We start from the raw sequence: 218,955 nt of genomic DNA on the forward strand, positions 1-218,955 counted from the left end.
GGGCGGCCTCTTCGCGCGCGGCGTCCAGGCAGGGGAGTTCAAAACCCTCTTTATCGACTTATCGACGGCAAGCTCGTCGCCGGCGCGGATATCGAAATAGTAGCGGCTCATACGCTGCAAATGCGCCTGACAAATCGGGGTTCCTTAAAAATCGAATCTGGACATAACAAAAGTTAAGCGCGGTGTTTTTGTCCGTCGAAATAAATAGTACCTTGGCAGCATAGACCGGCGCGAACGGCCGACATTTCTGGTCACGCAACAAAGAAATCGGTCTCACAAGCTAGACGCCTTCTCTACGTGAAAAGGGTCTCAGCGGGGACAGCTGAGACCCTTCACGGGCTGAGGTGTCGCTCAACGGGGGACGGTGCGACGCGCCTCAACCCACTTTCCTCATTTGCGTTCCTAACGTCCAAGCTGGCGCTCGACCCGGACCTTCTTCACCGCATCGTTGCCGTTAACATCCTGCGGACCGGTTTACTTTTTCATCCTTTTCGTGTCTTGGTCCGGCGTACTTACGTCGGCTGGGTTGCGGGATGTGCCAACAGTTGCGGGTGGGCCTCCTCCGCCAGCGGCACCTCCGCTGCCGGCACCCGCTCCGGCACCTCCGCTGCCGTCACCAGCGCCTCCGCTACCTGCGCCGCCGGCACCCGCGCCAGCTCCAGCACCTGCGCCGCCCCCCGCACCGCCTGCTCCTCCGGCACCTTGGGCGACGGCCAAAGTTGACCCGAGCGCAAAGAACATTGCCAACGCGATCGCTGCTACTTTCATGGCCGTTCTCCTTCTACTTGTGAAGCACCGGCAATTCTTCAGGCGCTGCTTTCGTTCCTATTTTTGCTGCGGCCAAATGCGTCGACGGCGCTATCGGCGCTATAGGAACCAATCTTCGCCTGGAGCCTAAGCCAGAGCAGCAATCGCGCGCGCAGCGGGAGGCAGACATGACATCGAATCCAAAGAAGCCACTAAGGCCTGAGGATTTTCCCGTGGATGTCGAAGGTCAGACGATAAAGAAGCAGGACGGTACTCCCATCGCAGATGCGGAGAGTCCCGCCGTCGCTGCTGAAATCGTAGAGCGCCTTAATGAAGACGAAGCCAGGCGCGAAGAAGACAAGTGGTCAGCCTGAAGCGTGCGCGCCTCAACCCTGGCCACCCTGCGCCGTTTCCGGCAACGCTTCCCCTGGCAGATAAAGCCTGATCGGGCGGATCTCATACACCGCGGAGGGATTGACGCGACGCAGGTCGCGGGCAATGCCGATTGCGGCGCCATCGTCGGCGCAATCCACCACGTAGAGGCCGAGTAACTGCTCCTTGGTCTCGGCGAACGGTCCGTCGATCACCATCCCGTCGCCCGGTCCGCGCAGGGTGCGCGCCTCCGCCGTGCCACCGAGCCGCGCCGCCGGCCCGAGCAGCTTGTTGGCGTTGAGCCGATCATGCACCTTAAGCAGGCCGGTCATCACTGCCGCGTCCTCTTCCGGTGTCCAGGACATCACCTCGGCTTCGACGTGGTAGGCGAGAATGGCGTAGAGCATCGTGTTCTCCTTTACGGACTGGCTACCCCTTAAAGGACGATTTGGCCCTGATCATCCCGACAAATGGTCTGCGACGAAACATTCCGGAAATACGATATATCGGATTGCCGTTGAACGCAGTCCGGCAGGTTCCCGACTGATGAGCAAAACGCGAGCCAACGCGCACCATCCAAGGAGACGGTCATGCGACGCCAGCCAGCCACGATCATCTGCGATGCCGCTAGATTGCGCGCACCGTCAGCGTCGTCGCTATCAGGCGATTGGCATGATGTTCACCGGCCACCACCGCTACTACGGCAGTTCTGCCGTCAATGGCGGCGAGCGCATCATCGAAGACCGCCGCGGCCCGCGCCCTCGCTTGGTTGATCGCTGCGGCTTCTGATCAGCTATTAAAAAGGCGCGGCGGGATCGCTCCCGTCGCGCCCGATTGTTGTGCTCGCTGGTCCAGGGCTGAGAGCGCCCCGATGCCAGGCCATAAACTTAAAGCCTAGCGGGCGATCCCAGCGAGGTGACAGCGCTTGGTATAAGACACTGGATCACCTCCTTTCGTTGTTGATGGAAACTTCAATATAGGTGGCGAATCAGCCCCTGTTAAGGGTCCGCCGGCCCGTTGCGCCATCCCACAGGATGTTCGGGCAGGGGCGGCGGAGTGGGTTGAGGCCGCCTGCATGGCGTGTTAGTTCAACGCCTGAGCGCGGGTGTAGCTCAATGGTAGAGCAGCAGCCTTCCAAGCTGAATACGAGGGTTCGATTCCCTTCACCCGCTCCATGATTTTGACCCGAGCGGACCGAAGGCGCGTCCCTTTTTATTGCTCGAAATCTCCTCCCCAAATTCAACAAATGTGCCAATCTGCTTCTCAGGGGAGGCCTCGGCCGGTCGGCATCTATTTGCCGGAGATCTATCGTCTGCGCGGCGTGTGCCTGCTCGCTCTCGACCGTCGCAACAAAGTCGAAGCAAAATCAGCATTCGCAACCGCCGCCGATATTGCCAAGCGCCAGGGGGCAGTCATCTTCGAGCGTCGCGCTGAGGCTTCGTTGTCCGAGTTTGCGATATATTGAGCCATGCCTGAGATGTCCGATCATGGCCGAAGGCGCAGCGTATATTGAAACGTACAACGCGAAAAATCGCCGGTCGATCTAAACCATTGATGCTGCGCTAAAAAAATCTCACGACGATATTGACGGCGCGCTTCACTCCCTCCATTCATTCCCTGCCGCAAACAAGCTGATGCCCAGCGATGGCGTCAGCGGGAAGCGAGCGGTCTTTGGTTGAAGAAACAGACAGGCGGCAGGTCTGATGCGCATCATCTACTTCAGCCTCGGTTGGGTGATGGTTGCGCTCGGCGTGATCGGCCTGGTGATGCCGCTGATGCCGGGGGCGGTTTTCCTGATCGTGGCAGCGTGGTGCTTTGCGCGTTCGTCGCCACGGTTCGAGGTGTGGCTGCTGGATCATCCGACGTTTGGCAAACCGCTGCGGGATTGGCGCGCCGCCGGCGCCATCCCGCGGGCGGCCAAGGCCATGGCTTGCGCGGGAATGACGATCGGGTTTGTCGTGTTCTGGTATAGCGTCGATCCGTCCTTGCCGCTTGCCATAGCCGTCGCGGTCATCTTCCTTGCCTGTGCCGCTTACGTCGTATCGCGACCGGCGATGGCCGATGAGAGCGGCATCTAAGTCCTACGGTAGGGGTGAGCACCAAAACCCGGTGCTCACCTTTCTTGCCTCAAGCTGATCGGCGCCGGAGCTCGGCGACAGATTCAAGCGTCTCCGATTGAGAAGCGCTCCTGTCGAGACGGTCGCGCAGTTTGCCCCTGATCTTTTGCAGAGCGCGAACCTCGATCTGGCGGATCCGCTCGCGGGACACGCAGAAGGTGGCGCCAAGCTCCTCCAGGGTCTTCGGCCGTTCGGCAAGGTAGCGTGCTTCGATGATGCGCTGTTCGCGGGACGTCAGGTCGGCAAGCGCGTCCTTCAATGCGATGCTCGTGCGGTCGCGATCTTCCGCTTCCGACAGCAGACTTTCGGGATCCGGCGCCGGATCGACCAGCGAGTCCTGCCATTCTTCCGAACCGTCCTCCCGGCTCATGGGCAGGTTGAGCGAAATGTCACCGCGCATCCTTCCGTTCATCTCGACGACGTCGCGGGAATCGACTTTCAGTTCCTCGGCAATGTATTTGACCTGTTCAGACGAAAGTTCGCGGTCCTCTCCTGCGGAGATCCGGCTTTTCAGTTTCCGCAGATTGAAGAACAGCTTCTTCTGGGCGGCCGTCGTGCCTATTTTCACCAGCGACCAGGACCTCAGAATGTACTCATGAATGGTCGCCTTGATCCACCACATCGCATAGGTGGCGAGCCGAAAACCCTTTTCGGGTTTGAAGCGCTTCACCGCATGCATCAGGCCTAAGTTCGCTTCCGAAATCAGGTCAGCGACGGGAAGGCCGTAGCCTCGGTAGCGCAGGGCCAGCCTCGCTGCCAGCCGCAGGTGACTTGTCACCAGACGATAGGCCGCGTCGCGATCGCCGTGCTCGTGCCAGCGGCGGGCGTACATGACCTCGTCGGCCGCGCTCAGCAGCGGAAATTTTCTGATAGCGGCGAGATAGCGAGAGAGCCCGCCTTCCGAGTGAAGCGCGGGCAGGTTTGAAGGGACTGTCAGGCTGCTCATATCCAATTCCTCCTCAGAGCAAAGTGGGTGCGAGCTGCCGGGCATGTGTCGGGGCCCGAAAACGGCGCCCCAAGCGCATCAAGCCGGCGGCGTCCACAGAATGTCGAAGCGTGCGGATTGTTCCGTCAGATATGGCTTGAAAGCTGAAGCCGGTCAGCAATGGCGGCCGGATCCGTCGCGGGGATGACCTCGCGCCGGCTTAGGCCGCCTGTGCTGTCGCAGCGGCGGCGCTTTTCTCAGCCGCATTGCCGCGCTCGAGCGCCAGCAGCGCCAGCTCGACCTCGTGAAGGCGGGAGGGCCGGCCATTCTCCGGCATGCCTTCGTTGGTCGCCTGATCGATCAAATATTCGGTCCATGCCCAATCTATCAGGATCGAGCGCTTCGCATCGAGCGAAAGGCCGGCATCGCGCACTACCGCCATCGGCGAACTCCAACCTTCCTCACCGCGCCGATCCTGCCGGGCTTCCGCGCCGGCGACGGCATTGTCATAGCTCTCCTGGAGGGAACCTAATCCGAGACGTTCGAGGGTCTCGTCGGAAAATGCATGCTTCATCCTGCGGCGCACTGATCGCTGATTTAAGTCTGGCTCGGTTGCGTTCTCAACGACATAGGGAACTCGCTGACGCTCGGCATAACGGACCGCTGCCCGGAGCGTCGGGAAGCTCAGCTCGACGGTCGCGAGCGGGTCATCATCGCCGGTCCAACCCATCAGGGGCTCAACATAGGAGGCGCTGCGGCGTTCGAAGGTAAGCCGCCAGCCTTTGCTGCGGGCCTTTCCCGAGGTCATTGCTGACCGCTCGGGCCGAAAGATGTGGGCTAGCGCATCTCCTGGGAACGGGGATGGGGTTAAGCGCCTGTCCGGCGTGTCATTGTCGTTGGCGGTGAATGCCGCTTCTGGTGTGGTCTTGTTCACTCCATCGATCGTGGCCATCTTCATTTTATCCCTCCCATTTCTGGCGAAGGAAAGCCGCCCGCGGCTCATATCAAGCCGCACGCATCGTTCATCTGTGCAGGCGACCAGGTCGTTAGCCCGTCAGGAGCACCCCTTACAGATATCCGGGACGATGTCCTCGGCGCGAAACGGCGGGCTCGCGCCGGTCGCGCGGTTGGACCCTGTGCTCCGGCCAACGGACGGCGTCCGCTCCGGTGCCTCGGTCTGAACCACCGCGTTCGAACCGCGATACGGCTTCGGCTTCTTTTGCTCCGCGCCGGTTGCTTCGCTTGCGCTGAGCAGCATGGCGAATACGACGGCAACTGCGAGTAAACCGCGCATCGTTCTCCTCCCAACATTAGCTGTTGCGAAGGGAGAGCCTGATGCGCAGGTTCCTGGATAACGCCGCTATCCAGCCGGCCAGTCGCGGCAGCAGACGCACTGCTCCCGTGCTCAAACGAAGCACAGACTGGGCGTGATACGTCGTCTCCATAACCACATCCTCCTGAAAGCAACGTGGAATCCCCAGCGCCTTCACCTTGAGGATCCGGCGCGCCAATCCTGCTAGGCCTTGGCGGCGGTCGATTTAGGTCGGCTGCGTGTGGCGTCAAGAGGTGTGCCGCTCGGACGCGCAGCCCTCTTTGAAGACCGGCCCCCGGGCGGTGAAAAATGTGAATGCCCGCGACGGTTGCAATCTTGAAATAGAACGGGTCACCTCTAATTCTTGTAGTGCCGCAAGTGTGGCGCCGGATGCCGTCAGGGTCCGGTCAAGGCCGCCGGACACAATCCCGGCGGTGCTCCTATCCATGTTGCTCAAGAGGAGGATGTGGCTATGAGAACCTACGATCTGTCCCCGTTCTGGCGTTCGACCGTTGGGTTTGATCGCCTGCTCGACCTCGTCAGCGACACGATGAACGACAGCGATAATTATCCGCTGTACGACATCGAGCGCACCGGCGAGGACCAGTACCAGATTTCGCTGGCGCTGGCCGGTTTCAGCCCGGAGGAGATCACCATCACCGCGGAGCAATCGACGCTCACGGTTGAGGGCCGCAAGGCCAACAAGGGTGATCACAACTACCTGTATCAGGGCATCTCGATGCGGCCGTTCCGCCGTGTCTTTAACCTGGCGGACTATGTCCAGGTCGAGGATGCGACGTTCGACAACGGCATGCTCAAGATCGTTCTGGTCCGGGAGTTGCCGGAGGCCATGAAGCCGCGTCGCATCGCGATCGAAACCGCCGGCAACGACAACCAGCAAATCGAACAGAAGCAGGCCGCCTGACGCAATTCCGGTCAAGGCTGTCGAACCGCCTGTGCGCGGCTTGGCCGCGCGCAGGTGAGGCCTGTCCAGTGAACATGATGAACAGAAAGGAGGACATCTATGGCACTACGCGATCTCATTCCGTGGAACGACGGCTCTCGTGATCTGAGTCTGCACCGCAACGAGCCCAATCCGTTCCTCGCGCTTCACCGCGAGATGAATCGGCTCTTCGACGATGCGTTCCGCTCGTTCGACATCGCTCCGTTCAGCTCCCATGCGATGGGCTGGCCGAAGCTCGAGGTCAACGAGACCGAAAAGGAAGTCAAGGTTATCGCTGAACTTCCCGGTCTCGAAGAGAAGGACGTCAACGTCGAACTGAGGAGCGGCATGTTGACGATCAGCGGTGAGAAGAAGAGCGAGACCGAAGACAAGGAACGTCGCTTCAGCGAACGCTACTATGGGCATTTCGAGCGTTCCATCCCGGTCGACGATATCGATCAGGATAAGGTTGGAGCGTCGTTCAAGAACGGCGTCCTCACCGTAACGCTGCCGAAATCACCTGCCGCGCAGCAGAAGGTGAAGCGGATCGCCATCAACGGCAAGTAACCGCGCGGCGGGCGGGAGCCTTGTGCTCTCGCCCGCGCCGAAGGCGTTGCCGACCAATGACGGGTCAATCGAACTCGAATAGAGAGGAGCCAATGTAAGGAGTTGTAACCATGAACACGGTCTGGAAAAAAGACATGATCGCCGATGTCGTCAATCTTGTAATCGGCCTGGGCTTGTTCGTGTCGCCGTGGGCGTTGGGGTTTGCCGCTGAAAGCCCCGCCAACTGGAATGCCTGGTTGAGCGGCATCCTGATCGCCGCGCTTGCCGTAACGGCGTTGGCGATTTTCGCCGAATGGCAGGAGTGGCTAGCCTTGGCCGCCGGTGTTTGGGTGGCGCTGTCGCCGTGGGTGGCGCATCTTTCGGCCAACCAGTCGTCGACGACACTCCAAGTCGTCGCCGGGATCGTGGTGGCCGCCGTTGCGGCGCTGCGACTGTGGTACTTGCATCAGAGCCATCCCCGCGTGACGGCCTGATGCTTGGCGAGGGAGGCTGCTGGCAGCCTCCCTTCGCTTTGTCTGGACCGGGCTAAGTTTGCTTGCACATCGGACGTGAAATCGCCCGCGACGCCAGGTTCTTGTTTTCCAGCCTCGCTCGACCGAAACCAATCGCTCCCAGCAAGAACATCCACAAGGCGCCACCGGCCGTCAGGATGGTTGATCATGACGGCCGGCCCGGCAACCGGCACCGGTTCAGTTGTCCTTGCGCGCAACCGTCGGGGCGGCCTCGAGGCCATGCCCGTTGGCAGCGGCCGAAAGTGCGGCGATGGAGGGGAGTTCGAGCTGCGGCGCAGGGTGCTTACGCAGCATCTTCTGATAGATCTTGACGTAGTCGGAGGCCATCCGCGCGGCGGAGAACCGCTCTTCAAAGCGTGCGCGGATCGCCTTGCGGTCCAGCGCCAGCAATTCCGGGATAGCGCGGACGGCCTCGTCGACGTCGGAGACGATACGGCCGGTGAGCCGATCCTCGATGATTTCCGGCACCGATCCGCAACGGAAAGCCAGGACCGGCGTGCCGCAGGCCATCGCCTCGATCATCACAAGGCCAAAGGGTTCGGGCCAATCGATCGGGAACAGCAGCCCGGCGGCCTGACCGAGGAATTCACCTTTGGCATTGTCATTGATCTCGCCGATAAACTCGATCCCGCCGCCGTCGAGCATCGGCGCGATGACGTCGCGGAAATAGGCTTCGTCGGCCTTGTCGACCTTGGCCGCGATCTTCAGCGGAAGACCCGCCGCGCGGGCAATCGCGATGGCGCGGTCAGGCCGTTTCTCCGGCGAGATGCGGCCGAGGAAGGCGAGATAGCCGCCATGCTGCCCGAGGCGGGGCTTGTGCAGGCCGACCGGCAAACCGTGATAGACCGTGCCGACAAAGTTCACGCCCGGAAGCGGCGCGCGCTGCGCGTTCGATATCGAGACCAGCGGCATGTCGGAAAATCGCCGGTAGAACGGCATATGGTCGGCGAGGTCCTGCCGGCCGTGCAGGGTCGTCAGCGTCCGGTTGCGTTCGGAGCGGAACAGCGGGAAATGCAGATAGTCGACGTGGAAGTGCAGAATATCGAACTCGTCGGCGCGCTCGCGCACCTTGTCGAGCATGATCATGTGGTGGGGAAGGGGGTCGCGGACGTCGGGATCGAGGCGCAGGGCGCGCGGCGTGCAGGGAACGAGCTCGGCGGACGTGATGGAATCCTCGCTCGCGAACAGCGTCACCTGATGTCCCTGCCGGACTAATTCCTCCGTCAGGTAGGCAACGACCCGTTCGGTCCCGCCATAGAGCCGCGGCGGCACGCTCTCGAACAGCGGGGCAATTTGCGCAATCCTCATGTTACTCTCCGTTCGTATGTCTTGGCCGGCCTTACCGCCGGGCGAGGCCCGGTGGCTGACCGCCTTGTTCTTGATCGCGGACTGTCGCGCCGCCGCATGTTGCCAACGGCGCGCGGCTATGAACTTGAAAGGACCAAACTGGTTCCAGGCGTTTCGCTCGGAGCGAAAAACCCAGCGGCCCACTATGCGCCGGCTCGCCAGCAACGAGGCCAGAGCCAGGCGGGCGCTGGGAGAGGATCGGACGAACCGCGTCCAGGCCGAAGACGAGGGTTCGATTCCCTTCGCCCGCTCCATGGTTCAAAATTTATTCAAGATATCGCTGTTATCGTGCCACATATGAATGCTCCACAGGCGCCCGGCGGTGGCGAGCCAACACGCGCTGATTGTGCAGGCAATGCGTTAACGGCAATTTGGTGCATTTCCAAAAGCAAAATACGCGCTTGCTAACCATGCCTTACGGAACGCCTGGACTCGACACAAAATCAATCCGATTGAGACACAATGTCGGCGAGTAGGGTTGAAACGTTGACCGCCAAGCATCACCCGTTCAAATTATTTTGCAGAATATGGGCTCACAGGGGGACTGTAATGGGAGCTACGATCGGCATCACTCGTTGGCGAATGGAGCAATGGTCCTGGGCTTCGGCCCGTGACGCCGTGCGCCGCCTCAATATCGCCCCGCGGCGCATCGCTGTGGCGGCGCTGGTGGTGGCCGCGATGGCCGGTTCGGCGGTGAGCGATCGGGCATCCGCGGCGCCTCCTCCGGGCAACAATGAAATCCGGATCGGCAATACCGCTCCTTACACCGGTCCGGCTTCTGCCTATGGCGTGATCGCCAAGGTCATCTCGGCCTATCTGGACAAGGTCAACGCCGAGGGTGGCATCAATGGCCGCAAGGTCAACATGATCACCTATGACGACGCCTACGAACCCATCAAGACGATGGAGATGACCCGCAAGCTGGTCGAGGAGGACCAGGTTCTCTTTACGTTGGCGACGATCGGCACGAACACGAATGCCGCGATCCAGCCCTATTTGAATTCAAAGAAGGTTCCGCAGCTGTTTGCCTTGTCGGGCGCGGCGGCCTGGGACCAGCCGCGCGAATTTCCCTGGACCATGGGCTTCCTGCCGACCTACACGGCTGAGGCGCAAATCTTTGCCCAGTATATCCTGGAGAACCATCCGCGCAGCCGGATCGCCGTCCTCTATCAGGAGGACGGAATGGGCAAGGAATACTTGAAGGGCCTGAAGGACGGCCTGGGCGGCAAGGTCGCGATCGTGGCCGAGGCTCCCTACAAGGTCACCGACACCAATATCGATGCGCAGATGGCCAAGCTGAAGGCCTCCAACGCCGACGTCTTCATCGAATTCACCACGCCGAAATTCGCCATCATGGCGATCCGGCGAAGCGCCGAACTCGGCTGGCGGCCGGCACATTTCGTCGCCTCGATCGCCAATTCGTACTCGGCCGTGATTCAGCCGGCGGGCGCGCAAAATGCGGAAGGCCTGCTCTCGGCGGCATACAGGCTCGAGGGCGAAGACGCGGCGGCAGCCGGTGACGCCGTGTTCCGCGAGTGGAGCGCCTTCATGCAGCGCTATGTCCCGAGCGTGAGCAAGACCAACGGCCAGGCCGTGCTCGGCTATCTCGTCAGCAAGACGCTGGTCGAGGTGCTGAAGAACTGCGGCGACGATCTCTCGCGCGAAAACATCATGAAGCAGGCCCGCAACATCAAGGGTGTCCAGCTTCCGATGATGGTGCAGGGCATCCTGATCAATACCAGCCCGTCCGATCATGCGCCGATCGAGCAGATGCGGATGATGCGCTTTACCAACGGCAACTGGCAGCATTTCGGCCCGGTGCGCAGCGGTATTGATCCGGGTGCGGTCAGCGATTCCTTCAAGACGATCTTCAAGTACGGCACCGCCACCAAGCGCGATCTGGCCAATCAGCTCAACGCCAACACGGTGAGCCTGATGACGGGTTCGTTCGGCTCGACCTATGCCCAGGTGGGCGCCGATCTCGCCTCCGTGCTCGACAACGGCACCAACTTGCGGATCCTGCCGGTGATGGGCCGCGGATCGGTACAGGCGGTGGCGGACATCCTGCTGCTGCGAGGCGTCGACGCTGGCATCGTGCGCAAGGACACGCTCGCCTATCTCGATCGCAAGGACTTCGCCAAGGACATCCGCAACCAGTTCGTCTATGTGGCCAAGATGTTCAACGAGGAAATGCACGTCCTCGCGCCGAAGACGATCACCAACATGCGGGAACTCGACGGCAAGACCGTGGTGGTCGATTTGCCCGACAGCTCGACCTTCGTGACCGCGATCAACGTGTTCGAACGGCTCGGAATCAGGCCGCATCTGATCTATCAGGAGCCGCGACTGGCGGTGGACATGCTGCGCAAGGGCGAGGTCGATGCGATCGTTGCGATCGAAGGCAAGCCGCTGCAATGGCTGAACCAGGTCAACGACCGCAACCTGCATCTGGTCCCGGTCGAGTACGCCAAGACCCTGCAGGAGGAGTATCTGCCGTCCAAGCTTTCGTCGGCGGATTACCCCGGCCTCGTGCCGGATGGCGGCTACGTCGAGACGGTCGCCGCAGAGGCCGTGCTGGCGTCGTATAACTGGGCGCCGAACAGCGACCGCTACCGCCGCCTCTCGCTGCTGGTGGATACGATGTTCGACAAGGTCGCACAGTTGCAGCGTCCGCCGTTCCACCCGAAGTGGCGGGAAATGGCGCCGCGGGCGACGGTGTCCGGCTGGACCCGCTTCAAGGCGGCGCAGGAATGGCTCGACCGCAACATGCCGCCGGCTGCTTCCGTGTCGGCAGCATCGGGTGCCGTGCCGGCTCCCGCGCCGGTTGCCGCCCCGGCCGCCGCATTCTCGTCGCCCCAGGAGCGCGATCCCCTGTATCGGGAATTCCTTGAGTGGCGCGCCAGCCGCGCCAAGGCCGGCGCCAACCGGTAATCAGGCGCTCCGGCACCAACGGTTCGAGAAATCGTAGCGGGCGGCTTCTGTCATGGAAGCCGCCCGTTTCGTTGCTCGCGATGAGATTCTGAGCCGGATCGTCACCGGTTCACAAAATCCCCTTGACGTCTGTTCTCGCAAGATCGCTCCCGACATAGAGCAGGGGGCAGCGATGCTGATTCGCGACCTCATAGGCGAAGCAGTCGCCGAGATTGAGACCGGCGGCGTGAATGCCTTTTCCCCACCGCGCATAGGCGCGCGCCACTCTTCGCGCCGAAGCCAGTGAAACGGCGATGATATTGACTCCGAGCCCGTCGATCAGGCCTTCCATCTCCTCGCCGACGTTGCGGCGGTCTGCGACGATCAATGCCTCCGCGACGGTTCCCGCCGAGATCAGTATCTCATCTTCCGCTTCCAGCACGGCGATGCAGGCGTCGGCCTCGGCTTCGCCGAGCACGACAGCCATCAATGCGGATGTATCGACTGCGATCATCCGGGCAGGCCGTCGTCACCGTAGAGAAAATCCTGGCTCCTTGCAGCGTTTGGCCCGGCTGCTGCTTTTGCCTTGCCGCTGGCGCGCATGGCCTCGAGCAGGGCTCGGCGCGTCTTTCGGTTCGGCGCTGCCGTCACCGGCACCAGCCGCGCGGCGGCCTGGCCGTGACGTGTCAAAATTACCTCATCACCGGCTTCGGCGCGTCGCACCAATTCGGTCAATTGCCCCTTGGCTTCGGAGACGGGGATACGCATGGCGTGCCTCGATCGGCGATAAACGGGTCTGCTCCAACGCATAGACCATTTAATGGTCCAATTCAATTGTTGCGCGCGCGAGTAGTCGGATTCGGCCGATGGACCGCCAGCGCGCGCCCGCTCAGCTATGGATAGCTACATGCCGACAATGCAGGGCTCAGCGGCATAAAATTAGTGTATCGGCATCACAGCGCCGGGCCCTGTTCCCGCGCCACGCGCCAAAAATTTCGGAGGAAATTCATGTCGGCTCTGCCACTTTCGGGCATCAAAATTCTCGACCTGACGCGGGTGCTCGCGGGCCCGCTGTCGGCGCAGATGCTCGCCGATCTCGGCGCCGAGGTGATCAAGATCGAGCGTCCCGGCGGCGGCGACGACGCCCGCGCCTTCGGCCCGCCTTACCTCAGGGATCCCGAGGGGAAGAACAACAATAACAACTCGTTCTATCTCTGCGCCAACCGCAACAAAAAATCCGTCACCGTCAATATCGCAACTGCGGAAGGGCAGGACATCGTCCGCGAGCTTGCCAAGAGCTGCGACGTGATGATGGAGAATTACAAGGTCGGCGACCTCAAGCGCTACCGGCTTGATTATGAATCGATCAGGGCCATCAACCCCGGTATCATCTATTGCTCGGTGACCGGCTTCGGCCAGACCGGACCCTACGCGCCGCGCGCCGGCTATGATGCGATCCTGCAGGCGATGGGCGGCCTGATGAGCGTCACCGGCCATATCGACGGCGAGCCCGGCGCCGGCCCGATGAAGGTCGGGCCCTCGATCGTCGACTACATGACCGGCATGAACGCCTCGATCGGCATTCTGGCCGCGCTCTATCACCGCAAGGCCAATGGCGGCGAGGGGCAGCATGTCGACGTTTGCCTGTTCGACACCGTCATCGCGGCGCTGTCGCATTACGCGCAGATCTTTCTGGTCAACGGCCAGACTCCGCCGCGGCGCGGCACATGGGGCAATGGCGGCATGCCCGCCGGCGTGTTCCGCTGCACCGACGGCGAGCTGATGCTGGTGGTCGGCAATGACGGCCAGTTCCAGCGCACCTGCGCCGTGCTCGGCGCGCCCGAGCTCGCGACCGATCCGCGCTTCGTCAAGAACAACGACCGCGTCGTCCACGGCAAGGAGATCATGGCGATCTTCGCCGGGCTGTTCCTGAAGAAACCGGTCGCCTATTGGCTGGACGAGCTGGAGAAGGCCGGCGTCCCCTCAGGTCCCATCAACGATTTCTCGCAGGTGTTCAATGATCCCCACGTGCAATCGCGCGGCATGCGGGTCAAGGTCAATCACCCGTTCGAGCCCGACCTGTCGCTGATCCGCAACGCCATCACCTTCTCCGGCACCCCTGTGAAGGAATATCGCGCGCCGCCGCTGCTCGGCGCGGATACCAAGGACGTGCTGGCCACGATCGGCTACGATGCGGCAAAGGTCGAAGCGCTGAAGGAGAAGAAGGTTATCTGATCGCGGCGTCGACAGATTTCTGTACCAGCGGCACCAGCCCGAAGATGGCGATTAGATTTTGACACAGACGCTTCCATCGATATCGAAGCATGCCTGCCTCGGATTGAACTAGCATGCCACCGTCGATCAGTTTGTTCGGAGGGTGGAACGATGAAGCGGGAAGTCATTCACGTCGAACCGATCTCGTCCTGGCTTGCCAAGCGGGGCGCGCCGGTATCGCCGGTTACACGCGGTGGCGGCATGGTGTTCGTGTCAGGCCTACCGCCGTTCGATCCCAATACCGGCGAGCTCTTCACCGGCCCGATCGAGCGTCAGACCGAACTCGTTCTTACGCAATTGAAACTGTGCCTGGAAACTGCGGGCACGTCGCTGCAGAACGTGATGAAGTGCAACGTCTACTGCACTTCGGCCGCGCACTTCACCGCCGTCAACGCGATCTACGCGCGCTATTTCCCGAAAGATCCTCCGGCGCGCATCTTCGTTTGCGTGCCCGAATGGTTCGCGCCGTTCGATATCGAGATCGATTGCGTCGCGGTCGCGTAGGCGCCGCCCCATTCAGCGCAGGCCCTGACGGTCGACCAGAATTCGATGAATCTGGATGAACTCCGGCAGCTCGATCAAAAACTCCGGGTCGCGGGCGAGATGGTGAACCTTGGTCGGCTCGCCTTTGGTGAAGGCGGTCATCGACTCCAGATCGCTCCAGTAGGAGATCGTGGTAAACCAGCTCTCCTGTTCACGGTCTTCCCGGAATAGCTGCACGCCCAGCGCGGTTCTCTCCAGCGGCGGGATTCCTTCGGCTTTGATATAGGCCTCATAGCTATCCGCAATGTCGGGTCGCGTCCGGCCGCGCCAGATGCGGGCGATGGTCGGCTGGGTAGGCATGGGCTTCTCCGTCCTGAACTTGGCCTGAGCCACAACGACGATCTCGCCCAGCTCGTTCCCGATCGAAAAACTCTTGCACGTCATGGAGTACAAGAAGAGGCCGCCCGATCCGGCGGCCTCCTCGAAGCTCGTTCACCCAAATCACCGCTTCTGCTGTGCGTCGGCCACGGCGCCGCGCATCTGCGTCGCCGCCGTCAACTCGCCGATCTTCCTGCCCATCTCCTTGCCGGCTTCGGTGGAGAAGCGGTAGTGGAAGCCGGCATAGATGCGCGCGTTGGAGACCTCGTCGCTATAGTCCTGCAGCCGCGTCCAGTTGCGGGTGACGCCGGCCGCCATCGGGCTCGTCAGTGCGATCTCGCCGACCTCATCGCCCACCACATTCTGCAAGACGGTGGCAACGGCGCTGGAGACGATGCAATGCGCGCACGGATATTCCGGGTGCATTGGCGTCGTTCCCAGAGGCTGCCACGCTGCTTCGCGCGGCGTCGCCGGGTTGGAGGTGATGTCGGCATTGCGAATGGCCGTGATCGGGCGCCAGAGATTGTAGGCATATTTCGCATCGAACACCGCGATGAAGGCGTCGGCAGTGGCGATCGATGTCAACGCATAAAGGCGGGCGCAGTCGACGAGGTCCATCTTTCTGTTGGTAGCGATCTGGCGGACGATCGCGTTGTAGGTCCGGGGTCCCGTGAAGAACCAGAAGCGGGCAATCGTCGTCTGCTCGGCCGAGCGCTTGGTGCTGACACTCCTGCCGATCTCGCGGATTTCGTTTAGATCCCGCGTCCAGGTTTCCGACGTCAGCGCGGGAGGCGGCGGGGCGCGAAATTGCGACGCGCTAACCAGCGCGAAAGGCCTGACCTTTGCGCTCGTGGACTCGATCGGGATAGTGGTCGGAACGTAGACGCCAGCCGTGGTGGCGGGACGGTAGTCTTCCGGTGTATTGCTACCGTCATTCTCGCGCATGGCGAGCACCCCGGCGGCGGCCTGCTTGCCGATTTCGATGCCTTTAGCCTTCGCCTGATTCTCGGCGATCCCCCCGAGCGAGGCTGCAAGCGCCGTATCGAGGTCGGCCTTCTTGTCGGGATGGAGCGCCAGCAGCACGTCATAGGCCGCAGCGGCAGCCGCCGCTTCCCGTGAGGCGTCCTTATCAGTGGTGAGGTTGAGCTTGTAAGGCGCATAGCGCCGGTCGATGGCGTTGACCGCTTCGAACATCGCGATGTGCAGCATCGCCTGCCCGCGGGTATTCGGCGCGTTCAGAAGCTGCTTTTCGATACCGATCGCGTCAGCCTTGGCGTTCCAGTCCATGATGACGTCGCCGCGGGCGGCGGTGGCAAACAGCGTGGCCGCAAGCACGCTGCCGATCCGAATGGCCTGTGAAAATCCTGATGCTGGCTTCATGGGAACTTCTCCTGCCTGTCGCCCGCGCAAGTGGGCTTCCTCGAAAGTCCCACATTCGCAGGCGCGGCAGTCGTGAAGATCGGGTGAAATTGTGATGAAATGGCTCAAGACTGCCCGTGAACCCCGACGCGAACAGCGCATCGCAGACATGGCCGATATCAAGAGCTATCGTTTTGGTCCGTTCCTGGTCGATCGCCGATCGGCCTGTTTGCGCCGCGAGGGCGTCGCGGTTCCGCTGCGGCCAAAATCCTTCGACGTGCTGGTCTATCTCGCGCAGCATCCCGGCCGGCTGGTTGCAAAAGCGGAGTTGATCGACAAGGTCTGGCAAAACGTCAACGTCACATCGAACTCGGTGGTTCAGTGTATTAAGGAGGTCCGGCAGGCGCTGCAGGACGACAGCCAGACGATTATCGAAACCGTCTCCAAGCGCGGCTATCTGTTTGCGCCATCGGTTGTCGCCATCGACAGCGACGGCGAATATCCGTCGGGCGCAGACCCCATGGCAATGGAGGCGGATGCAAACCGCGCGCTGCCGTTGCCCGATCGTCCGTCAATTGCGGTGCTGCCGTTCGACAATATGAGCGGCGACCCAGACCAGCAACATTTCGCCGACGGCATCTCCGAAGACCTGATCACCGGCCTGTCGCGCGTCCGCTGGCTGTTCGTCATCGCCCGCAACTCCACCTTTGTCTACAAGGGCCGCGCCGTCGATGTCAGGCAAGTCGCTGACAAGCTCGGTGTCCGCTATGTGCTCGAAGGCAGCGTGCGCCGGGCCGGCCAGCGGCTGCGCGTCAGCGCGCAGCTGATCGATGCGATAACCGGCGGCCATCATTGGGCCGAGCAATACGACCGCGAGCTCGGCGACATCTTTGCAATCCAGGACGAGATCACCAGCAGCGTTATAGCCTCGATCCAGCCGCGCTTGCTCGCAGCCGAGGGTGTTCGCGCGTTGTCGCGCTCGCCAGGCGATCTTGGCGCATGGGAGCTCGTGGCGCGGGCGCAAACACATGTCTGGCGGCTGAACCGGTCGGACAATGAAGCGGCGATCAAGGCGCTCAATCGCGCCGTCGAGGCGTATCCGGATTACGCGCCGGCCCGGAGCCTGCTCGGCTTCTGCCTGGTGTTCTCGGTGCATAATGGCTGGCGCGATCGCGAGCAGGGCCTGCAGGCCGCCCGTTCGCATATCATTCGGGCCATCGCGCTCGACGATTGCGATCCATGGGCGCAGATCGCCCTCGGCTACTGGTCAATGATGGAGTGGCGTACCGAGGAATCGATCGCCGCGTTTCGGCGCGCCGTCAGCCTCAATCCAAGCTCGGCTACCGCGCATTGCTACCTCAGCCACGGGCTCGCTTTCTCGGGACAGTGTTGTGAAGCGATCGCGCACGGCAAGGAAGCCATCCGGCTGAGCCCGTTGGACCCGGATACAGCCATGTTTCTCGGCGGCATCACCGTGGCGAACTATCTCGCCGGCCGGTATGCGGAGGCCTTCGAGACGTCGGAGCAATTATTGCGGCTGCGGCCGGGCTTTCACGGCGCCCAGCGGCTTCGCTGTGCGAGCCTGGCTCAGATGGGAAGAGTGGAGGAGGCCAGACAATCTCTTGCTGTCGTGCGCCTCGAGCAGCCCCAGCTCTCGATCGATTGGATCAAATCAAGCGTGCCTTATCAGACGCCGGAACTGATGGAGCGGTTCCTGACCGGAATGCGCAAGGCCGGGCTAACCTGAGAAGGGAGTGGCAAATCACTTCTGATTTTCAGAAATCGTGTCAAGCCCGTGAATTAAAAAGAATCTGCTTTCGTTCTCACCCAAATCAGTCGCATAACTCCGCCCGTCTCACGGCAGATGAGGGGCGTTGGCCACGTCACGAACGCGCGGTGAGATGCGATGGACACAAGAACCATGACCGACGTGCGTGGCGATTGTGTACGGTGAAGTCGTGTGGTTCGGGCGCCGCGGTGCTGGCGTTAAGTTGGCGGGAAGTAATCCGCCGACGACGGAGGCAAAAGAGCCGTTCTCCGGGAAGAGCACGAAGTAAGCCGTAAAGCCATTGCGCAGGGAAGGCCGGAGTGTTTGGAGCTGTACCTGTATGCTCGTGTGCGTTTTTTTATGCGCAAGCAGCACACGAGACCGCGGGTGCAGCCAGCACCCGGTCTTCCCTGCGCCCTCTGAATGAGAGGGCGGGAAGTTGAGAGCAAACCTCGGACAGTTCATGTCGCGAGATCGCGACGTCATATTCGGTCGTCATCGTCCGCCTTGTGCGCAATTGCGCACTGGGGCGGACGATCCAGTATTCCAGAGACGTCAATGATTGAGCCGACAAGCCGCGGCGTACTGGATCCCCGCTTTCGCGGGGATGACAGTCGAGGGTTGCGTAGCTATGACCACGTTATTTGCGAGTGCAAGCGATATCCTGACCAGTGCCGCTCACAAATCCTGCCGCGTCAGCCGCCCTTGCGGCATCGCCGATCGAGCGGGGGCCTTCTTCGCAGGCGTCTCGCCAGCCGTCAGCGCCATCACCGAAACCGCCACCACACGGTCGACGATTGCGTCCACATCGTTGAGGTCGCATTGGCCTTCCGACAGTTTCGTCAGCCGCTCCCGTTCCCGGATGGTGTGATGCGCCATCGCAAGCGCAAAATGCAGGCCCCAGTACAGATCGGCATCATCGCGGCCGGGCATCGCGCGGCGCATCGCGGCGATGAATTTGCGCAAATGATCGACCTCGCGGTTCTTGATGCGGCGGATCGGCGGCACCGATTCAATGGACGCGCGGATCATGAAGCGTGCCGCCGTCGAGCCCTCGCGGTCGGGACCGAGGCAACCGCGCAAAGTGGGGCCCACCAGCGCATGCAAGATTGCGTCGATCGGGGCGCGACCGCCGCCTTTTTCTTCCGCCGCCTTCAACTCGTTGAGCCGTTCGCGGTTGGTGGCAAGACTGCGGGTGACGAACAGTTCCGCGATCAGTTCGTCCTTGGAGCCGAAATGATAATTCACCGCGGCGAGATTGACGTTCGCCTCGGCGACGATGTCGCGCAGCGTGACGTCGCCGAAGCCGCGATCGGCATAAAGCTTTTCCGCGGCGGCAAGGATGGCAGACCGGGTCCGATCGCTGGACATACCTGGCTCCCCTTCGGGGGCTTGCAATTCAAACAGTCGTATGAAACTATCGTTTGAAGGGCCGGAATGTCAATTCCATTTTGCGAACGGATTGCATCTCCGTCCGGTTCCGGACTGTCAGGCCAGCGAACCGCAAAATGCTTGCGGGCCGTCGGCGGTGAGCGGACAGTGCGGTCCAATGATCTGAAGAAGCCCAGAGCCGAGGAGCGTCCCATGAATTTCGACATGTCAGAGAAGCAGAAGGATTGGCTGAACCGTGTCCGCGCGTTCATGAACACGCACGTCCGTCCCGCGGTGCCGATCTACAAGCAGCAGGACGCGCAGGGTGAGCGCTGGAAGGTGATCCCGATCCTGGAAGACCTGAAGAAGAAAGCGCGGGCCGAAGGCCTCTGGAACATGTTCATGCCGCCGAGTTCGCACGAGGACGACGAATTCCGCGGCGCGGGATTGACCAATCTGGAATACGCGCCGCTCTCAGAGGAGATGGGCCGCATCAGTTGGGCGTCCGAAGTGTTCAACTGCTCCGCGCCCGACACTGGCAACATGGAAGTATTCATGCGCTATGGCACCAAGGAGCAGAAGCGCCAATGGCTGCGTCCCTTGATGGACGGTGAAATCCGCTCGGCCTTCCTGATGACCGAGCCCGCCGTAGCATCCTCCGATGCCACCAACATCGAAACGCGCATCGAGAGCGACGGCGATCACTATGTCATCAACGGCCGCAAATGGTGGTCGTCCGGCGTCGGCGATCCCCGCTGCAAGGTCGCGATCCTGATGGGCAAGACCGATCCGAACGCCGCGCGTCACCAGCAGCAGTCGCAGATCATCGTTCCGCTCGACACCCCCGGCATCAAGGTGGAAAAAATGCTGCCGGTGTTCGGCTTCGATGATGCGCCGCATGGCCACGCCCAGGTGTTGCTGGAGAACGTCCGCGTCCCCAAGGCCAACATCCTGCTCGGCGAAGGCCGCGGCTTCGAAATCGCGCAGGGCCGTCTCGGTCCGGGCCGCATCCATCACTGCATGCGCACCATCGGCAAGGCCGAGGAGGCGCTGGAAAAGATGGTGCGCCGGCTGTCGTCGCGCACCGCGTTCGGCAAGAAGATCATCGAACATTCGGTCTGGGAGCAGCGCATCGCTGAAGCCCGCATCGATATCGAGATGAACCGCCTGCTGTGCCTCAAGGCGGCCGACATGATGGACAAGGTCGGCAACAAGACCGCGCAGCTCGAAATCGCCATGATCAAGGTGGCGGCGCCGAACATGGCGCTGAAGATCATCGACAACGCGATTCAGGCGTTCGGCGGCGGGGGTGTCTCCGATGACGCTGGCCTTGCGGTGGAATACGCGCATGTGCGCACGCTGCGGCTGGCTGACGGTCCGGACGAGGTGCATAATCGCGCCATTGCCAGACTTGAACTTCGGAAGTATGCAAATTCTCCCACGCATTAAAAATGGGGGAGAGTGCGCGTGGCGCTCTCCACACCGTCATTCCGGGATGGTCCGAAGGACCAGACCCGGAATCTCGAGATTCCGGGTTCGATGCTTCGCATCGCCCCGGAATGACGGACAATAAAGTTGAGGGAGCGTCATCGTGGCGGACGGCGTCAGGAAAGACGAAGAGTTCTCAGGGACAAAGGAAGTCGAGGAGCGCCATCGCATCAACGAGGCGAGCCTCGATGCCTGGATGCGCGAGCATGTCGAGGGCTACCAGGGGCCACTAAAGGTCCTGCAGTTCAAGGGCGGCCAGTCCAATCCGACCTACAAGCTCGAGACACCGGCCTGCTCCTACGTGATGCGCCGCAAGCCGTTCGGCAAATTGCTGCCGTCGGCGCATGCGGTCGACCGCGAGTTCCGCGTCATTGCAGCGCTCGGCAAGCAGGGTTTTCCGGTCGCAAAGGCTTACGCACTGTGCACCGACGACGCCGTGATCGGCGCGGCCTTCTACATCATGTCGATGGAAGAGGGGCGGGTGTTCTGGGATCCGACGCTGCCGAGCCAGACGCCGGATAACAGGCGAAAAATCTTCACCAGCAAGATCGAGACGCTGGCGAAACTCCACATCTTCAATCCGGAAGCGATCGGGCTCGGCGATTTCGGCAAGCCCGGCAATTATTTCGCGCGCCAAATCGATCGCTGGACCAAGCAGTACCGCGCCTCCGAGACGCAGCACATTCCGGAATTCGAGAAAGTGGCCGAATGGCTGCCGCGCACGGTGCCGGAGCAGAAGCGCGTCTCGATCGTGCACGGCGACTACCGCCTCGACAACATGATTTTCCATGCGACGGAACCGCGGGTGCAGGCAGTGCTGGATTGGGAGCTGTCGACGCTCGGCGATCCCATGGCCGACTTCACCTATCTGTTGATGCAGTGGACCATGCCGGGGCTGGAAAAGGCCGATCTCAAGGCGCTGAACATTCCGAGCCTGGAGGAGGCGGCGCAGATCTATTGCGACGTGACCGGCATGGAAGTGCCCGATCTCAACTGGTACTTCGCCTACAACATGTTCCGTCTCGCCGGCATCACGCAGGGTATTGCGGGACGGATCCGCGACGGCACCGCCGCGAATGCCAAGGCGCTGGAATCGGCGGCGCGCACGGTGCCGCTGTCGAAGTCTTCCTGGGAATATGCCCAGAAGGCCGGCGCGACCTAATCCTACTGCGTCATAGCTGCTCAAAAAACCCTCATCCTGAGGAGCCCGCGAGAAGCGGGCGTCTCGAAGGATGTAGGCCACAGATGGGGCCTCATGGTTCGAGACGCGCGTTCCGCGCTCCTCACCATGAGGGAATCCAGTTGGCACTTTCCCCGAATATTCGCGGCAGCCTGCTCATGGCGGTGTCGATGGCAGCGTTCACCATGAACGACTCCATCACCAAGGCGGTGTCGTCCGAGATGAACTTCGGCCAGGTGATCCTGGTGCGCGGGCTGTTCGCGATCGTGCTGGTCGCCGCGTTCGCGTGGCATCAGGGCGCGCTGCGACCGCTGCAGACGCTGATGGTCAGGCCGGTGGCGCTGCGCGTGGTCGGCGAGATCGGCGGCACGATCTCGTTCATGGCGGCGCTGGTGCATCTGCCGCTCGCCAATACCTCGGCGATCTTCCAGGCCTTGCCGCTCGCAATCACGCTCGGCGCCGCCGTGATATTTCGCGAGCCGGTCGGCTGGCGGCGCTGGTCGGCGATCGTGGCCGGCTTCATCGGCGTGCTCATCATCGTCCGGCCAGGGCTGGCGGGCTTCAGCGAGTACTCGCTGTTCGCGCTGCTGTCGGTCGCGTTCTGCGCGCTGCGCGATCTCGCGACCCGGAAGATCCCGGCGAAGATTCCGTCGCTGTTCATCACCCTGCTGACTACGGTAACAGTGACGGGCGCCGGCGGCGCCATCCTCGTTCCGCTCGGCGGCTGGACGCCGCCTTCCGCCAGCGCACTTGGCCTGCAGGCGCTCGCGGCGGTGCTGCTGCTGATCGGCTATCAATGCATCATCTCGGCGCTGCGCTCGGGCGACATCTCGGCGGTGGCGCCGTTCCGCTACTCCGCGCTGCTCTGGGCGATGCTGCTCGGCTATCTCGTGTTCGGCGATGTACCCGACGCGATGATGGTGCTGGGCGCTTCGATCATCGTGCTGTCAGGCCTCTATGCCTTCTATCGCGAGCGCGTCCGCCACCGCGCGCTGGCGGCGGAGTCATCCGGCCTGCCGCCGGACGGGCTGTAGTCATGATGCAGCGAGCATCAAATCGGCTTGCCGGTATACGGCATCGACGCGGTGAGGCCGCCATCGACCGGAATCGCCTGGCCGTTGACGTAGGAAGCCTCGTCGCTGGCGAGGAACAGGCCCATCGCGGCGAGCTCGTGCGGCTGGCCGGCGCGCTTCAGCGGATTGAGCTGGCCGATCTTTTCTTGGGTGCCGCGTTCCTTGGCGCGGTCGAACACCGGCTTGGTCATGCCGGTCTCGATCAGGCCCGGGCAGATCGCATTGATGCGCACGCCGGTGCCGGACAGCGAGTAGGCGGTGGTCTGCACCAGGCTGATGACGCCGGCCTTGCTGGCGCCGTAAGGGTGTCCGCTGGCGCCGGCCTTCAAGCCTGCAACGGAGGCGGTGCAGACGATCGAGCCGGACTGCTGCTTGATCATGTGCGGCATCGAATGCTTGATCGCCAGAAACGGCCCGATCAGATTGACGCGCAGCACCTCCTGCCAGTGCTCGACGGTCTGCTCGGCCAGCGGCACCAGCCCGCCGCTGACGCCGGCATTGGCCCAGATCGCATCGAGCCTGCCATATTTCGCGACCGCCTTGTCGATGAACGCTTTAACGTCCGCTTCCAAACCGGCATCGGCCATCACAGGCTCGATGGTGCCGCCGGCCTCGCTGACGAGCTTGGCGGTCTCCTTCACACCGTCGGTCTTGTCGACGATGATGAGCTTCGCGCCCTCCTTCGAGAACAGCACCGATGCTGCGCGTCCGATACCGCTTCCGGCACCTGTGATGACGACGGATTTGCCTTCGAGGCGGCCCATGAGTCTCTCCCTGATACGATTGCCGCACCGGCGTCTGCCGCCTCGCGGAATTCAAACAAGATTTCAAACGCTGGAGTCACTTGAGACGATGCGTGCTCTGACGTACAGCGACAACGAACAGTATTGAAGGGCTTTGGCGATGTCCAATGCAAGCAAGCCGCAGATGATTACGACGCGATGGTGGTGGATTCGCCACGCGCCGGTACGCGAAGATAATGGCTGCATTTACGGGCAGAAGGATCTCGGCTGCGACTGCAGCGATCGCGTCGTGTTCGAGGCGGTCGGAAAAATCCTGCCGCGCAACGCAGTCTGGTATGCAAGCAATCTAAAGCGTACGCATCAGACCGCGGATGCGATCTGGGCCGCCGGCTTTCCGAAGCCCGCGGAGATGCCGCATGTGAATGCGTTTGCCGAGCAGCATCTCGGTGAATGGCAGGGGCTCAATCGCGCGGTGTTCCTCGCCAGCCGTCCGCTCGGCAGTCACTGGTTTGCGGAAATCGACGAGGTGCCGCCCGGCGGCGAGAGCTTCATGGACCTCTACAATCGCGTCAGTGGTGCGATCGAACGCATCAATGCCGAACAGGCGGGCAGGGACGTGATCGTCGTCGCCCATGGCGGCACGATCAGGGCCGCCATCGGTCATGCACTCGGCGGTCATCCCGATAAGGGGATGGCCTTCGATATCGACAATTGTTCGGTGACGCGGCTCGATCACCTCTCCAGCGCCAGTCACAGTCGCTGGCGGCTGCCGATGGTCAACCAGCAGCCATGGATCGCCGATGCCTCGCACAACGCGATGCATCAGCCGGCCGGGCCCGAGGTGGAGCCGCCGTCGACGAAACTCGGCTGAGGATGAAGTTGTCGAAGATCGCAAAGGCTGCTTAGTTCCAATTCAAGAACCGGCATCGCGCTGGATCAAGATCGGGGAGAGAGACATGAGCTTGTTCGATATGATCGGGAAAGTCGCCGTCGTCACCGGTTCCACGCGCGGCATCGGCCGGGCCATTGCCGAGCGCATGGCCGAGCACGGCGCCAAGGTGGTGATCTCCTCGCGCAAGCAGGATGTCTGCGACCAGGTTACCAAGGAAATCAACGACAAGTTCGGCAAGGGTACGGCAGTCGCGATCGCCGCCAACATTTCGAGCAAGGAGAACCTGCAGAACCTCGTCGACGAGTCCAACCGCGCCTTCGGCAAGATCGACGTGCTGGTCTGCAACGCCGCATCCAATCCCTATTACGGTTCGCTCGCCGGCATCTCCGATGAGCAATTCCGCAAGATCCTCGACAACAACATCATCGCCAATAACTGGCTGATCAACATGGTGGTGCCGCAGATGATCGAGCGCAAGGACGGCTCGATCATCATCGTCTCCTCGATCGGCGGCCTGAAGGGTTCGACCGTGCTCGGCGCCTACGCGATCTCAAAGGCGGCCGACATGCAGCTCGCGCGCAATCTCGCCTGCGAATATGGCAAGTACAATATCCGCGTGAACTGCATTGCGCCCGGACTGATCAAGACCGATTTTGCGAAAGCGCTATGGGACAATCCGGAGACGCTGAAGGCATCCACCGCGCGTTCGCCGCTGCTCCGCATCGGCGTGCCCGACGAGATCGCGGGCGCAGCCGTGCTGATGGGATCGAAGGCTGGCGACTTCATGACCGGGCAGACCATCGTGATCGACGGCGGCGCGACGATTAGTTGATCTCAGATGAGGGCAGGACGTCGAACCACCAATGGTCGTCATCGTCCGCCTTGTGCGCAATGCGCACTGGGGCGGACGATCCAGTAAACGCAGCCGTCTCGATCCCAACAAGCGTCACGGCTTCGCGGGGCATGACAGCGGAGGGGAAGCGGCGGCGTAGGCCTTACTCTACCGCCGCGTACACCAGATTCCGCAGCAGGTTGCGGATGTATTCGCGCTGGCCGGGGCCCTGCATCATGAACACGATGAAGAGTTCCTCCGCCGGATCGATGAAGAAGAACGTGCCGGCCATGCCGCTCCAGAAGAATTGGCCAAGCGAGCCCGGGAACGGCGCGATGCCGCGCTGGTTGCGGACGGCGAAGCCGAGGCCAAAGCCGTGGCCAGGCGGCATCAGCGGCGAAGAGACCTTGACGTGAGGTGCGAGATGATCCGACGCCATCAGCTCTAGCGTCTTGCGGCCAATAATCCTGTTGCCGTCAAGCGTGCCGCCATTGAGCAGCATCTGGCAGAAGCGCGCATAATCCATTGATGTCGAGACCAGCCCGCCGCCGCCGGATTCCATCGCGGGCTTCTCCAGCATGTTGAAGAGCTGCACCTTGTCGCCGTTCCACGGATCGTGCGCGAACGGTTCGGCGAGGCGGCCGGCATTGGCTTCGCTGGTGTGGAACGCGGTTTCGGCCATCTGCAGCGGCGCCAGGATGCGTTCGGTCAGGAACGCGCCGAGCGACTTGCCGGAGACCACTTCGATGATGCGGCCGAGCACGTCGGTCGAGCGGCTGTAGTTCCACTCTGCGCCGGGCTGGCAGATCAGCGGCATGCCGGCGATCATGGTGGCGTGTTCGGCATTGGTGATCTTGCGGCTGCGCAGCCGTGATTGCTGGTAGAGCTGCTGGACGAGGCCGTTGCCGGTGTGGTCGTAGGTCAGGCCGGAGGTGTGCCGGAGCAGGTCCTGAACGGTCACCAGCCGCATCACCGGCACGAGGTCGAGCTTGCCGTTGTTCTCGATGCCGACCTTCTGATCGGCAAATTCCGGAATGAACTTGGCAACGGGATCGCCCAGGATGAAGTGGCCGTCCTCGACCAGCATCATGATGCCGACGGAAACGATCGGCTTGGTCATCGAGAAGATGCGGAAGATGCTGTCATGCGCCATCGGCGCGCTGGTCGCCGGATTCTGGCGGCCGATCGCATCGAACCAGCCGATCTGACCGCGCCGCGCTACCATGACGGTGGCGCCTGGCAAGGTTCCCCTGTCGACCTCGCGCTTGAATGCGTCCGACATCCGCTGCAGGCGGACGGTCGAGAGCCCGATCGTTTCGGGCTTGGCATCGGGGAGAGCAGGGGTCCGTGGGGCGGATGTCTGCCGGGCGGCGGCGGTCTGCGCGTTCATGGTCTCTCCCGTTGCGCTTGTTGTTGTAAGGAGGACAAAGTCTGGCTCAGAAGCCGTGCTTTGGATAGGGAGCCAGCCGCTTCGCCCTTGCAATCGGGGTGTGCCCTATGCTTGAAACGGCGCGAACCGGTGCACGCCGCCGGTTCCCTGCAGGAGTGTAGCTCAATTGGTAGAGCACCGGTCTCCAAAACCGGGGGTCGCAGGTTCGAGCCCTGCCACTCCTGCCAGCAAAATCAAATACTTAAGATAGATTCGATCATTCCGGCAGTCGCTCCGCGCACTATCGGTCGATCCGGCTCGTCATATGCCGTGCCGGGGTCGTTTGAATCATGCCACGCCGACAACTGCTTTCTCGCCCCGCAGAGGCAGCCCGCCGAACTTCGTCAGGACGAAATACCCGATGAATGAAAGGTAGATGCCGACGGTAAACACCTCGAGGACTGCTGATGAGGAAGCGATAGAGCCAGATTGGTTGAGATGTCCGGCGGATGGTTCGATCGGCTCCCCTAACGCGCCTGACCGCGATGAAACTTCCACAAACGTCCGCTGTTACAGCCTTGCACTGCGGGCGAGGAGGCCAGGAAGACCAATGGGACTCTTGTGGCGGGTCCTGAAGGCGGCGGTATCCGGGTTCGTTGCGAACGATGCCTTGAGCCGTGGTGCTTCCATCGCCTTCTACGCCGCCACATCCCTGGCCCCCGTGCTCCTTATCGTTGTTGCGATTGCCGGCCTGGCGTTCGGACAGGACGCCGCTCGTGCCGCTATCAGTGAGGAACTCGGCCGGTTGCTGGGCCCTTCCGGTGGCGACTTCATCAAATCCATCCTGGCCCGATCCAGCGATCCGACGTCCGGCGCGACCGCGACCCTCGTCGGCGTGGTCACCGTGGTGATAACGGCGTCCGGCGTGTTCGGCGAGATGCGCTCGGCACTGAACGCAACGTTCAAGGCCAAGCCGACGGACGAGCCGATCTCTGCGTTGATCCGAAGCCGGGCCGCCAGTCTCGGCCTCGTCGGTGCATTGGGCTTCATGTTGATCGTTTCGTTGGCTGCGAGCGCCGGATTGTCGGCATTGGAACAGTGGTCTGCCGGCAAGGTCGTGCTCAGTGCCCTCAACACGGTGGTGTCGCTGGCTATATTCACGGTGTTGTTCGCAGCGATCTACAGGGTGCTGCCGGATGCGACGCTCTACTGGCGTCATCTTCTGCTGGGCGCTTTTGTCACAGCCCTGCTGTTCACCGTGGGGAAGTCGCTGATCGGATGGTACCTCGGTCAGGCGGCCCCGAATTCGGCCTACGGCGCCGCCGGTGCGCTGATCGTCCTGATGTTTTGGGTCTACTACTCCGCACAGATCTTTCTGTTCGGCGCCGAGCTGACGAAGGCGATCGATGACGCGCGCAATCCCGCGGCGCGCAGCGAGGGCTAGGAACAATTCAATATCGCCTGAGTTCGTTTTCAAAACAACGCGAACTAACAAAGGGCGGTGACGACATGGCACGATCCGTTGAGGAGCTTCGACGGGACTCCGAGCAAAGCCGCGCGCAGTTTGCGGCAACCGTCGACCTGTTGAGGGAGCAGATCGCCGACACAGCAGAAGACATCCGCTACAAGGTCTCGCCGGAAAACATCAAGGCTGAGGTGAGCGGGTTCATCAGCCACAAGACCCACGGCTGGTTCGATGCGCTGAAACAGCAAGCCATGGACAATCCGATGCAGGCCATCGCGGCCGGTACTGCGATTGCCGTGCCCGCGCTGCGTCTGGCCCGCGGCTTTCCGCTGCCGCTGCTGATGATCGGCGCCGGCCTTGCCCTGAGCTCGAAGACGGTCCGCGATCGCGCTGCGGAAGCGGCGGCGCCGGCATTGGAGAAGGTGAGGGATGCCATCGACGAGACGGCAGAACGCGCGCAATCGCTCAGCGAGGGCATGAAGAAAGCGATGTCACATGCTGAGGGCCAGGCCACCGGCATGGCTGATGAAGCCCGGGAAACCGCCGGCGGCGTGGCAGATACGGCGAGCGGAATAGCCGGTGACCTGAAGGACCGTGCGACGCAGGCGGCCGATGCCGTCGCTAACAAGGTCAGGTCCGGCATGGATGCTGCTACCGGGATGGCAAAGGAGAAGATGGAGCGCGTTCGATCCACGGCGACGAGTGCGCCGGCGACTGCAAGCAACGCGATCCGGGATAACGCCGCATTGATCGGTGGCCTCGGCGTTGCAATCGGCGCGATCATCGCCGCCTCCCTTCCCAGTACAAAGGTGGAGGCAGGCGTCGTGGGCAAGGCGAGCGATCGTGTGCGGCGCGCGGCCGGCTCTGCGGCGCAATCCGGATTCGAGGCGGGCAAGGACGCGGTGTTCTCGGCTGCCGAAGCTGCAGCAACAACCATATCCGAGGCCGATCTCGGCGGACACGCCGGCCGTATCGCCGAGGGCGTGACCGACAGGCTCAAAGAGGTCACTGAGGACGTCGTGACGACGGCCTTCGATCCTTCCCGAAACCCAAATAGTTAGAATGAGGCGGCCATGAGCGATTTGGACCTTAACACCCGTAATGAGAATATTACCCAGAACCAGACCGGCACCTCCCAGAACCTGAAGGACCAGGCGGCGGATGCGGGCGCCGAGATCAAACAGCGCGGCGGCGATGCGCTCAAGGCATCGACGGAGGCGGCGCGCGACAACCTCAAGGAAGCGGCTGATGCCGCCAAGGAAGCCGTCGCTGGAGCTGCGGATCGCTTCCAGGATCAGGCGCGCGAACAACAGGGCACAGGCGCCGACTTTGTCGGGAAACTCGCCGGCGATATCAGGCAGGCGGCACGGGCATTTGAAAACGACATGCCTTTTGCAGCCCGCGGCATCAATTCGGCGGCCGAATATGTCGACGAGGCGGCCGAGAGGATCCGCAACGGAAGCTTCCGTGATCTCGTCGATGGCGCGACGGATTTCGCCAAGCGGCAGCCTGCGGCGTTTCTGGGTCTGTCGGTGCTAGCCGGCTTTGCGGCTGTCCGGTTCCTGAAGGCATCGGGAAGCGCGAGCCCGCCAAGCGAGGGCTCTTCCTCCTCACCGTACACGTCATCAACCTACAATCCGTCTCAATCCTCGGGATCATACAAGAGTGAGGCGTCATGAACACGAAAACCGATCTTCGGGCGATCTCGCATCTCCTCGGTGATGCGCTTTCGCAATTCGCAAAACTTTTCCAGAGCGAGGTCGATCTCGCCAAGGCCGAACTCGGCGAGAAAGTTCAGCAGATCGGCACCGCTATCGGCCTCATTGCAGCGGGTGCAGTCCTGGTTATTCCTGCAATAGTCATGGCGCTGTTTGCGCTGTCCGCGGCTTTGATTGCAGGCGGATGGTCGCAGCCGGTGTCTTATCTCATCTCGGCGATTATTGCCGCGGTCGTCGCGGCCATCCTGTTCGCGGTGGGCATGAACCGGCTCGATGCACGCCATCTGACACCGCGTGAAACGTTGCGCCAGCTCGAAAAGGACAAGGATACAGTGAAGGGAATGGTGCGATGAGTGGCTCACAGGGAAATTTCATCGATGGTTTGACGGCGGCTGCACGGGAGAACCCGCTTGCCGCGGCTTTGATCGGTGGCGGCGCGCTGTGGCTGCTGATCGGCAGCGACAAGCTGAAGAACGCCGCCGGTTCGGTCTCGGCTGCAGCCGCGCCGCTCGCCGATCTCGGCGCACGTGCACAAAGGTCGGCCGCCTCCGCCTGGGAAGGTACTTACGGTTCCGTACGGGATCGTACCTCCCGGATGCAGGACGACGCCTCGCGCGGCCTCAATGAGACGGTCCGCAGCGCCAGGACGACCGCTTCGGATGCGATGTCGGGCGCGGCGGAAACGATGAGCGAGCGGCTCGATGATGGCATGGCCGGCGCGCGGGAAATGTTCGACCGGCTCGGCCGGGCATTGCCGCGGAAGGAGACCTTTGCGAAGGCGCAATCCTCCCTTACCGACCTCCTGGAAAGGCAACCGCTGGTGCTCGGCGCCGTAGGTCTTGCGATCGGGGCCACCGTGGCAGGCGCTCTGGCGAGGTCCAATGTCGAGAACGAGTGGGTCGGGAGCCTGAGTGACGATTTGAAGGAAGACCTGAAAAAACGTGCCGGGGCTGTCTCGCAAAGTGTCCGGGAGGGGGCCGATACGCTCAAGGCCGAGCTGTCGGACGCCGGCGCCGAATATGCGGATCGGATTCAACAGGCTGGTTTGGATGCGCTGGACGCAAGCCGGGAGAAGCTAAGAGAATAGCTTATCCGTTCGAAAAATCCGTTGGTTGATCAGGGGTTTGGCTGAATTCTTTCCTGCCGGGCCGCAACTAGCCGAAGAATGCGGATAGCATCGCGATGTCCGATCGGGCGGGAGCCTCGCCCCGCAGATCGGCATCGATTACCCGCCGGCACGCATCGACCGTGATGGTGTCGCCGAGGTCGTTCGCGGCGTCGAGAACGGTCCAGGCCGTCTCGCCCGAAAACCTCTCCTGATCTTGGCCCAACGCCATGGTCATTCCCTTATTGCCCCTCTTAGTGATCATGAGGATAGCCGACAGCGTTTAAGGACCAGATTGCGCTCTCGGGAGGATTTGATGCGAGCCAGTACCGGCTATTAACCAAGGGCTTTTCGCCGTCCGTGCCGACCTGCCGGAAATGACCCGGCGGGCGGCCCTCGGCACCCGTACCTTGACCTTTTGCCCGGCTGCCAGTAGATACCCGCTACCTGCTGCCGGCCCGTTTGACGGATATCCGGCGCGGCTTTGAATTCCCCCGAACAATCGAGCCCGCTTTTGCGGCTCATCCTTCGAGAGAGGGCTGGGCAGAAGAGGGCTGTTCGGATTCACTTTAAATCTCAATCGTCTCACGAAGGACGCGGTAACCAACGATGGCTTTCAGCCCGTTCAAATTCCTGCAGGAAGTGCGCTCGGAGACCGCCAAGGTCACCTGGCCGACGCGCCGCGAGACGACGATCACCACGATCATGGTGTTCGTGATGGTTGCATTGGCTTCGATCTTTTTCTTCCTGTCGGATTTGGTCATCCGCTACGTCGTCACTTTCCTGCTGGGCGTCCACTGATGAGCACCGGAACCCTTACGATGGACAAGCGCTGGTATATCGTTCACGCCTATTCGAATTTCGAGAAGAAGGTCGCGGAATCGATCCGCGAGCAGGCGAAGCAGCGCGGGCTCGAGGAACTGTTCGACCAGGTGCTGGTGCCGACCGAAAAGGTCACCGAAGTGCGCCGCGGCCGCAAGATCGACGCCGAGCGCAAGTTCTTTCCGGGCTATGTGCTGGTGAAGATGAAGCTTACCGACGAGGCGTTTCATCTCATCAAGAACACGCCCAAGGTAACCGGCTTCCTCGGCGCCGAAAACAAGCCGATGCCGATCTCCGAATCCGAAGCGATGCGGATCCTGCATCAGGTGCAGGAAGGCGTAGAACGTCCGAAGGCGTCGGTATCGTTCGAAATCGGCGAGAACGTCCGCGTGGCCGATGGTCCGTTTGCGTCGTTCTCCGGCGTGGTCGAGGAAATTGACGAGGCGCGTTCGCGCGTGAAGGTCGCGGTGTCGATCTTCGGCCGCGCCACGCCGGTCGAACTGGAATTCGGTCAGGTCGAGAAGGTCTGATCGGAGCGGCGCGAAGCTTGTCTTCGCGTCAACTAAGGCCGTGGGAGGAAGAGGGCGGTCGCCAACCGCGCTTCAACCGAACCACGGACCCTGAAACCGCCGGCCCCGGCCGGCACAACAGGAGTGATACATGGCAAAGAAAGTGACCGGATACCTGAAGCTTCAGGTCCCGGCCGGTGCGGCGAACCCGTCGCCCCCGATCGGTCCCGCGCTTGGTCAGCGCGGTCTCAACATCATGGAATTCTGCAAGGCGTTCAACGCGCAGACGCAGAAGGAAGAAAAGAACACCCCGATTCCGGTGGTCATCACCATCTATGCGGACCGTTCCTTCACCTTCGAGATGAAGACGCCGCCGATGTCCTACTTCCTCAAGCAGGCTGCCAAGATCCAGTCCGGCTCGAAAGCTCCGGGCCGCGACAAGGCCGGCAAGGTGACGAAGGCGCAGGTGCGCGAGATCGCCGAGAAGAAGATGAAGGATCTCAATTGCGATACCATCGAATCGGCCATGAAGATGGTCGAGGGCTCCGCCCGCTCGATGGGTCTGGAAGTTGCGGGGTAACGGGCCATGGCAATCGGAAAGCGTTTGAAGAAGGCCCGCGAGGGCATCGATCGCGAGAAGCTCTATCCGCTCGCGGATGCCATCAAGATGGTCAAGGAGCGCGCCAAGTCGAAGTTCGACGAGACGATCGAGATCGCGATCAATCTCGGCGTCGACCCGCGTCACGCCGACCAGATGGTTCGCGGCGTCGTCAACCTGCCGAACGGCACCGGCCGCACCTTGCGCGTCGGTGTGTTCGCGCGCGGGGCGAAAGCGGAAGAAGCCAAGGCTGCGGGCGCTGACGTCGTCGGCGCCGAAGATCTCGTCGAGAAGGTGCAGGGCGGCAACATCGATTTCGATCGCTGCATCGCCACCCCCGACATGATGCCGCTGGTGGGCCGCCTCGGTAAGGTGCTCGGCCCGCGCGGCATGATGCCGAACCCGAAGATCGGCACGGTGACGATGGACGTCACCTCTGCCGTGAAGGGCGCCAAGGGCGGCTCGGTCGAATTCCGTGTCGAGAAGGCCGGCATCGTGCAGGCCGGCGTCGGCAAGGCGTCGTTCTCCGAGGAGAAGCTGGTGCAGAACGTCAAGGCATTGGCGGATGCGGTCGCAAAGGCCAAGCCGGCCGGAGCCAAGGGTACCTACATCCAGCGGGTGGCGGTGTCCTCCACCATGGGCCCGGGCGTCAAGGTCGAGCCCGGCACGCTGCTCGGCTAGTTCGTGGCGGATTAAGTGAATTGCAAGGGCGGAATCGGGTGACCGATTCCGCCCTTTGAGTTTGACCTCGCAGTTCGTAATCGTCGCGCCGCCGGACTTGGCAAGAAGGAAAAACAAATGCCCGAGAAAGTCCTGATCTATTCGCGTTTCCCAAAAGCGCAGATGGAGCGCTTCGGTGAACGTTTTGAACTCCTGAACGCCGCGGGCAAGCCTCCAAATGAAGTGTTCTCCGCCGAACAACTCGCCGACATTCGCGCGCTGATCACGGCGGGGGGCACGCCGCTGCGCGCCGAAGCGATGGACATGATGCCGAAATTGGGCGCGATCATCTGCTACGGCACCGGTTATGACGGCGTGGATCTCGATGCCGCGGCAAAGCGCAACATCGCCGTCGGCCACAGCCCCGGCGCGAATGCAGCCTCTGTGGCGGACATCGCGGTCACGCTGATGCTGGCGGCGACGCGGCGTCTGCTCGTGGCCGACCACTACGTGCGGGGCGGCAGTTGGGCGGCGGCAAAGCCTTCGCCGATGATGCGCCCGCAGGCGGGCATGCTCGGCCGCAGAATAGGCGTCTACGGCATGGGCGAGATCGGGCGCAAGATCGCGGCGCGCGTCGCGGCCTTCGAGACCGAGGTCGGCTATTTCAGCCGCCGCCGGCACGACGTTCCCTATCAATATTTTTCAACGCTCGATGCGCTGGCCCAATGGTGCAGTGTCCTGATGATTGCGGTGCGGGCGGGGGCGGATACCCATCACGTCGTCAATGCCGACATCCTGCGCAAGCTCGGCAAGGACGGGTACGTCATCAACATTTCGCGCGGCTCGGTCATCGATCAGCCAGCGTTGGTCGCGGCGCTGAGCGACCAGACCATCGCCGGCGCGGGCCTCGACGTCTACGCAAAGGAGCCGCATGCGCCGGACGCCCTGATGGCGCTGCCCAATGTCGTGCTCTCGCCCCATATCGGCGGCCATACGCTGGAATCGCATGTGGCGATGCAGAACTGCGTGCTGGCCAATCTCGACGCGTTCTTCGCCGGCAAACCGCTCGCTTACCCCGTGACGTCAAGCTCCTGATCGTCTCCGCGGTGCGCGAGCCCTTTGAGGTAGGCGCAAAACATATCCGCCATGGCGTCGGCATAGGTCTCGATCTCGGCAGGGGTTCGAGGACTTTCCGAAAACTGCTTTCCCACCGCGCTGAGCGTCGTTGTGATCAGCTCACCGACCAGTGCACGCGTCACCTCCGAGGCTTCGGGCAGCGCTTCCTGCATGAAGAGCCGGACGGTGCGGTCTCCCGACGCCCTCGCTTCGTGCGCCTCCGGCGCATCGCGGTAGAGCGGGGCAGCGTCATCGAGTGCGACACGCACCGGGGCCTCATCGCATTCCGAACGGATGAAGGCGTGGACCAGCGTACGCAGCCGTTCGAGCGGCGGTCTCCGGACGTCTTCAAGGATGCCGCGCAGCAGCTCGGTCGTCTGGAGCCATTCGTCGCTTTGGAGGCGGAAGAGGATCGCCGCCTTGTTCGGGAAGTATTGATACAGCGATCCGACGCTGACGCCGGCCTTCTCGGCCACCCGCGCCGTGGTGAAGCGTTGCGCTCCTTCCTTCGCCAAAACCTGAACAGCAGCATCCAGGATCGCCGCGACGAGCTCGGTCGAGCGGGCCTGTTGGGGCCGTTTTCGCGAGGAAACTGAAGGGCTTCGACGATCGGTCATCAGGAGCGGCGGGAATGCGATTAGAAAACGCGAATGATTAGTCGTATTTTTAATCCGGCGCAAGAACGCGCTCACCCCAGACCGGAGACCTGCATGACTACCCTGACCACCACCCCGCTCGCACCCCTGTTGGATCGCCTGTTCGAAGAGGCCCATGCGGCCTCGGCGGAGACCGAGGCAGCCGTGGCCGACCTCTCGCACGAAGCCCGGGCGCGCATGACGCGAAGCAAGACCGATTACCACGACCTCTATGTGCGTTTGAAGAATGCGCCGCTCGCCATCTCACGACAGACCGGCGCGCTGCTCTATATGCTGGCGCGAAGCGCTCGCGCGCGGACGATCGTTGAGTTCGGGACCTCGTTCGGCATCTCGACCCTGCATCTCGCCGCGGCGCTGCGGGACAATGGCGGCGGCCGCTTGATCACCAGCGAGTTCGAGCCATCCAAGGTGGCGCGGGCCCGCGACAATTTGAGCTCCGGCGATCTCATCGACCTCGTGGAGATCCGGGAAGGGGACGCCCTGCAGACGCTCAGCGCCGATCTTCCCGATGCGATCGACCTGCTGCTGCTCGACGGGGCCAAAGCGCTCTATCCGGAAATCCTGAGCCTGGTCGAGAGCCGCCTTCGGCCGGGTGCCTTAATCGTCGCCGACAATGCCGATGACAGCCCCGATTATCTGGCGCGCGTGCGCGCGCCGGCCAGCGGCTATCTCTCCACGCCATTCGGCGAGGACGTCGAGCTATCCATGCGGATCGGTTCCTGCTGACCGATCCGCATTCAACTGGGGCGCGGCGCGTGACGCAGCTTGTCGGGATTGCGAACGACATAGATCGCGGCGATTTTCTCGCCGTCGATCGCCATGCTCAGGGTGAGGTCGAGTTCGTCATCCAGATAGAGCAGGGCGCCGATCGCGCCGTTGATGACAGCCGGCTCGACGCGGACCTCCTGGCCGGCGGTCGTGCCGGCGATGCCGACGAAGAAGCGCGCGACCTTGTCTTTCCCGACAATCGGATTGCGCGCTGCGAATTTGCGGCCGCCGCCGTCGGTGATCGCAACCGCGTCCTCGCGCAGCAATTCAGCCAGCCGGCTGACATCGCCGCTGGCAACCGCTTCGCTGAAAGCACGCAGGAGGCGCGCGTGATTGTCCGGCGCGGCCGCGGGTAGCGGACGGTTGGCACGCACCGCCCGGCGGGCACGCGAGGCAAGTTGACGGCAGGCGGCCTCGCTATGGTCGAGCATCGCTGCGATTTCGGAAAACGGCGTGTCGAACACGTCGTGAAGCAGGAACGCCGCCCGCTCCATCGGAGAAAGCCGGTCCAACGCCAGCAACAAGGCGAACGATAGGTCGTCAGCCAGTTCGGTGGCGGCGTCGGCCGACAGACTTTCCGCGTCGAACACGGGCTCCGGAAGCCAAGGACCGATATAGATCTCCCGCTGCGCCTTGGCACTCTTCAGGCGGTCGAGACAAAGCCGGGTCACGGCGGTGACGAGAAAGGCCTCTGCGTTGTGCACGTCCTGCGCGCCGGCAAAGCGCAGATAGGCGTCCTGGACGACGTCTTCCGCGTCGCTGCGGCTGCCGAGCATGCGATAGGCGAGCCCAAGCAGGCGCCCGCGATAGGGCGCCAGCGGATCACTGTCATGCGGCCTGCTTGACGACGTCGACATTGTGTCCACTCACGCTGACGCGGCGGCACTCCTTGGCATAGCCGAGGCCCGCCTTCACCATCGGGAACATGCGGCCCAGTTGCAGCGCCAGCGTGAGATCTATCACGCCTTTCTGGCCCCATTGGGCCCGGACGGCATCGCGAAACTCGTCCTCCTCGGAAGCCCGGCGCACCACGGCGTCGGCGAACCGGAAGCCAAGCGTGGTCGCGTCATTCATTGCCCGGGGATCGCGGCGGAGCACCGCCTCGATCTGGTCCTTCGCCATGCCGGCCTCCAGCGCCATGTCGACGATCAGTTGTGTGCAGGGGCCGCAGTCCTCGGCCAATGCGCCGACGATCTTGGCTGCGAAACTCGCGTCGACCGGGACCGACTCGCGGTGGGCAGCCGCCTTCATGAGGGGCGCAAACTTGAAGAAGGCGGAAGGGGAGACGTTCAGTATCATTTCGAGATAGCTGACGTCATAACCAAACCGCTTGGCAAAGGCGCGCAGGCTGCGGCGCGCGATCCAACTACGCATGATGTTCTCCTTGGTTGGGGAAGGCGGAATAGAGAGCGATTGCCGATGGCAGCACGATCGCGAGCAGGTCGAAGGCCGGGTAGCGGCTGTGGCCGCCTGCCATGATGATCAGATGAAGCAGGGCATGGACGGCCAGGAACCCGGCGCCCGCGACGGCGGCCGGCCAGTACTCGGCCGCCATGCCCGCGCGGCCAGCGCCAGGCCCGCAACGACGAACGCGGCGCCGATGTCCTGGACAAAATGTGGATTATAGGGACCGGTATCGGTCACGCCGGGCACGGTTTCGTACCAGAGGCGGCCGGCCGCAAGCATGGCCAGCCCATTTAGGACCGTAGGTATTGCGAGAATTGCCGCCAGCGGACGCCGCATGGGAACCTCCTGCGGCCAAGACGAGCCAGATGAGCCCGTTGTGACGGAACGCGTTAGAATTTTCGGATTTCGGGCGAAAAATATTTGCGGCGGCCGATGAGTAAGTTGGTGTGAATTTTGCTCTTGGCAAGCCGGGTGAGATTCGGTAAACAACCGCTTCCGGGCGTGCTGGCCGTTGCTGGCACGTCTGTGCACGCATTCCGAAAACCAGACACGGTAGGAGATCATTCCTTTCAGGACATCCGCTTGGATTGCTCGAAAGGAAGGAAAACTCATCGCTTCGGTGGGATGCGGCAGGGGTCCTTCGGCTTGCCGGATGACCTCGATCCTGTCCGAGACTGCAGGCGCCCGCGAAGAAATACAAGTTTCTCCAACGGCTTAATTTCACGGCCTGCATAGACGGGTGAAGACCGGATTTCGCCTTAACGCCGCCTCCCGCGGCGCCATGGCTGATTTGGTTCGAACCTCGACACCCCGCGCCATCTGGTTCGGGAGGGCAGGCTTTTAAGATGTCGTCTGCCCGGCGTGTCCTGAAGACTGGTGTCTTGAGGTCAGGTTTTGGGTGAGACGACGGGTGCAACCCGGTGGTCTCGCTCGTAAGCGAAGGCCGCCAACCGGAGAGAGCTTGCTGTGGAAAGAGCGGCAAAAAAGGACGCGGTTGAAGCGCTGAACGGGGTCTTCAAGACCACGGGCGTCGCGATCGTGGCTCACTATTCCGGCCTCACCGTAGCCCAGATGCAGAAGCTGCGCATGCAGATGAAGCAGGCGGGCGCGTCGGTGAAGGTCTCGAAAAACCGTCTCGCCAAAATTGCTCTTGAAGGCACTGACGTCGTTGCCATCGGCTCCCTGTTGAAGGGGCCGACCGTGATCGCCACTTCGAACGATCCGGTAGCGGCGCCGAAGGTTGCCATCGAATTCGCCAAGGCGAACGAGAAGTTCGTCATTCTCGGCGGCTCGATGGGTAAAACCGTCCTGGATGTGAACGGCGTGAAGGCGCTTGCCTCGCTGCCGTCGCTGGACGAACTGCGCGGCAAGCTTGTCGGCCTCATCGTGGCGCCGGCGACCAAGATTGCGCAGCTCTCCACCGCGCCCGCGGCCAAGCTCGCGCGCGTCATTCAGGCTCATGCCTCAAAGGGCGAAGCGGCCTGACCCTTCGCTAATCTCAAACCTGGTTCGAAACCAAACGTTTAAGGAAATAGATCAATGGCTGACTTGCAGAAAATCGTCGACGACCTCTCGAGCCTCACCGTGCTCGAAGCCGCCGAACTCGCGAAGCTCCTCGAAGAGAAGTGGGGCGTTTCGGCCGCTGCGGCTGTGGCCGTGGCCGGTCCCGCCGCTGGTGGCGGTGGCGCTGCCGCTCCGGCTGAAGAAAAGACCGACTTCACCGTCGTGCTGGCCGCCGCCGGCGACAAGAAGATCGAAGTCATCAAGGAAGTCCGCGCCATCACCGGCCTGGGCCTGAAGGAAGCCAAGGACCTCGTCGAAGGCGCTCCGAAGCCGCTGAAGGAAGGCGTGAACAAGGAAGAAGCCGACAAGATCAAGGCCCAGCTCGAAAAGGCCGGCGCCAAGGTTGAGCTGAAGTAAGCGTAGTACACAGAAAAGTGTGGGGATTCGCGGGGTTAGCCCCTCGAATCTCCACGATTCCGCCGCCATATCGTGGCGGCAGCAGGAAAACGCGGCAGGCGGTGGGGACGGCAGGGTTCCCGACGTAAGCCGTTGGGAGACAGTCAGATTTCGGGCTTTTTCAGTCCGTGAAGCCACCAGTTATGACGGGCGGGTGCGGTCATGCGCCCCGCGCGTCGTTTTGCGTTTTGAAGGTCTAAAGTGCGGGTTCAGGACTTAATTCCTGAAATTGGGCTTTGTTCCTTTTGAGCGGTTCGAAATTCAACCCGGGGGCGATGGCAGTCGCGCTTCGGAAGGTTCGCCCACAAGGGCGACGAAAATGAGAGGCCACGATGGCACAGCAGACATTCACCGGTCGCAAACGTGTTCGCAAGTTCTTCGGACACATCAAGGAAGTCGCCGAGATGCCGAACCTCATCGAGGTTCAGAAGGCGTCTTACGACCAGTTCCTGATGGTCGATGAACCCCCCGGCGGCCGGCTGGACGAAGGCCTGCAGGCGGTGTTCCGCTCGGTATTCCCGATCTCGGACTTCTCGGGCACCTCGATGCTCGAATTCGTCCGCTATGAATTCGAGCCGCCGAAATACGACGTCGACGAGTGCCGCCAGCGCGGCATGACCTATGCTGCGCCGCTCAAGGTGACGCTGCGCCTGATCGTGTTCGATATCGACGAGGAAACCGGCGCCAAGTCGGTGAAGGACATCAAGGAGCAGGACGTCTACATGGGCGACATCCCGCTCATGACCATGAACGGCACCTTCGTCGTCAACGGCACCGAGCGCGTCATCGTTTCGCAGATGCACCGTTCGCCCGGCGTGTTCTTCGACCACGACAAGGGCAAGACCCATTCGTCCGGCAAGCTGTTGTTTGCCGCGCGCGTGATTCCGTATCGCGGTTCCTGGCTCGACATCGAGTTCGACGCCAAGGACATCGTGTTCGCGCGCATCGACCGCCGCCGCAAGATCCCCGTGACCTCGCTGATGTATGCGCTCGGTCTGGACGGCGAGCAGATCCTTTCGACCTTCTACAAGAAGATCAACTACAAGCGCGCCAAGGACGGCTGGCGCGTGCCGTTCGACGCCACCCGTTTCCGCGGCTACTCGACCATCAACGACCTGATCGACGCCGATACCGGCAAGGTGGTGCTCGAGGCCGGCAAGAAGCTGACCGTGCGCGCGGCACGCCAGTTGCAGGAAAAGGGCCTCAAGGCGCTGCGGATGTCGGACGAGGAATTGATCGGCAATTACCTCGCCGAGGATCTCGTCAATCCGAAGACCGGTGAAATCTATGCTGAAGCCGGCGAAGAGCTCACCGAGAAGTCGCTGAAGGCGCTCAACGAGCAGGGCTACAAGGAGCTGCCGCTGCTCGACATCGACCACGTCAATGTCGGCGCCTACATCCGCAACACGCTGCATGCCGACAAGAACATGACGCGTGAAGATGCGCTGTTCGACATCTATCGCGTGATGCGCCCGGGCGAGCCGCCGACGCTCGACTCGGCCCAGACCATGTTCCAGTCGCTGTTCTTCGACGCCGAGCGCTACGACCTGTCCGCGGTCGGCCGCGTCAAGATGAACATGCGCCTCGAGCTGGACGCGCCCGATACCCATCGCACGCTGCGCAAGGAAGACATCCTGGCCGTCATCAAGACGCTGGTCGACTTGCGCGACGGCAAGGGCGAGATCGACGACATCGACCATCTCGGCAACCGCCGTGTGCGTTCGGTCGGCGAATTGATGGAGAACCAGTACCGCATCGGCCTGCTCCGCATGGAGCGCGCGATCAAGGAGCGCATGTCGAGCGTCGACATCGACACCGTGATGCCGCAGGACCTGATCAACGCCAAGCCGGCGGCTGCCGCGGTGCGCGAGTTCTTCGGCTCCTCGCAGCTCTCGCAGTTCATGGACCAGACCAACCCGCTGTCGGAGATCACCCACAAGCGACGTCTGTCGGCGTTGGGGCCGGGCGGTCTGACGCGCGAGCGCGCCGGCTTCGAGGTGCGCGACGTGCATCCGACGCATTACGGCCGCATCTGCCCGATCGAGACGCCGGAAGGTCCGAACATCGGCCTGATCAACTCGCTGGCGACGTTCGCACGCGTCAACAAATACGGCTTCGTCGAGACGCCCTATCGCAAGGTGAAGGACGGCCGCGTCACCGACGAGGTCGTGTATCTCTCGGCGATGGAGGAGGGCCGTTATCGCGTGGCGCAGGCCAACGTGCCGCTCGACGCCAAGGGCCGCTTCACCGAAGACCTGATCGTCTGCCGTCACGCCGGCGAAGTGCTGCCGATCACGCCGGACAAGGTCGACTATATGGACGTGTCGCCGAAGCAGCTCGTTTCGGTCGCCGCGGCACTGATCCCGTTCCTCGAGAACGACGACGCCAACCGCGCGCTGATGGGCTCGAACATGCAGCGCCAGGCGGTGCCGCTGGTTCGCGCCGAGGCGCCGTTCGTCGGCACCGGCATGGAAGGCGTCGTGGCCCGTGACTCCGGTGCTGCGATCGCCGCCCGCCGTTCCGGCGTGGTCGACCAGATCGACGCCACCCGCGTCGTGATCCGCGCCACCGAAGATCTCGATCCGACCAAGTCGGGCGTCGATATCTACCGGCTGATGAAGTACCAGCGCTCGAACCAGTCGACCTGCATCAACCAGCGTCCGCTGGTGAAGGTCGGCGATACCGTCAAGAAGGGCGACATCATCGCCGACGGTCCCTCGACCGATCTCGGCGAGCTCGCGCTCGGCCGCAACGTGCTGGTCGCGTTCATGCCGTGGAACGGCTACAACTTCGAAGACTCGATCCTGCTCTCCGAGCGGATCGTGAAGGACGACGTCTTCACCTCGATCCACATCGAGGAGTTCGAGGTGATGGCCCGCGACACCAAGCTGGGGCCTGAGGAAATCACCCGCGACATTCCGAACGTCTCGGAAGAAGCGCTGAAGAACCTCGACGAAGCCGGCATCGTCTATATCGGCGCCGAAGTCCGCGCCGGCGACATCCTGGTCGGCAAGATCACGCCGAAGGGCGAAAGCCCGATGACGCCGGAAGAAAAGCTCTTGCGCGCCATCTTCGGCGAAAAGGCCTCCGACGTCCGCGATACCTCGCTGCGCGTGCCTCCGGGCGTGCAGGGCACGATCGTGGAAGTGCGCGTGTTCAACCGCCACGGCGTCGACAAGGACGAACGTGCGCTGGCGATCGAGCGGGAAGAGATCGAGCGTCTGGCCAAGGACCGCGACGACGAGCAGGCGATCCTCGACCGCAACGTCTATGGCCGCCTCGCCGATCTCCTGGAGAACCGCCAGGGCATCGCAGGTCCCAAGGGCTTCAAGAAGGACACCAAGATCACGCGCGCCGTGCTCGAGGAGTATCCGAAGTCGCAGTGGTGGATGTTTGCATCACCAAACGACAAGCTGATGGCCGAAATCGAGGCCATGCGGAAGCAGTACGACGAATCGAAGAAGGGCCTCGAACAGCGCTTCCTCGACAAGGTCGAAAAGCTGCAGCGCGGTGACGAATTGCCGCCCGGCGTGATGAAGATGGTCAAGGTCTTCGTCGCGGTGAAGCGCAAGATCCAGCCCGGCGACAAGATGGCCGGCCGTCACGGCAACAAGGGCGTGGTGTCCAAGATCGTGCCGATCGAGGACATGCCGTTCCTCGAGGACGGCACGCATGCGGATATCGTGCTCAATCCGCTCGGTGTGCCTTCGCGCATGAACGTCGGCCAGATTCTGGAGACGCATCTCGGCTGGGCCTGCGCGGGTCTCGGCAAGCGCATCGGCCAGACCATCGACGCCTATTATCAGAAGCAGGACCTCAAGCCGCTGCGCGAGACCCTGAAGAAGATCTATGGCGACGACGAGACCATCAAGACGTTGAACGACAACGAGCTCGTGGAGCTTGGCAGGAATCTGAGCCACGGCGTGCCGATCGCGACGCCGGTGTTCGACGGCGCCAAGGAAGCCGACATCGAGGAGATGCTGAAGCTTGCGGGCTTCGACGCCTCCGGCCAGTCGACCGTCTATGACGGCCGCACCGGCGATGCGTTCGATCGCCGAGTCACGGTGGGCTATATCTACATGCTCAAGCTGCACCATCTGGTCGACGACAAGATCCATGCGCGTTCGATCGGTCCGTACTCGCTCGTCACCCAGCAGCCGCTGGGCGGCAAGGCGCAGTTCGGCGGCCAGCGTTTCGGCGAAATGGAGGTGTGGGCGCTGGAAGCTTACGGCGCGGCCTACACGCTGCAGGAAATGCTGACCGTGAAGTCGGACGACGTCGCCGGCCGCACCAAGGTGTACGAGGCGATCGTGCGCGGCGACGACACGTTCGAGGCGGGTATCCCGGAATCGTTCAACGTGCTGGTCAAGGAAATGCGCTCGCTCGGCCTCAACGTCGACCTGCACAATTCCAAGATGGGACCGGCGCCGACGTCCGAGGCGGCCGAGTAACACGAGGATTTCATGCCCGGCGAATCGCCGGGCATTCGCGCTCCGCTCGGACGTTGAGCGGGGCGCGCTCCAAAGAGTTTCGAATTTGCTGCCGGTGACGACCGGCACGCGAGGAGAAGACGATGAACCAAGAAATTATGAATCTCTTCAATCCGACGACTCCGGCGCAGGTCTTCGACCAGATCCGGATCTCGATTGCGTCCCCGGAGAAGATTCTGTCCTGGTCGTACGGCGAGATCAAGAAGCCGGAGACCATCAACTACCGGACCTTCAAGCCGGAGCGCGACGGCCTGTTCTGTGCCCGCATCTTCGGGCCGATCAAGGACTACGAGTGCTTGTGCGGCAAGTACAAGCGGATGAAGTACAAGGGCATCATCTGCGAAAAGTGCTCGGTCGAGGTGACGCTGTCGCGTGTCCGGCGCGAGCGCATGGGCCATATCGAACTGGCGGCCCCCGTTGCCCACATCTGGTTCCTGAAGTCGCTGCCGTCGCGCATCGGCCTTCTGCTAGACATGACGCTGAAGGATCTCGAGCGCATCCTGTACTTCGAGTACTACGTCGTGCTGGAGCCGGGCCTGACCGCGCTCAAGGACCGTCAGCTCTTGTCGGAAGACGAGTATCTGAAGGCGCAGGACGAATACGGTCAGGACAGCTTCACCGCCATGATCGGCGCGGAAGCGATCCGCGAGCTGTTGAAGGGGCTTGAGCTCGAAAAGCTCGAGCAGTCCCTGCGTGCCGAGATGCAGGAGACCGAGTCCGACATCAAGCACAAGAAGCTGGCCAAGCGCCTGAAGATCGTCGAGGCCTTCCGCTATTCCGGCAACAAGCCGGAGTGGATGATCCTGACCGTGGTGCCTGTGATTCCGCCGGACCTGCGTCCGCTGGTGCCGCTCGACGGCGGCCGCTTTGCGACATCCGACCTCAACGACCTCTACCGCCGCGTCATCAACCGCAACAACCGTCTGAAGCGGCTGATGGAGCTGCGCGCGCCCGACATCATCATCCGCAACGAAAAGCGCATGTTGCAGGAGGCCGTCGACGCGCTGTTCGACAACGGCCGCCGCGGTCGCGTCATCACCGGCGCCAACAAGCGTCCGTTGAAGTCGCTGGCCGACATGCTCAAGGGTAAGCAGGGCCGCTTCCGGCAGAACCTGCTCGGCAAGCGCGTCGACTATTCCGGCCGCTCGGTGATCGTGGTCGGTCCCGAACTGCGCCTGCATCAGTGCGGCCTGCCGAAGAAGATGGCGCTCGAACTGTTCAAGCCGTTCATCTATTCGCGGCTCGACGCCAAGGGCCTGTCCACCACCGTGAAGCAGGCGAAGAAGCTCGTCGAGAAGGAGCGTCCCGAGGTCTGGGACATCCTGGACGAGGTGATCCGCGAGCACCCGGTGCTGCTCAACCGCGCGCCGACGCTGCATCGTCTCGGCATTCAGGCGTTCGAGCCGGTGCTGATCGAGGGCAAGGCGATCCAGCTCCATCCGCTGGTTTGCGCCGCGTTCAACGCCGACTTCGACGGCGACCAGATGGCCGTGCACGTTCCGCTGTCGCTCGAAGCGCAGTTGGAAGCGCGCGTCCTGATGATGTCGACCAACAACATCCTGCATCCCGCGAACGGTCAGCCGATCATCGTGCCGTCGCAGGACATCGTGCTCGGTCTCTACTATCTCTCGATCATGCGTGAAGGGCTGCCCGGCGAGGGCAAGATCTTCGGCGACATGGCCGAGCTCGAGCACGCCCTGCATTCGAAGGTCATCCACCTCCACACCAAGATCAAGTACCGGTGGGAGGGCACCGACGAGGACGGCAAGGCGACCAAGCGCTGGATCGAGACCACCGCGGGCCGCGTGATGCTCGGCAACGTGCTGCCGAAGCACGCGAGGATTTCGTACGACATCATCAACAAGCTGATGACCAAGCGCGAAATCTCCGGCGTGATCGACCAGGTCTACCGTCACTGCGGCCAAAAGGAGACCGTGATCTTCTGCGACCGCATCATGGCGCTCGGCTTCTACAATGCGTTCAAGGCCGGCATCTCGTTCGGCAAGGACGACATGGTCGTGCCGCACGGCAAGTGGAAGATCGTCGAGACCACCCGTACGTTGGCGAAGGACTTCGAGCAGCAGTACAATGACGGCCTGATCACCCATGGCGAGAAATACAACAAGGTCGTCGACGCGTGGTCGAAGGCGACCGAGGAAATCGCCAAGGAAATGATGAAGGAGATTTCGGCGACCAAGAAGACGCCGAAGGGCGCCGACGCCGACATCAACTCGATCTACATGATGGCGCATTCCGGCGCGCGTGGTTCGCCGGCCCAGATGCGTCAGCTCGCCGGCATGCGCGGCCTGATGGCCAAGCCGTCGGGCGAGATCATCGAGACGCCGATCATTTCCAACTTCAAGGAAGGCCTGTCGGTGCTCGAATACTTCAACTCGACCCACGGCGCCCGCAAGGGCCTCGCGGACACCGCGTTGAAGACCGCGAACTCGGGGTACCTGACCCGCCGTCTGGTCGACGTGGCGCAGGACTGCATCATCACGTCCGACGACTGCGGTACCAAGCTTGGCATCAAGATGCGCGCAATCGTCGATGCCGGCACCGTCGTGGCTTCGCTCGCCTCACGCATCCTCGGCCGCGTGGCCTGCGATGACGTGCGCGATCCGGCCTCGAACAAGGTGATTATCAAGCGTGGTACGCTGATGGAGGAGTCGCATGTCGACGCCATCCAGCAGGCCGGCATCCAGGAAGTAAAGATCCGCTCGGCACTGACCTGCGAACTCGTCAACGGCATCTGCGGCAAGTGCTACGGCCGCGATCTGGCCCGCGGCACGCCGGTCAACCACGGCGAGGCGGTCGGCGTCATCGCCGCGCAGTCGATCGGTGAACCCGGCACGCAGCTTACGATGCGCACGTTCCACATCGGCGGCGCGGCGCAGATCAACGAGCAGTCGTTCGTCGAATCGAACTTCGAAGGCAAGGTCACCATCAAGAACAAGTCGATCGCCCGAAACAGCGAAGGCCATTTGATCGCGATGGTTCGCAACATGGTCGTTGCGATCGTCGATGCCGACGGAACCGAACGTGCGACCCACCGCATCCAGTACGGCGCGCGCATGCACGTCGACGAAGGCGACATGGTCAAGCGCGGCCAGCGCATCGCGGAATGGGATCCGTACACCCGTCCGGTTCTCACCGAAGTCGAGGGCACCATCGGCTTCGAGGATCTGGTGGAAGGGCAGTCGATCTCGGAAACGCTCGACGAATCAACCGGTATCGCCAAGCGCGTCGTCATCGACTGGCGCGCGTCGCGGGGCGGGGCCGATCTGCGTCCGGCGATCGTCGTCAAGGGCAAGGACGGCAAGGTGCTCAAGCTGGCCCGTGGCGGCGATGCCCGCTACATGCTGTCGGTCGACGCCATTCTCTCGGTGGATACCGGCGCGAAGGTCAAGGCCGGCGACATCCTGGCGCGTATCTCCACGGAGAGCGCCAAGACGCGTGACATCACCGGCGGTCTGCCGCGGGTGGCCGAGCTGTTCGAGGCCCGCAAGCCGAAGGACGCGGCGATCATCGCGGAAATCGCGGGCACCATCCGGTTCGGCCGCGACTACAAGAACAAGCGTCGCATCTCGATCGAGCCGATGGACAAGACCGAGGAGCCGCGCGAGTACCTGATCCCGAAGGGCAAGCACATCCATCTGCAGGACGGCGACATCGTCGAAAAGGGCGATTTCATCGTCGAAGGCAATCCGGCGCCGCACGACATCCTGGCGATCAAGGGCATCGAGGAACTCGCTGCCTATCTGGTCAACGAAATCCAGGAGGTCTACCGGCTGCAGGGCGTGCTCATCAACGACAAGCACATCGAGGTGATTGTCCGTCAAATGCTGCAGAAGGTCGAGATCACCGACCAGGGCGACACCGACATGATCTCGGGCGAGCAGGTCGACAAGATCGAGTTCGATGCGCTCAACCTGAAGGCAAAGGAAGAGGGCAAGAAGCCCGCCACGGGAACGCCGGTCCTGCTCGGCATCACCAAGGCGAGCCTGCAGACCCGCTCGTTCTTCTCGGCGGCCTCGTTCCAGGAGACCACCCGCGTGCTCACCGAAGCCGCGGTCAACGGCAAGGTGGACCCGCTGGAAGGCCTCAAGGAGAACGTCATCGTCGGCCGGCTGATCCCGGCGGGCACCGGCGCCTCGATGGCCAAGATCCGCGAAGTGGCAGTCAAGCGCGACCGGCTGATCCTCGACGAGCGCGAGAAGCAGGCGGCGATCGTGCCGACCGCTCCGGAAGCGGAACCGCTGGCGCTGCCGCCGGCGGAATAGGCTTCATTCCGATCGACAAGAAAGCCGGCTGCCAAGCCGGCTTTTTCTTTTGCGGCAAGGGATAGCAGGCTTCACCCCCACGGGTGACGCCTGCTATCACTCAGGGAATGGCATCCTGCCATAACCGGAATAGTTGCAATTCCTCATGAGCGATTTGGCTCATCTTGAACCCCTGATCGACCGTATCTACGAGGCGGGGCTCATTCCCTCCCTTTGGCCGGCTGTGCTCGGCGAACTCGGTGCGGCGGTCGGCGGCAATGGCGGCTTTCTGTTCGGTGTGCGCGACGGCTATGTCAGCGCGGTCAATTCCGTCGAATATGACCAGCTCATGCCCGTTTTCATGAAAGACGGATGGAGCGAGCGCGACCCGAATCTGCCGCGCGCCCTTGCCCTCAATCGTGCGGGCTTCGTCACCGACTATGACCTCCTTTCCGAGCAGGAGATCGCGACCAACGAGGTCTATTGCAACTTTTACCGCAAGCACGGCATCGGCTACCGGGCCGGTACGATCATTTCGATGCCGAGCGGCGATTCAATCGCGATCGTGATGCCGCGGCATCAGGATAACGGCCCGGTGCCGCAAGAGGTGGTCGATCTGCTGGATGGACTGCGGCCGCATCTGGCCCGGGCCTCCCTCGCGGCAAACCGTCTTGGCTTCGAGCGCGCACGTGCCCAGGTTGATGCGCTGCAGGGGTTGGGACTGCCGGGCGCGGTGCTGCGCGGAGCCGGCCAGGTGTTCGCGGCTAACGGCTTGTTCGATGCACTGATGCCTTCGCTGTTCCAGGATCGCGCGCAACGCGTGACGGTAACGGATGTCGCCGCGGACACGCTGCTGGCCGAAGCGCTCGATATGCTGCCGCTTGCCGGCGGCCGGACGGTGAAATCCATCCCGGTTGCCGCGACAGCGGCGCACGTGCCGATGGTGCTGCATGTCGTCCCAGTGCGCGGTTCCGCACGCGATATGTTCACGCAGGCTAGCGCGCTACTGGTCGTGACACCGGTCGACCGCGCTGCGGTGCCGACCGCGGAAGTCCTGCAAGGCCTGTTCGACTTGACGCCAGCGGAGGCGCGCGTGGCGCGGGGCATCGGCCGGGCCGAAACCCTCGACGCGCTCGCCGATGCGACCGGCGTCAACCGGGAAACGGTGCGCAGCCAGCTCAAGGCGGTGCTGTCGAAGACCGGTCTGTCGCGCCAGCAGGAGCTTGTCAGCCTGCTCGCCGGCAAGGCGCTCCGGGGCGGCTAGATCGCACGCACCGGATTTATACGGGGCGGAAAGGCCACACTTCCCGCCTGCGGAATAAGGCTTCCGCAAGAATACGGTGCGAAGACAAACGGCCGGCACAAGCCGGCCTTTTTGCTGCTTTCTTTCATTGCTGCGTTGCAAGGACCCTGCTTTGTTCATCTTCCCTTCAGGGTGAAAAGCGCTTTTGCTAATGCGGTTTAGACCGGCTGATTTCCTATAGGCAGGGGAGCCGGAGGGCGACGGAACAGACATGTTGAATCTTGCAATCGTAGGCGGCGGCCCGGGCGGGCTGATGAGTGCCTGGTACTTGAAGAAAAAGCTCGGTGATCTATGTCGCGTTACGATCTACGAGGCGTCCGACCGCCTCGGCGGCAAGATTGTCTCTCGCAAATTCGATTCCGCGCCGGCGATGTATGAGGCGGGGGTTGCCGAAATCTACGATTATTCGATGACCGGCCCGGATCCCCTACGGGAACTGATCCAGCATTTCGGCCTGCAGACCATACCGATGGACGCCGAGCAGGTGCACATCGACGGCGAGCTGCTCAGCGACGTGCAGGGCATGCGCCGCAAGTATGGTGAGAAGACCGCGGCTGCGATCGAGGCGTTCCGCAAGCGCTGCACCGAGATGGTATCGCCGATCGAATATTACGAAGGCGTCGGCGCCCACGACAACGAGCACCCTTGGGCCTACATGTCCTGCGAGGAGGTATTGGACAAGGAAGTCGCCGATCCGACCGCCAAGCGCTTCTTCAAGGTAATGGCGCGTTCCGATATCGCGACCGAAAGCCACAATACCAATGGCCTGAATGCGCTGAAGAATTTCGTGATGGATGTCGACGGCTATATCAGCCTGTATTCGATCCAGAACGGCAATGAGCAGTTGATCGAATGTCTGCGCTCGGAAGTCGACGCCGACATCCACCTCAATCACCGCGTGCTTAAAGTCGGAAAGACCCCCGCCGGCCGCTATCAGCTCAACATGATGAACGGGAAGGGGCCGGAGACACGGGATTTCGATCTGGTGCTGATGTGTCTGCCGCATTCCTGGCTCGCCACCATGCGCTGGGACGGCGAAGAGCTGCGCAAGTCGATGGTCAAGCACGTCGCCTATTTCGACCGTCCGGCGCACTATCTGAGAGTTTCGATCCTGTTCGACGAACCGTTCTGGGGCGAGAAGATCCAGGGCGCCTGGTTCATGTCGGAAGCGTTCGGCGGCTGCTGCGTTTACAACGAGGGTGCCCGCCACGACGTCGGCAAGCACGGCGTGCTCAACTGGCTGATCGCGGGCTCGGACGCGCTGGCGTTTGCCAATCTCAGTGACCAGGAACTGATCGATGCCGCGCTGAAATCGCTGCCGGCGTCTTTCGGCAACGCCCGCGATCATTTCATGGAAGGCAAAATCCACCGCTGGTTGTCGTCGGTGAACGCATTGCCCGGAGGCCTCCCGGTGCGCGACGTCATGACCAACCATCGCCCCGAGCCGAAAGAGCATCCGGGGATCGTCGTCGTTGGTGACTATCTGTTCGATTCGACCCTCAACGGTTTGCTCGATTCCTCCGACGCAGCCACCGACATCATTTTGACCGAGATGATGCGGCTGCGCCGCGCCCGCGCCCAACAAGGCGTGCCATCGTCCGACAAGATCGACCGCAGCTATTTCGAGAATTACCGCGGCGTCGGTCCCTACAGCGAAGTCTGGAACCAGTTTACCGATCCGGCCTATCTGACGGAATTGATCAAGATCGTCTGGAACCGGGCGAAGGGTTACAAGCTGCTTGTTGCAGGCTCCGCCAGTGGCGAACTGGTCGGTGCACTGCGTGAGCGCGGCATCGATGCCTGGGGCATCGAGAACAACCGGGCGATCCACGCCAAGACGCCGAAGGCGCTCAAGAAGTTCAACAAGCTCGGCTCCATCCTCGATACGCCGTTCAAGGATAACGAATTCGATTTCGTGTTCGAGACCAGCCTCTGTCACGTTTCCGAAAAGCAGGTCCCGCGGGCGGTGCGCGAACTCAACCGCGTCGTGAAGACCGGAGTGGTGTTCGGTTCAGTGACGTCGGACATGGCACCGGCGCTGATCGACCGTTACGACCTGCTGCGCGGCGTGAAGAAGCTCGGCACCTGGTGGGAATGGTCCGAACTGTTCTTCGGCAATGGATTCGATCTCGCGATGCACCGCCGCGACTGCACCGATGCGGTGTGGGCGGCGACACTGGCGGCCAACAAGGGGCCGGGGCAGTGGTACGCCGACGCCGACAGCCTGCGCTATTCGTTCTTCGACAAGGTTGAAGCAGACGATTGAGCGCCGGGCGGTTGTATTGAGGCGTGACCGCTTCCCGCAAGCAGGGCCGGTCACGCCAAGGGTTTGCCGAATTGATCCCGATCGCATAGAATCGGTGCGGTAGCGCTCACCGCTGCCACGTTCGATTTTGCGGTCATGCCGGCCGTGCAGCATCGGTTGGTTTCATGGCGCCCAAGCCTCCTTCTTCGGATGATCAGAATCCCGCTCCGGCTGATGATCCTGAGCTCGCCAAGAAGCTCGCGCCGGAAGCGGCCACCCCTGTTCCCGGCACCAAGGTGGCCGGTGCTCCCGCCGACGATGACAAGGACGACGAGAACGAGCTGGAGCTCGACGACGAGGATGATGACGAGGATCTCGTCGTCTTCACCGCCAAGGAAGCCGCCGGCGCGATGGCGACCATCCTCGCCTTCGTCAGGCCCTATCTCGGCAACTACAGGAGGCTGTTCGCCTTCGTGACCTTCGGCGTTCTCGTCGAGACGCTGTTCAACGTGATCATGCCCCTAAGCCTGAAATTTTTGATCGACGACGCGCTCGGCGAAGAGGATTTTCAGGCGCTCTACAAGATCCTTGGCGTGCTCGCGGCTGCCGGCATCATCACCTCGATCATTGCCGTCTGGTACGAGCGCTGGGATGCGCGGCTGGCCGCCTGCATCATTGCCGATGTGCGGACGCGGCTGTTCGAGCACGTCCAGAACCTGCCGTCATCATACTTTGCCCGCACCAAGCGCGGCGAGATCCTCTCGCGCTTCTCGATCGACCTTGCGGCCTTCGAAGGATCGGTCAAGACGTTCGCCAACAGCGCGGCCTTGCCGTTCCTGGAGCTGGTCGCCGGCATCATCCTGATGCTGTTCCTCAACTGGCAGCTTGCGGCGGTAGCGCTACTGGTGTTTCCGATCACCCTGATCGGGCCCCGAATCCTGACGCCAAAGGCGGTGCAGGCGAATTACGAGCAGAAGCTGAACGAGGCGGCGCTGCTCGCCACGGTGCAGGAAAACGTGGCGGCGCAGGCGGTGATCAAGGCGTTTAGCCTGCAGCGCCGCACGCTCGGCTGGTTCACCATGCGCAACCAGGATGTGCGCATCAAAACCGCCTCCGCCGTCTTCCTCTCGACCATGGTGGAACGCACTGTCACCATCGCGGTGCTGTTGCTGCATCTCGTGGTGCTGGCGATCGGCGCCTATCTTGCCACCAAGGGCCAGATCACCATCGGCACTTTCGTCACCTTCGAGAGCGCGTTCTGGGAGGTGTCCTACAACATCGCTCATCTGATGCATTTCATTCCGGTGTCGATCCAATCGGCGGCCGCGGTGCGGCACATCCAGGAGCTGCTGGATGAGCCGACCCGCGGCGCCGACCGGCCCGGCGCGCCGGATTTGCCGCCGATCACCAATGATATCGCCTTCGAGCGCGTTACCTTTGCCTACGAAGGCAGCGAGACGCCGGTGCTCGACAATTTCAGCCTCAAGCTCAGCGTCGGGAAGCGCATCGCGATCGTAGGTCCGAGCGGCTCGGGCAAGAGCACGCTGCTCAATTTGATCCTGCGCCTTTACACGCCGGACGAGGGACGGGTGGCGATCGACGGCGTCGATATCCGCCGAGTGACCCGCGAATCGCTGCGCCGGGGCATGGCGATCGTGTTTCAGGAGAACATGCTGTTCAACATGTCGATCCGGGAGAACATCCGGCTCGGCAAGGAAGGCGCCACCGATGAGGAGGTTGAGGAGGCCGCGCGCAAGGCCGAGATTCACCGCTACATCATGAGCCTGCCGCAGAAATACGACACGCCGGTCGGCGAGCGCGGCGACACGCTGTCGGGCGGCCAGCGCCAGCGCATCGCGATCGCGCGCGCGATCATCCGCAATCCCGCGCTGCTATTGCTCGATGAAGCGACCTCGGCGCTCGACCAGACCACGGAAGCTGCGATCAACCGCACGCTTCTGAAGGTGGCGGAGGGACGCACCATGATCTGGTCGACGCACCGCCTGACCTCGGTGGTCGAGATGGACGAGATCATCGTGATCTCAGGCGGCAGGGCGATCGAGCGCGGCTCGCATGCGCAATTGCTCGCGGCCAATGGCGTCTATCGCAAGCTCTGGGACGACCAAGGCCATACGCCGCACAACGCCGCTCAGACCGACGACAATGATGACGATGATGACGATGAGGAGGAGTGAGCAGGGCGGTTTGACCCCGCGCTGATCCGCTTGCGGATCCGCCGCAAGGCGCCTTCGCCGAACCACGCCAGGAAGCGCGCCCAGCGCTGCGCCCGCCAGTACAACCCATTCTCGACCGTAACCTTGCGAAAGCTGATGGCTTTGGCCATCGACCAATCATCGCAGGCCCGCTTGACCGGATCGTCGTAGAAGGAAGCGATCTTGTCCTCGCCCATGCCTTCGGTTGCAAGCCAGGCGGGGATGTGGACGTTGCAGAGCTGGGCGACGTCGGTAAATACCTTGTCGGTGCCGGTTCCGGTCACCGGGCAGGTCGCCGCAAAGGCGTCGCCGACCAGAACGACGCCCGCTTGGCAATAGCCGGTTGAGACATAGAGATCGGCCGTCCGGATCTTGACGTCGCTGGTAACAGCGTATTCGCCGGTGATCCGGCGCAGCCTGGGCAGCGCGGCGTTCATGGTCTCGACCGGCCTGTGCCGCATTTCGCGCAGCCACGGGTCCTCGACCTCGCGGTAGACAAAAAGATTGGCCCGCATCCGCTTGCCGATTGGGAACAGCGTCACATAAGCGACGCGCTCCGTGGTCCGTTCTGAAAAGTAGGTCAGGGCGGGAAATTCGAAGGCCGGCCGGCCCACCGGCGCCATGTCAAATCCAATCGAGATGGAATGGTTGGTGCTGATGACCCGACGCTCGATACCGAGATTGCGGCGCAGTCCGACACTCAGTCCGTTGGCCAGGATCACCAGCCGCGCCGAGATGGTTTCGCCATCGGACAGCGTGAGTTTCTGCCGCTCAGCGCTGGTCGCGACGTCGGTCACCTTGGCGTAGACGAATTCGGCGGGGGCTGGGATCTCGGCGCGGACGGCGGTAATCAGCGCGTCGTACATGATGCCGTATTGGCGGCTCGGCTTCCTGTCGAGCAGGTAGCCGAATCGCGCGATCCAGTTTTCGCCGTCATGAGTGGCCGAGCGAAGCACCGAATCGGCGATTCCGGTCTGGTAGAAGCGGCCGACCTGTTCATCGCCGCTGATTTTTTCGACCCGGAAGTCGAATGGATAGACCCGATGGGGATCGATCAGAACAGTCGGAATTCCCGCACGTCCGAGCATGGCGGCCGCGGTCGAGCCGGCAAGGCCGCCCCCGATGATCGCAATGTCGGTGTATTTCATCTGGAATCTCAGCCGGGGTGCGACACTTTTGCACCTGGAAAGGCAAACAAAGTCTTAGTCGGGAAAAACTGGAACCGAAGATTGGGTGTTTTGACGATATTTGCCCGGGTATAATAGGGCGACTCCGGTAAGTCTCCGGAGGGCAGGTCGCGCTACTTCGGACTTTCGGAATTTGCGGCAAACGCTGAATCCGCAGACGCCATAGGCATTTCCAGCGTTGTCCTTTTGCTTGACTTAGCTATCCACCGCTTATAGAAGACGGCCACTTAACGACAGGCGGTGAGCAACGCCAGCGTCGGAACGGAACACCCTTTCAAATCCTTATGGACTGAGACGGGCACCAACCTCGACGAATGCCGCTCAAACGCTGTCGATCATACTGCTAGGCAATGCCAGGGCGATTTTAGTTCTCTTGAGCACGTCCTCTTGAGAGTGAACTCGGATGCATGACCTCGATAGCAGGCCGGACAGCGAGCGCTGACCGGTCTTACTCGCGGTCCTCTGTGGCGTCGAAGCGCTTTCCGCTCAGCAATGAGCGGTTGGCGCGATTTCGTTTTGCGTGAATGTTTTTTTCGCGCAGGGCGGGCCGGACGGAACGGCTAGTTCCGAGAAGAATTGCGAAGTCATCAAGGCTTCGCGTGAACTAAAGGATGAAGGCTGACATGCCGACGATCAACCAGCTGATCGCAAATCCGCGCGTAGTGCAGAAGTCGCGCAAGAAGGTTCCGGCGCTGCAGCAGTCGCCGCAGAAGCGCGGCGTTTGCACGCGCGTCTACACCACGACCCCGAAGAAGCCGAACTCGGCGCTTCGTAAGGTCGCCAAGGTGCGCCTGACCAACGGCTTCGAGGTGATCGGCTACATCCCGGGTGAAGGCCACAATCTTCAGGAGCACTCGGTGGTCATGATCCGCGGCGGCCGCGTCAAGGACTTGCCCGGCGTGCGCTACCACATCCTCCGCGGCGTCCTCGATACCCAGGGCGTCAAGAACCGTAAGCAGCGCCGTTCGAAGTACGGCGCCAAGCGTCCGAAGTAAGCGGGAACAGACCAGATGTCTCGTCGCCACTCTGCCGAAAAGCGTGAAGTCAACCCGGACCCGAAGTTCGGGAATATTGTTATCACGAAGTTCATGAACTCGATCATGTACGACGGCAAGAAGTCCGCCGCCGAAAAGATCGTCTACGGCGCGCTCGCCATGATCGAAGCCAAGACCAAGCAGGGGCCGCTCACCGTGTTCGAGCAGGCGCTGGAAAATGTCATGCCGACCATCGAAGTGCGCTCGCGCCGCGTCGGTGGCGCCACCTACCAGGTGCCGGTCGAGGTTCGCTCGGTCCGCCGTCAGGCGCTGGGCATTCGCTGGATCATCACGGCAGCGCGCGATCGCAATGAAAAGACGATGACGGAGCGGCTCTCGGCCGAGCTGCTTGACGCGTCGAACAACCGGGGAAACGCCGTCAAGAAGCGTGAAGACGTGCACCGGATGGCGGAAGCCAACCGCGCCTTCTCGCATTATCGCTGGTAACGGCGAAGAACGGATTTAAGGAACAGCCCATGCCCCGCCAACATGCCATCGAGGACTACCGTAACTTCGGTATCATGGCGCATATCGACGCCGGCAAGACCACGACCACCGAGCGCATCCTCTACTACACCGGCAAGAGCCACAAGATCGGCGAAGTGCACGAAGGTGCCGCGACGATGGACTGGATGGAGCAGGAGCAGGAGCGTGGCATCACGATCACCTCGGCTGCGACCACCGCGTTCTGGAATGGCAAGCGTCTGAACATCATCGACACGCCCGGCCACGTCGACTTCACCATCGAAGTCGAGCGTTCCCTGCGCGTGCTCGACGGCGCGGTATGCGTTCTCGACTCCAACCAGGGCGTTGAGCCGCAGACCGAAACCGTCTGGCGCCAGGGCGACAAGTACAAGGTTCCGCGCATCGTCTTCGCCAACAAGATGGACAAGACCGGCGCCGACTTCTTCAAGTGTCTCGCCGACATCGTCGACCGCCTTGGTGCCAAGCCGATCGCGATCCAGCTTCCGATCGGTGCCGAGAACAACTTCAAGGGTCTCGTCGACCTCGTGAAGATGAAGGGCATCATCTGGAACGATGAATCGCTCGGCGCCAAGTTCGACTATGTCGACATCCCGGCCGACCTCGTCGACCAGGCCAAGGAATACCGCGAGAAGATGGTGGAAGCCGCCGTCGAGCTCGACGACGACGCCATGGCCGCCTACCTCGACGGCAAGGAGCCGGACGAGGCGACGCTGAAGCGCCTGCTCCGCAAGGCTGTGCTGACCGGCGCGTTCTATCCCGTGCTGTGCGGCTCGGCGTTCAAGAACAAAGGCGTGCAGCCGCTGCTCGACGCCGTCGTCGACTATCTGCCGTCGCCGCTCGACGTGCCCGCGATCAAGGGCACCGACGACAAAGGCAACGAGGTCGTGCGCAAGGCGGACGACAAGGAGCCGCTGTCGCTGCTCGCGTTCAAGATCATGGACGACCCCTTCGTCGGCACCATTACCTTCTGCCGCATCTATTCCGGCATCCTGCAGTCGGGCACCGGCGTGGTGAACTCGACCCGCGAGAAGAAGGAACGTATCGGCCGCATGCTGTTGATGCATGCGAACAACCGCGAAGACATCAAGGAAGCCTATGCCGGCGACATTGTCGCCCTGGCCGGCCTGAAGGAAGCGCGCACCGGCGATACGCTGTGCGATCCGAGCCATCAGGTGATCCTCGAAAAGATGGAATTCCCGGAGCCGGTGATCGAGATCGCGATCGAGCCGAAGTCGAAGGCCGACCAGGAAAAGCTGGGCGTGGCGCTGGCCAAGCTCGCCGCGGAGGATCCGTCCTTCCGCGTGTCGACCGACCACGAGTCCGGCCAGACCATCCTCAAGGGCATGGGCGAACTGCATCTCGACATCAAGGTCGACATCCTCAAGCGCACCTACAAGGTCGACGCCAATATCGGCGCGCCGCAGGTCGCGTTCCGCGAGCGTGTCACCAAACGGGTCGAGCACAGCTACACCCACAAGAAGCAGACCGGCGGTACCGGCCAGTTTGCGGCCGTGACGCTCATTGTCGAGCCGAACGAGCCCGGTAAAGGCTACGAGTTCGAATCGAAGATCGTGGGCGGCGCGGTGCCGAAGGAGTACATCCCCGGCGTCGAAAAGGGTCTGGAGAGCGTGCTGTCCTCCGGCGTGGTCGCGGGCTTCCCCGTGGTCGACGTCAAGGTGCAGCTCATCGACGGCAAGTTCCACGACGTCGACTCGTCGGCGCTGGCCTTCGAAATCGCCACGCGGGCCTGCTTCCGCGAGGCGCTGCAGATGGGCAAGTCCGTCCTGCTCGAGCCGATCATGAAGGTCGAGGTGGTGACCCCGGAAGACTACACCGGCTCGGTCATCGGCGACCTGAATTCCCGGCGCGGCCAGATCCAGGGCCAGGACATGCGCGGCAATGCCAACGTCATTAACGCGATGGTGCCGCTCATGAACATGTTCGGCTACGTGAATAACCTGCGCTCGATGAGCCAGGGACGCGCGACCTTCACGATGCAATTCGATCACTACGCCGAAGCGCCGGCGAACGTGTCCGCAGAAGTCCAGAAGAAGTTTGCCTGATTGTCGTTGGTTGCAAGCTAACGACTGAACGGAGAGTCAAATGGCCAAAGCAAAGTTTGAACGTACTAAACCGCACTGCAACATCGGAACCATCGGTCACGTCGACCATGGCAAGACCTCGCTGACCGCAGCGATCACCAAGGTGCTGGCTGAAACCGGCGGTGCGACGTTCACGGCGTACGACCAGATCGACAAGGCGCCGGAAGAAAAGGCGCGCGGCATCACGATCTCGACCGCTCACGTCGAGTACGAAACCACCAACCGTCACTACGCCCACGTCGACTGCCCCGGTCACGCCGACTACGTGAAGAACATGATCACCGGCGCGGCGCAGATGGACGGCGCCATTCTGGTCGTGTCGGCTGCCGACGGCCCGATGCCGCAGACCCGCGAGCACATCCTGCTCGCCCGTCAGGTCGGCGTGCCCGCGCTCGTCGTGTTCCTGAACAAGTGCGACATGGTCGACGATCCGGAGCTGCTCGAGCTCGTCGAGCTCGAAGTCCGCGAGCTGCTCTCGAAGTATGAATTCCCGGGCGACAAGATCCCGATCATCAAGGGTTCGGCGCTCGCCGCCCTCGAAGACAAGGACAAGAAGCTTGGCCACGACGCCATCCTCGAGCTGATGCGCAATGTGGACGAGTACATTCCGCAGCCGGAGCGTCCGATCGACCAGCCGTTCCTGATGCCGGTGGAAGACGTGTTCTCGATCTCGGGCCGCGGCACCGTCGTCACCGGCCGTGTTGAGCGCGGCGTGATCAAGGTCGGCGAGGAAATCGAGATCGTCGGTCTGCGCGACACCCAGAAGACCATCGTCACGGGCGTCGAAATGTTCCGCAAGCTGCTCGACCAGGGCCAGGCCGGCGACAACATCGGCGCGCTGCTCCGCGGCACCAAGCGCGAGGAAGTCGAGCGTGGCCAGGTGCTGGCAAAGCCGGGTTCGGTCAAGCCGCACACCAAGTTCAAGGCTGAGGCCTACATTCTGACCAAGGAGGAGGGCGGTCGTCACACCCCGTTCTTCACCAACTACCGGCCCCAGTTCTACTTCCGCACCACCGACGTGACCGGCGTCGTGCACCTTCCCGAAGGCACCGAGATGGTGATGCCGGGTGACAACATCGCGATGGAAGTGCACCTGATCGTGCCGATCGCGATGGAAGAAAAGCTGCGCTTCGCGATCCGCGAAGGCGGCCGCACCGTCGGCGCCGGCGTCGTCGCCGCCATCATTGAGTAAAAGCGAATAGGGAATGGCGAGTAGCGAGTGGACCAGCTCCATTTGCTATTCGCCGCTCACCACTCGCCCTACTACGCGACAAAGAAAGACAAACGGCAATGAACGGCCAAAATATTCGCATCCGTCTCAAGGCGTTCGACCATCGTATCCTCGATACGTCGACCCGCGAGATCGTGAACACGGCGAAACGTACCGGTGCTCAGGTTCGCGGACCTATCCCGCTGCCGACCCGCATCGAGAAGTTCACCGTCAACCGTTCACCGCACGTCGACAAGAAGAGCCGCGAGCAATTCGAGATGCGCACCCACAAGCGCCTTCTCGACATTGTCGATCCGACTCCGCAGACCGTCGATGCTCTCATGAAGCTCGACCTGGCCGCCGGTGTCGACGTCGAGATCAAGCTCTAAGATTTTCAGGATCGTCCGAAGTTAGCGGACAGAAAGAACAGGAAGCACGCCGATGCGCTCCGGAGTGATCGCACAAAAGGTCGGGATGACGCGGGTCTTTACGGAGGCCGGCGAACATATCCCTGTGACCGTGCTGAAGCTGGGCAATTGCCAGGTGCTGGGCCACCGCACGACCGAGAAGAACGGTTACGTCGCGCTGCAGCTCGGCGCCGGTACCCGCAAGACCGTCTATATGCCGAAGGCGGAGCGCGGCCAGTTCGCGGTCGCCAAGGTCGAGCCCAAGCGGAAGGTTACCGAGTTTCGCGTCTCGGAAGACGCGCTGATCCCGGTTGGTGCCGAGATTCAGGCCGACCATTTCGTCGTCGGCCAATTCGTCGACGTTACCGGCACCTCGGTCGGTAAGGGGTTCGCCGGCGGCATGAAGCGCTGGAATTTCGGCGGTCTGCGCGCCACCCACGGCGTGTCGATCTCGCATCGTTCGATCGGTTCGACCGGCGGACGCCAGGATCCCGGCAAGACCTTCAAGAACAAGAAGATGCCCGGTCACATGGGCGTCGACCGCATCACCACGCTCAACCTGCGCGTGGTGCAGACCGACGTCGAGCGCGGCCTGATCCTAGTCGAGGGCGCCGTTCCCGGCTCCAAGGGCGGCTGGATCGCGGTGCGCGACGCCATCAAGAAGCCGTTGCCGAAGGACGCTCCGAAGCCCGGCAAGTTCAAGGTTGCCGGCGGCGAGCAGGCTCAGGCTCCGGCCGAGCAGGAGGGCGCGTGAGATGGAACTGAAAGTCACGACCCTTGAGGGCAAGGAAGCCGGATCGGTCCAGCTCTCGGACGCGATCTTCGGTCTCGAGCCGCGTGCCGACATCATCCAGCGTTGCGTGCAATGGCAGCTCAACAAGCGCCAGGCCGGAACGCACAAGGCGCAGGGCCGCGCCGACGTCTGGCGCACCGGCAAGAAGATGTACAAGCAGAAGGGCACCGGCGGCGCCCGTCACGGCTCGGCCCGCGTCCCGCAGTTCCGCGGCGGTGGCCGTGCGTTCGGCCCCGTCGTTCGCTCGCATGCGACCGACCTGCCGAAGAAGGTGCGCGCGCTGGCGCTCAAGCATGCGCTGTCGGCGAAGGCCAAGGACGGCGGGTTGATCGTGATCGACAGCGCGCAGGTCAAGGAAGCCAAGACCAAGGCACTGGTCGGCCATTTCTCAGGGTTGGGCCTGACCAATGCGCTGATCATCGACGGCGCCGAGCTGAACGCCGGTTTCGCGACCGCGGCCCGCAACATTCCGAATATCGACGTGCTGCCGATCCAGGGCATCAACGTCTACGACATCCTGCGTCGTCAGAAGCTGGTGCTGACGAAGGCGGCAGTCGATGCGCTGGAGGCGCGCTTCAAATGAAGAATATCGATCCGCGCCATTACGACGTGATCGTCGCCCCCGTCATCACCGAAAAGGCGACGGTGGCGTCCGAGCACAACAAGGTCGTGTTCAAGGTCGCCAACAAGGCGACCAAGCCGCAAATCAAGGAAGCCGTCGAGAAGCTGTTCGACGTCAAGGTGAAGAGCGTCAACACGCTGGTCCGCAAGGGCAAGACCAAGGTGTTCCGCGGCAATTTCGGTTCGCAGTCGAACGTGAAGCGGGCGGTCGTGACCCTCGAAGAGGGCCACCGCATCGACGTCACCACCGGACTATAAGGCGACACAGCGATGGCATTGAAAACATATAATCCGACGACGCCGGGCCAGCGCCAGCTGGTGATGGTCGACCGTTCGGCGCTCTACAAGGGCAAGCCGGTGAAGACGCTGACCGAGGGCAAGCTCGGCAATGGCGGTCGCAACAACACCGGCCGCATCACCGTGCGCTTCCGTGGCGGCGGCCACAAGAAGGCCTACCGGATGGTGGACTTCAAGCGTAACAAGGTCGACGTTCCCGCCGTCGTCGAGCGGCTGGAATACGATCCGAACCGCACCGCGTTCATCGCGCTGATCAAGTATCAGGACGGCGAGCAGGCTTATATCCTGGCGCCGCAGCGCCTAGCTGCGGGCGACACCGTCGTTGCCGGCAGCCATGTCGACGTGAAGCCGGGCAATGTCATGCCGCTCGGCAACATGCCGGTCGGCACCATCGTCCATAACATCGAGATGAAGATCGGGAAGGGCGGCCAGATCGCGCGTTCGGCCGGTACCTATGCCCAGATCGTCGGCCGCGACCAGGACTACGTCATTCTGCGCCTGAACTCGGGCGAGCAGCGCCTGGTGCACGGTCGTTGCCGCGGCACAATCGGTGCGGTGTCGAACCCCGACCACATGAACATCTCGATCGGCAAGGCCGGCCGGACCCGTTGGATGGGCTGGCGTCCGCATAACCGCGGCGTCGTCATGAACCCGATCGATCACCCGCATGGCGGTGGCGAAGGCCGCACCTCGGGCGGCCGCCACCCGGTCACACCGTGGGGCAAGCCGACCAAGGGCAAGAAGACCCGGTCGAACAAGTCGACCAACCGATTCATCCTCCTAAGCCGCCACAAGCGGAAGAAGTAAGGAACGCCGGACATGGTTCGTTCAGTCTGGAAAGGCCCGTTCGTCGAGGCGTCGCTGCTGAAGAAGGCAGATGCCGCGCGTGCGTCCGGCCGTCACGACGTCATCAAGATCTGGAGCCGCCGCTCGACCATCCTGCCGCAGTTCGTCGGCCTGACATTCGGCGTCTACAACGGCCAGAAGCACGTGCCGGTCTCGGTCAACGAGGAAATGGTGGGTCACAAGTTCGGCGAGTTCTCGCCGACCCGTACCTTCCATGGCCACTCTGGCGACAAGAAAGCCAAGAAGGCTTGAGGAATAGACGATGAGCAAACCAAAGCGCGAACGTAGCCTCGCAGACAACGAGGCCAAGGCAGTCGCCCGGATGCTGCGCGTCAGCCCGCAGAAGCTCAATCTTGTCGCGCAGTTGATCCGCGGCCGGAAGGCGTCGGCGGCGCTTGCCGACCTGCAGTTCTCGCGCAAGCGGATCGCGGTCGACGTCAAGAAGTGCCTGGAATCGGCTATCGCGAACGCCGAGAACAATCATGACCTCGAAGTCGACGATCTCGTCGTCGCCGAGGCGCATGTCGGCAACGGCATCGTCATGAAGCGCTTTGCGCCGCGCGGCCGTGGCCGTTCGGGTCGTATCTATAAACCGTTCTCGCACCTGACCATCGTGGTTCGTCAGGTCGAGGCCGAGGCTGGCGCTTAAGGGCGCGGGAGAAAACGATGGGTCAAAAGATCAATCCAATCGGGCTGCGTCTCGGCATCAACCGCACCTGGGATTCGCGCTGGTTCGCGGGAAAAAGCGAATACGGCAAGCTGCTGCATGAAGACGTCAAGATCCGCGAGATCCTGCACAAGGAGCTCAAGCAGGCCGCCGTTGCCCGCATCGTGATCGAGCGCCCGCACAAGAAGTGCCGCGTCACGATCCATTCGGCGCGTCCCGGCGTCGTGATCGGCAAGAAGGGCGCCGACATCGACAAGCTGCGCAAGCGGGTTGCCGACATCACGGCTTCCGACGTCGTCATCAACATCGTCGAAATCCGCAAGCCTGAGCTCGACGCCACCCTGGTCGCCGAATCGATCGCGCAGCAGCTCGAGCGCCGCGTCGCGTTCCGCCGCGCCATGAAGCGGGCAGTGCAGTCGGCGATGCGTCTTGGCGCCGAAGGCATCCGTATCAACTGCTCGGGCCGTCTGGGCGGCGCGGAAATCGCGCGCATGGAGTGGTACCGCGAAGGTCGCGTGCCGCTGCACACGCTGCGCGCCGATGTCGACTATGGCGTGGCGACTGCGTTCACGACGTTCGGCACCTGCGGCGTCAAGGTCTGGATCTTCAAGGGCGAAATCCTTGAGCACGATCCGATGGCCCAGGACAAGAAGATGGCCGAGGGCGAGGGTGCGCGTCCCCGCCGCGACGCTGCGGCAGCGTGAGACATTAGAGAAGGTTTGAGGGCTTAAAGCCATGATGCAACCAAAGAAAACGAAGTTCCGGAAGGCGCATAAGGGCCGTATCCACGGCGTTGCGACTTCGGGTGCGACGTTGTCGTTCGGCCAGTTCGGCCTGAAGGCGATGGCGCCTGAGCGCGTCACCGCCCGCCAGATCGAAGCCGCGCGCCGCGCGCTGACCCGTCACATGAAGCGCGCCGGCCGCGTCTGGATCCGCATCTTCCCGGACGTGCCGGTGTCGAAGAAGCCTGCCGAAGTCCGCATGGGCTCCGGCAAGGGCACGCCGGAACTGTGGGTGGCGCGGGTCAAGCCCGGCCGCGTGATTTTCGAGATCGACGGCGTCAACGTGCAGACCGCGAAGGAAGCGCTCACGCTCGCCGCCGCCAAGCTGCCGATCAAGACGCGCTTCGTCGCGCGCATTGCGGAGTAACCGTCATGGCCCCGATGAAAGTGGAAGACATCCGCGCGATGAGCGACGACCAGAGAGAGGAAGCGGTCCTCAATCTGAAGAAGGAGCGCTTCAATCTGCGGTTCCAGCGCGCCACCGGGCAGCTCGAGAACACCTCGCGCCTGCGCGAGGCCCGCCGCGACATCGCCCGCATCAAGACCATCGCCGCGCAGGTTCGCGCGAAGAAGAAGTAAGAGGCCATCAATGCCGAAACGTACCCTCCAGGGCGTGGTCGTGAGCGACAAGCAAACCAAGACGGTGGTGGTGCGCGTCGATCGCCGCTTCACCCACCCGATCTACAAGAAGACGATCCGCCGCTCCAAGAACTACCACGCGCACGACGAGAACAACGAGTTCAAGCCGGGCGACATGGTGTGGATCGAGGAAAGCAAGCCGATCTCGAAGTTGAAGCGCTGGACCGTGGTCCGGGGCGAGCAGAAGAAAACGGCCTGATAACTTCGGCTTAGCCGAGGCAATTCAGGGAAATTTTGAGCGCGCTAAAGCGCAGAAAGAGGACGAGGTGCATCAATGATTCAGATGCAGACCAACCTCGACGTGGCCGACAATTCAGGCGCACGCCGTGTCATGTGCATCAAGGTGCTGGGGGGCTCCAAGCGCCGCTATGCCACCGTGGGCGACGTTATCGTCGTGTCGATCAAGGAAGCGATCCCGCGCGGGAAGGTGAAGAAGGGCGACGTGATGAAGGCCGTCGTGGTGCGGGTCCGCAAGGACATCCGCCGCGCCGATGGCTCGGTCATCCGCTTCGACCGCAACGCCGCCGTCTTGATCAACAACCAGTCGGAGCCGGTCGGCACCCGTATTTTCGGGCCCGTGCCGCGCGAGCTGCGCGCCAAGAACCACATGAAGATCATCTCGCTTGCGCCGGAGGTGCTGTGATGGCTGCCAAGATCCGGAAAGGTGACAAGGTCATGGTGCTGACCGGTCGCGACAAGGGTCGCACCGGCGAGGTATTCGAGGTCCGCCCCGCCGAGAACACGGCGCTGGTGCGCGGCATCAACATGGTGAAGCGTCACCAGAAGCAGACCCAGAACCAGGAAGGCGGCATCATCTCCAAGGAGTCGCCGATCCACCTGTCCAACATCGCCTATGTCGGCAAGGACGGAAAGCCGACCCGCGTGGGCTTCAAGATTCAGGCTGATGGCAAGAAGGTACGCATTGCCAAGAGCTCGGGAGCAGAGATCGATGGCTGATACCGCTTACGTGCCGCGCCTGCGCGCGGAGTATGACCGGACCATTCGTGGCCAGTTGACTGAAAAGTTCGGCTACGACAACGTCATGCAGGTGCCGCGGCTGGACAAGGTCGTGCTCAACATGGGCGTCGGCGATTCCGTCAACGACCGCAAGAAGGCCGAGACCGCGGCAGCCGAGTTGTCGCAAATCGCCGGCCAGAAGGCGATCGTGACCTATTCGCGGATCGCAATCGCGACCTTCAAGCTGCGCGAGAATCAGCCGATCGGCTGCAAGGTCACGCTGCGCAAGGCGCGCATGTACGAGTTCATCGACCGCCTGGTGAACGTGGCGCTGCCGCGGGTGCGCGACTTCCGCGGCCTCAATCCGAAGAGCTTCGATGGCCGCGGCAATTACTCGCTCGGCATCAAGGAGCACATCATTTTTCCCGAAATCGATTTCGACAAGGTTTCGGAAGCCCGCGGCATGGACATCACGGTCTGTACCACGGCGAAGACCGACGACGAGGCGCGCGCCTTGTTGACCGCTTTCAATTTCCCGTTCCGGCAGTGAGACGCAACTAAAGCCTCTCAAACGCGGAAACCCAGGAGCCAAGCATGGCAAAGAAGAGTTCGATCGAGAAGAACAACCGGCGCAAGCGGATGGCGAAGAACGCCGCGCCTGCGCGCGCGAAGTTGAAGGCGATCATCGCCGACAAGACCAAGCCGATGGAAGAGCGGTTTGCGGCGACGCTGAAGCTTGCACAGATGCCGCGCAACTCGTCGACGACCCGCATCCGCAACCGCTGCGAGCTGACCGGTCGTCCGCGCTCGAACTACCGCAAGAACAAGCTTTCCCGCATCGCGCTGCGTGAGCTCGGCTCCAAGGGCCTGGTTCCCGGGCTCGTCAAGTCGAGCTGGTAAGGAGGGTCGTCAAGATGTCAACGCACGATCCGATTTCCGATCTCATCACCCGCATCCGCAACGCGCAGATGCGCTCGAAGTCCAAGGTCTCGAGCCCGGGCTCGAAGATGCGCGCCAGCGTGCTCGAGGTGCTGAAGACGGAAGGCTATATTCGCGGCTATGCCAGCGTCGAACACGCATCGGGCCGCAGCGAGCTCGAGATCGAGCTGAAATATTTCGACGGCGAGCCGGTCATCCGCGAGATCGAGCGGGTCTCCAAGCCGGGCCGCCGGGTTTACGCTTCGGTGAAGAACCTGCCCCGCGTGAACAACGGTCTCGGCATTTCGGTGTTGTCGACGCCGAAGGGAATCATGGCTGACCACGAAGCGCGTGACGCGAATGTGGGCGGCGAAGTTCTCTTCACGGTGTTCTGAAAAAGGATTTTTAGCCATGTCACGTGTTGGCAAACGGCCTGTGGCGATCCCGTCCGGTGTGACGGCGACCGTCGAGGGACAGACCGTCAAGGTGAAGGGGCCGAAGGGCCAGCTTCAGTTCGTCGTGCACGACGACGTCGAGGTGAAGTTCGAGAGCGGCGCGGTGAAGGTCGCGCCGAGGTTCAAGACCAACCGCGCGCAGGCGATGTACGGGACCGCGCGCGCGCAGGTCGCGAACCTCGTCGAGGGCGTCACCAAGGGTTTCGAGAAGAAGCTTGAGATCACCGGCGTCGGCTATCGCGCCGCGATGCAGGGCAAGAACCTGCAGCTCGCGCTCGGCTACAGCCACGACGTGGTCTATGCGATCCCGGAAGGAATCACCATTGCGGTGCCGAAGCCGACCGAGATCACGATTTCGGGCACCGATTCCCAGCGCGTCGGGCAGGTCGCCGCCGAGATCCGCGCTTACCGTCCGCCGGAGCCTTACAAGGGCAAGGGCGTGAAGTACGCCAACGAATTCATCTTCCGCAAGGAAGGCAAGAAGAAGTAACGGAGCCGGTCATGTCACTGAAGGTCACGAATGCCCGGCGCAAGCAGCGTGTGCGCAACGCGCTGCGCCGGTCCGCCAATGGACGCCCGCGTCTGTCGGTGTTCCGTTCGTCGAAGCACATCTACGCCCAGGTTATCGATGATCTGAAGGGCGAGACGCTGGCTTCCGCCTCGTCGCTGGAAAAGACCATGCGCGAGAGCGGCAATACGGGCGCCAACATCGATGCGGCCAAGGCCGTCGGCAAGCTGCTGGCGGAACGCGCCGTGCAGAAGGGCGTCAAGGAAGTGGTGTTCGATCGCGGTCAGTATCTCTACCACGGGCGCGTCAAGGCGCTCGCGGATGCGGCCCGCGAGAGTGGGCTGAGCTTCTAACGAACCGGTTTTGGACATTTACGAGGACAGGGGCTTTCTTCCCCTAAAGATTGGAAAACACCATGGCAGGTGAACGCGAACGCGGCGGACGCGAACGGAGCAGGGATCGCGAGGAGCGCGACAGCGAGTTCGTCGACAAGCTCGTCCACATCAATCGCGTGGCGAAAGTCGTCAAGGGCGGCAAGCGCTTCGGCTTTGCGGCGCTGGTCGTGATCGGCGACCAGAAGGGCCGGGTCGGTTTCGGCCACGGCAAGGCGCGCGAAGTGCCTGAGGCGATCCGCAAGGCGACCGAGTCGGCCAAGCGCAATTTGACGCGCGTGGCGCTTCGCGAAGGCCGCACGCTGCATCACGACATCGCCGGCCGCCACGGCGCCGGCCGCGTCTACCTGCGCGCGGCTCCGGCCGGTACCGGCATCATCGCCGGCGGCCCGATGCGTGCAGTGTTCGAAACGCTCGGCATCCAGGACGTGGTGGCGAAGTCGATCGGCTCGTCGAATCCCTACAACATGGTTCGCGCGACCTTCGACGCGCTGAAGCATCAGGATTCGCCGCGTTCGGTCGCGGCCCGCCGCAACATCAAGGTGTCCACGCTGCAGTCACGCCGCGTCGGCGGCGACGCCGAAGCGGTGGCTGAATAACCGGCGCGTTTCAGGCGCTTTTTGGAGTCAAGACGATGGCCAAGGCCGCAAAGACGATCAAGGTCGAGCAGACCGGCAGCGCAATCCGCCGCCACCACTCGCAGCGTTCGACGCTGATCGGCCTCAAGCTCAACAAGATCGGCCGGGTTGCCGAGCTTCAGGATACGCCTGAGGTTCGCGGCATGATCAGCAAGGTTCAACATCTCGTCCGCGTCGTCGGCGAGAAGTAAGCAAGGAGACAGGGCGATGAAGCTCAGCGATATCGCCGACAACGCCGGCTCGCGCAAGAAGCGCATGCGCGTCGGCCGTGGCATCGGTTCGGGCAAGGGCAAGACCTCGGGCCGTGGCGGCAAGGGCCAGACCGCGCGTTCGGGCGTGCGCATCAAGGGCTTCGAGGGCGGCCAGATGCCGATGCATCGCCGCCTGCCGAAGCGCGGTTTCAACAATATCTTTAAACTCGACTTCGCCGAGATCAATCTCGACCGCCTGCAGCAGGCGATCGACGCCAAGCTGGTCGATGCCAAGGAAACCGTGACCGTGGAATCGCTGGTCAAGGCCGGCGTGATCCGCCGCGCCAAGGACGGCCTGCGGCTGCTCGGCCGCGGCGAACTCAAGGCCAAGCTCGCGATCGAAGTGTATGGCGCCTCGAAATCCGCGGTTGCGGCGGTCGAGAAGGCCGGCGGCACGGTGAAGATCCTAGCCCCGGCCAAGAAGGAAGAAGGCGAGGCCGCGTAACATCTGCGTCATCGCCCGCTCGATCGCGGGCGATCCGCGCGACGGGATAATGGACTTATCGAAGCCGAGCACCAAATAATGTCCGGCGTCTGCCGATTGCCCGGGACGGGGCGTCGGCCTTCGAGGCGGCGGGAGAAAGCCTGAACATGGTCTCAGCAGCAGAACAACTTGCGGCAAACCTCAATTTCAGCGCTCTGGCGAAAGCCGACGAACTGAAGAAGCGCATCTGGTTTACGCTGGGTGCGCTGCTTGTTTATCGGCTCGGCACCTATATCCCGCTGCCCGGCATTGATCCCGCGGTCTGGGAGCAGGTGTTCAAGTCGCAGGCCGGCGGTATTCTCGGCATGTTCAATATGTTCGCCGGCGGCGGCATTCACCGCATGGCGATTTTCGCGCTGAACATCATGCCGTACATCTCGGCATCGATCATCATCCAGCTCCTGACCACGGTCTCCCCGCAGCTCGAAGCGCTGAAGAAGGAAGGCGAAGCCGGTCGCAAGACGCTGAACCAGTACACCCGCTATCTCACGGTGATCCTGGCCGCGTTCCAGTCCTACGGCATCGCCGTCGGCCTGCAGGGCGCCGGCAATGTCGTCAGCGACCCCGGCATCTTCTTCCTGCTGTCGACCACGATCACGCTGACCGGCGGCACCATGTTCCTGATGTGGCTCGGCGAGCAGATCACCTCGCGCGGCATCGGCAACGGTATCTCGCTGATCATTCTGGCCGGAATCGTCGCCGAATTGCCTTCAGCCTTGGCGAATATGCTGGAATTGGGGCGCCAGGGGGCGCTGTCGACCGGCCTGATCCTGATCGTGATCGTAATGGCGGTCGCCGTGATCGCCTTTATCGTGTTCATGGAGCGCGCGCAGCGGCGTCTCTTGATCCAGTATCCGAAGCGCCAGGTCGGCAACAAGATGTTCGAGGGCCAGTCCTCGCATCTGCCGCTCAAGCTCAACACGTCTGGCGTGATCCCGCCGATCTTCGCCTCGTCGCTGCTCCTCTTGCCGGCGACCGTTGCGAACTTCAACGCCGGCAGGGGCCCGGAATGGTTCCAGTGGCTGAACACGCAGCTCAGCCACGGTCGTCCGCTGTTCCTGTTTCTCTATCTGGCGCTGATCGTGTTCTTCGCCTTCTTCTATACCGCGATCGTGTTCAACCCGACCGAGACCGCCGACAATCTGAAGAAGCATGGCGGCTTCATTCCCGGCATCCGCCCGGGCGAGCGCACCGCCGAATATATCGATCACGTGCTGTCGCGCATCACCGTGCTCGGTGCGATCTATCTGGCGATCGTCTGTCTGATTCCCGAGATCCTGATCTCCTATGCTTCGGTGCCGTTCTATTTCGGCGGAACCTCGCTGCTGATCGTCGTCAGCGTGACCATGGACACGGTGGCGCAGGTGCAGGGTTATCTGTTGGCCCATCAGTATGAGGGCCTGATCAGGAAATCCAAGTTGAGGGGCCGTCGCCGCTGATCAGCGGCCACGCGTGGTCTGAAATTCCAATACAGGTGTGCGGGATGTCGCTCACCAAGCCGGGGGGCGAATAGTCATGAGATTGATCCTTTTGGGACCGCCGGGGTCGGGGAAGGGGACCCAGGCGCAGCGGCTGGTGCAGCGCTATGGGATCGTGCAGCTTTCGACCGGCGAGATGCTGCGCGCGGCCGTGGCCGCCGAGACGCCGGTCGGCTTGAAGGCCAAGGACCTCATGGCAAACGGCCAGCTAGTGCCTGACGATATCGTGGTCGGAATCATTTCTGACAGGATCGATCAGCCGGATGCGGTCAAAGGCTTCGTTCTCGATGGATTCCCGCGTACGGTGCCGCAGGCCGAGGCGCTGGATGAGCTGTTGAAGAGAAAGCATCTCAAGCTCGACGCGGTGGTCGAGCTGCGCGTCAATGAGAGCGCGCTGCTGCAGCGCGTCGAAACCCGCGTCGCCGAGATGCGGGCGCGCGGCGAGGAGGTGCGTGTCGACGACACACCGGAAGTGCTGACCAAACGGCTCGCCGCCTATCGGTCGCAGACCGAACCGCTGATTCACTACTATTCCGAGCGGCGCAAGCTCGCCACCGTCGACGGAATGATGACCATCGAGCAGGTCACCCGCGAGGTTAACCGGATCCTGGCCGCCGTCGGCGCGCTGGAACCCCAGGCGGCGCCGGCCAGAAAAGCCAGGGGAGCCGCCCGGAAGGCCGCGAGACCATCGGCCAAAAAGGCAGCCAAGAGCGCCAAAAAGGCGCCTAAGGCCGCCAAACAGGCCTCCAGGGGGGCTAAGGGGGGCAAGACGGCTCGCCGGAAGGCCGCTGCAGCCGCCAGGGGGCGGGGAACCGGAAAGGCCAAAAAGACGGTCAAAAGGATCGTCCGGAAGGCTGCCAAAAAGGTCACGAAAAAGCGAGCTAAGCGTTAGAGGCGGTTGACGAAACCGAGTTGAATCCATTAATAAGCCCGCATCCAAGTCGGATAGTTATTTGACGATGCCGGGCCCCGAAGCAGTCGAGGGGAGGGCGTCGTGTTCGCGTTTGCGGACACCTGCCCGAGTTACAAGAACATAGCCCGGTCCATGGGGGATCGGCGACAGGAGAGAAGTCCGTGGCCCGTATTGCCGGCGTGAATATCCCGACCAACAAGCGCGTCCTGATCGCGCTCCAGTACATCCATGGCATCGGCCAGAAGAATGCGTCCGAGATCATGGAGAAGGTCAAGATCCCGACCGATCGTCGCGTGAGCCAGCTCAGCGACCAGGAAGTCCTGCAGATACGCGAAGTGATCGACCGCGACTATCTCGTGGAGGGCGATCTTCGCCGCGAGACCGGCATCAACATCAAGCGGCTGATGGATCTCGGTTGCTATCGCGGCCTGCGTCATCGCCGCGGCCTGCCGGTGCGCGGCCAGCGCACCCACACCAATGCGCGCACGCGCAAGGGCCCGGCCAAGTCGATCGCCGGCAAGAAGAAGTAATTCAGCGAATAGCGAATGGGGAGTAGCGAATGGTTCGCTATTCGCTACTCGCCATTCGCCTTTTAGGTGTAGCCGCTGGCAGTACGGCGGCGTTTGAGATCACAGGAAGGTTTTAGGTAGAATGGGCAAGGAAGCCACCCGCGTACGCCGCCGCGAACGCAAGAACATCGCCTCCGGCATCGCGCACGTCAATTCGTCGTTCAACAACACGACCATCACCATCACCGATGCGCAGGGCAATACGATTGCCTGGTCGTCGGCCGGCACGATGGGCTTCAAGGGCTCGCGCAAGTCGACCCCCTATGCCGCGCAGGTCGCGGCCGAAGACGTTTCCAAGAAGGCGCAAGAACACGGCATGCGCACGCTGGAAGTGGAAGTTGCCGGCCCCGGTTCGGGCCGTGAATCGGCGCTTCGTGCGCTGCAGGCGGCGGGCTTCACCGTGACGTCGATCCGCGACGTGACGACGATCCCGCACAATGGTTGCCGTCCGCGCAAGCGCCGGCGTGTTTGATATCCGGTCGCTGGCGGTTTTGCCGCCCGCGATTGCGTTTGGAATTTTCCGCGAGACTAATCCGCGATCTCCAACGCCAGTGATCTGAAGGCAGATCGACTGGCCGGTCTATTGACCCGAAGGGGTGACAAAGTGACGATCCAGAAAAATTGGCAAGAACTCATTCGACCGAACAAGCTGCAGGTAACGCCGGGCTCTGACGCGTCCCGGTTTGCAACCGTCGTCGCCGAGCCGCTCGAGCGCGGTTTCGGCCAGACGCTCGGTAATGCGCTGCGCCGCATCCTGTTGTCGTCGCTGCAGGGCGCCGCCGTGCAGTCGGTGCACATTGACGGCGTGCTGCACGAGTTCTCCTCGATCGCGGGCGTTCGCGAGGACGTCACCGATATCGTGCTCAACATCAAGGACATCTCGATCAAGATGCAGGGCGAAGGGCCCAAGCGCATGGTCGTGAAGAAGTCGGGTCCGGGAGTCGTCACCGCCGGCGACATCCAGACCGTCGGCGACATCGTCGTGCTCAACCCCGAGCTGCAGCTCTGCACGCTGGACGAGGGCGCGGAAATCCGCATGGAGTTCACGGTCGCCGCCGGCAAGGGCTACGTCGCCGCCGAGCGTAACCGGCCCGAGGACGCGCCGATCGGTCTGATCCCGGTCGACAGCCTGTTCTCGCCCGTGCGCAAGGTCTCCTACAAGGTCGAGAACACCCGCGAGGGCCAGATCCTCGACTACGACAAGCTGACCATGACGATCGAGACCAATGGCGCGATCACGCCGGAAGACGCGGTGGCCTATGCCGCGCGCATCCTGCAGGATCAGCTCAATGTCTTCGTGAACTTTGAAGAGCCGCGCAAGGAAGTGGCGCAGGAGATCATCCCCGATCTCGCCTTCAACCCGGCCTTCCTCAAAAAGGTGGACGAGCTCGAACTGTCGGTGCGTTCGGCCAACTGCCTGAAGAACGACAACATCGTCTATATCGGCGATCTCGTGCAGAAGTCGGAAGCGGAAATGCTCCGCACCCCGAACTTCGGCCGCAAGTCGCTGAACGAGATCAAGGAAGTGCTGGCCCAGATGGGTCTGCATCTCGGCATGGAAGTGCCGGGCTGGCCGCCGGAGAATATCGACGAGCTCGCCAAGCGCTTCGAGGATCACTACTGAGCGAATTGGGAGTGGCGAATAGCGAATAGAGAAGAACTACTCGCTACTCACCATTCGCTACTCGCTGTCCGGGGCGAACGCAGGCAGCCCACCTGAGCACAAGTCCGACGAACCGTCGCGACGAAGACAGATCAAGGAATACATCAATGCGTCACGGCAAGGTTCATCGTAAGCTCAACCGCACCGCCGAGCATCGCCGCGCGATGTTCGCCAACATGTGCGCCGCCCTGATCAAGCACGAGCAGATCGTCACCACGCTGCCGAAGGCCAAGGAGCTGCGCCCGATCGTGGAGAAGCTCGTCACCCTCGGCAAGAAGGGTGGGCTGGCTATGCGCCGTCAGGCGATCTCCGAGATGCGCGACATCGACCAGGTCAAGAAGCTGTTCGATGTGCTGGCGCCCCGCTACAAGGACCGCCAGGGCGGCTACACCCGCATCATCAAGGCCGGCTTCCGCTACGGCGATAACGCGCCGATGGCCGTGATCGAATTTGTCGATCGCGACGTCGACGCCAAGGGTCAGGATTCCGGCCCGGTGGAAGAGAAGTCCGCCGAGGCGGCGTAACGCTTCCAAATCGCAGTTTTCCAAAGCGGCGCTTCCAGCGCCGCTTTTTTGTTGCCCGGCGCGCCCGGTATCGCGGCCAGAGCGTACCTTCACAGGAACCGTCCCGGGCCGCCAGGCGTTTAACACCTATGAGTAGAGCATTCGTCAAGGAAACACAGGACGTCGAAGGTCTGCCTGACCGGCCCATCTCCGATCTTCCGAATGATGTAACGGCTGAAGGTCTCAGCCGGATCGAGCAAGCGTTGACCGCGGCGGAGGCGGCCCAGGCCGCGGCACAATCCGCAGGCGATCGCGCGGCGCTGACCAGCGCTCGCCGTGATCTCCGTTATTGGAGCGCGCGCCGCGCCACGGCAAAGCTGGCCCCCGAGCCATCAGACAATTCCGTCGTGCGCTTCGGCCACACCGTGACCGTCGTGCGCGAGGATGACCGGCGGCAGACGTTCCGGATCGTCGGCGAAGACGAAAGCGATCCCGCGCACGGGACGATCTCGCACGGATCGCCGCTGGCGCGCGCGCTGTTCGGCAAGGGAATCGGCGATGTCGTCGCCATCGCCGGAGGCGAAGCAGAGATCGTCGATATCCGGTGATGCGTAGGACCGACCCCGGGTAAAGAATGTCAGCCTACGTTATTTCCGAAGTCGATGATGTGCGCGATCCGGCAGGGTTCGAGGTCTATCGCAGCCTCGCTGCAAAAGCGATCGCGCATTATGGCGGGCGCTATTTGATCCGTGGCGGCGCGGCGGATTTGATCGAAGGCGGCCCGCCGCCGAAAACTATCATTGTCGTCGAGTTTCCGACGATGCAGCGCTTGCGCGAATGGTACGCCTCGCCGGAATATGCGGAGGCGCTGAAAATGCGGCAGACGGCGTTCGATCGGCGGCTGATCTTCGTCGAGGGCGCCCCACCGGCCTAATGGAATAAGGGGCGCGTCAGGCGCTATCTTTGCGCATTCAACGCATTGCAGCGCTGAATTCCTGCCGGAACAAGTGAGTGAATAATCTGTTTTTCCCGCAGCCGCGCTGATGCGGTTTGAGGAGGAACTAGATGAAGAAACTGTTCATACTTGCGGCGGCAGCGTCGCTGGTTGCGACGATGGCCAATGCGCAGACCACCGTAGTCACTCCCGGAACGACCACCGGAGCTGCGGGCGCCACGATTCAGATCGAGCCGGAATATCGCACCCGGATCAAGAGCTATGTCACCGAGCACAAGATCCGGCCGATCGAAACGCGAGAAAGGATCGTGGTTGGCGCGAAGGTGCCGGCCGACGTCGAACTCGCGCCGGTGCCATCGGATTGGGGCCCGTCCGTGACGAAATATCGTTATGTCTATTCGAATAACCGCGTGATGCTGGTCGATCCGGCAACGCGTACCGTGGTGCATGAGATCGACTAATTGCTCTCGTCGCTCCATGCAAAAAGGGCCGCCATTTCGGGCGGCCCTTTCATTTGCAGGATTACCAGTGATGCCAGTAACGGCGGTGATAAAACCGCGGACCATAGAATCGCGGACCGCCATAATAGGCGAACGCCGGGCGAACCACGCGACGATAGCGAACGACGGGATAGTAAGGCTCGTCGTAGTAGCCGCCGTAATAGGCCGGGTAATATCCGCCGTAATACGGGTAGGGGTCATAGGCATAGGCGCTCGAAGCCAAGCCGCCGATCACCGCGCCCGCGATCAATCCGCCCGCCACGGCCGGGAAAAATCCCCCTCCGCGCCAGTGGGCCTCTGCCGGCGACGGTGCCGTTACGGCCGTCAAGCCCAAGACTGCCGCCGCGGCTAAAGCCAAAGGTGCTTTCCTCATGGATTACTCCTTTCCGTAAAACCGAGACTTGCTAAACACATTCGGGTGAAGTTCGTTGCTTAAGTGCCCAGTTTTAAAGAGCTTTGACGGTAAATTTAATTTTGATGAATGGGCGTTCACCAGAGGAAGTTGCAGGCGCCCGATCGGGAACCGGTTGTCGCGAACCGGGATGACGAGCACTCAGTCAAAGTCCCGAAAACCCGGCCGCGAGCAGATCGGCGGCTGGCGACGCAACCAGGCGAGATCCGGAACAGGGCGCGCCGTCTCCGGATTGGCGCCAAGCAGCGCCTCGATCTCGCGGGCAACCGAAAGTGTCGCGGTGTCGCCGCCGCGTGGGCCGATGATCTGGATGCCGAACGGCAATCCGGCGCCGTCGCGGCCGGCCGGTATCGCCACCGCCGGATGCCCGGCATTGGTCACCGCATAGGCTAGCGCCAGCCAGTGGAAATAGGTTTTGGTCGCTACGCCGTCGATCATGGCCGGGTAGAGTTCCGACCACGGCCGCGGGCTGATCGTGACCGCCGGGGCAATGACAAAATCGTGCTCGCCGAAGAATTGCTGCCAGCTTCGATAGAGCAACGTCTGCAGCGAGAGCGCGCGCGCGACATCGAGCGCGGAATATCCGAGGCCCTCGGCGATGTTGTCGCGAATGTTGGGGCCGACCTTGTCAGGATATTTCTCGACGAGTTCGCGGTGGCGGCCGAGGAATGCGACGGCGCGCAAGACGCGGAATACTTCATCGGCATCGCTGCAGTCGGGGTGCCTCCATTCGAGGCTGCGGAACGACGATCTGAGTGTCGCGAGCTTCTTCCTGAACGTCTCGGCAATGGCGCGCTCCGTCGGCGCAAATCCGAAATCGGTGGTCGCCGCGATACGCAAGGTGGCGAGATCGGTCCCCGGCGGATTGCGATAGGCGGTGCGCACGGGTGTTCCGCCGGCATGGAGGATCGTCGACAGCGGATCGCGCGCGTCGCGGTCCAGCATGCAGGAAAGCATCAGGCAGGCGTCGGATACGGTTCTTGCCATCGGCCCGAGCTGCGAGATCTGCAGCCAGGCCATGTTGCGGCTGTTGCTGGCGATCAGTCCGGGCGAGGGCCGGAAGCCCACGACACCGCAGAATGCAGCGGGATTCCTGACCGAGCCGCCGGTGTCCGAGCCGGTCGCCAGCGGCACCATGCCGGTGGCGAGCGCCACCGCCGATCCACCGGACGAGCCGGCAGCGGAGCGTTCGGGATCGAACGGGTTGCCGGTGGCGCCATGAAGCGCGTTGCGGGTGTTGCCGCCCGCACCCCATTCGGGGACGTTGGTCTTGCCGACGACGATGGCGCCGGCGCGCTTGAGCATTGCGACGATCGCCTCATCCTCAGCCGCGACATTGTCCGCGAACAGCACGCTGCCAAAACTCGTCGGCAGCCCCTTGGCGTCGATCAGGTCCTTGACGCCGAGAGGAAGCCCGTGCAGCGGTCCGAGGTCGTCGCCGCGCATCACGGCAGCTTCGCTCTCCCGGGCCGCTCCGCGCGCCGTATCGAACGAGCGCGCGATGATCGCGTTCACCGCGGGATCGATCTCCTCGATACGCCGGATGCAACTGTCCATTAGTTCGACCGGCGAAAGCTTGCGTTCGCCGATCAGCGCCCGGGCCGTTACCGCGGGCAGATCGCACGGCTCGGTCATGTCAGGATTACTCTTCCTTGATCCCGCCCTGGCGGGCCAGTTCCTTCATTGCAGCCGTTTCCTCGGCGATGAAGCCGGGCCAATCCGAATAGCGCTTGAAGGCGGCTTCATACCCGACCTTCTGGAAGCGCTCGATCACCGAAGGGCTTGCGATGGCTTCTTCCAGCGCCGAGGCAAGGCGGTCGCGAATGGCTGGCGGAATTCCCTTGGGCGCGACCACGGTGCCCCAGGAGACGAAGTCGATATTGGGATAGCCGAGTTCGGCCAGCGTCGGAACGTCGGGAAGGAGCGATGAGCGTTTAGCGGAGAACACCGCGAGCGGGCGAACCACACCGGATTCAAGCAGTGGCCTGATCGCGATCACGGTGTCCACGTGATACTCGATATGCTTGCCCATCAGGTCGTTCATCGCCGGCGCGCTGCCCTTGTAGGGTAGATGCACCATCTTGATGCCGGCGCTCGATTTGAAGAGCTCGCCGGCAAAATGCGAAGTGGTTGCCACGCCGTAGGAGGCAAGCGATAGCTTGTCGGGATTGGCCTTGGCTGCGGCGACCAGCGCCGCGACGTCCTTGATCGGATTATCGCGATGGGTCACCAGCACCATAGCCAGAGTGCCGGTCTGGGCTATGGGTTCGAAATCCTTCGCGCTGTCGTAGGGCACGTTCTCCTTCACCGCATGCTGCAGGGTGAAGGTCGAGTTCGAGCTGGAGAACAGGGTGTAGCCGTCAGGTGCCGCGTGGGCCACCTCCTTGGCGGCGATGGTTGTACCGCCGCCGGGGCGATTGAGCACGATCACAGGCTTGCCCAGACGTGCTTCGAGCTCGCCGGCCAGGATACGGCCCACGACATCGGAGGCTCCGCCCGCGGGGAATGGCACGATCAACTGCAGCGGCTTTTCGGGATAGCCACCTTGTGCAGTTGCGATCGAAGCACAATCCAGTACACAGGCCGACGCGATCGCGGCCGCCAGAAACTTACGCAACATGTCGAAACAGGCCTCCCGTCTTCCTTGACCCCTGGCAATTCGCGCCGGGGTTTTCGGCGACAGCCATCCCGGATCGATGGAATAGGCTCCCCTGAATCGACCTTGCGATCAACCCTGTTGTTTGGTCGCTACCATCCCTCCAGCACAATCTTGCCGCGCGACTTGCCGCTTTCCAAAAGTGCGTGCGCGCGCTTGAGGTTAGCTGCGTTGATGGTACCAAAAGTCTGGTCGAGCGTGGTGCGCAGCACGCCCTTGTCGAGCAGATCTGCCACGTCGTTGAGCAGATGATGCTGCGCGATCATGTCAGGCGTCTGGAACGACGAGCGCGTGAACATCGATTCCCAGTGGATCGAGACCGCCTTGCCCTTGAAGGCGGAAACGGTGAATTCCGGCGGGTCATCGATCAGGCCGAACTTGCCTTGTGGCGCGATGAATTCGGCGATCGCCTTGTAGTGCTGGTCGGTGAAGGTGAGGCTTGCGACGAGGGCAACCGGCGGCACCTTCAGCTTTTCGATCTGCTCCTTCATCGATTGGGAATGATCGATCACGGCGTGCGCGCCGAGATCGAGACACCATTTTTGCGATTCGGGGCGCGTGGCGGTGGCGACCACTGTGAGCCCGGTGAGACGGCGCGCGAGCTGGATCAGGATCGAACCGACGCCGCCGGCGCCGCCGATAATCAGCAGCGTGCGTGGATCGAGGCTCTTGCCCGGTACGGCGCCGAGCCGGTCGAACAGTAATTCCCAGGCGGTGATCGAGGTCAGCGGCAAGGCGGCGGCCTGCGCGAACGACAGCGACTTCGGCTTCCTGCCGACGATGCGTTCATCGACCAGATGAAACTCCGCATTGGTGCCCTGACGCAGGATCGAGCCGGCGTAAAACACCTCATCGCCCGCCTTGAACAGCGTGACGTCGGGACCGACGGCATCGACGATGCCCGCGGCGTCATAGCCCAGGATTTTGGTCTCGCCCTCGGGTGGGGCAGCGCGCTTGCGGACTTTGTAATCGACCGGATTGGCCGAGATCGCTTTGACCGCGACGCGGATATCGCGGCCCTTCGGTTCCGGCTTGGCGGTCTCGAAGTCGATCAGCGCATTGGCGTCCTCGATGGGGAGCGATTTTTGGTATCCGACGGCCTTCATGTCCGTGCCTCCTGGCTGGTGCAAATCATTCCCGGCCTAACTGTCGCGGTGGCGTCCTCTTGGCAAGTACTGTAAATTCGGGGAACTAGTCCCTGTTTGGATACTATTGGTAAACCTCCAGGAAAACCTCATGAAACGGCGGAATTTCGCCCGTCGGCCGGGCTGCGCGGTGGAAGCCACGCTCGACCTGATCGACGGCAAGTGGAAAGGTGTGATCCTGTTCCATCTGCAGGCCGGCACCCAGCGCTTCGGGGAGTTGCGGCGACGGATGCCCGGGATTACCCAGCGCATGCTGACCAAGCAGCTTCGCGCGCTGGAGGACGACAAGCTCGTGATCCGCAAGGTCTATGCCGAGGTGCCGCCGCGGGTCGAATACACGCTGTCGGAGATCGGCGAGAGCCTGCGGCCCGTGATCGAGACGCTCAGGGCATGGGGCGAGGGCCATCAGGAAAGGCTTTCCTGCGGGCCCGCGCCAGACGCCGTCAAAGCATCCGATCGCGCCGCCTAGCTGCCGTCATGGTGTACCGCTTTATCTTCTCTCGTTGCCGCCGCGCATCTATATGTCAGGCGCTAATTTCCAGGATTTTCGAGATGAGTTTGATCCGCTTCTTCGCTCTGCTGCTGGCTTCAGTGGTCGTTGCAACGCCGGCGCTGGCACAGGACCGCCGCGTGCCGACCTCGGGCGCCGAGCTCAGGCTATCCTATGCGCCGATCGTGCAGCGGGCGCAGCCGGCGGTGGTGAACGTCTACGCCGCGAAGACCGTGCAGAACCGCAACCCGCTTTTGGACGATCCGATCTTCCGCCGCTTCTTCGGCGTGCCCGGTCAGCAGCCCGAACAGATGCAGCGCTCGCTCGGCTCCGGTGTGATGGTCGATGCGACGGGGCTCGTCGTCACCAACAATCACGTCATCGAGGGCGCCGATCAGGTCAAGATCTCGTTGGCCGACAAACGCGAGTTCGAGGCCGAGATCGTGCTCAAGGACAGCCGCACGGATCTCGCCGTGCTGCGCGTGAAAGACGGCCGGGAAAAGTTCGCTACGCTCGACTTTGCCAATTCCGATGAATTGCTGGTTGGCGACGTCGTGCTCGCGATCGGCAATCCCTTCGGCGTTGGTCAGACCGTGACGCACGGCATCGTCTCGGCGCTGGCGCGCACGCAGGTCGGCATCACCGACTACCAGTTCTTCATCCAGACCGATGCCGCGATCAATCCCGGCAATTCCGGCGGCGCCCTGGTCGACATGGCGGGCAAGCTGGTCGGCATCAACACCGCGATCTTCTCGCGCTCCGGCGGCTCGCAGGGCATCGGGTTTGCGATTCCCGCCAACATGGTGCGCGTGGTCGTGGCCTCCGCGAAAAGCGGCGGCAAGGCGGTGAAGCGGCCGTGGCTCGGCGCCAAGCTGCAGGCGGTGACGCCCGAAATCGCCGAGACGCTGGGCCTGAAACTGCCGAACGGGGCCCTGATCGCCAATGTCACGCCGAACAGTCCGGCCGCGCGCGCCGGACTGAAGCCGTCGGATCTGATCGTCGGAATCGAAGGGCAGACGATCGACGATCCCAACGCGTTCGACTACCGATTCGCCACCCGCCAGCTTGGCGGCGCCGCGCAGATCGATGTGCAGCGCGCCGGAAAGATCATCAAGGTTACGGTGCCGCTGGAGACTGCCCCCGACACCAACCGCGATGAAATCGTGCTCACGGGCCGTTCGCCGTTCCAGGGCGCCAAGGTGGCCAATATTTCGCCCGCGATTGCCGACGAATTGCATCTGGATGCCCAAGCCGAAGGCGTCGTGGTGATCGACCTCGCCGACGACGGCACCGCGGCAAGCGTCGGCTTCCAGAAGGGCGACATCATCCTTGCGGTCAACAACCAGAAGATCAGCAAGACCAGCGACCTCGACAAGGCATCGAAAGCCGGCTCCAGGTTGTGGCGCATCGTCGTGGTGCGCGGCGGCCAGCAGATCAACGTGACGCTGGGCGGATGAGCCCGAAGAAACCACGCGAAGCTGCCAACCTCTTTGCTGCGGCAGGGATGGAAGAGGATGCGCCGCGTCCACTTCCCGACCGGCTGCGCCCGCGCTCGCTCGCCGATGTCGTCGGACAGGATCACATCCTCGGTCCCGACGGGGCGCTGACGCGGATGCTGGAGACGCGCACGCTGGGCTCGCTGGTGTTCTGGGGGCCGCCCGGCACCGGCAAGACCACGGTGGCGCGGCTGCTGGCTGACGCGACCGAATTGCACTTCGAGCAGATTTCGGCGGTGTTTTCCGGCGTCGCCGACCTCAAGAAGGTGTTCGACGCGGCGCGCGCGCGGCGCGAGACGGGCAAGGGCACGCTGTTGTTCGTCGACGAGGTGCACAGATTCAACCGCGCCCAGCAGGACTCATTTCTGCCTGTGATGGAAGACGGCACCGTGGTGCTGGTCGGCGCCACCACTGAAAATCCGTCGTTCGAGCTCAACGCCGCGCTGCTGTCGCGGGCGCGGGTGCTGGTATTTCACTCGCTCGATGCCGTCGCAATCGAAAAACTCTTTGTGCATGCGGAGAAGGTCGAGGGTCGAAAGCTGCCGCTCGATGCGGAGGCGCGCGCCGTGCTGGTCCGCATGGCCGACGGCGACGGCCGCGCCGCGCTGACGCTGGCCGAGGAAGTCTGGCGTGCCGCGCGCAAGGACGAGATATTCAACGCCGCGCAGTTGCAGGAAATCCTGCAGCGCCGCGCGCCGATCTACGACAAATCCGCCGACGGCCACTACAACCTGATCTCGGCGTTGCATAAGTCCGTGCGCGGCTCCGATCCCGATGCCGCGCTGTACTATCTCGCGCGCATGCTGGATGCCGGCGAAGACCCGCTGTTCCTGGCGCGGCGCGTGGTCCGTATGGCGGTGGAGGACATCGGGCTTGCCGATCCGCAGGCGCTGGTGATCTGCAACGCCGCCAAGGATGCGTTCGACTTCCTCGGCCACCCGGAGGGCGAGCTCGCGATCGCGCAGGCCGTGATCTACCTCGCCACCGCGCCGAAATCGAACGCCGCCTACAAGGCCTTTGGCGCGGCGATGCGCACGGCGAAGGAGGGCGGCTCGCTATTGCCGCCAAAGCATATTCTCAATTCGCCGACCAGGCTGATGAAGTCGGAAGGCTATGGCGCCGGCTACGAATACGATCACGACGCGCCGGACGCCTTCTCCGGCCAGGATTACTTCCCGGAAGCGCTGGGACGGCAGACGTTTTACGATCCGCCCGATCGCGGCTTCGAGCGTGAGATCCGTAAGCGGCTGGATTATTGGGCAAAGCTGCGCAGGGAACGGGACAAGCGCGAATGAAAAATGTCGGAAAGTATTTTGCGGCAGTCGGGGTCGTGGCCTTCGCTATACTGGCGTCGACGCTGCCTGCAGCCGCGGAGTCGGTCGAGGTGGCGCCCGGCGTGCAGGTGACGAAGCGAACCTATGCAGCAGCGCCTGTCAACGAGCAGCCATTCTTTGGGTTTGCGGCCAAGAGCACCGAAGACAAGGCTGGCGATGAGAAATTCGTGAGCGCCATTGTCGGAGCCACCGGTTCGCGTGAAAAGGCTTTTGACGAAACAACCTTGCGCGCGTGGCGCGCGGTCAATGCCGGCAAGATTCGCGAGGCCGCGCTGCGGTTTAACCAGGCGTTTCTCATTTTACCCGAGCAGAGTGCCGTCTATCACGGCTTCGCAGTCGTCGCGCAGTTTCGCTTCAACGACCTCGAAGCCGCGGACGAACTCTTCAAGGTCGCGCTCAAGCAGCCCAATCCGGTGAAGGCGCTCAGGGCCGACTATGGCCGCATGTTGCTGATCGCGAAGCGCCCACGCGATGCGCAGCCCGTGCTGGAGCAGGCAGTCAAGGATGCGCCGGATTTCGGCGACGCCTGGACCAATCTCGCCATCGCGCGCTTCCAGAATGGTGACGCGGCGGCCTGCGCAGCGGTGGAGGAAGCCGCCAAGAAGCGTCCGTCCAACAATTCCGGGGCCGACCTGACCGCGGTGAGAAACGCCGCGCACTGTAAATAGCTTCAGTGGCCTTCCGCGTCAGCCCGACTTTACTTCGTAGATTCGAATGCTCGAAATGAAAGGGTTGCCTTGCGCCATCTTCTCGGCGTCGTCTAGCGTTGCCGCGTTGACGATCGTAAAGCCGGTGATGGAGTCGGGTCCGAGCGGAAGGTCCCTTGTTCCCTTTTTCGAGATTTCGCGGCCATTGCCGAAGCCGCCCATGTCGACGGTATGCGGTTTGGTTGCCTCGAACCATTTGCCCCAGGCCGCCATGATTTCCGGGGTGGGCTTTTCAAATCCGTAGTGCAGCAGCACAAATTTCTTCATGCTCAACTCCTTTTCACCGACCGGGGTCGTTGCTTCTTCTTTGACGACGGCGGATTTCGTCCACCGGTGCCTCCGCTCAGTTTGCAGCGGGCGTTGCGCGCCGGCGTTCCGCAAGGTCGAATAAAAACGGAAGCTTGCGGACGATCGCCACGGCGCCGCTTACCCTGGCGCGCTTCGCCTCGATCGCGTCCCGCAGCGAGACGCTCATTCCGACAATCTGGAGCACCGCATCGAACGGAGCTTCCAGCGTCCCCTTGCAGTCGGCAATGCCCCTCTGAATAGCGGTGCCGATGCCGCTGCCCGCGATGGTGAAGCCTGCCGATTTCTTGCCATGGGTGACCACGAGGCCGACCCTGACTTCCGGCACCGGTGAGCGCTTCGCAATGGCGTCAAGGCCCAGCAGCACCCAATCCGGCTCGAACGTGTCGCCGGGCACGGGAGGGAACAGGAAATGGCCGCCCCAGCGGATCAGCTCCCGGATCGCGGGCTGAACTTCCCGCCCGATCTCGGTCAACTCGTACACTTGCGCGTTGAGAGGAGGCGGCAAGCTAGTTCGCCGCACGACGTTGCACTCGATCAGGCTGGTGAGGCGCGTTGTCAGCAAGCTGGGGCTCATGCCGTCAAGATGATCCAAGAGATCGCCAAATCGCTTCGGCCCAAGAAGCAGCTCGCGGATGATCAGGAGAGTCCACCGCTCGCCGATGATCTCCGCCGCGCGGGCAAGCGCGCAGAATTGCGGATAGTGAAGATTGCTCATGCCTGCGCCGTAGGTTGCTCCATGTCATCGCCGGTAGGCGAGGGCGATCAACGGCCCCACGACGGCGAATTGCAGGATCGTGAATGCGGTTTCGAGCAGCACATAATCCGGCACGGAAACCATGACGTTCTTGGCTGCGACCGCCAGCGTGGTGAACGACCACGACAGCAGGCCTGCGCCAAGACCATACAGAAGCCCGTCCTTCAGGAAGGAGCCGCTGCCTTGTGCGAATACGCGGGGGAACAACCACGAGAAGATCGCGCCCTGGATGATCATCGAAGCCAGTCCGAAGGCGATCACCGGCTCATCGCGATAGATCTGGAGTGCGTGATATTTCTGCTCGAACAGGACGAGGTGCCAGACGTAAGCGATCGGAAAGGAGGGAAGCAGGTAGGCGGCAAAGCCAAGCCAAAAACTGCGGAGGCCGGTTGAACGGGCAACGTAAGATGCAGTCCGCATCAGAAAACTCCCGTTTACTACAGTTTTTATAGTAGATAGTATAAAATCTGAAGTCAAGCATTCCTGTCGGTCGATCGCGCCTAATGATCGGAGCCCCGGAACCGGTTCTCCCGAATTCGGCTAACATGTCCGACCCGGGTCTTTGTGCCGATTTTGCCGTGACGATTCGCTGCATTTGCGCTACCGAAAAGCTCACCTTTGGAGCCAGGATCAGATGAGCCGCCGCGACCGAAAACCGCTAGCCAAGTCGCGCTCGCCGGGCGACCGCCCGAAAGGCGCTACTCCTTTTCGCTCCAAGCAGCCCGGCGACCGGTTGCAGGGCAACCGTCCCGGTGGCAAGCCCGCGCGTTTTGCCGAACCGCGCCGGGAGAAAAAGCCTGCTTCCATGGTCGCGGGGCCCGAGAAGATCGAGGCCGAAGTGCCGTTGCCGATCAAGGTTCAGACCGTCGTCGTGACCGCCGACGAAAACAACATGCGCGTCGATCGCTTCCTCGAGGCGCGCTTTCCGGGCCTGTCGTTCTCCCACATCCAGCGCATCGTCCGGAAGGGCGAGCTGCGCGTCAACGGCAAGCGGGCCGACAGCAAGGACAGGCTGGAAGAAGGCCAGAGCGTGCGCATTCCGCCGTTGCGGCTCGATGCGCCGAAAGGCACGGGGCAACTATCGGAGGCGGCCGCCAAGACGCTGCAGGCGCTGAGGGAGATGACGCTTTACGAAGATGCCGACGTCCTGGTGCTCAACAAGCCCGCGGGGCTTGCCGTGCAGGGCGGCTCCGGCATCACGCGCAACGTCGATTCCATGCTGGAAGTGATGCGCGACGCCAAGGGGCAGAAACCGCGGCTGGTGCACCGGTTGGATCGCGAGACCTCGGGCTGCCTCTTGGTCGCCAAGACGCGCTTTGCCGCAACCGCACTGACCGGCTCGTTCCGCCACCGCTCGGCGCGAAAAATCTATTGGGCGCTGGTGGCCGGCGTGCCGAAGCCGAAGCAGGGCCGCATCTCGACCTATTTGGCCAAGGAGGAGAGCGAAGAAGACAGCATCATGCGGATCGCCAAGCATGGTGACGAGGGCGCCAGCCACGCGGTGACGTACTACGCCGTGGTCGAGACCTCCGCGCAGAAGCTCGCCTGGGTGTCACTGAAGCCGGTCACCGGGCGTACCCATCAACTGCGCGCTCACATGGCGCATATCAACCACGCCATCATCGGCGATCCCAAATACTTCAACAAGGAGAACTGGGATCTGCCGGGCGGCCTGCAGAACCGGCTGCATCTGCTCGCGCGGCGGCTCGTGATCCCGCATCCACGCGGCGGCGTGATCGACGTGAGTGCGCCATTGCCGCCGCATATGCTGCAATCCTGGAATCTGCTTGGGCTTGAGTTCGACAGGTTCGACCCGATCGAGAATGCACCGGAGGAGTAGGGGTGGTGCGGCGTCTATAGCCTGCCGTGCAGCAATATCGATCAAAGCAGCGCCGTACAGTTGCTGTAGCTTGCGGCACGCAGTTGTCTTGTAAAAGGCTTTGCTCATGACCCGCCATTGGCTCGGTGCCGCACTTCTCTCCTGTGTTCTTGCTGTCCCGCCGAGCGCGGTCGCGGAAGCCCAGACGCTGGTCCTCAAGGGAGGCAGCGTCTATGCCTCACCTGACGCAACGCCGATTTCCAACGCCGTCATTGTAACCTCAGCCGGCCTCATCACGGCCGTTGGACGCGAAGGCGAGGTCCAGATTCCCTCCGATGCACAAGTCATCGATTGCACCGGCAAGACCATCGTCGCCGGCTTCTGGAACAGCCACGTCCATTTCGCGGAAGGCGTGTGGAGAAATGCCGGCAGCGCGCCGGCGGCACCGCTGACCGAGCACATGCAGGCAATGCTGACACGCTGGGGCTTCACCACCGTCTGGGATCTTGGTTCGGACGGAAGAGATACTCTGGCGCTGCGCCGCCGGGTTAACGCCGGCGAGGTGCCAGGCCCGGATATTCATACGGCGGGCAACATCTTCCCCAGGGACGGCCATCCCGCCTACTTGCCCGCGGAGATAAAGCTGCCGGAAGCTTCCACGCCGGAAGAAGCCGCGCAACTGACGCGCATGTATATGGGCTTCGGTCTCGATGGCCTGAAACTGTTCACCGGCTCCTTCAAGGGCACCGGCAAGCCGGTCGTGAACATGGATCCGGCCATCGCCAAGGCGGCGGTTGAGGTCGCCCATGCCGCAGGCAAGCCGGCATTCGCCCATCCGCAAAACATGGCGGGTGTGGAGGCCGTGATCGCGGCCGGCGTGGATATCATGGCTCACACCGTGGCCGGGGAGCCGCCCTATTCGCCCGAGCAGCTTGCGCGATTCAAGCAGCAGGGCATTGCCCTGGTTCCGACGCTATCGTTGTTTGCAAAGCTTCCCGTTGCGCCCGAGATAGCGACGCGTCTCGTCGCCACGACTGTCGCTCAGGTCAAGGCGTTCTCCGACAATGGCGGTCCGGTCCTGTTCGGCACCGATGTCGGCTTTACCAACCAGTATGACACCACGCTCGAATACGAACTGATGCGGCGGGCGCTGTCGGAACGGCAGGTGCTGGCCTCGCTGACGACGAATCCGGCGAAGTATTTCAAGTCGGCGAAGAAGGGGCGGATCGAGAAGGAATTCGACGCCGATCTCGTGGTGCTCGACGGCGATCCGCTCGCCGATGTCACCAACCTCGCCAAAGTGGCGTACACGATCCGCGCCGGAAAGCTGATCTATCAAAAGCAGTGAGGAGAGATGGATTCCAGGCTCGCGTTACGCGCGCCTCGAAATGACGGCGAATGGAACCGAGGCGGCGACGCGTTGCCGTAACCTGCTCATCAGCTTTATTTGCACCTGCCGATATCGTATTGTCAGGCCTAGATAATCACCGACTGCCGGAAACCTTATGCGCGAACTATTCGATGACGTCGCCGGACATTCGCCGCTTGACCCGCAGGAGGCGGTGCGCCGCGCCACCCGCGCGCCCCAGCGCAAGCGCTTCTACAAGGAGGCTGGCGTCGCGCCGGCCGATGGCGGGTTCTCCGTGACGCTGGACGGCAAGCCGATCCGCACGCCTTCCGGCCGCCCGGTCGTCGCGCCGACCAGCGCCATTGCCGAGCAGATCGCCGCTGAATGGAACGCGCAAGCCGAGACGATCGATCCCCTGACGATGCCGCTGACGCGCTTTGCCAATTCGGTGGGTGAAGTCGTCGACCGCGTCGATGCGGTGGCCGATGATGTCGAAAAATATCTCGGCTCTGATCTGCTGTTCTACCGCGCCGGCCATCCCGAGGCGCTGGTCGCCCGCGAGGCCGCGTATTGGGATCCGGTACTGGCCTGGGCTGCCAGCGAACTGGGCGCCCATTTCATCCTGTCCGAGGGAATCGTGCATGTGACCCAGCCGGAGCAGGCGATCAAAGCCGCCCGTCGCGTGTTTCCGGCGGATCCCTGGTCCCTGGCGGCGCTGCATGTGGTGACGACGGTGACAGGCTCCGCGCTATTGGCATTGGCGTTGCTGCGCGGCGCCCTCGATTCCGACGAGGTTTGGGCGGCGGCCCATGTCGACGATGACTGGAACGTTGAGAAATGGGGCGTCGACGAGGAGGTCGCGGCCCGCCGCGCAGCCCGATTCATCGATTTCCGGGCCGCGGTGACGATTTTGGATGCCCTGAAGCCCCAAACGCCCGCTGCCGGTTAAGGAGAGGTTTACGGCGCTAGGGTAGCCTTCGCACCTTGGCCGAGACCTCAACCTATGGCGATTTCGATCAATGCCGTTCTGCCGGTGCTACCAGTCCAAGAGGCTGGCGGCACTGCGCCCGAGCTGGTGCTGCAGCCGGGAAGCGTGGTCAATGCCCAGGTTCTGAAAGTGCTGTCCGCCGATCTCGTGCGGATTGCAATCGCCAGCCTCTCGATCGACGTGGCCACGGAAATTCCGCTGCAACAGGGCCAGAACCTGCAGCTTGCAGTATCGCAGACCAAGGATGGTATCCGCCTCGCCGTGGTCGAGCAGGGTGGCACCGCGGCCGACGCCGTTATCCTGTCACCCGATGCGCTGGCCGATGCCGCCGTCGGTCGTCCGACCATCATCTCGCCGAAGAACCTGCTGACGCCGCTGGAGCGCGCCGCCGTCTCCGCAGCCGCCCAAGCAGCAGCGGGCGAACAGGACAGCCTGGCGCCGTTGTTTGCCAATCTCGACGCCGCGGTCTCCTCCGGCAATCTGCCGCCGAAACTGCAAGAGGCGATCGCGCAGGTGCTGGCGCAACAGACCAGTCTCGACCAGAACCTCGACGGCGCCGACATCAGGATGGCGTTTCAGAAGTCCGGAATCTTCCTCGAGGCGTCGCTCGCGTCGGGTTCGGTGCCGCCGAACGGCGTTCCCGATCTGAAGGCGGCACTGATCGTGCTGCGCCAGACGCTGCAGTCGGCACTGGGTCTCAATTCGGCAACTGCGCCGGCGACGCCAGCCGGGGCGCAACACAGCGCGTCGCCACCGGCCGCCACGACGAACCCTGCGCCGCCTTTGTCGCCCAACCTCGACGGTCAGGAGACGTTGCTGCCGCAAACGCGATTGCCCTCCGCAGGCAATCTCGCGCTATCGACCCAGGCCCGAAGCTCGCTTGTAGCTCCGGGCGCCGAAGCTTCCCCCGGCGCGACGCTGAACCTGCTGCAGGAAGCGCTGCATCAACTGGGTGTACCGGCACGGGCAACGGCCGCTGTGCTGCGAGATGTGGGCGGCGAGGCGACCCTCCACACCAACACGCCACCGCCGCCGGTCCGCGGCGCGCTGCCGTCCGCACAGCCAATCGCCGCGCCGACGCTTCAGCCACAGGCGCCGCTCGAGGCGACCGCGCATCATCTGCTCGACGATACCGATGCCGCGATTGCGCGGCAGACGCTGCTGCAGGTGGCCTCCTTACCTGACCGTATGGATACGTCGGCGAAAACCGACGCGACGGCGCCGCGATGGCATTTCGAAATTCCCTTTGCAACGCCGCAGGGCACGGCGATGGCGCAATTCGAGATCTCGCGCGACGGCGGCCACGAAGAGGTCGAGGCGGCAAAGCGGGTGTGGCGGGCGCGGTTTTCGCTCGACGTCGAGCCGGCCGGTCCGGTTCACGCACTCATATCGCTCTCCGGCGACAAGACCTCGGTGCGGATCTGGGCAGAGCGCCCCGCGACGGCCGAGCAGTTGCGCGCCGGCACGTCGCAGCTTACCCAGGCGCTCAGCCGCGCCGAATTGCAGCCCGGCGATATCGTGATCCGCGACGGCGCCCCGCCGCAGGCCGCGCCCGCCGCCCGCGCCGGGCATTTCCTGGACCGTGCCCTATGAGCGTCGACACCAGGAGCAAGCTCGCGGTCGCGCTGCACTATGACAAGACCGGCGCGCCGCGCGTCGTCGCCAAGGGCAAGGGTACAATCGGTGCCAGGATCGTCGAGCTCGCCAGGGCCCACGACATTCCGATCGAGGAGAACGAAGTGCTGGCGGGCGCGTTGTCCCATGTCGAAATCGGCGACGAAATTCCGCCGGAGCTCTATAAGGCGGTCGCCGAAGTGCTGATCTTCGTGCTGCGGTTGTCGGGACGGATCCGCTAGCCCGGTTGCTTCTGTGTCATAGTTTTTCCACGATGCCATCCGCATCGTTTTCCGCATTCCTCAACCAGCCCGGATGCTCTCGTGATCAGTCGTCGTCATGCACTCGGTCTCATTGCCGCGATCCCGTTGGTACCCGCGCGTGCCCTTGCCAACGTCTCCTATCAGCGCAGCGAGTTTCGCGACGATCTTTCCAAGCGGTTTTTCGATCTCGGCACCGTCGGCACCTTCGTGGCCTACAAGGTCGACGACTACCTGATCATCGCCAGCGACAAAGTTCGCTCGGGCGAGGGCAGGCTGCCGGCCTCGACCTTCAAGATTCCGAACTCGGTCATCGCGCTCGAGACCGGCGTGGTCGAGGACCCCGACAAGGACGTCTTCAAGTGGGACGGCGTTACGCGCAGCATCGAGGCCTGGAACAAGGACCACACGCTGCGTTCGGCGATCGCAGCATCAGCGGTGCCGGTCTATCAGGAAATCGCGCGGCGCATCGGGCCGGAGCGGATGCAGAAATATCTCGAGCTGTTCGAGTACGGCAACCGCGACATCGGCGGCGGCATCGATCAGTTCTGGCTGACGGGCGCCTTGCGCATCGATCCGATTCAGCAGATCGATTTCCTCGACCGGCTGCGGCGCGGCGTGCTGCCAGTATCCAAGCGCAGCCAGGAATTGACGCGCGACATCCTTCCCGTGACCAAAGTCGGCGACGCTACCATCCGCGCGAAGAGCGGGCTGTTGGGCGCCGAGCAAGGCAAGCCGTCACTGGGCTGGATGGTCGGCTGGGCCGAGAAGGGCAGCCAGCAGACCGTCTTCGCCATGAACATGGACTGCAAGAATCAAGACCAGATCGCTGCACGCATGACGGTCGTGCAGCAATGCCTCGCCGATATCGTGGCGATCTAACTAACCTGTGCCTAGCGCCGGTTTAGCGCCAGCGAGACTGCCGTGATGTTGGCGCCCTGGGGCTGGATCGACACCGTCTGCTTGCCGCCACGGGTCGTCAGCGACAGATGGGCCGAAAAGTTGTCGCCTCTGGCCGCAGCCTCGACATGATCGCCGGTGGCGCGTCCGGAAAGCGTGCCGGAAGCGTTGCGGCTGGCCTCGCTCCACGAGCCCGAAATCGCGCCGCCCCGGTATTGGACCTCGCTTGAAAGGTCGAAATTGTAGCTCGGGCTCGCGCACCTCAGGTTGAGCCGGAGCTGTTCGCCGCTTCCGGCAACGTCATATGATGCGCGGCAGCGCAATTGCTCCTGTTGTCCGTCACTGGTGCTGAGCACGCCGCCGCCGGACCACGTGCCAGCCATGGCGATGAAGGGCGAGGCGGGTGCGGCCAGCGCCGCGCCGGCGGGCAGGCTGAGCGATGCCAGCAGCAATGCCGTTCGGCTGAGATTAGATCTGGACATGTTGATGTCTCCATTTCGGTATGGCCATCAACGCCAAAGTCGCAAACGGGTTCAGGTTACAGCGCCGCCCGGCATCAAGCTGCAGATCGGCTGTCAATTCGAAGGCTTGCCGATCCGGCCCATATGGGTGAAGCCGAAGCCGGTTGTATATTTCAGGCCGTAGGCGAGCGCGCGATCGAAACCGATATGGGCCAGCCAGATCATCGCGATCGAGAGAACGAGCGGCGAGGCGGTAGCAAACCCGGTGGTCATCATCGCCATCGGCGCGAGGTAGCTGTGGGCCGCGTTGTAGATCATGGCACCGAACCGCGGCCCGCTCAGATAGGCGGCAAAGCTCAAGTCCGGCACGAAGAAGAGCAGCGCATACACCCACCAGTCGCCGTCCCAGATATAATAGAGCAGCGTCATCCCGATAAAGAGCGCTAATCCTTCCAGCCGCAGCACCGTTCGCACACCCCCTGTCACGGCGCCCGAGGTGTCGGCGCTTGCGATATCGGTCATTCTGCTCCCCACAGTCAGGATGCGCATATAGGGCGCGCCCGACGGTGGTACCAGAGGCCGCAAGGGGTGTTTCCTGTCCGGAAAAGGTCGTGTTAGAACGCCTTCAAATCGTTACCCAAAGACGGGCGGGAGCAGCATGAAGGATATCCTGGACACCCTCGAGGCACGGCGCGCCGGCGCCAAACTGGGCGGCGGCGAGAAGCGCATAGAGGCGCAGCACGCTCGCGGAAAATTGACCGCGCGGGAGCGCATCGAGCTGTTGCTCGACAAGGGCTCGTTTGAGGAATTCGACATGTTCGTAGAGCACCGCTCGATCGAATTCGGCATGGAAAAGACCAAGGTGCCGGGCGACGGCGTCGTCACCGGCTGGGGCACCGTCAACGGCCGCAAGACTTTTGTGTTCGCCAAGGACTTTACCGTGTTCGGCGGCTCGCTGTCCGAGACCCACGCGCTGAAGATCACAAAACTGCAGGACATGGCGATGAAGGCGAGGGCGCCGATCATCGGCCTCTATGACGCCGGCGGCGCGCGCATCCAGGAGGGCGTCGCCGCGCTCGCCGGATATTCCTACGTATTCCGCCGCAACGTCATCGCATCGGGCGTCATCCCGCAGATCTCCGTCATCATGGGCCCGTGCGCCGGCGGCGACGTCTATTCGCCGGCGATGACCGACTTCATCTTCATGGTGAAGAACACCAGCTACATGTTCGTCACCGGTCCCGACGTGGTGAAGACCGTCACCAACGAGGTGGTGACCGCGGAAGAGCTCGGCGGCGCCTCAGTGCACGCCACGCGCTCCTCGATTGCGGACGGCGCGTTCGAGAACGATGTCGAGGCGCTGCTGCAGATGCGCCGGCTGATCGATTTCCTGCCGTCCAACAACACCGACGGCGTGCCGGAATGGCCGAGCTTTGACGACTTCGAACGCGTCGACATGTCGCTGGACACGCTGATCCCGGACAATCCGAACAAGCCCTATGACATGAAGGAGTTGATCCTGAAGGTCGTGGACGAGGGCGACTTCTTCGAAATCTCGGAGGCGTTCGCGAAAAACATCGTCACCGGCTTCGGCCGCATTGCGGGGCGCACGGTCGGCTTCGTCGCCAACCAGCCGATGGTGCTGGCCGGCGTGCTCGATAGCGACGCCTCGCGCAAGGCGGCGCGCTTCGTCCGCTTCTGCGACGCCTTCAACATCCCGATCGTGACGTTTGTCGACGTGCCGGGCTTCCTGCCGGGCACCGCGCAGGAATATGGCGGCCTGATCAAGCATGGTGCGAAATTGTTGTTTGCGTACTCGCAATGCACGGTGCCGCTCGTCACCGTCATCACCCGCAAGGCCTATGGCGGCGCGTTCGACGTGATGGCGTCAAAGGAGATCGGCGCCGACATGAACTACGCCTGGCCGACCGCACAGATCGCCGTGATGGGCGCCAAGGGCGCCGTGGAAATCATCTTCCGCGCCGACATGAACGATCCCGAGGCCATCGCCAAGCGCACCAAGGAATACGAGGACCGCTTCCTGTCCCCCTTCATCGCCGCCGAGCGCGGCTACATCGACGACGTCATCATGCCGCATTCGACAAGGAAGCGGATCGCGCGGGCGCTGGCGATGCTGAGGGACAAGAAGGTCGAGATGCCGGCGAAGAAGCACGACAATTTGCCGTTGTGACAGGTGCCGTAGGTGGGCAAAGCGAAGCGTGCCCACCATTGCCGCCGGATATCTGGATGGTGGGCACGCTTCGCTTTGTCCACCCTACAAGCCGGCTACGCCGCCTTGTGCTGCTGCTTCATGAACTCGGCCGCGCGCTTCTTGAGTTCAGCCGGCGATACGTCCTCGATATGGGTACCGATGTGCCAACGGTTGCCGGCCGGGTCCGTCACGCCGCCGCTGCGGTCGCCATAGAACATGTCTGAAGGCTCCATCACCGACGTGCCGCCGGCCTTCAGCGCCTTTTGATAAACCGCGTCGACGTCGGGTACGTAGAGATACAGCATGGTGGATGTCGGTTGCGCGCGCTCCGAGGCGTCGGAAATCATCACGATGGAGTTTCCGATCTTGAACTCCGCATGCATGACCTTGCCGTCGGGCCGCATCATCGGTTCAAATACCGGCTGGGCTCCGAAGGCTTCTTTCATGAACCGAATGATCTGTTCCGCCCCATCGACGACGAGATAAGGCGTGACGGTGTGATATCCCTCGGGAACCGGCTTTACCTGTGTTGCCATGGCTGTCTCCTCTGGTTTGATGGATTTGATCCATGCAGGACGGCCCAGCCCGCTCATTCTTTGTTTGCCCGCGATTTTTGATCAGGTCTTTGTACAAAGTGTGGCGGCCGTGATCCGCGCACTAATGGTTGCGTCAGCCTGGCCGCTCCCAACTTTCTCCATCCGACGAAGCTAACCCGGCAGGAGAGGAACGAAATCGTATTCGCCGACCCCTTGGAGAACCAGGAAGGTGAGCGACTTGGTGCCAGCGTTGGTCACCAGATGCGGTCGCCCGGGTTTGACGACATGGACTTCGCCGGGCTTCAAATTCACTTCCTCTTTCGGATCCTGCAGGAACAGCCGCATCTGGCCTTCGAGAACGTAAAAAGTATCCGAGATATTGGTGTGGCTGTGCCACGGCACCGTCTGGGTTGCAGAGAGCTGCAACTCCATAATGCGAAAGCCGGGGCGCGCGGCGTGCTGCGCACGACGCTCGACTTCGTAAAGCTGACTGGCGTCCTTGACTGGCTGCGGCTGGTTCATGACGGCTCCTTCGGATCATCCGCCCCCATCGCGTAGTGCCGCGCGATGATAGCCTTCCTCTGCGGTTCGCGAAACGATCAGGGGAGGCCCAGAAGGCACGGGTTAGCGGCGGCGTAATCCGCCAATCATTGCGGTCACTTTTGATGGATTACGGCTTGCGCGGCAGATGCAGCTTACTTTCCATCGTCTTTCAGGCGCTGCTCACCCTCGCGCAGCCGCTGCGCGATTGCCCTTCGCCGCGGGATCAGCGCGGCCTCGTCGGCGAGCCGCTGTGCCAGATCGGAGTGGTATTGTTGCACGACGTCGAGCACCGCTTCCTTGGCGAGCTTGCGGTGGTACTCGGCCAGGAATTTGTGCAGGTCAGCGAGCTGTTCGTCGTCCATGGCTATCGCGCCTCAGCCGCGATGCCGGATTATACCGCAACCTGTTGATCCCACACCAGCTTTTCCCGTCCGACGGCGGGCGGTTTTGACAAATCCTGCGGTGGCAGAGGGAGCGGGGCGCGTAAAGGCCGCCGAATGTCGGTCGTTAACCACTTGTTAACCATACACCCTTAGCCTTGCGTCACTATCCGGTCATCATCAGACGATTCCAGCGCGGTTCGTTCGAGGAGAACAGCCGATGTCCGTTGAGATTCTGACCTATGCAGCCCTGGGCGCCCGTCTGAACATCTCGGCAGCGGCCGCCCGCGCACTTGCCAGGCGGCTCCATTTGCCGCGCTCGCTTTCCGATGATGGGAAAGCCCTGGTGAGCGTTGATCTCGCTGAAGTCAGGCATACGCCACAGCCACCGGCTGGTCACCGGGTGGGCGAGGCCGCTCAGTTGAGGGCGCTCATCGTGACGCTGCAGGCTGAGGTCGCTCAGCTAGAGGCCAGAGCAGCCGGCCATCGCGCCGATTTCGAGTACGAACGCGAGCGCGCCGATCGCCTGATGGCTGAGCTCCTGCAGGCGGCTGCCGAGACCACAGCCGCCAGGGCGGCAGCCGCGCGACTTGAGGGCGAGGTGGCAGCGCTGCGGACTGCTCTCCGAACTGGTAGTTCGACCGAGAATCACGGACATTCAGCGCGCCGGGTAGGGCATCTGGCTGCAAGCTTGGTGGAAGCAGACCGCAAGGCTGCTGGTGGGTAGCATCGCTTTTCTCTCATTCCGCGGTTGAGCGGAGCAACCGTGGGGCAAGAATGACTGGCACCGATATTCGCGAGCTGAGGGCGCGCATCATCGTATTCGGGGTGGGCGGTGCCGGCGGCAATGCCGTCAACAATATGATCGACTCCGGGCTTGAAGGCGTCGAGTTCATCGTCGCCAATACCGACGCACAGGCGCTGACCAGTTCGAAGGCCAATCGTGTCATCCAGATGGGCACGCAGGTGACCGGCGGCCTCGGCGCCGGCGCACAGCCCAATGTGGGGCGCGCCGCGGCGGAAGAGACCATCGACGAAATCCGCGATCATCTGACCGGCGCGCACATGGTGTTCATCACCGCCGGCATGGGCGGCGGCACCGGCACAGGTGCAGCGCCCGTCATCGCCAAGGTAGCACGCGATCTCGGCATCCTCACCATCGGCGTCGTCACCAAGCCGTTCCAGTTCGAGGGCCAACGCCGCATGCGTTATGCCGAAGCCGGCATCGCGGAACTGCTGAAGGCCGTGGATACGCTGCTGATCATCCCGAACCAGAACCTGTTCAGGGTCGCCAACGAGAAGACCACCTTCGCCGATGCCTTCGCGATGGCCGATCAGGTGCTGTATTCGGGCGTCGCCTGCATCAGCGATCTGATCGTCAAGGAAGGTCTGATCAATCTCGATTTCGCCGACGTGCTCTCGGTGATGCGCGAAAAGGGCAAGGCCATGATGGGCAGGGGCGAGGCGTCCGGCGACAAGCGCGTGCTCAACGCCGCGATCGCCGCGATTTCCAATCCGCTGATCGAGAACCCCTCGATCAAGCGCGCCAGCGGCCTCATCGTCTCGATTACCGGTGGCCGGGACCTGACGCTGTTTGAGGTTGACGAAGCGGCTACCCGCATCCGCGACGAGGCCGATCCCGACGCCAATATCATCGTCGGTGCAACTTTCGACGCGGACCTCGAAGGTGTCGTCCGCGTCTCGGTGGTGGCGACCGGGATCGATAATCTCGAGGTGACAGGCCAGACGCAGGCCGCGGAAAATCTGCTCACGGACCTCGCCGGCAGGCTGAGCCACGACCGGCGAAGGATCGCCGAGCGCAGTGCATCGCCGGCGCAATTTGCCAGCCCGCCGTCGCTGATCCCGCCGGCGCGCCACGCCGAAGGACGGGCGGCGACCGCGGAACATGCGCGGCAGGCGTCTCCGCAGGGTCTCGATTCCTTTGGCCGCGCTTCGCCCGTGCGCAATCCGATCGAGGAAAAAGTACTGGACATTCCGGCCTTCCTCGGCCGCAAGTCGAGCTGAAAGTTCGGCTGACGAAGATCCGGCGACCGGCATCCGTTGTGCTGCCGACGACGGGCCAGTAGCATCCATCTGCTTCGCAGTTCCACCATCCGCCCGCTCGTCCGGTCGTTGGGTGGAGGCAAACGACAGATGGGTGCTCGATCTTGGATTCGATGACTGAGAACGATCCTGCCGACGAGATTGCGCAGATCGAGGAGCGGCTTGAGGCGCTTGCCGAGGCCGCCGAGCGGTGCCGGAAGATCATCATGGCTTCCAAGGCGGCGATCGCCGGCGGCATCGCGCTGCTGTTGGTGACGATGCTCGGCGTGTTCGCGGCCGGTCAGACCGCCGCGCTCGGATCGATCGCGCTGGTGCTCGGCGGAATCGTCTCGCTCGGATCGAACGTCAGTACGCTGCGGCAGACCACGGATGCGATCAGCGCCGCTGAGATGCTCCGTTCGGACCTGATCGGCAGGATCGACCTCCGCGTCGTCGCCGACAGTCCGTTAAAATTGAATTGATACGTCTGCCTCGAGCGATTCGCTACCTGGCCCCCAACGGAAACGCCCAGCGGAGCCGACGCGGATCGCCGAACATGGCGCGCCGCGAAGGCTCGGCGGGTTGTTGCCGGCAGCATCCTATGACACCATCCAGGCATCGGGTTCTGACTTCTGGAAGCCTATGCCACGCCGGAAATATGCCTGGGAAAAGCTGTCGGATGAGCAGTTACTCAAGCTACGCCTCAGTAGCTTGAGGGTTGCGGTCGAAGACACCTGGCTCGAGGATTGTCTCAGCGCTCTCTATGAAGAGCTCGAAGGGCGGGGCATCCGGCTGCGGCCACACGCATGGATATCGAGCGAATGGTTTAGTCCGGCACATGTGCCGGGCATCGCCATTCCATTCTATCTCACCCATCCCCGCCTGATGAAGATCGAGAAGAAAATGATGCTCGACGTCGAGGGCGGCACCTGGTCCGAGTGCATGGCCATTCTCCGTCATGAGGCAGGCCATGCCGTGCAGCACGCCTACCAGTTGCACCGCCGTCGGCGCTGGCAGCAACTGTTCGGTCCGTCCTCGAAACACTACCCGCGCTACTACCGGCCTAATCCGGCCAGCCGGCGCTATGTCCAACACCTTCGGCTCTGGTACGCGCAGAGCCATCCGGACGAGGATTTCGCCGAAACCTTCGCGGTGTGGCTGCGGCCGCGTTCGAACTGGCGAACGCGCTATGCCGGTTGGCCGGCGCTGAAGAAGCTCGAATATGTCGACGAACTGATGGAGGAAATCGCCGGGAAGCGGCCGCCGGTCATGACGCGGGAGCGTGTCGATCCGCTGCATGAGCTCAGCGAAACGCTTGGCGACCACTACCAAAAAAAGCAGGCGTTCTACGCCTTCAAGCCGCCGAAGACTTACGACCGCGACCTCTCCCGGCTGTTTTCCGCCGATCCGCGGCACCGCCGCAACCAACCGGCTTCGGCTTTCATCAGGCGGCACCGCGCCCAGATTAGGCGGCTGGTTGCGCGGTGGACGGGCGAGAACCAGCTTACGCTTGATGCTGTGCTTGACGACATGATCTCCCGCTGCCGCGAGCTCGATCTGCGTGCCGTCGGCTCCGAACGGAAGCTTTTGATCGACTTCACCGTCCTGTTAACCGCCAAGACTATGCACGCGCTGTTTGGCCCGTCGCGGCGCAAATGGATCGCGCTATGAGACGCCTGCGCATTCTGGTGCTTATGCATCCGGACTTCGTGCCCCCGGATTCGACCGAGGGATACACCGCGCGGCAAATCAATGAATGGAAGACAGAGTACGACGTCGTGAGCACCTTGCGCACGGCCGGCCATGAAGTTCGCCCGCTCGGCGTGCAGGAGGAAATCAAGCCGGTGCGCGAGGCCATCGAAGGCTTCAAGCCGCATGTGGTATTCAACTTGCTTGAGCAGTTTCACCATGAGCCGGTCTATGACCAGCACATCCCAACCTATCTCGAGCTGATGCGAATCCCGTACACCGGGTGCAACCCGCGTGGCCTGATCCTGGCGCGCGGCAAGGATCTGTCCAAGACGCTGGTGCATTATCGCCGGATCGCGGTGCCGACTTTCGGCGTGTTCCCGATGCGTCGCAAGGTCAAGCGGCCGGCGCGTCTTGCGCTGCCGCTGATCGTCAAGAGTCTGAGCGAGGATGGATCCCGGGGTATCTCGCAGGCATCCATCGTCGATACGGACGAGCAGCTCGCAGAGCGCGTTGCCTTCGTCCATGAGCAGGTCGGAACAGCCGCCATCGCCGAGCAATATATCGAGGGACGTGAGCTCTATGTCGGCATGCTCGGCAACAATCGGCTGCGAGCGCTCCCGGTTTGGGAATTGAAATTCGGTACCATGGGCGGCCCGAGTGCACGACACATAGCCACCGAAAAGGTCAAACACGATCCGAGTTATCAGGAACGCGTCGGAATTGTGGATGGGCCGGCCGAGAACCTTACGCCGGAAGTATCCGCCCGTATCCAGGGAACAGCGAAACGCATCTACCGAACGCTGGGGCTCGATGGATACGCGCGCATCGACTTTCGTCTTTCTGCCGACGGCATTCCGTATTTCATTGAGGCGAACCCCAACCCCGAAATCGCGAAGAGCCAGGAGTTCGCGACAGCGGCTCGGCATGACGGCCTCGACTACCCGGACCTGCTGCACCGCATTCTGGCACTTGGACTAAGCCGGGCAAAGGCGGGCGTATCCGTCGGCTGAACGGCAAGCCAAGCGCTGCCTGTAGGCCTTTGCCCAAAATCGGCCCTATACTTTCCATTCTCCAGCCTTGCTTTGGTCAAAACGGCGGTGGGGAGTGTCTACAATCCGACGATCGCCCGTTCAGTTGACGGCAAACTGGCAGGAGGCATTCATGCATTCCTCGGCGAATATCAGTCCAACCGATTCACGCGATGCTAGTCCGGGATTGTCTACGCAAGACATGGAGCTGGTCGCGCGCGCCGACGAACGGCTGGCGCATGCCTATGAACAGATCGCTCTTGCGGATGAACAGCTCGCGCGCGTCAATGAGCAGATTTCCAAGTTGGAGAACGACGACGCACGGAAGAAACTATTGCGTCGATCGTCCCGTGGCAGACCGGCGCTACGCGGCTTCATCGGTCTGCTGCTGACGGCGGGCATCTGCACCGCGGCTTTCGCCTGGCACTCCTATGGCGAGACGGCGAGACCGATCATCTCGCGGTTGGCACCGCAACTGGCTCCGGCCTGGTCGCAGCCGTCGGAAACGCCGAAGCTCGGCGCCGACCCGAGCCCGCCGGCTGTTCAGTTAGCTGCAGCGGATGCGGCAATTTCGCAACTGCCACCTCCGGCTCAGACCGTACCAGTGGAGGCGGCAGCGAGTCCTTCCGAGACGACACAGTTGCTTCAGACGATGGCGCGCGATCTCGCAACCGTGCGAGACGAGATCGATCAGCTCAAGGCTGGCCAGGAAGCATTGGCCCGCGAGAATGCCGGGAATGCCGAGCAGCTCAAGGAGCTCAAGGAGAGCCAGGAGCAAACGGCGCGGGCGATTGCAAACGTTTCAGAGCAGAATCTGCGCAGGACGTCAGTTGCGCCGCCGCTGCCGGTTGCCAACCCGGCGCGTAAGCCGGCCTCGGCGCTTGCGCCAATGGAAGTGAGGGCGCAAGCGCGGGCGCCGATGCGGTTGCAGCCCCGACAACAGTAGGCTTGATCGGCGCCGTCGCAGGCCGAAGGCAGTCCTCTGTGTTGCGCAGATGGTGACGGTGCTTTCGCATTGTATGGCCGACCGCATGATGATGAGGACCTTACTGGCACTCGTGCTGTCCATGGTCGCGGGCGGGCGGGAAGTGGCCGCACAGGACGCGGAATGCGTTCGCGAACGTGCCGCCATGGTCGAAGCCATCCGCGCCTACGCCCGGTCTCGCGTCAACGCGCTGGGCCCGGACGGGCTGTCGGAAAGGGTGCTCGATGCGCTGGGACGAACGAAACGCCATCTGTTCACCTCTGAGCGGTCTTGCTCCATCGCATACGCGGACGCACCGGTTTCGATCGGGCATGGCCAGACCATGTCGCAACCGTTCATCGTGGCCTTGATGACGGAGTTGGCCGAGGTCGCGACGGATCATGTCGTGCTCGAAGTCGGAACGGGTTCGGGCTATCAGGCCGCCATCCTGGCGCACCTGGCGCGCAAGGTCTGCACCATCGAGATCATCCCGGCTTTGGCCGAGACTGCTGCGAGAACACTCCGCGATCTCGCGTATGACAATGTGAGCGTCAGGCTGGGCGATGGCTATGCCGGCTGGCCAGAATGCGGTCCGTTTGACGCCATCGTCGTGACCGCAGCACTTGGCGAGGTGCCGCCGCCGCTGATTGAGCAGCTTAAGGTAGGCGGCCGGCTCGTCATGCCGGTGGGGGCGGCGTACACTTCGCAGCAGCTCACGGTCGTCGAAAAAATCGCCCCTGACAAGACGACAACGCGCACCGTGGCCCTCGTGCGCTTTGTGCCTTTTACGCGTTCACCGAAGTAGAAGCCAGTATGGCGCTATCTCGAAGATGACGAACAGAGAAAAACAGGAGGAGGCCGTGAGCGGCGCAAGACTGAAACATTACGGCTGGGGCCGCGAAGACGAGGGCATGACGGCCGAGGAGCAGGCCTTTGTGCTCGGCCGCTATCGCGCCAAATTTGCGCGCGATGCATTTGAGACAAAGGTCGTTCCGCGTCTCGATGACCTGACATTGCGCGCGCCGCGCGTGGTGCCGCCGGCCTCGCTTGCCGCATTTTGCACCAGCGAACGATACGATCGCGTCGCGCACGCCTACGGCAAAGCCTATCCGGACTACGTCCGAGCCATGCTCGGCGAATACGACAGCGCGCCCGACGTGGTCGCCTATCCCCGGAACGAAGCGGAAATTGCCGCTGTCATGGATTGGGCCGGTGGTGTCGGCGCGTCGCTTACGCCGTTCGGAGGCGGCTCGAGCGTCTGCGGTGGCGTCGAGCCGCGCGTTGACGGTATCAGGTATAAAGCGGCGGTCACACTCGACCTGCGCAATCTCGGCAAGGTCGTCGAGGTCGATCAGATATCGCGCGCCGCGCTGATCGAAGGTGGCGCCTTTGGTCCATCTCTGGAGAACCAGCTCAAGCCGCACGGCGTCACGTTGCGCCATTTTCCGCAGAGTTTCGAATATTCAACTCTTGGCGGCTGGATCGCAACGCGGTCGGGCGGTCATTTTGCCAGTCTCTACACGCACATCGACGATTTCGTTGAAAGCCTGCGCGTCGTGACGCCGCGCGGCACGATGGAAACACGTCGCCTGCCCGGATCGGGGGCCGGACCAAGTCCCGACCGCATGTTCATTGGGTCGGAAGGAACGCTCGGGGTGATCTCGCGCGCCTGGATGCGATTGCAGCCACGCCCGAAATTCCGTGCCGGCGCATCGGTTCGTTTCGACTCGTTCTTCACTGCGGCCCGCGCGTTGCGCGCGATCGCACAGGCCGGCCTCTATCCATCCAACTGCCGCATCCTTGACGCGCAGGAGGCATTCAACACCGGGGCAGCCGACGGCAGCGTCGCGATCATGGTGCTCGGCTTTGAATCCGGCGACCATTCGGTGGATGCCTGGATGGCCCGCGCGCTCGAATGCTGCGCCGACCATGGCGGGACACCGGAGGCGGCAAAGGCCGGCGATGCACATCTCGAAGGGGCGGCAGGAATCTGGCGCAATGCATTCATTCGTATGCCCTATGCGCGCGAGTTTCTGACGCCGGCCGGCATTATCAACGACACCTTCGAGACCGCCATCACCTGGGATCGCTTCGAAGCCTTCCACGATAAAGTGAAGGCGGCGACGGAGCGTGCGATTCTCCAGGCGACGGGCGTAAAGGGCGAAGTCACATGCCGCTTCACCCATGTCTATCCCGACGGACCAGCACCGTATTTTTCCTTCCACGCACTCGGCCGCCACGGCGCTCTTCTGGAACAGTGGCAGGCAATCAAGAATGCCGCCAGCAATGCGCTGATTGAGGCGGGGGGTACGATCACGCATCATCACGCTGTTGGCCGTGATCATCGGCCTTGGTACGATCGTCAGCGCCCGGAGCTCTTCGCCGCCGCGCTTCGCGCAGCAAAAAGAGAACTCGATCCGCAGGGCATGCTCAACCCTGGAGTCCTCATCGATCCCTAGGCCTGGACGACGGGCCAACGGGGATGGGTGGCAAGGCTGTGTCTAACATCTGCCTGACATGAAACAATCGCGAGCCATAACCTGTCGCTGGCGACAAGCATGATACTCGGCGGCGGACCGGATCGCAAAAACATGGCGAAACGGCAGAGGCTCGCGTCAGACATCTCGCGGGCCTCCTTTTTCCCGGACCAGGGACGCTGGTGGCACCTCAGTCGGCAATTCGTTACTGGCGTCTACCCGACGACCTGGAAGGCGTCAGCGGCACGCAAGACGGTGCCGTCCTCCCAGTGGCGTCCGATCAGCATCATGCCGACGGGGAGCCCAGCAGACATGCCAGCCGGAACGGTGGCGGCCGGATGGCCAGTGACGTCGAACGGGCAAGTGTTGGAAATCATTTCGAGTGCCCGCGCAACGTAGTCTTCGCGGCTCGCGTCAGCGGCTGGGAGCAGCGTAGCTTTCAAGGGTAGTGTCGGCATGAGCAGGAGATCGACGCCGCTGAGCGCCTCGTCATAGGCGGCGCGGAGCACGCGCGCGAGGTTTTGGGCCTTGGCGTAGTAGCGTCCCTGGTAGTTGTCCTGCATGTATTGGCCGAGCAGGATGACAAGCTTGACCGTCTCCGAAAGGTCGTTGGCGCGCACCCGCCGGCTCCGGCCGTAGAAGTCCAGAAGGGAAGTTGTGTAGTGCCCCTTCCAATTGGTTCCCATGCTGTTGCCGGCGACCATCAGCATCGTGGCGCCCTCGACGGCAATGGCGTTCCAGATATGGATGCCGTCGCGGTGGAGAGGGATCGATAGCTCGGTCACGGTTGCCCCCGCTCGGGTCAGGCGCTGCGCCGCCTCGCGGACCATGGAATCGACATCGGACTCCGAATTGGGCCAGCCAAACCCCTCTTTGACTATCCCGATCCGTAGACCGCGGGCGTGTCCGGTGAGCTGTTTGGTATACGCTTCCGTGCGTAGCCCCGCCGGTTGGCGCGGGTCGAGGCCATCGGCCCCGGCGAGCACCTCGAGAAGCTGGGCGGCATCGCCGGCGGTGCGGGCAATGGGCCCGGTATGATCGAGTGTCAATTCAATCGGGAAGACGCCTGTGTAAGGTACAAGCCCGTGGGTGGGCTTGTGGCCAACTGCTCCGCAGAAAGAGCTGGGAATTCGGATCGACCCGCCCTGGTCGCCCCCGATGGCCATGTCGCATTCGCCAGCGACAACAAGCGCCGCGCTGCCACTCGAGGAGCCGCCGGCAGATCGCTCCGGATCGTGCGGATTGAGCACGGGCCCGGTGTCGGAGGTGTGGCTACCCCCCGAGAAGCAAAGATGCTCGCACACCGCCTTGCCTACGATCTCCCCACCGGCATCGAGGATGCGGGTCACAATGGTCGCGTCCACATCGGGGACGTAGCCTTCCAGCACGTTGGAACCGTTCATCATCGGGATGCCGGCGACGCACACATTGTCTTTGATGGCGATTTTCTTGCCGGCCAGAGGTCCCGACGTTGCGCCCTTGATCGAGCACCTCCAGTACCAAGCGTTGAGCCGATTGTCCGAGGCGCGTGGACGGAACCCCGCGTCTCGCGGGTACTTCACTGTCAACGTCGGCTCCGCGAACTGGTCCAGGCGACGGTACGACGCGAGCACACCGTCCATAAGATTGCGGAACGACGCCAGATCGTCGCGGCTGAGATTCAAGTTGTAGGATTTGGCGACGCGCTCCAGTTCAGGCAGCGGTGGCTTGCGCAGAATTCGCGGCGCCGTCGCCGTCGGTGGCGGTTGCATGCTCGCCTCAGTGGCGGCTCGAACGGACGTCGTCGTGGCGACGACGGTTGCTGCTACCCCGGCCGTGCCGTCATGAAGGAAGCGACGGCGCGAATAGTTTGGCGATGCTCTCATAGCATATCCCTCCTTCGACCAATGGGTTGACTTCTCGATCCCTGCTCGCTCCGGAGTGTCGGGACCGACGGGGGCCAGTGGCCCCGACGGTCACTGAATGGAGGCTGCCGACGCTGCGGCCGGCGTGCCAAGCTGCAACATCCCAACGAGCTTTTGCATCCGGACAGGGCTGAGGCGCAGCAGCCGCATGAGATCGGGAAATGAAGAGTGTGCGGAGATTAAGACCGCTACCGGATGCCTCCAGCATCCACGCGCGACTACGGAGCGACGCGCCGTCCGACAGGCAGATTATCGTTCGGCCAGCGACGATCTTCAAGAGTTTGTGGTCGTCACAGCACTCGTGAGCCGTGTTGCAGAGCACTCGACCGTCGATGGACGGAGGTCGAGCTATGCGCGCGATGTTGGCGGCCGATCCTGCAAATCCCGATTTGGCTGGACGAGCTCGTCCCGTTCACTCAAGGCGCAGAGGAAAGCGCCGACTCCCGCCTGCCTGCACTTATCCAGCACCGGTAAGATGATGTAGTAGTGCCTTGGGGCCTCTTGCAGTCAGATCCAACGTCGCCAGCGTGATTGGCAGATTGAAACGGCGTGGTCCAGCACTTCCAGGATTAAGATAAAGCACCCCGCCCGTCGTCTTAATCAGCGGCCGATGCGAATGGCCGGAAATAACCACGTTGATCCCGCACGCCGCCGGATCGAGCTGCAGGTCCTGGATGTCATGAAGGATATGGATCGACTGGTCGCCAAGCCTGACAGTCTCCGTATCAGGATAATTCTCCGCCCACGGCCCTTTATCGACGTTCCCCCTGATTGCAATAACAGGCGCAATCCGGCGGAGTCGGTGGATGACTTCGGGGCGGCCGATGTCACCGGCATGGATGATGTGGGCCACGCCGGCCAGCCGTTGCTCGGCTTCAGGACGCAAGATCCCGTGTGTATCCGAGATGACTCCGATTCTAAGCACGACGGGTGGTCCTGATCGTCCGAACGCTTCTTGCAGATTTAGGAACGACCTGTGTGTGGTGAATAGTGCGTAGCCAATCTATAGAAGTGGTGTAGCCATCTTCCCTGTTCTGCGGTGATAACCTCCGGCCGTGCTCTCTGGGTCCGCTTTGCGCTGATCGATACGAAGACATGGCCCACAAGAAGGAAAGTCGGGCACTCTGCACACGAACTTAGGATTCTGCCCGGACATCAAACAGTCGTCCTTCGTCACGAGGCGCGAAACAGCCGCACGATCTCCACAGTACATCAAATCAAGGGGGGTGGCCGATGCCGAGGTATTCCGCAACACGAAGACGAGCAGCCAACCTATCCGCACTGCGGCTCTACGAAAAAACAGTCCCTTCGATGTAGCGTAGTCGTCATCATCCTCGGCCGATGAGCCTTTCGAGATTTCCGGCACGGCGCCGCGGGAAATGGCGTGCATCGCATCGTACATGTAACGCTCCTGCTTCGTTGAGCGTGCGCACGATGGGGGCGGGATGTCGCAGAACTTTGCCGACGACCGCCGGAAATTGTCGCGATCTGTCTCAGGAAGGCTGCATTGCATAGTTCGCGACAGGTGCGGCCATGAGTGATGGCCACTGCTGTCACCCGCTCTTGAAGACCGTGCGCTCAATGCGGCTTCTTAAGTTGTATCAAGTCTGAACCGTCGTACGGGTCTGCGACAATTTGCGACAAAGATGGGTCACCGGGACAACTTTCTGCGACAGCTTGAGCCTAAATTGTTTCAGCCAGATCGGGGAATCATGCACACATGAGGCCGGTTCCCGCTCGGATCGGCCGGCATCGGCATCGGGATGCTGCGATCCCGATCCGATGCCGCAACGCTATTGGTGAAGCCAGCCACAAGCATTTGATTTCGGTCGATCATGCGCGGCCGATACATTCTGTTACACTTTTTCGATGGGTTAGGTGCAGGACTTCCGTATGATCCGGGACGGAGCAAACTAGATGGACTCTGCACCCCACATCGCCGTAGTGGATGATCATCGCGATATCCGCGACCTGGTCGGCAAATACTTGATGCAGCACGGCTACCGTATCAGCCTTGCGGAGAACGCTGTCGCACTCCGCCGTTTGCTCGAACGAAGTGCTCTGGACCTGGTGGTTCTTGACATCATGATGCCGGGCGAGGACGGACTGTCCCTCTGCCGCCATCTGCGCAGCACCACGGACCTTCCCGTGATCCTGTTGACTGCGATGGCTGAAGAGACCGATCGAATTGTCGGCCTGGAAGTAGGTGCCGATGACTACGTGAGCAAACCATTCAATCCCCGCGAGCTTCTCGCCCGCATCAAAGCGGTGCTTCGACGAGTCCAAAGCCTGCCGCCGCAAAAGGGCAGGCTTGCGACCAAGGTTGTACGGTTTGATCGATGGACCTTTGACGTCAACCGGCGCGAGTTGACGGGCGACGACGGCGTTGCTGTGCCGCTCAGCACGGCGGAGTTCCGCCTGTTGTGTGCATTTCTTGACCATCCCGGCCTGGTACTCAGCCGCAATCAGCTTCTCGACCTGACGGTCGGCCGGGATGCCGATCCATTCGACCGGAGCATTGACAATCAGGTCAGCCGCTTGCGGAAAAAGATCGAGGCCGATCCGAAAGTGCCAGCCTTGATCAAGACTCACTGGGGCGGTGGATACAGCCTCGCCGCGCAGGTCGAGCAGCCATGATGAGTTTGTGGACGCGCAGTCTTGCAGCCCGTTTCATCTGTTTCACGCTGCTGTCTTTAGTGCTGTCACAAGCAATCGTGTTCTTCATTTCGTGGGATGAGCACGGGCAGGCGATTCGGAAGGCCGCGAAAGGCGAGATATTGAGCCGGTGCGCCTCGCTCGCCCGGGTCCTGGAGGCGATGCCTCCAGCGCTGCAGAGCGATATCCTTAATGCCAGTAACACCAGTTCAGCGAGATATTGGATATCGACCAACGGTCTGAAGGATGCCCCCGCGTGGCGAGAGGAAGCATGGGAGCGTTTGGCTCAGCCATTGCCGCGCGTGACCTTTCCCGGCCACAGCGTGCCCGCCGAGGTGCGACCGGATTTCGGCCGAAACACTGCCAGAAGTAGCAGCGCCACCTCCTCACAATGGATCGACCTAAGGCCGGAAGCCTGGCCACTGTCGCGGCCAGCGAAATTTCTTTATCTCGATGATGCCACCGGCATGGGCTTGGCCGTTCAGTTGGCAAACGGCGCATGGCTGAACACAGCATTTGCCAAGCCCGCACAAGACGGCTTCTGGACCTCCAAATCCACCTTGGCACTCGGCCTCTCCGCGTTGTCGTTGTCGATCATTGCGGTATTCGCCGCTCGAGGCATCGCGCAACCATTGCGCCGCCTGGCGGTAGCGGCAGAAGCCTTCGGCCGTGGTCAGGAGGTCGTACCGCTGCCGGAAACCGGCCCCGACGATATCCGGCGTACCGCCGAGGCATTCAATCGTATGCAGGAGCGCCTACACCGTTTCGTCGACGACCGCACCAGAATGCTGGCCGCCATCGGCCATGATCTGCGCACACCTCTGACCTCGCTCCGTTTGCGTGCGGAATTCGTGCCCGACGAGGACGTCCGGGAGAAAATGCTCTCCACAATTACCGAGATCCAGACGATGACGGAGGCTACCCTCGCATTCGCTCGCGAGGATGCAACCGCCGAAAGCACGCGGACCGTGGACCTCTCGGCTCTGGTGGAAAGTCTCTGCGACGATCTCGCTGAACTCGGATATGACGTCGCTTTCTCCGAGGGACAGAAGATCAGCTATAGCTGCCGGCCAGACGCACTGCGCCGCGCGTGCCGCAACCTCGTCGAAAATGCCATCCGGTATGGCGAGCGCGCGCGTGTCAGCGTGGAAAGGCAAGCGGATAGCGTCGAAATCACCGTCTCGGACGACGGCCCCGGTATTCCAGACAGCGCCAAAGAGCAGGTCTTTACGCCGTTTTTCCGAATGGAGAATTCGCGGAACCGCGAAACAGGAGGCGTGGGTCTCGGCCTTTCCATTGCCCGGACCATTGTCCGCCATCACGGCGGCGATATCGTCTTAACCAACAAGCAGAAGGGGCTGCAGGCGGTCATTAGCCTGCCAGCGCTGGACGGCGGACCGCCTCCTTCCATGAGCCGCCAGGTCGCAGGAGCGAAGAATGTTACCGGCGCTCTCGAAAAGGCAATGCCTGCGTAGCGGGTGCAATAGGGAACCCGCTACTCACGGATGAGTTTATTTCTGGGTTCACAGACCTTCAATCCGGAGGGAAGCCATGGAGCATCTCCGCTACCCGAACGAAACCGCCGAGTATCGTGCTGCCAGAAACGCGCTTCTAGACGACGAGATCGCGCTTCGTGCCCACATTGAAGCTGTAGCGGCCAAGCGCCGCGCCTTGCCGCTCGGCGGCGAAGTGCCGGAAGACTATATATTCGAGCGGATCGGCAAGAATGCAGCGCCCGAGAAGGTCAGGATGTCCGAGCTGTTCGGTCCGCATGACACGCTCATTCTGTACAGCTTCATGTATGGACCCGAGCGGGAACTGCCATGTCCCGGCTGCACGCACCTGCTTGATGGGCTCGACGGCGCGGCAAGGCACATCGGCCAGCGAGCCGCACTCTACATCGTCGCGAAATCGCCAATCGCACGTCTCACCGCGTGGGCGCACGAGCGCGGCTGGGACCATCTGTCGTTTCTGTCTACGGCGGGCAATGGCTACGACGCGGATTATTTTGGTGACACGTCGAAGTTTCCCAAAGGCTTGCGTGTACAGCATCGCGTTCCCGACGGCGAGAACTGGGACGAAACGATCTTCAACGTGTTCAAGAAAAGCGGCGGAGCAATCCGCCACTTTTGGGGCTCAGAGATGAGCTTCGCACCAACCGAACCCAATCAGCATCATCGCGCCGGAGATCAAGTCGACCCCTTGTGGGGTCTCCTCGATATGACCCCCGAAGGACGGGGAGACTTTTTCCCCAAGGTAAACTACGATTTACCCTTGGATCGACGGTGAGTGATTGAGGGAGCGACATGATATCGGCCGTGCCCGAAGTCATATCAGCAGGCGCGAACGACCGGGCAAGCGCGATCAGCACCATTGTGCTCGGCTTTGCGGCCGACCCGATGTCGCGTTTTGCTTGGCCCGATCCGTCCGTATACCTCAGAACAATGCCTCGGTTAGTTGATGCTTTCGGCGGCCGGGCTTTCGATCATGGCACAGCCTACATCACCGAAGGGGCCCGCGCTGCCGCCCTATGGCTGCCACCAGGCGTCGAGCCGGACGAAGCAGCAATGGACGCAATCATGGAGGAGTCCCTGCGCCCGGACATATCAGAGGATATCGGGGCCATCATGAAAGGAATGGCCGAACATCATCCGCATGAGCCGCATTGGTATCTGCCTCTTATCGCCGCCGATCCGAAGTGGATCGGGCAGGGGCTTGGCTCGTTGCTGATGAAACACGCGGTTCGACGATGCGACGAGGAGGGTATCGCTGCCTATCTCGAAAGTTCGAACCCGCGTAACATCTCGCTTTATGAACGCCACGGCTTCAGGATCATCGGCAGGATCCAAAGCGGCTCTTCTCCAGTGGTGACGCCGATGCTGCGGCCCGCACCCTGAACCTCGGTTGATCCAACCCATTAGAGTCGGAACGCGACACGTGCGGATACGATGCGCGCTCCGATCGGACCTTTGCCACCAACTGCGAAGCGCTCCGGCGCCGGTTAGGGCGATCTTCGCATAGACCAGAGGATGGCATTGGTGAGGATTCGCTGGAAGCGAGGGTCCTGCCAAACTGACGGTTCGTGGCCTAGCGCCGCATAGAATACGCGTCCCTCGCCATACAATCGCGTCCATGCGAGCGGCCAACCATAGAATCGGTGATGCACGCCTGTTTTGCCAAGGTCCACAGAGCTTGGGTCGAGGCGCAGGAGCACGCGCGAGCGACGATAATCGAAGTCGCTGATCTGGTAGATTTCGTCCTCGACTTGCAACGAATTCCCGAGAAAAGCCACCAGGGGATCGCTGGGATCAGCCACCTCGATCGTCACGGTCTGATGCCAGGGATGGCCATTGAAGTAGCCGCCGACGAGGTCGAGATAATCCGGCCAGGTGTAGAATGTGTCGGTCGCCGCATGAACGCCGAGGAACCCGCGGCCCGAGCGCACGAAATTGAGCAGAGCGTTCTTTTGCGCATCGCTCATCGGAAGTTCTCCTGACGTGTAGAACATCACCGCGGCGTAGCGCGCGAGGTTAGCGGAGGATAGTTCAGACGTATCTTCCGTTGCCGTGATTTCAAAGATGCCCGAATCGCTTCCAAGCTGGGCCAGGATTGCCTCGGAAAGCGGTATGACATCATGCCGGTAGCCGGCCGAGTGCGTGAAATAGAGGACGCGCTCGCGCGCGGCTTGCGCATGCGCGCTTAACGGTCGGATGGCCGCCGCGCCGCCGAGGAGCGCAATGAAATCGCGTCGCCTCACAATCCGCTCCGCTAGGACAAAACCAGCCAATGGGTTGAAAGAAGCTTAGCACGGATCAACCCGCTGGTGCTGTGGCATCGCCATTCTCTGCCATCCTGTGCAACGCCCATGGCGGACCGCGCCCATATTTTCGCGTCTCGGAAAATGGCCGTTGCGATTGCGGTCCTTCGCGTGGCGCCGCGAAAGCCCGAATTTCGAGTGCGCCAATCTGTCCCGGCTTTCGCGCATGGCAGAAGCCGGGCGATGCGATACCCTCCCTGAAAATCAAGGAGGAAACATGCCCTTAAAATTCAACCGCCGTCATTTCATCGCTGCCGGTTCGGCTGCTGCCGCGCTGCCTTTTCTTTCGCGTAGCGGCTTCGCGCAAGGCACGTGGCCATCGCGGAATATCCGCATGGTATGCAGCTACCCGGCGGGCGGGCAGACCGACCTTCTGGCGCGCGCCTTCGGCGATTACATCGCAAGGCAGGTGGGGCAGACCGTCGTCATCGAAAACAAGGCGGGCGCCTCCGGCTCGATCGGCGCGGCCGAAGTCGCGCGTGCGGCACCCGACGGCCACACCATCCTGTGCTCGATCTCGACCACCTATGTGATGAACCGGGTGATGATGAAGAACCCCGGCTACGACATGGACAAAGACCTGACGCTCGTCAGTATCATCCCGAGCGGCGGGTTGCTGCTGGTCGCCAGCAAACCGTCCGGCGTCAGGTCCCTGGACGATTTCGTCGCGTTCGCGCGCAACAAGGGCCAGGTGAACTTCGGCACCTACAGTGCGGGCTCGGCTCCGCACATGACCATCAATGAACTCAACAAGCAGTATGGTCTCAAGATCGAGCCGATCCACTATCGCGGTGAAGCGCCGATGTGGACGGGGCTGATGGATGGCACGCTCGATGTCGCGATGGGCAGCTACACGGCGGCGCAAGCCGTGCTGCAAAGCAATCATGGCGTGGTGTTCGCCGTAAGCACGAAGAAGATCAGCGCGATCCCGGACGTCAAGACGCTGCCCGAACAGGGGGCGACATCGAAGTTCTTCACCGTGAGCGGCTTCACGGGCTGGGCGGTGCCGAAGGCAACGCCGCAGCCGCTTGTCGATCGGCTGGCTGAACTCTGTGTTGCCGCCAACGACGATCCGAAAGTGAAGGAGGTGCTCGCGACTTTCGTGCTGGAGCCGGCGCTCGGTTTCAAGGAAAGCAATGCACTGTATCAACGCGAATTGCCGACCTGGCTGGAGACCGCGCAGGCGCTGGGCCTGGAGCCGGCTTAGATGATAATGTGGGGTGGCAAAGCGAAGCGTGCCCACCGTTCCGAGTCGCGCGAACTGGGTGGGCACGGCGCTTCGCGCCCTTGCCCATCCTAACGAAGCGACACGATCCCTCACTTCATCCCGGTGCAGCTCGCATAGAATGTCGTCGTCGCTGGCCAGTCCGAGAACATGCCGCGGATGCCGACCTGCTTCGCCAGCGCGTCCAGCACAGTCAGCGTGTCGCCATCGCGGTCGACCGCCGGCTTGATCGACTTGTGATAGAAGCCGCCGCCCTTGTTGAGCGGGCCGTCGCGTTCCAGCGACCAGCCGATCAGGTCGAGGCCTGCGGCCTTCGCCGCCTTGGCGTATTCGGAGGGCACGATTTCCTTGTTGTCGTTCAGCGTCAGCATGATCGGGATCGGGGGACCAAGGATCGCGACGCCTTGCGCCTTCAACTCCGCCATCGAGGGTTTCCATGTCTCCGGCTTGCCGGGATCGAGACCTTGCTTCTCGTAGCGCTCTTCGAGATAAACCGCCTGCTTTGCAAATTCGGGCTCGGTCTTCACCCAGTAGAGCACGTCGGCGAGATTGAAGCTTTGTGCAAACACGCTATCAGGCGGAATGCCGGCCTTCTTGTAGGCCGCAATCATCTCGCTCGCATATTTCTCCTGGGTGTAGTCGCCATCGAACGGCATCGGCACTTCCGGCGCCTTCAGCTCCGGCGTGAATTTTGCCCCGAGACTCCTAATCAGCGCGATGCTCTCATCGTGGGTCATCAGCGTGCCGGAACTGGCGTAGAGGTCGGTGCGCCAGCGCGGCGTGCCGTTCTGATATTCCTCCGGCGTCTTCGCCTCCGGATTGAAGCCGTCCATCTTCGCCGTCAGCCGGCGGAATTCGGCAAGCGTGATGTCGGAGGTGCAGCACTTTGCGGAAGCCTTCCTGCCGGTAGCGGGGTCGGCCGGGCTGAACGGTTGCGAGCATTTTGCCGCCAGCTCCGGCACCGTCAGGATGTTGGTCGTGGTGTGCAGGTCGCATTGCGAATGTCGGCACACGAGCTGACGGTCCTTTGTAAACGTCACGTCGCATTCGATGATGCCGGCGCCCATCCGCGCCGCCGCCACATAGGATTCTTTTGTATGCTCTGGAAATTCGAGCGCTGCGCCGCGGTGGCCGATGGAAAAATCGGTCTTGCGGAACGGCCCGGTGCACTGGCTGAGCTGCTGCTTCAAGGGGCCGTCCTTCATCTTGTCGACCAGATAGAACGGCCGCGGCCCGATCTGCGGCTCGCGGGGCAGGGCAATGTCCTGCGCCGCCGCAGGAATTGCTGCGGTCAGCAACCAGAGCGCGGACAAAAGGGCGGAGCAATGGCGGGCAGGCATGGGTGACACCTCCGATGACGCGTTGCGCGCGGCCTTGATATCACGGAGCATGTGACAGTTGCGTGTGGGCACGCGGAGCCTGTCATCGGCCGCGCATTCGCGCGACCCGATGGCTTTGCCCGCCTACGAGACAATTCAGGGAGAACAACATGCCTGCTGCCTTCTTCGTCGTTCGCGCCACCGTGTCCGATCCCGCCAAACGTGAGGCATTCGACGCCTGGTATTCGCGCGAGCATCTGCCCGATGCCGTGAAATCGTTTGGCGCCATGAAAGCGTGGCGCTACTGGAGCCTTACCGATCCATCGCTGCACCAGGCGATGTATCAATTTCCGGATCAGGCTGCGCTCGATCGCGGGATCGACGGCCCGGAGATGAAGCGCCTGATCGCCGATTTCAACCGCGATTGGCCGGACGTGACGCGGACGCGAGAGGTGCTGGTGCTGGCGGAAGAGCTTGTCGCGTGAGATGGCGGACGCGTGGCGCACTCGTCGCGCGAAAACGATTGTCACACATCCAACTGACACAGCAATACCGCAGCAACGACAAAAGTTCCGCCGAGAGTTACAGCGCGTGCAAAAATACGTTTGCGGCTGCTTCGATCACGACAATACTGAATGCGTAATTCAGCGCGCGTTCATCTACATGCACTGACACTCTCTTTCTCACATACAGCAACGGAGGAGGAGATGTGATGGAACGCCGCCACTTTCTAAAACTCGCCTTTGGATTTGCCGCCGGTGGTGTCGCGCTCGCAGCAGGCGCGCAGGCCGCGCCGCTGATGCCGGCGCCGCTCGCCGACGACGCCAAACTCCCCGGCGACCAGGACGCGCAGCCCGCCGTCACATCAGGTAAGGAGGCGGAAAGTCTCACGCCCGAGGAAGTGCGCTGGGGCCGCGGCCGGCATCGCGGGTGGGGCCGCCGGCATTGGGGCTGGCGTCGCCGGCATTGGGGGTGGCGCCGTCGCCGCTGGCGCCGCCGGTATTGGGGCTGGCATCGCCGCCGCCGTCGGTGGCGCCGCCGCTACTGGCGCCGCCGTCGTTACTACTGGTAAGAGAATTGATTAGAGACTGACAAAAAAGCCCCGCGCGAGCGGGGCTTTTCGCAATTCGAAGAATGTCAGTAAGCGCGGCAGCGTCCGTAGCGCCAGACGGTGCCGTAGGGGCACACGCGGCCGGGCCTCACCACGACGGCGGGAGCTGGGGGCCGCACCACCACGACCGGGGCAGCCGGCCGAACAACGACCCGGCGATTGGGTTGGCAACCGCCATAGGGGCCGCGGTGCCAGCCTGGGCCGCATCCGCCCGCGGCTTCCGCCGCGCTGAAGCTGGCAACGGTGCCCAGGGCCAAAACTGCTGCGAAAAGGTACTTCATGTTTTCTCCCGTTCTTGGCCGCAAGGCGGCATGGTCGGAACCTAGTCACGGACATCTGAATGGAACATGAATGTCGTGATTTGTCGTAGAGCTATGCCACGGGGCTAGGGAGCTACGGCGAGAAATCCGAGCACCAGCTCGCGGTACTTGTCCGGCGCCTCCAGAAAGACCAGGTGTCCGGTGTTTGGAATCACCTCGGCGCGGCCGTTCGGCATCTTCGCGGCGAGCGTCTTGGCCAGCTCTGCATTCTGTCCCATCTTCGCGCGCAGCGCCTCCGGCGCATTGGCTCTTCCCGGGGCGTTGTGATCGTCGGCGCCCATCACGAACAGCGTCGGCTGCGTGATCAGCGGAATCTCGTGCACGACCGGCTCGCGATAGATCATCTGCGCCGAGCTGACAAAGGCGCGCAGCCAGCGCGGATATTCGGCGCTGCCCTTGACGTTGAAGCGCGCATCGATGAAGGGCGTGACTTGTTCGGGCGGCAGTTTCAGCGCGTAGTTGGTCTCGAGCTGCTTGCGATAGGCTTCTGCCGTGAGCTTGTCTTCGTTCTCCAGAATCCTTTCCGTCGGTGTCGGCGGGACGTAGAGGCGATAGTCTTCCAGCCCGATCGGGGCGGTCAGCACCAGATGCGCGATCCGCTCGGGGTAGGCGCGCGCAATCCGCACGCCGAGCATGCTGCCGAGCGAATGGGCCACGATGTCGGCCTTGGCGATTTGCAGGCGGTCGAGCAGCGCTATCGTGTTGCGCGCCAGCGTGTCGAAATGCAAATCGCCTTGCGGCTTCGACGACTTTCCAAAGCCGATCTGGTCCGGCACCACCACGCGGTAGCCGGCTTCGCTCAAGGCCTTGATGACCGCTGCCCAGTAGCTCGAGGGAAAATTGCGGCCGTGCAGCAGCACCACGCTCCGTCCGTTCGGCTGCGCGGGAGCTACGTCCATATAGGCCATCCGAACCTGCTCGCCGTCGTTGACCAGCGGCAGCAGGTGAACGGGATAGGGATAAGCAAAACCTTCGAGCGCGATGCCATAGGGTTCGGAAGGCTCGCGGGCAGAGGGCTCGCGCGTCGCAGGTTCGGCTGCTTGTGCGCTGGAAAGGCCGCCCACGATAACGGAAAGGCAGATCATGATCGCGCGTCGCATCGCAGGCTCCATCTGATAGGACGCGGCCTTATTGATGCGATCAAAGCGCGCGGTAAAGCCTTTGCATTTCACGTTTTGGCGAGAGCATGCCCAGTGGCATCGCCGAACAGCGCCGCAAACCGCTTTTCGCCGGTGCGGGTGAAATTCACGACGCGGCTGCCCGGCGTGGGATCGCGCGCTGCCCAGTTCAATTCGGTGAAGCGGCTCATCAGGGCGGCGCCCAGCGTGCCGGCGAGGTGATGGCGGCGTTCGCTCCAGTCGAGACAGGCCTTGCATACCGGGCGGCGCGGATGCACCAGCGTGTTGGCGTCGATCTGCAGCGCCTGCGCCATGAAGCGCTTGCCCTCGCTCGTAAGTTCGATCGATTGCTTGATCTGGCGAACCAGGCGCTGGCTTCGCATGCTGTTGAGCATCTGCACGCCGAGATCGCCGGCCAGATGATCGTAGCAGATCCGCGCCCGGCGCAGCGCCGGCTCTTTCGGCCCGGTGCGGACGCGGGTGTGGCCTGCGCGCTCGGCCAGGCCCGCCAGCCCCTCCAGCACGTGGGCGACATCGGGGCCGGTGAGGCGGTAATAGCGGTGCCGGCCCTGCTTCTCCGGCTCGATCAGCCCGCCGGCCTCGAGCTTGGAAAGATGCGAGCTCGCGGTCTGCGGCGTGATGCCGGCCTGGTGCGCCAATTCGCTCGCGGTCAGCGCGCGACCGTCCATCAGCGCGGTCAGCATATTGGCGCGTGCGGGATCGCCGACCAGAGAGGCGATCACGGCGATGTCGGGTCCTGCTTTCATTGTTCGATGATAGCCGAAGCATCGCAGTGAGGCAAGCGGGTATTGTTGGCTTGAATGTCCATTGCGGGGAGCGCAGCGACGAAGCAATCCATTTCTTCGCGTGCGGCGGCATGGATTGCGTCGCTTGCGCTCGCAATGACGCAGAGAACCATCGGAGCACTAATGACCATCACCGTCTTCATCCGCTACCAGCTCGATCCGTTCAAGCGCGCACTGTTCGAGCAATATTCGAAGAACTGGCTCACCATCATCCCGAAATGCGGCGGCGATCTCCTCGGCTACTGGATGCCGCACGAGGGCACCAACAACATCGCGTTTGCGCTGATCTCGTTCGAGAGCCTGGCGGCTTACGAAAGCTACCGGGCGCGGCTGCGCGCGGACAGTGAAGGCAAGGCCAATTTCGATTTCGCCGAGGAGAACAGGTTCATTCTTGCGGAAGAGCGCACGTTCCTGCGCCAGGTCGTGGCGTGAGACGTCTGGCAGAACAGGCGCCGCATTCTTATCTACGCGGCGCCAACAACATGAGGGGAGCGACCCATGCTGACATCTGCTGACAAACGCGCCGCATTCAGGAAGTTGCACGAGAGCGGATGCTTCATCATCCCCAATCCTTTCGATGTCGGCAGCGCGAAGGCGCTGCAGCATCTCGGCTTCAAGGCGCTGGCCTCGACCAGCGCGGGGTTCGCCTGGGCCATCGGCAAGGCCGACAACCGCGTCGGCGTCGACGACGTCTGCGCTCATCTCACGGCGATCTGCGCGGCGGTCGACATCCCCGTCAATGCCGACTTCGAGGACGGCTTTGCGCACGAGCCGGACAAGGTCGGCGTCAATGTTGCGCGCGCCGTGAAGACCGGCGTCGCCGGCCTGTCGATCGAGGATTATACCGGCGACAACGCAAAGCCGCTGTTCGATCGCGCGCTCGCGGTCGCTCGCATCAAGGCGGCGCGCCAGGCGATCGATGCCGACAATAGCGGCGTCCTGCTCACCGGCCGCTGCGAGGCGTTTTTGCGCGGGCAGAAGGATCTCAAGCTCGTGATCGACCGGCTCACCGCCTATGCGGAGGCCGGCGCCGATTGTCTCTATGCGCCGGGCATCGCAACGGCGGAGGAGATTTCGGCCGTGGTGAAGGCGGTGCATCCAAAACCGGTCAATCTTCTGGTCGGCGCTGCCGGTCCGTCGCTGAAGGAGGCCGGCGATCTCGGCGTCCGCCGCATCAGTGTCGGCGCCTCGCTGGCGCGGATGGCATGGGCCGGCTTCATGAAGGCATCAAAGGAGATGGCGGAGAAGGGCACCTTCGGCGAATTTGCGGGCGGCTACCCCGGCGGCGAGCTCAACAAGATGTTCAGCTAGGCGCGCAAAAAGCAGCGGGCGCCTGGCCCGCTGCGTCATTAGTAGTTGTCCACTCTACTGCTTGGCGCGATCGACCTCGGTGCCGGTCGGATTTGGCGACGGCGGCGTCGGGCGATTGGTCGCGGCGCCGGTGGTGGTTCCCGGATCGGTGTTGGCGCGCGGCGTTACGTCGCGCATGCCCGGAGGCGCTGCGGGGTTGGTCGGCTGCGTCTGCGCGGTCTGGTTAGGCGGCGACGTGCCGGCCTGGTTCACGGTCGTGTTGTTCAGGCCATAGAACAGGGCGCCGAGCACGACGGCGATGGCGACGGCAAACATCGCGACCTTCGCGCCGCTGGGCGGACCTTCGCCAAGCGCGGGATCGGGCTGCAACTCGTTGTCCATACTATTGAGGCGGGCCTGACGGCGGATTTCCTCATCGCTCAGACCAGCGCGGTAGGGATCATTCGGATCGGGTTGGTATGCCATGAATGGGTTCCTCCGTTAGCATCCCAGAGCTAATGGTTGGCGCGACCGGATGTTCCGCCAAAGTTGCAACCGCGTAATGTTGGAACCGGGGATTCCCTGAGGCGTGACTATCTTCGCCGCGCTTTTGCGACTTCGGCTGCCGTCACAAGCGGCGCCGCATTGCCCCAGGCATTGCGGATGTAGTTGGTCACGTCGGCAATCTCCTGGTCGGTCATCTTCGCGGCATAGGCCGGCATCGATCCCTTGTTGGGCGCGCGCGGTGTCGTCACGGTCTCGGCGCCGTCGAGAATGATGCGCAGCGTGCTCAAGGCATCGGCCGATTGCAGATTGGCGTTGCCGGGCAGCGGCGGATAAATCCGCGGCGCGCCGGATCCATCCTCTTCGTGGCAGGCAAGGCAGGCGCCGTTATAGAGCTTCTCGCCGGAGGCCATTTGCGCAGGCGAGGGCGGGGTGACCTTGGGCTCCGGTGCCCCGGCCGGCAGGTCTTTCAAATAAAGCGCGATGGCGCGGACATCCGCATCGCTCATCTTCGAGGTCGAATTGACCACGACCTCCGACATCAACTGGCCGGCATGACTCCTGGCGTTACGGCCGCTCTGCAGATATTCGGTGATGTCTTCCACGCTCCAGGATTTCAGGCCGCTCCGCTCGGCGCCGTCGAGCCGCGGCGCGAACATGCCCGCGACGCGGCCACCGCCGTAAGCCCGGCCACGCTTGTCCGCGCCAAACATGTTCTTCGGCGTATGGCACGCGCCGCAATGCGCGACGCCCTCGACCAGATAGCGGCCGCGATTCCATTCCGCGCTCCTGGCTTGGTCCGGCATCAGGATGCCCGGCTTGAAGAACAGCCAGTTCCAGCCGCGCATCACCGCGCGATAGTTGAACGGCCAGCGCAGCTCCGGCGCGCGCGGCTCGTTTCGCAGCGGCGTCAGCGTCGCGAGATAGGCGCGGATCGCAAAGATGTCCTGGCGAGTCAGCCTGGTGAAGTTCGGATAGGGGAATGCCGGATAATAGCGCGAGCCGTCGCGCGCCACGCCAAAGCGCAGCGCGCGGTAGAAATCGTCGTCGCTCCACGCGCCAAGCCCGGTCTCGCGGTCGGGTGTCAAATTGGGCGCGTAGATGCTGCCGAACGGCGTGTCGATCCGCTTTCCCCCCGCGAACGGCTTGGCGGGATCGGCGGTGTGGCAGCTTGCGCAGTCGCCGGCCTCGGTCAGCGCCTTGCCGCGCGCGATGTCTTCCGCGGCCGGTTCGGGCGTCGGTTCAGGTCTTGATTGGGCATGTCCTTCGCCGATGACGAACGCAGTGCACAAAAGCATTCCGGCGAGAATCGTCCGCATGATCCGGCGTGGTCCCTGCACCATCTGGCTTCTAGAGGCGTTATAGCGCGAAAGCGTGCACAGGGGGGACGTCATGCCGTTTCGCGCCGAGGCTTCCGGACGACACAAACCGAAAAGCGGTGCGGTTATTCCCGGCACGAAATTGCGATCTTTGAAAGCGCGGCTTCAGGGGCGAGATTTGTGGTGCGCGCGCGGAAAAATTCGACATAGACTGGTTCTAACAGGTTCAGATGACTAGCTAAAAAACAGTCATCGCGGTCAAGGCTTGGGCAAAGAGGGCTTGCAATGGGAATCAACCAGGGTCCGATCAGTCTCGATCAGAAGTACACGCAAGGTACAGGCCACATCTTTCTGACCGGCATCCAGGCGCTGGTCCGGCTGCCGATGGCGCAAATCCGCCGCGACCGCGCGGCGGGCCTGAATACCGCAGGCTTCATCTCCGGCTACCGCGGCTCGCCGCTCGGCGGCTACGACCAGCAGCTCTTTGCCGCCCGCAAGCACCTCGAACACTACAACATCAAGTTTCAGCCCGGCGTGAACGAGGACCTCGCGGCCACGGCGATCTGGGGTTCGCAGCAGCTCAATCTCTCGCCCGGCGCCAAATATGATGGCGTCGTCGGCATCTGGTACGGCAAGGGTCCCGGCGTCGACCGCTGCGGCGACGTCTTCCGCCACGCCAACACCGCGGGCTCGGCCAAGCACGGCGGCGTGCTGTGCCTTGCCGGCGACGACCATGGCGCGAAATCCTCCACCGTCCCGCACCAGTCGGACCACGCCTTCATCTCCGCGCTGATGCCCTATCTCTATCCGTCGAGCATCCATGAAATGATCGAGATGGGCCTCCTCGGTATCGCGATGTCGCGCTACTCGGGCTGCTGGGTCGGCATGAAAGTGATCACCGAGACGGTGGAGACCACGGCCGAGATCGATCTTACCGACGAGATGAAGCCTTTCGTCATTCCGTCCGATTTCGAGATGCCGCCGGGCGGCCTCAATCTGCGCTGGCCCGACGATCGCTATGCGCAGGACCTCCGCCTGCAGGACTACAAGGGATACGCCGCGATCGCCTTTGCGCGTGCCAATAAGATCAACCGCATCACCATGGATTCACCGAACGCCCGCTACGGCATCATGGCGTCCGGCAAGAGCTATGAGGATATCCGTCAGGCGCTGCGCGAGCTCGGGATCACCGAGGAGGTCGCCGCCAAGATTGGCTTGCGGCTTTACAAGATCGGCATGCCCTGGCCGCTGGAGCCGGAAGGCGTGCGCAACTTTGCTATCGGCCTCGAGGAAATCTTCATCGTCGAAGAGCGCCGCGAGATCGTCGAGAACCAGGTCAAGCAGGAGTTGTTCAACTGGCGCGACGACGTCCGCCCGCGCATCGTCGGCAAGATGGACGACCACGATAAGCGCTTTCTCACCTTTGCCGCCGAGCTCAGCGTTGCTTCGCTGGCGAGCTCGCTGACCGAACGCCTGCTTCGACTTAATCTCAACCCCGAAATCGCTGCGATGCTCCGTGCCAAGGCCGATTGGTTCAACGGCCGGCAGGCAACCCAGATGCAGGCGGTCGCCCCCGTCACCCGCACGCCGTATTTCTGCTCGGGCTGTCCGCACAACACCTCGACCAAGGTGCCGGAAGGCAGCCGCGCCTTTGCGGGCATCGGCTGCCATTTCATGGCGCTGTGGATGGACCGCAACACCGAGACCTACACCCATATGGGAGGCGAGGGCGTGCCGTGGGTCGGCGTCGCGCCCTTCACCAACGAAGCGCACGTGTTCGCCAATCTCGGCGACGGCACCTATTTCCACTCCGGCAGCCTCGCGATCCGCCAGTCGATCGCTTCGGGCGCCAACATCACCTACAAGATCCTCTATAACGACGCGACCGCAATGACCGGCGGCCAGCATGTCGACGGCGAATTGTCGCCGCAGCAGATCACCTTCCAGCTTCACGCCGAAGGCATCCGTAATATTTATCTCGTCTCCGAGAACCCGCACCTGTATCCCGCGTCCGACATCGCGCCCGGCGTCATCACGCGCCATCGCGACGAACTCGACGCGGTCATGAGGGAGTGCCGCGAGATCAAGGGCACCTCGGCGATCGTCTTCGTGCAGACCTGCGCCGCCGAAAAGCGCCGCCGCCGCAAGCGCGGCCTGATGGAAGATCCGGCGCGCCGCGTCATGATCAATCCGGCCGTCTGCGAAGGCTGCGGCGATTGCTCGGTGCAGTCGAACTGCATTTCGGTCGAGCCCTTGGAAACCGAGATGGGCCGCAAGCGCACCATCAACCAGTCGACCTGCAACAAGGACTATTCCTGCCTCAAGGGTTTTTGCCCGTCCTTTGTCACCGTCGATGGCGCCAAGCTGCGGCACCGCGCGCCGCCGGACCTCGGCAGCATCGGCCAGTTGCCCGAGCCCACGTCAAGTCCCGCGATGGATCGACCCTATAACATCGCGGTCGGTGGCGTCGGCGGCACCGGCGTACTCACGATCGGTGCGCTGCTCGGCATGGCCGCGCATATCGAAGGCAAGGCCAGCATGATCCTCGACATGTCCGGCCTTGCGCAAAAGGGCGGGGCGGTGCTGAGCCACGTCCGGCTCTCCGAACATCCTGCCGATGTCACCTGTTCGCGCATCGTCACCGGCACGGCGGACCTTGTGCTCGCGGCCGATGAAGTGGTCGCGGTATCGAAGGATATGGTTACGCTGTGCGAGTCCACCCGTACGGTGGGCATCATCAACAGCCACGTCATCCCGACCGCGGATTTCATCCTCAACCGCGACTTCAACTTCCAGAGCCGCAAGCTCAACTCGGTGCTGGAGACCGAGCTGCGCAAGGATTCTTCCTTCTTCGATTTCACCACGCCGGCCGAAGCCCTGCTCGGCGACTCCATCGCCACCAACATCATGATGCTGGGCTACGCCTACCAGCGCGGCCTGCTGCCGCTGTCGGCGAAAGCGATCGAGCAGGCGATCGAGGTCAACGGCGTCTCCATCAAAATGAACACGCAGGCCTTCCAGCTCGGCCGGCTCGCCGCCGCCGATCCGGCGCGGTTCAAGGAGATGATGAGGGATCACGATGCCGTTGTCCCGGCGAAGACGCTGGAGGCAATGTCGCTCGACGAGATCATCGCCCATCGCAGCGCGCACCTCGCCGACTACCAGAATGCCGCGCTCGCCGAGCGCTACCGCAATCTCGTGAAGCGCGTCCGCGACGCCGCCATCGACGGCGGCTATGGCGAGGCGCTGCCGCGCGCGGTCGCGATCAACTATGCCAAACTGCTCGCCTACAAGGACGAGTACGAAGTCGCGCGGCTGTTCACCGACGGCAAGTTTGAACAGCAGCTTCGCGATCAGTTCGAAGGCGAGTTCAAGTTCAACTTCAATCTGGCGCCGCCGATTCTCGGCGGCGGCAAGGACGCACTGGGACGGCCGAAGAAGCGCGCCTTCGGCGCATGGATGATGCCCGTGTTCCGGACATTGGCAAAACTGCGCTTCCTGCGCGGTACGCCATTCGACGTCTTCGGCTACAGCGCCGACCGCAAGCTCGAGCGCGATCTGATCGCAGCCTACGAGACGGACGTCGAAACCGTGCTCGGCCGTTTGTCTCCGCTGACGCACGACACCGCCGTCGAGTTGTTGTCCTTGCCCGATCGCATCCGCGGCTACGGCCCGATCAAGGAAAAGGCGGTAACGGACGCCAAATCGCGCCACGCCCAACTCACCGCGGATCTCGCGAGCCCGCCGCCCGCGCCAAGGCAGATCGCGGCGGAGTAGGGGACCTGCCTAGGGTGGGCAAAGGCGCAAAGCGCCGTGCCCACCATCCTTCAGCGTTCGCAGTGCCAATGGTGGGCACGCGGAGCCTGTCATCGGGCGCGCATTCGCGCGACCCGTTGGCTTTGCCCACCCTGCGCGCTCGTGTCCGGGACGCAACGTATAGCGTTGCGCCGCAGAGCCGGGACCAATCTCACCGTATAGGCCCCGGCTTGCAGCGCAGCACTTTCGCGCCGCGCTGCGTCCGGGGCGCGAGCGCGCCTAAGTGCACAGAGGCGGCCAAATGCCCGCCTCTGTGCACATTCCGGGCTCAGCTCTCCACACTTTCGGAGGCGTGGAAAGAGAGTTAAACTTCAATCGATCAGCGCCAGATTTGACGTGCCGAAATCCTGCGATTGAGGGCGACGTCGGTGCCGTCAACAGCAAGCATTGCAACCCATTCAAGACTAGTGACACGCGGCAATTGCCGCGCGGTAGCCGGCGCGTGAAAACGCGTGGGCAGAGAGCAACAATTCGAAAACTGGAGAAATGAGGAGGGGCAACGAGCATCTGATCATTGCGCGGCTTACGGAAGATCACTTGAAAGGCTTAATTACTTGAAAGGCTTAAAGGAGACTCACGATGAGCGCGAAATCGGGACGAACCTTATTTGCCGCCGGCCTGATCACAGCGGCGCTCACAAGCACCGCAATCGGTCAGCAAGACGACAAGCTTGGTAAGGTAAGCTTCGCAACCTCGTGCGACCCCAAAGTGCAGGTCGAGTTCGACCGTGGCGTCGCCATGTTGCATTCGTACTGGTTCTTGATTGCCCGCCGAAAATTCGAAGAGATCCTGAAGCAGGATCCGACTTGCGCCATGGCGTATTGGGGCGTGGCGATGGACTTGCTCGGTAATACCCTTGCAACTACACCGTCACGAGCCGACGCCCAGGCGGCCTGGGACGCCCTCGAGAAAGCGCGGACCATCGGCGCCAAGACGGAGCGCGAGCGCGACTGGATCGAGACCCTGAGCGCCTATTTTCGTGATCACGATAAGGTCGCGGTGAATGCGCGCCTGGCAGCCTACAAGGCCGCGATGGAGAGGATGGCGCAAAAGTACCCGGACGACTACGAGGTGCTGGTCTTTTACGCGCTCGCGCTTCAGGCCGCGGCACCGAAAGACGACCTCACATATGCCAATCAGACCAAGTCCGCGGCGCTGTTGGAGATGCTCTACGAGCAGAACCCGCAGCATCCGGGCGTGACGCACTACCTCATTCACGCCTACGACTTCGCGCCGCTTGCCGAGAAGGGAATAGCTTCTGCGCGGCGCTATGCCGGCATTGCGCCGGCCGTGCCGCATGCGCGGCACATGCCGTCCCACATCTATTCCATGGTCGGCCTCTGGGAGGAATCCATTGCCTCCAACGCGTCGTCGCTGGAGATCCAGCCGGACTATTATCACGCCTCCGATTTCATGGTGTATGCGTATCTGCAGCTTGCGCAGGACGCCAAGGCCGATGCGATGATTAAGAAGTCGCTCGCCACTGCCGACCGCGGCGATCGTCCGATCACCTTTGCCAATTTCACCGCCAAGGCCGCCATGCCTGCGCGTTACGTCCTGGAACGCGCCGATTGGGCCAGCGCTGCGGAACTGCCGATAACTGCCACCCAATATCCGATGGCGGATTCATTGATCCGCTTCACGCGTGGTCTAGGCATGGCGCGCACGGGCGATATCGCCGGAGCCAAGCAAGAAATCGAAGCGATGAAGGCATTGCGAGCGACGCTGCAGCGCGCCGACCAAACCTACTGGGCGGACCGGACCGAGGAGCAGATGCTGGCCGTCTCGGCCTGGATCGCACTGAAGGAAGGTGCGACCGATCAGGCGCTGCGGTTCATGCGGGCCGCAGCCGACGGCGAGGACGGCAGTGTCAAGCATGTGGCAATGGAGAATCGTCTCTATCCGTTCCGCGAATTGCTTGGCGAACTACTCCTTGAGACAGGGCAGCCCGCTGCTGCCCTGAACGAGTTCGAGACTGCACTCGGGCAGACGCCCAACCGCTTCCGCGCGTTCTGGGGAGCCGCCCGCGCCGCCGACGGCGCCGGTGATCGCCAGAAGGCTTCCGATTACTTTGGCAAGCTGGTGAGCCTGACCAGCAACGCCGATACAGAGCGGCAAGAGATCCGTGTAGCCAAGGCATATGTACACCGGGACGACACGATAGGTAGTGCCCGAAAATAATCCCTCGGCTGCCCGGCCCAGCGCCCGACAGCCATCAGGTCGAGAAGACAGCGATGATCCGCGCAGTCGCATTGGCAATTGTGCTCGGCGCGCTGGTGAGCGGCGTGGCCGTCCATACCATTAGCTCGCCGGGCTGGCGGACCACGACCGCGCCGCCGTTCGGTGCGGCCGCAAGGCCGGCTGAGCCGACCGTCATCGTCGAGGCCTGGCCGATCTGCACCACCATGGCGTCAGTTGCATCGGATGTCGACTGGGTGCAACTCGATCCTGATTTCAAGGCTGGCAAGAGCGCACTGCGGGCGGAGAATTGGAATGGCGCAATCGCGGCGTTTGAACTCGCGGCGCTGCGCGACCCGACCAATGCCGATATCCATAACTATATCGGCTATGCCTATCGGCGGCTGCGTCAGATCGGGCCGGCGATTGGGCATTATCAGAAGGCGCTGTTGCTGAATTCCCGCCACCGCAGCGCGCATGAGCATCTCGGTGAGGCCTATCTGGTGCTTGGCGAACCGGCCAAGGCCCAGCAATCACTAGAGGCGCTGCAGAACCTCTGCCTGCTTCCCTGCGAGGAATACGACGACCTCAAGCGTGCCATCGAAGCGTACAAAACTCTGGCAAGACATTGAGCAGGCCGCGTGGGGTGGGCAAGGGCGCAACGCGCCGTGCCCACCATCGTTTAGGGTTCGCAGTGCCAATGGTGGGCACGCGGAGCCTGTCATCGGGCGCGCATTCGCGCGACCTGTTGGCTTTGCCCACCCTACGAGCGACGGAAAAATCACTTCTGATTTTCAGAAATCGTGTCAAGCCCAAGAATCAATAAGAACCAAAAAAATTCCGCTTTCGTTCTCACCCAAATCAGTCGCATAACTCTGCCCGTCTCACCGCGGATGAGGGGCGTTGGCCACGTCACGAACGCGCGGTGAGATGCGATGGACACAAGAACCATGACCGACGTGCGTGGCGATTGTGTACGGCGAAGTCGTGTGGTTCGGACGCCGCGGTGCTGGCGTTAAGTCCTTTGAGAAGCGAAAGCTGCTCAGGGGCGACGGAGGCAATAAAGCCGTTCTCCGGGGAGAGCACGAAGTAAGCCGTAAAGCCATTGCGCAGGGAAGGCCGGGATGCTCCCGCTGTACCTGTATGCTCGTGTGCGTGCTTTTTGCGCATAGTTGCACACGAGACCGCGGGTGCGGCGCGCACCCGGTCTTCCCTGCGCCCTCTGAATGCGAGGGCGGGAAGCTTCCAGCAAACCTCGGACAGTTCATGTCGCGAGATCGCCGTCTCATATTCAGTCGTCATCCCCGCATGCGCGGGATGACAGTCGTGAGCCTGGCGCTCTCAGCGTGCCCCCGACTTGAGTCCAGTGGCTACCGTCTCGCCCGACGGAATATTTCCGCGCTTGCCAAGGTCCGCCCGACAGGCCAGAAAAACTTTCGGAAAGAAGAAACGCCAACGGAGAACGATTTGACGATCAAGGGCAAAGCCTACATCGCCGGGATCTACGAGCATCCCACCCGGCACGCACCCGATAAATCCACTGCACAGCTCCACGCCGAGGTCGCCAAAGGCGCGATCGAGGATGCCGGGCTGACCAAGGACGATATCGACGGCTATTTCCTCGCCGGCGACGCGCCGGGCGGGCTGTGGCCGATGGTCGATTATCTCGGCCTCAATACCAGGAAGCTGCGTCACGTCGATTCCACCGAGACCGGCGGCTGTTCCTATCTGATCCATCTCGGCCACGCGGCCGAGGCGATCGCCGCCGGCAAATGCTCGGTCGCGCTGGTGACGCTCGCGGGCAAGCCGCGCACCGGACCGATGCCGGCGCGCGCGGCGGGCGCCGAGGCCGATTTCGAGGCAGCTTACGGCGCCACCACCCACAATGCCTACGGCATGTGTGCCATGCGCCATATGCACGACTACGGCACCACCAGCGAACAACTCGCCTGGATCAAGGTCGCGGCCTCGCATCATGCCCAGTACAACCCTCACGCGATGCTGAAGGATGTCGTCACCGTCGAGGACGTCATCAACTCGCCCATGATCTCCGATCCCCTGCACCGGATGGATTGCTGCGTCGTCACCGATGGCGGCGGCGCGATGATCGTGACCACGCCCGAAATTGCCAAGAGCCTGAAGAAGCCGTTGGTGCGCCTGATCGGCCATGGCGAGGCAATGAAGGGGCCGCGCGGCGGCAAGGATCTCGATCTCACTTATTCGGCCGGCGTGTGGTCCGGGCCCCGCGCGTTCGAGGAAGCGGGCGTAACGCCGAAGGACATCAAATACGCCTCGATCTATGACAGCTTCACCATCACCGTGCTGATGCAGCTCGAAGATCTCGGCTTCTGCAAAAAGGGCGAGGGCGGCAAGTTCGTTGCCGACGGCAATCTGATTTCCGGCGTCGGCAAGCTGCCGTTCAACACCGACGGCGGCGGCCTCTGCAGCAACCATCCGGTCAACCGCGGCGGCATGACGAAGATCCTCGAAGCGGTCAGGCAATTGCGCGGCGAAGCGCATCCGAAAGTGCAGGTGCCGAACTGCGATCTGGCGATCGCCCACGGCACCGGCGGACTTCTTGGCGTGCGTCACGCCGCCTCAACCTGCATTCTGGAGCGCGTGTGATGGCAGAAGTGAAAAAATATCCGGCGCCGGTGACCAATCCGGAAACCGCGCCGTTCTGGGAAGCGGCGAAGGCCGGCAAGTTCATGATCAAGCGCTGCACCGCCTGCGGCGAGCGGCATTATTTCCCGCGCGCGATCTGCCCGTTCTGTTTCTCGGACAAGACGGAGTGGGAGGAGGCGTCCGGCGAGGCGACGATCTATACCTACAGCCTGATGCGGAAATCGCCGACCGGTCCGTATGCGATCGCCTATGTCACGCTGAAGGAAGGCCCCTCGCTGCAGACCAATATCGTCGATTGTGATCTGGAGAAGATCAAGATCGGCCAGAAGGTGAAACTTGTGTGGAAGCCAACCGACGGCGCACCGCTGCCGTTCTTCACGGCAGCCTGACGAAATTGTCCGCGCTGCGCGCCAAACAAAAGGTCGTCATCCCGACCACCAGGTCGCGCGAATGCGCGCCCGATGACAGGCTCCAGCGGGGATCCAGTAAACGCCGGGTAGTTACTGGACCCCGCTTTCGCGGGGTGACGAGGAGCGATTGGGAGAAAATTCGAACATGCCGATCAACTACGAACAACTGATGGCCCTGAAAAATCTCGGCCAGAAATACGCCTACACCGACCGCGAGGTGATGCTCTACGCCTACGGCATCGGCATGGGCGCTGATCCGATGGACGAGAAAGAACTCGCCTTCGTCAACGAAGGCACCTTGACCCCGCGTCCCCTGAAGGTCGTGCCGACGTTTGCGTCCGTGGCCGCCTGGGGCTCAAGCCCCGGCGAGATGAACCTCAACCGCGTGATGGTGGTCGACGGCGAGCGCGACATCACCTTCCACAAGCCGCTGCCGAGCGCGGCGAAGATCACGGCCGACTCGACCGTGCTCGACGTCTTCGACAAGGGCAAGGACAAGGGCGCCGTCATCCGCCACCAGACAGTGCTGAAGGACGAGAACGGCGAGAAGCTGGCCACCCTCGTGGCGTCGCGTTTTGCCCGCGGCGACGGTGGTTTTGGCGGACCTTCGGAAGGCCAGCCCGAGCCGCACAAGGTGCCGGAGCGGGCGCCCGACAAGATCGTCGACATCACGACGCGGCCGGACCAGGCGCTGGTCTATCGCCTGTGCGGCGACCGCAATCCGCTGCACTCTGATCCCGAGTTCGCCAGGAAGGCCGGCTTTCCGCGGCCGATCCTGCACGGCATGTGCACCTACGGCATCACCTGCCGCGGCGTGCTGCAGACCTACGCCGACTACGATCCCTCCGCCTTCAAGCAGCACGTCGCGCGCTTCTCCTCGCCGGTCTATCCCGGCGAGACCGTGACGATGGAGATGTGGAAGGACGGCAACGTCGTCTCGTTCGAAGCCAAGGTGAAGGCGAGGGGTGTGACGGTGATCAAGAACGGAAAGACAGTGCTGGGCTAAATCTCGTGACGCAGCGCAGCACATAGTGATGCGCTGCAGGGCCGGGGCCCATCTGCCGGGCGCTGGGTCCCGGCTCTGCGAAGCAGCGTTTCACGCTGCATCGCGTCCGGGACACGAGGAAGAAGAAAAGGCAAAGGAGAAACGCCATGGGACTACTCGACGGCAAGGTAGCCATCATTACCGGCGCAGGCGGCGGGCTCGGTGAGGCCTACGCGAAACTGTTCGCGCGCGAGGGCGCAGCGGTCGTGGTCAACGACCTCGGCGGTCCTCGCGACGGCTCCGGTGCCGACGTATCGATGGCGCAGAAGGTGGTCAACGCGATCAAGGAGGAGGGCGGCCGTGCCGTTGCCAACGGTTCCGACATCTCGACGATGGCCGGCGGCCAGTCGGTGTTCGACGACGCCATCAAGAATTTTGGCCGCGCCGACATCCTGGTGAACAACGCCGGCATCCTGCTCGACGAGACCTTCGCCAAGGCCAAGGAGGCCAATTGGGACAAGGTGATCAAGGTGCATCTCAAGGGCACCTTCTGCTGCACCCAGCCGGTGTTCAAATGGATGCGCGAGAACGGCGGCGGCGTCATCGTCAACACGTCCTCGACCTCAGGCCTGATCGGCAATTTCGGCCAGACCAATTACGGCGCGGCCAAGGGCGGGATCTGGGGCCTGTCGAACGTGCTGGCGATCGAGGGCCGCAAGTACAACATCCGGGTCTGGACGCTGGCCCCCGGCGCGCTGACCCGCATGACCGCAGACCTGCCGCGCTATAAAGAGAACCCGGGCGCCGCCCTAGGCCCTGAAGGTATCGCGCCGGCCGTGCTATACATGGTCAGTGATTTGTCGGGCGACCAGACCGGCAAGGTGCTCGGCGTCTCCGGCCCGCGGGGCGTGCGCGAGATGCGAATGATGGAAATGGAGGGCTGGAAGCCGCCGTTCACGGGGTGGAAGGCCGAGGACATCGTGACCCATGCCAAGGAGATCTTCTTCTCCGAGGAGCAGATCAAGATGGGCGCGCGAAGGTTTTAGGTTATTGTCGTTCCGGGGCGCGTAGCGAACCCCAATGCGCAATTGCGCATTGTGGAACCTCGAGATTCCGGGTTCGAGCTTCGCATCGCCCCGGAATGACGATGGAGAAGGATAGAGGCATTTAATGACAAAACTCACCGTCCAGGCCGCCGGCACCTTTGCGATTGCGCCGACGCCATTCCACGACGACGGCCGGATCGACGAGAAATCGATCGATCGGCTGACAGACTTCTACGCCGAAGTCGGCTGCGACGGCGTCACCGTGCTCGGCATTCTGGGCGAGGCACCGAAGCTCGATGCGGCGGAGGCGGAGCAGGTGGCCGTTCGCTTCGTCAAGCGCGCCAGGAACATGCAGATCATCGTCGGCGTCTCGGCGCCGGGCTTCGCCTCGATGCGCTCGCTGGCAAGAGCCTCGATGGATGCCGGTGCCGCCGGCGTGATGATCGCGCCGCCGCCGCATTTGCGCACCGACGACCAGATCACAGGCTATTTCAAGCAGGCGCAGGAAGCGATCGGCGACGAGATTCCCTGGGTGCTGCAGGATTATCCGCTGACGCTCAACGTCGTCTTCACGCCCGCCGTGATCCGCAAGATCGTGATGGATTCGCCGTCCTGCGTGATGCTCAAGCACGAGGACTGGCCGGGCCTGGAGAAGATCACGACGCTGCGCAACTTCCAGAAGGACGGCTCGCTGCGGCCGCTCTCGATTCTGGTCGGCAATGGCGGCCTGTTCCTCGATTTCGAGATGGAGCGCGGCGCTGACGGCGCCATGACGGGCTACGCTTTCCCGGAACTCTTGATCGATGTCGTCAAGCTGTCGAAGGCCGGCAAGCGCGACGCCGCTCACGATCTGTTCGACGCGCATCTGCCGCTGATCCGTTACGAGCAGCAGCCCGGCGCCGGCCTGTCGGTGCGCAAATACGTGCTGCAGAAGCGCGGCATCATCTCCTCCAGCGCGCAGCGCAAGCCCGGCGCGACCATCACGGCGACCGCGAGGGCGGAGGTCGATTACCTGCTGTCGCGGGTGGCGCGCGTCGACCGCCGCGCCAATCTGCAACCGCAATCCAGCGCGGCAGGCTGACAATACCTCATGGTGAGGAGGCGCGAAGCGCCGTCTCGAACCATGAGGCCCTGATCGTGCCAATCATCCTTCGAGACGCGGCCTATCGGCCGCTCCTCGAGGATGAGGTCTTGAGGAGTTGAAGTGTTATGGCCGAAGCCGTCGCCCCGCGCCCCGCATCGACGATCCTGCTGCTCCGCGACAGCGCAGCCGCCAACGAGATCGAGGTCTTCATGATGGTTCGCCATTATGAGATCGATTTTAATTCCGGCGCGCTGGTGTTTCCCGGCGGCAGCGTCGACAAGGGCGACAAGGAGATCATCGCACGATCCGAACTCTATTCGGGCGGCGAGGGCCTCGACGAGGCGGCGCTGAGCTTCCGCATCGCCGCGATCCGCGAAACCTTTGAAGAAAGCGGTATCCTTCTGGCGCGGCCCAAGGGGTCGAGCGCCCTGGTCGACGCCAGGCGCGCCAGCGAGATCGAGGCTATCAATCGCGCCGAGCTCTGCGACGGCAAGATCACGTTCCTGCAGGTGCTGGCTGATAACGGGATGGTGCTGGCGCTCGACGAACTCGTTCCTTACGCGCACTGGATCACGCCGGAGGGCATGCCGAAGCGGTTCGACACCTGGTTCTTCCTCGCCGCCGCACCACCCGAGCAGGCCGGCGCCCATGACGGAAAGGAATCCACCGATTCGATCTGGGTGTCGCCGCGCGAGGCGCTGGAAGGCGGTGAGAGCGGGCGCTTCAAGCTGCCGTTCCCGACCACGCGCAACCTGATCAAGCTCGGCAAGCAGCAAAGCGTAACAGCGGCGCTCGACGACAGCCGTGGCAAATCCGTGGTCACCGTGACGCCGATCATGACGAGGAACAATGGCGGCCGGCAGCTCCGCATTCCGCTCGAGGCCGGCTATGACGGCGAGGTGTTCGAGGTCGGCTCGGTCGGCTAGCAAAGTTCGATACATATAGAAGCATTGTTGCGGGGTCGTATTGCCGAGATGACGAAGCCGGCCGGAGCGAGGGCCTGACCGCGCCGGATAAGCCCGATCGCGAAGTTAATGCTCGGTCGAGCCCCGCATATGCGACGCGGGGACGGATTCGGCCTGGCTTTACCATCGTTCCCGACATGTTCCCAACGGCCCAAAATCCGTCGTATATACTGGTCCCGATTGGAGCCCGGCCCCGACCCACATGACCGCTGAAACGACCGCCGAAACGCCGCCGAATTCGACGCCGCCGCGATCGTTCTCGCTTTCGATCGGCCAACTGACATTCGGCAGTTTCATGCTGGTGCTGGCGGTGATCATCATCACCTCGACCGCCAGCGTCATCGCCATCCGCCATATCGATGCGACCTTTGCCGAGCTGCAGCGGCTGCAGAGCGTCGGCGATCTGGCTGAGGATATCGACCGCCGCATGAACGAATTGCGGCTGGCGGCGCGGGATTTCGTCACCGACCCCGGCAACCAGTCGCTCCAGGTCGGCGAAGCCGCGACCGCGCTCGGCGAGGTCCTGAAGAAGACACGGCTGGAGCTCGCTCCCGAGCAGCAGGACATGATCGACGGCGTCACCGAGCGCCTGGCGACCTATCGCAGCGGCATCGAGCGGATTTCGGCGCTGATCAACCGCCGCGCCGAAATGATCGTCACGCTGCCGCCCTTGCGCGAGAAATTCGATACCGCGATCGCCGAGGCGTCCGATCCCCATCTTGCAATGGCCCTGTCCCAGACCCAGAGCCGCATCGCCTCGGCGCTGCTTGCGCATAACCCTTCGGCTGCCGAGCAGGCCGCGGAAAGCATGCGCTCGATGACGGTCGGCGACCCAAAGCTGCGCGCGATCGTCGACGACTATGCGCTGGCGATCGTCAACATATCGATCCGCGAGCGGCAGATATCCGACATCGACAGGGAAGTGCTTGGCGCAGAGGGCCGCCTGATCCAGCGCGTGACGGAATTGTTGCGCGACGTCAGCGAGCGGCGAGGGCGCGTTCTCTCCCGCGATTTCGCGAGAACGCTGTCCGAAGCGAAATGGCAGAGCATCGTGCTCGGCACTGCCGGCGTCCTGATCGGGCTGTTTGCCTCGCTGCTGGTGGTGCGCCGCACCGTGCGTCCGCTTGCCGCGATCGCAGCTTCGATCCGCACGGTGGCCCGCGGCGAGAAAAGCGCTTCGATCCCGGCGACCGACGTTGATAACGAGATCGGCGACATCGCGCGTGCCGCCGAAGTATTCCGGCAGACGCTGGTCGATGCCGACACCGCGCGCGAGGCGGCGGTGCGCGCGCTCGCGGAACAGCGGCTTGCCGAGGAAAGCTATCGCAAGCTGTTCGAGTCCTCGGTCGACGGAATTTACGTCACGACGCCCGGCGGCGCGCTTTTGAACGCCAACCCGGCGCTGGCGCGGATGATGGGCTATGCCACGCCGCAGGACCTGATCAACGGGATCGGCGACATCGCCGACAGCGTCTATGTGCATCCCGAAGCGCGGGCGGAATATGAGCGGCTGATGCAGCGCGACGGCATGGTGCGTGAATACGAATACCAGGTTCGCACGCGCACCGGCTCGGTATTGTGGCTCTCCGACAGCGCGAGCGCCGTGCACAACGAGGCCGGCGTCATCGTCCGGTACGAGGGAACGGTGCGCGACATCACCGACCAGAAGCGTGCCGAGGATGCGATCGCCGAGGGCCGTCGCCTGCTGCAAATGGTGATCGACACCGTGCCGGCGGTGATCAACGTCAAGGACAAGGAGCTGCGCTACGTCCTGATGAACCGTTACATGGCCGGTATTTTCGGCGTCGAGCCTGGGGATGCGATCGGCCGCACCACGGCCGAGCTGATGTCGCGCTATGGTGCGGAAAAGACCGATGAGCCCGACAAGCGGGTGCTGGCGGCTGGCAAGGAGCTCGGCTTCTACGAAGAGGAATACCGGGATGCGTCCGGCCATATGCGGCAATGGCTGGTCAACAAGCTGCCGATCCTCGATGCCGCCGGCGAGATCGAGAACATCGTGACCGTTGCGCTCGACATCGGCGAGCGCAAGCGCGTCGAATCCGAGATGCGCAAGGCCAAGGATGCGGCGGAAGCGGCGCTGCGGAATTTGCGCGAGACGCAGAATTCGCTGATCGAGGCCGAAAAGCTCGCCGCGCTGGGGCGGCTGGTGGCGGGCGTTGCGCACGAGGTCAACAATCCCGTCGGCATCAGCCTGACGGTCGCGTCCGCGCTGGAGCGCAAGACATCGAACTTCGCAGCCGAGGTCGCCCGTGGCGAGCTGCGGCGCTCCAGCCTCAACGATTTTCTCGAGACCAGCCGCACGGCGTCGTCGCAGCTCGTCGCCAACCTCAACCGCGCCGCCGAATTGATCCAGTCGTTCAAGCAAGTTGCCGCCGACCGCAATTATTCGGACCAGCGCACCTTCGATCTTGGCGATCTCACCGAGCAGGTCGTGATGTCGTTACGGCCCGGACTGCGCAAGCACAATCTGACGCTCAACGTCGAGTGCCAGCCCAACCTGATGATGAACAGCTACCCCGGGCCGTATGGACAGGTGCTCACCAACCTGTTCCTCAATTCGGTGGCGCATGCGTTCCCGGACGGCAAGCCCGGCACGGTCGATATCCAGGTGCGGGAGTCCGGCAAGGACAATGTCGAGATCATTTTCTCCGACAACGGCTGCGGCATGAGCCTCGACGTCCGCCGCCGTGCCTTCGATCCGTTTTTCACCACGCGCCGCGATCAGGGCGGCACCGGGCTCGGCCTGCACATCGTCTACAGCATCGTGACGACACGGCTCGGCGGCCGGCTCGACCTCGATTCAGAGCCGGGCGGCGGCACGCGCATCCAGATGATCCTGCCGCGCACGGCGCCGCTGGAACAGGCTGCGGAGTAGGCGCGTTCGGAGCCGCTAGTTGATGTCCGCGAGCTTGTGCAGCGTGGCGCCGAAGATCTGGCTCGCTTTGCCGACGAGCGCGGTTCCATTCATTGTGGCACGGGTGTCGGTGAAGGTTCCGGATACGCCAATGCCGACCGGGCTTGGTCCGCCGAAAAGCGGATTGTCGTTGTCGCGCGGAGTGGTGTGGCGCTGGACCAGGACCTCACCCTTGAAGGTATTGCCCTTCACCGTGTAGCTGCCGGTGTAAAACAGATAGGCATCGCCGCCGAGAATCTGGCCATCCCGGAACATAATGACGCCGCTGCCCTTGCCGATGCGCCCATCCAGCAGGGTGACGTGAATCGAATAGAGCCCGTTCTTCATGACGCCCCAGATGCCGGCCGCCGCGCCCACGGAAGGCCGGTCAAGGAGTTATGCCAAAGCCTGGCCGATACCGTCAACGCGTCAGGTTGACTGACAGTTCCCGTGCAGGAAGCAAGCCGGAAGCGTACTACTCCGACGTGACGCGAGGACGACGCGCACGGACCGAATCGAGTTGGCCCGCGAAATGCATAGTTTTCCCTGGCACCGGCCGGCGGGTGCAGGAGCACGAGAAACAGGTGACCATCTGGATGAATTCCGGCGGCCACGTGGCGCGCCGATACGCAAAGAAAAGCAATCCTGAAAGCACGCGGCCTCATCGCGCAGGCCGCTGGAAAATGCCATTGATGATCGGCGGGATATTGCTGCTGCTACCGCTGGCCGCCAGCCCCGGTGAGGCCCGCGATCCCGACGGCCGTTACGCCAATTCACCGTTGAAGCAGTGGTTCGACAGTCTGAGAAGCGGGAAGGGACCATGCTGTTCCGATGCGGACGGCAGCGCCGTCAGCGATGTGGACTGGGAATCCAAAGGCGGCCATTACCGCGTTCGCATCGACGGCGAGTGGTATAACGTGCCCGACGACGCCGTCATCACCGAACCGAACCGGGCAGGGCGAACCATGGTCTGGCCGATGCGCGGTTATCAGGGATTGAGCATCCGCTGCTTCATGCCGGGATCGATGACGTAGCGCGCGAGCGCTGGCCCGACAATGACTGTCATGCTCCGCGAAAGCGGCGTATCCAGTACGCTGCGGCTTCCCGGTCACCGGCGCGTCAGGCGTACTTCTTGTCGCGCTCGAGCAGCTCGATCGAAATGCCCTGCGGCCCGCGGATGAAGCAGATACGGACGCCGGTCCGGATCGTGGTCGGCTCCTTCGTGAACTCGACGCCCTTGGCCTTGATCTCGGCAGCGACCGCGTCGATGTCCTTCACCGTCAGTCCGAAGTGGTCGAGGCCCTGATAGGGCGTCGCCGGCGGCTCGTTGACGCCATCGCCAGTCGTGACGGGGGCGATGAATATATTGGCGCCGCCAAGCTTGACGTCGATCCGCCCTGGGCCACGAATGATCTCGCCTCCGAGAACGTCTTCCAGCCATGCGGCGGTCGCCTCGGGATCGGGACTGCGCAAATGGACATGGTCCCAAGTAACTTCCCAAGCAGCGGTCGGCATCTCGGTCTTCCCCTTGTTGTTGTTGCAAGCGTTGTTGTTGCGGCGTCCAAGCCAGTTGCGGCCAATCTAGCCGCCAGGCATCCACGATTCCATCCAGCAAGTCTTGATCTGTGGCCGCAATATTGTCGAGGTCGCATGAAACCATTTGTACATTGGATGATTGTTGACGGGCGGCGGGATCCGTACAGCGGCGGTCGTGTGAGAAGCCGTACGGGAAAAAACGCTCGTATGGCTTTTTTCATGCGCGGCACGGCAGTTGCCGGTGCTGCGGGGTGAGGGCGCGGCTATGAGAACCGCCGGATGGTCGTTCGGAAAGCCCGAGGCACGGCTCGCCGTGCTGCCGGCCATCGCCGTTGCTGGATGCGCCATGTGGCTGATGCTCCCGCAAGCGAGCGATGCCGAGAGCCATTCCGCAGCGACGCCCCCCGAAGTGGGCCGCGTCACGCAAGATGCTCCGCGTACCGATGATACGGCCGCGACCCTGTCGAGCCCGGCGACGTCGGCGGCGTCCACCCATGCCAACCAGGCGGCGACGACTGCTGCCGCGCCTCTCGAGATCGCGCCGCCGGAAACGGTGGCGCCCGCAGGGTCGCCGCTCGACGGCCTGAAAATCGTCTCGCAGTCGTGGCGCAGGGGCGGCCTCGGCTCAAAAGCACTCGTGACCTTCACGCTTCGCAATGCCAACGATTATGCGGTGAGGGACATCGAGATCGCCTGCACCTTCACCCGCCGCGACGGCAGCCATCTGACCGCTCGCAGGCGTATCATTCCCGATACCGTGAACATGAAGAGCCGGAAGCGCTATGCCGGCATGCTGATCGGGTTCGTCAACGTCAACGCAAATAAGGCGAAGTGTTCGCTAGTAACGGCCAGCCGCATTTAACCCTGTGCGGCCCAATTCACCTTCCGTCGCCCGAAAATGTGACCTCGGTCTTTGAACCTGGCCGGTTGAGCGGGAACTAATCGTTATATCGCCCGTTGGGCGACTGAACCGCGCGCCGTTCGCGCGGGGGGAGCGAGACCGATGCCCATAGCGCGCTATTTCCTGTTCGTCGGTGGTGTGCTGCTCGCGCTGTTGTTGGCGATCGACGCGCTCGTCGCCCCGCAGCAGGCGGTCGTGGCCAGCCAAGCCGCTCCTTCGATCGACAAGACGGTCGTGCGCATTCGTTCCGACCAGAAACTGCCGGAGCGGGTGGTCTACGACACCAGCCTGCCGACCATTGTTCCGCCACCGGCCGTCGCGGCGCTAGCTGCGCCACCCGTGCCCGCTGCGGTCCCCGCCGACACCGCCCAGGCCCGCGTGCGCGAGACAAATGCCCAGTTTGTCCCGGCGGAGGCAAAGAAGCCTGAGCCGCAGGTTCAGCGCAAGCGCAAGATTGCCAGGACCCGTCCGGCACCGCCGATGCAGTTCGCGCAGCCGCCCCAAGTCCGAGTCGCGCAGCAGTCGCAGTTCGGCTTTTTCGGCAGTAGTCCGAACTGGACCTGGTAAAGCGTATCGCCTGATTTAGCGCGGCAGCTTCGGAATCTTGTCCGCAAAGCCGTTGAAGCAGGTCAGCCGCTCATCTTCCTCCTTGACGTAGCGGCAATCGCTGACGCTTTTCGCCGCCGCGGCCTTCGATTTGGGCTGCGGCGCATAAATGGCATCGTAACAGTTCAGCCGTTCCTTGGTCGCATCGTCGATATCCTGGCAGGCCTGCAACTTCTGGGCGACCGACAACGGTTTGGCCGGAGCTTCCTTACCCGCCGACTTCTTCGATCCGACTTGAACCAGAGGCTTGCCGCCGACCGTCGGGGGCGCAGGGGGGGGCCGGCGTGGTCGTTGTTTGCGCAAAGGCTGCGGCCGGATACAGCACCGCCAGCGCCAGGATGATCTTTCTCATGTGGAAATGCCCGAATAGCCGTTTAGGGACGAACGCGCCTGGAGGACGATAACTCCGGACCTTCGGAATCGAAATCCCGCCGGCGCCAGCGATCTCTAGCACCATCCCAAAGCGTCTGTCTAACCCATTGATTTAATGGCTATTCGAATCCGCCAGCGGCGGATCGGGGCCGGCGACATATTATCTCAGCCGCTTCCCGATCGCGAAGCCTTCGAAAAAGTCCCTCCGCCGCCACCGCGTTCGTTGCCGCACAGGATGGGTCTGACACGGAGGTCCTGAGGACGTTGGCTGACCCGCAAGGATAACCGTGTTGGCGCGGTTCGGGCAGAACTAGCGCAGCCGATAGGCGTCGAATGCGTGAGCAAGGAATACGCCAATGCTCACGAAGACGAGGAGCGCCGTTATGACCTCGGTCATAGCCTTCCTCCCTGTATTGCCATGCCGGAAAGGGCACGCTTGAGAAACTCGCGGTAGATGAGGTTGAGGACCGATACAAACATGATCTAACCCCGCTGTTCAGTTGGCAGGGACCGTAGCGGCTCTCTGTTTCCGGCGCGTTTCGCGGCGCGGTAGAATGGTTTCGTCAGACCTGCTTTCGATCACAGAATCGCGACGGAACCGGAACCATCCAAAACAAGGCGCGCCATCACCCAAACAAGGCGCGCCATCAATCGGCTCGCCCTTTTCTCGCCATCCTAATCGGGAGATGTGCGGCCGGGTGCGACGGGGCAATGTTCCCAAAGGTCCTATGTGATCGAACGAGATCTACTGCAACACGAGACTTGTGCGTCCCGTCGCGCGTTCCTGCGCGGTATTGCATCCTCGGCCAGCGTGCTTGTGCTCGGCGGATGCACGAGCATGGCGGCGACGGGCGCGCGTTACGATGCTTCGTCGCTCTCGACGGAGCCGACATTGCTTGTTGCGACGACGCGCAAGCCGGTGAACGGCGGGCGGTCAAAGCCCTGGTTTGGTCCGGAGCGCGCTTCGAGGATGACCGTGGCGCGGGCAAAGCTCGTGGCACCCGATGAAAGCCGCTTTTCTCTCGCCGCAGCCGGGATTGGCGATTGGCGTCTCGATGCGATCGAGCCGGTGTCAGGAGAGGTCGGCGATCTTCTCGGGCAAGCCGGCGGCGGATCAGACGTCCTGATCTACGTTCACGGTTTCAAGCAGACGTTCGAGACGGCGGCGCTCGATGCCGCGCATCTGGCCGATGGCATCAAATTCCGCGGCCAGACGATGGTCTTCTCCTGGCCGTCCAAGGCGGGACTGTTCGACTACGCCTATGACCGCGACAGCGCGATGTATTCCCGCGATGCCTTCGAGCGCGTGCTGTATTCCCTCGCCACCTCGCCGAGCGTCGGCCGCGTTCACATCGTCGCGCACAGCATGGGAACCATGCTGACTCTCGAAGGGCTGCGTCAACTCTATGCGCGATATGGCGACAGCGTTGCCGGCAAGATCGGGGCCGTGGTGTTCGCCTCACCGGACATCGATATGGATGTGTTCTCTTCGGCGACCCAGAATATCGGACCGCTCACCCGCAAGATCACCGTCGTCGCTTCGACGAATGATCGCGCGCTTGCGTTGTCTGGACGATTGGCCGGCGGGATGACGCGGGTCGGCGCCGCCGAGAAGGCCACTATCGAGCAGCTCGGCGTGCGCGTCATCGATGCGTCCGATTCAGGCTGGGGCATCATCAACCATGACCTGTTTCTATCCAATGCCGAGGTGCGGAAGGTGATACGCCGCTCGATTGATACTTCGACGGCCTGAGCTCTCTGGCGTAACGGCAACACGGCGACAGGATAACGCCCGGCTGTCGCCGGCAGGCGGCCATCACAACGTCACCGTGTTGTCACCCATAATCTCGCCAAATTGACGGAACATTTATTCGTGGCCGGCACGGTGTGCCCGGTCTCGCCTCGAACTGTTCAACGCTTGAATTGCTCAACGTCCGCAACGCCGACCGGTTGTCGGCGCGCGACGTTTTGCGAGTCGATCGAGGAATATGGGCGATGGTGGCGTCTGCCGGCGATCAATTGTTCAGTTGTTACAGAGGAATAAAAATCATGCGTCAAGCAACATCGAAGGCCGTGGCAGGCTCGAGCGCGAACCGCCGACAGGTGCTGTCACTCGCTGCGGGTATCGCCTTGCTCGCGGGTGCCACCACGGCTCATGCGCAGAGCACGGGTATCGCCGCGTGCGACGACTTCCTGACCAAATACGACGCCTGCGTCGTCTCCAAGGTCCCCGAGGCACAGCGCGCGATGTACAAGACGCAGATCGACCAGACCCGCAAGGCGTGGGTCGACATGGCCAAGAATCCGTCGGCGAAGGCGACCATGGAAGCGACCTGCAAGCAGACCCTGGACGCCACGAAGGCGTCGCTCACGGCCTACGGCTGCTCGTTCTGATCGGCGCGGGCGCCGCTAAAAGGGGAGGGCGCCGAGCAGGCACCCTTCCTGGATGGTGAGCGGCGACGGGAGACACCGCCCGCAATAGCAAGGTGTGCTTCCGGAACTCCGATCGAAGCGGCAAGCGCAGCGCTTGCACCCGATCCACGACAAGGTGCGCGTCCTCAAGACGCCACCGCCGAACTTCGTTTGCCCGGATTAACCACTTGTTAACCATAACGCCCCAGCATGGCCACTATAGAGAGTCGCCACGGACCATAGTCCGAAGGCGCGATTGATCGTTCATCTTGGGGGCGAGCAGGCCTCGCGGGGCTCCAAGGAGAAACGTCATGTCGTCATCTGGCGTACGACACCAACTGCTGTCCGAATTCGTCCCGGCGATTTTCGGCGCACTTGGTCTGGGAATCCCGATCGCGGTTGCGATCATCTGGATCTGTTCCTGATCGGGCCGTTTGTCTTATAACGGCGCCGTCAGGACGGACATCGTGCTGTACAGGGCGAAGCTAGCTGCGGTGCTGCTTGCGACTGCTGCCCTGTGCTTGCGGTGTCCAACAGGGGGAGCCAAATTGCTTCCAGAGGTTCTTGACCTTCATCGTCACTGTTCGCCACGAAGCGCATTGCTTCGCGTGAACGATGCAAATGCCCGTGAGACGTCATTACTATCGTTGGACCGGTTCGATCGAATGATCGGCTCCGCGAGTGTCGCAACGTTCATTGAGCCTGGTCAGGCGTTCCTTCTGGCGTTCGAGCAAACGAACGAATACGACGGCATCCACTTCAAGTGGTTTCGGAGCCGGTACGAGCGGTTTCTCTACGTCGGCCGTGTCGATAGTGGTGAATGTTCGCACACGGCGCGTTGGTCGCTGCGCTCTGGGTTATCGGGCGCGCTCGGCGAATATGACATGCAAGATGTCCTGGAGTGCATGGAGCCAAGCCAGTATTTGGGGGCGGCAGAGCCGGAAGGATGAGGCGGCGCGGAAACAACTCGCTTGACGCGGCTCACCATCTATGTTCTCTTTTTGTTCTTTGGACAGCCTGTGCGAGGTATTTCCTTTCATGCATGACAATTGCACCGACACCGGGTCGATCACGCTCTCCATTCATAATGACGACGCCACGCCCGTCGAATTCGTCCGGCAGCTCCTTCGCAATATCTTCGGCAAATCGGACCGGGAAGCGATCGCCTTCACCGCGCTGATCGAGAACAAAGAGAAGGTGGCCTGCGGCCCCTATCCGGGCCCGGTCGCCAAGGCGCTGCTGGATTCGGCACGGCAAAGCATCAGCGCCGCCGGTCATAGTTTGCTGATCACCAGCGAAACCGCAACCACGAAAGGCGCATGCGATCTTTGCGGAGCACCGGCGACTGGCAGTGAAATCCTGCTCGCTGGCAGGACAGCGTGCCTCTGCAACAGCTGCCTGCTTGCCGTCAGGCGCGCATCGGACGCCGTACCTGGAGACGAGTTTAAATACGCCTGGCTCGCGCTTGACTGGCACTTTGCCGGAATCCCGCGAAACCAGCTGGTGACGAGAGCGCGGCAGTTTCCCGGCCATATGCGCGCCGATGTCCAGGTCGCGGTCGACAAGTTGCTCGCCTCGCCGCTGCACTTCTTCGGCATTCACGAGGAATATCGCTATGAGACGCTGGTATTTGCGGCCCTGATGAAGGAGGGCCGGAACGCACCCGCGCTTGCGCCGCCGCAGTACCACGACGTCGAGATCGGTGAAGCGCAGCCGGTGAAATGCCTGCATAATGGACTGTGGCTGTGCAAGGCCGGTGAGCTCCGCTACGCCGTGCTGCTTTCGTTTCATCGCGAATACCAGCATGAGGCTGCGATACGCATCGAGATCGCCGTGCCGGCCGGCGCCGCCGGCGACGCACTGGTGCAACGTTCGTTCGCCGAGCTTGAAGAGGCGGTGCACGCTGCGCGTTCCTATCGCGGCAAGATCCTCTCGCTCGAAGGTGGGTCCGACTATCGCGGACGGTCGGGCGGGGTCACGGTGCACCGGCTGCCGGCAGTCGGACGTGAGGAAGTCATCTTGCCCGAACAGACGCTGAAGCTGCTCGATCGCAACGTCATGGGCTTTGTCGGCAATCGCGCGGCACTTCGCAAGCTGGGCCAATCGACCCGCAAGGGCATCCTGCTTTACGGCCCGCCGGGCACCGGCAAGACGCACACGATCCGTTACCTTGCGACCAATTTGCCCGGACATACGACGTTGATCATCACGGCCGAGCAGGTCGGGTTGCTCGGCGCCTATATGAAGCTGGCGCGCCTGTTGCAGCCGACGATGGTGGTGATCGAGGACGTCGACCTCATCGCCCGCGATCGCGAAGAGATGGGATCGTGTGAAGAGCCGCTGCTCAACATGCTGCTCAACGAAATGGACGGGCTGAAGGAAGACTCCGACATCCTGTTCGTCCTCACGACCAACCGGCCGGAGCAGCTTGAAGGCGCGCTGGCCGGGCGGCCCGGACGCATCGACCAGGCGATCGAAGTGCCGCTACCTGACGGCATCGGCCGCAGCAAGCTTGTTCAGCTCTATGGCAAGGACCTGCCGATGGATCGGGCCATCATTGATGAGACCGTGAACCGCACGAAGGGCGTCAGCGCCGCGTTCATCAAGGAATTGATGCGGCGGATCGCGCAAGCGAGCATTTTTCGGGATGGCGGTTCGACGGTCCAATCCGGCGACATCAGCGAAGCGCTGGATGACATGTTGTTCACTGGCGGCAGACTCAATGTCACGCTGCTCGGCGGGGCGCAGGAAATGGCAGGCGCTTGATCGGACTTGGCTTGTGAGGCGGAATAAAGCGGCATGTAACAAGTGTAGATCATCCGATCCCGTCGTCTTGTGCTTCTTCGGCCGCATCGCCCTCTCTGATACGAGCGGAACGAGAAATTCTTCACGCAGCACTTCGCCGGGATGCATGGGCTTGAGCTTCTTGGTCATTGCCGCGTCCCTTCTAATGGTAATCCACGATCTCGACCTCCGCTGGGCCTTCGGCCGTCCAAACAAAGCACAGCCGGAATTGGTCGTTGATCCTGATCGAATGTTGCCCCCTGCGATCGCCCGCCAACGCCTCAAGATGGTTGCCTGGAGGCGACCTCAAGTCGCCGAGATCGCCCGCGGCGTTGAATGATACGGTTGTTAAAAGCTAGCGTATCAATCAATGATGCGGCATCTTCGCCCGTATCCTGGTGCGGCGCTGATTAGGGAGCGGCAGCGCAGAAACGGATGCTCATGAGGGCTGTGGGGTGCTCTGTCGAAGTGGCGCGCTCGGAAGGATTCGAACCTCCGACCCTCGGAATCGAAATCCGATGCTCTATCCAGCTGAGCTACGAGCGCTTTGCGCTGGCTCGTATCAGACTTGGTCCGAAAGAGCCAGCAGCTCGATCCTAGTAGCAGGGATGCCGGCGGCGGTCCTGGCCGACATAGGCGGCCGCGCCCTGGCGGCACAGGACGGTGGAGGGGCCGTCGTAGTACGCGAACGTGCCGGGCTGCAGGCCCGGACCGTAATTGTGGAGGAAGCTGATCGGGTAGGGCAGGCCCCAATTGTGCAGGTGCCGATTATGGCGGGCGTCCGCCAGATTTGGGGCCAGGACCGCGGTGGAGAGGAGGGCCATGGCTACGAAAAACTTCGTTTTGGTCATTTCGATTCTCCGGAAGTGCCACTGAGACTGCGGCGATTTCGAGCAGGATGGATAGCCATTCGCGTGAAGAAAGCGTGTCAAAACAACAAGATAGAAGCTCAGCTTCTGATTCGGTCGAAGCCCGCACCCCCTTACATTCTGGCCGATTGGTCTCCGATTCCAGAAGTGGCGAGGGGGAAAGCTGCGGAAAACCACCCTAGCGCGCCCATTTTTGGCCTCAAGGGATGCTTAACGAATTCCCAACACAGTCCGGCCAGAGTTCTGTCCGGTCCCGAATCGAGGGGCCGATCCATCCCCGCGTCCGACAAAGGCTACCCGATTCCCGATCGACCCATGCGCATCACGCTCCTCGCCCTGCTGTCTCTCTCGGTCCTGGTCGCGAGCCCGGCACGCGCGGATCTGCACATCACGCGCGATCACGGCGGCTATGTCGAGGAGTACAAAGCGAAATACAAGCGCATCCGCGAGCGCAAGGAGCGGGTCATCATCGACGGCATCTGCAACTCGGCCTGCACACTGGTGTTCGGCATCGTGCCGATGAACAAGATTTGCGTCACGCCGAAGGCGAGCCTCGGCTTCCACCAGGCCTATTACGACAAGGCATTCACTTTTGGCATCAAGGTCACGAGTGTGGAGGGGACGTCGGACCTGATGTCCTACTATCCCGACACCGTGAAGGAATGGATCCGCCGCAATGGCGGCCTCACCACCGAGATGAAGAAGATCAAGAACGGCAAGGATCTTTGGAAGATCGTCGATCCATGTCCGGAAGAGTGGTGAGGCGCGGCGCATTCTGCACCAGCGTCAATCTTTCCGGTTGGGCTCTCCATCCGCGATCAGCAAGACCGACACCTTCGATTTGCGGAGCACGGCGGCAGCGACGCTGCCAAAGTTCAGCAAATCCCCCTGGATCCGGTCGACACCCAATACGACGAGGTTGGCGCCGCTGGTTCTGATTTCCTGAAGGATGGCCTCTTCAGGGGCCGCGTTTGCGCGCAACATTGTGTTCACATCGACATCATAACGGGCCGCTGCCGCCGCGGCGTCTTTCAGGATGCTCTCCTCATTGGCGAGTGACATGCTTGCGCTGTTCCGGCGCCTGCCCTTGTCCCGTGTCGTGGACACATAAATCACGTTCAGTGGATGCGTGCTCAAGCGCGCCAGTGCGACCGCAACCTCCGCGCCCCGCCGCGATACCGCGCTGCCGGAAACCGCAACGAGTATCTTGAATTCCGCCTTGGCGGGCTGCCTCAGGTGGATACCCTTTGCCGCAACGAGCGCGATGGGCCCCCTGAACCCTGAAGTCGCGTCTTCGACCTTCTTGTCGAAACCGTGCTTGCTCAGGACGTTCTCTATTCCGACGACGAGAAGATCGAAGCCCTTTCGCGCCTCTTCCACAACGGCTTCGGTGGTCTTCTCGGCCCGAGCGCGCGTCGTGACCTCGACGTCGTGCATGCTGGTCTGATCGGCCTCCGCGCTTGCCGTAGCCGCTTCCCTGACGACGGCCTCGTGGCTCTCCGCATGCTCACGCCTGCCTTCCTGCTGTTGCGCCCGGGCACCCAGATGCAGAATCGTGATCGGCAGTCCGCGCGCTCCCGCGAGAAGGCCGGCGACATGAGCGGCGAATTTCGCGTTCGTGCTCTCGTCCACTGCCAGCAGCAGACGTTCGAGATTGGTGACAAAGCCCTTTTGTTCGAACTCCTCGCGCTCGAGCCGCGCTTTCTCGTCATCCCCGAGCGGCAGGCGGGAAAGCGCGGCTCGAAGCATCGGCGGCATCGCCATTGTCGTGAGGATTGCCATCGTCACGATCATCGAAAACAGGTTTTGGCTGAGGACGCCCATTGAAAGACCGATGGTCGCGATGATGACCTCGGTTGATCCGCGCGCATTCATGCCGCTCGCTAGCGCGTAGGATTCCTTTCGGGTAAGGCCGCCAAGCGCCCCGCCGACGAAAGCGCCGCCGAATTTCCCGATGCTGGCAATCAGCACCAGCGCGATCGTCAGCAGCAGCAGGTTGGGGTCCCTGAGCACGGTCAGGTCCGCGCTCAAGCCGGCCAGGCCGAAGAACACCGGCATGAACAGGCTGGAGATCAAGCCACGCAGCCGCTCGTCGATTTGCCGGGTAAGTATGGGCGATTCCCCGACCAGAACGCCGGCAACAAATGCGCCGAGCACGGTGTGAACGCCGATCAGGTGTGTGATCATCGCCAACACGCTCATCAGCAACAGGATCACGGTGATGACCGCTGCCGAACTGACCAGATAGTCGTTGGCCCAGCGGATCAAGCGAAACGTCAGTCGCCGGCCGATCGTGAAACTGACCGCGAGGAAGGCGAGGGTGCCGAGCACGGCCTGGCTGACGGAAAAAACATCAAGCGTGCCGTGCGATGCCAGGCTGAAGATCATGGCGATGATGATCCAGCCGATGGTGTCGTCGATTATTGCTGTGGCAACGATGATCTGGCCGACATTGCGCCGCATGAAGTTCATTTCGCGCACCACGACCGCAACGATCTTAACCGACGAAATCGACAGTGCGGTGCCGAGAAATAGTGAAGCCACAAGGCGGGACTCCGGATGCGGAAGCAGGCTCTGCGGCAGAAACTGGCCGAGCGAGAAGCCGCAGACGAATGGAACCACGATTCCCGCGATCGATATGCTGGCGGCGGCCCGGCCGACCTTGCGGACAAGCTTGAGATCCGTTTCCATGCCGGTCAGCAGCAACAGCAGAAGTATGCCGAACTGCGCGACGCCCTCGATCAGCGCTTTCTGTTCCGGCGAGGGTGGAAAGATTGCGGTGTGCGCAGCCGGCCAGAGCCATCCGAGCAGGGAGGGGCCCAGCAACAGCCCGCCCAGCAATTCTCCCATCACCGATGGCTGGCCGATCCGCTGCATCAGTTCGCCGAGCCCACGGCCTACCACGATCAGGAGCGCGATCTGGGCCAGCAGGAGGAATTCGGACGGGCGTGCGGATTTTTCGCCGGCTGCGCCAGCGAAGGTAGTCACCAGCAGGCATGCGGCGAGGGCCAACAAAGTTACTTGCAGCCGCCGTCCCGCCGCCATTGCTTGATCCCCATCGCGCTGATTGCGCAAATTTCATCGGGTTCCGAACCTTCTGGGGTCAATTGCGTTCATTCCGATTGGTTTCACCAGACGACGGGCCTGGCGCTCCGTCAGGCGCGGCGAATGCGAATTTCATCAACGGTGATTCGATCAATGGTGATTCATGGGCAAGAAAGCCCCGTCCACGACGGTCGACATCCAAACCGCAAAAGTTGCCGACAGTGCAAAGAAACTGAAAGAGAGCTCGGTCCGGATCGAGGACAGCGCCGATCGCCGCACTGAACTCGCGTCCAACCGCACCGCGTTGGCCGCCGAGCGGACCTATAGTGCCTGGATCAGAACCGGGCTGTTTGCGCTCGCAAGCGGCGCAGGGGCCAAGACCGTGCTCACCGGTCTGATGCCGGCCTGGATCATCCTGGTCAACGGAAGCGCATTGATCGTTTTCAGTATCTTCTGTTACGTCGCCGCCGTCTGGCGCTTCATCCATTCGGGCGCGGCCCGGCCAGCGCCCGACGTGCCGCGCATCGACGCGCGAATATTGACGGCGATGAGTGCATTCCTGTCGATCGTTTCGCTGGTGGCGCTGGTGGGGATCTGGCTGGAGAAGTAGCAGTCATCACGCCGCGACGTGGCCAGCCTGTTCTATCTGGTCCCCGCTATGACGGCCTGATGCCGTATGTGCTTGTTCGGTGAGCGGCTTGACGCGGTCTTGATCGCCGGCATCGCCGCGTGCGTCACGGCGGTATTCCTGGTCAACCGCCGCTCAGTTTGAAGTAGAGCACTCAGTGTCCATGCACGCATAAATTTCGTGAAGCTTGTCAGTAGTTTCCCCAGGTTGTGCCCATTAAGGCGATCGTAAGCAAAAGGGGGCAGATTGGGCTCGATTTTGGGGGATTTCTCGTCATGACCACGCGATCGGTTGGAAAGTTCCTGCCAGCGCTCAAGCTGCGGCTCGGCACCAAGGCCGTCATCTCCGCCATCTTTCTGATTGCGGTAAATACCGCGCTGGTCGTGGGCGCGGCTCATTGGTCGCTGACGTCAGAGTTCGGCGACCGGGCGCTCCGGGACATCGAGGTCAACCTCCGGACGCTGGGGCTGGCGTTTGCCGAAACCTACAGCGACGCCAAAATCACCATCCGGGACGGGGCCGTCGCCCGCGCCGAAATTGCCAAAATGCCTGAGTTCAAGGACCACGCGATCGTCGATCGCGCGGTGGGCTATGCCGGCGGCAACGCGACCCTGTTCGTCTATGACGAGGCGAGCAACCAGTTCGTCCGCCGCACCACCAATGTGAAGAAGGAAAACGGCGACCGCGCCGTCGGCACCCAGCTCGCTCCCGACCATCCAGGGCAGGCGGTGGTGCGCCGCGGTGAGGCCTATCGGGGACCGGCGACGCTGTTCGGTAAGACCTTCATGACGGCCTACTATCCGATCGTGAATCCGGCCGGAAAGGTGATCGGGCTCCTCTATGTCGGCATTCCCATGGCTCACTACGAGAGCATGCTGTCGCATGCCATCCAGAACATGGCGATCGCCGCCGGCTTCGCCGCGCTGGTGGTGATGCTCCTGACCATGCTGATCGTGCGCCGGGTGACCAAGCCGCTAACGTCGGTCACGGCCTCGCTCACCGCAATCGCCAACGGCAACGCCGACGTCGAGATCGATTGCGACGATCGGATGGACGAAATCGGCGAGATTGCGCGCTCCCTCGCGGTCTTCAAGAACAACTCGCTCGAGCGCCGGCGTCTGCGCGACGAACAGACGGCGGCTGCCGCCGCCGCCGCAGAGCAGCGCAAAGCCGAACTGCGCGGCTTCGTCGACGAGTTTCAGACCAGCGTCGGCGGCATCCTCGACAAGGTGCTGACCTCCTCCAGCGAATTCGAGCGCGTCGCGCGCCAGCTCACCGACACCGCGCGGACCACCGCAAACCTGTCAGGCAAGTCAGCCAGCGCCTCCGAGACCGCCTCCGAACATGTCCGCACGGCGGCGACCGCCTCCGACGAGCTCTCCAGCTCGATCGCCGAAATCACCCGCCGCGTGCAGGAATCGAACGGGATCGCGGCCGATGCCGTCAAGCAGGCCGCCGCCACCGATCAGCGCATCAACGAATTGTCGGAAGCCGGCGCCCGGATCGGCGACGTGGTGAAGCTGATCACCTCTATTGCCGAGCAGACCAACCTCCTGGCGCTCAACGCCACCATCGAGGCGGCGCGGGCAGGCGACGCCGGCCGCGGCTTTGCCGTGGTCGCGCAGGAAGTCAAGAGCCTCGCCGGCCAAACTGCGAAGGCGACCGAGGAGATCTCCAGCCAGATCGGTAGCATGCAGCTTGCGACCGAAGAGTCGGTCAGCGCGATCAAGGCGATCGGCCAGACCATCGAGCGTATCAGCGATATCGCCACCTCGATCTCGGCGGCAGTCGAGCAGCAGCGCGGCGCGACGCAGAACATCGCCCAGAGCGTGCGCGCCGCGGCCAGTGGCACTGCCGACGTCGCCGCCAACATCCGCAACGCCGCGCAGGGCGCCGACGAAACCGGCGAGACATCCAGCCGGATGTTTGCCTCCGCACAGAATCTTTCGAGCGAGAGCCTGCACCTGAAGGCCGAAGTCGAGAAATTCCTCGACCGCGTCCGCGCCGCGTGAGCACGGCCTTGTAGCTCTACGGCTTGGTCATTCCAGCATCGTCATTCCGGGGTGGTGCGTTAGCACCAGACCCGGAATATCGAGATCCCGGATAGGTCCTTCGGACCATTCCGGGATGACCGCTGCGCGGTCACTTCGGCTGGGGCACGATGCGGATGTAGGGCTTCGGCGCCTTCCAGCCGGCCGGATAGATCGTCTTCGCTTCGTCGTCGCTGACGGAGCCGGCGATGATAACGTCTTCGCCCTGCTTCCAGTCGGCCGGCGTCGCGACGCGATGCTTGGCGGTCATCTGCAGGGAATCGATCGCGCGCAGGATTTCCGCGAAATTGCGGCCGGTGGTCATCGGATAGACCAGCACCAGCTTGATCTTCTTGTCGGGACCGATGACGAACACGTTGCGGACGGTCTGGTTGTCGGCGGGCGTGCGCGTCAGCGGATCCCCGGATGTCGAGGCCGGCAGCATGTCATAGAGCTTGGAGACGTTGTAATCGGTATCGCCGATCATCGGATAGTTCGGCGCCGCACCCTGCGTCTCCTTGATGTCCTCCGACCACTTCGCGTGCCGGTCGACGGGATCGACGCTCAAGCCCATCAGCTTGACGCCGCGTTTGTCGAATTCCGGCTTCAATTTCGCGAGAGCGCCGAGTTCGGTGGTGCAAACCGGCGTGAAATCCTTCGGATGCGAGAACAAAAGTGCCCAGCCATTGCCGATCCAATCGTGGAATTTGATTTTCCCTTCGGTGGTCTCAGCTTCGAAATCGGGGGCGGTTGCGCCAATCTGGAGTGCCATGGTTTCACCTCATGTTATTCAAGTTACAGGGAAATTTGTTTTTAGGATTATAGGAGTCTGAAGCGGCTAAGTGAACCGGTTAGCGCAAAAGGTGAGATCCTTTTCCGCGAGCCCGGAACTCCTAGCATCTTCTTTTGGTCGGCGCCTCTGCGACGAAAAGAACCATTAGCGCCCTAATTCGGCGGAGGAAGCCAGTTCTTGCAACCATCCCCGCTTGTTTGATCGCGATCTTTTCATCGCCATTCCACTTTTCTGCCGCCGCTGCCCCGATATCGCCGTCTATCGCCCGCATCACGCCGGGCCGCTTTGCACCCGGCAGTGCATTGATCTGAACCGTGACGGAGGTCACAGCGACCAATTGGCAACCATGTAAAAATCTCGGAATGCGGGTTTCGAATCGTTAACCGCTCGTTCATTCCCCGTATGGAAATGCTGGACTGGAATTGAAATTGAGAAGTGCAACTATGTCTGCCCCAAGTACCGTCCCAAGTACCATCCCAAGTACCATGGGCGCTGAGACATCCGGCGCCCTTCAACCATCCTGCCGCAAGACCGCCGCCCATGCACTCACGATCGTGCGCGATGGCGTGATCACCGGCGAGGGCCCCACGACCAAGGGCCGTATCCATTTCTCCCGTGCGCTCGATGCCGACGACGCCGCCTGGTGCGCGCGCATCCTGACCGTGAGCGCGGTCGAGCATCAGCCGGTGAGCCGCGCCGAACTCGAGGCGCTGTTTGAGATCAGCGACGCCGCGGCGGAGCGTACCGATGATGGACGTTTCGACGATCTGTTGGCCAAGGCGGTTGCACATCATGCCGCCTCCGAGTCCGGCCTGCCGGTGCCGCCGCGCACGGTTGCGCTGTCGCCCGATACCGACATCGAGAGCTGGGCGCCGACGAAAGCCGCCAACATCGACACCAAGGTGCTGGAATGGATTGCCAGCCAGATGCGCGGCAAGCGCCACAGCAACCATCGCCTTGCGGCGTTGGTCGCCACGCTGGTCGGCGCCGCGGCACTGCCGCTCGCGCAGTTGCCGGGCATGCTCGATATGGGAATGCTGTAAGTTCATTCGCCGAGGATCGGTTTCGAAACGGCGGGGTCATTCCCGCCGTTTTCGTTTTCGGTTACGCCAATCGTGCGCCGATCCGAGTTCGTCTACTTCCCCGCGGTCTTCTGCTTGCCGCCTTCCGCTTCCAGCCCCAGCGTGCGGCCCGGAAAACCCGCCGCATCGAAATAGCGCTGCGAGCCGACGCGCTGGAAATTCAGCACGGTGCGCAGGCCGCTTGCGGACGGCTTTGACGCAATGGTGCCGCTATGGGCTTTCGGGGTTGCGCCGTTGGGCAGTGCTTCGGTCATGACACGGCCGATCAGCTTGCCCTTGGCTTTTTGCGTGAGGCCCAAGAGTTTGGCCGCGGTGGCGCCGACGTCGGCGTTGCTGACGGGGAGGGGATCGACATAGCCTGATTTGAAGTCGGGCCCGATCGCCGCCATGAAGTTTAGGGTATCGCCGCGGCTGAAGCTGCCATGCATGCCCTGGCCCTGGCGCAGCACGGTGTCGGCAATCTGCACCGAGCAGTTGGTCGGCTCGTCGCATCCGGACGACCAGGAGCGGAAGTTGACCACGATCGACGGATGCGGCACGACCGCTTTGCCCTTGAGGCCGAGCTGCGACATCGGCAGCGTGCCGGGGAAATTCCCAAGTTCGTCGTCGACAAAGAGGCCGCTAATGTAATCCTGCTCCAGCAGCGCCTTGATGACGCGTTCCGCGAGCTTGCGATCCTTGGCCGGGATATAGATCAAGTCCGATCCGCCATTGGTTGCGACCACGACATCCGGCTTTGCGGGATCGTTCCCGATCAAGCCGTTACCCGCTTTGGGATGCGCGTTGTCGGCGACGCGCGCATTCTTGTCGTTGGGATCGAACAGCGGCAGGCTCAACGCTTTCGCCAGATCGATCGCAACGAAGCCCATCGGGAGGAAATCCTTCGGTGTATCCTCGTAGGAGATCTTCGCCGCGGGGCTGGTTTTGCTTTCCTTCGAAATCGTCGAGAAGCCGTGATCGGAGGAGACGATGATATTGGTCGACGCGGCGAGGCCGAGCTCGTCCAGCGCCTTGCGAAGCTGGGCGAGGTTGTTGTCGGCGTTCCTGATGCCCGCCATCGACGTCGGTCCGTTGATGCCGGGCGTGATGGTGTTGAGGCTGTCGCCGGTGTTGTGCTGGCTGCCGTCGGGATCGCGCGACCAGAACACCAGCACGAACGGCTCATTGCGCGCCTTGAACATCGGCAGCACGACCTTGGCTGCGACATCGGCCATGTAGGCTTGCTGCGCGACATTGGCGGTCGTCGTGCCCGGCGTCTTGGCGTCGCCGGCCTTGGCATTCTCGCCGCGCGATGGAGTCTCCAGCGGCAGGCCCGCCTTGGCCAGCGCTTCCTTCATTTCATCCGACAGCGGGACGCCGTTCTTGCCGCCGGTGGCGTCATCGATGATGATCGAATGCAACCCCGCCGTGCCGACCTTGTCGGTGTGGTCGAAGATGAAGGTCGGGCCGTGCTTGCCGATGGCCGCGGTGCTGTAGCCTTTCTCGCGCGCCATCTTCAGAAGCGTCTCTTCGTTCAAATAGTCGCCGCCGAAATGCTCGTCGACCTCGAGCAGGACGGGATTGACTTCGAGGAACGGGGTGACGGTGTTGTTGGCGTGGGCGACGGGGCGACCGGTGTAGATCGTGTTGCTGAAGGTGCCGGTGTCGCCGAGATAGTGGCCGCTCGCCATCGCCGAGCCGTTGGCCATCGTAAAGGTCGGAAACAGCGAATGCGAGTTCTGGAAATTGACGCCCTTGTCGCGCAGCTCAGCCATCGCGGGCGCGGTCTGCGGCGTCACGATGCGCCCGCGCAAGCCGTCCGGCACGAACAGGATCAGGTTACGTGGCGTCGAATTTTGCGCCGCCACTGAACTGGCAATCAGCCCCATCAGGCCAGCGGACAGCAACACCATTGTGCGGCGCATCGGCTTCTCCCCAATTCAAAGATTTGAAGTCGCGGCCGGAGTGGGGCTGGCCGCGGCCCTCGTTTAATTTTTCTCTGCAACAGAATTGTTACATTGACTGGAACCGGGCTCAAGGGCCGGAACAAGCGATGGAACAGGCGGAAACATTGCGGGCCTGACGCCGTTTTCACTGGCAGGAGGCTGCCATGAGCAAATTTCACGAGAAAGCCGAGGCTCAGACAAAACAGATCATCGGGCAAATGCTCGGCGATGAGCTGTTGGTGCGGGAAGGCAAGGATCAGCAGCGCAAGGCGACCGAGCCTGACGAGCCTGAGTCACCGCCTGCCGGGAGCAAGGACCAAGGCATTGTGCGCGACGAGCGCGGGCAGGAACAGCCCCGCGACAAGGAGCGCGCCCAGCGGGTGAGCCGGGTCGACCGGGGCGGCGATCCGCCCGGGAAGAAGGCTCCCGGGAAGCAGGCCTAGGTCGGTGTGCTCCCGAGGGACGAAAAGAGGCGGCCCGCGGGCCGCCTCCATTTCGGAATCCGTTCGTTGCTGTTTTACTGACAGATGTGGCGGCGGCCGTCGTCGCCCCAGAATGTCGTTCCGGGCTGACAGACGAAACTACTATTATAGCCACCATAGTATCGCCGGCCATAGTAGCCGTCGTTATAAGCGTAAACGTTGTTTCTGAACGGCGCGGTCGCAATCGCGCCCGCCGTCCCGATCGCGCCGCCCACCACGCCCGCGGCTACTTCACCCGGCCAGAAGGCGCTGTGATTGTGATACATCCGCTGCTGCGTTTGCGGCGGCTGACGGATCGAATCCGATCGTCCGTGACTATCCTGCGCCAGCGCAGGCGCCGCGATCGCGGTGGAAAGAACTGCGGCTGTTGTCAGGAGCTTCAGCTTCATCAATCTTCTCCGTTATTGTGACGTCGGGCCAACGACCGCCGTCAGCGGCCGTTCCGATATCGTGATCGCTCCATTTCAAACGGATGTGAGGTTTCAGTTCCCCGGATATGTTCCGCAAATCTGCTCTCTGGCAATGTTTCAAGCAGCCACTTCGTGGCTTGCATATCGGGCGCGGTGCCAGATCGGATAAGCGAGCCAGAAGCCGAGTAATGCAATCATCGCGCAGGCGCCGGCGGCCAACGCAATCGGAGTATTCTGGGTCGTCTTGAAGAAGACGACGGCGACATCGGAGGATATTCCGATGGCCAGCGGTATGGATCCCGCGATCACCAGGCGAGAGCCGATCTTGAAGAAATCCGGGTCGTCTTCGCCCTGATAAGCGAGACGGTGTAGCGCAGCGGGCGTCATGAGCAGAACAACGGCGAACGCCACCGCACATAGTCCGGCGCAGTGGATATATTTGAACAGCGCGGGCAGCTCATTGAATGCCTTGGTCAGCGTTGCGACCAGTTGAAATCCGAGGAGCGCCTGGCCGCCGGGAATGATGACCCGCGCTTCCGTCAGCATCTGTTCGATCTTTGACTTCAAGGAAGTCTTCTTGGGCTTTTCGTCCATCTGCTTTTTCCTATCCTGTCTCAACGCGAAACCGAGGCCGTACAGGAAGGCCAAGCCGATCGCGGTGAATGAGGATCCGACGACGATACCGAAGGTCCGGCCAAAGAGGTGTTCGAAAATCACGTACGCTGAGATTCCCAGGCCGACCGTAAGCGGCAGCAGGCTGGCGCCTGCTAGCATCGTCGCCGTGGTGATCGCTCCAGGTCGGCTTTCTCCCCGGAAGATGATCTGATGAAATACCGAGGGCGCAATCAGCAGGCTGACACTGATCAGCATCAGCACAAGTCCCGCATTGTGGATCATGCGGCTTTCCTCGGAGATGTCAGGAAATCGCTCCTGGAACACCGCTTCGAATTGGAATCCGAAAAGCACCTGAGCGCCAAGGATCAGGAGCCTCGATTCATCCAGGGCAGTCTTCAACCGGCTTTCAATATCCATTTACGGCCTCCACGCACCAACAATCCCGTCATTCCTCGGTTCCCAGACGGTGCCGAACCGGACCATTCGAGGAACCATGCCGACCGATACCGGTTGACCGGAACGGCTCAATCTCAGGAAGCATCCTTATGGAATTAAACGGCAGGAGACTCGCGGCTCTGCTACGCATGGTCTCGAACATTCGGAACCAGGAGTGGCGCGCGAGCTGGCCACGAAGGCGGGCGCAATCGTCGAGATCGTCTCGCAGGCCTCAGGCGCCTGGTTGCATGCGAGGTCAGCCATGAAAAGCAAACGCGTCGGGCCCGACGAGCAGGCGCAGGTCCATGTCGTCATCTTGGATGCGGGCGAGGAGGCGTTTGCCGCGCTCACCCGCTTCGCCAATGAATCAGGGATTTCCGCGGCCTCGCTGACGGCGATCGGCGCCTTCGAACGGGCCACTGTCGGCTGGTTCGACATCGCCTCGAAGAACTATCGGAAGATCGAGGTCAACGAACAATGCGAGGTTTTGAGCGCGATCGGGGACGTCGCCGTTGGCGATGACGGCAAGCCAAGCCTCCATGTCCACATCGTGCTGGGGCTCGCCGACGGCTCGACCCGTGGCGGGCACCTCCTAGCGGGTACGGTGAGACCGACGCTCGAAGTGGTGTTGACCGAAGTCCCGGCAATGCTTCGACGAAAGAAGCGGTCGGAGCTCGGGCTTGCGCTGATCGATCTTGCGGCCGGCAGCGGGTAAGTCGCGCGGCTTAGGAACAATCGCATTCAATCCTCTGTTGTTTGTCCGCCAACAATGGAGGACATCATGGCTGAGAAGGACCTCAATGATTTGTTTCTCGATGCGCTCAAGGACATTTACTACGCCGAAAAGCAAATCCTGAAGGCGCTGCCGAAAATGGCGAGGGCCGCCAATTCTGACAAGCTGCGCGCCGCGTTCGAAAAGCATCAAGATGAGACCGAGGGCCAGGTCGAGCGTCTGGAAAAGATCTTCGAACTGCTCGGCAAGGCCGCGCGCGGCAAGAAATGCGATGCCATCGAAGGCATTATCGATGAAGGCAAGGAAATCATGGAAGAATATGCCGACACGCCTGCACTCGACGCCGGCCTCTTGGCCGCGGCCCAGGCCGTCGAGCATTACGAGATTTCACGCTACGGCACCCTGAAGGCTTGGGCGGCCAAGCTCAACAATCCGCAAGCTCTGAAGCTGCTCGATCAGACGCTGGTGGAAGAGAAGAAGACCGACGAGACGTTGACCAAAATCGCGGAAACGGCAGTCAATTACGAGGCCGCGGCATAGCGCTGAAGGCTGGCCGACCGGCGGCGCAGGTTTCTCTTCCGGGCGCCGCCGGCCTTTGGCTAGCTGGGCATCCGCACGCGCCGGGCATTCCGGCGGGATAATCCAAAACCCGTCCAGCGCCTGAGCAGCCGTTCGACTGCTACGCCTATCGCAAGACCTGCGACCACGTCGCTGGCCCAGTGCGCCAATAGAACGATCCGCGTCAGGGCCAAGCCGGCGCCGATCGACCAGGCCAGGTTGCGTTTCGCGGGCGACAGCACCATAGCCGCCGACGCCAGCGCCCCGACATGCATGGCATGGCCGGATGGAAACGCGTCTAGAGGCTTTCCTGAAAACGGAACGCCATGCAAGTGCCCGCGAACCACCATGCGGTCGGGACGCTTCTGGTCGAAGATGGACTTCAGTAGATGCGGCAGAAGGGTAACAGCGACCGTCGTGAGCAGGATATGGTTGCTGTCGGTGCGATGCTGCGCGTCTCGATGCCTGCAGTAGAGCCACCAGCCGGCGGCCAGCGCGCAAAGAAGATGTTCGTCTGCTCCCCAACTAAGGACCTGGGACGCCGTCTCGACCTTGGGATTCGTGTGCCGAGAAATCGCGTCTGCGATCTCGATGTCGGTTTGGGTGGGTCGGACACGAAACAGCGCCATTGTAAGCCCGTATCTCCTCGGAAAAAGAGCCCCACCAACCCCGTCCATGGGATTTTCAGCGGGGCTCAAGTCTCGACGTTGCGGGGGGAGGAAACGCCGGTACGGGAAAACCCGAGGTGCGTCTGATCGTTCCTGCGACGCCCCGGTTCCGGCGATTTCAGTGGCCGCACCGCGGCCGGTACCGGAGAGAAGTGCCGTAGCAGAACGCTCGCTAAGGTAGTCATCTTACCACAAATATTTGTGCGATTAGCCCCGGCGTAAGCAAACGTTTAGCGGCTGCCCGTAAAATATCCGCATCAACGATTGCATTAACCCCTGGTTAGTCATGCGCCTTCTGCCGATGAAAGAGCCGGACAGGTCCTGGCGATCGATCAAGGGCCAGTGGAAGAAAGACGCCGAAAGCGTCAGCGAGGACTTTTCGACCTTTTCGACCGGAAGTTTCTCCGCCTATGACGCCCTGACCAAGGACGGTGACAACCCCAACCTTTACTGCCTTTCCGACGGTGAACGGGTTCATGCGGCCTGCCAGGTGAGCCGCCTGATGATGAGCAAGTTTCCGAACCCCATCCTGCGCGCGCGCTTCATCGTCGTGTCTCCGATCTACGAGCTGGGAATCGCTGAAGCCGGCCAATACGCCCAGATGATGGTGGCGCTGTTCTCCGGCATCGTATGGCTGTCGCGGGACACGATGACCGCCAGCCACATCCGCTTCTTTCTGAAGAGCCCGGGAGATGCGCAGTATTTCGCGGCGTTGCGGGCGTCGACGCCCGGCTCGCTGTTCTCGGAGTTCACGATCGACGGGGCACTGATCGAGTGCAGCCTCAAGGAAGCGGAGATGGCGGAAAGCGCCTGATTCCGTGCTCGCCTTAACCTTGCGATAACTGATTTTGCTAACGCCCTTTTGGGTGGTGTTCCCTACAACAAGCTGCTGTGGGGGCGGCGAAAATGCTGAACAATTCATCGCAAGACATGATCGCGGGGGAGCCGGCCGCTGTTTGAGGCCGGCGCGCCGTGGCGAATGAGGCTGAGCGCGATCCAGTGGCTGATCCTGAGCGCCGCGGGCATCGTGCTCGCCATCATGCTCGGCACCGGCTATTTTGCCATGCAATACCGCGAGCGGGCGCTTGAAGTGGCCGAGCGCGAACTCAACAATAGCGCGCTGTTGCTGTCGCGGCATTTCGACCAGCAACTGAGCGATCTCCAGCACGTGCACGAGGACGTCATCGGCGGCATGTATGCCGACGGAATAGATACGTCGGCTGAGTTCGAACAGAGAATGTCGAGCTTAAGCGCGCACGAGATGCTGCGCGCAAAACTTCTAACGCTGCCGCATGTCGGTGCGCTGAACCTGTGGAATGCCAAGGGATGGCTGATCAATTCCTCTGAGATGTGGCCGGTGCCCGACGTGAGCATCGCGGATCGCCAGTACTTTAAGGAGTTCACGTCGGGACGGCCGACGTCCGACGTGATCGTCGAACCGGTCGTCAGCAAGGTGACGAAGAACTGGACCACCGCGCGCAAGATCGTCGGCCGCAACGGCGGCCCATATCCGCATCGCCGTCAACGTCTCGCCGGTGCAGTTTCGCTCGGAAACATTGTCGCTGAAAGTCGCCGCGGCGCTCACTGAGAGCGGGCTCGACCCCCGCCGGTTGGAGCTGGAGATCACCGAAGCCGTCCTGATCGCGGACGACGACGCCGCGCTGGCGACGCTGACCAGCTCCGCGCGCTCGGTATTCACATCGCGCTCGACGATTTCGGGACCGGCTATTCGTCGCTGCAATATTTGCAGCGCTTTCCGTTCGACAAGATCAAGATTGATCGTTCTTTCGTCAAGGAAGTGACGTGCAATTCCTCATCGGCCTCGATCATCCGCGCGGTGGTCAGCATCGCCGCCGACCGCAACATGATCACCACGGCGGAAGGCGTCGAGATGCTGCAGCAGCGTGAGACCGTACAGAATCTCGGGTGCACGCAGATGCAGGGCTATCTGTTCAGCGCGGCGCGTCCGGCGCAAGAAATTCGCGCGCTGTGGCGTCGGGGGAGGCCGGTGTCGAGGCGGCGGCGTGACAGGTTCCTCTTTAGATCATGCCTGCGGACGTGCCTCGGAAATAGCCTTCCTGAGAATCCGCGACAGCAATTCCACCGAATAGGGTTTCTGGATCAGCTCGAAGCCGCGGTGGGCGCTCTCTGCGAGCACGTTGCTGTAGCCGCTGGTCAAAACCACGGGCAGTCCGGGATAGCGCTCGCGGATCAGGCCGGCGAGCTCGACGCCGTTCATCCCGGGCATGATGACGTCGGAAAACACCAGATCGGCGGAGAACTCGTCCTCGGCCAGGATCGCGAGCGCGGCATCCGCGCTGGCGACGCGGCGCACCGTGTAGCCGAGATCTTCCAACAGTTCAGTGGAGAACTGCCCGACATCGTCATTGTCCTCGACCACGAGCACGCGGTAGCCGCGGCCGCGCGCGGCGGGTTCGCTGCCGGTCGCGGCAGCCTCGACGGCGTCGGCCGGCATCGGGGCCTGCGGCAAGTAGATCGTAAACGTCGCGCCCTGGCCGGGCTCGCTTGCGACCGCAATGTCGCCGTCGGACTGCTTGGCAAAGCCAAACGCTTGGCTGAGCCCGAGGCCGGTGCCCTTGCCGACTTCCTTGGTGGTGAAGAACGGCTCAAAGATCGTCTCGAGCAGGGCAGGCGGAATGCCGATGCCGGTATCGGTGACGGTGACGGCGACGAAGTCGCCGCTGCGGGCGGGCTGCGCGCGCAGCGGCGGAATGGCCTCCACTTTGCAGACCTGGATGGTCAACCGTCCCTCGCTGTCCATGGCATCGCGGCTATTGACGGCGAGATTCATCAGCGCGGTCTCGAACTGCGCGACGTCGGCAATGGCGAAGCAGTTGAGATCGGCAATGTCGACATCGATCCTGATCCGGGCGCCGACGAGGGGACGGATCAACTGCACGACGGATTCGACCTGGGTGCCGACATTGAAGACCTGCGGCTTCAGCGGCTGCCTGCGCGCGAATGCCAGTAGCTGTCCGGTCAGCTTGGAGGCGCGCTCCACGGTCTCGCCGATCGCGTCGATGTAGCGCCGGCGCCGCTCTTCCGGCAACTCGCGGCGGCGCAGGAAATCGGTCGCGGAGCGGATGATGGTCAAGAGATTGTTGAAATCGTGCGCCACGCCGCCGGTCAATTGTCCGACCGCTTCCATCTTCTGCGACTGGCGCAGCGCTTCTTCACCCTGGCGGCGCTCGGTGACGTCGATGGCCTCCGGCACTGCACCGATGACCGTGCCGTGGCGGTCGTGCAGCGGGCGCATCGCGAAGTCGAAATAGCGGTCGCCGATCGGCAGATGCAGCAGCATCTCGGTCTTGACCTCGTCGCCTCGCATCACGTCGATGAAGGCGTTGTGGACGGTGTCGCGCATGCCTGGTGTCGCTGTGAACCAGGGCGTTTCCCAGAACGGTCGGCCGGCCACCGCGCTGGCATCAGTGCGGATGCCGGCCAGCGCTGTCCTGTTGGCATAGAGCACGTCGCCGTGCTGATTGAGCAGCGCCTGGTATTGATGGCTGGTCTCGAATATCGCCCGCATCTGGGCTTCGCTGGATTCGAGTTGCGCCGTTCGCTCGGTGATCTTCAATTCGAGGATCTCGTTCAGCCGGCGCAAATCGTGCTCGGCCTGCTTGGCTGCCGTGATGTCGTGGGCGACGCCGATGAAGCCGATGTGATTGCCGGTCGGATCCCAGCGCGGCTGGGATTCCGAGCGCAGCCACCGCCATTCACCGTCGGCGCGCTGATAACGGGCCTCGAGCACGAACGGCTTCAGCGAGGCCTCGCCTGCGATCGATTCCTGCACGACGCGCGACATGTCGTCCGGGTGTAGCCGCTTGCGCCAGTCGAACACGATGGCTTGGTCGAATGGCAGCCCGAGGAAATCGAGATAGGCTTGGTTGGCGAAGGAACGCGTGCGGTCGAGCTTGGTAACCCAGATCGGCACCGGCGCGCTGTCGGCGATCAGGCGGAAGCGCTCCTCGCTTTCACGTAAAGTCGCCTGCGCCAGCATTTGCGGGGTGACGTCGAGATCGGCGCCGACCAGTCGCAGCGCGCGGCCGTCGGCTTCGCGCTCGATCTTGGCGACGACGCGGATCCAACGGATCGCGCCGTCATTCGGCCGTATGATGCGATATTCCGCCGAGTAATCCTCGCTTTGGCTCTTCAATATGCCGAACAGGTGTTGGACCGTCCGCTCGCGATCCTCGGGATGGATTCGGCTGACCCATTCCTCGTAGGTCTCGTTGGCCGCTTCGGGCGGCAAACCGTGAACCAGAAGATATTCGGGGGATCGGCGGTTCTTGACGCCGTCACGGAAATCGATTTCGAGACCGCCGACGCCGGCGATGCGCTGAATCCGCGCCAGCTCGGCTTCGCGCTCCTGCAAGGCACGATGGGCTCTGTCGCGCTCGCTCGCGATTTCCTGCAGGTGTTGCCGCAGGCGTTCGGCGGCGGCAGTTTCGGGAAGGACGTTCGTCGTGTCGGAAGGGGTCATGCGTGCCGGCAACCTCTGCTGGCACTTTCACACAAGAAGCGGCCGACTTTCCAGCTTCATTTGCTCTTGGTGGCTGACCGGCAGTTATAGGCCCTGCGGAACCCGGCGGCTTGCGCATCTTCCTCGGAACAGAACCAGCGGTCCGGCTTCAATCCCGGGTAGGAACGGCATGCCTGCAGATGGTAGATGCCGACGTTCCCGGTGACGCGTGCTCGAACGGCGCGCTTTCCTTTGATATTGCAGCCCGCTGGCATCACGAGTTCCTCCGGGAACAGGGCCTCGCGGATTTCGCGGTCGCGATCGGCGCGGCACGCGGCGCCGAGCAGGGCAGGGCCGTCCTTCAGTCCGGAGCGGAAGTGTTGCGGCTCGACAATGCACCCTTTCCACAGTCCCTGACGCTCTTCCATGGCGCGGCCTTGTTCCCGCTGGTACTTGCTTGACGCAGCGTCAACAGCGACGGCGAATCCCTTGCGGATCATCAATTCGCTCAGGCTGGTCGTGTCGCCCTCGATTTTGCATGCGCCGATGTGTCGTTTCTTGTTCATCGGATCGATGCCCAGGTCATCGCAGCGAACCTGTTTGCCGTCGATCAGCCCGGTCAGTTGGGCGCGCGCCTCAATCCCGCATGTCCACACGTCGGCATGCTCGTCGATGCAAAGTTGATCGACCGGTGGGGCATCGATCTCGAGAAGGCGATAGATGACATTGCCCAGTTGAAGCGTGTTGCCATCCCGGACGATGGCGGTAGCTGCCGAACTCGGGCTGGCTGGAAGGAGGATCGACAGCAACGCCGCAACCAGAAGGATTCGTAACCGCATCTGTTTCATTTCAATCAATTCCGCACACCGCTGCGCCTTCTAGCATAAGGCGGCGTGATTGAACCAAGACGCTGGCGCTAATTGTTGGTGGCCAGGGCTGGGGAAAAAGATCAATGCGTTAAGCTACCACCTCGAATGGCGGGCCATTGACTTCGTGCTAGAACGAAATAAGAACATATGCAGCGTCGCTCAACACGGAATGCTGCCATGTCGTCCTCTTCACAGCCGAAGTCCGAAGCGGGCGACGAGCTGGAAACCGCTGTAGATCAGGCTATTTCCGCTTGCGGCGGCGACATGAGGGCGACAATCCGGGCGCTGATCGTGGCCAACGAATATCTGGAATCCGAGGTCGCCGAGCTGATGAAGGCGGTATCCCACGCTTATGCGCGGGGGCGATTCAACTCCTATTCCGGGTGACGAGCGATAGGCCGCCGTGGCGAGGCCGATACGAGACCGTTGCCTCCATCGATTTTTGCTGTACGACGGGTGGGTTACCCCGCGTCCCGTATTCCATTGCGGGGGAGGATCCTGCCTAGAGCTCAAGCAAGAAGAACATGTTCAAGAGAATTCTGATCGCAAATCGCGGCGAGATCGCCTGCCGGGTCATCAAGACTGCGCGGCGGATGGGGATCGAGACGGTCGCGGTGTATTCCGAGGCTGACCGCGATGCGCTTCACGTCGAGATGGCCGATGAGGCTGTGCTGATCGGCCCGCCGGCGGCGGCCGAGAGTTATCTTTTGATCGATCGGATCATCGATGCCTGCCGCAAGACCGGTGCGGAGGCGGTGCATCCCGGTTACGGTTTTCTGTCCGAGCGCGAGGCGTTTCCTCGCGAGCTCGCCAAGGCGGGCATCGTCTTCATCGGTCCCAACGCGAGCGCGATCGCCGCGATGGGCGACAAGATCGAATCCAAGAAGGCGGCGGCCAAGGCCAAGGTTTCGACCGTGCCCGGGCATCTCGGCGTCATCGAGGACGGAAAGCATGCGGTGAAGATCGCCGACGAGATCGGCTATCCCGTGATGATCAAGGCGTCCGCCGGCGGCGGCGGCAAGGGCATGCGGATCGCGTATTCGCAGAAAGAAGTCGCCGAAGGCTTCAATCTCGCCAAGGCCGAAGCAAGATCCTCGTTCGGCGATGATCGCGTCTTCATCGAGAAATTCATCGTTGATCCCCGCCACATCGAAATCCAGGTGCTCGGCGACAAGCATGGCAACGTGATCCATCTTGGCGAGCGCGAATGCTCGATCCAGCGCCGCAACCAGAAAGTCATCGAGGAGGCGCCGTCGCCGCTGCTTGATGAGACCACCCGCCGCAAGATGGGCGAACAGGCCGTCGCGCTGGCAAAAGCCGTCCACTACGATTCTGCCGGCACCGTCGAATTCGTCGCCGGCCAGGACAAGAGCTTCTACTTCCTGGAGATGAACACCCGCCTGCAGGTCGAGCATCCCGTCACCGAACTGATCACCGGCATCGATCTCGTCGAGCAGATGATCCGGGTTGCCGCGGGCGAAAAGCTTTCGATCGCGCAGAAGGACGTCACGCTGACCGGATGGGCGGTGGAATCCCGTGTCTATGCCGAGGATCCATTCCGCAACTTCCTGCCATCGATCGGCCGGCTGGTGAAATACCGCCCGCCGGCGGAAGCGAGCCAGGACGGCGTCACCATCCGTAACGACACCGGCGTGCAGGAAGGCGGCGAAATCTCGATCCATTACGATCCGATGATCGCGAAGCTCGTCACGCACGCGCCGTCGCGGGCGGCGGCAATCGAGGCGCAGTCGACCGCGCTGGATGCGTTTTATGTTGATGGCATCCGCCATAACATTCCGTTCCTGTCGGCTCTGATGAACCATCCGCGCTGGCGCGAGGGCAAGCTTTCCACCGGCTTCATTGCGGAGGAGTTCCCGAAGGGTTTTGCCGCGCGTCCACCCGAAGGCGAGGTGGCGCGGCGGCTGGCAGCGGTCGGAGCTGCGATCGATCATGTGCTCGGCGAGCGCAAGCGGCAAATTTCAGGACAGATGACCGGCCGGCTGGTGCAACGCGAACGCCGCCGTGCGGTGTGGCTTGACCGCGAGGAGATCGGCCTCGACGTGGCGCGCGAGGCCGATGGCATCGCCGTGCGTTTCATTGGCGCCGACGGTTTGCCTGGCAATCCGCACAATCTGGTTTCGACCTGGACGCCGGGCGAGCCGGTCTGGCAGGGCACGATCGACGGCCACTTCGTGGCAATGCAGGTGCGCGCTATTCCGAACGGCTTCCGCCTGGCGCATCAGGGCTTTGAAGTTGCGGTCAACGTCTTCACCGAAAGCGAGGCGGCCGCAGCCCGGCTGATGCCGGTGAATTCGGCCGCCGACTCCGGCAAGAAGCTGTTGTGCCCGATGCCTGGACTCGTCGTCTCGATTGCCGTGAGCGAAGGGCAGGAGGTCAAGTCCGGCGAGACGTTGGCCGTGGTCGAGGCGATGAAGATGCAGAACGTGCTGCGCGCCGAACGCGATGGCACGGTGAAGAAGATTCATGCGGCTGCCGGCGCGACGCTGGCGGTGGACGCGTTGATTCTGGAGTTTGCGTAGATCCAACCCCGTCATTGCGAGCGCAGCGAAGCAATCCATGGCGCGGCGAAGGAAGTATGGATTGCCTCGTCGCATCGCTCCTCGCAATGAAGAATGAGGAGCCTCTGATGTCCTTCCGCAAACGCCGCGAAGCCCTCCGCGCCATTCTCAACGGCTCCGCATGTGTCCGCCCGGGATCGGTCTATGACGCGACCTCGATCCGCATTGCCGAAGACCTCGGTTTCGAGCTCGGGATGTTCGGCGGATCGGTCGCCTCGCTCGCCGTGCTCGGCGATCCCGATATTGCACTGATCACGTTGACGGAACTCGCCGAACAGATGCGCCGGATGTCGCGCGCCTCCGCCTTGCCGGTGCTGGTCGATGCCGACCATGGCTATGGCAACGCGCTCAACGTCCGCCGCACGGTGCAGGAACTGGAAGCCGCGGGCGCTGCCGGGCTGACGATCGAGGACACGCTGTTGCCGTCGGCATTCGGACAGGCGGGAACGCAACTGATCTCGCTGGAGGAAGGCGTTGGCAAGATGAAGGCCGCGCTCGATGGCCGCGGCGATCCCTCGCTGGTTGTGATGGGGCGCACCGGCGCGGCATCCGTCACCGGTCTTGACGATGCGATTGCGCGGGCGAAGGCGTATGAGACGACCGGCGTCGATGCGCTGTTCTTCACCGGGATCAAGAGCCGGGGCGAGCTCGAAGCCATTTCCGCCGCCACGACACTGCCGATCGTGCTGGGCGGCGCGCCCGAGGAGATGACTGCGCTCGACTATCTCAGAGGTCAGCGCGTTCGGGTCGCATTGCAGGGCCACGCGCCATTCGCCGCCGCCACGCAGGCCGTCTACCAGACGCTGAAGGCGTTGCGTGAGGGAACCTCGCCGAAAAATTTGAACGGCCTTGCGTCTGCCGAGTTGACCAGCCGGGCCATGCGCGATGCCGATGTAAAGGCGCGCACTGGCGAATTTCTCGGGTTGAAGAACAGATGAGCGATGCAATTCGTCATGTCACGATAAGCGGCCGGGTGCAGGGCGTCGGCTATCGCGCCTGGGTCGACGATACGGCGCGGGCGCGCGATCTCGAAGGCTGGGTGCGCAACCGCCGGGACGGCCGTGTCGAGGCGGTTTTCGCAGGTCCTGCAGAGCCGGTGACGGCGATGGTCTCGGCTTGCCGGCAAGGGCCGTCATCGGCGCGGGTCCAGGCGGTACAGGACGACGCCGGCAATCCCGAGATGCTGAAGCTGCGGCGGCAAGGGGAGCGGTTTTCGGTGCTGCCGACGATATAGGTCAGCTAATGCGTCCGTTCGCTCCCTGTGAACTCGCCATCGTGCTGGATCGAGCTGCTGTCGACATATTGCAGCTTGACTGAGGAGTACACGACGCTGCGATTGCGGCCGAGACGCTTGGCTTCATAGAGTGCGGTGTCGGCTTCTCCCACCAACGCGGCCTCGTCGAGCGTCGAGCGGGTTTTAGCGGCGACGCCTGCGCTGATGGTGATGTATCCGCGGCTCGAGGCGGTATTTGGAATGCCCAGCGCCCGAACCGTCAGGCGGATGGATTCGGCGATCTTCAGGCAGCGTCTTCCGAAGTGTTCGGCAACACGACTGCAAATTCCTCGCCGCCATAGCGGGCGGACAGGCCCGAAGTGTCGCTGGTTGCACTGCCGATTGCCTTGGCAACCGCCTGCAGGCAACGGTCGCCGGCCTGATGTCCATAGGTGTCGTTATAGCCTTTGAAGTTGTCGATATCGAACAGCAGCACCGAAATCTCTTCGCAGGTCTCGTACTCGCGCCGCAGGAAGCTGTCGAACGTGCGCCGGTTGGTAAGCCCGGTCAGGCCGTCGGTCGCGGCGAGCTGGGTGAGGCGGCGATTGAGCTGGGTCAGCTCGTCCTCCATCCGCTTGCGTTCGGTGACGTCGCGGATGACGCAGAGAAATTCCGTTTGCGTAGGATCGCTGGTCTCCGACGCCAGCTTGAATTTGCTTTCGACCCACGCCAGCGTCCCATCGCCGCGATAGTGCCGGAAAACGACTGTGCTGACGCTACCGATACCGCCAAGCCGCGTGGTTGCCTGCATGACGCTTTCCCGATCCTCGGGATGGACCAGGGCGAAGCATGATTTTCCGATCAAATCCTTCGCACGCAGCCCGAGCACCGGCTCGACGGACTGAGAGACATACCGGAGCAGGCTACGGGCATCGATCAGGATGATGATGTCGGCGATGTTGTTGGCCAGCAGCCGATAATGCGCCTCGCGCTCGCGCAGCGTTCGCTCGGTCTTGCTGCGAAAGCGGAACTGCAGGGCAAGCAGCGCCGCCAACATCAGGATCATGCACAGCAGCACGCCGGCGACGAGGGCGTCGGTCCGCAAGCCCTTCCACCATTCGGAAAGCAGCCAGTCTTCCGACATGGCGACGGTGACCACCATCGGATAGTGCGGCGTCGCCTGATAGCCGAGGTGCTTCACGATGGCGTCGAACGGCGAGATGATCTTGTAGTATCCGACCGAGCTTTGCTTGAGATGCTTCCTGAACAGATCGGTCTTGGACAAATCCGTGCTCTTGTCTGACTGCGGCCAGCGTGTCAGGAGCGTACCATCATTCCGTATCAGGCTGATGCCGCCGTCCGGGCCAAGCTGGAATGTCCGGTAAAAGCGGTTGAAATGATCCTTGTCGACCGCTGCGGCGACGATTCCGCCGAAGCTGCCGTCGAGCCTGGTAATCCGTTTCGAAAGAACGATCGAGGATCGCTCGTCGGCACTGGCCTGCGGCAGTTCGCTGATCTGAAGCGCGTTGTCTGGCGTATCTCGATGATAGGCGAAATAGCTGCGGTCCGAGATGGTGTGGCGCGGTATTTCGGGCGATGACGAATATTTCCAGTTGCCCTCGGCGTCTGCGACGCCGATCCCGCGCAGTTGGGGCAGCGTTTTCGCCGTCTCAGCCAGGTACCTGTTGAACCTGTCCGGCTCGGGGTCCCGGTATTTAAGCAAATCCACCATCCCGGCCATCGCGATATCGACCGCCTGAATGGTGTGCGCGGCATGCTCGGCAAGCGAATGGGCGAGATTCTGAATATCGGCGCTGCCGCTCGCCAGCGCCGCTCTCTTGGCGTCGAGCGCTTTCCAGATCATGACGCCGAGGACAGAGGCGGTCATGGCCAGTGCAAAGGCGATGATGACGGCCGTCGATGTCACGCGCCGCAGCGGCCCGCCCGGGTCTGGAGGATTTCGATGGGGCATGCCTTGCCTTGATGACCGCGCCAGACGTCGTCGCCGGCAACGCGCGAGAGGAATCTAAGACGCGACCGGTACCGAGGGGTTAACGGATCGACCCCGGAAAAATACGGAATCCTGCGGGGTTCCATCTGAGGAGCTGGCGCGTGGGCCGAATGTCGGTCGGCCCGACCAGAGCGAAAAGTCGAGGCTTGACATCAGCACAGTAATATCAGATATTTCTGTCATGACAGAAACAACAGGTAAAAAGAAACTTCCTGCCGTCGTCGAGCGGTTCATCCTGCACTGGGGAGACATGGGAGATGAGTGGGGCGTCAACCGCTCCGTCAGTCAGATCCATGGCCTGCTTTATCTCGCCGAGGCGCCGATGACGGCAGAGGACATCGCCGAGACGCTCGGCATGGCGCGCTCCAACGTCTCCAATTCAATCAAGGAATTGCTGGCCTGGGGGCTGATCCGGCGGGTGCCGATCCTCGGCGACCGCCGCGATCATTTCGAGGCGGAAACCGACATCTGGGAGGTGGCGGCGCGGATCGCAGCCGGCCGCAAGGAGCGCGAGATCGATCCCGCCATTGATGCGCTGCGCGCCTGCGTTTCCGATGCGGCTGACGATCCGACCATCAGCCCCGTCGCGAGCAAACGGCTGAAGGAGATGCTGGCTTTCACCGAACTGGTCGACCGCTGGTACACGCAGATGCTCAACGTGCCGCGGCCGCGGCTGGTCGCGCTGATCAAGCTTGGCGAGAAGATCGTCAGCTTCTTGCCGGCGGGGAAATCCAAGTAGGGCAGAGGGGCAAAGCAGGAGCGTGTGATGGCGTCCACCAGAGTATCAAGGCTTCCCGCAGCATCCGCTTCGAACACCATCCTGCTCGACGACCACCGTTTCCACGATCTGTTGCCCGACGAGGAGTGGGGCCGCCTGCCGCTGGCGATATGGCGGCGCTTCTCCAAGCGCTTTGCCGATGGCGAAACCGTCGTCTATGTCGGGACGGTCGAGGAGGCGAGCTTCACGCCGATCGGCTGGTGGCTGGCGCAGCTCGCGCGCGCCATCGGCGGGCCGCTGCCGCTATGCACCGACACCGGCGTTCCGATGGTCGTAACGGTGACCGAGGCGCGCGGCGGCCAGATCTGGACCCGCATCTGCGCGCGCAGCGACGGCTTTCCGCAGGTGATTCACTCCGCGAAACGTTTTGCCGGTCCGACCGGCCTTGAGGAATATGTCGGCTACGGCGTCAGCATGGCGCTGCGGATATCGGTCGAGCACGAAGCCCTGGTGTTTCGCAGCGTCGGCTATTCGTTGCAGATCGGGTCGTTGCGGTTGCCGCTGCCGCCCTGGCTCACCCCCGGCGATCTCACTGTGACCCATTCCGATCAGGGCGGCGGCGCGTTCCGTTTCACGCTCGAAATCGTTCATCCGCGCTTCGGCAAGCTCATTCGTCAGTCTGCCGTGTTCATGGAGGCCGCATCATGACGTCGCTGCTTTGGACCCTGATCGCCATTCAGGTCGTGATGGGCGTGTTCGATACGTTCTATCACCATGAGCTGACGGAACGGCTCGCATGGCGGCCGTCGCAGCGTTACGAATTGCGGCTCCACGCGTTGCGCAACATGCTTTATGCGCTGTTGTTCCTTGTGTTGGGCTGGCTCGAAGTCCACGGCATCCTCGCCATGCTGATCATCGCGGTGCTGGCGGCCGAAATCATCATCACGCTGATGGATTTCGTCGAGGAGGACGTGAGCCGGAAGCTGCCGGCCAGCGAGCGCATCAATCATACGCTGCTCGCGATCAATTACGGTGCGATTCTCGTGCTGCTGCTGCCGGTGCTGATTGATTGGGCAGCGCAGCCGACCGGGATCAAGCCGGCCTACACGGGCTGGCTCAGCCTGATCGCGGCGGCGGCAGCCGTGGGGGCCGCGCTGTGCGGCTTGCGCGATTTCACGGCGGCAAAGCGTCTTTCGCGCATGACCAGCGCGCCAGCGGCAAGTCTGGTTGAAAAACTGCCCGCACGGCAGACGGTGTTGGTCACGGGCGCCACGGGCTTCATCGGCAGCCGCCTCGTGGCAGGCCTGAGCGGCGCGGGACATCAGGTCATCGCGCTGGTTCGCAATGCGGCCAAGGCGGAGATGTTGCCGCCGCCGGTTACGCTGATCACGAGGCTCGATCAACTTCCGTCAGACGCCAGGATCGATGCGATCGTCAATCTCGCGGGCGAGCCGATCGGCAACGGACTGTGGACCGAAGCCAAGCGCCGCAGGATCCTGGATTCGCGCATCAACATGACCCGCGACGTGGTGGGCCTGATCGGGCGGCTCGAACGCAAGCCGGCGGTGCTCGTCTCGGGCTCGGCGATCGGCTGGTACGGGCTTTGGCAGGACCAGGTGCTGACGGAGTCGGCGAAGTCGCACGCCTGCTTCAGTCACGAGCTTTGCGCCGCCTGGGAGGGCGCTGCCCGCCCTGCGGAAGAGCAGGGCGTACGCGTGGTTTATTTGCGGATCGGCCTTGTGATCGGCACCGATGGCGGCTTCATCACGCGGATGCTGACGCCGTTCGAGTTCGGCCTCGGCGGGCCGCTCGGCTCGGGCCGGCAATGGATGTCATGGATCGAGCGCGACGATTTGATCCGCCTGATCGCCCACGTGGTCGCGCATCCGGAAATTGCAGGGCCCGTCAACGCGACGGCGCCGATCCCGGTCACCAATTTGAAATTCACGGAAGAACTCGGCCGAAGACTGCGGCGTCCGGCGTTCTTCCGCATTCCCGACGCGCTGTTGCGGCGGGTCGGCGGCGATTTTGCCAATGAATTGCTGTTGGGCGGCCAGCGCGTGTTGCCAAACAAGGCGCTGAACCATGGCTTCGTATTCCGGCACGAGACGCTGCGCAGCGCGTTCGAGGCGATCCTGTGAGGAACATAAGTGGTCGCCCGCCAGCCGTCACCGCGGCAGCTTCGCGATCGCCTGACTCAGTTCGTGGATTTCGTAGGGCTTGCGCAGGATGGGAAAATCGCCGCGCACATTTAGTGCGGCATCGCTGTAGCCGCTGGTCAGGAGGATCGGCAGCCTGGGCTTGACGGCCTTCAGGTGGCGCGCGAGACCGAGACCGTCCATTTTGCCGGGCATCACGATGTCGGAGAAAACAAGGTCTATTCCGTCGAGCTCGATTTCGCGCAGTGCCGCTTCGGCATTCGCCACCCGGCGGACGGTGTAGCCGAGCTGTTCGAGCAGGCCGGTGCTGACGGCGGCGACGTCCGGATTGTCCTCAACCAGCAGCACGGTGCCGCTACCGCCGGTTTCGATCGCATTGATGTCTTCCGTCTCGGGCGCGGCATCCTTTCGTGGCAGCAGCATCGTGATCCTGGTGCCCTTGCCGAGCTCGCTGGCCACCTCGATGGTTCCGCCGGCCTGATGCGCGAAACCGTGAACCTGCGACAGCCCCAGGCCGGTGCCCTTGCCGATCGGCTTGGTGGTGAAGAACGGGTCGAAGATCTTGCCGAGGACATCAGGCGCGATACCCGTGCCGGTGTCCTCCACCGAGATCGCGACATATCCGCTCGCATCGGCTTCATCGCCGGATCTTGCATTGCGCGCCGAGATCGTGATGACGCCGCCGCCGGGCATCGCATCACGCGCGTTGATAACGAGATTGACGAGGGCGGTCTCGAATTCAGTGACGTCGACCATCACTGGCGAGATGCCGCGGCCTACGTCGAATTTCAGGGTTACCGCGCTGCCGATGGCGGCGTCGAGGACCTCACGCACCGCATCGATGCGTTCGGCGACGTCAACCGCTTGCGGGCTGACGCTCTGTCGCCGTGCGAATGTCAGCAGTTGGCTGGTCAGGGAAGCGCCGCGTTTGGTAGCCCCCTCGATCGCCGACAGCGCCCGCTGGCATTTGACATCGTTGCCCACCGCTTTCCTCAGCGCATGAAGGCTGCCGCTGATGATCATCAGGAGATTGTTGAAGTCGTGGGCAACGCCACCGGTAAGCTGGCCGAGGGCATCGAACTTTTGTGATTCCGCGAGCTGCTTGTGCATCTGTTCCAGCTTGAGCTGGGCCTCGCGGCGCTCGGTAATGTCCCGGGTGATTTTGGCAAAGCCGATGAGTTTGCCGTCCTCATAGAGGGGGTCGATGACCACACTGGCCCAAAAGAAGGTGCCGTCCTTGCGGACGCGCCATCCCTCTTCCTCGTATCGGCCCTGTTGCAGGGCGATGCGCAAGGCGCGAAGCGGCTTGCCGTTGGCGCGGTCGACCTCGGTATAGAAGCGGGAAAAATGCTGCCCGATGATTTCGGCGGGGGCGTAGCCTTTGATGCGCTGGCCGCCGATGTTCCAGCTCGTAATGATGCCGGTCGGGTCCAGCATGTAAAGCGCGTAGTCGGCAACGCCTTCAACCAGGAGTCGGAAATTGCGTTCGGTTTCGAATAGATCCCTTTGCTGCCGCTGATCTTTTTTCGACATCCGACCTGCCCATTTAACTGGCGCAAACGCTTGTCCTGGCGATTGGTTCCACGCTTGTTGAACATTTTAACGAAACGGCGGGCTACCGCACTGCAGCCAGGCTTCGGAACGTTGCAGCCAACGTCCGGAGCGCCATGCGCTTGGCGGGATCGCTGACTTTCGAATGCAGCATTACCTTCGAGGACGGGAGCCGCGGCAACCCCTCGGCCGGCCCGATATCGACCAGGCCTGGTGGTGCGATCCGGCGGGCCAGCGGCGCGACCGCAAGGCCGGCCAATGCAGCGGCAGCGACCGCGGTGATACCGCCGCCGACGAAGCTTTCGTTCCACGGGATTCTGGCTTTGTCGAGGGCACGAATGGCGACGGCGCGGACCCCACATGGTGGCGCCAGCGTGGCCAGCGGCAGCGTTTCGCCGCGGCGCCAGTTCAGGCGTCTGGCGGCGAACCAGCCGAACGCGTCTTCCGCCAGCTTCTCGCCGCCGCGGCGGCTGCCTTCCTGTCGTACCACCACGGCATCGAGTTCGCCGGCGTCGTAGGCATCCAGCATCTGGCGCGAAAAGCCGATCGTCACCGACAGCGCCAGTTGCGACGACATCGCATGCAGCCGTTCCAGCATCGGCACCAGCTCGGGTCCCGCGGCGTGGTCGCTGATGCCGAGCGACAATTGCTGGCGGGCAAGCTGGTCATCCGACAGCGCGCGATCATGCGCTTCCATCAACGCGCGGGCGAGGGGCAGGAACGCGGCACCGTGGGCCGTCAGCGTCACCGCCCGCGGCGAACGCTCGATCAGGCGCTTGCCGAGTAGGCTCTCCAGCCGCTGCAGCTTCATGCTGACGGCGGCCTGCGTGGTGCCGAGCGCCTCGGCGGCGCGAGTAAAGCCTTGCAGTTCGGCGACCCGGAGAAACGCCTGCACCGTACCGATATCGAGCGTGGTCATCGTATCATCAATGTCTGTTATCATTGATATGAATATAGATAAGCTACCAAAATGATGGCTGCGGGTCTAGATGCAGCAGGCGCGATGCAGCGCGAAACGCGAAAGGAGAATGACCATGCCGCTCATTACAGTTACGTATTCCAGCGTCCGCAAAACGCCGTCGCTGAAGGCCGAAATTGCTTCCGCCGTCAGCGATCTCACCGCGCGAATTCTGCGCAAGGATCCCAACGTCACCGCCGTCATCGTGAAAGCGGTCGACGCCGCCGACTGGTTCGCCGGCGGCAAGTCACTGGCGGAACAAAGCCTTGCCAGCTTCTGGCTCGACGTTCATGTCAGCGAAGGTACCAACACCAAGGACGAGAAGGCGGCCTATCTCGCCGCGCTGTTCCAGCGCATGGGCGAGCTGCTCGGGCCGCTGCACGAAGAGAGCTACGCCCATGTCGACGAAGTGAAGGGCGATGCCTACGGCTTCGGCGGCCTCACCCAGGAGCGCCGCTACATCGCAGGCCAACTCGAAATCCCAGCGGGGAAAGCCGCAGCGTGAGCTTTATCGGGAAGCACGGTCACGCCCTTAGCACGCCCAGCACCGCCGCGGTGGCTGCGACAAGCGAGAGGCCAATCACAGTGGCGCGCCAAAGCAGTTGTTGGCGCGCCGCTCGCCGATCCTTGAACGCAAGCCAATCCCGGACGAACCCGGCGGGAATATCGAATACGACGGTCGGCCTCTCGGGATTATGCGCTTCGTGGTCTGCAAACATGGTCCGCACATTCGGCACGCCCAAGCGCTCAAGTTCGCAGTACCATTGCATGGCGTTTGCGTTGTTGGTCCACCGGTTTTCGAAGGGAAGTCTGTGCGATTTCATCGCGACCTCCACTGTGCACCACTGTTTCTTGATATGTGGCCCCGCTCGCGAGAGCGGAAGATCTGCAAGGCAGCGGACGGACGTCTCAGGCCGATAATTCCGCCAGGCGTGCGCTGGTCGCGCCGAACACTTCTTCAAACGCCCGCCGCAGGGCGAGGTCGACATCTTCCATGGTCACGGGCAGGCCGAGGTCCACCAGCGAAGTGACGCCGTAACGCGGATCGACCACGCCGCAAGGCACGATCGCGGAAAAATGCGACAGGTTCGGCTCGACATTGATGGCGATGCCGTGGAACGATACCCAGCGCCGCAGCCGCACGCCGATCGCCGCGATCTTGTCCTCATGGCCCACGCCCTTGTCCGGGCGCCTGACCCAGACCCCGACGCGGTCCTCGCGACGCTCGCCGCGCACGTTGAAGGCGTCCAGCGTCCTGATGATCCATTCTTCGAGCCCCGCCACATAGGCGCGGACGTCGGGCCGGCGCCGTTTCAGGTCGAGCATCACATAGGCCACCCGCTGGCCGGGGCCATGATAGGTGAGCTGGCCGCCGCGGCCGGCGGTGAACAGCGGAAAACGCGGTTCGAGCAGGTCGTCCTGCCTGCCGCTGGTGCCCGAGGTGTAGAGCGGGGGATGTTCCAATAGCCAGACCAGTTCGGCCGCCGCACCCTCGGCGATAGCGGCCGCACGGGCTTCCATCTCAGCCACGGCCTCGGGGTAGGGCACGGGACTGGCCGAAATCCGCCATTCGACCTCGCCGCCGCCTTTGGCCTGCGCGAATGTCGTCAAATCAAGGCTCTGGCGGTCATTAACCATTGGCTAACTATAACGTGGTCAGGTGGAACCACACCAATGTAGTCCCCCTTTGGCGGTTCAGAAGTGGCGACCCTCGACAAAGTCAGCGTCAATCTCATGGTGGTGCTCGGCACCACAACCATGCCCATCCACCAGGTGATGCGGCTGTCCCGCGGCGCCATTATCGAACTGGACGCCACCGAGGCAGACGAGGTCAAGATCCTTGCCAACAACCTTCCGGTAGCCTCCGGCGTCGTGCTGGTAGACCGCAACCGCATCGCGGTCGAAGTCAAGCAAATGTTGCCGAAATCGCCTGATGTCAGATAGTTATTGAAGCGCAAAACTGCCTTGTCCCTCCATCTCCGATTTGTTACATCGGCGCCGTTGATCCGGCGGGCTGATCCATCCAGCCGGTGTCCCAAGCGCTCGTGGCGGAATTGGTAGACGCGCTGCCTTGAGGTGGCAGTGAGTAACATCGTGGGGGTTCGAGTCCCTCCGAGCGCACCAAGGGGCATAAGTCGTTGCTGCGCAGACTATTTTCGCGATGTTTTACTCCCACATTGTTACCCGCCGCGGATGTTAGTGCTCTGTTCCGTACAAAGCTTCCTGGTTTGATCTCGCGCGTCTTGGTCCAGCGCTTGCCCTTTTGGTGGTCCCATCTTCATCTGAACCAACGCGCGGCGAAGGAAAACCATTGTTTGCTCACGAGAGGGCAGTCGCGTAACCAAGCGTAGAAATCGGCGGGCTCGTACCTTCATCCGCGAACGCTACGTGGTCTCCGTAGCGACGTTTCCATCAAACGGCGTGCGGGCAGGGGCCGCAGGGTTTTCGAAGAGGAGGATCGGGTGACCTCGATCAGCCCGCCTTGTCGGCCGAAGCAATCGCGGACGTGTCCATCCACATCGCTCCCAAAGCATGGCCGTCGGGATCAGCGAGGTCGCGGGCGTACATGAAGCCATGGTCCTCTACTGGATTGATATCGGCGGTACCGCCATTTGCGGAGGCTGCGCGATTCATCGCATCGACAGCGTCGCGGCTGTCGCACGATAGAGCCAGCATCACTTCGCTCGACGTTTTTGGTGGGATCGGGCGGCTCGTAAAGGTGCGCCATTTGGCATGGGTGAGCAGCATGAAGTTGATTGCTTCACTCCACACCATGCACGCAGCCGTCTCGTCGGTGAGCTGAGGATTGTTCTTGAAACCGATGGATTGGTAGAAAGCCATGGACGCCTTGAGGTCGGTGACCGGCAGGCTCACAAAAATCATCTTGCTCATCATTCTTTCCTTTAGCTGTTGGGATGCCAATCTCCAACGAGTGGCGCAAACGGCGATAGTCCCTGCTTAAAGACGATTGAAAGCCCGCCGAACCGACACCGCATGTTGCGTTTTTCTGGATTCTAACGGTCAAGCTCCGAATGTCTTGGATTCTGCACCTGGCCAAAGCAGCGTGAGGTCCGTTCAGGGTCCACAAAGGGCGGGTCAAGGGATCGCTGACGCGAAGTCGGACTGCCCTCATACAAGACCAGCCGCACGCGACGTAGTTGGTCGGGCCAAGGCAAGGATCGTGATTGATTACAACGACCTTTCGGCCCCCACGATGGTGAATCTGGACAGTCTTTAAAAATGGCAATGTTGGCTTTATGCCAAACGCTGAAATGCCGACGGCACTGGATGAACTCGTCTGCGAGGCCCACTAGCCGAAAGTGGCACCTTCGAGCTTTGCAAATCGCCGAGGCTGGGCCTCTTCCCCTCATGCTGCGGCGCGTTAAACCCTGCGACGTTGCAACCGTGCTGCCGGAACCAGTCCCACCGCGGGCGATCCTATGAATGATCCCAACGACGGCATTTGGTGATAGCATGGGGACAGGGAACTGGGGGAGCCAGCATCAATGTCCCCAGACCAGACCAAACGCAAGCTCGCCGCTATTTTTGTCGCCGATATTGCCGGCTACAGCCAGCTAATGGGTGCGGACGACGAAGGCACGCTCGCCCGCCTCAAGGTGCTTCGCAGCGAGCTGATTGATCCAAAGAACAAGCGACATCACGGCCGGATCGTGAAAACGACCGGTGACGGAATTCTAATTGAGTTTCCAAGCGTCGTGGATGCCGTGCGCTGCGCGATCGAGCTTCAGCAGGGAATGGTCGAACGTAATGCCGATGTGTCTAAGGACAAGCGCATTGAGTTTCGCGTCGGTATCAACCTTGGGGATGTGATAATCGAAGGCCGCGATCTCTATGGTGATGGCGTGAACATCGCGGCGCGCCTCGAGGCGCTGGCCGAGCCCGGCGGCATATGTATCTCTCAGACGGTCCTCAACCACGCGCGCGATAAAGTGCCTTTCGACGTCGAGGACGCAGGCGAGCAAACGCTGAAGAATATCGCCCGACCGGTCCACGTCTACCGGATCATCATCAATCCCGGCCGGCGCCGCCCTGCGACGCCCAAACCTGAGGTACCGACGCTGGCGTTGCCCGACAAGCCATCTGTTGCCGTGCTGCCATTCACTAATATGAGCGGCGACCCCGAGCAAGAGTTCGTCTCAGACGGGGTCGCCGAGGATGTGATCACGGCGCTATCGCGCTATCCCTCGCTGTTCGTCATCGCCCGGAACTCGTCTTTCACCTACAAGGGTCGAAGTGTCGATGTGAAACAGGTCGGACGCGAGCTCGGCGTGCGCTATGTACTCGAAGGCAGCGTGCGCAAGGCCGGCAATCGGATCCGCGTCACTGCGCAATTGATAGAGGCAGGAACCAGCAACCATGTGTGGGCCGAGCGCTACGACCGCGATCTCGCCGATATTTTCGCTATGCAGGACGAACTCACCGAAGCGCTGACGACAGCGCTGGCGCCCGCCATTGCAGACGCCGAGCTGCGACGCGCCATGCGCAAACCACCAGGGAGCCTTGATGCCTGGGCGGCCTATCAGCGCGGTCTGTGGCATCTGAGCAAGGCGACTGCAGACGACGATGAGATCGCGGAGAAATTCTTTAAACAGTCAATCGATCTCGACTCGAGCTTCAGCGGCGGCTACAGCGCGCTCGCCTTGTACCAGCTGCAGGCGGCTGCGCTCTACCAAAAGCAGGACATGGCAGACGCGCAACGCTCGGCCGAGGCCTTGGCCCGCCGGGCAGTCGCGCTCGATGGCGCCGATGCGGAAGCCCGTTCATGCCTCGGCTGGGCCCTGCAAGCGCGCGGCGAGGCTGACGGCGCGCTGGCGGAAATTGAACGAGCTCTCTCAATGAGTCCAAATCTGGCGATCGCGCATGGCCACAGAGGCGCGACGCTGATCTTCACGGAACGACCGAAGGAGGGGCTTGCGGCTCTCGAAACGTGTATCAGGCTAGATCCCCGCGACCCGTATCTGGCAGTACGTTTGTTGCACATCGCGTGCGGTCTATATTTCAACGGCGAATACGAGGCTTCGGTCAAAGCCGCGAAACGGCTGATCCGGTCATATCCCGAGTTTCCGATGGTCTACCGCTGGTCCGCTGCGGCACTCGGCCAGCTCGGGCGCATAACGGAAGCGAAGGAAGAATTGGATAAAGCCATCTCCCGCGCACCGGGGGCGTTCGACATGTATGTGCACAAGAGAGCTCCGTGGTTTCGTCCGGAAGACCACGCTCATCTCGTCGAGGGTTTGCGCAAGGCCGGTTGGAAGGGCTGATGCTGCATTGAAACCAGTCGCTGCCGCCGATCTGAATTTCGCGAATGCCCGCTTTGGGTGGTTTTCAGCCTCGGCGCGGGATTTGCGATGTACGCTTTGCCCTCACTCGCGTCGATTGGGCGGCGCCTGGCCAGGGGCCGGTCTACGCCCTAGAGCCGACAATGGGCGCCGAGGCATGTCCGACTAGACTAGTCGTTCGCAGGCACGGAGTGATGCTCGTGCGTGATGCGCCAGTCGCCGTCGACCTTGCGCAGGCCCACTGTCAGCCGAAATAGGAAACCGTCCATGTCCGCCGGGTTGCTGGATGAGTTGGGACCGCAGCGCATGATCGCGACCGCGAACGCGACTTCCTGGCCCGCAGTCACGGCGAGCTCTTGGATGTCGAAGGCCGTTCCAGGCTTGTGATAGCGGAAAAACAGGTCCCAGGTCCGTTCATACGCCTCGATTCCCTTGCATTGCAGGGGCGGCGGCAAGTCGAACATCACCATGTCCCGCTCGTGATGAGCGAGAATGGCGGGAACATCGTGCCGGCGGACCGCGTCCGCCCAGGCTTCGAGAAGGGCTTTGATCCGGGTCTCTTCGGTCTTGGCGTGTTCAGACATGGCTTTGGCTCCTTTGCATACTCAGAGGACGAACGGAGGGCCATGAATCCGACACGGCTGCGCGCTCGTGCGACGTGGGAGCGAACCGAAGGTCCCCTTCTGTCGGCGCGCCGGTGGCGAGGCGCGGCGTCTTTGAATTTCCTAGATCCGCTCACGAAAAGCTTTTAGTGAGGACGATTCTATCAGTATCGAAGTGAAAGGTATCGTTGGGCCTGATGTGCACCTTATGGTTTAGTGCACTCGGATAAGGCATTGAAATTGCAACAAATGCGACCGCCCTCCGAGCGCACCATACCCAACAAGTGCATTTGCCTGATCGGAGAATTCGGCCACTTTGTGTGTCGCGCCCCCGCGCCGTGCCTTTGCGATGCCGTCCTCGATCTCGGCGATGGTCACTGCCGAGATAAAGAGATGGGCGGAATGGTCATCCATCCACGTTATCAATGCGGGCGATGCCAATCTTGATGGCGCACCCGCTGAAATCACGTTGGTGTCCGCCAGATGCAAAACGACTAGAACTCGGTCTGACGCAGCGAGCCGGTATTGCGCGGCGGCAGATCGTCCGGCGCGAGTGGCGCCGCCATCAGCAGGCGGCCGAAGGAGGGAACTTGCGACAGCCGCTGCCATTCCTGATAGCTCAAGATCACGGCCTCTCGCTTACCGTGCCCCGTGATGATGGCTGGCTCGCCGCCCACGGCATCATCGACCAGTGCTGACAGGCCGGATTTCGCGTCCCGAAGCTGAATTTCACGCATGACGGCCTCGACCAGATGTGACTACAGTTGGCCGCCGCATAAAAATCAAGCTCCATCTCTGTCTTTGGGCTCCCTCCCGAATGGGTTTGATGGGCACCTTTCGTTGTTGTTTGGCTTTTTAGGCCTCTGCCCTTGTTGCTGGAGGGCGGAATTGATTTTCGCTCTATCGAGTCCGCAACTCGCACATTGCCTACGGTTGCTTGTTCGAGCGTCGAGCTGCGAGCGGGACTCGAAAGGTCCGGAGACGCGCGAGCTCAGGAAAGTTATCCGCAGCACTGACCGAAACCAACCCGACAACCGCGGCCGGAACTTCTTTGCTGACCAGCCGGCTGATGGCGGTGGTTTGGCCTTTGCTCAATTGGACGTCGGCGGCACCGGCTGCCGCCATCGCGGTCCTGACTCGACTGATCGACGATTCCGAATATCGATCATCGATCGCAATCGTCTTGCCGACAAGATCGGAGACAGACTTGACGTCGGGACCCGTCACGAGGACGGCCACGAGAGCGTCTAGCGATGTATCCAACGTGGGAACCGACATTCGCTCCGCGACGGCAGAGGCGGCAGCCACCTGCTCCTCTGTCGTTCGGGCCGGCGGCACGTCGGCCGTTGACTGCGGATCGCTAATGTTTGCTCGTGTCGCCTGGGAAGCAACGGCGTTGCCCGTCGTCTGCTGGTTCGCTAGCGGCGAAGGAACCGGTATGGGAATGGCAGCTTTCGCGGCGACCTTGATTGGCTTGGATGTTCGACGGACGGCGTGGTCCGCGAGAGATCGGGGCGACCTGTCGCTGCGCGGGGCGACAGCGGGCTCAGGTTTCGGTGTCGCGGAATCGTTGTCATACGATTCAGTTTCAATCGGCACATGAACCGCAGTCAGGCAGGCAAACGCGTTCAGGCCAACGCATGATGACTGCGTTGATGGTTGCCTACTGCAACCGACCAGGGTCGTAGCCAGCGCGCAAACAAGAAGCGTCCTCAATCGATCCTCCTGAGAGGTTGAGTGCGGTCCCGCAATTCTTGCGGCTTGAAGGATGTTGCGCTGGCTTCTCAAACAATGATGCAAAGCCGTTAAATGCACATTAAGCGTAGGCCACACGCAGCCTTATGCGCCGGCATGGTTAATGCGTGAACCGGTCCCGTCTCGAACGAACAGAAGCGTTCCGGCGCCATCGCACGGCGTTGTCGCACGCCTGCCTTTTCATTGCTTTCTTCCACGCAGGATTTCGCCACGAATCGGTCGCCATCCTCACGCGCTGGGGGTTATTCATCGAGTGATGGAGGATGACCGATGGCGAGTATCGAACGACTTCATAGAACTGCGCCGCTGGATTTGGCCAAGCTTGAGGAGGACGTCGTAGGCAATCTTCCGGCGATCAAGGTCGCCCCATCGGGGCCGATGCCGGATTACGTCGAGCATGAAAAGGGCGTTACGCGCGTCGGCGCGCTGACCGCCGAGGCTGTGGTGCGTGACTATGAAGCCGCGGCCAAGGAAATCGAAGCGATGGGAGCAGAGCTGATCAGCGCGGCCAAGAAATGCGAGGCAATGACCGCCGAAGTGCACAACGCCATCGCCTTCATGCGCGATACCGCAGCCTCGTATCGTGAGGAAGCCAAGAAGATTTTCAAGCGCATCGAAGAATGCTCGATCTTCACAGAACAGGTTCGGAAGACCTGCGAGACCGTCAAACTCAAGATGATCGAAGGTAAAGTATAATGAGATATCCGGAACATCGATCAGGTTTGCCGTCCCGACGGGAGGCCATGTTTTTCGAATAGAGTGTGTGAATTGCGGTACAGGCTGATGCCGCGAATCAGCTTAGTTTGCAGTCTTCTCCCTAGACTCGCACCCGCCGCAAATGGCGGGTCCTCTTTGCGGTGTCCAACAGTCAGAACGGCCTCGCGGCGGGCGCTACTGGTGGCCGCAGACGGCCAAATCCGCGCCCGCCTGTAACAGCGTTGCACCCTTGGCTGATCCGAGGCGCTCCGAGCGCACGATAATGTTGCAGTTTGGGCCTAGTACAAGCGATTTGCGAGGTGTTCGCGTGTCCGCAATGCCACGGCGCGCGAATCGTTTGCATGGCGTGCGGGTTCACACCCCTACCGTCGCACCGTTCGCGTAAACTGAGGCCAAGCGGCTGGTGATTCCGGCTGGCTCCGCCGCCGTTTGGCGCTTCCAGGAAGCTCGATAATTCGACACTACAAAGACCACTCGGAGCATCTTCATGCTGTTTTTGAGCTACACCTATCGATTCCTGTCCAATTTCGTCTTCCTGGCGCTGGTGTATTTTGCTCTGAACTTCCTCGAAAAGTACCAGCACCGCGTGGTGGTCGCGATTCTCGTGCTTGTCTATGCCGGCATGCATGCAGCGTCCGCGCTGCGGTCGTTTCACTTCTTCCAGCGTATTGAACGGCTTGAACTGGAGGCGCGCCGTCTGGTGGCGGCACTGGGCGAGGGGCCGAATTCGACCTCGACGCGCAAGCAGGTCATTACCGACGTCAGCTCGCTCCGCCACGCCGGCGAGATCAAGGCCTATATCGACCTGCTGTTTCTCGCCATCGTCATCCTGCTCTGCCTGGCCAAGATCGTGGCCAGTTGAGGCTCCGATGGTAGGGCGGGGTACCGGCACAGGGAGCTAGTCAAACGATCCGATCGACCCGCACCGGATTGATCAGCGCTTTTTTAAGCCGGCAACCCGGACCGATCGGGTATTCCGTTTGGCTTGCGCCGCCGGCTTGGGAGCGCTCCCGTCGGCGGCTTGCGGCGCAGCCGCAGCCTGTTCGACGGAAGGCGGCTGGGCTGCAGCCGCCTTGCCCTGGCGGCGCGATTTCCCATCAAGCTTGGCGGAGGAGACTTCTGTTGAGCGCGCCTGCCCGACTGATGCCGTGCGGCGTGCGGACGAAGCCAGCATCGTAACGCGCGTCGATTCCGGGATCTTGTAAATGCTCGCTGCCGGAGCCGGCAGCACGGCCAGCGCAGGGGTCGGCGCTACCAGTGTTTGCCGCGGCCACGGCGCAATCGGCGCGGAGACGCCGCGGCTGCGGCGCGGCATGCCAACGTTGGTCGTGTGCCAATCGAGATCGGTCAAGGCCGGGACGGGAAGTGCGGGACCGCCAGCAAATGCGAATCTCGGAACCTTCGGCCAGCGCGACGTCGCCACTACCTCCGACGCCGGATGCACTTGCCATTGCTGCGGCTCGGTCGGCGTCGCCGGCCGATCGGGGGTTGCCGGCACCACATGGACGATGCGATAGCCGCGCGCCTTCAGTTCGTGCAGGATCCTCGGCAGCGCGGCGACCGTGCGCGGCTGAATGTCGTGCAGCAGCAGGATGCCTTTACCCTTGGCCTCCAGCCGCTTCATCGCGAGCTCATAGACGCGGTTGGCGGAGACGTCACGCCAGTCATCGGCGGGGAAATCGGCGCTCCAGAGCTGGAGCCCCTTGGAAGCGGCAAATTCCTCGATCTCGTCGGTGCGGCGCAGGCCAGGAATTCGCAGGAAAGGCGCCAGCGCGGTACCGTCGCCGAGCGCTGCGGTCACGGACGCGATACCTTGCTCGATCTCCTGTCTGGAGCGTTCGAAGGGCAGGCGATCCATGCCGACGGGATGGTTCTGGGTGTGGGTTGCCACCGTGTGCCCGGCATCGCGCACCTTGCGCACGCCTTCGGGATTGGCGCTGGCCTGACTACCGACCAGGAAGAACGTCGCCTTGGCGCAATGGGCGGCGAGAATATCGAGGATCTGGTTGCTGTATTTCGGCAGCGGACCGTCGTCGAAGGTCAGCACCACCTCGCGATCCTGCAGCGGCAACGTCTTGCCATATTGCATGGTGCCCACGAGCGGATAGGCGCGTGGATCGACAACGAGGGTGCGTGACGTGCCGATGGCGTCGGGTTGGCCGCGACAATCGGCAGCCGACGCAGCCTGCGCGGCAAAGGAGGCGAGTAGTCCGATGCACAGGGCGGTCCAAGGATGCCGCCGGAGCTCCCCAAATACGCTAGCGATCATTGAACCCCGGCTTCATTCCAAGAGCACGCAACTGCTTACATCCGGCGTCATGAATGCCGCCTTAATCATCTGAATTCTACATCTAATTTGGCTTGGAGGCCCGATCCGGACGCAAGAACCGCGTCAGCCAAACAGATCGTGATCTATTGTGGTTTGCCGGACACGGTTTTGGCACTGGCTGGAACCAGATGGACCACACGGTAGTGGTGGTCGCGGAGGTAGCGCAAGAAGCCCGGCAACATGGAAGCAGTCTGTGCCTTCGGATCGTGCAGCAGGATGATGCCTTTGCGAGCGACCTGCAGGCGGTCGGTGAGCAGCTTCAACTGCTGCGCGGGCGTAATCGGAGTCCAGTCGCTGGCCCAGAGATCCGCACCGAAAACAGCGATGTCACGCTTTTGCAGGGTCTCCAATATGGCGGGTGTCATTTCAAAATAGGGGAAGCGGAAGAACGGCGTGCTCGGGACTGTCGTGGCTGCGCCGTGAAGCGCCGTTTCGACCGCAGCGATGCCCTTGTCGATCTCGCCGATGGCCGCCTCCGGCTTCATGTATTTCAGGTTGGAATGGGCCCAGCCGTGGTGCGCGATGGTATGCCCGTGGGCCGCCATCCTGCGCACCAGTTCGGGATATGCGGAGGCCTGCCGTCCGATCAGGAAGAAGGTGGCGCGCACGCATTCCTGCGCCAGCGCCGCGAGTATCTTCTGGTCCGTCGGTGGCGACGGTCCATCGTCGAAGGTCAGTACCACCTCGCCGTCATCAAGTGGAAGCGTCTGTGGAAAGCTCTTGAGGCCGACCCGCGGCAAGCTGGCTGCCTCCACCGCGAGAACGCGCGAGGTGCCGAGCGCATCCTTGCGGGGACATTCGCCGGCCTCAGCCGCTGGGACAAAGGTCATCAATGTCGCGGCCGCCGTGAACAGTGCCGCGCTGAAATGTCGGGTCATCTGCGGTTGGACATATTTGGCATTGCGCTGGGTGTTGCCGATTGGGTAAGCGTGCAAGGTAACTCAAGTTCCCTTTCATCTGTCAAACCGGCGAGGCGCGGCATGGCCGAGAATATCGACGTTGCCCAGGCCGCCGAGGCGCTGTCAGCGCCAGGGTCCGTGCTCAACCATCTCCTGATGCGCGACGAGGAGGGGCGGGTCCGTCACGAGTTCGTCGAAGAACTTACGCGCGCCATCCACGCTGCCGACCGGCCGCTGTTGTGCGAGGTGGTCGCGGAACTGCACGAGGCCGATCTCGGCGATTTGATCGCAGCCCTCGAGCCCGAGGATCGCGTCACCCTTGTCGAGATCACCGGCACCGATTTCGATTTCTCGGCGCTGAACGAGGTCGACGACGCCGTCCGCGAGGAAATCCTCGAAGAACTCGAACCGGAAACGGTCGCGGAGGGCGTTCGCGAACTGGAGTCCGACGATGCCGTCCAGTTGCTCCAGGGCCTCGACGAGGAAGACCAGGAAGAGATTCTCGAAAAGCTGCCGCCGCCCGAGCGCGTCGCGATCGAGCGCGTTCTGCTCTATCCGGAAAACTCCGCCGGCCGCCGGATGCAAACCGAATTTATCGCGGTGCCGCCGGACTGGACGGTGGGGCAGGCCATCGACTACATGCGCGACACGCCCGATCTGCCGGACCGCTTTTACGAGATCTACGCGGTCGATTCCGAACAGCACTGGCAGGGCGCCGTCTCGCTTGACACGCTGTTGCGTGCGCGCCGGCCGGTGCCGCTCGTCGACCTGATTGAGGAAGACCGCCGTCGCGTCTCGGTGCTGGACGACCAGGAAGAAGTCGCGCGGATGTTCGGCAAGTATAATCTGGTCGCCGCCCCTGTCGTCGACACTACCAACCGGCTGGTCGGCGTCATCACCATCGACGACGTCGTCGACGTCATCGAGGAAGAGGCCGACGAGGACCTGAAGGCGCTCGGCGGCGTCACCAGCGACGAAGAACTGTCCGACAATGTCTGGACCATCGCGCGCGGCCGTTTCAACTGGCTCTTGGTCAATCTGGCGACGGCGTTTCTGGCGTCCTCCGTGCTCGGCCTGTTCGAGGGCCAGCTCGAGAAGATGGTGGCGCTCGCGGTGCTGGCGCCGATCGTAGCGAGCCAGGGCGGCAACGCGGCGACCCAGACCATGACCGTGGCGGTGCGGGCACTGGCGACCCGCGAACTCGGTTCCAACAATGCGTTCCGAGTCGTGATGCGCGAGGCGATGGTCGGCTTCGTCAACGGGCTGGCGTTTGCCATCATTACGGGCGTGGCCGCGGTGGCGTGGTTCAAAATTCCGGGGCTGGGCGTCGTGATCGGCCTTGCCATCATCTGCAATCTGGTGGCCGGCGCACTCGGCGGCATCCTGATCCCGATGGTGCTGGAACGGGTCCGCGCCGATCCGGCGGTGGCGTCGGGAACCTTTGTCACCACCATCACCGACGTGGTCGGATTCTTCTCGTTCCTCGGCATCGCCACGCTGTGGTTCGGGCTGAAGTAGCATAGCGTTTTCAAGCGAAGGCCTTGATCCGGGTGGATTCTGGTTCGCGGGAAGAAAACGCGTCAAAACGGGACCTCATTTATCGTTAATCGGGCCTTTACGCGCTTCGCCGATGATGTTGGCCCACGAGGTCAACATGCAGCGCCTGCGGCTGAAAGCGGACGGACGGATTGTCGAACTGCGGGACGGGCAGGAGTTCCCGCTTGCGCCGGCGATGCCGGAGCCGCAAATCGCCGCTCCGCCGTGCGTCGAAGCTGAGCTGCCTCCGGTGCGCGAGCTGCGTCGCCGGGCTCAACTGACGCAGCTCGAATTCGCGGCAAGGCTTGGCGTGCCCGTGGAAACGATCCGGAACTGGGAGCAGGGCAAGCGTGTCCCTCGCGGGCCGGCGCGAGCGTTGCTCGCGGTGATCGCCCACTCGCCGGAAACCGTTTTCGCAGCGCTAGCCACGGAACCGTCGCCCGCTTAGGTCCCCGACGCCTTCTTCACGCGAACTCGATCCACCCCAGACCAAGGGGGCATGCCTCGCCTGAAAATGCTATCTGTTGGCACGGCTGTTTCCGCAGCCCATAATGGGGGTCGTCTCGCGGATACAACCAATGCTGTTTGTCGAAGCCAATGGCGCAAGAATTCCGGCGATCGGGCTGGGTACCTGGGAATTGCGCGGACGCACCTGCGCGCGGATCGTCGAGCAGGCATTGCGGCTCGGCTATCGCCATATCGACACCGCGCAGGTCTACGAGAATGAGCGCGAGGTGGGCGAGGGGATGCGGGCCTCTGCAGTCAAGCGCGACGACATTTTCCTCACCACCAAGGTCTGGCCCTCGCATTTCTCGCCCCACGATCTGGAGCGTTCCGCCAAGGAAAGCCTGGTGCGGCTGCGCCTGACCGAGGTCGATCTGTTGCTGCTGCACTGGCCGAATCCGCAGATACCGCTGGCGGAGACGCTGGGCGCGCTTGCCCGTGTCAGGCAGCAGGGGCTTGCGCGGCACATCGGCGTGTCCAATTTCACCGTGGCCTTGATCGAGGAGGCAGTGGCGTCATGTTCGGAACCACTGGTGTGCGACCAGGTCGAATACCATCCCTATCTCGACCAGACCAAGGTCACGGAAGCCTGCGCGCGTCACGGCATGGCGCTGGTGGCCTATAGCCCGGTCGCCAAGGGCCGCATCAAGACTGACCGCGCGCTGCAGCGGATCGGCGAGCGCTATCGCAAGACGGCGGCACAGATCTGCCTGCGCTGGCTGGTGCAGCAGGGCGTGTCGGCGATTCCACGAACGTCCAGACTTGAGCGGCTCTCGGAGAACATCGAGATCTTCGATTTCGAGCTGTCCGACGCAGACATGCAGGAGATTTCCAGCATGGGCAGCGCCGGCGGCCGGCTTACCGATTTCGGCTTTGCGCCGAAATGGGATTGAGGGATTGCGCGGCCTGACGCTATGCTGGCCGGCTAGAAGAATTATCGAACATCGTTTGATGCGATGGAGCTGCGGCGGATCATACCCAGTGAGATCACGGCATCGGCGGTCGCGCATGTGTCGCTGCTGACGTTGCTCCTGCTGTTTTCCGAGGTGCATCCGTTCGGTGCGGTCACTGCCGAGCAGATCCCGGTCGAGATCGTCACGCCCCAGGACATTCCCGAGCGGCCGAAGCAGGCCCAACAACAAATTCCGGAGACCAGGCAGGAACCTGCGACTACGCCGCAGCCTGATTTCCCGGTGATGGACAAGCCCGCGACCCCGAGCAGGCCCACGCCAACAGAGCAGCCAAGACCACAGAAGCAGGCTGCGTTGGCCCCATCGCCCCCGGTGGATCCCCAGCCGGCGGCAGCGTCGCAATCACAATCCTTGGCGCCAGCCTACAAGCCGCCCGAGCCGGACATATCGATCAAGTATCAGGTGCTGCTCGGCCTGCCGCCGGACCTCTCGCCGCTGCCGCCGGATTCCGCGCGGCTCCCCAACGACGGCGACGACGATTTTGATGCGCCGGCGATCGAGGCCGCCAATATCTCCAACGGGCTGATCGCGGAGTTCCGGCGACACCTCAAGACCTGCTCGAAGCTGCCGGCCTCGCTGTCGGGCGCCGACGACGTCAAGGTCAAGCTGCGCGTGTTGATGACGCCGGACGGCCGGCTCGCCGCGGAACCAATCCTGATCGAGGCCAGCGCCTCCATGAAGGGGCCGCTGTTGATGCAAAGCGCCATCCGCGCGCTTTCGGCTTGCCAGCCCTATGCCATGCTGCCGGTAGATCGCTATGGCGAATGGAAGGTGCTCGACCTCAGCTTTACGCCACAGGATTTTTCCGCGTCCTAGCTGAGCTCCCGGTCGCGCTTCTTGAGGCCAAATGGAACTCCGGCCCGACCAAACGGATGATATGAGACGATATGGCCCGAGAGCACTGGCCTGACGTTGAAGGACAATTTCACCTAAGGGCGAAGCCGGCTCTCCCACGCCAACCAGTCTCGCGGCCCATTCACTAGCGGGAGACGAGCATGACACTCATCTGGCTTGGTGTGCTCCTTGTTCTCGGCGGGGTGTTGCAGATGGCGTATCAGCCAATCTGGCATGGCCGGCTAAGCGGTGGGAGGCGACTTCGCGCCCGGCAACCGAGCGACACCTTGGAACCAGAAAGACCGGCCGGCGGCTTTGGTTTCAAATCGAATTGGCCCGGCCTTGCGCTGGTCGCGCTCGGCGCCGCCTTCTTGCTGGTCGGGGCAGTGACCTGAGTTTGAAACTAAGAGCATGATGAGATCAGGTTCGGCCCGATGCTGCGTTGACCGTCCAAACAAAATATCGAAAACAACCCCATGCAAAGTAGCCGTCAACGGCCGGCGCAGCAGGCGATCGACTGAACCCAATCTCATCGGACTCTAGTTTCCGCGAGATGGCTGCAGCCGCCCGGGTGGGCTATCCCGGGCGGCGTCAAAACGTCGTTTCTCAGCCTAAACCGTGCTGCAGGGCGCGCCTGATGGCGGTTTCGACCGGTGAATAGTCGCCGTCTTTCCGGTCGAGCTGGAGAGGCGCGGCGGGATGCAGCGGCGGCTGCGCCATGAAACGCGGCGACGAACCGCGGTGTGGCTGCGCAGCATGGATCAGGAAGGGATGACACAGATAGGCCGTGCCGGCGCTTCCGACCGCCAGGGCCTCCGGACGATCGGCCGCCACGTTCTCAAGTATCGGGGGCGACATACCGGCCTCACCGGCAGGCCCGAGCAATCGCGCCATGTCGAGGTGCGAGCCGACGCGTATTCGTGTTGGCGCATCCGCTTCGCCGACGTCGGAAAACAGGAACAGCATCAGCAGCGCGCGGCCGCGCGATGTGACGTTGACCCGCCATGAAGAGAAATCGTTCCGCTCGTTTGGATCATCCGACGGCCCGGGAAAGCTGAGATCGACGTGCCAGCTGGTGTCGCCGGGATCGTCGGCATGCGGGAAGCGCACCGGAAAGCTGCCGAGGTCCGCGCGCGGCCTCCAGCGACCGCTGCCGACGAGCTGATCGAAGGCTGCGTGGAGCACCGGCGTGTTGACCGCTTGCCGAAACGGCTCCTGTCCGTAATAGCCGAGCCGGACAACCGGCCGCGTCCAGGTTTTCCTGTCGCTGGGATCGCATCCGGTGTCGCGCCAGAGAATGGCGCGGCCTTGCTCGGCGAGCTCCTCGGGGAAAGCATTATCCAACCGGATAAATCCGTCTTGGACAAATTGGTTCAGTTGTGCGTCGCTGAGCACACGCACGGGTCGAATGGTATTCGAAGGCATGAAGTCCTCATATCGCTTGGCCAGCCGACATCGTCTCGCGCAGCGAGGATGGGTCGGCTCATTCGGTCCTTGAGAAGCGCTGTTGCCGAAAACGGCACGGGCGCGCTCATTTCCGCCCGCTGGCGCGGGCAAGCCGTTAGCGGCCGAGGAAGCAGGCCGAAGCGATATTGAAGATACGGATCATCATCATGGCAACCGAAAAATAACATGCTCGGCGGAAGCCATCAACAAGGCCGGCGGACGCGCGTTAGCGCCCCATCGCCCGCCAGGCATTCGACGCGAACTGCCGCCGCCAGGTCACGATGACGACGAGCGCCGTCGTGATCAGCAACACCCAAGGGCTGACGAACCAGCCGAGATAGCCGAGTGCGAAGAAGAACGCGCGCTGGCCGCGGTTGAAGTGCCGTCCCGCCGCCTCGAACAGTCGCGTCGTGCGCATCACATGGGCTTCCGCTTCCACGGTGTCGCGCTGCGACGACGGCGGCATCGCGCCGAGCAGGATCGCGACATAGTTGAACAGGCGGTACGACCAGGCGAATTTGAAGAAGGCATAGATGAAGATCAGGATCAGTCCGACGCATTTGATCTCCCACAGCGCCGGCGAGGGGGTGAGGTCGACCGGCAGTTCACGCAGGACGGCAAGCGCGTCGTTGGTTGCGCGCAACAGCGCCAGCGCGCCGCCGATCGCGATCAGACTGGTGGAGGCGAAGAAGGCCGTGCCGTTCTGTAGCGAGGCCATGATCTGCATGTCGACCATGCGCGCCTCGCGATCGAGCATGTTGCGCACCCAGACCTCGCGATAGGCGTTCATGCGCGCCGACAGGCTGTTGCGCCCGTAAGCCGTATGCTCGAGCGTGAAGCCATAGGCCAGCCATTCGACGATGAAGAACGCGACGGCGGCGATATCGACCCAATAGGCGCCCATCTGGCGGCATCTCCGATGATGGTGTGATCTACAGGTTGAACGTGTGCGGTGCACTATGGCAAGATACCGGTCCCAACAGGAATTTCCCCGCAAATGTTGAAACTGGTCATCGGCAACAAGAACTATTCGTCATGGTCGATGCGGCCATGGCTGGCGCTGCGCGCCAACGACATTCCCTTCGAGGAAGTGTTCGTCCCGCTCTACACCAACGACAAGGCCGACAAGGACCGGCTCCTGAGTTTTTCGGATTCGGGCAAGGTGCCGGCGCTGATTGACGGTGACCTCACCGTGTGGGATTCGCTGGCGATCATCGAATATCTCGCCGAGAAATTCCCGCAGGCGCGGCTGTGGCCGGAAGACCGCGCCCGCCGGGCGCATGCGCGGTCGATTTCGGCGGAAATGCATTCGGGCTTCCTGCCGCTGCGCAACGAATGCGGCATGAACCTGCATCGTCCGGTCCGCGCGGTCGATCTGTCGGATGACGCGCGCGCCAACGTGGCGCGCATTCAGGAGATCTGGGCCGATTGCTATCGCCGTTACGGCAAGGACGGGCCGTTCCTGTTTGGCGCGTTCGGCGGTGCGGACGCGATGTTTGCACCGGTCGTGCATCGCTTTCGCACCTATGCGATCGAAGTCAGCGACGAGGCGCGGCATTACTACGACGCGATGATGTCGTTGCCGGCGTTTCAGGAGTGGACCCGCGCGGGCCTTGCCGAGACGCTCGTCATCGAGCGGTTCGAGACCGTGTGATTTCGGGCCCAGGCGGTCGGTCGGGCAGGGCGGCTCAGGGCTCCTGCCGCCGGCGGCCTTCGATCAATCCGCGTCCGGTTGTTCAATATTGGGAAAATGACGTCCATGCCTGGCTGGCGGATTCCCCGGAACCCGGCGGATTGCCGGGTATCGCCCTGAAAAACATGCAGAATTTGCGTATTGGCCATGCCTCGATGCTGCTGGCTTTTGGGCAAGGGTCTGTGCTAGGTTGCCGCAGGGTTCTCAAGTCGGCCGATAGCTAGCGGGACCGTGAGCGCGGCCGGCGTTCTTGCGTATGGAGAGGGCGTTGAAGCATAAGTACTCCGTTGGAGAGACTGTCTATTTTACTGCCAGCAACGTTGCCCGTCCGGCCGCCAGCGGCACCTATGAGGTGGTCCGGCTGCTGCCGACCGATGGTGACGACTGCCAGTATCGCATCAAAAGCTCGACCGAAGCTTTCGAACGGGTCGCCAAGGAAAGCCAGCTCGCAATTTCCTGAACCAGTTGTGTGCAAAGTAGCCGGCTGACGCGGTTTCACTCCAACTGCCGTCAAAAGGCCCCGTTCGCAGAACCATTCTGCCGAAAAGCGAATGCGACAAAACCGCATTCGTGTTTCGATCGCGCTTGATGCTGCGTTAAGGGACACCGCGCATGAACTGGGCTTGGGCTGCTTCGCTGGATCAAATCTGGCGCTCGCCGAACCTTCCGTTGTACCTGACGCTGGCCACGGCCGGATTTGTCGGGATTGTCGTTCTGATCACGCTGCTCCGCTCGGAGAGATCCGTGGCGAATGGCGTGCTGGCGCTCATCACGCTGCTCGCAGTCGGTATCGCAGGCGCGGTGACTTTCCGCGGCTTCGGCACGGCAAGCGTGCCGCAGCCAGTGGAGGTTCGGCCGGTTCAGGCGGCGACCGCCCCATTGCCGCAGCTTTCCTGCATTGATGAGCTTGCCGGCGACGCGGTCCTGGCCGCGTGCGAGAAGGCGCTGTTCGGTTCGGCCGAGTCGGTGGCCGCGGCCGTGGCCTACGCTGCCTCGCAGATCACGTTGCTGACGTCCCTGGGCGATGTCGCCACCGCGAACAAGGGGGCCGGTTCGGACCTGCTGGCGCTGCGCCGCGCCGTTGAGCGTGACCGCTACGGGCTCATGGCCTATGTGCTGACGGTGCGCGACCGTTGCACGCCGTCGTCCTGTCGCGCGTTCCGCTCGCTGACCGAGACGCGCCAGATTGCGTCCAACATGGAAGAGCGGGTCTACGAAAGCCTGATCATGCGCTACGCGTCGTCGTGGAACGCACCGGCGCAGACGGCAAACGGTCTGATGGCAGCACTGCCGCCGTCGGTCCCGACGGGCAAGCCGACCAATGCCGAATTCCCGACCTCGGCCTCTACCCCGGCGGTCAGCATCATGACGCCCGAGCCGTCGAAGCCGCCCGCGGCCGCTGCGCCGCCGCCAGCGCCAGCGGCGCCGCGTCCGGCCACGGCGGCGACACCGGCGGCTCCGGCTCCGGCGCCGTCACCTGCAGTCGCCGCCGCCAAGAAGTCGTCGCCGGCGCCGAAGCGGCCATCCACTGCACCGGTCCAACTCGCACCGTCAGCTTCGGGCGCTGCGACTTCCGACAACGAGCAGTGATCTCCACAAGGAGCGATCTTTTCAAAGCGCGCTCGGGCCGCTACATCGGCGTGATCATGCCGCTTCATCTCATCAAGCTTGCCGTCGGCTGCGAGTCGGTCAAGGAACTCAAGGGCTGGGTTGCCGAACGCATGGCAACCGCCAAGAAAAAGGGCTTACCGCTTCGTCACGTCCATATCACCCGGATGACGCCGAAGCGCGACGAGGAAATCCTCGCCGGTGGCTCGCTCTACTGGGTAATCAAGGGTGAAATCGCCGCGCGCGAAAAGATCATCGCGATCGAGCCGTTCCGCGACAAGGATGGTATCGGCCGGTGCCGTCTGGTGATGCAGCCCAAGGTGTTCGCCGTCTCGCCACGGCCGATGCGCCCGTTCCAGGGCTGGCGTTACCTGACCGAGGACGCCGCACCGCCCGACCTCACCAAATCCTCCGCCGCCAGCCTGGCGGCAATGCCGGATCCGATGCGGCGCGAATTGCGCGATCTGGGGCTGCTCTGAGCAGGGCTGCGGCTCCCGCTTAGAGAGCGATGAATTTTGGTTAGATCGCGTTCGCCGCAGGCGAGCTTTACCTCTCCCGCTTGCGGGGGAGGTCGGCGCGGAGCGCCGGGTGGGAGCTCTCTCCACTCGGACAGTATCGCCCGCGGAGACACCCCCACCCCAGCCCTCGCCCGCAAGCGGGAGAGGGAGCGCGCCGCGCTCGTGGTCGCAATCAAGCCTAATATCATCATGCTCTAGACGCCGATATTGTCGATCAGGCGCGTGGTGCCGAGCTTCGCGGCGACCAGGATCCGTACCGGTCCTTCCTTTATCGACGCGATCGGGGCCAGCGTCCCGGCGTGACGGGCCTCGAAGTAGTCGAGTGCGAAGCCCGCGGCAGTGATCAGTTCGCGGCCGATTGCCAACGCGGCCTCGAAATCCTCCCCGGTTTTCAGGTGCTTCGCGCTTTCCTTCATGGCACGATAAAGGGTCGGTGCGATCCGGCGTTCCTCGGGCGAGAGGTAGACGTTACGCGAGGACATCGCGAGGCCGTCGCGTTCCCGCACCGTGCGTGAGCCGATCACCTTGACGCCGAGGTCGAGATCGGCGGCCATCTGGGTCACTACCCGCAATTGCTGGAAGTCCTTCTCGCCGAAGATCGCGACGTCCGGCCGGACCTGCGTGAACAGCTTGCCGACCACGGTGGCGACTCCACCGAAGAAATGCGGCCGGAAGCGATCCTCCAGCCCGGCGGTGGCCGGACCTTCCGGCACGATCCTGGTGGCGAAGCCGTCGGGGTACATCGCCTTGACCTCTGGATTCCAGATCAGGTCGACTTTCTCCTCCGTTAGCCGGGCGAGGTCAGCCTTCCAGGTGCGCGGGTATGAACCAAAATCCTCTGAAGGTGCGAACTGGGTCGGGTTGACGAAGATCGATATGACCACCTTCTGTGCGCGACGCTTGGCTAGCTGCACCAGCGACATATGCCCGTCATGAAGCGCTCCCATGGTCGGTACCAGCGCGACGCTGGCCTTTCGGGTGCGCAAGGCCTCGACGGCGCGACGCAATGCAGGGACGGTGCGGACGACCATGGGACTTCGCGACATCTGGCTTCGATCTCTTGCAGCTTGGGACGGGGTAAGGGGCGATTAGCCCCGAAGCTTTCGGTGGGCGCGCCGACCTTATAAGGCCCGAGCTTTGCCGCCAAGGTTACTGCCAAGGTTGCTCGGGACTGGCGAGCCTGCGGCGGCTCGACGCGAAAGCCACACGCGCACGCTGCACTGCTTGAAAAGGCTACAGGGTGATCGCAGCAACGGAACGAAATCCGCACCATCCGGATTCATGATTAAGACACACAGCGAGCGAATTGCGAGCGAATTGAATGCGTCGTCACGCATTTCACTTGACGCGCAGTCGTGCGTGATTTGAAGATATCGTGCGGGGTTGAATCATGTTGCTTCAGGCGAGTCAGGGTCAATTCGGTTCGGCGCACGTCGTCGTGCTCGGCAATGAGAAGGGCGGTTCCGGAAAATCCACCACCGCCCTGCATATTGCTGTTGCCCTTTTGAAGGCCGGACAGCGCGTCGCCACCATCGATCTCGATTGCCGCCAGCAGAGCTTCACCCGCTACATCGCCAACCGGAGCGCGTGGGCGCGCCGCACTGGTCTCGATCTCGAAATTCCCGTGCACTATTGCATCAAGCTCGGCGAGACGATGCAGATCGCCGACAATGAGAACACCGAGTTCCAGCAGTTCGCCGAGGCGGTCGGCGCGGTCGAACGCGCCTTCGATTTCATTGTCATCGATACGCCGGGTTCTGACTCCTATTTGATGCGGCTGGCGCATTCGATGGCCGACACGCTGGTGACCCCGATCAATGACAGCTTCCTCGATTTCGACGTGCTCGGCACCGTCGATCCCGCCACCTATACCGTAACCGGCGAAAGCCACTACGCGGAGATGGTGCGCGACACCAGGCGCAAGCGGCGCCAGCTCGACGGCGCCAGCACGGATTGGATCGTGGTACGCAACCGGCTGTCGATGATCGGCTCGCGGAACAAGCAGCTCGTCGCCGACAGCCTGAAGGACCTTTCGTTGCGGCTCGGTTTCCGTTCGATCGACGGATTTGCCGAGCGGGTGGTCTACCGCGAGTTCTTTCCGCGCGGATTGACGGCGCTGGACGACATCGACGAGGCGACGCTCGGCACGCGGCCGAGCATGGGGCACGTGACGGCGCGCGAGGAAGTGACCAGCCTGTTGCGCCAGCTCAAACTGCCGCTCGACGAGCGCGGCCGGCGCCGGGCCGCCAACCGCGCCGAATGGTTCACCCAGGTCGACAAGCCGCTCGAAGTCCACGACATCATTATCAGCGCCTGATCGTCGTCAGCCGGCTGGCCGCCCTGACCGCGGCTCAATGACCGTCATTTTGAAAGGACCGCTGTGGGCAGCGGCATGCGCGACCGCCTCGTTGGCGCGATCGAGATGGAACGTGGCGATCTCAAACTGATCGAGGTCTACTTGGCCTGACCGGATCAGCCCGGCCATCAGCACGGCCGCATGCGGCGGGTACATCCATTGCCCGCGCAGGGTGATGCAGTTTCGCATCATCCAGGAATAGGGCAGGTCGAGGCCGGCGCCGACGCCGCCCATCAGCACCACACGTCCATAAGGCCGCACCGCCAGGATCGCGGTCCGCACCTGCACGGCATTGGCTGCGGGCGGTAGGATATCGAGCACGCAGTCGACCGGGCCAGGTGCCGCCTGCAGGATACGCGCGCGGTCGTCGGCCTCGTCGCCGCCCATCGGCACGGTTCGGACGCGGCCGCCGAACCGCCGCGTCAGCTCAGCCAGTGCCTGCTCGTTCCGCCCAGTCGCGACCACACATTGTGCGCCCATCCCCAGCGCGACGGCAACGGCGGCGCTGCCGAAGCTGCCGGTGGCGCCGTTCACCAGCGCGATCTCTCCGGCCTGCAATTGTCCGGCGAGGAACCCGCCGTAAGGAACGAGGAGCGTGCCAAGGGCACACCACCGCGCGGCATCCTTCTCGTCGATGTCGCCGATCGGAACGGCGTTCTCGGTCGGAACGCGCATCTGCTCGGCCCAGGCGCCATCGTGGAAGTATCGTTGCAGGTGCAGGCCGCCCTCGCTGCCGGCGGTGAGACCTTGCAGGGCGATGTCGGGCGACAGCGCATTGTCGCGCGAGCGGACGGTCGGATCGCAATAGACCCAGTCGCCAGGGCGAAGGCGCGTTGCATCGGGCCCGGCGGCGCTGATACGGCCGATCGCACCGGGGCCGGGCACCACCGGCGGTTCCAGCAGGTATTTTCGCGCCCCGCTGAGAACCTCGTTGGCGTAGGCCAGTACGCGGCTCGCCATCACGTCGACAATGACCTCGCCGGTCCCGAGCTGCGGATCGGGGACGGTCTCGATCGCAAGCGGCGATCCGAACGCATTCAAAACGGCAGCCTTCATGGGCCTTCTCCTTACGATGAAGCGGCATTGTCGCAGCCTTCATTCCCCTAACAAGACCTGGTATTATCCTAGGACTGTCAGGTCCTATCTCAGGCGTGCGCAGATGGCGCTTTCAGGCACGAATGCGAGGCAAGGCGAACTCGGCGACTTCCTGCGGTCGCGGCGGCAGAAGCTGACGCCGAAGGCGGTCGGCTTGCCGGCCGGCCGGCGGCGGCGCACGCCCGGCCTGCGGCGGGAGGAAGTCGCCGAGCTCGCCGGCATCGGTGTCGACTGGTACATCCGCCTCGAGCAGGGACGGTCCGTCAGCCCTTCGGCTGCGACGGTCGACGCGCTGGCGCGCGCGCTGCGGCTGACCAGGGCCGAACACCGGCATCTGAGAGAGCTGACGCAAAATACCGACCGGCGCGCCTTCGTCCGTGAGATCGTTCCTCCGGCGATCCAGCGCACGATCGAGCAGCTCAACCTGCCAGCCTACATCGTCGGCCGGCGCTGGGACATTCTCGCCTGGAATGCGGCCGCCGATGAAATCTTCGCCTTCAGCCGGCTTGCGGAGGCCGACCGCAACAGCCTGCTCTTGGTGCTGACCAATCCCGCGACGCGGCGCCTGTTCGGCGCTTCATGGGCGGACGAAGCCCAGCGCATGGTCGCCCAGTTCCGTGCGACGCACGACCTCTGGGCGGGTGATCCCGCGTTTCGCGACTTGCTGGCGCGGCTAGGTGAGGGCTGTCCCGAATTTGCAGGCTGGTGGGAGGCCCATGACGTCAGCGGCATCGCCGCCGGGCGGAAATCCTTGATCCATCCCAAGAAAGGCCGGCTCAAACTCGAGTATGCCAGCTTCCAGGCCAATGACGACCCGTGGCTCAAGCTCGTCATCTACACGGCCGTGTAGCTAAACTCAGCTATCGGTATCATTGCACCCGCGCCGAAAGTTCCAGGAACCACCGCGGCAGGATCGCGTTTTTCATTAGAGTTTTATCTAGCCCTCGAACCAAAGCTTGATGGGAGGCGTCGTAAGAAAAAGGTCGAATTGTGGGGATTGAGCGGTGCCCAATAGATGGGTGCGCCGCACAATGATCAGGCGGTCAACACACAACATTTGGCCTTTATGTCACGCCATCGTGACATATATCATCAACAAGGGACCGAAAGAGTTCCAAAAACAGGGATGGCCCTTAGCGGGGCGCGAGGACGAATATGAAACGTGGAATTCTCGTTCTGCTTTCACTCTCGGTGCTGGTCGCGGTTGCGTATTTCACCGCGAGCAAATGGGCGATCCGGCACGAGATGATCGCGTTTCATGATCCCGCGCGCGACAACCGTCTGGTGGCGGTTCACGTTGCGGTTCGCCGCGACAAGGAAATGCAGGCCAATGCCGGCTTGATCAAGCTGCCGGTTGCGATCCTAAATCACGGCAACACCGTCAAGAACACTGAATATTCGTTCCTCGAGAACGTGTTCGCGTGGCGCGGCTATCTCGCGATCAGCCCGCAGCACGACCTGCCGACTGATCCGCCGATGGTGACCAAGGTCGGCGAACCCTATGTCGGCCGCCTGCCGCAGATTCAGCGCGGCGTGGCCAATATCCATTTCGCCGTCCATGAAATGCAGAAGGTTCAGCCCAACGCCGACTATGAGAAGGTCACGATGGTCGGCCACTCGATGGGTGGCGACATCTCGATGTATTTCGCCAAGCAGTATCCCGACGAGATCAAGAAAGTCGTGACGCTGGACAATCTGCGCGTGCCGTTCCTGACCGACGGCAAGTTCAAGATACTCTCGTTCCGTTCCAAGGATACGCATTTCAAGGCAGACCCCGGCGTCGTGCCTGACGACGAGCAATGCGAACAGGCCGGTATCACGGTGGTGAACACCGGCTTCCAGCACAACGATATGCGCGATACCGGGCCTGACGCAGCGAAATCTTCGATCCAGACGATGCTCGACAGATTCCTCCAGGAATCCGACAAGAGCGGTGCACTGAAGCCGGTGCCGACCAAGGTGCCGGACGTTCTGAGCAGCAGCCCCGGACCGGTGCCGCTCTCCGTCCCGTTGGCCAGCAACCCTGCACCGTCAAACAAGCCGGTCACGAACTAGCCGGCCGACGACACCCCGCGCAACTGCCGCAGCGTCCCTATCCGGCGCATTGACCGGCGCGGATCGCTGTCCCACATAAAGCTTGCTGCTACCTGCGAGCACTTATGGCTGGCGAACCCACTAAACCGAAATCGGCAGGCGAGGTTGCTTCGGCAAAGGCCGAGGCGCGCAAAGCCGGCCCGTTGCCGCAGACCAAGCCATCGGCGGCGGAGGATATCGCAGCCTTCGTGGCGAAAGCGCGCGCGATGTCGCCTCACGCTCCAGGCGCCAGGGGAAGGCTGGTGTTTGCGCTCGACGCCACCATGAGCCGGCAGCCGACCTGGGACATGGCCTGTGCGCTGCAGGCCGACATGTTTCGCGAGGCCGCTTCGCTCGGTAGCCTGGATATAAGGCTGGTCTACTATCGCGGCTTCAACGAATGCCGCGCTACGGGCTGGATCTCAGACTCCGCGCAACTGGCAAGGTTGATGGGCAAGATCGATTGCCAGGGCGGCGAGACGCAAATCGGCAAGGTGCTGTCGGAGGCAAGGCGCGAGGCGGTGGCGTCCGCCGTTCGTGCCGTCGTGTTCGTCGGTGACGCCATGGAGGAGTCCGTCGACGATCTCTGTGCCAAGGCGGGCGAACTTGGCCTGCTCAAGGTCCCGGTTTTCATGTTTCAGGAAGGTCACGATCCCGTCGCCGAACAGGCTTTCCGCGAGATCGCGCGGCTTACCGGTGGCGCATGGTGCAGGTTCGATCCCGGCGCCGCGGCGCAGTTGCGCGAGCTCTTGCGCGCCGCGGCAGCCTACGCGGCCGGCGGGCGCGACGCGCTGCTGCGGCTGGCGAAAACCACCAGCGGCGCGGCCGCGCTGATCGGCCAGATGAAGTGATTACGACTTTGGTTGCCATGGTGCCGGGCGCCATGCTTTTCGGCGCCGGTGCCGCTATATTAGCGCCATGCCAACCCTGATCGCCGGCGTCGTTGCCGTTGTCGTTCTGTACCTGCTGCTGCAGATGTTTCGTGCGGCTAACCCGGTTGTGCTCGCGCGCGTGATCAAGATTGTGGGCGGCGTCGTGGCGCTGGCGGTCGCAGCCTTCACCGGGCTGCGCGGTGAACTGGCGGTTGCAATCCCGCTTGGCATATTCGGCGCTGGTCTGCTCGGCTGGTCGCCGTTTGGAGCGTCGGGCTTCGGCAATATCGGCGGGATTTTTGGCGGCGGCGCGCAGCGCTCGTCCGGACAGGCCTCGCGCGTCCGCTCGCAGTTTCTGGAGATGACGCTCGATCATGACAGCGGCGAACTGTCGGGCCGGATTGTGGACGGGCCGAATGCCGGCCGTTCGCTCGACGAATTCGGCCTGCCGCAATTGATCGCGATGATCCCGGCGTTCGACGCCGAGAGCGTCGCCTTACTTGAAAGCTATCTTGACCGCCGGTTTCCCGCTTGGCGTCAGAACGCGCAAGGCGATACGGCAGGGGGGCAGCGCCGCGCGGCGGCGAGCGGAAAAATGACGGACGAGGAGGCCTATCAGATCCTTGGCCTGCAGCCGGGGGCGGGGCGGGACGACATCACCCGGGCGCACCGCACCCTGATGAAGAAACTGCATCCCGACCAGGGGGGCTCGACGTATCTCGCTGCCCGCGTAAACGAGGCCAAGGATACCCTTCTTCGCACGCATCTTTAGCTAACTCCGGCTCACGCCACCGACGCTACAAACCGCGAGTTACTTACCTGCCGGTCTCTGGCTGACGCCCCATTTCGCCCGCCGTTTGTCCGGCGCGGTCGATCGCTCGTTGCTAGGAACCTAGCCGCAAATTCTTGACGAGAAGTTTTCGTTGGCCGCCCTCAGCGCGATCAGGCGAGAGGCGTCGCAATTGTGTTTGGAAAACAACAAAGCCGGCGCTTGCGGCGCCGGCTTTGCGAAGTTCGACGACATGTCCGGATCAGTTGCGAACGGTCATGCAGGAAATGTCGGCACGCTTGAGGGTCTTGCACACCGCTTCGGCCTGATCACGATCGAGACCGGCGAAGCGGGCCCGGTAGAGCGTGCGGTTGTCCTTGGCAACGACCGTCTCCGTAAAGGGATCGGCCTTGCTGAGCAGGGCGCTGGCCTTGGTGCGGGCGAGGTCGATCCGTTGCTTGGCTTCGCTTTCGCTTTCGAGTGCGCCGACCTGGACGATCCAGCCGGTGCGAACCACCGCCGGCGCGGCCGGCTTGACGGCGTCGTTCTGTTGCGTGACGTGCGGCCGGGGCGCCGGGTCGGCATAGGCGAGCGCCTGCGCGTGCGCGGCTTGCGATGGCGCCGGTGCCAGGCTGGAAGCGGGCAGTACGCCGAGCACGCCGTTTCCGGTACCGTGACCGGCCGGCTGCGGTGGCATGGCAGTTCTGGCGACTTCGGGCTTGGCCTCGGCGGACTTGGCCTCGGCGGGCTTGCTCTCGGCGGGCTTGCTCTCGGCGGCCTTGGCTACAACGGCGCTGGAGGTCTCGGCGACTTCGGGGCGGGCAGGAATGGCGCTGGTGATCGGCGGAGGCGCTGGCTGCGAGGGGCTGGCGGACGCCAGCTTCATGGGCCCGGCCTTGACCTGAACGGTCTTGACCTTGACCGGCTTCATCGGTTCGGCCGAGCCCGGGATTGCGGAGATCGGCTGGGTCTGGATCACGCCGCTGGTCAACGGCGCAGGTTCGGGCCTGGCTTGCTGCTCGGTCTTGGCGGGCGGCGTGGGCAGGGCGGCGGCTGCTGCTGCCATCAGCGATGGCTTTGCCGGCGCCAGCGAACGAGTCGCGGGCATGGCTGCGAGGCCCGGTTCGGACGTGGCGAGAGCGCCGGCGGAGTGAGCCTGTTCGGCCGGACGCGAAGCGTTCGTTTCGGCTCCAGCCACATCGACGGCGCCATCCGCCGGGTTACGCTCGGTGATCGCGGCGACGGTACGCTTGGTTGCCGCTTTCTCCAGGTTTTCGGCCAGCAGGTTCCGCATGGTGGCGTCGCGCGAACCGCCGCTGCGGCCGCCCAGCACGACGCCGACGAGGTGGCGGTTGCCGCGGCGCATCGAACTCACGAGGTTGAAGCCGGAGGCGCGGGTGTAGCCGGTCTTGATGCCATCGACGCCTTCGACATTGCCGAGCAGGCGATTGTGATTGCGGATCGACTGGCCGCGATAGTTGAACACCGTGGTTGCGAAGTAACGGTAGTAGCGTGGGAAGCGATCCTGGATTGCGCGGCCGAGGGTAGCCTGATCGCGCGCGGTGGTCAGTTGCTCGTCGTTCGGCAGGCCGGACGCATTGCGATAGGTGGTCTTGCTCATGCCGAGCGCCCGCGCCTTGCGCGTCATCAGCCTGGCGAATTCGGTTTCATCGCCGGCGATGGCTTCGGCGATGACGACGGCGGCGTCGTTGGCGGAACGCGTTACCAGCCCCTTGATGGCGTCTTCGACCTTCAGCGTTTGGCCCGGACGCAGGCCGAGCTTGGTCGGCGCCTGCTCGGAGGCGTGCTCGGACACGTCCATTTCGGTGTCGAGTTTCATCTTGCCGGATTCGAGACGCTCGAACAGCAGATAGAGCGTCATGATCTTGGTCAGCGATGCCGGGCGCCGGATACCGTCGGGATTGTTCGAGGAGAGCACCGCGCCGGAATTGGCGTCGACGATGATCGATGAAAACTGCGGGCTGTAGCTTTCGCGTGCGACGTGATGGTGGCGCCGGTGCTTGTAGCGGCGCGCTTCAGCGCTCTCGCTTGAGATCAATATGGCTGTCGTGAAGGTAAGGAGTCCGAGGGCGCACACTCGCAACGCGCGCGAGGAAGCGAAGGTTGTACGAAGCATTTACTTCCCCGTCCCAATTTCTGTCTTGATCACCGGCTCGTGAGGCAAAATTGTGCCCGCTAGCCAGTGATGTTTCGCTGCTCGGAATACCGACCGGGCCATCAGGTGCGGCCCGGTTGGCCGATCAGATTGCTCTTCTAGCTAAGATACTGTTCTCAAACAGCTTTCCTGCTGTTTGCCGGAAGGCGAGCAAGTCCAGGAATCAGGTTAGGCGGAGCGAGTTTCCAAAAGATTAATTAACCGTTGCGAAAGACCCTGGATTTTTCCGCTAATTCGCCGTGTTTGTGCGGCGCACAATAATTCTTGACCTTATTGTGCGGTGCACATATATGAAAGGTGTCAGGGGGCCGGGACCTCCCGGCAATCGGTTTGCACCTGCAGTCTGGGAAAGGACTCCATGATGGTCAAGGTTGAGGACATTCAGAACTACGGCAAAGAGCATCTCGAGACGGTTGCCGCTTCCGCGAGCAACCTGCAGAGCGGCGTCCAGGCGATCGCGACCGCCTATGGCGAGTACGCCAAGAAGTCGTTCGAAGACACCAAATCGTTTGTTGAAAAGCTCTCCGGCGTGAAGTCGCTGGACAAGGCGCTCGAGGCGCAGACCGAGTTCGCGCGCTCTTCCTACGAAGCCTTTGTCGCGGAAGCGCAGAAGATTGCGGGTCTCTACACCGATCTGGCCAAGCAGACCGTCAAGCCCTACGAGGGCCTGGTCGCGAAGTACAGCTCGGCCGCGCACTAATATTTCCCAGGTTCCAATAAACAAAAAGCCCGGCCGTTATGGCCGGGCTTTTTTCGTGAGCTTTTCGCGGGCTATTTCGCGACGCGGAGCTTGGAGATTTGCGTGAGGATGTTCTTGAATGCATCCGAAGTCTGAGTGGCGCTCGTGATCATCTGGAAGCTGCCATCGGGGGTCGCGCACTCCTTCAGCACCTGCGACTGCGGGTCGATCTTATTGATGTTGACCTGAATCGTGAACACCGTGACGGGGTGCAATTTATCGTCCTTGATGTTCTGGCAGAGGATCTTCTGACGGGCATCAATGCTCGACGTGGATGAGCTCCAACGGTTTTGCGTGTTCAGTCCGTCGGACAGCAGGACGATGAAGTCCTGGTAGATATAGTCAGAGTCTTTTGACGGTGCCTTGATAGGGCCGTTCTCCGTACTGAGCGATTGCCATCCCCAAGCCAGACCCACCGCCTGGTTGGTATTGCCGTTGGCAGTCATGGCGTTGACCTGGTCCTTGAGAGTTTGCCAGCTATCGCTCATCGGTGTCACCGTTGAGGCAATGCATTGAGACCACTGTTCCGCATAGAACCGCTTTGACGGGGTCCCGTCGTTGGACGATCCCGGGTCGATGTTCGTCGTGTCGTTAGGCTGGTCGCGATCGTTGATGCAGCCGGTCCAGGTGCTGTGCGCGGGCCTTGCTGCGGCCGTCGCCGCGGTGTCATCACCACGCCAGAAGTGGCAAACCTTGCTTGAGCCACTCCCTGAGCACGTGCACCTGGTCGCGTCGAACGCTCCGCAACTTGCGCTTGAGCCGGTCGTGGTCGTGTAGCAGCCATTGTAGTAAATATTGGCTTTGCCGGGCCATTTTCCGTTGTCGAGCCCGGGGCAGATGTATCCGTTCGAAGGGATTGTGCTTCTGGTCTGAGCTCCGCTTTGCGTTGCGGGCCTGTCCATACAGACAAAGCCGTGCGTGTTCCTCGTGAACGGGCAATCCGATCCAGCTTTGGCGGTCTTGAAGTCCGCGTTGATACTGGCGTTTTTGTCGTTCAGAATCGGAGGCTCAGCTTCCCACTCCGACCAATTGATCCATGACGCATTGACATTAGCGGTGCCGACATTGACGTCTTTCGCAAACGGGATGATGGAGATGTAAACGTCGCCGGTCTTCTTCCAGTATTTGGACAGGTCCGTGATCATGTCAGTGGCCGCTTTTTTCATGGCGTCCATCTTGCCGTTCTGATCCATCGACCCGGTATTATCCAGCACCATCGCCACGCGCATGCGCTTGCTGCCCCAGGCGGAAGTGGAACTGGTGTTGAAGCCCAGGGTCGGATAACCGACCACCCGCATGAAGCCGGTATCGATAGCGCCGGAGCCGTTGACCAGGACCGTCGACCCTTTGCCGGAGTTCTGCGTATAGCTCGCCGTAATCGCGACCGACTTGGCTTCCGTGTTGGTATAGAGGGCCCTGAAATACGCGTCTGCCTTGTCGCTGATTTGCGAGGCCGTGATGGTGCCCTCGGTCAGGTCCTTGCCTAGCATCAGGGCGGTCGAGTCAAGGGCGGCCTGCATCGAGGAGCGGGCGCTGCTGGCGCGGGTGTAATCGATAGCTGCCCCGACAAAGGTGATGATCGGGATGACCGCGATTCCAAAGAGGATCGCAATGTTACCTTCATTGGCGCCGGCGAACCGGCGGGCGGCCGTGCGAATGCGACGGAAAACGACTGTATCGAGCATGGCTCTCACCGCAGATGTAATTTCTGCGGGCATTTCCGCCCGGGCCGCTAAATAGGCGGTAAACCGGTTCCACTAAAAACGGGTCAAAGCCTGCGTACCGCCGGACCGCCGACCAAAAGCCCCCGGTATCCTCAACGGCGGCTAAACGGGCAGTCGTGTCCTTTGTCAAATCCGACAGAAACGATTAACCTTGCTCCGGAGAGCCGAGCCGGGAATCGGGCCGGTCGCGGGTCGCGCCAGGGCAGCATCGATGCGCTTGCGGCGGTCCGGCGGCGGACCCATATTCCAGGTGCCGATCCGGCCAACGGGTCGGACCGGGAGCGGCGATCTGGAAATGCGTTGCTGGGTGCTCGACGGTGGCTCACGCCAGAGCCGATCGCGAGTGGGCCCGATGCGATATCCGGTCACCCCTTTGGAATTCGAACGCCTGAGCCATGTCGCAGCCAACCTTGAAAACTTGTTCGTCCGTGCCGGCAACGTCGTCTGCTTCTGCTCCCCGAATGAGCAATGGCGAGAACCGCAACACAGGAACCGGCGGGCCGTCGACGTCGGTCATCACCAAGGTCAAACCGAAGACCAAGCGTCCGAACCTCTATCGCGTGCTTATTCTGAATGACGACTACACGCCGATGGAATTCGTCGTTCATGTACTGGAGAAGTTCTTCCAGAAGGACGCCGAAGCGGCCACCAAGATCATGCTCCACGTCCATCACCACGGGATCGGTGAGTGCGGCGTGTTCACGTACGAGATTGCCGAGACCAAGGTGACGCAGGTGATGGATTTCGCGCGCAAGCACCAGCACCCGCTACAGTGCGTAATGGAAAAGAAATAGCCTGCGCGAGGCTCGCGACCCGGCCGGAGGCAAGGAACGGGTCTTGCATTGATCGGTGCTGACGGAAGTCCACCCGCGCATTCCCGGTAGATTTCCGGGGAGGCGGCGCGCCGCAGCCGTGATGCCCGGAATTTAGAGGAAAACCACGCTTGCGGAACCAGTCTTTCGCCACGATCGTATGTAACTATATGACACTATGTGACAGGGGATGACGAAGGTTGTTGTTGCCTCACCGGGTAATGGCGATCATGATGACCGGGGGCCATAGAGGACGCGAATGCCAACTTTTTCCCAAAGCCTTGAACAATCCCTGCATCGTGCATTGGCGATTGCAAACGAGCGTCATCATCAATATGCGACGCTCGAACATCTTCTGCTGTCGCTGATCGATGACTCGGATGCGGCGGCGGTGATGCGCGCCTGCAGCGTCGATCTCGACAAGCTGCGCACGAGCCTCGTCAACTATCTCGAGACCGAATTCGAAAATCTGGTGACTGACGGCGCCGACGACGCTAAGCCGACCGCCGGATTCCAGCGCGTGATCCAGCGCGCCGTGATTCACGTCCAATCCTCCGGTCGCGAAGAAGTGACCGGCGCCAACGTGCTGATCGCGATCTTCGCGGAGCGCGAGAGTCATGCCGCATACTTCCTGCAAGAGCAGGACATGACGCGCTACGACGCGGTCAACTATATCAGCCACGGCATCGCCAAGCGGCCGGGCGTCTCCGAAGCGCGCCCGGTGCGCGGCGTCGACGAGGAGACCGAGACCAAGGGCAACGAGGACTCCAAGAAGAAGGGGGAGGCGCTCGAAACCTATTGTGTCAACCTCAACAAGAAGGCGCGCGACGGCAAGATCGATCCGGTGATCGGACGCAATTCCGAGATCAATCGCGCGATCCAGGTGCTGTGCCGCCGCCAGAAGAACAATCCGCTATTCGTGGGCGACGCTGGCGTCGGCAAGACCGCGATCGCCGAAGGGCTGGCCAAGCGCATCGTCGATTCCGAAGTGCCGGAAGTGCTGGCTGCGGCCACCGTGTTCTCGCTCGACATGGGCACGCTGCTCGCGGGCACGCGCTATCGCGGTGATTTCGAAGAGAGGCTGAAACAGGTCTTGAAGGAGCTGGAGGCACACCCGAACGCCATCCTGTTCATCGACGAAATCCACACGGTAATCGGCGCCGGCGCGACCTCCGGCGGTGCGATGGATGCCTCCAACCTGCTCAAGCCGGCGCTCGCCGCAGGCAACATCCGCTGCATGGGCTCAACTACCTACAAGGAATATCGCCAGCATTTCGAAAAGGACCGCGCTCTGGTGCGCCGGTTCCAGAAGATCGATATCAACGAGCCGACGGTGGAAGACGCGATCGCGATCCTGAAAGGTCTCAAGCCGTATTTCGAGGATTACCATCGCCTGAAATACACCAGTGAGGCGATCGAGGCGGCGGTCCAATTGTCGTCGCGCTATATCCACGACCGTAAGCTGCCCGACAAGGCGATCGATGTGATCGACGAGTCGGGCGCGGCGCAGATGTTGGTAGCCGAAAACAAGCGCAAGAAAACCATCGGCATCAAGGAAATCGAGACCACGATCGCGACCATGGCGCGGATTCCGCCCAAGAGCGTATCGAAGGACGATGCCGAGGTGCTGAAGCATCTCGAGCAGACGTTGAAGCGCGTGGTATTTGGCCAGGACAAGGCGATCGAGTCGCTATCCGCTTCGATCAAGCTGGCGCGGGCCGGCCTGCGCGAGCCGGAGAAGCCGATCGGTTGCTACCTGTTCTCGGGTCCCACCGGCGTTGGCAAAACCGAAGTTGCAAAACAGCTTGCGGCTTCGCTCGGCGTCGAGCTGCTGCGCTTCGACATGTCCGAATACATGGAGCGGCACACGGTATCGCGCCTGATCGGCGCGCCTCCCGGCTATGTTGGCTTCGATCAAGGCGGCCTGCTCACTGATGGCGTCGATCAGCATCCGCATTGCGTAGTGCTGCTCGACGAAATCGAGAAGGCGCATCCGGATCTGTACAACGTGCTGCTGCAGATCATGGATCACGGCCGGCTGACCGACCACAACGGCAAGCAGGTCAATTTCCGCAACGTGATCCTGATCATGACCACGAATGCCGGCGCCGCCGACCTCGCGCGCCAGGCTTTCGGCTTCACGCGCAACAAGCGGGAAGGCGACGATCACGAGGCGATCAACCGTCAGTTCGCGCCGGAATTCCGCAATCGGCTGGACGCGATCGTCTCGTTCGCCCACCTCAACGCCGATGTCATCGGCATGGTGGTGGAGAAGTTCGTGCTGCAGCTCGAGGCGCAACTCGCCGACCGCGACGTCACCATCGAGCTGTCGGATCCTGCCAAGGCCTGGCTGATCGAGCATGGCTATGACGAGCAGATGGGCGCGCGCCCGATGGCGCGCGTGATCCAGGAGTACATCAAGAAGCCGCTCGCGGATGAAGTGCTGTTCGGTCAGCTCAAGGGCGGCGGCCATGTCCGCGTCGTGCTGGTCAAGGACGCCGAGGGCAAGGACAAGATCGGCTTCGAGTTCGTCGAAGGTCCGGTCACGCCGAAGCCCGAGAAGCTGCCGGGGACGCGCAAGCGCAAACCGAAGCCGGGCGGTCCCAACGGGGGCGGCGGCTCAAAGGGGCCTGCCTCAAAGGGCCCGCTGGTCAAGGTCTGATCGCGGCGACCGGAAGATACGGCAAGAATGCAAAAAAGGCCGGCTCGACAGCCGGCCTTTTTCTGTGGTGCGTTGCGGCTTCAGCGTTCGCCGAGCAGTTCGTCAATCCGTCGCTGGAGCTGCCGCTTCTTGATCTCGCTTCTGCGCAGCCGCTCATCGAGATCGGAAACCGGCTCGGCCGGCCGTTCCGCCCGGAATGCGACGCCGACGAAATTATCCCGCCACCAGATCACCTTGGCGAGGAAGGAGCGGCCCTTGCGCGCGATGCGCAGCGAGAGCTGCTCTCTTGGCAATTGGATGTCGTTGCTGAATTCGATGGTCGCGCCCTTGTCCGAGATGTTGCGGACGATGCATTCGCGCGCAGCACCGCGATCGCCGATCTCGGCGATGCCGCCATACATCACTTTATCGCGCACACTCTCGCGCCGATCCTGCATTGAAATCTCCCAACAAAGTGAGGAGATTTTTACCGCGCTTTGTTGCCCGTAGAAGTCCGGCGAGCGCAAAATGCGGCGTTAACGTAAATTAACGGCGGCTCCGATGACGCCGATTTCGGAGCAATTGCAGCGCAACAACGGCAGCGTGCCGCAGGGGACGGTGGATCTACCCGCAAGCGTTAATCGTTGACTGACGTTTTGATTGCCATGCGCTGTCGGATTGCAAATTGCCATGCAAAGAGGTCGGTTTCTTCGCGCCCTATGCTGCACGGTGTCACTCTTGTCGTCGTCGGGCAACGCCTTCGCCGAGGACGCAGGTGAAGCTACGCGGTCGAGCGCGACGGCGAACCAAAAGGCGGACGCCCCTGCGCGCGAAAGCGAGGCGCGCGAGGCGATGTGCCTGATGATCGAATCGGCGGCGAAGGCCTCGAACCTGCCGCTGGAATTTTTCGCGCGCGTGATCTGGCAGGAGAGCCGCTTTCAGCCCGGTGCGGTGGGGCCGGTGACGCGCAGCGGCGCACGGGCGCAGGGCATTGCGCAGTTCATGCCTTATACGGCGAACGAACGCGGCCTGCTCGATCCCTTCAATCCCGTGCAGGCGCTGCCGAAGTCGGCGGAGTTCCTGGCCGAATTGCGCGAGCAGTTCGGCAATCTCGGGCTTGCCGCGGCCGCCTACAATGCCGGTCCGCGCCGGGTGCAGGAATGGCTGGCCGGCACCGGGCCGATGCCACAGGAGACGCGCAACTATGTCGTTGCCATCACCGGCTCCACGGTGGAGGATTGGGCGAAGGCGGGGCAGGGCGGCAAACAGCCCGAACGAATTCCGGCATCGAGCTGCCGCGAATTGATGGCGCTCTTGAAACAGGCACCCAATCCCTTTATCGCCGGGCTGGAGCAGCGCGTGAAGTTCGCTGCCGCCAAGCAATGGGGCGTGCAGCTCGCTGCCGGCTTTTCCCGCGACAAGGCGCTCGCGATGTATGGCCGTGCGGTCTCCCGCCTGTCGAGCGTGATCGGCAATCGCGATCCCTCGATCCTCGCCTCGCGCCTGCGCAGCCGCGGTCCGGCGACGTTCTACCAAGTGCGCTTCGGCGCCGACACACGCGGCGAGGCCGACGACCTCTGCAACCGCATCCGAAAAGCGGGCGGGGCGTGCTTTGTGCTGCGGAATAGAGGCGTGGCGGGGTGAAGTTACTTGCTCTGTCATTCCGGGATGGTCCGAAGGACCAGACCTCAGGTGCGCAATTGCGCACCGGGGAATCTCGAGATTCTCAGGGGCGCGAGGGCGCTCCATAGTTCGAATTTCGCATCGCCCCGGAATGAGGCGCGCTTGTCACGATTGCATACCGGCTTTGATCTGCTGCTTGCTTGACGCAGACTCCTTTCACTAGCCCTATGCCCGCGATGACTCCAGCCCTCATCCGGTCACCCGTGGCGCTACCTCCGCTTTCTTCTCCCCAATGGCAAAGCCCCGTCCGCGCCTTCGCGTGGGGCATGAGCGCGGTCGCGTCCACGGTGCTGACGCTGGTGCTGTTTGCGACCTATCTCGGCATTGGCGCGCTGGCCCATGATAGTCATTTCAGCCTAGGCTGGGCGCTCGGCTCTACGCTGCTGGTCTGGGCGGGACCGGCGCAAATCATCCTGATTTCGACGCTGGGATCCGCGGCGACCGCGGTGCAGGCGGCGATTGCGATGAAGGTGAGTGCGATCCGGCTGTTTCCGATGGTCGTGTCGGTGCTGCCTCTCATGAAGACGCCCAAGACCAGGCGCCGGCATCTCGTGCTGGCGACGCATTTCATTGCGGTGACGCTGTGGGTCGAGTGTTATCGGCTGCTGCCGAAAGTGCCGCGCGAGCGGCGCATCGCGTTCACGCACGGGCTCGGCTGCGGCCTCGTCACCGTCTGTTTGGTCGCGACCACGCTCGGCTATGGCCTGGCCGCCAACCTGCGGTCGCTGTTTGCGGCAGCGATCCTGCTGCTGACGCCGCTGGCGTTTTTGCTGTCGACCGCGCGCAACTGCAAGGAGATATCGGACGTGCTGGCGCTGGTGCTGGGGCTTGCGTTGTTTCCGGTAGTATCGAGGCTGCATACCGGCGTCGATATCCTGATCAGTGGCGTCACTGCCGGCACCATCGCCTATGGCGTGCACTGGTGGCGTGAGAGGGCGGGCGCATGAGCGAGTTTTTCGGCAGCCCGCACGCGCTGTTGGTCCTGGTTCTCGCCGGTTTCCTGCCCAACGAGATCTGGCGGATGGCCGGGCTGTGGTTCGGCGCCGGCATCGACGAGGGCTCGGAAGTTCTGGTGTGGGTGCGGGCGGTAGCGACTGCGATCCTCGCGGGCGTCATCGCGCAAATCCTGGTGCAGCCGCCGGGCGCGCTGGCTGATGTGCCGGACTGGCTGCGCTATGGTGCGGTCGCAGCCGGCTTTGCCGTGTTCATGCTGACGCAACGCTCGATCTTTGCCGGCGTGGTCTGCGGCGAGATCGTGCTTCTGGCCGGGAAATGGTGGGTCGGTTGATTGTACGGCGCCAAATCCGGTACTGTCCGGCACGCCGGAAAAGCTGCACGCGCTCGCGGCCTACGTCACTGGATTAGGAAAATGGTTCAGGAAACTAAACTCCGCGAAGGCGAAGTTACCGTCGATATGCCGCCAGCTCGCGACGCCGGGCTGGTGTTCATCGGCCGCATCCGCACGCCCTGGAAGTCGCGATTGGAAACGCCGCGGCAGGGCCGACATGACGGGCCGGTCTGTCGGCTGGAAATTTTCGACCCGTGGGTGCCCGCGATCAAGGGCGTCGACTTCTATGAAAATCTCGAGGTGATCTATTGGCTGCACCAGTCGCGCCGCGATCTGGTGCTGCAAAGCCCGAAGAACAACCAGAAAACCCGCGGCACGTTTTCGCTGCGCTCGCCGGTGCGGCCCAACCCGATCGGCACCTCGATCGTGAAGTTCGTCAAGATCGAGGGCAATGTCATCCTGGTGCGCGGTCTCGACTGCCTCGATGAAACGCCGCTGCTCGACGTCAAGCCCGACCGCTGCGAGTTTACCCCGCTGGCGCCGCCGCAAGCAGGGGATTTCGAGACGGAATAGGTCGTGACATCTACCCCAGCGCGGCGGCCAGTTTGGTCGCGTTGTCTTCGAGCACTTTCACATCTTCCTTGCGGCTCGCCGGCGGCAACAGCGCGACGCCGTCGTGGCGCGGCATCACATGCATGTGCAGGTGGAACACGACCTGGCCGCCGGCGGGCTCGTTGAATTGCTGCACGGTGATGCCGTCGGCCTTGAAGGCCTTCATGGCGGCGGCGGCGATCTTGTGGGCGGCACGCGCGACATGGGCGTAATCGTCGGGCGTGACATCGAGAATATTGCGGGCAGGAGCCTTCGGAATCACCAGCGTATGGCCGGGCGAACGCGGCATGATGTCGAGGAACGCCAGCACGTGATCGTCCTCGTAAACCTTATGGCAGGAAAACTCGCCGCGCAGAATTTTTGCGAAGGGATTATTGGGATCATAGGCGGGCATGGCTTCTTCCCTCAGGGTTTGGTCGCAATCTCATGTCGGCTGCTCGGCAGGTCAAGCCTCGTCGGCGGTTTTGCGAAACGGTCCGGCTTCCGCCAGTTCGCGGCCGACCTCGGCCACATAGGCGCGCTCGCGCTTTAAGTAGTCGGCGATCGCGCGGCGCAAATCGGGATCGGCGATGAAGTGGGCAGAGTAGGTGGTTTGCGGCAGGTAGCCGCGGGCGAGCTTGTGCTCGCCCTGCGCGCCGGCCTCGACGATTCTGAGGCCGCGCTGGATCGCGAAATCGATCGCCTGATAGTAGCAGACCTCGAAATGCAGGAAGGGATGATGCTCGATCGCGCCCCAATTGCGACCGAATAGCGTGTCCGAGCCGATGAAATTGATCGCGCCCGCGATCCAGCGGCCGTTGCGTTTGGCCATCACCAACAGCACGTCGCGGCTCATGCTCTCGCCGATCAGCGAGAAGAATTTGCGGGTGAGGTACGGCCGGCCCCATTTGCGTGAGCCGGTCTCCATGTAGAACGTAAAGAACGCATCCCAGGCGTCCTCGGTGATGTCACTTCCGGTCAGATGGTGGATCGTGATCCCGGCGGCGACGGCCTCGCGCCGCTCGCGCTTGATCGCCTTGCGATGGCGCGAGTTCAGCGAGGCCAGGAAATCGTCAAACGTCGCGTAGCCTTCATTGTGCCAGTGAAACTGCTGGTCGTTCCGCTGCAGGAAGCCGTGCTGGCCTAGAAGCTTCGCTTCGGCCTCGCGGGCAAAGGTCACATGCACGGAGGAGGCGCCGGTGGCGTTGCAGAGCGCGATCAGCCCGCGCGCCAGCGCCGAGCCGATCAGATCACGGTCGACGCCGTTGCGAATTAGTAGCCGCGGGCCCGTCGCGGGCGTGAACGGAACCGAGACCTGCAGTTTCGGATAGTAGCGCCCGCCCGCGCGCTCATAGGCATCGGCCCAGCCGCGGTCAAAGACATATTCGCCTTGCGAGTGGGATTTGAGATAGCAGGGCACGACGCCGGCGATTTCGCCGTCGAGCCGTGCCAGGAGGTGCCGCGGTCCCCAGCCGGTGCGCGCGCAGGCCGAGCCCGAGGCTTCGGC

Annotated in this window: 225 protein-coding genes, 5 tRNA genes and 5 pseudogenes (1 of these 235 only partly in view); 160 read left to right on the forward strand and 75 right to left on the reverse strand. The window is 62.5% G+C overall.

All coding sequences use genetic code 11. The annotated features are described in order from the left end of the window. Positions 1 to 512: 512 nt before the first annotated feature. Positions 513 to 734, reverse strand: a complete 222-nt coding sequence (locus HCN50_RS22745; protein WP_210265064.1) for a hypothetical protein — start codon at positions 732 to 734, stop codon at positions 513 to 515. A 201-nt stretch (positions 735 to 935) separates the two neighbouring features. On the opposite strand from HCN50_RS22745, the gene HCN50_RS22750 reads away from it, so the two are divergent. Continuing rightward, a complete protein-coding gene (locus HCN50_RS22750) occupies positions 936 to 1,121 on the forward strand; it encodes a hypothetical protein (protein ID WP_171712080.1) in 186 nt (61 codons plus the stop codon). 12 nt (positions 1,122 to 1,133) lie between these two features. Here HCN50_RS22750 and HCN50_RS22755 read toward each other — a convergent pair whose 3' ends face one another. Beyond that, a complete protein-coding gene (locus HCN50_RS22755) occupies positions 1,134 to 1,526 on the reverse strand; it encodes a YciI family protein (protein ID WP_171712082.1) in 393 nt (130 codons plus the stop codon). Between the two features lie 694 nt (positions 1,527 to 2,220). On the opposite strand from HCN50_RS22755, the gene HCN50_RS22765 reads away from it, so the two are divergent. The 3 genes from HCN50_RS22765 to HCN50_RS22775 all read left to right on the forward strand — a co-directional run bounded on the left by HCN50_RS22765 (position 2,221) and on the right by HCN50_RS22775 (position 3,197). Continuing rightward, positions 2,221 to 2,294: transfer RNA gene (locus HCN50_RS22765), tRNA-Gly, on the forward strand. Between the two features lie 119 nt (positions 2,295 to 2,413). Beyond that, positions 2,414 to 2,584, forward strand: a complete 171-nt coding sequence (locus HCN50_RS22770; RefSeq protein WP_171712084.1) for a hypothetical protein — start codon at positions 2,414 to 2,416, stop codon at positions 2,582 to 2,584. A gap of 238 nt (positions 2,585 to 2,822) precedes the next feature. Continuing rightward, positions 2,823 to 3,197, forward strand: coding sequence for a YbaN family protein (locus HCN50_RS22775; RefSeq protein ID WP_171712086.1), 375 nt, complete (start codon positions 2,823 to 2,825; stop codon positions 3,195 to 3,197). Positions 3,198 to 3,246: 49 nt separating this feature from the next. On the opposite strand, the gene rpoH is transcribed toward HCN50_RS22775, so the two are convergent. The 3 genes from rpoH to HCN50_RS22790 all read right to left on the reverse strand — a co-directional run bounded on the left by rpoH (position 3,247) and on the right by HCN50_RS22790 (position 5,455). Continuing rightward, complete coding sequence (rpoH, locus tag HCN50_RS22780; protein ID WP_171712584.1) at positions 3,247 to 4,173, reverse strand: RNA polymerase sigma factor RpoH; 927 nt, start codon at positions 4,171 to 4,173, stop codon at positions 3,247 to 3,249. A gap of 208 nt (positions 4,174 to 4,381) precedes the next feature. Beyond that, entirely contained in the window at positions 4,382 to 5,119 is a 738-nt protein-coding gene (locus HCN50_RS22785; RefSeq protein ID WP_171712088.1) for an NADH dehydrogenase ubiquinone Fe-S protein 4, read from the reverse strand. A 96-nt stretch (positions 5,120 to 5,215) separates the two neighbouring features. Next, positions 5,216 to 5,455 carry a hypothetical protein gene (locus HCN50_RS22790; RefSeq protein WP_171712090.1) on the reverse strand — a complete coding sequence of 80 codons (240 nt, stop codon included), beginning with the start codon at positions 5,453 to 5,455 and terminating at the stop codon, positions 5,216 to 5,218. A 490-nt stretch (positions 5,456 to 5,945) separates the two neighbouring features. On the opposite strand from HCN50_RS22790, the gene HCN50_RS22795 reads away from it, so the two are divergent. The 3 genes from HCN50_RS22795 to HCN50_RS22805 all read left to right on the forward strand — a co-directional run bounded on the left by HCN50_RS22795 (position 5,946) and on the right by HCN50_RS22805 (position 7,456). Continuing rightward, complete coding sequence (locus tag HCN50_RS22795; protein WP_171712092.1) at positions 5,946 to 6,398, forward strand: Hsp20 family protein; 453 nt, start codon at positions 5,946 to 5,948, stop codon at positions 6,396 to 6,398. Positions 6,399 to 6,497: 99 nt separating this feature from the next. After that, the gene (locus HCN50_RS22800) at positions 6,498 to 6,983 is read left to right on the forward strand and encodes an Hsp20/alpha crystallin family protein (protein ID WP_171712094.1); all 486 of its coding nucleotides are present in this window, start codon (positions 6,498 to 6,500) and stop codon (positions 6,981 to 6,983) included. Positions 6,984 to 7,093: 110 nt separating this feature from the next. Continuing rightward, positions 7,094 to 7,456 carry an SPW repeat protein gene (locus HCN50_RS22805; RefSeq protein ID WP_171712096.1) on the forward strand — a complete coding sequence of 121 codons (363 nt, stop codon included), beginning with the start codon at positions 7,094 to 7,096 and terminating at the stop codon, positions 7,454 to 7,456. Positions 7,457 to 7,672: 216 nt separating this feature from the next. Here HCN50_RS22805 and HCN50_RS22810 read toward each other — a convergent pair whose 3' ends face one another. Continuing rightward, positions 7,673 to 8,803, reverse strand: coding sequence for a glycosyltransferase family 4 protein (locus HCN50_RS22810; protein ID WP_171712098.1), 1,131 nt, complete (start codon positions 8,801 to 8,803; stop codon positions 7,673 to 7,675). A 219-nt stretch (positions 8,804 to 9,022) separates the two neighbouring features. Between HCN50_RS22810 and HCN50_RS22815 the strand changes: the two genes are divergently transcribed. Further along, a tRNA-OTHER gene (locus tag HCN50_RS22815) sits at positions 9,023 to 9,096 on the forward strand. Between the two features lie 295 nt (positions 9,097 to 9,391). Beyond that, entirely contained in the window at positions 9,392 to 11,773 is a 2,382-nt protein-coding gene (locus HCN50_RS22820) for an ABC transporter substrate-binding protein (protein ID WP_311968123.1), read from the forward strand. Positions 11,774 to 11,882: 109 nt separating this feature from the next. Here HCN50_RS22820 and HCN50_RS22825 read toward each other — a convergent pair whose 3' ends face one another. Next, a complete protein-coding gene (locus HCN50_RS22825) occupies positions 11,883 to 12,266 on the reverse strand; it encodes a type II toxin-antitoxin system VapC family toxin (protein WP_171712099.1) in 384 nt (127 codons plus the stop codon). Continuing rightward, positions 12,263 to 12,520, reverse strand: a complete 258-nt coding sequence (locus HCN50_RS22830) for a type II toxin-antitoxin system Phd/YefM family antitoxin (protein ID WP_171712100.1) — start codon at positions 12,518 to 12,520, stop codon at positions 12,263 to 12,265. The genes HCN50_RS22825 and HCN50_RS22830 overlap by 4 nt, the downstream gene beginning before the upstream one ends. A 240-nt stretch (positions 12,521 to 12,760) precedes the next feature. Between HCN50_RS22830 and HCN50_RS22835 the strand changes: the two genes are divergently transcribed. Further along, entirely contained in the window at positions 12,761 to 13,987 is a 1,227-nt protein-coding gene (locus HCN50_RS22835; protein ID WP_171712101.1) for a CaiB/BaiF CoA transferase family protein, read from the forward strand. Positions 13,988 to 14,137: 150 nt separating this feature from the next. After that, entirely contained in the window at positions 14,138 to 14,530 is a 393-nt protein-coding gene (locus HCN50_RS22840) for a RidA family protein (protein ID WP_171712102.1), read from the forward strand. Positions 14,531 to 14,542: 12 nt separating this feature from the next. On the opposite strand, the gene HCN50_RS22845 is transcribed toward HCN50_RS22840, so the two are convergent. Beyond that, on the reverse strand, positions 14,543 to 14,869 hold the full coding sequence (locus HCN50_RS22845; protein WP_171712103.1) for an antibiotic biosynthesis monooxygenase family protein: 327 nt from the start codon (positions 14,867 to 14,869) through the stop codon (positions 14,543 to 14,545). Between the two features lie 141 nt (positions 14,870 to 15,010). Continuing rightward, positions 15,011 to 16,267, reverse strand: coding sequence for a vanadium-dependent haloperoxidase (locus HCN50_RS22850; protein ID WP_171712104.1), 1,257 nt, complete (start codon positions 16,265 to 16,267; stop codon positions 15,011 to 15,013). A 94-nt stretch (positions 16,268 to 16,361) separates the two neighbouring features. Here HCN50_RS22850 and HCN50_RS22855 point away from each other — a divergent pair, with 94 nt between their 5' ends. Further along, positions 16,362 to 17,993 (forward strand): winged helix-turn-helix domain-containing tetratricopeptide repeat protein, encoded by a 1,632-nt coding sequence (locus HCN50_RS22855; protein WP_171712106.1) that lies wholly within the window; start codon positions 16,362 to 16,364, stop codon positions 17,991 to 17,993. 699 nt (positions 17,994 to 18,692) lie between these two features. Here HCN50_RS22855 and HCN50_RS22860 read toward each other — a convergent pair. Beyond that, entirely contained in the window at positions 18,693 to 19,385 is a 693-nt protein-coding gene (locus HCN50_RS22860) for a TetR/AcrR family transcriptional regulator (protein WP_171712108.1), read from the reverse strand. Positions 19,386 to 19,598: 213 nt separating this feature from the next. Between HCN50_RS22860 and HCN50_RS22865 the strand changes: the two genes are divergently transcribed. The 3 genes from HCN50_RS22865 to HCN50_RS22875 all read left to right on the forward strand — a co-directional run bounded on the left by HCN50_RS22865 (position 19,599) and on the right by HCN50_RS22875 (position 23,087). Then, complete coding sequence (locus HCN50_RS22865) at positions 19,599 to 20,834, forward strand: acyl-CoA dehydrogenase family protein (protein ID WP_171712110.1); 1,236 nt, start codon at positions 19,599 to 19,601, stop codon at positions 20,832 to 20,834. A 142-nt stretch (positions 20,835 to 20,976) separates the two neighbouring features. After that, positions 20,977 to 22,035: a phosphotransferase family protein gene (locus tag HCN50_RS22870; RefSeq protein ID WP_171712112.1), complete on the forward strand. Its 1,059-nt coding sequence runs from the start codon at positions 20,977 to 20,979 to the stop codon at positions 22,033 to 22,035. Between the two features lie 140 nt (positions 22,036 to 22,175). After that, entirely contained in the window at positions 22,176 to 23,087 is a 912-nt protein-coding gene (locus tag HCN50_RS22875) for a DMT family transporter (RefSeq protein WP_171712114.1), read from the forward strand. A gap of 17 nt (positions 23,088 to 23,104) precedes the next feature. Here HCN50_RS22875 and HCN50_RS22880 read toward each other — a convergent pair whose 3' ends face one another. Then, complete coding sequence (locus HCN50_RS22880) at positions 23,105 to 23,890, reverse strand: SDR family NAD(P)-dependent oxidoreductase (RefSeq protein ID WP_171712116.1); 786 nt, start codon at positions 23,888 to 23,890, stop codon at positions 23,105 to 23,107. 139 nt (positions 23,891 to 24,029) lie between these two features. Between HCN50_RS22880 and HCN50_RS22885 the strand changes: the two genes are divergently transcribed. Further along, a complete protein-coding gene (locus tag HCN50_RS22885) occupies positions 24,030 to 24,740 on the forward strand; it encodes a histidine phosphatase family protein (RefSeq protein WP_171712118.1) in 711 nt (236 codons plus the stop codon). An 85-nt stretch (positions 24,741 to 24,825) separates the two neighbouring features. Beyond that, positions 24,826 to 25,593, forward strand: a complete 768-nt coding sequence (locus HCN50_RS22890; RefSeq protein WP_171712120.1) for an SDR family NAD(P)-dependent oxidoreductase — start codon at positions 24,826 to 24,828, stop codon at positions 25,591 to 25,593. 163 nt (positions 25,594 to 25,756) lie between these two features. On the opposite strand, the gene HCN50_RS22895 is transcribed toward HCN50_RS22890, so the two are convergent. Beyond that, positions 25,757 to 26,983, reverse strand: a complete 1,227-nt coding sequence (locus tag HCN50_RS22895) for a serine hydrolase domain-containing protein (RefSeq protein ID WP_171712122.1) — start codon at positions 26,981 to 26,983, stop codon at positions 25,757 to 25,759. A gap of 151 nt (positions 26,984 to 27,134) precedes the next feature. Between HCN50_RS22895 and HCN50_RS22900 the strand changes: the two genes are divergently transcribed. The 6 genes from HCN50_RS22900 (at position 27,135) to HCN50_RS22925 (ending at position 31,232) form a co-directional block, all read left to right on the forward strand. Continuing rightward, positions 27,135 to 27,210: transfer RNA gene (locus HCN50_RS22900), tRNA-Trp, on the forward strand. 362 nt (positions 27,211 to 27,572) lie between these two features. Then, a complete protein-coding gene (locus tag HCN50_RS22905) occupies positions 27,573 to 28,406 on the forward strand; it encodes a YihY/virulence factor BrkB family protein (protein ID WP_171712586.1) in 834 nt (277 codons plus the stop codon). A gap of 65 nt (positions 28,407 to 28,471) precedes the next feature. Further along, entirely contained in the window at positions 28,472 to 29,488 is a 1,017-nt protein-coding gene (locus HCN50_RS22910) for a DUF3618 domain-containing protein (protein ID WP_171712124.1), read from the forward strand. A gap of 12 nt (positions 29,489 to 29,500) precedes the next feature. Next, positions 29,501 to 30,106 (forward strand): hypothetical protein, encoded by a 606-nt coding sequence (locus HCN50_RS22915; protein ID WP_171712126.1) that lies wholly within the window; start codon positions 29,501 to 29,503, stop codon positions 30,104 to 30,106. After that, on the forward strand, positions 30,103 to 30,498 hold the full coding sequence (locus tag HCN50_RS22920; RefSeq protein ID WP_171712127.1) for a phage holin family protein: 396 nt from the start codon (positions 30,103 to 30,105) through the stop codon (positions 30,496 to 30,498). Before HCN50_RS22915 ends, HCN50_RS22920 begins: the two co-directional genes overlap by 4 nt. After that, positions 30,495 to 31,232, forward strand: coding sequence for a hypothetical protein (locus HCN50_RS22925; RefSeq protein WP_171712128.1), 738 nt, complete (start codon positions 30,495 to 30,497; stop codon positions 31,230 to 31,232). The genes HCN50_RS22920 and HCN50_RS22925 overlap by 4 nt, the downstream gene beginning before the upstream one ends. A 67-nt stretch (positions 31,233 to 31,299) precedes the next feature. Here the strand turns inward: HCN50_RS22925 and HCN50_RS22930 are convergent, their stop codons facing one another. Continuing rightward, the gene (locus HCN50_RS22930; RefSeq protein ID WP_235977178.1) at positions 31,300 to 31,482 is read right to left on the reverse strand and encodes a hypothetical protein; all 183 of its coding nucleotides are present in this window, start codon (positions 31,480 to 31,482) and stop codon (positions 31,300 to 31,302) included. A gap of 377 nt (positions 31,483 to 31,859) precedes the next feature. On the opposite strand from HCN50_RS22930, the gene secE reads away from it, so the two are divergent. The 5 genes from secE (at position 31,860) to HCN50_RS22955 (ending at position 34,934) form a co-directional block, all read left to right on the forward strand. Beyond that, positions 31,860 to 32,051 (forward strand): preprotein translocase subunit SecE, encoded by a 192-nt coding sequence (gene secE, locus HCN50_RS22935; RefSeq protein ID WP_171712129.1) that lies wholly within the window; start codon positions 31,860 to 31,862, stop codon positions 32,049 to 32,051. A 20-nt stretch (positions 32,052 to 32,071) separates the two neighbouring features. Continuing rightward, a complete protein-coding gene (gene nusG, locus HCN50_RS22940) occupies positions 32,072 to 32,602 on the forward strand; it encodes a transcription termination/antitermination protein NusG (RefSeq protein WP_057849226.1) in 531 nt (176 codons plus the stop codon). A 130-nt stretch (positions 32,603 to 32,732) separates the two neighbouring features. Beyond that, positions 32,733 to 33,161, forward strand: coding sequence for a 50S ribosomal protein L11 (rplK, locus tag HCN50_RS22945; RefSeq protein ID WP_171712130.1), 429 nt, complete (start codon positions 32,733 to 32,735; stop codon positions 33,159 to 33,161). 6 nt (positions 33,162 to 33,167) lie between these two features. Then, positions 33,168 to 33,860 carry a 50S ribosomal protein L1 gene (rplA, locus tag HCN50_RS22950; RefSeq protein WP_171712131.1) on the forward strand — a complete coding sequence of 231 codons (693 nt, stop codon included), beginning with the start codon at positions 33,168 to 33,170 and terminating at the stop codon, positions 33,858 to 33,860. A 117-nt stretch (positions 33,861 to 33,977) separates the two neighbouring features. Then, the gene (locus HCN50_RS22955) at positions 33,978 to 34,934 is read left to right on the forward strand and encodes a 2-hydroxyacid dehydrogenase (RefSeq protein ID WP_171712132.1); all 957 of its coding nucleotides are present in this window, start codon (positions 33,978 to 33,980) and stop codon (positions 34,932 to 34,934) included. Here HCN50_RS22955 and HCN50_RS22960 read toward each other — a convergent pair. Beyond that, on the reverse strand, positions 34,910 to 35,572 hold the full coding sequence (locus HCN50_RS22960; protein WP_171712588.1) for a TetR/AcrR family transcriptional regulator: 663 nt from the start codon (positions 35,570 to 35,572) through the stop codon (positions 34,910 to 34,912). The two genes, HCN50_RS22955 and HCN50_RS22960, sit on opposite strands and share 25 nt — an antisense overlap. Before the next feature lie 93 nt (positions 35,573 to 35,665). Here HCN50_RS22960 and HCN50_RS22965 point away from each other — a divergent pair, with 93 nt between their 5' ends. Beyond that, positions 35,666 to 36,337 carry an O-methyltransferase gene (locus HCN50_RS22965; protein ID WP_171712133.1) on the forward strand — a complete coding sequence of 224 codons (672 nt, stop codon included), beginning with the start codon at positions 35,666 to 35,668 and terminating at the stop codon, positions 36,335 to 36,337. 11 nt (positions 36,338 to 36,348) lie between these two features. On the opposite strand, the gene sigJ is transcribed toward HCN50_RS22965, so the two are convergent. The 3 genes from sigJ to HCN50_RS22980 are packed head-to-tail and all read right to left on the reverse strand — an operon-like array spanning position 36,349 to position 37,934. Continuing rightward, a complete protein-coding gene (gene sigJ / locus HCN50_RS22970; protein WP_171712135.1) occupies positions 36,349 to 37,236 on the reverse strand; it encodes an RNA polymerase sigma factor SigJ in 888 nt (295 codons plus the stop codon). After that, positions 37,208 to 37,753, reverse strand: coding sequence for a hypothetical protein (locus tag HCN50_RS22975; protein ID WP_171712137.1), 546 nt, complete (start codon positions 37,751 to 37,753; stop codon positions 37,208 to 37,210). Before HCN50_RS22975 ends, sigJ begins: the two co-directional genes overlap by 29 nt. Next, positions 37,746 to 37,934 (reverse strand): hypothetical protein, encoded by a 189-nt coding sequence (locus HCN50_RS22980; protein ID WP_171712139.1) that lies wholly within the window; start codon positions 37,932 to 37,934, stop codon positions 37,746 to 37,748. Before HCN50_RS22980 ends, HCN50_RS22975 begins: the two co-directional genes overlap by 8 nt. 818 nt (positions 37,935 to 38,752) lie before the next feature. Here HCN50_RS22980 and rplJ point away from each other — a divergent pair. The 7 genes from rplJ (at position 38,753) to HCN50_RS23015 (ending at position 54,240) form a co-directional block, all read left to right on the forward strand. Then, the gene (gene rplJ / locus HCN50_RS22985) at positions 38,753 to 39,271 is read left to right on the forward strand and encodes a 50S ribosomal protein L10 (RefSeq protein WP_171712140.1); all 519 of its coding nucleotides are present in this window, start codon (positions 38,753 to 38,755) and stop codon (positions 39,269 to 39,271) included. Positions 39,272 to 39,325: 54 nt separating this feature from the next. Beyond that, the gene (gene rplL, locus HCN50_RS22990; RefSeq protein WP_171712142.1) at positions 39,326 to 39,706 is read left to right on the forward strand and encodes a 50S ribosomal protein L7/L12; all 381 of its coding nucleotides are present in this window, start codon (positions 39,326 to 39,328) and stop codon (positions 39,704 to 39,706) included. Between the two features lie 371 nt (positions 39,707 to 40,077). Then, a complete protein-coding gene (gene rpoB / locus HCN50_RS22995; protein ID WP_171712144.1) occupies positions 40,078 to 44,196 on the forward strand; it encodes a DNA-directed RNA polymerase subunit beta in 4,119 nt (1,372 codons plus the stop codon). Between the two features lie 122 nt (positions 44,197 to 44,318). Continuing rightward, the gene (gene rpoC / locus HCN50_RS23000; RefSeq protein ID WP_171712146.1) at positions 44,319 to 48,518 is read left to right on the forward strand and encodes a DNA-directed RNA polymerase subunit beta'; all 4,200 of its coding nucleotides are present in this window, start codon (positions 44,319 to 44,321) and stop codon (positions 48,516 to 48,518) included. A 145-nt stretch (positions 48,519 to 48,663) separates the two neighbouring features. Further along, positions 48,664 to 49,761, forward strand: coding sequence for a helix-turn-helix transcriptional regulator (locus HCN50_RS23005; protein ID WP_171712148.1), 1,098 nt, complete (start codon positions 48,664 to 48,666; stop codon positions 49,759 to 49,761). Positions 49,762 to 50,011: 250 nt separating this feature from the next. Beyond that, complete coding sequence (locus tag HCN50_RS23010) at positions 50,012 to 52,066, forward strand: FAD-dependent oxidoreductase (protein ID WP_171712149.1); 2,055 nt, start codon at positions 50,012 to 50,014, stop codon at positions 52,064 to 52,066. Between the two features lie 164 nt (positions 52,067 to 52,230). Further along, complete coding sequence (locus HCN50_RS23015; RefSeq protein WP_171712152.1) at positions 52,231 to 54,240, forward strand: ABC transporter ATP-binding protein; 2,010 nt, start codon at positions 52,231 to 52,233, stop codon at positions 54,238 to 54,240. Here the strand turns inward: HCN50_RS23015 and HCN50_RS23020 are convergent. Continuing rightward, a complete protein-coding gene (locus HCN50_RS23020; RefSeq protein WP_171712154.1) occupies positions 54,195 to 55,406 on the reverse strand; it encodes an FAD-dependent oxidoreductase in 1,212 nt (403 codons plus the stop codon). The two genes, HCN50_RS23015 and HCN50_RS23020, sit on opposite strands and share 46 nt — an antisense overlap. A 662-nt stretch (positions 55,407 to 56,068) precedes the next feature. Between HCN50_RS23020 and rpsL the strand changes: the two genes are divergently transcribed. The 34 genes from rpsL (at position 56,069) to HCN50_RS23190 (ending at position 76,474) form a co-directional block, all read left to right on the forward strand. Further along, positions 56,069 to 56,440 (forward strand): 30S ribosomal protein S12, encoded by a 372-nt coding sequence (gene rpsL, locus HCN50_RS23025; protein WP_008969396.1) that lies wholly within the window; start codon positions 56,069 to 56,071, stop codon positions 56,438 to 56,440. A gap of 15 nt (positions 56,441 to 56,455) precedes the next feature. Continuing rightward, positions 56,456 to 56,926: a 30S ribosomal protein S7 gene (gene rpsG, locus HCN50_RS23030; RefSeq protein ID WP_171712156.1), complete on the forward strand. Its 471-nt coding sequence runs from the start codon at positions 56,456 to 56,458 to the stop codon at positions 56,924 to 56,926. Positions 56,927 to 56,955: 29 nt separating this feature from the next. Then, positions 56,956 to 59,028 (forward strand): elongation factor G, encoded by a 2,073-nt coding sequence (gene fusA, locus HCN50_RS23035; RefSeq protein ID WP_171712158.1) that lies wholly within the window; start codon positions 56,956 to 56,958, stop codon positions 59,026 to 59,028. 40 nt (positions 59,029 to 59,068) lie between these two features. Further along, positions 59,069 to 60,259 (forward strand): elongation factor Tu, encoded by a 1,191-nt coding sequence (gene tuf, locus HCN50_RS23040; RefSeq protein ID WP_171712160.1) that lies wholly within the window; start codon positions 59,069 to 59,071, stop codon positions 60,257 to 60,259. A gap of 98 nt (positions 60,260 to 60,357) precedes the next feature. After that, positions 60,358 to 60,666 (forward strand): 30S ribosomal protein S10, encoded by a 309-nt coding sequence (gene rpsJ / locus HCN50_RS23045; RefSeq protein ID WP_002712302.1) that lies wholly within the window; start codon positions 60,358 to 60,360, stop codon positions 60,664 to 60,666. A gap of 52 nt (positions 60,667 to 60,718) precedes the next feature. Then, on the forward strand, positions 60,719 to 61,438 hold the full coding sequence (gene rplC, locus HCN50_RS23050) for a 50S ribosomal protein L3 (protein ID WP_171712162.1): 720 nt from the start codon (positions 60,719 to 60,721) through the stop codon (positions 61,436 to 61,438). 1 nt (position 61,439) lies between these two features. Next, positions 61,440 to 62,060 (forward strand): 50S ribosomal protein L4, encoded by a 621-nt coding sequence (gene rplD / locus HCN50_RS23055; RefSeq protein WP_171712164.1) that lies wholly within the window; start codon positions 61,440 to 61,442, stop codon positions 62,058 to 62,060. Continuing rightward, positions 62,057 to 62,356 carry a 50S ribosomal protein L23 gene (locus tag HCN50_RS23060; protein WP_171712165.1) on the forward strand — a complete coding sequence of 100 codons (300 nt, stop codon included), beginning with the start codon at positions 62,057 to 62,059 and terminating at the stop codon, positions 62,354 to 62,356. The genes rplD and HCN50_RS23060 overlap by 4 nt, the downstream gene beginning before the upstream one ends. Before the next feature lie 12 nt (positions 62,357 to 62,368). Continuing rightward, complete coding sequence (gene rplB, locus HCN50_RS23065) at positions 62,369 to 63,202, forward strand: 50S ribosomal protein L2 (RefSeq protein WP_171712166.1); 834 nt, start codon at positions 62,369 to 62,371, stop codon at positions 63,200 to 63,202. A gap of 12 nt (positions 63,203 to 63,214) precedes the next feature. Next, the gene (gene rpsS, locus HCN50_RS23070; protein WP_024509042.1) at positions 63,215 to 63,493 is read left to right on the forward strand and encodes a 30S ribosomal protein S19; all 279 of its coding nucleotides are present in this window, start codon (positions 63,215 to 63,217) and stop codon (positions 63,491 to 63,493) included. A gap of 10 nt (positions 63,494 to 63,503) precedes the next feature. Next, positions 63,504 to 63,890, forward strand: a complete 387-nt coding sequence (gene rplV / locus HCN50_RS23075) for a 50S ribosomal protein L22 (protein ID WP_043197219.1) — start codon at positions 63,504 to 63,506, stop codon at positions 63,888 to 63,890. A 17-nt stretch (positions 63,891 to 63,907) separates the two neighbouring features. After that, positions 63,908 to 64,612, forward strand: coding sequence for a 30S ribosomal protein S3 (rpsC, locus tag HCN50_RS23080; protein WP_171712167.1), 705 nt, complete (start codon positions 63,908 to 63,910; stop codon positions 64,610 to 64,612). A 31-nt stretch (positions 64,613 to 64,643) separates the two neighbouring features. Next, positions 64,644 to 65,057: a 50S ribosomal protein L16 gene (rplP, locus tag HCN50_RS23085; protein WP_171712168.1), complete on the forward strand. Its 414-nt coding sequence runs from the start codon at positions 64,644 to 64,646 to the stop codon at positions 65,055 to 65,057. 5 nt (positions 65,058 to 65,062) lie between these two features. Further along, positions 65,063 to 65,269 carry a 50S ribosomal protein L29 gene (gene rpmC, locus HCN50_RS23090; RefSeq protein ID WP_171712169.1) on the forward strand — a complete coding sequence of 69 codons (207 nt, stop codon included), beginning with the start codon at positions 65,063 to 65,065 and terminating at the stop codon, positions 65,267 to 65,269. A gap of 10 nt (positions 65,270 to 65,279) precedes the next feature. Beyond that, complete coding sequence (gene rpsQ / locus HCN50_RS23095) at positions 65,280 to 65,528, forward strand: 30S ribosomal protein S17 (protein ID WP_171712170.1); 249 nt, start codon at positions 65,280 to 65,282, stop codon at positions 65,526 to 65,528. A gap of 75 nt (positions 65,529 to 65,603) precedes the next feature. Next, positions 65,604 to 65,972 carry a 50S ribosomal protein L14 gene (gene rplN / locus HCN50_RS23100; RefSeq protein WP_011473865.1) on the forward strand — a complete coding sequence of 123 codons (369 nt, stop codon included), beginning with the start codon at positions 65,604 to 65,606 and terminating at the stop codon, positions 65,970 to 65,972. Continuing rightward, the gene (rplX, locus tag HCN50_RS23105) at positions 65,972 to 66,286 is read left to right on the forward strand and encodes a 50S ribosomal protein L24 (RefSeq protein WP_171712171.1); all 315 of its coding nucleotides are present in this window, start codon (positions 65,972 to 65,974) and stop codon (positions 66,284 to 66,286) included. The genes rplN and rplX overlap by 1 nt, the downstream gene beginning before the upstream one ends. Next, positions 66,279 to 66,836, forward strand: a complete 558-nt coding sequence (gene rplE / locus HCN50_RS23110) for a 50S ribosomal protein L5 (protein ID WP_171712174.1) — start codon at positions 66,279 to 66,281, stop codon at positions 66,834 to 66,836. The genes rplX and rplE overlap by 8 nt, the downstream gene beginning before the upstream one ends. Before the next feature lie 44 nt (positions 66,837 to 66,880). Further along, the gene (gene rpsN / locus HCN50_RS23115) at positions 66,881 to 67,186 is read left to right on the forward strand and encodes a 30S ribosomal protein S14 (protein ID WP_065728822.1); all 306 of its coding nucleotides are present in this window, start codon (positions 66,881 to 66,883) and stop codon (positions 67,184 to 67,186) included. Between the two features lie 14 nt (positions 67,187 to 67,200). Beyond that, positions 67,201 to 67,599 carry a 30S ribosomal protein S8 gene (rpsH, locus tag HCN50_RS23120; protein WP_171712176.1) on the forward strand — a complete coding sequence of 133 codons (399 nt, stop codon included), beginning with the start codon at positions 67,201 to 67,203 and terminating at the stop codon, positions 67,597 to 67,599. 16 nt (positions 67,600 to 67,615) lie between these two features. Beyond that, positions 67,616 to 68,149, forward strand: coding sequence for a 50S ribosomal protein L6 (gene rplF / locus HCN50_RS23125; RefSeq protein ID WP_171712178.1), 534 nt, complete (start codon positions 67,616 to 67,618; stop codon positions 68,147 to 68,149). Positions 68,150 to 68,160: 11 nt separating this feature from the next. After that, positions 68,161 to 68,520: a 50S ribosomal protein L18 gene (rplR, locus tag HCN50_RS23130; RefSeq protein WP_171712180.1), complete on the forward strand. Its 360-nt coding sequence runs from the start codon at positions 68,161 to 68,163 to the stop codon at positions 68,518 to 68,520. 62 nt (positions 68,521 to 68,582) lie between these two features. Further along, positions 68,583 to 69,158: a 30S ribosomal protein S5 gene (gene rpsE / locus HCN50_RS23135; protein WP_029081759.1), complete on the forward strand. Its 576-nt coding sequence runs from the start codon at positions 68,583 to 68,585 to the stop codon at positions 69,156 to 69,158. Between the two features lie 35 nt (positions 69,159 to 69,193). Then, positions 69,194 to 69,388, forward strand: a complete 195-nt coding sequence (gene rpmD, locus HCN50_RS23140; RefSeq protein ID WP_025588632.1) for a 50S ribosomal protein L30 — start codon at positions 69,194 to 69,196, stop codon at positions 69,386 to 69,388. 16 nt (positions 69,389 to 69,404) lie between these two features. Beyond that, a complete protein-coding gene (gene rplO / locus HCN50_RS23145; RefSeq protein WP_171712181.1) occupies positions 69,405 to 69,893 on the forward strand; it encodes a 50S ribosomal protein L15 in 489 nt (162 codons plus the stop codon). A 146-nt stretch (positions 69,894 to 70,039) separates the two neighbouring features. Further along, positions 70,040 to 71,371 (forward strand): preprotein translocase subunit SecY, encoded by a 1,332-nt coding sequence (gene secY / locus HCN50_RS23150; protein ID WP_171712183.1) that lies wholly within the window; start codon positions 70,040 to 70,042, stop codon positions 71,369 to 71,371. A gap of 76 nt (positions 71,372 to 71,447) precedes the next feature. Continuing rightward, positions 71,448 to 72,302: an adenylate kinase gene (locus tag HCN50_RS23155; protein WP_171712185.1), complete on the forward strand. Its 855-nt coding sequence runs from the start codon at positions 71,448 to 71,450 to the stop codon at positions 72,300 to 72,302. A 182-nt stretch (positions 72,303 to 72,484) separates the two neighbouring features. Beyond that, on the forward strand, positions 72,485 to 72,853 hold the full coding sequence (rpsM, locus tag HCN50_RS23160) for a 30S ribosomal protein S13 (protein WP_171578040.1): 369 nt from the start codon (positions 72,485 to 72,487) through the stop codon (positions 72,851 to 72,853). Positions 72,854 to 72,974: 121 nt separating this feature from the next. Continuing rightward, positions 72,975 to 73,364 carry a 30S ribosomal protein S11 gene (rpsK, locus tag HCN50_RS23165; protein WP_006021048.1) on the forward strand — a complete coding sequence of 130 codons (390 nt, stop codon included), beginning with the start codon at positions 72,975 to 72,977 and terminating at the stop codon, positions 73,362 to 73,364. Positions 73,365 to 73,475: 111 nt separating this feature from the next. Next, positions 73,476 to 74,516 (forward strand): DNA-directed RNA polymerase subunit alpha, encoded by a 1,041-nt coding sequence (locus tag HCN50_RS23170; RefSeq protein WP_171712187.1) that lies wholly within the window; start codon positions 73,476 to 73,478, stop codon positions 74,514 to 74,516. A gap of 146 nt (positions 74,517 to 74,662) precedes the next feature. Beyond that, positions 74,663 to 75,079, forward strand: coding sequence for a 50S ribosomal protein L17 (rplQ, locus tag HCN50_RS23175; RefSeq protein WP_171712189.1), 417 nt, complete (start codon positions 74,663 to 74,665; stop codon positions 75,077 to 75,079). Between the two features lie 128 nt (positions 75,080 to 75,207). After that, positions 75,208 to 75,666 (forward strand): transcription elongation factor GreA, encoded by a 459-nt coding sequence (gene greA, locus HCN50_RS23180; RefSeq protein WP_171712191.1) that lies wholly within the window; start codon positions 75,208 to 75,210, stop codon positions 75,664 to 75,666. Between the two features lie 26 nt (positions 75,667 to 75,692). Further along, on the forward strand, positions 75,693 to 75,992 hold the full coding sequence (locus HCN50_RS23185; RefSeq protein WP_171712193.1) for a DUF1330 domain-containing protein: 300 nt from the start codon (positions 75,693 to 75,695) through the stop codon (positions 75,990 to 75,992). A 131-nt stretch (positions 75,993 to 76,123) separates the two neighbouring features. Further along, on the forward strand, positions 76,124 to 76,474 hold the full coding sequence (locus HCN50_RS23190; RefSeq protein ID WP_171712194.1) for a DUF1236 domain-containing protein: 351 nt from the start codon (positions 76,124 to 76,126) through the stop codon (positions 76,472 to 76,474). Between the two features lie 61 nt (positions 76,475 to 76,535). Here HCN50_RS23190 and HCN50_RS23195 read toward each other — a convergent pair whose 3' ends face one another. The 4 genes from HCN50_RS23195 to HCN50_RS23210 form a co-directional block, all read right to left on the reverse strand. Then, positions 76,536 to 76,886: a hypothetical protein gene (locus HCN50_RS23195; RefSeq protein WP_171712195.1), complete on the reverse strand. Its 351-nt coding sequence runs from the start codon at positions 76,884 to 76,886 to the stop codon at positions 76,536 to 76,538. Between the two features lie 180 nt (positions 76,887 to 77,066). Continuing rightward, a complete protein-coding gene (locus tag HCN50_RS23200; RefSeq protein ID WP_171712196.1) occupies positions 77,067 to 78,560 on the reverse strand; it encodes an amidase in 1,494 nt (497 codons plus the stop codon). Positions 78,561 to 78,567: 7 nt separating this feature from the next. Beyond that, positions 78,568 to 79,545, reverse strand: coding sequence for a Bug family tripartite tricarboxylate transporter substrate binding protein (locus tag HCN50_RS23205; protein WP_171712197.1), 978 nt, complete (start codon positions 79,543 to 79,545; stop codon positions 78,568 to 78,570). A 128-nt stretch (positions 79,546 to 79,673) separates the two neighbouring features. Further along, complete coding sequence (locus HCN50_RS23210) at positions 79,674 to 80,687, reverse strand: zinc-binding alcohol dehydrogenase family protein (protein ID WP_171712198.1); 1,014 nt, start codon at positions 80,685 to 80,687, stop codon at positions 79,674 to 79,676. 130 nt (positions 80,688 to 80,817) lie between these two features. On the opposite strand from HCN50_RS23210, the gene HCN50_RS23215 reads away from it, so the two are divergent. The 4 genes from HCN50_RS23215 to HCN50_RS23230 all read left to right on the forward strand — a co-directional run bounded on the left by HCN50_RS23215 (position 80,818) and on the right by HCN50_RS23230 (position 84,714). Beyond that, the gene (locus HCN50_RS23215; RefSeq protein ID WP_171712199.1) at positions 80,818 to 81,195 is read left to right on the forward strand and encodes a winged helix-turn-helix transcriptional regulator; all 378 of its coding nucleotides are present in this window, start codon (positions 80,818 to 80,820) and stop codon (positions 81,193 to 81,195) included. A gap of 83 nt (positions 81,196 to 81,278) precedes the next feature. After that, positions 81,279 to 82,673 (forward strand): DegQ family serine endoprotease, encoded by a 1,395-nt coding sequence (locus HCN50_RS23220; protein ID WP_171712200.1) that lies wholly within the window; start codon positions 81,279 to 81,281, stop codon positions 82,671 to 82,673. Next, positions 82,670 to 84,007: a replication-associated recombination protein A gene (locus HCN50_RS23225; protein ID WP_171712201.1), complete on the forward strand. Its 1,338-nt coding sequence runs from the start codon at positions 82,670 to 82,672 to the stop codon at positions 84,005 to 84,007. The genes HCN50_RS23220 and HCN50_RS23225 overlap by 4 nt, the downstream gene beginning before the upstream one ends. An 89-nt stretch (positions 84,008 to 84,096) precedes the next feature. After that, positions 84,097 to 84,714, forward strand: coding sequence for a tetratricopeptide repeat protein (locus tag HCN50_RS23230; RefSeq protein WP_311968137.1), 618 nt, complete (start codon positions 84,097 to 84,099; stop codon positions 84,712 to 84,714). 18 nt (positions 84,715 to 84,732) lie between these two features. On the opposite strand, the gene HCN50_RS23235 is transcribed toward HCN50_RS23230, so the two are convergent. From HCN50_RS23235 to HCN50_RS23245, 3 genes are all read right to left on the reverse strand, one after another. Further along, positions 84,733 to 85,020, reverse strand: a complete 288-nt coding sequence (locus HCN50_RS23235; RefSeq protein WP_171712204.1) for a YciI family protein — start codon at positions 85,018 to 85,020, stop codon at positions 84,733 to 84,735. Between the two features lie 76 nt (positions 85,021 to 85,096). Then, complete coding sequence (locus HCN50_RS23240) at positions 85,097 to 85,777, reverse strand: winged helix-turn-helix transcriptional regulator (RefSeq protein WP_171712206.1); 681 nt, start codon at positions 85,775 to 85,777, stop codon at positions 85,097 to 85,099. A 24-nt stretch (positions 85,778 to 85,801) separates the two neighbouring features. Further along, the gene (locus HCN50_RS23245) at positions 85,802 to 86,236 is read right to left on the reverse strand and encodes a hypothetical protein (RefSeq protein WP_171712208.1); all 435 of its coding nucleotides are present in this window, start codon (positions 86,234 to 86,236) and stop codon (positions 85,802 to 85,804) included. Between the two features lie 214 nt (positions 86,237 to 86,450). Between HCN50_RS23245 and HCN50_RS23250 the strand changes: the two genes are divergently transcribed. The 6 genes from HCN50_RS23250 (at position 86,451) to blaOXA (ending at position 92,727) form a co-directional block, all read left to right on the forward strand. After that, a complete protein-coding gene (locus tag HCN50_RS23250) occupies positions 86,451 to 87,656 on the forward strand; it encodes an RluA family pseudouridine synthase (RefSeq protein WP_171712210.1) in 1,206 nt (401 codons plus the stop codon). A 106-nt stretch (positions 87,657 to 87,762) separates the two neighbouring features. Beyond that, positions 87,763 to 88,983 (forward strand): amidohydrolase family protein, encoded by a 1,221-nt coding sequence (locus HCN50_RS23255; RefSeq protein ID WP_171712212.1) that lies wholly within the window; start codon positions 87,763 to 87,765, stop codon positions 88,981 to 88,983. A 157-nt stretch (positions 88,984 to 89,140) separates the two neighbouring features. Further along, positions 89,141 to 89,932 (forward strand): ATP12 family chaperone protein, encoded by a 792-nt coding sequence (locus tag HCN50_RS23260; RefSeq protein ID WP_171712214.1) that lies wholly within the window; start codon positions 89,141 to 89,143, stop codon positions 89,930 to 89,932. Positions 89,933 to 89,986: 54 nt separating this feature from the next. After that, positions 89,987 to 91,564: a flagellar hook-length control protein FliK gene (gene fliK / locus HCN50_RS23265; RefSeq protein ID WP_171712215.1), complete on the forward strand. Its 1,578-nt coding sequence runs from the start codon at positions 89,987 to 89,989 to the stop codon at positions 91,562 to 91,564. After that, positions 91,561 to 91,827, forward strand: coding sequence for an EscU/YscU/HrcU family type III secretion system export apparatus switch protein (locus HCN50_RS23270; protein ID WP_171712217.1), 267 nt, complete (start codon positions 91,561 to 91,563; stop codon positions 91,825 to 91,827). The genes fliK and HCN50_RS23270 overlap by 4 nt, the downstream gene beginning before the upstream one ends. 81 nt (positions 91,828 to 91,908) lie before the next feature. Further along, on the forward strand, positions 91,909 to 92,727 hold the full coding sequence (gene blaOXA / locus HCN50_RS23275) for a class D beta-lactamase (RefSeq protein ID WP_171712219.1): 819 nt from the start codon (positions 91,909 to 91,911) through the stop codon (positions 92,725 to 92,727). 11 nt (positions 92,728 to 92,738) lie between these two features. Here the strand turns inward: blaOXA and HCN50_RS23280 are convergent, their stop codons facing one another. Further along, positions 92,739 to 93,227, reverse strand: a complete 489-nt coding sequence (locus tag HCN50_RS23280; RefSeq protein ID WP_171712221.1) for a hypothetical protein — start codon at positions 93,225 to 93,227, stop codon at positions 92,739 to 92,741. A gap of 93 nt (positions 93,228 to 93,320) precedes the next feature. Continuing rightward, positions 93,321 to 93,728 (reverse strand): DUF4260 domain-containing protein, encoded by a 408-nt coding sequence (locus HCN50_RS23285; RefSeq protein WP_171712223.1) that lies wholly within the window; start codon positions 93,726 to 93,728, stop codon positions 93,321 to 93,323. Positions 93,729 to 93,864: 136 nt separating this feature from the next. On the opposite strand from HCN50_RS23285, the gene HCN50_RS23290 reads away from it, so the two are divergent. After that, positions 93,865 to 95,397, forward strand: a complete 1,533-nt coding sequence (locus HCN50_RS23290) for an acyl-CoA carboxylase subunit beta (protein WP_171712225.1) — start codon at positions 93,865 to 93,867, stop codon at positions 95,395 to 95,397. A gap of 95 nt (positions 95,398 to 95,492) precedes the next feature. Here the strand turns inward: HCN50_RS23290 and HCN50_RS23295 are convergent, their stop codons facing one another. The 3 genes from HCN50_RS23295 to HCN50_RS23305 all read right to left on the reverse strand — a co-directional run bounded on the left by HCN50_RS23295 (position 95,493) and on the right by HCN50_RS23305 (position 96,859). Further along, the gene (locus tag HCN50_RS23295) at positions 95,493 to 95,954 is read right to left on the reverse strand and encodes a VOC family protein (protein ID WP_171712228.1); all 462 of its coding nucleotides are present in this window, start codon (positions 95,952 to 95,954) and stop codon (positions 95,493 to 95,495) included. Between the two features lie 171 nt (positions 95,955 to 96,125). Continuing rightward, positions 96,126 to 96,476 carry a cupin domain-containing protein gene (locus HCN50_RS23300; RefSeq protein ID WP_171712230.1) on the reverse strand — a complete coding sequence of 117 codons (351 nt, stop codon included), beginning with the start codon at positions 96,474 to 96,476 and terminating at the stop codon, positions 96,126 to 96,128. 173 nt (positions 96,477 to 96,649) lie between these two features. Beyond that, complete coding sequence (locus tag HCN50_RS23305) at positions 96,650 to 96,859, reverse strand: hypothetical protein (protein WP_171712232.1); 210 nt, start codon at positions 96,857 to 96,859, stop codon at positions 96,650 to 96,652. A 238-nt stretch (positions 96,860 to 97,097) separates the two neighbouring features. Here HCN50_RS23305 and HCN50_RS23310 point away from each other — a divergent pair, with 238 nt between their 5' ends. The 8 genes and pseudogenes from HCN50_RS23310 (at position 97,098) to HCN50_RS23345 (ending at position 105,063) form a co-directional block, all read left to right on the forward strand. Further along, complete coding sequence (locus tag HCN50_RS23310; RefSeq protein ID WP_171712234.1) at positions 97,098 to 97,604, forward strand: hypothetical protein; 507 nt, start codon at positions 97,098 to 97,100, stop codon at positions 97,602 to 97,604. A 50-nt stretch (positions 97,605 to 97,654) separates the two neighbouring features. Continuing rightward, positions 97,655 to 98,606, forward strand: a pseudogene (gene ftsZ / locus HCN50_RS23315) (cell division protein FtsZ); the annotation flags it as partial. 448 nt (positions 98,607 to 99,054) lie between these two features. Then, complete coding sequence (locus HCN50_RS23320; RefSeq protein WP_171712589.1) at positions 99,055 to 99,402, forward strand: hypothetical protein; 348 nt, start codon at positions 99,055 to 99,057, stop codon at positions 99,400 to 99,402. A 160-nt stretch (positions 99,403 to 99,562) separates the two neighbouring features. Next, positions 99,563 to 100,591: a putative zinc-binding metallopeptidase gene (locus HCN50_RS23325; RefSeq protein WP_171712237.1), complete on the forward strand. Its 1,029-nt coding sequence runs from the start codon at positions 99,563 to 99,565 to the stop codon at positions 100,589 to 100,591. Continuing rightward, positions 100,588 to 101,622, forward strand: a complete 1,035-nt coding sequence (locus HCN50_RS23330) for a D-alanine--D-alanine ligase family protein (protein ID WP_171712239.1) — start codon at positions 100,588 to 100,590, stop codon at positions 101,620 to 101,622. The genes HCN50_RS23325 and HCN50_RS23330 overlap by 4 nt, the downstream gene beginning before the upstream one ends. Before the next feature lie 151 nt (positions 101,623 to 101,773). After that, positions 101,774 to 102,586: an AAA family ATPase gene (locus tag HCN50_RS23335; protein WP_171712241.1), complete on the forward strand. Its 813-nt coding sequence runs from the start codon at positions 101,774 to 101,776 to the stop codon at positions 102,584 to 102,586. A gap of 73 nt (positions 102,587 to 102,659) precedes the next feature. Beyond that, entirely contained in the window at positions 102,660 to 103,409 is a 750-nt protein-coding gene (locus HCN50_RS23340) for a protein-L-isoaspartate(D-aspartate) O-methyltransferase (RefSeq protein ID WP_235977179.1), read from the forward strand. 25 nt (positions 103,410 to 103,434) lie between these two features. Next, positions 103,435 to 105,063, forward strand: coding sequence for an FAD-binding oxidoreductase (locus HCN50_RS23345; RefSeq protein ID WP_210265065.1), 1,629 nt, complete (start codon positions 103,435 to 103,437; stop codon positions 105,061 to 105,063). Positions 105,064 to 105,296: 233 nt separating this feature from the next. Here the strand turns inward: HCN50_RS23345 and HCN50_RS23350 are convergent, their stop codons facing one another. Further along, positions 105,297 to 106,832 (reverse strand): amidase, encoded by a 1,536-nt coding sequence (locus HCN50_RS23350; RefSeq protein WP_171712592.1) that lies wholly within the window; start codon positions 106,830 to 106,832, stop codon positions 105,297 to 105,299. A 610-nt stretch (positions 106,833 to 107,442) separates the two neighbouring features. Next, positions 107,443 to 107,910: a metallophosphoesterase family protein gene (locus HCN50_RS23355; protein WP_171712242.1), complete on the reverse strand. Its 468-nt coding sequence runs from the start codon at positions 107,908 to 107,910 to the stop codon at positions 107,443 to 107,445. Between the two features lie 992 nt (positions 107,911 to 108,902). On the opposite strand from HCN50_RS23355, the gene HCN50_RS23360 reads away from it, so the two are divergent. The 4 genes from HCN50_RS23360 to HCN50_RS23375 all read left to right on the forward strand — a co-directional run bounded on the left by HCN50_RS23360 (position 108,903) and on the right by HCN50_RS23375 (position 112,537). Continuing rightward, positions 108,903 to 109,622 carry a response regulator gene (locus HCN50_RS23360; RefSeq protein ID WP_171712244.1) on the forward strand — a complete coding sequence of 240 codons (720 nt, stop codon included), beginning with the start codon at positions 108,903 to 108,905 and terminating at the stop codon, positions 109,620 to 109,622. Continuing rightward, positions 109,619 to 111,115: a sensor histidine kinase gene (locus HCN50_RS23365; RefSeq protein ID WP_171712246.1), complete on the forward strand. Its 1,497-nt coding sequence runs from the start codon at positions 109,619 to 109,621 to the stop codon at positions 111,113 to 111,115. The genes HCN50_RS23360 and HCN50_RS23365 overlap by 4 nt, the downstream gene beginning before the upstream one ends. A 76-nt stretch (positions 111,116 to 111,191) precedes the next feature. Further along, a complete protein-coding gene (locus HCN50_RS23370; protein ID WP_171712248.1) occupies positions 111,192 to 111,929 on the forward strand; it encodes a DUF899 family protein in 738 nt (245 codons plus the stop codon). Between the two features lie 17 nt (positions 111,930 to 111,946). Beyond that, positions 111,947 to 112,537, forward strand: coding sequence for a GNAT family N-acetyltransferase (locus HCN50_RS23375; RefSeq protein ID WP_171712250.1), 591 nt, complete (start codon positions 111,947 to 111,949; stop codon positions 112,535 to 112,537). A gap of 104 nt (positions 112,538 to 112,641) precedes the next feature. On the opposite strand, the gene HCN50_RS23380 is transcribed toward HCN50_RS23375, so the two are convergent. Then, positions 112,642 to 113,397, reverse strand: a complete 756-nt coding sequence (locus tag HCN50_RS23380) for a ThuA domain-containing protein (protein ID WP_171712251.1) — start codon at positions 113,395 to 113,397, stop codon at positions 112,642 to 112,644. A 277-nt stretch (positions 113,398 to 113,674) separates the two neighbouring features. On the opposite strand from HCN50_RS23380, the gene HCN50_RS23385 reads away from it, so the two are divergent. Next, positions 113,675 to 114,664 carry a Bug family tripartite tricarboxylate transporter substrate binding protein gene (locus tag HCN50_RS23385; protein ID WP_171712252.1) on the forward strand — a complete coding sequence of 330 codons (990 nt, stop codon included), beginning with the start codon at positions 113,675 to 113,677 and terminating at the stop codon, positions 114,662 to 114,664. A 110-nt stretch (positions 114,665 to 114,774) separates the two neighbouring features. Here HCN50_RS23385 and HCN50_RS23390 read toward each other — a convergent pair whose 3' ends face one another. Then, positions 114,775 to 116,022, reverse strand: a complete 1,248-nt coding sequence (locus HCN50_RS23390) for a glycerophosphodiester phosphodiesterase family protein (RefSeq protein ID WP_171712253.1) — start codon at positions 116,020 to 116,022, stop codon at positions 114,775 to 114,777. A 149-nt stretch (positions 116,023 to 116,171) separates the two neighbouring features. Here HCN50_RS23390 and HCN50_RS23395 point away from each other — a divergent pair, with 149 nt between their 5' ends. Beyond that, complete coding sequence (locus HCN50_RS23395; RefSeq protein WP_171712254.1) at positions 116,172 to 116,486, forward strand: hypothetical protein; 315 nt, start codon at positions 116,172 to 116,174, stop codon at positions 116,484 to 116,486. 227 nt (positions 116,487 to 116,713) lie between these two features. Then, positions 116,714 to 117,073 (forward strand): twin-arginine translocation signal domain-containing protein, encoded by a 360-nt coding sequence (locus tag HCN50_RS23400; protein WP_171712255.1) that lies wholly within the window; start codon positions 116,714 to 116,716, stop codon positions 117,071 to 117,073. Positions 117,074 to 117,138: 65 nt separating this feature from the next. On the opposite strand, the gene HCN50_RS23405 is transcribed toward HCN50_RS23400, so the two are convergent. The 3 genes from HCN50_RS23405 to HCN50_RS23415 all read right to left on the reverse strand — a co-directional run bounded on the left by HCN50_RS23405 (position 117,139) and on the right by HCN50_RS23415 (position 119,317). Then, entirely contained in the window at positions 117,139 to 117,393 is a 255-nt protein-coding gene (locus HCN50_RS23405; RefSeq protein WP_171712256.1) for a GCG_CRPN prefix-to-repeats domain-containing protein, read from the reverse strand. 104 nt (positions 117,394 to 117,497) lie between these two features. Continuing rightward, on the reverse strand, positions 117,498 to 118,532 hold the full coding sequence (locus HCN50_RS23410) for an alpha/beta fold hydrolase (protein ID WP_235977182.1): 1,035 nt from the start codon (positions 118,530 to 118,532) through the stop codon (positions 117,498 to 117,500). 68 nt (positions 118,533 to 118,600) lie between these two features. Continuing rightward, positions 118,601 to 119,317 carry an ArsR/SmtB family transcription factor gene (locus tag HCN50_RS23415; protein ID WP_171712257.1) on the reverse strand — a complete coding sequence of 239 codons (717 nt, stop codon included), beginning with the start codon at positions 119,315 to 119,317 and terminating at the stop codon, positions 118,601 to 118,603. Between the two features lie 162 nt (positions 119,318 to 119,479). Here HCN50_RS23415 and HCN50_RS23420 point away from each other — a divergent pair, with 162 nt between their 5' ends. Continuing rightward, entirely contained in the window at positions 119,480 to 119,788 is a 309-nt protein-coding gene (locus HCN50_RS23420; protein WP_171712259.1) for an NIPSNAP family protein, read from the forward strand. A 66-nt stretch (positions 119,789 to 119,854) separates the two neighbouring features. Then, a complete protein-coding gene (locus HCN50_RS23425) occupies positions 119,855 to 120,667 on the forward strand; it encodes an isocitrate lyase/PEP mutase family protein (RefSeq protein ID WP_171712260.1) in 813 nt (270 codons plus the stop codon). Positions 120,668 to 120,721: 54 nt separating this feature from the next. Here the strand turns inward: HCN50_RS23425 and HCN50_RS23430 are convergent, their stop codons facing one another. Further along, positions 120,722 to 121,132 (reverse strand): hypothetical protein, encoded by a 411-nt coding sequence (locus HCN50_RS23430; protein ID WP_171712262.1) that lies wholly within the window; start codon positions 121,130 to 121,132, stop codon positions 120,722 to 120,724. A gap of 107 nt (positions 121,133 to 121,239) precedes the next feature. Then, positions 121,240 to 122,469 (reverse strand): c-type cytochrome, encoded by a 1,230-nt coding sequence (locus HCN50_RS23435; RefSeq protein ID WP_171712594.1) that lies wholly within the window; start codon positions 122,467 to 122,469, stop codon positions 121,240 to 121,242. Between the two features lie 285 nt (positions 122,470 to 122,754). On the opposite strand from HCN50_RS23435, the gene HCN50_RS23440 reads away from it, so the two are divergent. The 10 genes from HCN50_RS23440 (at position 122,755) to HCN50_RS23485 (ending at position 138,474) form a co-directional block, all read left to right on the forward strand. Continuing rightward, positions 122,755 to 126,246, forward strand: a complete 3,492-nt coding sequence (locus HCN50_RS23440; protein ID WP_171712264.1) for an indolepyruvate ferredoxin oxidoreductase family protein — start codon at positions 122,755 to 122,757, stop codon at positions 126,244 to 126,246. A gap of 618 nt (positions 126,247 to 126,864) precedes the next feature. Further along, positions 126,865 to 128,466, forward strand: coding sequence for a tetratricopeptide repeat protein (locus tag HCN50_RS23445; RefSeq protein ID WP_171712266.1), 1,602 nt, complete (start codon positions 126,865 to 126,867; stop codon positions 128,464 to 128,466). 53 nt (positions 128,467 to 128,519) lie between these two features. Beyond that, the gene (locus HCN50_RS23450; protein ID WP_171712268.1) at positions 128,520 to 129,095 is read left to right on the forward strand and encodes a hypothetical protein; all 576 of its coding nucleotides are present in this window, start codon (positions 128,520 to 128,522) and stop codon (positions 129,093 to 129,095) included. Positions 129,096 to 129,930: 835 nt separating this feature from the next. Further along, positions 129,931 to 131,088 carry a thiolase family protein gene (locus tag HCN50_RS23455; protein WP_171712270.1) on the forward strand — a complete coding sequence of 386 codons (1,158 nt, stop codon included), beginning with the start codon at positions 129,931 to 129,933 and terminating at the stop codon, positions 131,086 to 131,088. Further along, complete coding sequence (locus HCN50_RS23460; RefSeq protein WP_171712272.1) at positions 131,088 to 131,477, forward strand: Zn-ribbon domain-containing OB-fold protein; 390 nt, start codon at positions 131,088 to 131,090, stop codon at positions 131,475 to 131,477. Before HCN50_RS23455 ends, HCN50_RS23460 begins: the two co-directional genes overlap by 1 nt. A gap of 166 nt (positions 131,478 to 131,643) precedes the next feature. After that, positions 131,644 to 132,504 (forward strand): MaoC/PaaZ C-terminal domain-containing protein, encoded by an 861-nt coding sequence (locus HCN50_RS23465; protein ID WP_171712273.1) that lies wholly within the window; start codon positions 131,644 to 131,646, stop codon positions 132,502 to 132,504. A 146-nt stretch (positions 132,505 to 132,650) separates the two neighbouring features. Then, complete coding sequence (locus HCN50_RS23470) at positions 132,651 to 133,529, forward strand: SDR family oxidoreductase (protein WP_171712274.1); 879 nt, start codon at positions 132,651 to 132,653, stop codon at positions 133,527 to 133,529. 124 nt (positions 133,530 to 133,653) lie between these two features. After that, complete coding sequence (locus tag HCN50_RS23475; protein ID WP_171712275.1) at positions 133,654 to 134,610, forward strand: dihydrodipicolinate synthase family protein; 957 nt, start codon at positions 133,654 to 133,656, stop codon at positions 134,608 to 134,610. Between the two features lie 128 nt (positions 134,611 to 134,738). Beyond that, positions 134,739 to 135,539 (forward strand): NUDIX hydrolase, encoded by an 801-nt coding sequence (locus HCN50_RS23480; protein ID WP_171712276.1) that lies wholly within the window; start codon positions 134,739 to 134,741, stop codon positions 135,537 to 135,539. Positions 135,540 to 135,873: 334 nt separating this feature from the next. After that, positions 135,874 to 138,474 carry a PAS domain S-box protein gene (locus HCN50_RS23485; RefSeq protein WP_376700318.1) on the forward strand — a complete coding sequence of 867 codons (2,601 nt, stop codon included), beginning with the start codon at positions 135,874 to 135,876 and terminating at the stop codon, positions 138,472 to 138,474. A 15-nt stretch (positions 138,475 to 138,489) separates the two neighbouring features. Here the strand turns inward: HCN50_RS23485 and HCN50_RS23490 are convergent, their stop codons facing one another. After that, the gene (locus HCN50_RS23490) at positions 138,490 to 138,840 is read right to left on the reverse strand and encodes a GrlR family regulatory protein (RefSeq protein WP_171712595.1); all 351 of its coding nucleotides are present in this window, start codon (positions 138,838 to 138,840) and stop codon (positions 138,490 to 138,492) included. Between the two features lie 248 nt (positions 138,841 to 139,088). On the opposite strand from HCN50_RS23490, the gene HCN50_RS23495 reads away from it, so the two are divergent. Continuing rightward, positions 139,089 to 139,526: a hypothetical protein gene (locus tag HCN50_RS23495; protein ID WP_210265067.1), complete on the forward strand. Its 438-nt coding sequence runs from the start codon at positions 139,089 to 139,091 to the stop codon at positions 139,524 to 139,526. Between the two features lie 85 nt (positions 139,527 to 139,611). Here HCN50_RS23495 and HCN50_RS23500 read toward each other — a convergent pair whose 3' ends face one another. Continuing rightward, positions 139,612 to 140,007, reverse strand: a complete 396-nt coding sequence (locus HCN50_RS23500) for a VOC family protein (protein ID WP_171712278.1) — start codon at positions 140,005 to 140,007, stop codon at positions 139,612 to 139,614. A gap of 334 nt (positions 140,008 to 140,341) precedes the next feature. Between HCN50_RS23500 and HCN50_RS23505 the strand changes: the two genes are divergently transcribed. Together HCN50_RS23505 and HCN50_RS23510 are read left to right on the forward strand one after the other, a co-directional pair. Next, positions 140,342 to 140,890, forward strand: coding sequence for a hypothetical protein (locus HCN50_RS23505; protein WP_311968141.1), 549 nt, complete (start codon positions 140,342 to 140,344; stop codon positions 140,888 to 140,890). A 141-nt stretch (positions 140,891 to 141,031) separates the two neighbouring features. Next, entirely contained in the window at positions 141,032 to 141,496 is a 465-nt protein-coding gene (locus HCN50_RS23510) for a hypothetical protein (RefSeq protein ID WP_171712280.1), read from the forward strand. A 15-nt stretch (positions 141,497 to 141,511) separates the two neighbouring features. On the opposite strand, the pseudogene HCN50_RS23515 reads toward HCN50_RS23510, so the two are convergent. Beyond that, positions 141,512 to 141,887 (reverse strand): annotated as a pseudogene (locus HCN50_RS23515) (hypothetical protein). Positions 141,888 to 142,745: 858 nt separating this feature from the next. On the opposite strand from HCN50_RS23515, the gene HCN50_RS23520 reads away from it, so the two are divergent. The 4 genes from HCN50_RS23520 (at position 142,746) to HCN50_RS23535 (ending at position 147,085) form a co-directional block, all read left to right on the forward strand. Continuing rightward, positions 142,746 to 143,660: an alpha/beta hydrolase gene (locus tag HCN50_RS23520; protein WP_235977183.1), complete on the forward strand. Its 915-nt coding sequence runs from the start codon at positions 142,746 to 142,748 to the stop codon at positions 143,658 to 143,660. A gap of 296 nt (positions 143,661 to 143,956) precedes the next feature. Further along, positions 143,957 to 144,301: a hypothetical protein gene (locus tag HCN50_RS23525; protein WP_171712282.1), complete on the forward strand. Its 345-nt coding sequence runs from the start codon at positions 143,957 to 143,959 to the stop codon at positions 144,299 to 144,301. A 626-nt stretch (positions 144,302 to 144,927) separates the two neighbouring features. Continuing rightward, positions 144,928 to 145,269 carry a hypothetical protein gene (locus HCN50_RS23530; protein WP_171712283.1) on the forward strand — a complete coding sequence of 114 codons (342 nt, stop codon included), beginning with the start codon at positions 144,928 to 144,930 and terminating at the stop codon, positions 145,267 to 145,269. A gap of 88 nt (positions 145,270 to 145,357) precedes the next feature. Next, positions 145,358 to 147,085: an ATP-dependent Clp protease adaptor ClpS gene (locus tag HCN50_RS23535; protein ID WP_171712284.1), complete on the forward strand. Its 1,728-nt coding sequence runs from the start codon at positions 145,358 to 145,360 to the stop codon at positions 147,083 to 147,085. A 181-nt stretch (positions 147,086 to 147,266) separates the two neighbouring features. Here the strand turns inward: HCN50_RS23535 and HCN50_RS23540 are convergent. From HCN50_RS23540 to HCN50_RS23550, 3 genes and pseudogenes are all read right to left on the reverse strand, one after another. Continuing rightward, positions 147,267 to 147,437 (reverse strand): annotated as a pseudogene (locus HCN50_RS23540) (type II toxin-antitoxin system RelE/ParE family toxin); the annotation flags it as partial. A 135-nt stretch (positions 147,438 to 147,572) separates the two neighbouring features. After that, positions 147,573 to 147,649: transfer RNA gene (locus tag HCN50_RS23545), tRNA-Arg, on the reverse strand. A gap of 50 nt (positions 147,650 to 147,699) precedes the next feature. Further along, on the reverse strand, positions 147,700 to 147,954 hold the full coding sequence (locus HCN50_RS23550) for a hypothetical protein (RefSeq protein ID WP_171712286.1): 255 nt from the start codon (positions 147,952 to 147,954) through the stop codon (positions 147,700 to 147,702). Between the two features lie 333 nt (positions 147,955 to 148,287). On the opposite strand from HCN50_RS23550, the gene HCN50_RS23555 reads away from it, so the two are divergent. After that, the gene (locus HCN50_RS23555; RefSeq protein WP_171712287.1) at positions 148,288 to 148,734 is read left to right on the forward strand and encodes a hypothetical protein; all 447 of its coding nucleotides are present in this window, start codon (positions 148,288 to 148,290) and stop codon (positions 148,732 to 148,734) included. A 24-nt stretch (positions 148,735 to 148,758) separates the two neighbouring features. Here HCN50_RS23555 and HCN50_RS23560 read toward each other — a convergent pair whose 3' ends face one another. After that, positions 148,759 to 151,017 (reverse strand): cation:proton antiporter domain-containing protein, encoded by a 2,259-nt coding sequence (locus HCN50_RS23560; protein WP_171712288.1) that lies wholly within the window; start codon positions 151,015 to 151,017, stop codon positions 148,759 to 148,761. A gap of 163 nt (positions 151,018 to 151,180) precedes the next feature. On the opposite strand from HCN50_RS23560, the gene HCN50_RS23565 reads away from it, so the two are divergent. The 3 genes and pseudogenes from HCN50_RS23565 (at position 151,181) to HCN50_RS23570 (ending at position 153,657) form a co-directional block, all read left to right on the forward strand. After that, positions 151,181 to 151,627: a YidH family protein gene (locus HCN50_RS23565; RefSeq protein WP_171712289.1), complete on the forward strand. Its 447-nt coding sequence runs from the start codon at positions 151,181 to 151,183 to the stop codon at positions 151,625 to 151,627. 18 nt (positions 151,628 to 151,645) lie between these two features. Continuing rightward, a pseudogene (locus tag HCN50_RS34820) lies at positions 151,646 to 151,789 on the forward strand (EamA/RhaT family transporter); the annotation flags it as partial. Positions 151,790 to 151,920: 131 nt separating this feature from the next. Further along, positions 151,921 to 153,657, forward strand: a complete 1,737-nt coding sequence (locus HCN50_RS23570; protein WP_171712290.1) for a methyl-accepting chemotaxis protein — start codon at positions 151,921 to 151,923, stop codon at positions 153,655 to 153,657. Positions 153,658 to 153,787: 130 nt separating this feature from the next. Here the strand turns inward: HCN50_RS23570 and HCN50_RS23575 are convergent, their stop codons facing one another. Beyond that, positions 153,788 to 154,447, reverse strand: a complete 660-nt coding sequence (locus HCN50_RS23575) for a peroxiredoxin (protein WP_171712291.1) — start codon at positions 154,445 to 154,447, stop codon at positions 153,788 to 153,790. Positions 154,448 to 154,953: 506 nt separating this feature from the next. Here HCN50_RS23575 and HCN50_RS23580 point away from each other — a divergent pair. Continuing rightward, on the forward strand, positions 154,954 to 155,511 hold the full coding sequence (locus HCN50_RS23580) for a hypothetical protein (RefSeq protein WP_171712292.1): 558 nt from the start codon (positions 154,954 to 154,956) through the stop codon (positions 155,509 to 155,511). Between the two features lie 92 nt (positions 155,512 to 155,603). Here the strand turns inward: HCN50_RS23580 and HCN50_RS23585 are convergent, their stop codons facing one another. After that, the gene (locus HCN50_RS23585; RefSeq protein WP_171712293.1) at positions 155,604 to 157,454 is read right to left on the reverse strand and encodes an alkaline phosphatase family protein; all 1,851 of its coding nucleotides are present in this window, start codon (positions 157,452 to 157,454) and stop codon (positions 155,604 to 155,606) included. Between the two features lie 185 nt (positions 157,455 to 157,639). On the opposite strand from HCN50_RS23585, the gene HCN50_RS23590 reads away from it, so the two are divergent. Next, complete coding sequence (locus HCN50_RS23590) at positions 157,640 to 157,918, forward strand: hypothetical protein (protein ID WP_171712294.1); 279 nt, start codon at positions 157,640 to 157,642, stop codon at positions 157,916 to 157,918. A 74-nt stretch (positions 157,919 to 157,992) separates the two neighbouring features. On the opposite strand, the gene HCN50_RS23595 is transcribed toward HCN50_RS23590, so the two are convergent. Then, positions 157,993 to 158,346 carry a hypothetical protein gene (locus HCN50_RS23595; protein ID WP_171712295.1) on the reverse strand — a complete coding sequence of 118 codons (354 nt, stop codon included), beginning with the start codon at positions 158,344 to 158,346 and terminating at the stop codon, positions 157,993 to 157,995. Between the two features lie 138 nt (positions 158,347 to 158,484). After that, entirely contained in the window at positions 158,485 to 159,399 is a 915-nt protein-coding gene (locus HCN50_RS23600; protein ID WP_171712296.1) for a DUF6328 family protein, read from the reverse strand. A 280-nt stretch (positions 159,400 to 159,679) separates the two neighbouring features. Between HCN50_RS23600 and HCN50_RS23605 the strand changes: the two genes are divergently transcribed. Further along, positions 159,680 to 160,132: a PPC domain-containing DNA-binding protein gene (locus tag HCN50_RS23605; protein ID WP_171712297.1), complete on the forward strand. Its 453-nt coding sequence runs from the start codon at positions 159,680 to 159,682 to the stop codon at positions 160,130 to 160,132. A 63-nt stretch (positions 160,133 to 160,195) separates the two neighbouring features. Then, positions 160,196 to 160,690 carry a YciE/YciF ferroxidase family protein gene (locus HCN50_RS23610; RefSeq protein ID WP_171712597.1) on the forward strand — a complete coding sequence of 165 codons (495 nt, stop codon included), beginning with the start codon at positions 160,196 to 160,198 and terminating at the stop codon, positions 160,688 to 160,690. 59 nt (positions 160,691 to 160,749) lie between these two features. On the opposite strand, the gene HCN50_RS23615 is transcribed toward HCN50_RS23610, so the two are convergent. After that, on the reverse strand, positions 160,750 to 161,337 hold the full coding sequence (locus HCN50_RS23615) for a phosphatase PAP2 family protein (protein ID WP_171712298.1): 588 nt from the start codon (positions 161,335 to 161,337) through the stop codon (positions 160,750 to 160,752). A gap of 325 nt (positions 161,338 to 161,662) precedes the next feature. Between HCN50_RS23615 and HCN50_RS23620 the strand changes: the two genes are divergently transcribed. The 3 genes and pseudogenes from HCN50_RS23620 to HCN50_RS23630 form a co-directional block, all read left to right on the forward strand. Further along, the gene (locus HCN50_RS23620; RefSeq protein ID WP_171712299.1) at positions 161,663 to 162,190 is read left to right on the forward strand and encodes a hypothetical protein; all 528 of its coding nucleotides are present in this window, start codon (positions 161,663 to 161,665) and stop codon (positions 162,188 to 162,190) included. Between the two features lie 165 nt (positions 162,191 to 162,355). After that, complete coding sequence (locus HCN50_RS23625) at positions 162,356 to 162,964, forward strand: PDC sensor domain-containing protein (protein ID WP_171712300.1); 609 nt, start codon at positions 162,356 to 162,358, stop codon at positions 162,962 to 162,964. Further along, positions 162,864 to 163,369 (forward strand): annotated as a pseudogene (locus HCN50_RS23630) (EAL domain-containing protein); the annotation flags it as partial. The gene HCN50_RS23625 and the pseudogene HCN50_RS23630, both read left to right, overlap by 101 nt. 51 nt (positions 163,370 to 163,420) lie before the next feature. Here the strand turns inward: HCN50_RS23630 and HCN50_RS23635 are convergent. Then, entirely contained in the window at positions 163,421 to 165,880 is a 2,460-nt protein-coding gene (locus HCN50_RS23635; RefSeq protein ID WP_376700314.1) for a hybrid sensor histidine kinase/response regulator, read from the reverse strand. Positions 165,881 to 165,936: 56 nt separating this feature from the next. Further along, entirely contained in the window at positions 165,937 to 166,698 is a 762-nt protein-coding gene (locus tag HCN50_RS23640; protein WP_171712598.1) for a thermonuclease family protein, read from the reverse strand. 207 nt (positions 166,699 to 166,905) lie between these two features. Between HCN50_RS23640 and HCN50_RS23645 the strand changes: the two genes are divergently transcribed. The 4 genes from HCN50_RS23645 to HCN50_RS23660 all read left to right on the forward strand — a co-directional run bounded on the left by HCN50_RS23645 (position 166,906) and on the right by HCN50_RS23660 (position 170,541). Continuing rightward, positions 166,906 to 167,115 carry a hypothetical protein gene (locus HCN50_RS23645; RefSeq protein WP_171712302.1) on the forward strand — a complete coding sequence of 70 codons (210 nt, stop codon included), beginning with the start codon at positions 166,906 to 166,908 and terminating at the stop codon, positions 167,113 to 167,115. A gap of 137 nt (positions 167,116 to 167,252) precedes the next feature. Beyond that, positions 167,253 to 169,268 carry an acetyl-CoA carboxylase biotin carboxylase subunit gene (locus tag HCN50_RS23650; protein WP_171712303.1) on the forward strand — a complete coding sequence of 672 codons (2,016 nt, stop codon included), beginning with the start codon at positions 167,253 to 167,255 and terminating at the stop codon, positions 169,266 to 169,268. Between the two features lie 107 nt (positions 169,269 to 169,375). After that, positions 169,376 to 170,245 (forward strand): isocitrate lyase/PEP mutase family protein, encoded by an 870-nt coding sequence (locus HCN50_RS23655; protein ID WP_171712304.1) that lies wholly within the window; start codon positions 169,376 to 169,378, stop codon positions 170,243 to 170,245. Next, the gene (locus HCN50_RS23660) at positions 170,242 to 170,541 is read left to right on the forward strand and encodes an acylphosphatase (protein WP_171712305.1); all 300 of its coding nucleotides are present in this window, start codon (positions 170,242 to 170,244) and stop codon (positions 170,539 to 170,541) included. The genes HCN50_RS23655 and HCN50_RS23660 overlap by 4 nt, the downstream gene beginning before the upstream one ends. A gap of 5 nt (positions 170,542 to 170,546) precedes the next feature. On the opposite strand, the gene HCN50_RS34295 is transcribed toward HCN50_RS23660, so the two are convergent. Then, complete coding sequence (locus HCN50_RS34295) at positions 170,547 to 170,867, reverse strand: diguanylate cyclase (RefSeq protein ID WP_311968218.1); 321 nt, start codon at positions 170,865 to 170,867, stop codon at positions 170,547 to 170,549. Then, entirely contained in the window at positions 170,825 to 172,447 is a 1,623-nt protein-coding gene (locus HCN50_RS34510; protein WP_210265069.1) for a diguanylate cyclase domain-containing protein, read from the reverse strand. The genes HCN50_RS34295 and HCN50_RS34510 overlap by 43 nt, the downstream gene beginning before the upstream one ends. Positions 172,448 to 172,712: 265 nt before the next feature. On the opposite strand from HCN50_RS34510, the gene HCN50_RS23675 reads away from it, so the two are divergent. The 3 genes from HCN50_RS23675 to HCN50_RS23685 are packed head-to-tail and all read left to right on the forward strand — an operon-like array spanning position 172,713 to position 175,390. Further along, the gene (locus tag HCN50_RS23675) at positions 172,713 to 173,270 is read left to right on the forward strand and encodes a GbsR/MarR family transcriptional regulator (RefSeq protein WP_171712307.1); all 558 of its coding nucleotides are present in this window, start codon (positions 172,713 to 172,715) and stop codon (positions 173,268 to 173,270) included. Positions 173,271 to 173,297: 27 nt separating this feature from the next. Then, entirely contained in the window at positions 173,298 to 173,957 is a 660-nt protein-coding gene (locus HCN50_RS23680; protein WP_171712308.1) for a DUF4166 domain-containing protein, read from the forward strand. Next, the gene (locus tag HCN50_RS23685) at positions 173,954 to 175,390 is read left to right on the forward strand and encodes a TIGR01777 family oxidoreductase (RefSeq protein ID WP_171712309.1); all 1,437 of its coding nucleotides are present in this window, start codon (positions 173,954 to 173,956) and stop codon (positions 175,388 to 175,390) included. Before HCN50_RS23680 ends, HCN50_RS23685 begins: the two co-directional genes overlap by 4 nt. Before the next feature lie 27 nt (positions 175,391 to 175,417). On the opposite strand, the gene HCN50_RS23690 is transcribed toward HCN50_RS23685, so the two are convergent. After that, on the reverse strand, positions 175,418 to 176,941 hold the full coding sequence (locus HCN50_RS23690) for a PAS domain-containing hybrid sensor histidine kinase/response regulator family protein (RefSeq protein WP_171712310.1): 1,524 nt from the start codon (positions 176,939 to 176,941) through the stop codon (positions 175,418 to 175,420). Between the two features lie 82 nt (positions 176,942 to 177,023). Further along, on the reverse strand, positions 177,024 to 177,878 hold the full coding sequence (locus HCN50_RS23695; RefSeq protein ID WP_171712311.1) for a LysR family transcriptional regulator: 855 nt from the start codon (positions 177,876 to 177,878) through the stop codon (positions 177,024 to 177,026). Between the two features lie 115 nt (positions 177,879 to 177,993). Between HCN50_RS23695 and HCN50_RS23700 the strand changes: the two genes are divergently transcribed. Next, positions 177,994 to 178,422 carry a tautomerase family protein gene (locus HCN50_RS23700; RefSeq protein WP_171712312.1) on the forward strand — a complete coding sequence of 143 codons (429 nt, stop codon included), beginning with the start codon at positions 177,994 to 177,996 and terminating at the stop codon, positions 178,420 to 178,422. Between the two features lie 19 nt (positions 178,423 to 178,441). On the opposite strand, the gene HCN50_RS23705 is transcribed toward HCN50_RS23700, so the two are convergent. Both HCN50_RS23705 and lipB read right to left on the reverse strand, forming a co-directional pair. Then, complete coding sequence (locus HCN50_RS23705) at positions 178,442 to 178,741, reverse strand: hypothetical protein (protein ID WP_171712313.1); 300 nt, start codon at positions 178,739 to 178,741, stop codon at positions 178,442 to 178,444. An 85-nt stretch (positions 178,742 to 178,826) separates the two neighbouring features. After that, positions 178,827 to 179,555 carry a lipoyl(octanoyl) transferase LipB gene (gene lipB, locus HCN50_RS23710; protein WP_171712314.1) on the reverse strand — a complete coding sequence of 243 codons (729 nt, stop codon included), beginning with the start codon at positions 179,553 to 179,555 and terminating at the stop codon, positions 178,827 to 178,829. A 63-nt stretch (positions 179,556 to 179,618) separates the two neighbouring features. On the opposite strand from lipB, the gene HCN50_RS23715 reads away from it, so the two are divergent. Both HCN50_RS23715 and HCN50_RS23720 read left to right on the forward strand, forming a co-directional pair. Next, on the forward strand, positions 179,619 to 179,861 hold the full coding sequence (locus tag HCN50_RS23715) for a FliM/FliN family flagellar motor switch protein (protein ID WP_171712315.1): 243 nt from the start codon (positions 179,619 to 179,621) through the stop codon (positions 179,859 to 179,861). 95 nt (positions 179,862 to 179,956) lie between these two features. Then, positions 179,957 to 180,041 (forward strand) — tRNA-Leu (locus HCN50_RS23720). A 348-nt stretch (positions 180,042 to 180,389) separates the two neighbouring features. Here HCN50_RS23720 and HCN50_RS23725 read toward each other — a convergent pair. After that, positions 180,390 to 180,809 (reverse strand): VOC family protein, encoded by a 420-nt coding sequence (locus HCN50_RS23725; protein WP_171712316.1) that lies wholly within the window; start codon positions 180,807 to 180,809, stop codon positions 180,390 to 180,392. Positions 180,810 to 181,423: 614 nt separating this feature from the next. On the opposite strand from HCN50_RS23725, the gene HCN50_RS23730 reads away from it, so the two are divergent. Then, the gene (locus HCN50_RS23730; RefSeq protein ID WP_171712317.1) at positions 181,424 to 183,199 is read left to right on the forward strand and encodes an adenylate/guanylate cyclase domain-containing protein; all 1,776 of its coding nucleotides are present in this window, start codon (positions 181,424 to 181,426) and stop codon (positions 183,197 to 183,199) included. Positions 183,200 to 183,387: 188 nt separating this feature from the next. Here HCN50_RS23730 and HCN50_RS23735 read toward each other — a convergent pair whose 3' ends face one another. The 3 genes from HCN50_RS23735 to HCN50_RS33770 all read right to left on the reverse strand — a co-directional run bounded on the left by HCN50_RS23735 (position 183,388) and on the right by HCN50_RS33770 (position 185,535). Next, positions 183,388 to 183,801 (reverse strand): YybH family protein, encoded by a 414-nt coding sequence (locus HCN50_RS23735; RefSeq protein WP_171712318.1) that lies wholly within the window; start codon positions 183,799 to 183,801, stop codon positions 183,388 to 183,390. 512 nt (positions 183,802 to 184,313) lie between these two features. Then, on the reverse strand, positions 184,314 to 184,556 hold the full coding sequence (locus tag HCN50_RS23745; RefSeq protein ID WP_171712319.1) for a type II toxin-antitoxin system Phd/YefM family antitoxin: 243 nt from the start codon (positions 184,554 to 184,556) through the stop codon (positions 184,314 to 184,316). 190 nt (positions 184,557 to 184,746) lie between these two features. Beyond that, positions 184,747 to 185,535 carry a hypothetical protein gene (locus HCN50_RS33770; protein ID WP_235977184.1) on the reverse strand — a complete coding sequence of 263 codons (789 nt, stop codon included), beginning with the start codon at positions 185,533 to 185,535 and terminating at the stop codon, positions 184,747 to 184,749. A 309-nt stretch (positions 185,536 to 185,844) separates the two neighbouring features. Between HCN50_RS33770 and HCN50_RS23755 the strand changes: the two genes are divergently transcribed. Next, positions 185,845 to 186,270, forward strand: coding sequence for a hypothetical protein (locus HCN50_RS23755; RefSeq protein ID WP_210265070.1), 426 nt, complete (start codon positions 185,845 to 185,847; stop codon positions 186,268 to 186,270). A 508-nt stretch (positions 186,271 to 186,778) separates the two neighbouring features. After that, positions 186,779 to 187,153, forward strand: a complete 375-nt coding sequence (locus HCN50_RS23760) for a hypothetical protein (protein WP_171712320.1) — start codon at positions 186,779 to 186,781, stop codon at positions 187,151 to 187,153. A gap of 72 nt (positions 187,154 to 187,225) precedes the next feature. On the opposite strand, the gene HCN50_RS23765 is transcribed toward HCN50_RS23760, so the two are convergent. Both HCN50_RS23765 and HCN50_RS23770 read right to left on the reverse strand, forming a co-directional pair. Further along, positions 187,226 to 188,560, reverse strand: a complete 1,335-nt coding sequence (locus HCN50_RS23765) for a polysaccharide deacetylase family protein (protein WP_171712321.1) — start codon at positions 188,558 to 188,560, stop codon at positions 187,226 to 187,228. Positions 188,561 to 188,703: 143 nt separating this feature from the next. Further along, on the reverse strand, positions 188,704 to 189,450 hold the full coding sequence (locus HCN50_RS23770) for a polysaccharide deacetylase family protein (protein ID WP_235977201.1): 747 nt from the start codon (positions 189,448 to 189,450) through the stop codon (positions 188,704 to 188,706). 150 nt (positions 189,451 to 189,600) lie between these two features. Here HCN50_RS23770 and mgtE point away from each other — a divergent pair, with 150 nt between their 5' ends. From mgtE to HCN50_RS23795, 5 genes are all read left to right on the forward strand, one after another. Next, positions 189,601 to 191,037, forward strand: a complete 1,437-nt coding sequence (gene mgtE, locus HCN50_RS23775) for a magnesium transporter (protein ID WP_171712322.1) — start codon at positions 189,601 to 189,603, stop codon at positions 191,035 to 191,037. A gap of 136 nt (positions 191,038 to 191,173) precedes the next feature. Further along, on the forward strand, positions 191,174 to 191,503 hold the full coding sequence (locus HCN50_RS23780) for a helix-turn-helix domain-containing protein (protein ID WP_171712323.1): 330 nt from the start codon (positions 191,174 to 191,176) through the stop codon (positions 191,501 to 191,503). A 130-nt stretch (positions 191,504 to 191,633) separates the two neighbouring features. After that, the gene (locus HCN50_RS23785; protein WP_171712324.1) at positions 191,634 to 192,452 is read left to right on the forward strand and encodes an aldo/keto reductase; all 819 of its coding nucleotides are present in this window, start codon (positions 191,634 to 191,636) and stop codon (positions 192,450 to 192,452) included. A 63-nt stretch (positions 192,453 to 192,515) separates the two neighbouring features. Beyond that, entirely contained in the window at positions 192,516 to 193,346 is an 831-nt protein-coding gene (gene tolA, locus HCN50_RS23790) for a cell envelope integrity protein TolA (protein ID WP_171712325.1), read from the forward strand. Between the two features lie 179 nt (positions 193,347 to 193,525). Then, positions 193,526 to 193,759 carry a hypothetical protein gene (locus tag HCN50_RS23795; RefSeq protein WP_171712326.1) on the forward strand — a complete coding sequence of 78 codons (234 nt, stop codon included), beginning with the start codon at positions 193,526 to 193,528 and terminating at the stop codon, positions 193,757 to 193,759. Positions 193,760 to 193,970: 211 nt separating this feature from the next. On the opposite strand, the gene HCN50_RS23800 is transcribed toward HCN50_RS23795, so the two are convergent. Continuing rightward, a complete protein-coding gene (locus tag HCN50_RS23800) occupies positions 193,971 to 194,789 on the reverse strand; it encodes a phytanoyl-CoA dioxygenase family protein (RefSeq protein ID WP_171712327.1) in 819 nt (272 codons plus the stop codon). A gap of 247 nt (positions 194,790 to 195,036) precedes the next feature. Beyond that, positions 195,037 to 195,714 carry a DUF599 domain-containing protein gene (locus HCN50_RS23805; RefSeq protein ID WP_171712328.1) on the reverse strand — a complete coding sequence of 226 codons (678 nt, stop codon included), beginning with the start codon at positions 195,712 to 195,714 and terminating at the stop codon, positions 195,037 to 195,039. Between the two features lie 93 nt (positions 195,715 to 195,807). Here HCN50_RS23805 and HCN50_RS23810 point away from each other — a divergent pair, with 93 nt between their 5' ends. The 4 genes from HCN50_RS23810 to HCN50_RS23825 all read left to right on the forward strand — a co-directional run bounded on the left by HCN50_RS23810 (position 195,808) and on the right by HCN50_RS23825 (position 198,590). After that, positions 195,808 to 196,464, forward strand: a complete 657-nt coding sequence (locus HCN50_RS23810) for a glutathione S-transferase family protein (protein ID WP_171712329.1) — start codon at positions 195,808 to 195,810, stop codon at positions 196,462 to 196,464. A 295-nt stretch (positions 196,465 to 196,759) separates the two neighbouring features. After that, positions 196,760 to 196,963: a hypothetical protein gene (locus HCN50_RS23815; RefSeq protein WP_171712330.1), complete on the forward strand. Its 204-nt coding sequence runs from the start codon at positions 196,760 to 196,762 to the stop codon at positions 196,961 to 196,963. A 152-nt stretch (positions 196,964 to 197,115) separates the two neighbouring features. Further along, on the forward strand, positions 197,116 to 198,093 hold the full coding sequence (locus HCN50_RS23820; protein WP_171712331.1) for a hypothetical protein: 978 nt from the start codon (positions 197,116 to 197,118) through the stop codon (positions 198,091 to 198,093). A 56-nt stretch (positions 198,094 to 198,149) separates the two neighbouring features. Further along, entirely contained in the window at positions 198,150 to 198,590 is a 441-nt protein-coding gene (locus HCN50_RS23825; RefSeq protein ID WP_171712332.1) for a DUF1489 family protein, read from the forward strand. A gap of 233 nt (positions 198,591 to 198,823) precedes the next feature. Here HCN50_RS23825 and panC read toward each other — a convergent pair whose 3' ends face one another. Further along, positions 198,824 to 199,675 carry a pantoate--beta-alanine ligase gene (panC, locus tag HCN50_RS23830; protein WP_171712333.1) on the reverse strand — a complete coding sequence of 284 codons (852 nt, stop codon included), beginning with the start codon at positions 199,673 to 199,675 and terminating at the stop codon, positions 198,824 to 198,826. Positions 199,676 to 200,019: 344 nt separating this feature from the next. Here panC and HCN50_RS23835 point away from each other — a divergent pair, with 344 nt between their 5' ends. After that, positions 200,020 to 200,946: a division plane positioning ATPase MipZ gene (locus HCN50_RS23835; RefSeq protein ID WP_171712334.1), complete on the forward strand. Its 927-nt coding sequence runs from the start codon at positions 200,020 to 200,022 to the stop codon at positions 200,944 to 200,946. A 6-nt stretch (positions 200,947 to 200,952) separates the two neighbouring features. On the opposite strand, the gene HCN50_RS23840 is transcribed toward HCN50_RS23835, so the two are convergent. Beyond that, positions 200,953 to 202,041, reverse strand: coding sequence for a zinc-binding dehydrogenase (locus HCN50_RS23840; RefSeq protein WP_171712335.1), 1,089 nt, complete (start codon positions 202,039 to 202,041; stop codon positions 200,953 to 200,955). A 103-nt stretch (positions 202,042 to 202,144) separates the two neighbouring features. Here HCN50_RS23840 and HCN50_RS23845 point away from each other — a divergent pair, with 103 nt between their 5' ends. The 4 genes from HCN50_RS23845 (at position 202,145) to HCN50_RS23860 (ending at position 205,797) form a co-directional block, all read left to right on the forward strand. Then, the gene (locus tag HCN50_RS23845; protein WP_210265071.1) at positions 202,145 to 202,930 is read left to right on the forward strand and encodes a helix-turn-helix transcriptional regulator; all 786 of its coding nucleotides are present in this window, start codon (positions 202,145 to 202,147) and stop codon (positions 202,928 to 202,930) included. A 305-nt stretch (positions 202,931 to 203,235) separates the two neighbouring features. After that, complete coding sequence (locus HCN50_RS23850) at positions 203,236 to 204,135, forward strand: alpha/beta fold hydrolase (RefSeq protein WP_171712336.1); 900 nt, start codon at positions 203,236 to 203,238, stop codon at positions 204,133 to 204,135. Positions 204,136 to 204,239: 104 nt separating this feature from the next. Next, positions 204,240 to 205,004, forward strand: a complete 765-nt coding sequence (locus tag HCN50_RS23855; RefSeq protein ID WP_171712337.1) for a VWA domain-containing protein — start codon at positions 204,240 to 204,242, stop codon at positions 205,002 to 205,004. 67 nt (positions 205,005 to 205,071) lie between these two features. Beyond that, positions 205,072 to 205,797: a DnaJ domain-containing protein gene (locus HCN50_RS23860; protein WP_171712338.1), complete on the forward strand. Its 726-nt coding sequence runs from the start codon at positions 205,072 to 205,074 to the stop codon at positions 205,795 to 205,797. Positions 205,798 to 206,056: 259 nt separating this feature from the next. Here HCN50_RS23860 and HCN50_RS23865 read toward each other — a convergent pair whose 3' ends face one another. Continuing rightward, a complete protein-coding gene (locus HCN50_RS23865; RefSeq protein ID WP_171712339.1) occupies positions 206,057 to 207,931 on the reverse strand; it encodes a serine hydrolase in 1,875 nt (624 codons plus the stop codon). A gap of 400 nt (positions 207,932 to 208,331) precedes the next feature. Here HCN50_RS23865 and HCN50_RS23870 point away from each other — a divergent pair, with 400 nt between their 5' ends. Further along, on the forward strand, positions 208,332 to 208,670 hold the full coding sequence (locus HCN50_RS23870; protein ID WP_171712602.1) for a phasin family protein: 339 nt from the start codon (positions 208,332 to 208,334) through the stop codon (positions 208,668 to 208,670). A gap of 71 nt (positions 208,671 to 208,741) precedes the next feature. On the opposite strand, the gene HCN50_RS23875 is transcribed toward HCN50_RS23870, so the two are convergent. Then, complete coding sequence (locus HCN50_RS23875; RefSeq protein WP_171712340.1) at positions 208,742 to 210,394, reverse strand: TadE/TadG family type IV pilus assembly protein; 1,653 nt, start codon at positions 210,392 to 210,394, stop codon at positions 208,742 to 208,744. Between the two features lie 500 nt (positions 210,395 to 210,894). On the opposite strand from HCN50_RS23875, the gene clpS reads away from it, so the two are divergent. Both clpS and clpA read left to right on the forward strand, forming a co-directional pair. Next, a complete protein-coding gene (clpS, locus tag HCN50_RS23880) occupies positions 210,895 to 211,227 on the forward strand; it encodes an ATP-dependent Clp protease adapter ClpS (protein WP_171712341.1) in 333 nt (110 codons plus the stop codon). Between the two features lie 277 nt (positions 211,228 to 211,504). Beyond that, positions 211,505 to 213,907: an ATP-dependent Clp protease ATP-binding subunit ClpA gene (gene clpA / locus HCN50_RS23885; protein WP_171712342.1), complete on the forward strand. Its 2,403-nt coding sequence runs from the start codon at positions 211,505 to 211,507 to the stop codon at positions 213,905 to 213,907. Positions 213,908 to 213,987: 80 nt separating this feature from the next. Here clpA and HCN50_RS23890 read toward each other — a convergent pair whose 3' ends face one another. Beyond that, positions 213,988 to 214,344, reverse strand: coding sequence for a PilZ domain-containing protein (locus HCN50_RS23890; RefSeq protein ID WP_171712343.1), 357 nt, complete (start codon positions 214,342 to 214,344; stop codon positions 213,988 to 213,990). A gap of 394 nt (positions 214,345 to 214,738) precedes the next feature. On the opposite strand from HCN50_RS23890, the gene HCN50_RS23895 reads away from it, so the two are divergent. From HCN50_RS23895 to tsaA, 4 genes are all read left to right on the forward strand, one after another. Beyond that, entirely contained in the window at positions 214,739 to 215,530 is a 792-nt protein-coding gene (locus HCN50_RS23895) for a transglycosylase SLT domain-containing protein (protein ID WP_311968219.1), read from the forward strand. A 242-nt stretch (positions 215,531 to 215,772) separates the two neighbouring features. After that, complete coding sequence (locus tag HCN50_RS23900) at positions 215,773 to 216,516, forward strand: AzlC family ABC transporter permease (RefSeq protein WP_171712345.1); 744 nt, start codon at positions 215,773 to 215,775, stop codon at positions 216,514 to 216,516. After that, a complete protein-coding gene (locus HCN50_RS23905; protein ID WP_171712346.1) occupies positions 216,513 to 216,857 on the forward strand; it encodes a branched-chain amino acid transport AzlD family protein in 345 nt (114 codons plus the stop codon). Before HCN50_RS23900 ends, HCN50_RS23905 begins: the two co-directional genes overlap by 4 nt. Before the next feature lie 81 nt (positions 216,858 to 216,938). Continuing rightward, entirely contained in the window at positions 216,939 to 217,430 is a 492-nt protein-coding gene (gene tsaA / locus HCN50_RS23910) for a tRNA (N6-threonylcarbamoyladenosine(37)-N6)-methyltransferase TrmO (RefSeq protein ID WP_171712347.1), read from the forward strand. A 10-nt stretch (positions 217,431 to 217,440) separates the two neighbouring features. On the opposite strand, the gene HCN50_RS23915 is transcribed toward tsaA, so the two are convergent. Both HCN50_RS23915 and HCN50_RS23920 read right to left on the reverse strand, forming a co-directional pair. Then, positions 217,441 to 217,863: an HIT domain-containing protein gene (locus HCN50_RS23915; protein WP_171712348.1), complete on the reverse strand. Its 423-nt coding sequence runs from the start codon at positions 217,861 to 217,863 to the stop codon at positions 217,441 to 217,443. A 51-nt stretch (positions 217,864 to 217,914) separates the two neighbouring features. Beyond that, positions 217,915 to 218,955 carry the 3' portion of a GNAT family N-acetyltransferase gene (locus HCN50_RS23920; RefSeq protein ID WP_171712349.1) on the reverse strand. 198 nt of this gene lie beyond the right edge of the window, so only the last 1,041 of its 1,239 coding nucleotides appear in the window; its start codon lies beyond the right edge, outside the window; the stop codon is at positions 217,915 to 217,917.

The sequence above is a fragment of the Bradyrhizobium archetypum genome (genome assembly GCF_013114835.1).
GTDB lineage: Bacteria > Pseudomonadota > Alphaproteobacteria > Rhizobiales > Xanthobacteraceae > Bradyrhizobium > Bradyrhizobium archetypum.

What these genes read in the sequence shown, in the direction of transcription:
- HCN50_RS23865 (WP_171712339.1), bottom strand. Translation starts at nt 207,931, where the DNA reads ATGCTTCGTACAACCTTCGCTTCCTCGCGCGCGTTGCGAGTGTGCGCC.
- HCN50_RS23485 (WP_376700318.1), top strand. Translation starts at nt 135,874, where the DNA reads ATGCTGGTGCTGGCGGTGATCATCATCACCTCGACCGCCAGCGTCATC.
- HCN50_RS23875 (WP_171712340.1), bottom strand. Translation starts at nt 210,394, where the DNA reads ATGCTCGATACAGTCGTTTTCCGTCGCATTCGCACGGCCGCCCGCCGG.
- rpsQ (WP_171712170.1), top strand. Translation starts at nt 65,280, where the DNA reads ATGCCGAAACGTACCCTCCAGGGCGTGGTCGTGAGCGACAAGCAAACC.
- HCN50_RS23480 (WP_171712276.1), top strand. Translation starts at nt 134,739, where the DNA reads ATGGCCGAAGCCGTCGCCCCGCGCCCCGCATCGACGATCCTGCTGCTC.
- HCN50_RS23490 (WP_171712595.1), bottom strand. Translation starts at nt 138,840, where the DNA reads ATGAAGAACGGGCTCTATTCGATTCACGTCACCCTGCTGGATGGGCGC.
- HCN50_RS23680 (WP_171712308.1), top strand. Translation starts at nt 173,298, where the DNA reads ATGGCGTCCACCAGAGTATCAAGGCTTCCCGCAGCATCCGCTTCGAAC.
- HCN50_RS22865 (WP_171712110.1), top strand. Translation starts at nt 19,599, where the DNA reads ATGAATTTCGACATGTCAGAGAAGCAGAAGGATTGGCTGAACCGTGTC.
- rpsH (WP_171712176.1), top strand. Translation starts at nt 67,201, where the DNA reads ATGTCAACGCACGATCCGATTTCCGATCTCATCACCCGCATCCGCAAC.
- HCN50_RS22840 (WP_171712102.1), top strand. Translation starts at nt 14,138, where the DNA reads ATGAAGCGGGAAGTCATTCACGTCGAACCGATCTCGTCCTGGCTTGCC.
- HCN50_RS23600 (WP_171712296.1), bottom strand. Translation starts at nt 159,399, where the DNA reads ATGGATATTGAAAGCCGGTTGAAGACTGCCCTGGATGAATCGAGGCTC.
- HCN50_RS23300 (WP_171712230.1), bottom strand. Translation starts at nt 96,476, where the DNA reads ATGAACCAGCCGCAGCCAGTCAAGGACGCCAGTCAGCTTTACGAAGTC.
- HCN50_RS23660 (WP_171712305.1), top strand. Translation starts at nt 170,242, where the DNA reads ATGAGCGATGCAATTCGTCATGTCACGATAAGCGGCCGGGTGCAGGGC.
- HCN50_RS22975 (WP_171712137.1), bottom strand. Translation starts at nt 37,753, where the DNA reads ATGCGTAGTTGGATCGCGCGCCGCAGCCTGCGCGCCTTTGCCAAGCGG.
- HCN50_RS23235 (WP_171712204.1), bottom strand. Translation starts at nt 85,020, where the DNA reads ATGAAGAAATTTGTGCTGCTGCACTACGGATTTGAAAAGCCCACCCCG.
- HCN50_RS22955 (WP_171712132.1), top strand. Translation starts at nt 33,978, where the DNA reads ATGCCCGAGAAAGTCCTGATCTATTCGCGTTTCCCAAAAGCGCAGATG.
- rpoC (WP_171712146.1), top strand. Translation starts at nt 44,319, where the DNA reads ATGAACCAAGAAATTATGAATCTCTTCAATCCGACGACTCCGGCGCAG.
- HCN50_RS23420 (WP_171712259.1), top strand. Translation starts at nt 119,480, where the DNA reads ATGACCATCACCGTCTTCATCCGCTACCAGCTCGATCCGTTCAAGCGC.
- HCN50_RS22805 (WP_171712096.1), top strand. Translation starts at nt 7,094, where the DNA reads ATGAACACGGTCTGGAAAAAAGACATGATCGCCGATGTCGTCAATCTT.
- HCN50_RS23575 (WP_171712291.1), bottom strand. Translation starts at nt 154,447, where the DNA reads ATGGCACTCCAGATTGGCGCAACCGCCCCCGATTTCGAAGCTGAGACC.
- HCN50_RS23550 (WP_171712286.1), bottom strand. Translation starts at nt 147,954, where the DNA reads ATGACCAAAACGAAGTTTTTCGTAGCCATGGCCCTCCTCTCCACCGCG.
- tuf (WP_171712160.1), top strand. Translation starts at nt 59,069, where the DNA reads ATGGCCAAAGCAAAGTTTGAACGTACTAAACCGCACTGCAACATCGGA.
- HCN50_RS23400 (WP_171712255.1), top strand. Translation starts at nt 116,714, where the DNA reads ATGGAACGCCGCCACTTTCTAAAACTCGCCTTTGGATTTGCCGCCGGT.
- rplN (WP_011473865.1), top strand. Translation starts at nt 65,604, where the DNA reads ATGATTCAGATGCAGACCAACCTCGACGTGGCCGACAATTCAGGCGCA.
- HCN50_RS23595 (WP_171712295.1), bottom strand. Translation starts at nt 158,346, where the DNA reads ATGAAGCTGAAGCTCCTGACAACAGCCGCAGTTCTTTCCACCGCGATC.
- HCN50_RS23365 (WP_171712246.1), top strand. Translation starts at nt 109,619, where the DNA reads ATGATGAGTTTGTGGACGCGCAGTCTTGCAGCCCGTTTCATCTGTTTC.
- HCN50_RS22850 (WP_171712104.1), bottom strand. Translation starts at nt 16,267, where the DNA reads ATGAAGCCAGCATCAGGATTTTCACAGGCCATTCGGATCGGCAGCGTG.
- HCN50_RS22860 (WP_171712108.1), bottom strand. Translation starts at nt 19,385, where the DNA reads ATGTCCAGCGATCGGACCCGGTCTGCCATCCTTGCCGCCGCGGAAAAG.
- HCN50_RS23020 (WP_171712154.1), bottom strand. Translation starts at nt 55,406, where the DNA reads ATGAAATACACCGACATTGCGATCATCGGGGGCGGCCTTGCCGGCTCG.
- HCN50_RS22965 (WP_171712133.1), top strand. Translation starts at nt 35,666, where the DNA reads ATGACTACCCTGACCACCACCCCGCTCGCACCCCTGTTGGATCGCCTG.
- HCN50_RS23825 (WP_171712332.1), top strand. Translation starts at nt 198,150, where the DNA reads ATGCCGCTTCATCTCATCAAGCTTGCCGTCGGCTGCGAGTCGGTCAAG.
- fusA (WP_171712158.1), top strand. Translation starts at nt 56,956, where the DNA reads ATGCCCCGCCAACATGCCATCGAGGACTACCGTAACTTCGGTATCATG.
- HCN50_RS23685 (WP_171712309.1), top strand. Translation starts at nt 173,954, where the DNA reads ATGACGTCGCTGCTTTGGACCCTGATCGCCATTCAGGTCGTGATGGGC.
- HCN50_RS23635 (WP_376700314.1), bottom strand. Translation starts at nt 165,880, where the DNA reads ATGACCCCTTCCGACACGACGAACGTCCTTCCCGAAACTGCCGCCGCC.
- HCN50_RS23210 (WP_171712198.1), bottom strand. Translation starts at nt 80,687, where the DNA reads ATGAAGGCCGTCGGATACCAAAAATCGCTCCCCATCGAGGACGCCAAT.
- HCN50_RS23625 (WP_171712300.1), top strand. Translation starts at nt 162,356, where the DNA reads ATGAGGCTGAGCGCGATCCAGTGGCTGATCCTGAGCGCCGCGGGCATC.
- HCN50_RS23745 (WP_171712319.1), bottom strand. Translation starts at nt 184,556, where the DNA reads ATGCGTGAAATTCAGCTTCGGGACGCGAAATCCGGCCTGTCAGCACTG.
- HCN50_RS23805 (WP_171712328.1), bottom strand. Translation starts at nt 195,714, where the DNA reads ATGGGCGCCTATTGGGTCGATATCGCCGCCGTCGCGTTCTTCATCGTC.
- HCN50_RS23820 (WP_171712331.1), top strand. Translation starts at nt 197,116, where the DNA reads ATGAACTGGGCTTGGGCTGCTTCGCTGGATCAAATCTGGCGCTCGCCG.
- HCN50_RS23895 (WP_311968219.1), top strand. Translation starts at nt 214,739, where the DNA reads ATGTGCCTGATGATCGAATCGGCGGCGAAGGCCTCGAACCTGCCGCTG.
- rplX (WP_171712171.1), top strand. Translation starts at nt 65,972, where the DNA reads ATGGCTGCCAAGATCCGGAAAGGTGACAAGGTCATGGTGCTGACCGGT.
- HCN50_RS23520 (WP_235977183.1), top strand. Translation starts at nt 142,746, where the DNA reads ATGGCGGCGACGGGCGCGCGTTACGATGCTTCGTCGCTCTCGACGGAG.
- HCN50_RS23705 (WP_171712313.1), bottom strand. Translation starts at nt 178,741, where the DNA reads ATGAAATCGCACAGACTTCCCTTCGAAAACCGGTGGACCAACAACGCA.
- HCN50_RS23290 (WP_171712225.1), top strand. Translation starts at nt 93,865, where the DNA reads ATGAAGGATATCCTGGACACCCTCGAGGCACGGCGCGCCGGCGCCAAA.
- HCN50_RS23470 (WP_171712274.1), top strand. Translation starts at nt 132,651, where the DNA reads ATGGGACTACTCGACGGCAAGGTAGCCATCATTACCGGCGCAGGCGGC.
- HCN50_RS23565 (WP_171712289.1), top strand. Translation starts at nt 151,181, where the DNA reads ATGGGCAAGAAAGCCCCGTCCACGACGGTCGACATCCAAACCGCAAAA.
- HCN50_RS22790 (WP_171712090.1), bottom strand. Translation starts at nt 5,455, where the DNA reads ATGCGCGGTTTACTCGCAGTTGCCGTCGTATTCGCCATGCTGCTCAGC.
- HCN50_RS23440 (WP_171712264.1), top strand. Translation starts at nt 122,755, where the DNA reads ATGGGAATCAACCAGGGTCCGATCAGTCTCGATCAGAAGTACACGCAA.
- HCN50_RS23770 (WP_235977201.1), bottom strand. Translation starts at nt 189,450, where the DNA reads ATGACCTTTGTCCCAGCGGCTGAGGCCGGCGAATGTCCCCGCAAGGAT.
- HCN50_RS23730 (WP_171712317.1), top strand. Translation starts at nt 181,424, where the DNA reads ATGTCCCCAGACCAGACCAAACGCAAGCTCGCCGCTATTTTTGTCGCC.
- rpsS (WP_024509042.1), top strand. Translation starts at nt 63,215, where the DNA reads ATGGTTCGTTCAGTCTGGAAAGGCCCGTTCGTCGAGGCGTCGCTGCTG.
- HCN50_RS23385 (WP_171712252.1), top strand. Translation starts at nt 113,675, where the DNA reads ATGCCCTTAAAATTCAACCGCCGTCATTTCATCGCTGCCGGTTCGGCT.
- HCN50_RS23015 (WP_171712152.1), top strand. Translation starts at nt 52,231, where the DNA reads ATGGCGCCCAAGCCTCCTTCTTCGGATGATCAGAATCCCGCTCCGGCT.
- mgtE (WP_171712322.1), top strand. Translation starts at nt 189,601, where the DNA reads ATGGCCGAGAATATCGACGTTGCCCAGGCCGCCGAGGCGCTGTCAGCG.
- HCN50_RS23465 (WP_171712273.1), top strand. Translation starts at nt 131,644, where the DNA reads ATGCCGATCAACTACGAACAACTGATGGCCCTGAAAAATCTCGGCCAG.
- HCN50_RS22855 (WP_171712106.1), top strand. Translation starts at nt 16,362, where the DNA reads ATGAAATGGCTCAAGACTGCCCGTGAACCCCGACGCGAACAGCGCATC.
- HCN50_RS23755 (WP_210265070.1), top strand. Translation starts at nt 185,845, where the DNA reads ATGGCGAGTATCGAACGACTTCATAGAACTGCGCCGCTGGATTTGGCC.
- HCN50_RS23700 (WP_171712312.1), top strand. Translation starts at nt 177,994, where the DNA reads ATGCCGCTCATTACAGTTACGTATTCCAGCGTCCGCAAAACGCCGTCG.
- HCN50_RS23590 (WP_171712294.1), top strand. Translation starts at nt 157,640, where the DNA reads ATGAGCAAATTTCACGAGAAAGCCGAGGCTCAGACAAAACAGATCATC.
- HCN50_RS23185 (WP_171712193.1), top strand. Translation starts at nt 75,693, where the DNA reads ATGTCAGCCTACGTTATTTCCGAAGTCGATGATGTGCGCGATCCGGCA.
- HCN50_RS23570 (WP_171712290.1), top strand. Translation starts at nt 151,921, where the DNA reads ATGACCACGCGATCGGTTGGAAAGTTCCTGCCAGCGCTCAAGCTGCGG.
- rpsN (WP_065728822.1), top strand. Translation starts at nt 66,881, where the DNA reads ATGGCAAAGAAGAGTTCGATCGAGAAGAACAACCGGCGCAAGCGGATG.
- HCN50_RS23850 (WP_171712336.1), top strand. Translation starts at nt 203,236, where the DNA reads ATGAAACGTGGAATTCTCGTTCTGCTTTCACTCTCGGTGCTGGTCGCG.
- HCN50_RS22925 (WP_171712128.1), top strand. Translation starts at nt 30,495, where the DNA reads ATGAGTGGCTCACAGGGAAATTTCATCGATGGTTTGACGGCGGCTGCA.
- clpS (WP_171712341.1), top strand. Translation starts at nt 210,895, where the DNA reads ATGAGCAATGGCGAGAACCGCAACACAGGAACCGGCGGGCCGTCGACG.
- HCN50_RS23765 (WP_171712321.1), bottom strand. Translation starts at nt 188,560, where the DNA reads ATGATCGCTAGCGTATTTGGGGAGCTCCGGCGGCATCCTTGGACCGCC.
- HCN50_RS23650 (WP_171712303.1), top strand. Translation starts at nt 167,253, where the DNA reads ATGTTCAAGAGAATTCTGATCGCAAATCGCGGCGAGATCGCCTGCCGG.
- HCN50_RS22885 (WP_171712118.1), top strand. Translation starts at nt 24,030, where the DNA reads ATGTCCAATGCAAGCAAGCCGCAGATGATTACGACGCGATGGTGGTGG.
- HCN50_RS22825 (WP_171712099.1), bottom strand. Translation starts at nt 12,266, where the DNA reads ATGATCGCAGTCGATACATCCGCATTGATGGCTGTCGTGCTCGGCGAA.
- rpsE (WP_029081759.1), top strand. Translation starts at nt 68,583, where the DNA reads ATGGCAGGTGAACGCGAACGCGGCGGACGCGAACGGAGCAGGGATCGC.
- HCN50_RS23305 (WP_171712232.1), bottom strand. Translation starts at nt 96,859, where the DNA reads ATGGACGACGAACAGCTCGCTGACCTGCACAAATTCCTGGCCGAGTAC.
- rplA (WP_171712131.1), top strand. Translation starts at nt 33,168, where the DNA reads ATGGCAATCGGAAAGCGTTTGAAGAAGGCCCGCGAGGGCATCGATCGC.
- HCN50_RS23060 (WP_171712165.1), top strand. Translation starts at nt 62,057, where the DNA reads ATGAAGAATATCGATCCGCGCCATTACGACGTGATCGTCGCCCCCGTC.
- panC (WP_171712333.1), bottom strand. Translation starts at nt 199,675, where the DNA reads ATGTCGCGAAGTCCCATGGTCGTCCGCACCGTCCCTGCATTGCGTCGC.
- HCN50_RS23435 (WP_171712594.1), bottom strand. Translation starts at nt 122,469, where the DNA reads ATGCGGACGATTCTCGCCGGAATGCTTTTGTGCACTGCGTTCGTCATC.
- rpsK (WP_006021048.1), top strand. Translation starts at nt 72,975, where the DNA reads ATGGGCAAGGAAGCCACCCGCGTACGCCGCCGCGAACGCAAGAACATC.
- HCN50_RS23395 (WP_171712254.1), top strand. Translation starts at nt 116,172, where the DNA reads ATGCCTGCTGCCTTCTTCGTCGTTCGCGCCACCGTGTCCGATCCCGCC.
- HCN50_RS23260 (WP_171712214.1), top strand. Translation starts at nt 89,141, where the DNA reads ATGCGCGAACTATTCGATGACGTCGCCGGACATTCGCCGCTTGACCCG.
- HCN50_RS23580 (WP_171712292.1), top strand. Translation starts at nt 154,954, where the DNA reads ATGGGCGCTGAGACATCCGGCGCCCTTCAACCATCCTGCCGCAAGACC.
- HCN50_RS23475 (WP_171712275.1), top strand. Translation starts at nt 133,654, where the DNA reads ATGACAAAACTCACCGTCCAGGCCGCCGGCACCTTTGCGATTGCGCCG.
- HCN50_RS23390 (WP_171712253.1), bottom strand. Translation starts at nt 116,022, where the DNA reads ATGCCTGCCCGCCATTGCTCCGCCCTTTTGTCCGCGCTCTGGTTGCTG.
- rplV (WP_043197219.1), top strand. Translation starts at nt 63,504, where the DNA reads ATGAGCAAACCAAAGCGCGAACGTAGCCTCGCAGACAACGAGGCCAAG.
- HCN50_RS23370 (WP_171712248.1), top strand. Translation starts at nt 111,192, where the DNA reads ATGGAGCATCTCCGCTACCCGAACGAAACCGCCGAGTATCGTGCTGCC.
- rpsJ (WP_002712302.1), top strand. Translation starts at nt 60,358, where the DNA reads ATGAACGGCCAAAATATTCGCATCCGTCTCAAGGCGTTCGACCATCGT.
- HCN50_RS23345 (WP_210265065.1), top strand. Translation starts at nt 103,435, where the DNA reads ATGACGAACAGAGAAAAACAGGAGGAGGCCGTGAGCGGCGCAAGACTG.
- HCN50_RS22800 (WP_171712094.1), top strand. Translation starts at nt 6,498, where the DNA reads ATGGCACTACGCGATCTCATTCCGTGGAACGACGGCTCTCGTGATCTG.
- HCN50_RS23295 (WP_171712228.1), bottom strand. Translation starts at nt 95,954, where the DNA reads ATGGCAACACAGGTAAAGCCGGTTCCCGAGGGATATCACACCGTCACG.
- HCN50_RS23525 (WP_171712282.1), top strand. Translation starts at nt 143,957, where the DNA reads ATGCGTCAAGCAACATCGAAGGCCGTGGCAGGCTCGAGCGCGAACCGC.
- HCN50_RS23785 (WP_171712324.1), top strand. Translation starts at nt 191,634, where the DNA reads ATGCTGTTTGTCGAAGCCAATGGCGCAAGAATTCCGGCGATCGGGCTG.
- rplC (WP_171712162.1), top strand. Translation starts at nt 60,719, where the DNA reads ATGCGCTCCGGAGTGATCGCACAAAAGGTCGGGATGACGCGGGTCTTT.
- sigJ (WP_171712135.1), bottom strand. Translation starts at nt 37,236, where the DNA reads ATGTCGACGTCGTCAAGCAGGCCGCATGACAGTGATCCGCTGGCGCCC.
- HCN50_RS23445 (WP_171712266.1), top strand. Translation starts at nt 126,865, where the DNA reads ATGAGCGCGAAATCGGGACGAACCTTATTTGCCGCCGGCCTGATCACA.
- HCN50_RS23780 (WP_171712323.1), top strand. Translation starts at nt 191,174, where the DNA reads ATGCAGCGCCTGCGGCTGAAAGCGGACGGACGGATTGTCGAACTGCGG.
- HCN50_RS23905 (WP_171712346.1), top strand. Translation starts at nt 216,513, where the DNA reads ATGAGCGAGTTTTTCGGCAGCCCGCACGCGCTGTTGGTCCTGGTTCTC.
- rplP (WP_171712168.1), top strand. Translation starts at nt 64,644, where the DNA reads ATGATGCAACCAAAGAAAACGAAGTTCCGGAAGGCGCATAAGGGCCGT.
- rpoB (WP_171712144.1), top strand. Translation starts at nt 40,078, where the DNA reads ATGGCACAGCAGACATTCACCGGTCGCAAACGTGTTCGCAAGTTCTTC.
- HCN50_RS23725 (WP_171712316.1), bottom strand. Translation starts at nt 180,809, where the DNA reads ATGAGCAAGATGATTTTTGTGAGCCTGCCGGTCACCGACCTCAAGGCG.
- HCN50_RS22830 (WP_171712100.1), bottom strand. Translation starts at nt 12,520, where the DNA reads ATGCGTATCCCCGTCTCCGAAGCCAAGGGGCAATTGACCGAATTGGTG.
- HCN50_RS22890 (WP_171712120.1), top strand. Translation starts at nt 24,826, where the DNA reads ATGAGCTTGTTCGATATGATCGGGAAAGTCGCCGTCGTCACCGGTTCC.
- HCN50_RS22755 (WP_171712082.1), bottom strand. Translation starts at nt 1,526, where the DNA reads ATGCTCTACGCCATTCTCGCCTACCACGTCGAAGCCGAGGTGATGTCC.
- HCN50_RS23250 (WP_171712210.1), top strand. Translation starts at nt 86,451, where the DNA reads ATGAGCCGCCGCGACCGAAAACCGCTAGCCAAGTCGCGCTCGCCGGGC.
- HCN50_RS23285 (WP_171712223.1), bottom strand. Translation starts at nt 93,728, where the DNA reads ATGACCGATATCGCAAGCGCCGACACCTCGGGCGCCGTGACAGGGGGT.
- HCN50_RS22785 (WP_171712088.1), bottom strand. Translation starts at nt 5,119, where the DNA reads ATGAAGATGGCCACGATCGATGGAGTGAACAAGACCACACCAGAAGCG.
- HCN50_RS22960 (WP_171712588.1), bottom strand. Translation starts at nt 35,572, where the DNA reads ATGACCGATCGTCGAAGCCCTTCAGTTTCCTCGCGAAAACGGCCCCAA.
- HCN50_RS23655 (WP_171712304.1), top strand. Translation starts at nt 169,376, where the DNA reads ATGTCCTTCCGCAAACGCCGCGAAGCCCTCCGCGCCATTCTCAACGGC.
- HCN50_RS23310 (WP_171712234.1), top strand. Translation starts at nt 97,098, where the DNA reads ATGTCCGTTGAGATTCTGACCTATGCAGCCCTGGGCGCCCGTCTGAAC.
- rplK (WP_171712130.1), top strand. Translation starts at nt 32,733, where the DNA reads ATGGCAAAGAAAGTGACCGGATACCTGAAGCTTCAGGTCCCGGCCGGT.
- HCN50_RS23190 (WP_171712194.1), top strand. Translation starts at nt 76,124, where the DNA reads ATGAAGAAACTGTTCATACTTGCGGCGGCAGCGTCGCTGGTTGCGACG.
- HCN50_RS23320 (WP_171712589.1), top strand. Translation starts at nt 99,055, where the DNA reads ATGACTGAGAACGATCCTGCCGACGAGATTGCGCAGATCGAGGAGCGG.
- HCN50_RS23890 (WP_171712343.1), bottom strand. Translation starts at nt 214,344, where the DNA reads ATGCAGGATCGGCGCGAGAGTGTGCGCGATAAAGTGATGTATGGCGGC.
- HCN50_RS22810 (WP_171712098.1), bottom strand. Translation starts at nt 8,803, where the DNA reads ATGAGGATTGCGCAAATTGCCCCGCTGTTCGAGAGCGTGCCGCCGCGG.
- rpsG (WP_171712156.1), top strand. Translation starts at nt 56,456, where the DNA reads ATGTCTCGTCGCCACTCTGCCGAAAAGCGTGAAGTCAACCCGGACCCG.
- HCN50_RS23585 (WP_171712293.1), bottom strand. Translation starts at nt 157,454, where the DNA reads ATGCGCCGCACAATGGTGTTGCTGTCCGCTGGCCTGATGGGGCTGATT.
- HCN50_RS23340 (WP_235977179.1), top strand. Translation starts at nt 102,660, where the DNA reads ATGGCCGACCGCATGATGATGAGGACCTTACTGGCACTCGTGCTGTCC.
- rplQ (WP_171712189.1), top strand. Translation starts at nt 74,663, where the DNA reads ATGCGTCACGGCAAGGTTCATCGTAAGCTCAACCGCACCGCCGAGCAT.
- tsaA (WP_171712347.1), top strand. Translation starts at nt 216,939, where the DNA reads ATGGTTCAGGAAACTAAACTCCGCGAAGGCGAAGTTACCGTCGATATG.
- rplD (WP_171712164.1), top strand. Translation starts at nt 61,440, where the DNA reads ATGGAACTGAAAGTCACGACCCTTGAGGGCAAGGAAGCCGGATCGGTC.
- HCN50_RS22930 (WP_235977178.1), bottom strand. Translation starts at nt 31,482, where the DNA reads ATGGCGTTGGGCCAAGATCAGGAGAGGTTTTCGGGCGAGACGGCCTGG.
- HCN50_RS22880 (WP_171712116.1), bottom strand. Translation starts at nt 23,890, where the DNA reads ATGGGCCGCCTCGAAGGCAAATCCGTCGTCATCACAGGTGCCGGAAGC.
- HCN50_RS23535 (WP_171712284.1), top strand. Translation starts at nt 145,358, where the DNA reads ATGCATGACAATTGCACCGACACCGGGTCGATCACGCTCTCCATTCAT.
- HCN50_RS22795 (WP_171712092.1), top strand. Translation starts at nt 5,946, where the DNA reads ATGAGAACCTACGATCTGTCCCCGTTCTGGCGTTCGACCGTTGGGTTT.
- HCN50_RS23155 (WP_171712185.1), top strand. Translation starts at nt 71,448, where the DNA reads ATGAGATTGATCCTTTTGGGACCGCCGGGGTCGGGGAAGGGGACCCAG.
- HCN50_RS23005 (WP_171712148.1), top strand. Translation starts at nt 48,664, where the DNA reads ATGAGCGATTTGGCTCATCTTGAACCCCTGATCGACCGTATCTACGAG.
- greA (WP_171712191.1), top strand. Translation starts at nt 75,208, where the DNA reads ATGAGTAGAGCATTCGTCAAGGAAACACAGGACGTCGAAGGTCTGCCT.
- HCN50_RS23500 (WP_171712278.1), bottom strand. Translation starts at nt 140,007, where the DNA reads ATGCCGACCGCTGCTTGGGAAGTTACTTGGGACCATGTCCATTTGCGC.
- HCN50_RS23760 (WP_171712320.1), top strand. Translation starts at nt 186,779, where the DNA reads ATGCTGTTTTTGAGCTACACCTATCGATTCCTGTCCAATTTCGTCTTC.
- HCN50_RS23350 (WP_171712592.1), bottom strand. Translation starts at nt 106,832, where the DNA reads ATGCAACCGCCACCGACGGCGACGGCGCCGCGAATTCTGCGCAAGCCA.
- HCN50_RS23430 (WP_171712262.1), bottom strand. Translation starts at nt 121,132, where the DNA reads ATGGCATACCAACCCGATCCGAATGATCCCTACCGCGCTGGTCTGAGC.
- HCN50_RS23405 (WP_171712256.1), bottom strand. Translation starts at nt 117,393, where the DNA reads ATGAAGTACCTTTTCGCAGCAGTTTTGGCCCTGGGCACCGTTGCCAGC.
- secY (WP_171712183.1), top strand. Translation starts at nt 70,040, where the DNA reads ATGGTCTCAGCAGCAGAACAACTTGCGGCAAACCTCAATTTCAGCGCT.
- HCN50_RS23255 (WP_171712212.1), top strand. Translation starts at nt 87,763, where the DNA reads ATGACCCGCCATTGGCTCGGTGCCGCACTTCTCTCCTGTGTTCTTGCT.
- tolA (WP_171712325.1), top strand. Translation starts at nt 192,516, where the DNA reads ATGGAGCTGCGGCGGATCATACCCAGTGAGATCACGGCATCGGCGGTC.
- HCN50_RS23225 (WP_171712201.1), top strand. Translation starts at nt 82,670, where the DNA reads ATGAGCCCGAAGAAACCACGCGAAGCTGCCAACCTCTTTGCTGCGGCA.
- HCN50_RS23415 (WP_171712257.1), bottom strand. Translation starts at nt 119,317, where the DNA reads ATGAAAGCAGGACCCGACATCGCCGTGATCGCCTCTCTGGTCGGCGAT.
- HCN50_RS23735 (WP_171712318.1), bottom strand. Translation starts at nt 183,801, where the DNA reads ATGTCTGAACACGCCAAGACCGAAGAGACCCGGATCAAAGCCCTTCTC.
- HCN50_RS22835 (WP_171712101.1), top strand. Translation starts at nt 12,761, where the DNA reads ATGTCGGCTCTGCCACTTTCGGGCATCAAAATTCTCGACCTGACGCGG.
- HCN50_RS23335 (WP_171712241.1), top strand. Translation starts at nt 101,774, where the DNA reads ATGCATTCCTCGGCGAATATCAGTCCAACCGATTCACGCGATGCTAGT.
- HCN50_RS23615 (WP_171712298.1), bottom strand. Translation starts at nt 161,337, where the DNA reads ATGGCGCTGTTTCGTGTCCGACCCACCCAAACCGACATCGAGATCGCA.
- HCN50_RS23215 (WP_171712199.1), top strand. Translation starts at nt 80,818, where the DNA reads ATGAAACGGCGGAATTTCGCCCGTCGGCCGGGCTGCGCGGTGGAAGCC.
- HCN50_RS23840 (WP_171712335.1), bottom strand. Translation starts at nt 202,041, where the DNA reads ATGAAGGCTGCCGTTTTGAATGCGTTCGGATCGCCGCTTGCGATCGAG.
- HCN50_RS22895 (WP_171712122.1), bottom strand. Translation starts at nt 26,983, where the DNA reads ATGAACGCGCAGACCGCCGCCGCCCGGCAGACATCCGCCCCACGGACC.
- HCN50_RS23220 (WP_171712200.1), top strand. Translation starts at nt 81,279, where the DNA reads ATGAGTTTGATCCGCTTCTTCGCTCTGCTGCTGGCTTCAGTGGTCGTT.
- rpsL (WP_008969396.1), top strand. Translation starts at nt 56,069, where the DNA reads ATGCCGACGATCAACCAGCTGATCGCAAATCCGCGCGTAGTGCAGAAG.
- HCN50_RS23810 (WP_171712329.1), top strand. Translation starts at nt 195,808, where the DNA reads ATGTTGAAACTGGTCATCGGCAACAAGAACTATTCGTCATGGTCGATG.
- HCN50_RS23640 (WP_171712598.1), bottom strand. Translation starts at nt 166,698, where the DNA reads ATGCGGTTACGAATCCTTCTGGTTGCGGCGTTGCTGTCGATCCTCCTT.
- HCN50_RS23010 (WP_171712149.1), top strand. Translation starts at nt 50,012, where the DNA reads ATGTTGAATCTTGCAATCGTAGGCGGCGGCCCGGGCGGGCTGATGAGT.
- HCN50_RS23690 (WP_171712310.1), bottom strand. Translation starts at nt 176,941, where the DNA reads ATGTCGAAAAAAGATCAGCGGCAGCAAAGGGATCTATTCGAAACCGAA.
- HCN50_RS23870 (WP_171712602.1), top strand. Translation starts at nt 208,332, where the DNA reads ATGGTCAAGGTTGAGGACATTCAGAACTACGGCAAAGAGCATCTCGAG.
- HCN50_RS22750 (WP_171712080.1), top strand. Translation starts at nt 936, where the DNA reads ATGACATCGAATCCAAAGAAGCCACTAAGGCCTGAGGATTTTCCCGTG.
- HCN50_RS22775 (WP_171712086.1), top strand. Translation starts at nt 2,823, where the DNA reads ATGCGCATCATCTACTTCAGCCTCGGTTGGGTGATGGTTGCGCTCGGC.
- rplB (WP_171712166.1), top strand. Translation starts at nt 62,369, where the DNA reads ATGGCATTGAAAACATATAATCCGACGACGCCGGGCCAGCGCCAGCTG.
- HCN50_RS23330 (WP_171712239.1), top strand. Translation starts at nt 100,588, where the DNA reads ATGAGACGCCTGCGCATTCTGGTGCTTATGCATCCGGACTTCGTGCCC.
- HCN50_RS23835 (WP_171712334.1), top strand. Translation starts at nt 200,020, where the DNA reads ATGTTGCTTCAGGCGAGTCAGGGTCAATTCGGTTCGGCGCACGTCGTC.
- HCN50_RS23800 (WP_171712327.1), bottom strand. Translation starts at nt 194,789, where the DNA reads ATGCCTTCGAATACCATTCGACCCGTGCGTGTGCTCAGCGACGCACAA.
- HCN50_RS23620 (WP_171712299.1), top strand. Translation starts at nt 161,663, where the DNA reads ATGCGCCTTCTGCCGATGAAAGAGCCGGACAGGTCCTGGCGATCGATC.
- HCN50_RS23410 (WP_235977182.1), bottom strand. Translation starts at nt 118,532, where the DNA reads ATGCGACGCGCGATCATGATCTGCCTTTCCGTTATCGTGGGCGGCCTT.
- HCN50_RS22980 (WP_171712139.1), bottom strand. Translation starts at nt 37,934, where the DNA reads ATGGCGGCCGAGTACTGGCCGGCCGCCGTCGCGGGCGCCGGGTTCCTG.
- HCN50_RS22820 (WP_311968123.1), top strand. Translation starts at nt 9,392, where the DNA reads ATGGGAGCTACGATCGGCATCACTCGTTGGCGAATGGAGCAATGGTCC.
- HCN50_RS23270 (WP_171712217.1), top strand. Translation starts at nt 91,561, where the DNA reads ATGAGCGTCGACACCAGGAGCAAGCTCGCGGTCGCGCTGCACTATGAC.
- rplR (WP_171712180.1), top strand. Translation starts at nt 68,161, where the DNA reads ATGTCACTGAAGGTCACGAATGCCCGGCGCAAGCAGCGTGTGCGCAAC.
- HCN50_RS23360 (WP_171712244.1), top strand. Translation starts at nt 108,903, where the DNA reads ATGGACTCTGCACCCCACATCGCCGTAGTGGATGATCATCGCGATATC.
- HCN50_RS23795 (WP_171712326.1), top strand. Translation starts at nt 193,526, where the DNA reads ATGACACTCATCTGGCTTGGTGTGCTCCTTGTTCTCGGCGGGGTGTTG.
- HCN50_RS23815 (WP_171712330.1), top strand. Translation starts at nt 196,760, where the DNA reads ATGGAGAGGGCGTTGAAGCATAAGTACTCCGTTGGAGAGACTGTCTAT.
- HCN50_RS22845 (WP_171712103.1), bottom strand. Translation starts at nt 14,869, where the DNA reads ATGCCTACCCAGCCGACCATCGCCCGCATCTGGCGCGGCCGGACGCGA.
- HCN50_RS23645 (WP_171712302.1), top strand. Translation starts at nt 166,906, where the DNA reads ATGTCGTCCTCTTCACAGCCGAAGTCCGAAGCGGGCGACGAGCTGGAA.
- lipB (WP_171712314.1), bottom strand. Translation starts at nt 179,555, where the DNA reads ATGGTTAATGACCGCCAGAGCCTTGATTTGACGACATTCGCGCAGGCC.
- rpsC (WP_171712167.1), top strand. Translation starts at nt 63,908, where the DNA reads ATGGGTCAAAAGATCAATCCAATCGGGCTGCGTCTCGGCATCAACCGC.
- HCN50_RS23510 (WP_171712280.1), top strand. Translation starts at nt 141,032, where the DNA reads ATGCCCATAGCGCGCTATTTCCTGTTCGTCGGTGGTGTGCTGCTCGCG.
- secE (WP_171712129.1), top strand. Translation starts at nt 31,860, where the DNA reads ATGGCTTTCAGCCCGTTCAAATTCCTGCAGGAAGTGCGCTCGGAGACC.
- HCN50_RS23495 (WP_210265067.1), top strand. Translation starts at nt 139,089, where the DNA reads ATGAATTCCGGCGGCCACGTGGCGCGCCGATACGCAAAGAAAAGCAAT.
- HCN50_RS23195 (WP_171712195.1), bottom strand. Translation starts at nt 76,886, where the DNA reads ATGAGGAAAGCACCTTTGGCTTTAGCCGCGGCGGCAGTCTTGGGCTTG.
- HCN50_RS23860 (WP_171712338.1), top strand. Translation starts at nt 205,072, where the DNA reads ATGCCAACCCTGATCGCCGGCGTCGTTGCCGTTGTCGTTCTGTACCTG.
- HCN50_RS23555 (WP_171712287.1), top strand. Translation starts at nt 148,288, where the DNA reads ATGCGCATCACGCTCCTCGCCCTGCTGTCTCTCTCGGTCCTGGTCGCG.
- HCN50_RS23245 (WP_171712208.1), bottom strand. Translation starts at nt 86,236, where the DNA reads ATGCGGACTGCATCTTACGTTGCCCGTTCAACCGGCCTCCGCAGTTTT.
- fliK (WP_171712215.1), top strand. Translation starts at nt 89,987, where the DNA reads ATGGCGATTTCGATCAATGCCGTTCTGCCGGTGCTACCAGTCCAAGAG.
- HCN50_RS23450 (WP_171712268.1), top strand. Translation starts at nt 128,520, where the DNA reads ATGATCCGCGCAGTCGCATTGGCAATTGTGCTCGGCGCGCTGGTGAGC.
- rpmC (WP_171712169.1), top strand. Translation starts at nt 65,063, where the DNA reads ATGGCCCCGATGAAAGTGGAAGACATCCGCGCGATGAGCGACGACCAG.
- HCN50_RS22910 (WP_171712124.1), top strand. Translation starts at nt 28,472, where the DNA reads ATGGCACGATCCGTTGAGGAGCTTCGACGGGACTCCGAGCAAAGCCGC.
- HCN50_RS23460 (WP_171712272.1), top strand. Translation starts at nt 131,088, where the DNA reads ATGGCAGAAGTGAAAAAATATCCGGCGCCGGTGACCAATCCGGAAACC.
- nusG (WP_057849226.1), top strand. Translation starts at nt 32,072, where the DNA reads ATGGACAAGCGCTGGTATATCGTTCACGCCTATTCGAATTTCGAGAAG.
- HCN50_RS23200 (WP_171712196.1), bottom strand. Translation starts at nt 78,560, where the DNA reads ATGACCGAGCCGTGCGATCTGCCCGCGGTAACGGCCCGGGCGCTGATC.
- HCN50_RS23280 (WP_171712221.1), bottom strand. Translation starts at nt 93,227, where the DNA reads ATGTCCAGATCTAATCTCAGCCGAACGGCATTGCTGCTGGCATCGCTC.
- rplO (WP_171712181.1), top strand. Translation starts at nt 69,405, where the DNA reads ATGAAGCTCAGCGATATCGCCGACAACGCCGGCTCGCGCAAGAAGCGC.
- HCN50_RS22920 (WP_171712127.1), top strand. Translation starts at nt 30,103, where the DNA reads ATGAACACGAAAACCGATCTTCGGGCGATCTCGCATCTCCTCGGTGAT.
- HCN50_RS23605 (WP_171712297.1), top strand. Translation starts at nt 159,680, where the DNA reads ATGAAAAGCAAACGCGTCGGGCCCGACGAGCAGGCGCAGGTCCATGTC.
- HCN50_RS23915 (WP_171712348.1), bottom strand. Translation starts at nt 217,863, where the DNA reads ATGCCCGCCTATGATCCCAATAATCCCTTCGCAAAAATTCTGCGCGGC.
- HCN50_RS23845 (WP_210265071.1), top strand. Translation starts at nt 202,145, where the DNA reads ATGGCGCTTTCAGGCACGAATGCGAGGCAAGGCGAACTCGGCGACTTC.
- clpA (WP_171712342.1), top strand. Translation starts at nt 211,505, where the DNA reads ATGCCAACTTTTTCCCAAAGCCTTGAACAATCCCTGCATCGTGCATTG.
- HCN50_RS22915 (WP_171712126.1), top strand. Translation starts at nt 29,501, where the DNA reads ATGAGCGATTTGGACCTTAACACCCGTAATGAGAATATTACCCAGAAC.
- HCN50_RS23325 (WP_171712237.1), top strand. Translation starts at nt 99,563, where the DNA reads ATGCCACGCCGGAAATATGCCTGGGAAAAGCTGTCGGATGAGCAGTTA.
- HCN50_RS22905 (WP_171712586.1), top strand. Translation starts at nt 27,573, where the DNA reads ATGGGACTCTTGTGGCGGGTCCTGAAGGCGGCGGTATCCGGGTTCGTT.
- HCN50_RS23240 (WP_171712206.1), bottom strand. Translation starts at nt 85,777, where the DNA reads ATGAGCAATCTTCACTATCCGCAATTCTGCGCGCTTGCCCGCGCGGCG.
- HCN50_RS23675 (WP_171712307.1), top strand. Translation starts at nt 172,713, where the DNA reads ATGACAGAAACAACAGGTAAAAAGAAACTTCCTGCCGTCGTCGAGCGG.
- HCN50_RS23560 (WP_171712288.1), bottom strand. Translation starts at nt 151,017, where the DNA reads ATGGCGGCGGGACGGCGGCTGCAAGTAACTTTGTTGGCCCTCGCCGCA.
- rplE (WP_171712174.1), top strand. Translation starts at nt 66,279, where the DNA reads ATGGCTGATACCGCTTACGTGCCGCGCCTGCGCGCGGAGTATGACCGG.
- rplL (WP_171712142.1), top strand. Translation starts at nt 39,326, where the DNA reads ATGGCTGACTTGCAGAAAATCGTCGACGACCTCTCGAGCCTCACCGTG.
- HCN50_RS23205 (WP_171712197.1), bottom strand. Translation starts at nt 79,545, where the DNA reads ATGTTGCGTAAGTTTCTGGCGGCCGCGATCGCGTCGGCCTGTGTACTG.
- HCN50_RS23855 (WP_171712337.1), top strand. Translation starts at nt 204,240, where the DNA reads ATGGCTGGCGAACCCACTAAACCGAAATCGGCAGGCGAGGTTGCTTCG.
- HCN50_RS23695 (WP_171712311.1), bottom strand. Translation starts at nt 177,878, where the DNA reads ATGACCACGCTCGATATCGGTACGGTGCAGGCGTTTCTCCGGGTCGCC.
- rplF (WP_171712178.1), top strand. Translation starts at nt 67,616, where the DNA reads ATGTCACGTGTTGGCAAACGGCCTGTGGCGATCCCGTCCGGTGTGACG.
- HCN50_RS23375 (WP_171712250.1), top strand. Translation starts at nt 111,947, where the DNA reads ATGATATCGGCCGTGCCCGAAGTCATATCAGCAGGCGCGAACGACCGG.
- rpmD (WP_025588632.1), top strand. Translation starts at nt 69,194, where the DNA reads ATGGCCAAGGCCGCAAAGACGATCAAGGTCGAGCAGACCGGCAGCGCA.
- HCN50_RS23425 (WP_171712260.1), top strand. Translation starts at nt 119,855, where the DNA reads ATGCTGACATCTGCTGACAAACGCGCCGCATTCAGGAAGTTGCACGAG.